We start from the raw sequence: 230,686 nt of genomic DNA on the forward strand, positions 1-230,686 counted from the left end.
CATCCATGAGAAACCAACGCAACACTAAAAATCATTCGATAAAAGACATCATGAATCCATTTACATTAGATGAAGCCGTTTCCTTGATTTACCACCTTGCTGTTTTAAAAAAACATGTACTTCAGCCTGGCCAGAAATACAGCATCACGCAAATCGGTCATATCTGTGGCGTTCTAACGCTCAACGACCAGATTGAGATTGCCATTAAGTTTCACGATGGGATGCGGCAATTTACCAAAGAGGAGTTTTATTCGCAGGTAACGCTTCTGGATAACCAGGACAAATGACATATTGACTGTCATAAACCATAGTGTATTATCAGCATCACTATTAACTATGGAAGTTACTATTTATTATGACAGACGATATCAAAAGAATCCTTGTTCTGAATGAAGCAACTGAACAAAAGATTTTGCAGCATATGCAGGAATTTCGTGGTGTAGGCAATACACTTGAAAGTGCGCTAGGTGCGCTAATACTTGGCCAGTTTTTTGGCTGGCGTGTTTTAAAGATACTCCACAACCCAGCCACTTACCGCAAATATGAAAAAGTGCTGGGCGTGGAATTCAAAGACATTTGTCCGGAAATTACTGAGTTCGGCAAGAAAAAGAGCGTTGGCTATGCCATCACTGAAAAGCTCGGCAGTTTCTGGGCAGTCGTCATGGGCAAACGCAAAGTAGCAGATAAAGGAAAAATTGGCGATCACGAAGAAGTAAAACGTCACGTTGCTGAACATGTTGCCAGTATCGATAAGGGAGAGAAAAAATGACTCACTCCGAACACATGCTGGTAACTGTCAAGAAATTTGCCGAACTCACGGGACTATCTGAAGAAGCCATCCGGCAATATATGAAGAAAGGACAATGGAGAAAGAAAATTCACTGGGACAAAGCGCCAAACGGTCGAATCTTCATCATCATAAAGGCAGCTTACGCGTGGATACAAGGCACAGAGGCATAACGATTCGCGGCAATAGCGCCCAGATCGCCTTCACTTACCAGGGCGTGCGCTGCCGCGAGTTAATACCCATACCACCAACAAAAACCGCACAAAAGGAACTGGCGCTTAAACTGCAATCTATCAAGTACGAAATCAAGACCGGTACTTTCGATTACAACCGGCATTTTCCGTACAGCAAGAAAGCCAAGGAATTCCTCAAAAAGCGCCCTGATCGTTACACGATCAAGGAAGCTCTTATTAACTGGTTGCGCCACAATCAAGCCAACCTGCAAAAAAGCACACTCCAAGACTATAACAGCGCCATCTATCATCATCTGATCCCGATATTTGGCGATCTCGCCATTGCTGAATTAACGGCTAGCAAAGTCAAAGAATGGCTTTCTGAACTTCCCTGCTCAAACAAACGTAAAGGCAATATCTTAACGCCGCTACGCCAGACCTTTGAAGAACTGTATCACGATGAAATCATCGACAAAAACCCGCTCACCCGGGTCAAAAACTTGCCCAACAAAGCCCGCGAGCCTGAACCGTTCACGCAAGAAGAAATAACAAGAATTCTCAACGAACTCACTGGTCAGGCAAAGAACCTGATTCAGTTCGCATTTTATTCAGGTCTCAGAACTTCAGAATTAATTGCTCTACGTTGGCAAGATGTCGACTTTGATAACAATCGGGTATTTGTAAGACAGGCTTATGTCAGAGGGCAACTGAAAAGCACCAAAACCAAATCCGGAAAACGAGAAGTCACCCTGCAACCACAAGCCAAAGAAGCGTTGTTCAATCAAAAAACTTTCACTAAACAACAAAATGAAACCGTTTTTCACGATCCACACACCAATCAACCATGGAGAAACGATCAACCTATTCGCAAAAGAATCTGGATTCCAGCACTGAAGCAAGCAAACATCAAATACCGCAATCCCTACCAGACCCGCCACACTTTCGCCTCGACATTACTTTCAAGAGGTGAAAAACCTCTCTGGGTAGCCCAACAAATGGGACACAAAGATTGGAGCATGATTATTAAGGTTTATGGGCGGTGGATTCCACAATCGAAATAATTACCAAAAATGGATATCAATCCTATAAAAACCGATGTTGATTACCACGCTGCACTAAAAGAAGTGGAAGAACTCATGATGGCCGAACCCAACACACCGGAAGGTAAAAAACTGGATATCCTGGTTACACTGATAGAAACCTATGAGCACAAACATTTTCTACTCGATCTATCCAATCCTACCTAAGCCATTAAATCTAAAGTGGAGAAAAGATTTGGCGATCAAAAATCTTGAACTAATGCACTGAAAAAGCAATCACGCCCATGAAATCTTAAATCACAAACGAGCATCAATGCCCTGAACAATTCAGAAGTTACGTTATAAACTTGATATCGCTGCGGAGTCAGTAATAAAAAATCCATCCAAATTTTCTACTGCAACTTCTACGCAATCCCGATTTTTGACCTTCATGCCTCACCAGCCCAGGTAAATCGAGTAACTAGCTTAATACAGTTTTGGTTTGATTCTTATGCATCCACAACACTAGAATGTGGTGGCAGGTGCCAATGCTGATTTTAGGGAATTACCAAGAACTTTATGCCCATTTCTTTCAGTTTTGCTAGAAACTGCTGGTCATTGCCTTCCAGGTCTTTCTCAGTCCACTGTTGGTAGGCAAGTAACCAGTTCTTTGCTATTTCCCTCTTGCTTTTACTATTCTTTAATTTTTCGGATCGATCTTTGAGAGCACTTTTAACTTCCTCTAAATTGTTGATATTAGCATATTCCAATAGAACAACATTTGTTAAGCAATCATCCAGCGAAATTATTTCAGATAGCTTTTCTTCTGTAATGTCGAGCGTTATTTTATATCTTAGTGCGTAATAAATGGCATGAGCGATAGCGTCTGGGTACAGCTTTTGAAGCCCTAGCTTTATTAACGATGAACTAAATTTGGCAATCACTTCAAGTTGATTACGACATGGATACTTTTCGAAAACAAATTTATCAAGCAGTGGCGCCAAGTACGGATATGCGAGAGCGAGATTGACTGCCGCTTGTGTGTACATACGCTTTGCCCTTTCGTTCAATTTGTTTCCATCATTTTTACCTGACAGAGTTTTAATTGCGTAGTTTAATGGCGTCGATTTTCCTAGCGTATGTGCGCAATCTAAAGCAAGATCAAGATATGAGCCTATCGTCGAAAACTTTATTTCTCCTGAATTTGGAAATGTAAAGGTGTTTAATCGATGAATCCAGTTCTCAGTGCTTGCTCGGGGCAGTTCTAGGATCTGTGTCTTCTTGTCATTTATTGACATTTCAAATTCGCGTAGAGACATACCAAGGTCTTTGAGAAAACGCTCGGCCTCTTTGTGGCTTTTGGCATAATAGGTGTAATCGTCAATGTGCCTTGACACCTCGCTATAACCCTTACTTTGAAGATTGCAATCAATTTTTGTAAGCACAATTTCCGAGATAACATTTGATGAATGCGGTCCGATCAGGAGACCATTTGTCTGTCTATCTCGGATGCTCTGAGTTACCTTATCGAGGAAATTGCCTGATAGGGCTGTTATTTTACTTTTCTTTTTTGCTTCTTCTTTCCCATGTAAAGCCCAAGGAATGGAGTGAGTGTATATGCTTGGGAAGCAACTAGCTATGTCGGCTTTGACTAAATATTTTGCACTTGCCATCCACTCTAACTCTTTCTCCTCTATTTCGAATTTTTCACAGCCTTTGTAATTCATTTCGAATACACGCTCATTTCCAATGTGGCGTACATATATCCGGGTAAATTGAGGTTGTGGTTTATTACAGTGTTCAAATATCTCACCCCAGTGTTGCGAAATGCCTAAAACCTGGATTGCGTATGCAGCAGGATGAGGAATACCCAAATGCCTTGGCACATTTATATCTCGCAATGCCTCGTATCTAATGTAATCGCTGGAATATTTTTCTATCGTTTCTTTAAGCTTTTTTTCATTTTTGTCATTGATGTCATCGGCCAGCAATTCTTTTGCCGCCGCGGCGAGGCCAACGGAGGTGAAACAAGGTGGAACTTTTTCGGAAAATAGACCAAAGTCGAGAAGCCCTTTTATGAGGTCTTCCGCGCTCAACTTTTCTTCTGTAGAAAAAGCACATTCGATGGGTGTGTTTAATAGTCTTTTGAGATCCATAGTAATTTTTCTTTTTGGCTTCCTTGCATCATAAGATAGCAGTTTTTAAAGAATTTTTCTGTAAGAAAAATCACACCAGTAATTAAGCTCAATTCGTCCTTCTCAAAGAATATATCGGGCTGTCCTCCGGAGCCATGCGTCGCTCTCACCGCAAGATGAGCGGCGCATGGATTTGGAGGATAGCCTCAAATGACTGTCCTCTGGTGAATGCAGAGCTTGGTTTTAACGAGAAAGCATTTGACGTAGCAATGTGTCGCAGTAGCTTGCGACACAAACCAGTTCTCGAACTCTTCTTGCCGCCTTAACTAAATGAGTTTAAAATGATTTATTGGTTTTTAAGAATTTGATTGAAATACACAAAAATGACACAACAACGTCACAGGAAAATGACAAATGATTGATATCTTTGAAAGAGGCCAAGGTTCGATTCCCGCCATCCGTAAGAAAACCGCATAGCGTAATCTCTCTCATCGACTTCATTCTGGTTTCGTAGTTAAGGGTGCATCAGCCGGAATTAGCTGGCTATATCGATCCCTCATGCTGGTTAGTGTGTATGCAGCGACCACATCATCTAATGAATTAAAGAAAGCATTCTTTCCAAATAATTCTAGTATCTTGTGTTGCTTATCTTCATTAAAATCGTTTCTCATTTGAGAAACGACCAAATGAATTTCTTTCTTCTTCAGCAAGCTAGCAAGCGACCTCAAAGTTTCTGTCGCAGTATAATCCACATCAGAAATTGCGGAAGCATCGATACAAAACCAGCGTAACGGTGGATTCTGGTCCTGTATGAGCGCTTCTATTTCTCTGGATAGCTGCGATGCGTTAGCGTAATAAATATTGTGCGTGAAACGGTAAATCATTAATCCTGGAACAGCTTGCATTTTACTGGCCACCGGGTGAGCTATCCAACGGCTGTCTTCAGTATACTCCAATACTATATTTTTGGGCCGGTAGCCATGCCTGGTATGCTCAATGAGCGAAAGTACCATTGCCAGCATGACGCCTTGTTCGATTCCGACAAATATAACCATTAGCGTCGTAATGAGTGCTATCCAGAATTCTGATGGCTCTTCTTCAAGGATATCCAGCATTTTACGGAATTTGATCAAATCCATACCGGTCAAGAAAACAATCACTGCCAAGACACATTCAGGCATATAAGCCAATGGCTCAGTTAGAAAAAGCAAAACCAGAATAACGACACCCGCCGCCACTAGGTGTGTTAGCTGAGTGCGCCCCCCTGCGCTATCCACGATCTGAGTTTTCGTGGGGCTACCGGCCACGACAAATGTCCCGGATAGACCTGCACCAATGTTTGCCAGCGCCAAGCCATTCAGATCGGCGTTCTGATCAAGCGGTTGATTATGGCGTGCAGCATAAACCCGCGAAGTCGCGGCGCTTTGAGCAAGAATAACGAGAAACATAGAGAAAGCGATGGGTAAGAGCTTATGAACAAGACTCCAATCCCAATTAACTTGCGGCAACGAGAAATGAGGCAAGCCGCTTGGAATAGAACCGACAAGATGCATGGAAGCGCCAAAATCGAAAACCCAGCTCGCAGCTATCGCGCCTATGACGGCAATCAAGGCGCCGGGAATATGTTCCGAGATTCTTTTTGTGACCAGAATAAATAAGAGTACCACAAGCGCAACGCTCAGCGCACTGTAATTAATCTGACTAATTTGTTGTACATCAATCCAGATTTGTTGCAGCGTTCCATGGCCTCCACCCTTGAGACCCAGCATACTTGAGATCTGCCCTAATGCTACTTGTATGCCTACGCCAGTTAGAAAACCAATAAGTACCGAGCGTGACAAAAAGTCGGCCAAAAAAGCCAGACCGATAATTCGCGCCAAGATAAGAAGGGCCGCTGCCATAAGCGCAAGAATTCCAGCCAGCGCCAGGTATTCATCGGTTCCGATGCTTGCAATGCCAATAAGACCAGCAGCAAGAATAGCTGCCGTTGCCGAGTCAGCACCAACCACCAAGAGACGAGATCCCCCTACTAACGCAAATAATAGCACCGGTAGAAGCATCGTGTAGAGGCCGGTAATGACCGGAGTACCGGCGATCTTTGAATACCCTATATTTACTGGTATCGCTAAAGCAGCAAGTGTGAGTCCGGCAATAACTTCCGTTGGAATTTGAGGAATCTTGATTGGCAACAGGCCCTGGCCAATTTTTAAAAAAGGCAATTTTGGAAAAATTTTTTTCACGAGTGTTATCAAACTACAGCAGATCGATCAATAAAATACTCCGCTCTATGGGTAGCAGAAATTTTCTTATTTTAATATAACGGTTGAGATTGTTGAATCAGCAGCATCAATAAGTATATCATTTTTAATACAATTATATGATTACTAATGTTAACCATATGGATAGACCGATCGGTATACTTTTTCTAATAAATACGCTAGAATGACGAACAACCAATCGCATATTCTTACAAACGGATGAAAGGTTGATTACCGCCATCCGTGCTTATTATGGAGATCTCCAGCTATGATTAATTTAGCTACCAATATTGTTGTGAACGGACTCGACTCGAACCGGATGCGAGCTGTTCTTGATTCAATCAAAGCGGATAGTCAAGGTGACATCGCTAATCCGAGATTCCAAACAACAGTAGCATGGGATAGCGGTTATCACAGCACGGCACGTGTCACCGATGGTCAATCAGTCATTTCCGATGAGCCCAAGCGGTATGGCGGCGAAGAAGTCGGTGTTACGCCGGAAGATTTACTGTTGGCTGCCATCGGTTCCTGCTTAGTCAATACTTACATTGCTGCATTATCGGCTGCCCATATCAATGTGGAATTCCTGCGAATAAATGTTTCAGGTCGTGTCAATTTTCGGACTGCTTTTGGTTTAGAAGCTGGCGCACCAGGCTACGAAGCAATCAAGATCGCAGTCGATATACAAACCGACGCCCCAACAAAGAAAGTGACTGAGCTCATGGAAAAAGCGTTTCCAGCAGCACCTATTCCTGACACGATTATGCGGCCAGTGCCGATCAATGTTGATATCGTTCATCATTCTGAGAAAGAGTAAGTACATTCATCTTGAATGCATCATTCAGATATCAGACTTAATGAAAGACGTTCGTAGCACGAATTATATATTCATGCGATTCACATTTTTGTGCGTCATCTTTTACATAAACAAACAATAATTGACTATGAAACATAACGACATACATGATGTGATAGTGGTCGGTGCTGGTCCGGCTGGATTGTCGGCTGCATATGAACTAACCAGAATTGGTCTAAATCCACTGGTACTGGAGCGCACACCAGCAGTCGGAGATGTTTGGCGTAATCATTATGATGGCGTATGTTTGAATTCTGGTCGTTATTTTTCCGCATTATCGGGTAGCAAGTTTCCTCTATCCGCTGGTTCTTGGCCTTCGCGTGAAGAGGTAGTACGACTTTTGGAGACATTTCCCTCGCGTGGAGGATTTACGGTTCAGACCAGCATTGATATTGCGCAAGTCAATTATGATCGTGAGCGAAATCTCTGGATTGTTACCAGTAGCGACGGTAAACATTTTGAATCGCGCTGTGTTGTTATGGCAGTGGGCAGTTGCCGCATTCCAATAATTCCTAAATGGGATGGCCTGGAATCTTTTACGGGCGAGATTATTCACTCCTCAAAATTTAAGAGTGCCAAAGACTTTACCGGCAAGCATGTATTGGTAGTAGGCACTGGAAACTCCGCTGCCGAAATTGCCAGTAGGTTAACTAAGTACGCTAGTTCAGTCATCGTATCAGGTAGAACGCCACCCCATATTCTGCCTAAAAGTATTTTCGGAATCCCGCTAATCGCAATTGGCGTGTGGACAAGGCATTGGCCCGCTGCTGCGGTAGATCGCATATTGAATTTTCTACAACGAACGATGGTTGGAGATTTGAGTGCATACGGCCTTCCTTATCCAAACATGCCGCTCTCCCAGCAATTCGATATCAACAATGTCGTACCGATTCTTTACCGTCCTTTTGTTGACGATGTTCGTGCAGGCCGAATCAAAATAGTGGGACCGATCCAGGAAATTACCGGACAAGCTGTGCATGTTCTAAGCACTATGACAGCTTCTCCGAATGGCGAACAAACACTGACTACACTGGAACCTGATGTCATCATCGCAGGAACAGGATTTCGCACCGGTATTTCTAAATTGGTTCAAATTCCCGGTATCGCTGACGAGAAAGATCGATCGCTTATCTCGGGCGACCAAGAATATAAAGATGCACCTCGTCTTTATTTTATCGGACAAATCAATCCATTAAGCGGCCTGCTGCGGGAGATACGCCTTGAAGCCGAGAGAATCGCAAAAAAAATTCAGCAACAACTAAAAGAAAGACGATAATGAAACTTTTCTATCATATTCTTCTACCACCCTGAGAAAGAGAAACGCACTCGAGCTTAGTCATGTTATATCCTGGAATGCAGCAGCACTTGAAAAATAATTCACGAAAAGAGGTCAGTAAAAGAAAATTACTGAACACTGCTTGTCGATTGTTTTGCAAAGAAGGAATCCATGCCACCGGAATCGCCAGAATTATTGAAGAGTCAGGAGTGGCCCGTCGCACCCTTTATCTGCACTTCGGCTCAAAGGAAAATCTGCTCAAAGCCGTCTTCGAGGCTGAAGCAAACATCTGGTTTTGTTGGTTTGACCGAGATCTTCCTGCCATGCAATGTTCCCCCATCGAACGTATTCTGGCTTTATTCGATTTGATGCAAAACTGGTTTTCCAGCAAGGATTTTTATGGCTGCGTATTCATTAATGCGGTTGCCGAGCATGACAAAGGCAATAGCTGGATACAAGAAATTGCCAATCAACATAGGGAAAAAATTAACGCTAAGCTGGAAGCAATGGTCATGGAAAGCGGCGCGAAGGATCCCGAATTAGTAACAGAAAAATTGAGTCTTTTGATTGACGGTACTATCGTAACCGCCATGGTAACTGGCAAAGGTGAAGTCGCCCACATTGGACGATTGGCTGCCGAAGACATTCTGCGAAGCACTACCAGTACTTCACATCAAGAAACGTAGAATAAGATATCAATTCACTTTAAAAAAGCAAGGCATCTCTTGAATGGGCCGCTCTGACAAAAATGCTACAAACGCTTAACATTCACGCGGCAAACTCGTCGTTCGTTCTAAAAGGAAAATCTCAATGCAATGGCTAATCGTCTTATTATTCATTTCAGCCGCTTTAGGGTTCTGGTTTTTTTACCGGCAACAAAAATCATTGTCTTTGCATCAGGCAGCGCCGGATTTCAGCCTAGCTGATCAAGCTGGGAAAACACGCACACTTGAAGATTTCCGAGGTAAATGGTTAGCCTTGTATTTTTATCCCAAAGACGATACACCGGGATGCACTAAACAAGCATGCGGTTTTCGTGACGAACTGCAAGAATTAGTCGATTTGGGCGCACAAGTAGTCGGTATCAGCGTTGACAGTTCGGATAGTCACGCACACTTCGCCGAGAAATTCCAATTGCAATTTCCACTCTTGGTCGATGCAACTGGCGAAGTCGCCAGGACTTATCATTCGCTGATTCATTTGGGAATCATAAAATTTGCCCGCCGTAATACCTTTCTCATTGACCCGCAGGGCAAGATCGCGCGAATTTATCACTCTGTAAACGCAGCGCATAATGCAGGCGAGGTAAAAAATGATTTAAAAATGCTACAAAACAAAGTCACTCCGTAATAAGAAATCTTTAGTTATTGTATATATTGATTTATATTATAAACCCTATAGTTCTACAAGGTTCAACCATGCCAATAAACGACTCGGCTGTTGCGAATGAAAACGCAGCAAATGCAACTTTAGATATACGCAAAGATATCGTGCTCGATGCACAGTTTGATCAACCTTATGTCATCATGAATGCCCTGGCAGGAATTATTGCCAGCTATGCACTACTGGCAGGCAGCGTATCCGGTGTAATTGGCGCCATGTTAGTTGCTATGCTGCTAGGTCCCATCGCCGGCCTATCTTTATCATTGGTCGATGGGGATTATGCATTGTTTAAGAAGTCTTCGTTATCGTTGGCTGGTGGTGTGGGCATTGTTGCATTATGTTCTTTGATCATTGGTCTAATACATTACGACATGCCCATAAGCGGTGAAATGCTGGCACGAACTAATCCTAATTATTTAGACTTAATGATCGCACTCGCTGGCGGTGCAGTCGGAGCATATGCGGTAGTTTCTCCACGCATTCCAAACGCAATTGTTGGTGTTGCAATTGCAACCGCTTTGGTTCCGCCACTATGCACCGGAACGATTTTCATCGCCCGCGGTGATTGGGAACATGTATTTGGGGCCTACCTGCTAACAGGTACGAACATTATCGCCATTCAATTCGCCTCATCGATAGTGCTATGGTTGTGTGGTTTTCACAAAGTCGTTGATCGCTTCTATAGCAACCACAAAGTCATTTGGTTGAATGGCATTACGATTATACTGTTGGCTCTATTGTTTGTAACACTCGGCACGAACACTAAGCTACTGGTTGACAAAGTTAGCTTTGAAACAAAGGTTCGCAATGTGCTAGCAAGAGAAATGAGTTCTTATCCTGGTGCATACGTAAGTGAAACGAGAATTGCCGTGGAAAATGGAAAGACCGTTATTCGTGCCGTGATACGAAGCCCTAATAGTTTTTCCCCTGAAAATGTGGCCACGATTGAGTCTAAATTACCCGACTCACCGGATCGTCTACCGATCGAACTGCGTTTGCGTCACATTGCAGTAGAGGTTATAACAAAAAACGGCTTGGTTTTTGATACTGAAATGTCACAGATGGCTAAAGCTGATGACAAAAGCAAGCATCTCTTTTTCACATTCCGATAAAGTATATATACAATATTAATCACTGAATAATTCACCACACAGCATTTTTCCGCAAATAAGCCAAGAATAATTCCTTCAAACCGGAAATACTCAGCTTTGACTGATTATTCCTGGTTCACGTGGAGTGAATTGGCTGAAAAATACCAATAAAAACAGCAATCTGAAAATGTATCAAAGGGCTTTTGCAAAGGCCTCACCTTCAGCGATCAATAGGGCGATTGATTGGGTTGCGTCGAAATCAACACCCCATTTTCTGCAGAGAGGGTGTATGCGGTACCGTTTTGCCCCACCCAGTTTGCCAGATCGAAAGTACCTTGGGCATTGAGGCGATAGACATTGATATTTCTATAGGTGAGCGGCGTATTCTCTTGGCAGGTTTCGGGTATCTCGGTGGTTGCCAGAAAATAGACATTACTGACTCCCGCAACAGTGGCTTGACCTTCGGCATCGATGAGCAAGGCTGTTTGTTCATCGATCGTGATACTTCGCGGTAAGGATAGCCATCCAAAATCATAAATACGGCATAGAAACGCCAGATCACGTCCCATTCGATCTCGGGTTATGAGATGCGCATCGCCGATGATACCTTCCAAAAAGGGTATTTTGAGATCGAACTGATTATCCAGCGTGATGTATTTGTTGAACGGATTTTCCAGTGCTTGAGTAGAAGTTATCGACTTGTTGAGCAGGGCAGAATAGATAAATTGCGTTAATACATCGAGGCCTGCGCTGGTGCCGCCAATCGGAATACCCTCTGCGATGCGATCTTTGAGCGCGCTGTGCAGCAGCGTGTTGATCCAGAAATTGATATAGTTCGATTGGTCGCCGCCGGCAATCCAGATGGCCTCCGCCGCGTTGATCGCCCCGATTACGAATTCATCGTTTGCAGCGTTGATCGATGGAATGATCAATGTAGCAACCGAATTGCCATTGGGGCATAGTTGCTGAATATAAGCGTTATAGGCATCGGTCCCTGTTGCACGGATGACCAGAAAATCGCCATTCCCACTCAAAGCGCACATCCATTTGAAAGCTTCGTCAACGTCAGTACCGCCGCCCATCATCACCGTTCCGCGAGTGGTTTGAATATTAGAGGCATCTACTGCATTTCCTATTCGAAAATAATCATAGGGCGGTTTTTTCTTTGCAGCGATGGCGGTTTCAGATAAAAACAGCATTATGAGCATTAAGAAAAGGCAAGATTTTTTCATCATTTTTTTCTTCCAGTGTGAATGATTATGGGTGGGTGATGGGTTAGTGGGGTATTGTAAGGATGCTGCATGCTTTTGTCATAGAAAAGGTGACCTGGTCAACTAAGGGGTAGATATACCTGAGGGATAGTCATTCGGTTTTGGTAATCTTGGTCGCCTCATTTTGCTCTGCTGTTAAAGGCATCCCGAACTTTTTCTAAAGCAGCGATTCTCTGCTGCGGATTTGCTTCCTCAACAGCCGCAATGAGTTCAAGAAGCCAGGGGCGTACTTGAGCGAGCTTCGGTTCATAGTGAATATAATGCTTGATTCCTTCGAAGCTCCAGCTAGCTTCTTGGTCGCCCGCTAAGTTTCTTGCAAACTCAAGCAATGCAGCGAGCACGGCGGAAACGTTTGCTGATTTGTTCAATGCCAGGAGCGTAGCAATGTGTAAGGTTCTCATAGCAAGCTCAGTGCCAGGCTCCAGCTTGTGATTCTCGATCAATGCCGAAATACGGGTTTCTGCTTCGACGAACCGGCTGGTCGTAAAATGGTTTTCAGCAAAATTAGCTTGGACAGATAAATTATCCGGATGCTTTTCAAGCCACTGTTGACTCAACATAAAGGCTTCCGGAAATAAAAACAGTTTCTCTTGATATATTGTTAATGCTGTGGAATATGCTGCATCATCATCGGGATAGAATATCAAAACATTGCGATAGGCTTCAGCAGCGCCTTGCCAATCTTTAAGGTAAAGCAAAGCTTGCGCTAAATTATTTTGAGTCTGGGCCCAGTCTTGCGGGAGATCTTCCTTGGTACGTATGGTCAAGGCTTCCCGATACGCTTGAACAGCTTCAGCCAATAAGACTATCCTTTTTTCTCCAGCAGTACGAATGCCTTGTTCCTGCAACACCGCACCCAGATTGTTCTGAGTCGTGGCCCAGTGTTGCGGGAGATCTTCCTGGGTATAAACGGCCAAGGCTTCCCGATACGCTTTAACAGCGTCAGCCAATAAGACTATCCCTTTTTCTCCAGCGGTACGAATGCCTTGTTCCTGCAACACATTACCCAAATTATTTTGAGTCATGGCCCAGTCTTGCGGGAGATTTTCTTGGGTATAAACGGTCAAGGCTTCCCGATACGCTTTAACAGCGTCAGCCAATAAGACTATCCCTTTTTCTCCAGTGGTACGAGTACCTTGGTTCCACAACACATTACCCAGATTGTTCTGAGTCGCGGCCCAGTCTTGCGGGAGATCTTCCTGGGTAAGTATGGTCAAGGCTTCCCGATACGCTTGAGCAGCGTCAGCCAATAAGACTATCCCTTTTTCTCCAGTGGTACGAATGCCTTGTTCCTGCAACACCAAACCCAGATTATTCTGAGTCGTGGCCCATTGTTGCGGGAGATCTTCCTTGGTACGTATGGTCAAGGCTTGCCGATACGCTTTAACAGCGTCAGCCAATAAGACTATCCCTTTTTCTCCTGCGGTACGAATGCCTTGTTCCTGCAACACCAAACCAAGATTGTTCTGAGTCATGGCCCAGTGTTGTGGGAGATCTTCCTGGGTATAAACGGTCAAGGCTTCCCGATACGCTTTAACAGCGTCAGCCAATAAACCTATCCCTTTTTCTCCAGCAGTACGAATGCCTTGTTCCTGCAACACCACACCCAGATTGTTCTGAGTCATGGCCCAGTCTTGCGGGAGATTTTCCTTGGTACGTATGGTCAAGGCTTCCCGATACGCTTTAACAGCTTCAGCCAATAAGACTATCCCTTTTTCTCCAGTGGTACGAGTACCTTGATCCCACAACACATTACCCAGATTGTTCTGAGTCGCGGCCCAGTGTTGTGGGAGATCTTCCTGGGTATAAACGGTCAAGGCTTCCCGATACGCTTTAACAGCATCAGCCAATAAGACTATCCCTTTATCTCCAGGCATACGAGTACCTTGGCCCTTCAACACACTACCAAGATTGTTCTGAGTCATAGCCCAGTCTTGCGGGAAGTTTTCCTGGGTGTAAACGGTCAAGGCTTCCCGATAAGCGGAGATGGCATCGCCTAAATACTGATGAATCGCTTTGCCGTGAGTTCTGATGCCAATTTCATCACTGGATACTCCAATTTCGACATGGATATCGGCCCATAGGCGGGGTTTTTCCGGCTTCGAGACGAGTTGCAACGCTTTTTGATAATTTTTGAGCGCTTGCAAAAATTCATAGTTGTTGTATTGAGCATCTGCGGCCAAGCGAAAATCCCTAATGGCTTCTTCCTGCAATTGTTTCGCTTGTTGTTTTATTTCCTTCATCGCTTGAACTTTATGCTCGGCAGATTTAAGAAATAGACGGCTGGCTTCACTAAAATTCTTCTTCGCATAGGCGGCCAGTCCTAGTAAATAAGGATCGTTCTGTTGCTCTACCTCACCGATCCATTTATCGATTTCCGCCTTGGCTTGATGCGCGCTAAACCCGTATTTAGCCGCCCAATCCTTGATATAACGGCTGAAATCGATATCCTCCGGTTTTCCGTCTGGGCGGGTTTGTTCCTTGGATTTCTCCGCAGTATCGCGAATGAATTTTTCAATACGATCTGCTGACCAGAATTTCTTGGAGCCAATCGGAAGCAAGTGTATGTCAACAAGATTCTTGTCCAGATCATCGGGCACTCTGACTTCCCCATCCAATGGGTATTGAATGCGCCATTCCTCCATATTCAAAGCCAACGTAATTCTGGAACCCGGTTTGAAGATGTCTTTAAGAAAAAGACGGTATCGTCCCCCTTCCTTGGTACGCGCCGTATCGCCGGATTCGACCAGTGTCACATCCTGACCAACTGCTGGATTGCGCTCATCTTGTTCCCCGATCAAAAGAACGCGTCCTTGGAGAAAACGGTCTTTCGCTAAAGATAGCGTAGGAAGGATTAGACAAATCAGCGCAGTTAGAAGCAACAATTGTTTTTTCATGGTTTCTTTATCCGCATGGTAAATCCGAGTGATGTATTGCCCAGAGTTACATCCGCTTCATAATTCTGATACCCAGGCTTTTGCGCAAGAAGCGCAACGCTATCCTGCTTCGAAGCCTTTACATCAAATCGAAACTGGCCATATCGATCGGTGGTGTTCGTAAGGTTAAATTGCGGGAGCGATACTTGCACGCCGGGAAGTGGATCGTTGGCTTCGTTACGAATTGCGCCAGCCAAAGATTGAAGCGTGGATACTTCTACCTGAGGTTTGATTGTAGACATAATTTTCCCCGGCAGCTCAGTAATCAAACTCAAAATGGTGAGAACGCCAACCATGATTCCCACCCAGATCTGCCATTTTTCCAGCAAGCCCTGGGTTGGCTGGATGGCCCGCTCTCCGATGTGGATCGTCACATTCTCTCCTTGAATGACATTTCCATGTACGGCCCAGTTAGGTTGATCGAAGAGAGCTTTAACATGCTGCAATACGGTTTCTGAATTGGTAGCCTGAATTTGCTCCAGTTTGCTGACAACCTCGGCTTTACGAGTTGCATTTTCATTAAGCTTGACACCATTAACCGCAGTCACAATATTTGCGATCTCGTCTGAATCGATGGCGTGTAATGCAGCAAGCGAAGATGGAAGTGGCGTATTATCGAGCAAGCACGGCACGATAACTTTTTTGAGTGCCAGCGCTGTCGTCCACTCGAATTCGACAAAATGCGAAATGGCGGCATTTTTAGACCACGCCAGGAGAAAAACATCCTGATCGGCTATTGCTTCGCCTAAAATTTTAGGCCATTTCTGCCCACCATAGATTTTCTCTTGATCGCGCCAGATAGAAATTTCAGTATGGATGTTGAGCTGTGCGGTCAGCTCTTGAATAAGAGAAAGATCTTCACGCGAGTAGCTCAAAAAGATTGACGGCATCGTATTGCCTTGGGATACTGATAAATGCAGTTTTTATCGAAAACAATATCCAATAACCATCAAGGTTGCTTCAGATTAACCACGATATCTGCGCCCAGCTTCCCTGTGACAAACGCCGAATCACTGAATTTTGGAAAACCGATAGGCTTTTCTGGATTATTCGATAAACCAAACGGTTCATCTGGCAGCATATTCCAACGTAGCTTTAGCTTCCGATTAGCATCCTTATCATGATAAACCGCCACCGCATAAGTCCCTGGTTGATCAAGATTCATACAGATCTTATGTTGTTCCTCAGTGGCCGGAATACGCACAGTACGCTTACGGCCTTTTTTTTCTAAAAAATTATCTGGATCATCATATAAACCAACATTTAGAATCCCACCAGAGCCTACTCCGTTGACCGTGACCCGAATCTGAGGCGAATTCGCGCTACATGGATCTGGCGCCTCGTGCGGTTTGATTTTTAGCTTTTCACCAAAGCTGATTGATGGGAGCAACAAACCAATCAATCCAATCGATAGAATTAATGTAACCGTTTTAAATCGGTTAAAAGAATTTTGCTTCATTACAGTCATCACTCCGTGAATTCATAGAACGCGCCAAAAGTATTTCATAAAGAAGCAGGTTATTCAAATCTAAAAAAGCTTGAAGATGATTGCCACATATCAGCCTTACGGTTTAAAGCGAACTTGTATTTCACGAATATAAGTCAAGGTTTCAGCAGCCTGCTTTAATGTATCCGCCTGTTTTTTCGCATCCAAGATACTCGGCAAAATTTCGATCGGTAAATCCAATTCCACATCGATCCCACCGGAAAGATAATGCAATGTTACGTTCTCGATTGCCGTGGATGGAAGATCAGTCCATTGTTGCTTAAGCGCCTGGATAACGTGCTCCCGTAAAGGCAATTGGCCGCAATAATCCATTATTTCATCATTTTCCGGGTCAATGTGGATGGTAACATCCGTAATGCCATCTGCTTGGCTCAACAAGCTCTGCCGCACCACATCACCAATCCGGTGTCCCTCCGAAACACTTAGGCGTGGATCGACTTGAATATGCACATCGACCAAAATATTGCCTGCACTTTTCCGGGTTCGTAACATATGAACCGATCGCACACCATCCACGGCAACAATTTGTTGCCGAAGCAGCGCAACTTTTTCTGGCTCCAAGGCGGAATCGATTAACTCCTGGATGCTCGAGCGCAACAAATCAATGCCAATTTTAGCAATCATGGCAGCCACAATCACCGCTGCAATTGCGTCGAGATAAGCATGCCCAAGCGCTACCCCTATGATGCCGACTAATACCACCATTGATGAAAAAGCATCTGAACGACTATGCCAGGCATTAGCCATCAACATATCCGAACGCAAGCGCCGCGCCGCCGATACGGTGTAACGATAAATCCATTCTTTAGTCAGCACCGATATCAACGCAATCGACAGCGCCAGCACACTAAATTCCACTACGGTTTCATTATCATTTAATCTTTGTATCGAGTGATAGCCAATGCCAAATGCAACAACCACGAGCACCAAGCCAAGGCTAGCCGTGGCAAGCGTTTCTATGCGGCCATGGCCATACGGATGCTCGCTATCCGCTTCTTTATGCGAATGCTTGGCTGCATACAACACCATAAAATCCGTTAATAAATCAGACAACGAATGCACGCCATCAGCCACTAAAGCCTGTGAATTAGCTATCCACCCGATCACGATTTTGGCTGTCCCCAATGAGAAATCCAATGCCGATCCGATTAATGTTACTCTCCGGATTTCTCGATAGCGCTGTTGCAGCATATTCATTTTTCGGTACGCGACGGAAAACGCCGGTGCTCAACTTTATGACCATGTTGTGTCATCTGGCACGCACGACGGAAGGAAATCAGCGATCTTTGCACATGCCCGAGCATGGTATTCAATGAATATCCAGTAACACAGCCTGACTCACTCATACCTGAAGGCAATTCGGAAAGCAACTCCAATCCCTGCATCACATGTTCCATCGTATAAATCCTAAAAGCACCGGCTTTTACTGCGGCCACCACATCAGGATGCAAAACCAAATGCTGGCGATTAGCCTGTGGAATCAACACACCCTGCTCACCGGTCAAACCAGTTTTTACGCACAATCGAAAATATCCTTCGATTTTGTCATTGATTGCACCGATTGGCAGTACTTCACCATATTGATTCATTGCACCCGTTACCGCAATACCTTGCTTCAACGGTGTATTCGCCAACGAAGAAAGCAACGCATAAAACTCCGCACAAGTGGCCGAATCTCCTTCGATACCAGCATACTCCTGCTCAAAAACGACCGATGCGCTGAGTGCCAGCGGTGCAATATGGGCAAACAACGCAGACAAATAACTTTGCAGGATTAGAACCCCTTTGTCATGAATAGGACCCGACATATCGACTTCACGCACAATATTTAACAAGCCATCTTCGCCAGGAAAAGTACGCGCAGTAATGCAGGCCGTGGTACCAAACCGACACTCGCCCCATTCGATTTGCGTTAACGCATTCAGTCGACCGACTTGTGCACCCGATAAGGCAATCAAAATCTCGCCATCTAAAATCGATTGCTGTATCTGCAATTCTGGACCGTTATGGCGCAAATTCCGCATGTGCAATGCCGCATCTATATCGGATGCTTCAACCAAAGACCCATAACGTTCACTGCATTGTCCTGCACTTTCTATTATCAATGCTTTGGTATCCGCAAAAACAGCACTCAAATATTTTTGATGTTCCACTGTGCGATGGGATTCTTCCAACAGACGTGCTACGGCAGTGGCAGAAAAATGTGGCAGTTGAGCTTCATGACATATCTTGGCTACCAGAACCGACACCGCCTGATAAGTGGATTGAGTTGCTGGAAAGCTTTTTTGGAAGTCCACTTTCACGCGAAAATGCTGCATGAATTCTGCTTCATCTGCTTGCAATCCGTAATACTCATCCCGTGACCCAATCAAAACGATCTTAACGTCCGCTTCGAATAATTGCGATTCCGGAAATACTGGTGCATATTGAAAAGACCGCGAGGCATATTCTTCCAAGGATATTTTTTGACTGCGTAAAAAATACCGCAGCTTAATCCACAATGCATCATTCTCAAGTAAGTCACTGGCATGCAGCATGATGAACCCACCATTGGCTTTCAGCAAACTACCCGCGGTAACGTGCGGAAAACTAAACTGCGGCTTTCCCTCCGCGAATGAACAATCTACATGCCCCAATAGCGACGCAACAGTCGAATTTTGTTCGATGATTACCGGAGCACCGGAGAGTTCGGCATTATCCACGATCAAATTGATTCGATGAGCAGACAATATGCTACTCAATGTTGTCCACCAATCGCTCTGTTGACTCTGTTTGTGTTGAAGAGTAGTCAAACACGCCACAACCTCAGCTTGCATTTGCTCAAAAAATGTACTCAGCCGGAGCTGCTCGTTTTGCGCTAACTGTAGCTCCGATTGAATTTCCGAAAAAGCTTCATCCATCAATATTTTGATTGCATCAAACTGAGCGGCTGAAGCAGCATCGCTAAAGTGCGCAAGAATGTTCGATGGTAAGGATCTTGTCATGCGCCAAAATGCACTCTGGAGCATACGTCCTTGTCCCGCTGGCAGATATAAGACTATTGATTTATTCTCAGCACACCCGCTATGCAATACGCATAAATCAGGCGGTACTGGTTGATTGTTAGCCACTTCAGTCAGTAATTGCTGCAACAAAGAGCGCCGCCCCGAACCAGGCTCACCCAGCACAAACAAATGATAGCCCGGTTGCTTCATAAGCAAACCATATCGCGCAGCCGTTTCGGCACGCTCCTGACCGATCCAACCTGCTGGTTGTTGTAACAACTCGGCGGTATCCGAGAAACCAAGAGATTCCGATTGAACCGCCACACGTAAATCAGAAAATTGAAGTAATGAAACCGTCATCATTCAACCATCGCAAAAGATAGCAAAGTGTTTAAAAGAAAACTTGTTATTGTACCTGCTCAAGGACTTACAGTCTTAAAATGATCTATTTTTTGGAATTCTTCTAGAAATTAAAAACCACGCTTAATCAATTACTTTCAACTTAGTAATCGAAATATTCCGATGAAAGTACTGATAGATAGCAGCATAGCATTTAGACAATCTTCTCAGTTTGAGTGCGTTAGCTAAGAAATGACCGTGCAAAAATCTCGAGATATGCTTAATCAACAGAAGTCTGGATTTTCATATTTTAATAAATTAATCTATCCTATCAATAATTACCTATAGGTTCCCATGAATTCCGAGTTAGATACAACATTACTTTCATTCGACGAGTGTGAGACACTGAAAGTACGGCAGCAATTGCTGGGGAAAATTGCTGCCGTGGGTGAATGGACTCACAGGTTCCTAGATGATGAAATAACTTGGTCTGGTTATCTCCACGATTTTTATGAATTGAATCATCCATTAACACCATCGAACCTACTCAACGATACACAGCTTTATCAAGGTGACGAAGCAATCAAAATGCGGTCGTTATTAGAGCGCGTTACCATCAACAAAGCAATGTTTTCCGATGAATTCAAAATCAACATGCCAGATGGGAGAATCAAATGGCACCGCACTACGATTCATCCCATTACTGATCAGCAAGGTAAATTGCTGGGGTTTTACGGCCTATTGCAGAACACTACTGATAGGAAGCAGGAGGAAGCAAACAACGAAAAACGATATGCGCTGTTTCAACATATTTTCGATCGATTGCCATCAGAATTAGTTGTCCTCAACAACGCAGGTCAATATTTGTATGCCAACCAGTCCGCAATCCAAAGCACGCTAAACTGTGGCACTCTGTTTGATCATCAACACTCTGAGTCGAGCGACCAATTAAACAAGCTAGGTAACTGGACTGTCGAATCGAAACGGAATGACGCAATCGAAGATTGTTTGCAAAATAAGAAAGCAGTCACCTTCGAGGAGAAAATTAACGATATCGATGGCTTGAGCAAAACAATGCTTCGTAATCTATATCCTTTGCTGGATCAAAAAGGCGAGGTAGAGTTTTTGATTGGCCACGGCGTCGATATCAGCGCAAGAAAACAAAGCGAGCTCGAACTACAGCGTATGGCGATTATCGCGGAAAAAACTAACGGCATTGTCATGGTGACCGATCCTGATCGGAAAATTACTTGGGTCAATCACAGTTTTGAGCAAATTCTAGGTTACCAAGCTGGGGAAATAATCGGCATCGATCCAGCTGATTTCCTGCAAGGACCAGAAACTTCGCAACGAACGATTCACGATATTGCCGAATCCCTGAAAGCCTCTGGTTCGTTCTCAGGAGAAATTCTGAACTACACCAAAGATGGCAAGCAAATCTGGCTTTATCTCAATATTACAGCCGTTTACGATGATCAAGGCAAATTGCTTAATTATATTGCCGTTGAGAATGACATTACCGTAATCAAACTGGCAGAGTAGCATCATCAAAAAGCCATGGAACGAGAGCGTGAATTAAACCAATTCAAAACACAACTCATCAATCTTGCTTCACATCAATTTCGCACGCCACTTGCCACCATTCGTTCCTGTATTGATTTATTGGATTTAAAACTAAAATCGACACATCTGAATGATGCGTTCCAAGGATTTTTTGCGAAACACAAAGCTATCATCGATGAAGAAACCACGCGCATGACTGAATTGATGGAAAATATCTTAGATATCGGCAGAATCGATGAAGGTAAAGTTGAATTATTCAAAAAAAACCTTCCCTTCAAAAAATTTATGGATGATTTTGTTCAATCTAATCAAGAACCGGGTGGAGAATATCGCAAATTAAGTTATCACTTTGATACTTCTGACAAGATCATCAGTATCGACGAAATCCTTTTGCGCAACGTTTTACGCAATATCGTCTCAAATGCCTATAAATACTCGCAAGGCAAGCCCGCTCCAGAACTCAAAGTAAACTTTAAAAAAAATGCCTATTGGATTACTGTCAAGGATTATGGCATTGGCGTTCCCGACAAAGATCAACCCTATTTGTTCGAATCGTTCTTTAGAGCTTCCAACGCGAGGATTTTTCCCGGAAGCGGTCTTGGTTTAATGATTTCCAAGAAATTGATCGCATTGCATGGCGGTAATATCCATTTTTCCAGTAAAGTAGGCGCGGGATGTTGCGTGACTATTCATCTACCTGCCTAGATCGTTCTTATGCGTGATAATCCCTTAATACTCTTGATAGAAGACGAGAAAGCATTGCGCGAAAATATATACGAAATCATTACACATTATGGATTCCAAGTAATTTCTTCGGCTAGCGGTGAAGAAGGTATCAGAATTGTTGAAAAATCTAAACCGGATATCATTATCTGCGACATCATGTTACCTGGAATAGATGGTCATGAGGTCTTGACCTCAGTGCGCGAGCAGTTACCCGCATTCACCGGTGCTTTCATTTTTCTCACTGCGAAGTCGACTCGTGCAGATACCCGAGCTGGCATGGATATGGGTGCCGATGACTACCTGACAAAACCTTTTACCAAAGAAGAGCTTATAAACAGTATCAAAGCCCGCATTGAAAAATCAGCAAAAATCCAAGCTCATACCCCATACTCGTTCGAGGATACGCTCACATTTACCGAGCTAGAAAAAATTGCTTTGCTTACTCCAGCAGAACGCAAAGTCATACGAGAAATCTCCAAAGGACTCACCACACCACAAATTGCTCAAAAACTTTTCTTGAGCCAAAAAACCATTGAAAACCATCGCACCAATATTTCCCGGAAATTAAATTTGAGCGGTCCGAATAGTTTAATCAACTTCGCGTTACGTCTGAAACCTTCATTAATAGATAATCACTAATACTCATCGCCAGTTTTCTACCGCTTTGACGTAACAATCAAGCAGCTGCTAAACATAGCCCTAGAATCTTGAATATCGCATACAAAATGAATGGATCCATTCATTGCAAAAAACATCGAACACGCTATGCTGTTGTTGGTATAAAAGTATTGCCAGGAACTAGGACAATCTTTGTTGTCTAAATACTTGGCCAATCTTGATACTGAGTTTCTATTAACAACCTAATAGGAGGAGAAAATGGCAACGACATATGGCACGAGTAGTGCGAGTAAGAGTGCTGATTATGACATGTCGCTGTGGTATGACTCAAAGTACTACAAATTAGGCATGCTGACGATGTTATTGGTAGCGATATTTTGGATATGGTATCAAAGGACATTTGCATATTCGCATGGAATGGATTCGATGGAACCTGAGTTTGACAAGGTATGGATGGGTCTGTGGCGAGTACACATGACACTGATGCCGCTGTTTGGGTTGGTGACATGGGGTTGGATTCTGAAGACTCGTGATACGAAAGAGCAATTAGACAATTTGGACACCAAGCTGGAGATCAAACGTTATTTTTACTGGATGATGTGGTTGGGTGTTTATTTGTTTGGTGTTTACTGGGGCGGAAGTTTCTTTACGGAACAAGACGCATCTTGGCACCAAGTGATTATTCGTGACACGAGCTTTACGCCAAGTCACGTAGTGGTATTTTACGGTTCGTTCCCGATGTACATTGTATGTGGTGTAGCGTCATACTTGTATGCGATGACCCGTCTGCCGCTGTATAGCCGTGGCACATCCTTCCCGTTGGTGATGGCAATTGCTGGTCCATTGATGATTCTGCCGAACGTAGGGTTGAACGAATGGGGACATGCATTCTGGTTCATGGAAGAATTGTTTAGCGCGCCATTACACTGGGGCTTTGTGATTCTGGGTTGGGCTGGTTTATTTTCGGGTGGAATTGCAGCACAAATCATTACCCGTTATTCAAACCTGACCGATGTAACCTGGAACAATGCTAGCAGAGAAATTCTGAATAACCGCATCGTTCCTTAATTTTTAGTTGATATACACATTCCATGGTTTATCGAAATAAACCATGGAATGGTCAAGCAAAATGCTTAATCAAATAGGAGGGATGGAACATATGATTACACTAGAAAAAATAACAGGACATGTTTTTATAGCGATTATCCTGTTTACATTGTATTCCGGATTGGCTACCGCGCATGGGAAGGTAGATCTAGATGCTGATGTTTGCGTACGCAACATATCCGGCAGTATGGTGCACTTAAGCACGTATCAACCACAATATGATCCCCAAGCCGAATATTGCACAGAAATTCCTAAAGAAGGTGAAACTTTATGGGTCTTAGATTTAATTGATCAGGCGCTGCGTAACATGCCAGTTGCAGTTAAAATTATGAGGGGTAGCGGTGCAAGTTTAAGCGATACCGTAACATCACTCTATTCTACCGATCACAGTGACGGAGTGATTAAAGGCGCATTCAATTTAGACGAAGGACAATATACACTTTTTGTGACTGGAGAAGGTACTCCTCCTTTACATTACGAATATCCATTAAGAATTCAGATGACCAATTACAAGGATCTATTTTTTTCATATGCGCCTTATATAATTATATTTCTATTGCTTGCTTTAATGACGGATAAAATCTTGAAACGCCGTAAATTAAGAAGCTAGGCTTAGAACTCTAACAACGATATCTTCTGAAGGTGTTAAGTTTTTGAGGGTAAACATACTGTAACTGCAAGGATTGCTTTCTGTCATCATATTTTTGATACAAAAGAGCTTAAAATCAGGTTTTTGAGTATCATCAACTTACCGTGAAAGAAATGGCTAGCACCCGGAATCATTACAATCGGCAGCGATTGGGGTGCTGCCCAAGCCATAATTGATTCAGGCACGACCACATCATCCTGATCGCCCTGAATAATCAAGGTATAGCGATTCTTTTCAGGCGGTATAGGAGCTTCCAAATGTACAACAGATGGCGCAACCAAAATGAGAAATTCTGGGTTCAGGGTCTGAGCAGCATGCAATTGAATAGCACCGCCAAAAGAAAAACCGGATAGCAACAAAGGCAAATCCAGTAAATCGCTATATTGTTCGCGAATATAATTCGTAATCGTTAGCACATCGACCAATTCCCCGATACCATGATCAAAAACTCCCTCGCTTTGACCAACACCACGAAAATTGAATTTTACCGTAACAAAACCTAGTTCTAACAAGGTATTGAATAATGTATGCGCCACCTTGTTATTCATCGTTCCACCATACAGTGGATGCGGATGCGCCACAATAGCAACTCCTTTGGGAGGAGCGCTAGGTCTAGCTAACACCGTTTCCAGCTTTCCGGCAGCACCTGCAACAAAAAACTTTTCAAGTCGATACGATTTCATTGGCACAGCATCTTAACCGCTATTAAACATAAGTTGTTGATCAAATCTTCAAGCGCTCGACAACATTGCCTTTCACCAAATGCTCATCAATGATTTCATCAATATCATCCTTGTCGATATAGGTATACCAAGTTTCATCCGGGTAAACCACAATCACCGGTCCTTCATTACAGCGATCCAGGCAACCAGCGTTGTTAATGCGAATCTTATTTTTTCCATCAAGTCTTAATGATTTAATGCGTTGTTTAGCGTAATCACGCAATACTTGCGCTCCCAAATCATTACAGCATTTGGCTCCACCTTCACGCTGATTGACGCAAAAAAAGACATGGTATTGATAGTAACTCATAATCGTGTCATTCAAATAGTCATCGAAAAGATAGTTGATTTTACAAAATTTGCAGCCTTTACTGTAAATTTCATGGCTCAACAATAAAAATAAAATTTCTTATGTCACAACACACCAGGAAAAGAACGAAAACGAAGCAAATAAATGAAGTCATGCACCACCAGCGATGCAATCATTTAGTAAGCATGATGTTTACCAGAGAACGGAGTTTTTTGACGCAGATTAAACGGTTGAAATGTAGCGGCAAAGATTTTTTAGAAGTCTGATCAAAACTTTTCTGTTATTGATAACATGAATAACAGATATGGCGATATCACATATTCCAGGGAATAGTGCGATTCTCAATAAGCGTCCTTAATGAATCGACACTGGGTGCATAATATCGCCTGAGCCGTAAATAATCCTGTTCGGGAATTTGATCGTAGCCTTCTCGTGCTTGATTAGTTTTTTTGTACAAATCCACTAGCGATTGTTTCAATTGTGGACGCTGCCGCAAAAGCCGCTCAGATTTTGCATTGAGCCAAACAGCTATTTTATGCAACCATTTGAGCCGACTTTCATAGGTCACGTTGATTTTCTTAAAATCGTAATTGGCAAAATAGTCCGATGGAATCTCTAAGAACTGACAGAGTTCTTGCATAAAGCTAAGAATATCGCGATTCATGTCTTCAAAAAACATGATTTTTATTTGCTTGGTTGGAAAACACTGATAATAATATTTCAGATACTCAGCATACCGGCCATAGCTGATCACTTTCAGGTACCACTCATCCATGCCTAATTCAGCGGGCGACTTCTGCTTTGAATCGTATGCAATACATTGATCGATATATTCTGAAAAAGACATATCTTTACAAATATTGAGCTTACCAATATGGAAATTAAAAGATGAGTACATCCTGTCCACTGGATCCCTTAGGATGAATAGCAATTTTGTTTTGGGTATCAATGCATGGATACGCGGTGCAACCTCAGCACCACTGCCGAGATAACCCGGTGAAGCCTCCATCACAATAGTTTTTCGTTCGCAATGGCTGGCAAAATACTTGGAATAATTCAGCATATCGGTATTGCGGTCTCCGAAATACCCATTACGAAAAAAATCCGTTTCTTTCACAGCAGAACCACAAACTAAAGGATGTGTGCTTAAATAAGTAAATACAGAAGTCGTTCCAGCTTTTTCTGTTCCTGCGATAATGAAATTAGCTAATGTCACAGCGATATTCCTTTCTAAGTAACTATGTTGCGTGATCAGAATATTGAAATCGAATTTCTAATAGAAACCGTACCCGCCCAATCAATTAAATTTATTCAGCGTGGTTGTTGTATATTATGAATAAGAGATTGTTGTTGCAATATTTTCTTCCCTTTCAGACGACGCCATAATACGCGCATCATGAAAACTGGATTACCCAAAACATATCGTGCAAACATCCTTTTCGGTTCCATCATTAATCGAAAAACCCATTCCAACCCAAGTTTACGAATAAAATAAGGCGCCCGAGGCATGATTCCAGAATAAAAATCGAATAATGCACCTACCCCCATTATAATAGGCGTTTGCAGTTTTTCCGCATGATGTGTTATCCATAATTCCTGATTCGGTACGCCCATCGCCACCAGGAGAATTTGTGCCCCACTGTCATTAATAGACTGAATAATGCTTTCTGCATCGTTTGGATGGAAGTAACCATCATGCGTCCAAACGATATTCAAATGCGGGAATTGTTTCTTCATATTATCAGCACACTGTTGGGCTATGCCAGGACGCGCACCCAATAGTGCAAGATTAATCTGTTCACGGGCAGCTTCGCGGCAAATAATAGGAAACAAATCAGTTCCATTAACGTTGTCTTTGAGCCAAAAACCAGCCAGTTTTGCGGCTTGCCGCATGCCACTGCCATCGGCATATAATAAAGCTCGATCCTGCAACGCTCGCAAATAGTTTGCATCGTTCGCGGCAACATTAATGCAATGAGCATTCAGAAAAAAAACTTTGCAACGGTTGTTCCGTTTGGCATCGGCAACGATATTTGCACCTGCTTCATCAAGTGTTATATCTTTGATGCTTAGTCCAAAAAGATGTATATACGTCATAGAGGTTGTCGCTTCTCGATTATCGCATCATAAACCCCAGCAACCGCTTTAGCCATGCTATGGTCTGAAAAATTAGCAACCTGGAGTTGGTATGCTTTCTCACGCATGCTAGTCCACTGGTATTTGCCATCCATTAGCTCAGCAATTACTTTGGCCAGTTGTCGCGCATCTCCGGCAGGCACCACCAAACCAGTATGACCATGTTCCAATACTTCTGGAATGCCTTCCACATTGGATGCCACGACCGGCACACCCGTTGCCATCGCTTCCAGAATAACCATCGGCATACCTTCTCCGAATAAGCTTGGAAGCGTCATAACATCCATTTTGAGAAATTCTGGTTCGATTTTTTGTACAAACCCAACCCAGTCAATCATATCCGCCACACCTAACCGAATAGCCAATGCTTTAATGTTTTTTTCATACTCTGGCGTTTCGAATGGGCCTACCGCGCGGAGTCGAACAGCCTTCCCCATTTGCTTTAAATCAGCCAAGGCTTGGATCAACACTTCCAATCCTTTTCGCGGACGAAATAATGCCACGCTGCCGATAATCCATTCCGAACTCGGTGGCAAGCGCTCAGGCAGTGGCCCCGGAGTCACTACGCCATTCGCTGCCATGGTAATTTTTGTACGCGACCAACCCTGTTTTTGCAGATAACCTTCTAAGCTCTTAGACACGGGAATTAATTGCGAAACACCAATTAGGCTTAACCGTTCCATCGTAGCATTGACATAATTGCGCAACAGGTTCTCGGTATCTCTTGTCGTTGGACTGTGAACATGGTGAACTAATGGCAATCCGGTCATCCATGCAGCAGAACGGCCTAGCAATACGGCTCTAGGCGTATGCGAATGAATAATCGCATACCGATCCCGTCGTGCAATAGCCACAATTTCTTTTACACAGGCCAAATCAAACTTAGATTTCATCGGCACTTCATAGAGTGGCACCGTAGAGACCCTATTAGCTGCAAATTTAAATGGTTTTAGACAAACGAAACCAACTTCGTAACCATATTCAGGCAAACTCAGCGCTAATACATCTTGAACTCTTTCAGCACCGGAGAAAAATTCACCATTAATGATATGCAACACTTTGGCTTTACTGGTTCTCATCTGAAGTTAACCATGAAGTGGAAGTCTTATTTTAGAGTCAAAAAATTCCGTCAATATTTTGGATGTTTCCATACGAAAGGCGCAAAAAATCGAGCTTGCTGTCGCAATCCGCGGCGCAACAATGCCATATCATTACGATTAAGTGGCTTGACGAGCACCAAACCAGCGCAATACAACAAAAGCACAATCCCAAGCCCCCACCACGCATTATATTCTTGACCAACCATCCATCCAGCGATCGTCGATAAAGCAGCCAGAACAATTCCGCGCAAAGCACCATACCAATCCAATTCGATACGCTCAGCTTGGCGGTTGAGCCACACTAAAATAGTGCTATTCAAGATCCAGAGGCTTAGCATAATCCCTATCACAACCCCAATCAAATCCCAGTTTGATCCAATAATGACCGATATCGGCACTAGAATAGCTAATAAACTAAAGTATCTCAGCTGGTGCGTATAGGAAAAAATCTGCATGGATGAATTGATCAGTTGACTTTGACCAGCCGCGCCCAGTCCGATTAGCATAATTAGCATAATCGTTCCCGCATCCATAAAGCGGCCACTGCTAATAAACGCAATTAGCGTATCACCCGCAATAGCAATCGATGCAACACAGATAGCCACAATTAATAGATTGATTTTCCATAATAAAGCCACAGTTTGGCTAACAATACTGATTTCACCAGCGGTATACCTTGAAATCAAGATGGGCCGAATGATGTTATAAAGCAAGTTGGCAGGTAAATAACGGCCGATGATGGTCTGTAGTTGCTGTAAGAAAGCAAACATACCGGCTGCCTCCAATCCTAGTACCCTAGCTACTAAAATTCTTAATGTTCCGGGTCCGGCAGTAGCCCATAATAAGCTCGTCCCCATCATATGCCAAATGAAAGTCGCAATTTCTCGCACGCTGACGTAATAATCACCAGTACCTGGTAAGTTTCTTAACTTTTTGACTAAAAACAATTCCGCTAATAGAAAGCAACTGGTCGAAATGATCAGATCAATGTATAACAGCTTTTCCAACGTTAAAGTTCCAACTAACGTCAGTATCGCCACACCGATGATACGTCCGATCGGCATCAATGCTTGTGTCGTTTGCGACCAACGTTGTTCCAAGAGACACTCGAGCATCTCGACAGTAAACCGAAAACCTATGACAGTAATAATAAGACCTGCAGCGATGATTGTGCTATTTTGCTGCACGACACTGAAACCAAGCCAAACAGTAATTTCTGGCCAAAAAGAAACAATAATCACAGAAAAAACAATCAAAATTGCAAAACGAATCAAAGCCATCCAACTAACAAACTTAAATAAAAGCCCAGGAGCTCCACGTTCCGCCAGTTCCGGCAAAAATCTCCGCACGCCTTCTATCATGCCGAGAGAACTCAAAGGCATCAGCATCTCTACCATGCCCCATAACACCATGTATGCGCCGTAATCGCTAGGCGATAAAATGCGTACTAGCCAAAGTGTTAATGCAAAAAACGCAATAGCTTGCGTCACCCTCCCTAATAGAAAATGCTGGAGAGCTTTGCGAAAACGTTTCCCTGAATAAAGCATTAGGTGGGACAAATGGCTTTTCCTAATATTTTTTCATATTCCGATTCGACCAGGTCAGCGATAACATCGTAAGTCCTGTTCTTCCTAACCCAATCGGGGCCTTTTGCTGCCATATTCTTTGCTCGTTCTGGATCCTCTAGAAAATAAAATGCTGCATCAGCAAAAGCTTTTTCATCCCACTCGACACAATGGCCTACGCCGCTATCCTCCATAACTTGGCATTGCTCCGGCAGCTCATTGGCGACAATGCATTTACCCATTGCCATGTATTCGATCAATTTAGTAGGTGATGCGGGAAGAAAAACTGGAGAAGGATAGATAGGAGAAAAACAAATATCGGCTTGCTTAACCAATTTCCAAGCTTCATCCATCGGTAGAAATCCAGTGATCGTGACATCCGATATCAATCCCAGTCGAATTGCTTCTTCCTCTACAGCCTGTGAGTCACTTGGCATTTGTCCATCACCGACATACAACAAACGCGCCCCAGGGTAGCGTGATTTTACCCTATGCAATACACGAACCAAGATTTCCGATTTACGCATCTTCATAATCAATCCAAGATGAAGGAGCAATGGAGCTCGCGTATTCGGTGCGATAGCATCATAAGCTTGCCCCACCTGATCGATACGGATACCCATAGGCACCGGAGTCATCTTGGACAAACGAATACCTTGCTTTGCAACATCTTCTTTCATACGCTGGCTTTGAACAAAGATATGGTCCGCGCTTGGCAAAATGATTTTATAGAGTAAATTACGAATCAAATGACCTTTTAGCCAAACCAGATGACGATAGGGTACCAGTCGATTCTTTGCTTGATACAATTTTGATTCGGCAAAAGGATAGGACATCCAATACACAAAACGTGCACCGGTTAGTCGTGCCGCAAGCCAAGCAATTAAGCTAGCAAAAAACTTATCACGTACTTGAATAACATCGTAACGCCCTAGGATTGCTAAAGGTAGAATCATCAAGTCACCCAGCATACCGAGAAAATTGTTGATGATCCTATGAATCAGTTTCTTGCCTCTACTATGTGGCGTAAGATACACGGTATTTCCCAACCATTGAGTGGGAGAAGCTTGGTTCGTCGCATCTGAACCCCGCTGCATCAACCATTCAATCTGATGTCCGCGAGCAGGCATTTGTTTAGCAAATAAATCGACCACATCGGCACGAAAGGGCGGAAAGCGATCTTCTACAATATACAACAGCTTCATAATTTGTCCTTCGTAGATTGGTAATCGAAATGAGAAATGCACATCACTTCATTCCAAGCTGAAAGTATCCATAGCGATTACGGATGAAATCAGGTGCTCCAATTCAATTTTTAGATTTGCCATTGTCGCATCTGCTCTTGATTCTATTATCGTCAATATATTGTGGAGTATTAAAATTATCATAAAAAGATCTTTTGAAATTAATTGTAATCGGGCAAAAGAGGGGCTATTTCCATCTAAAACTTCAGTACAAATTATTTCCAGCAAGCACTCGATTTTTTAAGGAAATTCGCAAAGATAAACAAAGACCCGTTAGATGACGATCGCATTTACAAACTACCCAACACTTACCCGACATTATTTTTTAGTTTCTTCGAGCAATAGACCATCTAACCATTCTTTCCAGGCAAGAAATTTTTTATTCAGCTTATCGCTTTTTTGAATTATAGAAATTCGACTGGCTTCCTGAAAACAGTGAACTTTATCATTAGTTGCAAGTAAGGCAGTACCTTGCAAACTCGCTTCTTTCTGCTGCAAACAATAAATAGGTAGCGGCACACATTGACCAATGCCGTACTGCAAGCAAGGTAGTGCTGATAACCCTCCTGATAAATAAATTACCGCTAGCGGTAATTGACTATGAAAGTCCTCAATGATACGTGCAATCCGAAAACAAATAGCCTCAAGTAACAACACAACAATTTGTTGTTGCGTCAATAACGAAATCGATTGCGAAAAATACAAACCATAGTCTTGACGAAAATATGGTGCACCTAGTCCGCTTGGCTCCGCAAGACAAAAAATATCATTATCTGCCATCTCTTCGATTACACAATCTTCAATCGAATAAGGCGCCAATACGGCGGCAATTGAATTCAGTGTACCCTCGATCGCGAAACAGGGCAGTTTACCAACTGGCTGATAAACCAGCGTATGTAGATAGCCATTCGATACCGATGATTCTTGCGGAAAGGTTCGGATCACAAAGCCGCCAGTACCAAGATTGACTAAAGCTCGGGTCGATGCATCAGCTAAGTTCGCGTCGACGCTGGCCAGATAAGCTGCGGATTGATCTGCCACACTTGCCATAAGCGTCAAGCCAAATGACTCAAGCATGACATTAAGCCCGGTAGAAGATCGAATGTCTGGTAGAATTTCTAAAGGAATTTCAAATAATTCACACAGACTCCGCGACCATTGCTGTTGATGAATATCCATCAACAAAGTACGTGCAGCCATAGAAGCATCAACCCAATAATGTTGCCCGCGAGTCCAACGCCAAATAAGAAAAGTATCAAGCGTACCAACCAACCATTGCTTTTGTATCAGCTTATCACGCCATGACGGATTTTCTCTTAATAAAATATTAAGCTTAGGAGCAAAATAGTACGGCGTTAACCGTAGTCCAGCCAAACGTTGAATCAACTCGGTCGATGCATACAGGCGATTACAACATTCACGGCCACGAGTATCTTGCCATGAAATCAAAGGAATGACAGGATCGCCACTACTTTTTTCCCAGATCAGAAAAGAAGAACGTTGACTACATAAACCTAATGGTGGCTTTTGATGAGTATGGTTAAGACACTGCTTTAGAACTTGTTCGGCAGTCGCTAAATAAGCCAATCCATCGCTCTCATAATACCCATTATGATGGCTAATAGCAGGCGCGTCCTGCCGGATAACATGACACAAATTTCCATCAGTATCCATCAAGGTGGCTTTAATAGAAGTCGTACCTAAATCAAGCGCAATTGCTGAAATATCAGGGTTACGCATCATTACTACAACGATTAACTTCTTGTGTCACTCTGACAACATCCCAATTCAAAGTTTCGGCTACATGTTGTGCAATGTGCCGCAGTTGTTCTTTGCGGAGTTTGGCAAGAATCAACAAAGGCATGCGACGGCGTAACAAATCATCCAAATGGATTACCATTTCGGATTCAGCACAATGGAGCAAATCCGCATAAATAAAAGGAAGCGATCGAATAATGCGTTGTGCAAGTTGTGGCTGCATCTCAATACGATGCAAAATTTCACTCGCTTGCGTGCCATGTCGCCGTAAAAGCCAGCGTATGCTTTCATCATCAATTCCCAGCGTTGAAGCATGGACTTGCATCTGCTCCCACCAAACTGGAAAGGCATTGCTCGGCGCCCACGGAAACAACTTCCGCGTTGCACAGGGCCGAAACTTTCCAAGTTGGGTACAAACTTTATCAACAATAGTAGTGGAATCTTGCCTAGCAGAGGTAATCTTGCCCCCGATAGAATAATGAATATCATCAGTTTGGGATTTTAATTCCCAATCGCGACTAGCAGAAGAGGGAGAACCCTGTAAATCCGATTGACCTTCTCGTTTAAAAACACGAACACCTACGAAATGACCGACAATGTCCTGCTCATTCCAAGGAACCTGCAAATAATTATTTACTGCATCAAGTAGATAACGGATATCGCTCGGTTCAACCTTTACATTGGCAACATCACCCTGGAACTCAGTGTCAGTGGTGCCCAGTAAAGTCATACCATACCACGGAATCAGGAAAAACACCCGCCCATCCGACCGTGCCGTCAAAAGCAATGCTTTATCGCCCGGAATAGCCGGCATGATTAAATGGATGCCTTTTGCGAGTAAGCACAATTGTTGACTGTATTGATCATTAACGAGCCATTGCCCAGTAGTAAAAACAATTTGCTTAAAATAAATTGTTTGTTGTTTCGTGGTCACTTGATCTTCAATCAATGCAGCATTGAGATTCTCTCTCCTTGCAAGGAATTGAATAAATTGACAGTAATTGACACAGCACGCACCGGCATCGAGAGCGCCAGCGATAAGCTCTAAAACTAGACGAGCATCATCAGTTTGCGCATCGGAATAAATGAAACTTCCTTTAAGCTCGTTCTCATGAAGATAAGGAAAATACGCCATCAATGACTCTGCATCCAAGTACCGGTGGTGTGTCTTTGAACGCGTTTTTCCAGCCAACCAGTCGTACAACATCAAACCGATTTTCAACTTAAATCGATTCAAGTAATGATGGCGCTGGTATGCATATAACGGTATGCCAAATTGCAATGGCCAGACACGATGAGGCGCGATTTGTAACAACAACTCACGTTCTTTGAGTGATTTGCTGACGAGCTTGAAATCATAGTTTTCTAAATAGCGCAAACCACCATGAATCAGTTTACTGGATGCCGATGAAGTAGCGCTGGCCCAGTCATTTTGTTCAATAATTGCGACTTTGAGTCCGCGCAGCGCTGCATCATAAGCAGTCCACGCACCATAGATCCCGCCACCACATACCAACAAATCGAAAGATTGACCAGAAAGTGCGGCGAAATCTCTTTTCATTGGTCGCGAATGACAAGTGCTTTCTGCGGAAAATCACTGATGAGAATATCTACCCCCAATTGCAATGCCTTATTAATTTGTATCTCACTATTACAGGTATAAACACCGATACATTTGTGATGATTGCGTAACAAATCAACAATTTCCTGTTCAATGATATCAATTGGCAAACAAAATCCATGCAAAAAAGGATGATCCGCGTTAATTGTATGCACATCGGTAATCGATTGATCATCATCAACATTATAAATCAGTGGAAAATCAGGCCGATAATCGTGTGCATCAACAAGACTTGCTAAATTAAATGACGACACGATAATCCGATGATCTGGATTTTTTCCAATCATATCCAGTGTCTGATACATTTTTAGTTGATGGCGAGAGCGAGATTCCCAATCACGATTCTTAATTTCAACCAATAATCGACAGCGTGTTCGGTAAGCGGTCAAGAAATCTTCCAATGCCATTGGATTTTGGTTTTCATCAGGAAGTGCGCGTGACATCAGTTCCTTCAGTTGGAGATAATCAAAATCATCGATATGTTTATCGTTAAGTCCAATTTTATCGAGATAACGATCATGCCATAGCACCGCGATTTCGTCTCGGGTTAACTGAACATCCGTTTCAATCCCATCAATCGAATAGGTCAGCGCTTTATCAAAAGCGCCTCGAGTATTTTCCAATGCTTCGGAATTTGCGCCACGGTGTGCATAAACCAAAACCTTATTCATTATAACCTTTCATAGCTGTTAAATCTTTCAACACTACTGCAACCATAAGACTGATCGAACCAAGTCACTACTTAGATTTCGACTTTAACAACTCAACAATAGCGGGATCTTTGGCGATCTCAGCAGCAGTTTTACCTTTCTTACTTTTGAGGCTGGTATTTGCTCCTTTCTGCAGCAGAACTTTTACTGCATCCGCATGGTCGTGCAATCCTGCCCACATTAAAGCCGTTACACCGTCATCATTTTGCAGATCAATTTTTGCGCCACTTTCAAGTAATACTTCAATGACGCTAGTGTGTCCGTTTTGTGCCGCCAGTATCAACGGCGTAAATCCATTGGATGCTTTGTGATCGACTTTTGCGCCATGCTTAATGAGCATTCTAACCATCTCGGTATTGCCGATCAATGCCGCAATCGTCAATGCGGTTGCATTATTCTTATCCGGCTGATCAACTTTCGCACCTTTTGTCAACAAAGTGCGAACGATTTCAACATGATTATTTTGTGCGGCAATGTACAGAGGTGTAGTGTCATTAATAGCAAGTAAATCAAACGCTGCATTTTTGGCCAATAGTATATCGACAATATCTTTATGCCCATTTCTCGCCGCCATATACAACGCAGTAGTATTATCTACAGCACGATGATCAACTTGAGCGCCTTTGGCTAGAAGCTTTTCAACAATAGCGCTTCGCCCTTCCAGCGCAGCAATAGTGAGTGCCGTAATCTGATCTTTGGTTTGCAAGTGAATATCGGCTCCTTTAGCAATTAGAGCATCCGCTATACTTTCGTGGTCTTTTTGAATGGCCAACATCAATGCAGTGATGCCTTCGGTAGTTTGTGCGTTGATTTCCGCACCTTTGGCTAATAAAGCTTTAACAATCTCCATATACCCATTCTTAGCTGCGAGCATCAATGCCGTAGTATCTCCGGCATTCTTCAAATTCACATCAGCATTCTTTTCCAGCAACATCGTCACAATGTCGCTACGGCCATATTGCGCAGCAATCATCAATGCACTAAATTTTTTCTCGTTTTGAAAATTGATATTGGCACCCTCATCTATTAATTCTTTGACGATTTTTGTATCACCCGAAAAAACCGCCTTGAGTAATTCCTCATCATTGCCTTCTGCCGAAACATTGACCGCGAACAAAAAAGTAAATACCGCAATGGCAAGAGCAGGCATGAAATGAGTCAGTTTCTTTGTAAAATTCATTGATTACACCTATGTGAAATATTTTTATTATTTGTTATGGAAATCGAATTTGTTCGTGTTACAGTGTGTTCAAAGAGGTATTTTACCTGAGAACAATAAACATCACTCGGTTGAAATGATTGATTTTTAACGTCACTCGCTCTGAATTTTCTCCATATCTTATTAATGTAATTAGGTTTACATAGCATGACAAACGACTGGATTGTTCCCAATTGGCCGGCACCAGACCATGTCAAAGCATTATTCACCACGCGCCAAGGCGGTTTCAGCAGCGGCAATAATCAGCAATATGCGTCGCTCAATTTAGCAACGCACGTAAACGACAACTTACCGCATGTTGAACAAAACCGTGCTCAGTTACGGCGCTTTTTACCGAGCGAACCAAAGTGGTTAGAACAAGTGCATGGCATATCTTCGATTTGGGTCGATGAAAAAACTACGTCAATAATACCAGCGGATGCTGCGATGACAAAACAACGCGGTATTGTCTGTGCGGTCATGGTGGCAGATTGCTTGCCAATTCTGTTGTGTAACCGAACTGGCACTGTAGTAGCGGTAATTCATGCTGGTTGGCGGGGGCTCGCTGGAGGAATTATTGAAAAAACGGTAACCGAAATGGCAGTAAATCCTGATGATTTAATAGCGTGGCTTGGTCCCGCGATTGGACCGGATCACTTTGAAGTGGGTACTGAAGTTTATGACGCATTTGTTCAGCAAGACAAACAGGCTGTACAAGCTTTTGTACTAACCGATGATGTTAGAAAGAAATGGTTGGCTGATATTTTTTTGTTAGCACGACAACGCTTATTACGTGCTGGTATCATGCAGGTTGACGGTGGAGGGGTTTGCACATATTGTGACTCTGCACGATTTTTTTCTTATCGCCGTGATAGTGAAACAGGACGCATGGCAGCGTTAATTTGGTTGAAGTAGCTAGATCTTAAAGTATTTTTCTACTTCAATCCTCAACATATGGACTGGCAACAGGTATAATCGCGCCTTTTATCCAAAGTTCTATCAATGTCGACACTAGCCTGGATTATCACTGTCAGCTTATTAGGCGGCGTGTTGAGTTTGTTGTTCGCAGCCATACTAGCGTTTAACGCACGAATATCCTGGCTATCTATTTTAGTATCCTATGCCATCGGTGCTTTACTAGGTGCCGCATTCCTTAACACACTGCCCGAAGCATTTGAGCATGCGGAAAATCCGATGCAAGTAACAATGATGGTGTTGATCGGCATTCTGGTTTTTTTTATCTTGGAAAAATTAGTATTGTGGCGTCATTGCCATCTTGAAGATTGCGAGGTGCACGATTTACCGCGCGAGCACTCATCTGCGGCACATCATAATGATCACGATCACGGACGTAGTGGCATGATGGTGATTGTTGGAGATACCTTTCATAATTTTGTCGATGGCATTCTGATTGCAGCAGCTTTTATGGTCGATGTACAACTTGGAATCGTAACTTCAATCGCCATAATCGCGCATGAGATTCCGCAAGAAGCCGGAGATTTCATTATTTTGCTGAATTCAGGCTACACTCGTCGTCAGGCTTTTCTATTAAACTTATTTTCAACATTCGCCACAGTTGTGGGAGGAACGCTCGCCTATTTTATGCTACACCATATGAATCACTTGGTGCAGCCACTACTGGCTTTTGCTTCCGCCAGTATGATTTATGTTGCGATGTCCGATTTGATCCCGGGATTGCATCGGCGACCAGAAATTCGCGCAACCATACAGCAAGTCATCTTGATTTTATTAGGAATTGCCTCGATTTGGTTAATGGGAAACTTTTTTCCTCACGATTGAACGCATAAGATTTTATTTTGATAGGTATTTACAAATTTATGAAAGCTATGTTGTTAAGAAAACTAATAGTATTTTGGATGATATTTGCCTTCATGTCGTCACATGTCTATGCAGAAGAAGCCAATAACATACTGGAACAAGTTGAAGGAAGCGCACGCACCTGGCTAACGTTGATCGATAACGAAAAGTATGCGGACGGTTGGCAGCAAGCATCACCTTTATTGCAGAAAAAAACTCCGCAACAAGAGTGGATCAAAACAGTGATTGAGCTGCGCAAATCACGCGGAACTCTTACTGCGCGCTATATTGCCACGGCAAATTCTGCAAAATCGCTTTCCGATTTTCCAGACGGAGACTATGTTGTATTGCAGTTTTATAGTACTTTTTCAGAGAAGGGGCTTGCTCTTGAAATCATTACATTAGCCAAGTCAAATAACACAAGCGATAGCGAAGACTGGAAAATCGTAGAATATTCGATGCGTTAATCAGGTCTGGAATTAGTTCCCTCGATACTTGATGCATGCATCGTTATTTAAGAGTACCCCACTGCGTTGCTCTTCTTCATCGTTGCATAGATAGCCCATGCCTCCCTTAAATCCTTCTGAAATACGGTAATACAATTTTCTTACTGGTACATCATAGCGTTCAATAACTTTATACTCAATGTTGCCCGGTTGCTCCAATAGTTTCTCAACATCGATTCCTGCGGCACCTTGTCGAGTTTTTTCCAGATGACTACGTTTCATCCCGACCTGTATGATCGGTCGATCCGAAGGTTGTTGAGAAGGAAGCCAGAAATCATACATAGCTGCATTGTCACCAAAAATATTACGTGATCGAATGTCCAAAGGCTTATCTTGTCCATGAGTATAAAAATATAGCGCACTCGCCACAGACCATTTGCTCATTCCAATGATGATCGGCTCTTGGCCACTTTCACTTCTAACCTGCTCAGCAATTTGATTGACCTCTTGCGCGCTTTCTCGCCAGAAGTAATGCTCAGTGAAAAGCTGATAGGGAATACCCGGAATACCCAGCACAATATAATGCAATAATAGCGCATACGAAAATAAGCAAATCACAATGGTGACTCGCCATGCAGATCGCATACGCTGGAAAAAGGTATTACGATGGTCTATTTGAATAATCATCCACGCGATACTCGGCAACAGTGCCAACCAGATAGGGCCTGTCCAATGAAAACGCGGCGTATCAAACGTACTTAATGCCAAGCAAATTAACAGAGGAACACCCGTAAAAATCTGCACAAACAAACGTTGCCGTGCTTCATGTTGCGCGTCTTGTAGCTTGGCTTTTGCAAAAAATGCCCATACCGCAGCGACACAACCGACTGGCGTCAATATAATTAAAGCATGAAGAATAAAGTGGTGCACAGAAAAAGCATAACTATCTGTTAGAACTCGATTCGATTGAAATGCAAAGGATGCCCAAGCATTGGTATAGTTCCAGTAAATAACTGGAGAAAACAATAACAGTGCTAGTAAGGCTGAAAGATAAGGGTACGGGCGCATCATCCAACGACGCGCAATAGGATCGACAATCACAAACACCAGCGCGGCTATCCCCAATAATCCCAAAGTATATTTGGATAATAAGCCAATGCCAAAAGCGATTCCCATACCCAACCAAGCACTGCGTTGATTGGATAGCAGCGCACGTTCCATGTAGTAGAGTGTAGCCATCCATGCAGCCACAAGTGGCGCATCCGGCATCATCAATAAACCCGAAACAAACCCAATTGGCAAGACCACCATCAGCAACACGCTCAACATGGCTGTTGACTTGTTATAGAGATTGGATGCAAATGCATACAAATAGCCAATCGCAATAAAACCACATAATAGGGAGCCGACCCGAACGCCGAATTCATTATGGCCAAATATGGTTGTTCCAATCCAAATCAACCAAGAAACCATCGGCGGATGATCGTAATAACCAAAATCCACGTGCTGCGAATATTGCCAGTAATAGGCCTCATCAGGTATCAATTCTGCCAATCCGGCATAGACCAGACGTAACGAGATCGCGAACAAAAAAATCCCGATTGCTGCGGTCCGCCAACAAATTTCTAATGGCGTAACTTTGCTTTTATTTGGAAAAACATAGAATGCAGAGCCCAGGTAATTAACGACTGCGGTCGCCACAATAGCTGGAAAAATAGCCAATAAAGGTGGCAGTTCCCAGACATACACCAACAATGCCAATACGCCACCGCGTAATAGTAGTGCCAGTGCAGCAACCATTAAAAAGCGACCAAAATGATTCCAGCGTAAATAGCCTGCGTGATGTTCACGGAACGACCATTTTGAATTAAAAATATAGTTGCTGGTAGCAGCCACAAAGAAGCTGACAAAATGAGACAAAGCAAGCCCTGCGTTCTGCGTCATCATCCACTGAAAAACCAACGCATCGATGATGACACCGATCAGACCCACAACCGCAAAACGACCTGCTGTATTTAATGTGGCCGTACCACCTGCTAGCGTAATCAACCGCTGCAAATAAGCTTGCTGATGAAATAAGGATAATTTGGAGGTACCATGCGTACGATCCCGAAAACAAATCGGTATCTCTATAGTACGTATTTTCCCATGGTTAGCCATGAGTAATTCGAGCAGAATTTTATAACCTTGCGCTTCATCCGAAATGCTATTTGCAAGCTCTCGGCGGAATACAAAAAAACCCGAAGTAGCGTCATTCACATCGCAAATCGGACGCGCTATCCATCCCCCAACCCGTGATAACAACTTTCGATGTAGTGGCCAGTTTTCTATACTACCGCCTGGAATATAACGACTACCTACAGCAATGTCATATTGACCTTCGAGTATGGGTGAAACAACTGCCGGAACACTTTCAGGCGGGTGACTCAAGTCGGCATCCATGACAACAATCACTTCACTCTGAGCAACTGCTACACCTGCAAGTATGGAAGCAGTCAAATCAGGCTTGGCTTTTCTCTCTATCAAGCGAACAGCCGAATTGATGCTCCAGGCCTTGACTTTATCCTGTGTGCCATCAGTAGAGCCATCATCAACAACGATAACTTCAAAATGACCCACAGGAAAACTAAGCGCAAATAGTCGCTTTAGCAGTGAATCGATGTTCTCAGATTCATTGAGTGTGGGTATTACAATTGAGAATTGCGTCATTTGGCCTCATGGAAGGAAAATTCTGACGCAAAGTAGTCTGCGGCAAGATCATTTTTGTCGTTTCTGATATTCATTGACCGCTTTATTATGATCGATTAAGTTAGTGGAAAAATGTGACTCACCATTGCCTTTTGCAACAAAATACAATGCTTCGGTTTGAGCTGGATTTAGTGCAGCACGGATAGAAGCAAGACTGGGCAACGCAATTGGGGTAGGAGGTAACCCCGAGCGAGTATAGGTATTATAAGTATGATCTGCAAGCAAATCCTTTTTGCGCAAATTACCGTCAAATTCTTTACCCATACCATAAATAACTGTTGGATCTGTTTGCAAACGCATCCCCTTTCGAAGTCGATTGACGAAAACCCCAGCGATTTCGGCTCGGTCACTTTCCAATCCTGTTTCTTTTTCAATGATTGAAGCAAGAATCAAAGCCTCATAAGGTGTAGTAAGCGGCAGTGATTCGCAGCGCGCCAACCAATATGTCTGCAGATGGCTTTGCATCGCCTGATAAGCACGACGAAAAATATTAAGGTCACTGTCACCACGAACAAAGAAATAAGTATCCGGGAAAAAAAGCCCTTCCGCTAATGTTTCAGCGGCACCAATATGCTGCAGTATTTGCAATTCACTGAGCGCAATCGAATCATGCTTGACATCAGGGTGATTATTGAGTGTCTTACGTAATTGCGCAAATGTCCAGCCCTCAATAAACGTTATTTCTCTTTGTTTACTGTCACCTTTTGTCAAATAATGCAGCAATGCGACCTGAGTCAGGTTTTCTGAAATTTCATAATCACCTGCTTTAATTGCAGATTCTTGATCCAAGTAACGTGCAAGCAAAACGAAAGACCACTTGGTCGGAATTATACCTGCCTCAACCAATTGTTCGGCGACTTGATTAAGGTTACTGCCCGATTGAATCGATAATTCAAAGGGTTTCTTTGGTAGGGTAATGGATGAATGAACGTGCAAATAAAGCCAACTTACCGCCAACATTATTACCAATACAATAGCAAACAGAATGCTTGTTAGCGTGCGCATCCATATCATGTGTTAAATTTTTCGAAACACAAGTGTTCCGTTTGTACCTCCAAATCCGAAGGAATTGGATAATGTAACCTTAATAGGCATTTCTCTAGCCACATTCGGAACATAGTCCAAATCGCATTGGGGATCTTGGTTGACGAGATTAATCGTAGGCGGTGCAATTTGGTGATGGATTGCAAGCACAGAAAATATGGCCTCTACTCCACCCGCGGCACCCAATAAGTGTCCTGTCATCGATTTTGTTGAGCTAATCGCGAGTTTGTTTGAATGATTACCAAAACAACGCTTAACCGCAACCGTTTCAGCAAAATCACCAAGCGGTGTAGAGGTACCATGCGCATTAACATAATCGACTTCATCAACGTTAATTGCTGCATTTTTCAACGCACCCGACATGCATCGAGCCGCACCCTCTCCATCATCACTGGGAGCTGTCATATGAAATGCATCCGAACTCATGCCAAAACCTGCCAGTTCCGCATAAATTTTTGCGCCGCGTTTCTGAGCATGATGCATTTCTTCTATTACTAAAACACCGGCGCCTTCTCCAAGTACAAAACCATCTCTGGCAATATCCCAAGGACGACTCGCAGATGCAGGATTATCATTACTTGTCGACAGCGCTTTAGCAGCAGAAAAACCACCAATGGCAAGCGGTGTCACGCAGGATTCCGCACCTCCGCATATCATGACGTCTGCATCACCGTACTCAATCATCCGTGCCGAGTGACCAATACTATGCGTAGCAGTAGTGCATGCGGTAACGATCGCTATATTGGGTCCTTTATATCCGTACATAATGGATAAATTACCGGCGATCATGTTAATGATAGTGCTGGGAATAAAGAAGGGAGATATTTTACGAGGTCCACCCGCATGATAAACAGCATCAGTATTCTCTATCATTGGCAATCCACCAATACCTGATCCGATATTGACGCCAATTCTTTCCGCATCAAGATGCGTCAAATCCTCCAGATTCGCATCACGGATAGCTTGAATCCCGGCTGCCATACCAAAGTGAATAAAAGTATCCATACGCCTTGCTTCTTTGACCGACAGATATTTTTGTATATCAAAATCCTTCACTTCACCAGCAATTTGTGAAGTGAAATTAGAAGCATCAAACCGGCTAATCCTAGTAATTCCAGATTTACCTGAAATGATATTTTCCCAAGCGCTTTCTACTGTATTTCCGACAGGCGAGACAATACCTAATCCAGTGACTACCACTCTACGTTTGGACAAAATAACTCCACTCTGATGAAAACTATAAAAGAACAGGGCTTTTAATGGGTGTGAGCAGACACGTAATCAATCGCTTCTTGAACAGTGTTGATTTTTTCTGCTTGCTCATCAGGAATTTCGCAGTCAAACTCTTCTTCTAATGCCATGACCAATTCAACCGTATCCAGTGAATCAGCGCCTAAGTCGTTAACGAACGACGATTCATTCTTAACTTCCGCTTCATTTACACCCAATTGTTCAGCAACAATTTTTTTTATACGCTGTTCAATATTTTCCATCTAAATACATTCCTTTTCAGGTAAGAAAAACTTTCTAATTCTAACAAATTTTTGAATCCAACAAAACTGTAACATCCCTTACTTTTTTGTCTTTCCCCGGATCTGAATCATTCAAAGAGCCTTAGTTCATTAATAGATCATATTTTATTTTCTGAGTGCTCGCAGCAGCGATTAATCCATGTACATTCCACCATTCACATGCAACGTAGTACCGGTAATATAGCTTGCTGCCGATGAAGCAAGAAAAGCAGCTGCTGCAGCGACTTCTTCAGGGCGACCTAACCTGCCAATGGGAACATGTTGAATCAAGCTTTGCTGATGCTCATTAGGTAATGATCGTGTCATGTCCGTGTCGATAAAGCCAGGTGACACACAGTTCACAGTAATATTTCGACTACCGACTTCGCGTGCTAATGACTTGGTGAACCCAATCATCCCCGCCTTCGCAGCTGCGTAATTAGCTTGTCCCACGTTACCCATGGAACCAACCACAGAAGAAATATTAATAATTCGCCCGTAACGCGCTTTCATCATAGCACGCAACACACTCCGGCTTAGGCGAAACACGGATTTAAGGTCGGTTTCAAGAATCTCATCCCATTCTTCATCTTTCATTCGCACCAACAAATTATCACGCGTAATTCCGGCGTTGTTAACCAGAATCTCTATCTCACCAAATTTCTCACGAATGTTTTGAAATGTTTGATCAATTTGTTCTGAGTTATTTACATTGAGAACAATGCCGCTTCCCTTAATACCCGATTTCTCAAGATATTGTGTAACAGTATTAGCACCACTTTCAGTTGTTGCAGTACCCACCACAACAGCTCCATTCTGTCCTAGCTTGAGCGCAATAGCTTGACCTATCCCACGACTTGCACCTGTAACCAGTGCTATCTTATTTTCCAAAATAGCACTCCATATTCAGCGTGCGAAATTCTTTATAAATACCTTTCATAATTTTTATTGTAAAAGATTAATGGCTTGTTCGATTGATTGTCGATCGAATAAAGACAAATGCTGTAATTTAGGCTCTATACGTTTATTCAGCCCCATTAAAACTCTTCCCGGACCACATTCAACAATATGCGTTACCTCTTGATTTGCAAAAGCACGTATCGTATCAATCCACCGCACAGGACTAACAAGCTGTTGAATAAGAATATCTTTGATTGATGCCGCATCAATGCGTGATGTCACATCCGCATTATGCAAGATTGGTAGCTTGGGTATATTTAAAGTTTTTTGTGCTAATTGCTGTTGCATATTATTAGCCGCCGGCTGCATCAGCGAACAATGCGAAGGAATACTAACAGGCAGCATGATCGCACGCTTTGCGCCATGAGACTGCAATATTGCAATTGCCTTTTGGACAGCATGCCGATGTCCCGCAATAACAATTTGCCCGATAGAATTGAGGTTAGCGACCTCTACCACCTCGTCTTTGGCTTGACCGGTTATGTCAGCACATACTGTACTAATAATATTTTCTTCCAACCCCAAGATCGCCGCCATTGCTCCCACACCTTCGGGAACAGCTTGCTGCATGGATTGTGCGCGGAAGCGCACCAATTCAAGAGCATCTCTAAAACTCAGCACCTCCGATACAACTAACGCAGTATATTCACCCAAACTGTGCCCCGCAAGAATTGCGGGAGCATTACCACCTAAGCTTTGCCAAGCACGATACACGGCAACACCCGCTGTAAGCATCAAAGGCTGTGTATTCACTGTTTGATTGAGATCATCAGCCGGTCCTGTGCAAACCAGTGACCACAAATCTTGATGGAGTACCTCAGATGCTTCCGCAAAAGTTTGCTGAACTTCCGATAAATCAGAATAGCCGCTCATCATGCCGACTGATTGAGAGCCTTGACCAGGGAAAACGAATGCGAGCTTCATCGTCATAATTACCAGCGTAGTAAAACAGCGCCCCAGGTAAAGCCGCCACCAACACCTTCCAGTAGTACCAATTGATCCGATTGAATACGACCATCGCGCACAGCAATATCGAGCGCAAGCGGAATCGATGCCGCCGAAGTATTACCATGCTTATCTACCGCGACCACAACTTTATCCATCGGTATACCTAGTTTTTTTGCTGTCGATTGTATGATACGGATATTCGCTTGGTGTGGTATTAACCAATCAATATCCGTGGGTTGTAGGTTATTTTTTGCCACAGCTTCCTGAACGACTTCTTCGAGCACCTTGACAGCAAATTTAAAAACGACGCTACCTTCCATACTGATATAAGGATTGCCTTGAACCTTTCCACCGCTAATGCTGCCTGGAACCGATAACACATCGCAGTAATCCCCGCTAGCATGCAAGTGTGTAGATAATATACCAGGGTTGTCACTTTGTGAAAGCACTACCGCGCCAGCGCCATCTCCAAACAAAACACACGTGTTTCGATCGTTCCAATCAATCAACTTAGAATAGATTTCGGCGCCTACCACGAGCGCATTGCGGCATTTACCCGAACTGACGAACATATCGGCCGTAGCCAAAGCATACACAAAGCCGCTACAAACTGCTTGAACATCAAAAGCCGGGCAATTATCGATGCTCAATTTATTTTGCAATATACACGCAGTGCTCGGAAAAACCATATCTGGCGTTGTGGTAGCAACAATGATTAAGTCGATATCTTTGTTCGTCACTCCAGCAGCTTGCATAGCATTTTGACTGGCATACAATGCCAAGTCACTGGCAACCTGATTTTCCCCAGCAATATGGCGCTGCGTAATACCAGTACGGGAACGTATCCATTCATCACTGGTATCAACCATTCTTTCCAATTCTTGATTGGTAAGAATTTTGTCGGGTAAATAACTACCAGTACCAGTAATTTTTGAATACATTAATGAATTTTCGGTAAAATTTTTGAGTGAACAGAAAGCTCTGCGACATGTTCGCTAATACGACGCAGCATGCCGCCTCGGACCTCTTCGACAGCCCGCTTAATCGCAAACCCAAAGGCATATTCATCTGCAGATCCATGACTCTTGATAACAATGCCGCGTAACCCTAAAAAACTCGCACCATTATAATGACGGTGATCGACGCGACGTTTAAACGAGTTAATCACAGGCAGAGCGATAACTCCGGCCAATTTTGTCAGCAAGTTTCGACGAAATTCCTCTCGCAAATAAGTCGCCAGCATTTGTGCTAAGCCTTCTGAAGTTTTTAGTGTAACGTTTCCGACAAACCCATCACATACCACAACATCCGTTGTTCCTTTGTAAATATCATCGCCCTCTACATTACCATAAAAATTTAGCTTGCTGTTTCGCAACAATTCTGCGGCTTGCTTAACGGTATCGTTACCTTTGATATCTTCTTCACCGATATTTAATAATCCGATACTAGGAGACGCTTTGTTTTCCAAAGAAGAAACCAAGGATGCACCCATAATTCCAAATTGAAACAAATGCTCTGCGGTACAGTCAACATTCGCTCCAAGATCGAGCACATAGGTATGCCCTGTAATCGTAGGTAATATGACTGCAAGGGCTGGGCGATCAACGCCCGGGATTGTTTTCAATACAAATCGCGATGTAGCAAGTAATGCACCGGTATTCCCTGCGCTGATACACGCCTGAGCTTCACCTGTTTTAACCAAATTGATAGCCACCCGCATCGATGAGTCTTTTTTCCATCGCAAAGCCAATGCTGGTGCTTCATCCATACTGACCACTTGACTTGCTGGATGTAAGCGAATGCGTGTATTGGCCGTCATTTTTGCGGCCCGTAACTCCGCTTCTATGGCATCATCAATTCCAACCAATACAATATTAACCTCAGGATCTTGTTGAAGGTATTTGAGGGCAGCAGGAACCGTTACATGGGGGCCATGATCTCCCCCCATACAATCAATTGCCACAGTAACATCCAATTTTGATTCTCGATTCGCTTATAACTAAGAACTAAAAAAACATCAGCAACATATCAGCACAACAAATATTTAGTCGTCTTTAGTTTGAATGACTTTTTTACCACGATAATAGCCATTAGGGCTGATATGATGACGTAGATGTGCCTCTCCTGTATTAGGTTCAATCGCTAATGGGGGGTTCGTTAAAAAATCGTGTGAACGATGCATCCCACGTTTTGAAGGGGATTTCTTATTTTGCTGAACTGCCATTAAAACAACTCCTTAATTTGTTTTTTTAAGTACTGATAACGCCGAAAATGAATTAGCAGATTGTGATCTATTATCAATAGAAGTCTTATTTAAACCAGATTGATAAGGGCTACATTGATTATCCCCATGACTCGGAGAAATCGGCAAACTTAAAATAAGCTCCTCTTCTATTAAATCGACAACATCCAATTCAGGGATCGCCAAAATTGCGTCAATATTATTATCTTCATTAATTCGATCAAGTTCAGCGCTGTTTCTAGCAAGATATAGATAGTTTTCTATCGCCACATCACGCGCCAAGCTATTCAAGCAACGCTGACAAACCAAATACACATCGCCCTCTATCGAGAGTTTTAAACTGGGTCTACCATTCAAGTCAACATGACCTTCAATTTGATAATCTAATGCACCTTCATCGCTGTACAACACATCGCGTAAACGCGCCAATTCACGCATCGCAATCTTATCACGATGTACGCTCGCATTATTTACAAATTCAATGGGATCTATCACAAATCTTACAGACATAAGGCGCGCATGTTATATTTTTTATATCTGACTGTCAAAAAATGTCATAAAAAACTATAAACAAACGCTAACTTGCAATTATACCTATGCAAAAAATAATTTTAGCTTCGAGTTCTATTTACCGAAAAGAATTGCTGCAACGCCTACAAATCCCATTTGAAACATTAAGCCCGCATGTTGATGAGACACCGTTACCTTCTGAACCACCACAAGATACCGCCATTCGCTTGGCCGAACTAAAAGCACGCAAGGCCGCTAAGATTTTTCCACAGGCACTGATTATTGGCTCCGATCAAGCAGCTTTACTCGGCGACACTTATCTGAATAAACCGATGAATCATGACAATGCGGCCAGACAACTACGCAGCATGAGTGGCAAAGAAGTCATTTTTTTCACTGCGATATGTCTATTAAATAGCGCCACAAACTGTTTACAATCGAAGCTAGTACCTTATCAAATAACTTTCCGTCAATTAACTGATCAGCAAATTGAAAACTATTTACTTAAAGAGCAACCATATCACTGTGCAGGAAGCGCCAAATCGGAAGGCTTAGGAATCGCATTAATAGAGCGAATGAGCGGCGATGACCCGAATGCGCTCATTGGACTCCCTTTGATTACTCTAGTTAGCATGCTGGCCCAAGAAGGCGTCACGCCTTTTTAATTGCTTCCGGACTTAATTCTCTTACCTCTTGCGACAAAATGCCTCACTGAGAAGGCTTCCTGGAAAATTACATTGCGGAATTGCAACTTTGATGATTCTATGAAATCATAGGAGAATAAAAATGATATAGGCGCATCTTACAGCTTCGCATGAATAAATTCCTCTCCACCCCAATAATTACTATGCTCGTAGTATGCATACTAGTAAATGGGCTCAGTTTGTCTTTTAGGGGAGAGGTATTTGCACACGAACTGGATCATGCGCGCCAAGCCATTCCAGCGGATCCGATCGCACACTTAGCTTTTCATCGCGATAGTCTTGCTAAAGATGGCATTGATCCCGATGCTGCAACGCATTTATGCTTGCATTCTGCAGGGCAATATCAACCTTTTTTCTTTCATTCGCTACCACAAGTTTTTGAACAAGTGACCACAGAAGCTGTGATCATTCATATCTCAACACTCATCCCGGAAATCATCCCCGATTTACCGCTCCGTCCTCCTTCAAATCTAACCACTAATTAAGCTGTAATAGTGGTGATATTTGCGGGTTCTGCTAGCAAATATCACAAAAACGAGTCGATACGTTCTCTTCTGTTTTCGTAACGACATGTTTTAATTAGAGCATTCAGTAATTATGGAGGACTCCATGGAATGGCGCGATATCGATTTATTCCCAGCGCTTGGTAATGGGTTAGCATTAAATAAAATTAGAATTATGCTGGCGAGTACAATTCTAATACTAGATTTCCTTGTTCCAGTAAATGTTAACGCCGATGTTTTAACGCTTTTGCCGGACCCTATAACCGATGCAAGGAACCACGCTAAGCATTTCAGCAGCAATGAAAAGGAAGGTGATTTAACGCTACGTGATGCAATCAATTTAGCTTTGCTGCAGAATCCAGAGTTAGCAGCTTTTGCCAAAGAAATGCGTGCACTGGAAGGAGCAACACTACAGGCAGGCTTACTTAAAAATCCCGAATTGGTCGCCAACGTAGAAAATGCCGGAAATATACAACCGCTCAAAGGTGGCATTAACTCTATCGAGGGCGTCTCGCAGGAAGTTGTACAACAACTCACGACGATTCGCCTATATCAATTAATCGAATTGGGCGGCAAGCGCGCTGCTCGCACTCATGCGGCTTTGGTAGGGGAAGAACTTGCTGGAAATGATTACGAAGCCAAACGAATCGAAATTATCGCCCGGGTAGCAAGCGTATTTATTGAAGTATTGGCTGCGCAAGAACGTTTGAGGCTTGCTGAAGAAACCCAACGCATTGCACAAAATGTAGTAACCACCGTGTCCGAACGAGTACACGGCGGGAAAGTTGCGCCGATTGAGGAAACTCGAGTAAAAATAGGCCTATCCACTACCCGCATTGAACAAGAGCAGGCACAAAGAGATCTACTCGGCGCACGCAAACGTCTAGCGCTGTTATGGAATAGCGTGACACCTCATTTCAATAAAGCTTTAGGTGATCTTGAAGTATTAGCTGCACCACCCGAATTACATGCGCTCGAAGAACGTGTCTTAGCAAATCCTCTGACGCTTCGTGCAATAAAGAACGTTGAGCACCGCAAAGCATTATTAAAAGTAGAACAAACCCGTGCAATTCCTAACCTGACTGTCAGTGCAGGCGCTGTGCACCATGCGCAGCTAGGCGGTACCACGGCCACTGCAAGCATAGCAATTCCACTTCCTCTTTTTGACCGCAACCAAGGCAGCATCAAAGAAGCGCATCAGCGCATCGATAAGGCCATAGACGAACAAGCCGCAACCGAATTACGGCTAAAAACCGAGCTAGCACAGGCTTATGAAATGATACTTGCAGCCTGGAATGAAATCACCATCTTGCGAGACGAAATATTGCCTGGTGCAAAAAATGCTTTTCATGTGATGCAAAGAGGTTATGAATTAGGAAAATTCGGTTTATTGGAATTACTCGATTCGCAACGTGTGTTATTCCAGAACCAAGTGCTCTATGTACGCGCATTAGCCAACTATCAACGTTTAGTAAATGACATTGAACGCCTGATTGCCGCACCAATCGATAGCGTCAAAGCCCGTCAAAAAGATATACCCTCCTTCCCGAAAAAATAAATACACGTCCGAGAAATGCAATGATAAATCAAGCCCAACTCAAACCTATCGTAGCGGTGATTGCAGTAGGAATTATGCTAGCAGTATTAATTCTCACTTTGGATAAACCTTCTGGTATCTCGACACATTCAGATGATGGCGCAAGTATCGAAATCGCGACCGACAATCAACCAGACACCGGACCCAGAGGAGGAAGATTGTTCAAAAAGGACGATTTTGCAGTGGAAGTGACTATCTTTGAAAAAGGCGTACCTCCGCAGTTTAGGCTATACCTATACGAGAAAGACAAATTGATTCCCCCTGCATCCGCGACAGTTGCAATTACGTTAACCCGCTTAGGAGCACCTGCGCAATTATTCAAGTTTAAGCCGGAAGCGGAATATTTATTGAGCGACCAAGTCGTCGAAGAACCGCACTCTTTTGATATAGCAATCGCAGTTGAACGCAGCGGGAAAATAATGCATTGGAGTTACAGTCAATTGGAAGGTCGGATAGAAATGCCTGATGAAATGCTGGCTAGCATGGGCATTGAGTTACTCACTGCGGGACCTGCAGTGATTAAACCAAAACTCAAATTACCTGGCGAAATCATTTTTAATGAACACAATATCGTTAGAGTCGTCCCTCGGGTTCCTGGATTGGTAACGGACGTGCAAGGTCATCATGGCCAACATGTCAAACAAGGCGATGTGTTAGCTACCATTGAAAGCCCAGCTTTGTCGGACTTACGCAGCCAATATTTTGTTGCGAAGAAGCGACTGGGATTAGCAAAGACAACTTACGAACGCGAAAAAAAACTCTGGGAAGAAAAAATCTCTGCCAAGCAGGATTTTTTAAATGCAGAAGAATTGTGGCAAGAAGCACAGATCAATATGGAAGTCGCCACAAGCAAATTGCGCGCATTGGGGGTAAAACCCGAAACGCATTACCAAGCTACTGATTTCTCTAATTTTATCGTTCGATCACCGATTTCTGGCATTATTATCGCCAAGGCCATAGCCCGCGGTGAAGCGGTGAAGGAAGACAGGGAGATTTACACCATTGCAGACGTAGATACCATCTGGACGGCTGTGACTGTTTATCCTAAAGACTTAGGTGCAATCCACGTGAATCAAAAAGCCAAAGTGAAAGCGACGGCTTCGAATATTGAAAGCGAAGGCACCGTCACGTATATCTCTACGCTAATCGGCGGACAAACACGCACAGCCACTGCCCGGGTTGAACTGGACAATACAGACAACAAATGGCGTCCCGGTATGTTTGTTAATGTTGAGTTGGTGTCTGAAGAAATCAAAGTTCCGGTTGCGGTATCAGCCAGTGCCATACAAACATTTCGTGATTGGTCGGTGGTTTTTGGGCGCTACGATAAGTTTTTCGAAGTACGCCCATTAGAAATGGGACTCAGTGATGGCGAAATGGTAGAAGTTTTGCAAGGAATAACTGCAGGAGACCGCTACGCCGCTGGAAATAGCTTTGCACTGAAAGCCGAAGCAGGTAAAGCAGGGGCAAGCCATGATCATTAGATGCAATATTCCTCTCGAGTAACTCATCATGTTAGAAGCAATTTTACACCTATCGATTTACCGACGCGGATTAGTGTTACTTGCAATCGCGATGATGGCTGCAATAGGCATTTATAGCTATCAACACCTTCCAATTGATGCAGTTCCTGATATCACCAATGTACAAGTGCAAATTAACACAAATGCACCGGGCTACTCACCAATTGAAGCAGAACAACGTATCACTTTCCCGATTGAAACCATTATGGCAGGTCTGCCAAAGCTGGATTACACCCGCTCGATTTCTCGTTATGGATTATCGCAAGTAACCGTGATCTTTAAGGATGGTACCGATATCTATTTTGCTCGACAACAAGTCAGCCAACGAATTCAAGAAGCAAAGGGCCGCTTGCCGATCGGAATTGAACCGATCATGGGGCCAATTTCCACTGGCTTGGGCGAGATCTTCATGTGGACCGTTGATACTGAAAAAGGCGCCAAAAAACCGGACGGTAGTGAATATACACCGACGGATTTGCGCGAAATTCAAGATTGGATAATTCGTCCTCAGCTCCGAATGGTGAAAGGCATTACCGAAATCAACACTGTCGGCGGATATGTCAAGCAATATCATGTGGTGCCTTATCCCGAGAAAATGATCTCGCTCGGTTTGACACTGGCAGACCTCATATTGGCTTTGGAACGAAATAATCTGAATGTAGGTGCCGGTTATATTGAAAAAAGCGGTGAGCAACAACTGGTTCGTATTCCGGGACAAGTCACGCATATCGAAGAAGTGAGCAACATTATTATTGGTTCACCGCAAGGCATGCCGATTCGTGTCAAGGATGTAGCTGATGTGTTGATTGGCAAAGAGCTACGCAATGGCGCCGCGACGCAAAATGGCAAAGAAGTCGTCATGGGCACCGTGCATATGCTGATCGGAGAAAACAGTCGGATCGTTTCACAAGCTGCTGCAAAGAAATTAATCGAAATCAATCAAAGTTTACCGGAAGGCGTTGTAGCTACACCCGTGTACGATCGTACCACGCTAGTCGATAAAGCGATCCATACCGTAGCCACCAATCTGATTGAAGGAGCGGCGCTGGTTATTGTCGTACTGCTGTTGTTTTTGGGTAATTTGCGCGCCGCCCTCATCGCTGCTTTTGTCATTCCTTTATCGATGCTATTTACCTTCACTGGCATGGTAACCAACCATGTCAGCGCTAATTTGATGAGCTTAGGCGCGATTGATTTCGGCATTATTGTGGATGGTGCAATCGTCATTGTCGAAAACAGCATTCGTCGGTTGGCGCACGAGCAGATGCGATTAAAACGGGAATTAACATTATCCGAACGTCTCGATTTGGTATTTGATGCTTCTAAAGAAGCACGACGGGTCCTAATTTATGGCGAGCTCATTATCATCATTGTGTATTTACCAATTTTTGCCTTAACCGGGGTAGAAGGAAAAATGTTTCACCCGATGGCATTGACAGTAGTCACTGCATTGGTAAGCGCGATGATTCTTTCGATTACTTTCGTACCGGCTGCAATTGCATTCTTTCTATCTGGCAAAGTGCAAGAAAAAGAAAACCGTATCATGCAGTGGGCGAAAAAAGCTTATTTACCATTACTGACAGCAACCCTAAACAACCGCGAGCTGACTGTGACCATTGCGATTGTGATTGTCGTACTATCCGGTCTGTTGCTAACACGCATTGGCAGTGAGTTTGTACCCAGTTTGAATGAAGGAGATATTGCTTTGCACGCACTCCGTATTCCAGGTACCAGTCTAACCACAGCCATTGACATGCAAAACGAACTCGAAAAAACCATCAAAAATTTTTCCGAAGTCGAACGCGTATTTTCCAAAATTGGCACTGCTGAAATCGCTACCGATCCCGTGTCACCCAGCGTGGCAGATACTTTCATCATTTTAAAACCTCAATCGGAATGGACTGGTTCCTACCGAACCAAAGCTGAATTAATCGCAGCAATGGAAAAAACAGTAAACCAGGTTCCTGGTAACAATTACGAATTTACCCAACCGATACAAATGCGGTTTAACGAATTACTGTCAGGTGTGCGCGCTGATGTTGCCGTCAAGGTATTTGGCGATGATCTCGATAAGTTATTGGATATCGGTGAGAAAATCGAACAACTACTAGTAACTGTGCCCGGTGCTGCAGATGTGCGAACAGAGCAGGTAACTGGTTTGCCTGTGCTATCCATCCAGATGGATCGTACCAAAATGGCGCGCTATGGTTTAAATGGCCGAGATGTACAAGATGTGGTAGCGATGTCTGTAGGCGGAAGAAGCACTGGATTGATTTTTGAAGGCGACCGACGTTTTGATCTGCAAATACGTTTACCTGAACACTTACGTGTTGATATTGAAGCACTAAAACGTTTACCCATCAGCGTTCCATTGCAAAGCATGGCGTTGCCAGCTAATGCACCGCAGGGAGCAGGAATGCAAGGAGGCCAAGCAACCCAGGCTGCCACGCCTGTTTTTGTCAGCTTAGGTGAAGTAGCCAGCTTTGAAATGACACAAGGTCCAAACCAAGTCAGCCGGGAAAATGGTAAGCGTCGTATTGTAGTAACGGCTAATGTGCGCGGTCGTGATTTAGGTTCTTTTGTGAACGAAGCAGAACAATTGATTAATAAAAAAATTCGCATTCCCCCAGGCTACTGGACAACCTGGGGAGGGCAATTTGAGCAAATGATTTTTGCTGCACAACGCTTGCAGATTGTCATTCCATTGGCATTAGCCTTAATTTTTATCTTGCTATACACCATGTTTGGAAATTTCCGAGACGGACTTTTGATGTTTACCGGTGTACCGTTTGCATTAACCGGAGGGATATTGGCACTATGGTTGCGCGACATTCCGCTCTCTATTTCCGCTGGCGTTGGATTTATTGCGCTTTCAGGAGTGGCGGTACTAAATGGACTGGTGATGTTGGCATTTATTCGCGATCTGATTCAAAAAGGCATCCCTTTAGACGAAGCCATTCAAACAGGTGCACTGACACGGTTACGTCCTGTTTTGATGACCGCATTGGTGGCATCGATTGGATTTTTACCGATGGCATTAGCTACTGGAACCGGCGCAGAAGTGCAGCGCCCGCTTGCAACGGTGGTTATTGGAGGGATTCTATCTTCGACTGCGTTAACACTGTTAGTATTGCCCGTTTTGTATCGAATCACCCACGGCAGAGATAAAAAATTGCGCGATGATCCTTTGAGTTTATAAAAGCAAAACTTAAAAAATAAAGTACCCGCCGCAAGCAGCGATGAGGTATGCTGATTTTCATGGAGTCCGAAGTTTCATAAAATGAGGAATGAAATGGAGGAGGAAGATGGAATTACCGCGTACACAGTATAGTCAGGAGTTTCGTAAGGAATCAGTTAAGTTTTTCAAAGCAAGTGGATTGACGTTGGTTGAAGCGGCAAAGCGACTGTCGCTGTCCAAGGGTACGCTAAAGAACTGGGTTTATGCTGAAAAACGGGGAGAACTGACTGCAGTAGGCAAACGCCAGAAGGCGCTGACTGAAGTTGAGTTAGAGTTATCCAGAGAAACCTTACATGGACGCCCACAATTTGCAAGGGATTCAATTGTTGATGATGAATTGGTTTAGATTGCAGCCATACATTCGGATTATAGTTGGAGAAGGTTCTCCTATCCCTGATGGAATTCGCTAAATAGCCCCTGATCATTGCAGCGCACTCGAAGTGCCAGGTCTCGTTAAGGTTAAGCTATTTACGGTCTTACCAGATTCGCCATCATGTCATGATTGCCCTAGCAATCTGTGAAAAATTGTCCCTATTTAAAATACCAGTCTGTTTTATCGATTGTTAATCAAATTAATTCCAATACCAGTTACACTGGTACGCAGTTGGCCTTAAAGGAAGTGCCTTTGGTCAGGAGTGCCCAAATAATACGCGCATTTTTGTTGGCCAAAGCGACTGCCACTACATTTTTATTGCGCCTGGTCAATATTTTTCCAAGCCAGTTGTCAGATATTTCCTTGTTATCGGCATACCGGATTACGGCGCGTGCACCATGAATTAACAAGGTACGCAAATAACTATCACCCCGTTTGCTGATACCGAGCAAGACTTGCTTACCTCCGCTTGAGTGTTGTCTGGGAACCAGACCTAGCCAAGCCGCTAATTGCCTGCCGTTCTTGAATTCTCGTGCGTTACCTCAGGTGGCTACGATGGCGCTTGCGGTAATGGGGCCAAGACCAGGGATTTTTGCCAGCTTCCGGCTGGCTTCGTTATCTTGGTGCCAGCGCTGAATTTGTATTTCCAGTTCATTGACTTGCCTATCTAGTTCTTTCAGGTGATCAGTCAAGCGTGCTAGTAATTGTCGCATGGTCTGTGTCAGCCCGTTTTCACCATCTTCTAGTATGTCCGGTATTTTCTGAGTGATCGTGCAAATTCTATGAGATAAAACAATGCCAAATTCAGCAAGTAAACCACGTATTTGATTTCCCTGCGCCGTCCGGGCTTTCACAAAACCTTGCCTTGCTCTATGTACCGACAGAATCGATTGTCGCTCAACGGTCTTTTTGGTGACAAAACGCATCGTCGGCCGGCCTACTGCTTCGCAGATGGCTTGCGCATCTGCTACATCATTTTTATTCGTTTTGACATATGGCTTGACAAATTGTGGTGCCATAAGCTTCACCGTGTGACCGTAGAATTCCAATTTCCTAGCCCAATGGTGTGCGCTGCCGCAAGCTTCCATGCCGATCAAACAGGGTTCAAGGTTAGCAAAGAATTTCGCCATCTCACTTCGGCGCAACTGCTTGCGTAACACAGCTCTGCCTTGCGCATCCACACCGTGAATTTGAAATACTTCTTTTGCCAAATCAATGCCTATCGTTGTAATCTTCATGTCGGACGCTCCTCTCTTGTTTAGTGGGCTTTATTGCACCATTACTTTGGCACTTTGATGCCGTTTAGGGTAGTGGGCGTCCATTCCATTATTGCAAAACCACTCATTTCTGTTGCAGGTCCTTAAGAATCTGCAGCAGAAGTAGGTAGTTTTGCAAAGGTCTCAAATCCTATGGGACTTTTGGTATCTTTATGTAGATGGAACCAGAGTCATCCAAACACTTTCTTAGGCAATCACGCTATTTTGTCCAACTTGTGCTGACAGGATACAAGTGGGGAAGGTTGATGAGCAGGCGCTCGGTGCCGCCTGGTCCAGAGCCGCCGGTAACCAGATCTAAGTCATCATCGCCATCAAGATCACCGAAAGCGGCAGCTGTGGTGGGATTGCTTTCGTTGGGATCGAAGTGCTTGTTGGTGCGCTCTTTGAACTTTCCGTTACCTTTGTTGCGAAAATAACGATCTGGGCCTCCGAGGAAGCCGTGGCCAGCAAGAAACCCACCAGCGTTGGGCAGGTATACGTCGAGGTAGCCGTCCTCGTCGAGATCGACCAGTACTAAGCCGGTGATGGTCTCGGAACTACCCGGGATGTGGTCGAAATCCTTGACGGTGAATACGCCGTTGCCATCGTTGCTATAGTAAGCAGCGGCCTCGTTGCGACTATTGCCGACCAGTAGATCGAGATCGCCATCGCCGTCGACGTCGCCCAGTGCGCCGCCTCGAGAGGTGTCGGTAGTGATCGGCAATCGGGCCGCAGTCTCGTCGACAAAGTGGCCCAGTCCATCGGCATTGATGAGCACGAAGTCCTGACCACGATTGAGTACGATCAGGTCGAGGTCGCCATCGCCATCAATGTCGCCACCGATGATCGCGCCCGTTTGGTCGGTGCGGTCCGGTAATCGTGCCATGGTATCGTCGGTAAAGTGGCCCGAACCATCGTTGATCCACAACCGATTTTGATCACCGCCGGTCGGTGACGGATTGAATGGATTCTCATTAGCCAGCAGGATGTCGAGATCGCCATCACCGTCAACGTCAAGCAGGCGAGCTTCAGCAGTAATGTCGAAACGGTTGAGCGACGGATTGATTGTCGGCGGCGGGATTTGCGTTGTGGCGCGAATGAACGTACCGGAGCCGTTATTCAGGAGTAATTCTTCACCTAACACGCCACCGACGATTGCGTCGAGGTCGCCATCGCCATCAATGTCTCCAAAGTCGGCGATTGTGCTGTTCTGATTGTTCGGTACCGGTAGCCTGACTGCGCTCTCGTCAACGAAGTTGCCCGTACCGTCATTTATGAGCAACCGATTGGGCCGGCCATCGATGCGATCGGTGCCTTCTACTAGGAACACGTCCAGATCGCCGTCACCATCGACGTCGACAAGATTCACGTCGGTGGTTGACGTGCCAACGATACTGGAGTCCGGACCGAGCTGTGCTGAGCGGTCCTCGTAGTGAAAAGACTCGCTTGCGGCGTAAGCCAAGGTCGCAGCTGTTGTAAGAAGGGTCACGATTAGTCCGAAACGGTACATTGCTTACTCCTGTGAGAGTGGGCTGCAAGAAGAGTTCTATAGTACTTGGTACACGGTCGGATATAGGGAAAAGAACCCATTTTTCCTTTTTCTATAGGGCTTGAATGTACTGGAAGCTATCAAAATTGTCAAAAACTATTGTAAGAGCCCGTCACTGTCTAAAAAGGTACCGAATAGCGCGTTAAGGTTTATCAAGAAATTCTGTAATTCGCAGGGGTCTGAATTTTCCTTTCTCAAATAAGAAAAAATTAACCCCTAGTTTTAAGGCTAGGGGTTAAGAAAATTAAGCTGAAAATATTGTAATGATCGTTACAATATCAGCACTTCTTATTTATCGTCAGCTTTATCTAATGACGGCTCAGAATCTCTAGGAGCATAAGCTGAAGGTGGTGGTTTGTCCATTGGATAGCCATCCAAGCTTTTCTTTCCTTCGCAAGCTGCCAGAAATAATGTTGTCAGCGCGACTATCAATAATAACAATAATTTATTCATGTAAAATTCTATCTCCCGTTTTTCAAGTTAGATTACAAGCCATAGCATAATTGAAGTTGTTCTTTTTTACAATTCCAGCTAGATTGATCTCCCTGGAACCCTGATCGTTCTAATCTTAATAGAAACCGCGATTAATCACACGATTACTTATTAGGTTAATACATATTCCATCTTTTAACCAATTTAGGTAACCAATTGTTCGATTTAGTTATCTAATGCTACTAGTGTTCAAACATATATGGAAATCTTCCATCTAGGAAATAGCTAAAACTTCTTATGAAGCAGGATATCGTCATTATTGGCGCAGGAGTCATCGGACTGGCAACGGCTGAGAAGCTTTTGTCGCAAGGGGCTAGAGTCACTCTGATAGAACGCAATGAAATCGGCCTAGAATCATCTTGGGCAGGCGGAGGAATTTTATCACCGCTTTGCCCTTGGGATTATTCAGATGATGTCAATAGACTTTCTCGATACAGCGCTCAATTATTCCCACAATGGGCGTCAAAATTATATAAAACATCTGGGATCGATCCCGAGTATTTAGTCTCGGGTATAAGAATTTTATCCTTTGTTGACAAAAAAACCATTGAGGGCTGGCTCCTACAGTACCCTACCAAAATCCAATATCTTACAGCCTCACATACGGATATTCACTTAAATAAGAAACACATACCCAGCAATCACCGCGACCAAGAAAATAATTCATCAATCCTAATGCCAGATATTGCGCAAGTACGCAATCCCCGATTACTAAAATCATTACATATGAGCGTTTTACGATTAGGTGGAAAAATTATCAAAAACTGCGCAGTCAATCAAATCAACATACGGAATCATAATGTTTCTTCATTAACAACTGCACAAGGTCAGATTTTCGCAGACTATTATGTCGTCAGCGCAGGTGCGTGGAGTAAAGCCCTTCTGGGATCTTATGCTTTAGGGATAGATATAAAACCCATCAAGGGCCAAATGCTCTTATTTAAATTTAATGAACCCCCCATTACTAACATTTTGATAAAAAATGATGTTTATATGATCCCACGACAAGATGGGCACCTACTTGTAGGAAGCACAATCGAAGATGTTGGCTTTAATAAAGAAATTACCATTACGGCGCGTAATAGCCTAATGAAAAAGGCGTGTGAAATACTGCCGTTACTGGATAAAATGCCGATCATTAAACAATGGGCCGGATTACGTCCTGCTACAAAAAAGAACTCGCCTTATATCGGTAGACATTCTGCGCTATCAAATTTATTCATGAATGCCGGACATTTCCGTTATGGAATACTTATGGCGCCTGCTAGCGCGGAAATTTTAGCCAATGAAATTACCAATCACGCTCAAAAAATTGATATCAACCCTTATCAACCAGGATCAATTTCCCAAACAGAATTACAATAGAGGCACCTGATTCGGCGCTACACTGACATGAGACTATTGACGTAACAGTTATACTCATCAGGTTAATCTCTAAGCTCTATCTATTGCGGAACTTCAGTTAATGAGATACCCAACGCTCCGGCAACACCTGCACCATAGGCTGAATCAGCTTTGAGGCAATTACGAATATGGCGGATCTGAATTTCGCGCGGCACGCCATTTAAAGAACGCGCGGTGTTCTCAAAAAGAACTTGCTGTTGTTCCTTTCCCATCAGCCGAAACAAAGCACCTGGTTGTGAGTAGTAATCAGTGTCTTCACGATGATTCCAATGACCCGCCGCTTGACTCAAATCCAGTAAAGGCTCAGCAAACTCTGGTTGATCTTTCCATTCACCCTCGCTGTTAGGTTCATAACTCAGTGTACTGCCATAATTGCCATCCACACGCATAGCACCATCTCGATGATAGCTATGCACTGGGCAACGTGCCGCATTCACTGGAATTAAATGATGATTTACACCTAAGCGGTAGCGCTGTGCATCACCGTACGAAAACAATCGTCCTTGTAGCATCTTATCTGGAGAAAAACCAATACCCGGTACAACACTGGCTGGATTAAAAGCAGATTGCTCTACTTCAGCAAAGAAGTTCTCGGGATTACGATTCAGTTCCATCACGCCAACCTCTTTTAATGGATAGTCCTTGTGCGGCCACACTTTAGTGAGATCAAATGGATTATAGGATACCTTTGCAGCGTCTGCTTCCGGCATAATTTGCACGTACATCGTCCATTTAGGAAAATCACCTCTTTCCAAGCTCTCATACAGATCACGTTGATGGCTTTCACGGTCTTTGCCGATAATGGCTTCAGCTTCTGCATCAGTGAGATTACGGATACCCTGTTGCGATTTCAAATGAAATTTAACCCAGTAGCGCACATTATTTGCATTGATGAAGCTGAACGTATGACTGCCGAAACCGTTCATATGGCGATATGAAGCTGGGATACCGCGATCACTCATGACGATAGTGATCTGATGTAGTGCTTCCGGCAGTAATGTCCAAAAATCCCAGTTGTTTTTTGCGCTGCGCATATTGGTACGTGGATCACGTTTCACTGCATGATTGAGATCAGGAAATTTCAGCGGATCACGCAGGAAAAATACCGGTGTATTATTGCCAACTAAATCCCAATTACCTTCCTCGGTATAAAACTTCATTGCAAAACCACGAATATCCCTTTCCGCATCGGCTGCACCTCGCTCACCAGCCACAGTAGTAAAACGCGCAAACATTTCCGTCTTTTTACCAACAGTAGAAAAAATCTTAGCACGCGTATACTGGGTAATATCCTGTGTCACCGTAAATACCCCATAAGCACCAGAGCCTTTTGCATGCATACGTCGCTCAGGAATTACTTCGCGATCAAAATGTGCAAGCTTCTCCAGGTACCATACATCTTGTAGCAATTGCGGTCCACGTGGTCCGGCGGTCATGATATTCTGATTGTCAATGACTGGGCATCCGAAGTTGGTGGTTAATTTTTTGCTAGCACTCATATTGATCTCTTTTTTGTTAGTTAAATGAATTTTCCTAAAACTCTTTCATTGACTGAAAAATAATTTGGACTGTATGTAGTAAATCAGGAGTTATTTGCTTGATAAATTCTGGTCCGCACGTGACCCGATTGCTAGGGTTGTCACTGGAAAATGACGCACCAGATTTTCTGTTCTGGCCTATTTGCACTATTTAGATACAGCTTCCAACAAGAATTCTCATCACTTTAACTGACATCCGAATTATTTAATTTCATTTTTAAGCGACTGATATCTTTAATTTGTATATGCTTATTATCCACGATGATAATTTCTTCATCCTGGAATTTTGAAAAAGCACGACTAACTGTTTCAAGTTTCAATCCCAGATAACTGCCTATTTCTTCGCGCGTCATACGCAAATTAAAATTATATTCAGAGTATCCTCGTATATAAAAACGGCGCGATAAATTGAGCAAAAAGGAAGCCAAGCGTTCCTCAGCTTTCATGCTGCCCAATAACAACATTACTCCATGGTCCCTAACAATTTCACGACTCATGATTTTATGAAAATGACGCATTAACGAAGGTATGGCTCGACTGATTTCCTCTAACTTCGCGAAAGGAATCTCGCAAACCTCACTGTCTTCAAGCGCTATTGCATCGCAGGTATGCACATCGCTACTAATTGCATCCAAGCCGAGCAATTCCCCAGTCATATGAAAACCCGTAACTTGATGACGCCCGTCTTGCTCTAGAATACAGGTCTTTAAAAAACCACTCCGAACAGCATACAAAGATTGGAATTTTGCTCCCGCATGATGCAAATAACCACCACGAGTGATTTTCCGCTTCTGACTGACGATATCTAGATTTTTCACTTCATCTTCATTTAAGCCCACTGGTAGGCATAATTCACGCAAACTGCATGCGGCACAACTTGACTTGAACTGCACAATATCAAGTTGACAGTAAGCCGAAGGCTCTATCAATGCAGGCTTAAACAAAATATAATTGCCTTAACAAAACAAAAAATAAATACCTAACAACCCATCATAACAGCAAACAGCCACTTGTGGCACATAGCAAAAACCAGTTAAGTCACAAGCTATTTAGAGTACTGTGCCAGCCAAGCATTTTTGATGCATCCGATACTAGATATCGTACAAAATCTCAGTACTGAAGCTTAATCTGCAAACCGCTTGATCTTACCCTAGCAAACGTTAACTGCTATATCGTTCCGTTTCAACCGACTACTTTATTTGTTGACTTGGCTATTCGCTAAAATATACTCTGCTAAACGATTTGCGGATTCACCTTGAATATTCTTAAAAGCAGGCATACGTATACTACCCGTTTGAAATTTCTTAACGATCGCATCTTTATTGGCATTACTTCCACTCAAAACCATTGCAACGTTTGCGCTCACAGGTTTGTGGCACTCGGTGCAGGCGGTGCTAAAAATTTGTTCCCCAGAGGCATCGACAGGTGGCGTATAGTCTCTACTAGTTCCACATCCTGACAAGATTAATAAAGCAACAACACAATACACTTTTTTCATATCACATCTCTCCAATTAATTAGCAAATTTCTATAATTCTCTTCTATTATTTTTTTGTAAATAGATGCAGACCGTTGATAGATTTCCAATGATTTTTTAATTCCATTCATCAATCCAGCCTAATCCAGCTTAATATTTGTACTCAAAAAGCTAGAATGATGAACATTACCTAGTCGTATAACGTTTTGTCAAACCATTCTTTCCGGAATCTTGTAAAGATTTAACATTGATAAAACTCGACCTACAAAAACAAAAACCTTTGCTGCGACAAGGCTTCTTGTTAACATATTCTTAACACTAGCCATGTTATAGTTACCCCGCCTTACTACCGACGTAAGGTTTACGACATAAGGTTTACGACATAAGATTTACGATTAAAGTGGTTTAAATTGATCGTCATAACTAATATAGAGAAAAAGAAATACTCAATTAACAGCTTATCAAGTCTAAATGATAGGCTGTTTTGGTGCTGAGCGTAATAATTAATAATATGTGTTGATTGCTATATTACAAAATAATAATTGTCACAAAGGGAAATAGAATGATTAAAAAAATAAAAGTTTTAATTTTCGTAGCATTGCTAAGTATCTCTTCAGTAAAGCAAGCATTTGCTGATGCCACAGCCGAAGACTTTCAAGTGTGGGGTGCTGTTTTCTCACAAGGCAATTTTGGTTTCATCAATTCAAACAATCCGGATTTGAAAAAATTCAGATGGTGGATGGAAGGACAAGGACGCTTTGGTAATGATGCTACGCAATTCACGCAATCCTTGATACGCCCTGGTGTAGGCTATGCGATAACCGATAAATTGGTGGCGTGGGTTGGTTATGCGTGGGCGCCGACGGCAGAACCGCTTTCAGTCGCGCACCCATTTAATGAACACCGGATCTGGCAACAAGTGACCTGGGCCGATAATTTCCCAATCGGAAGACTGTCACTACGTAGTCGCTTTGAGCAACGATTCTTTGATCATAATGCGCCCATGCGTGGCGACAATGATGTGGCCCATCGATTTCGTCAATTGGTTAAACTGGCCGTTCCAATAACACCAATAGATCCGAATCTGAGTTTTATCGTTCAAAGTGAGTTATTCATCGCAATGAATACCGTTAGTAATCCAGGATTTATTTCTCGCGGTTACGATCAGAATAGGGCATTTGTTGGATTGGCTTATAAGATTAATCAGTATGCTACTATCGAGGCGGGCTATATGAATCAATTCATTAATAGACCGCATAGCGCTCGTCCAGATCAAATGATGCACAATTTTGTAACGCATCTTTTCCTGAATTTCTAGTCATTCCTATATTGATAGGACAAATAATAACAATCACATTAAACAGGAATATTACTAAACTTACTCTTCCGGTTAGTATTCATCTGCACTATTGCGATAGAAAGGATACTAACCGGTAAAATTTTAGCATTCGCTCGTTTCTAATCCCGATTACTTCCTGGAATACTTCTCCCGTATCGCAGTTAAACACATTCTCAACTGCGTGGAATACGCTATGCCATCATTTATGTCGTTTTACAAACTCATTTTGATCAACTTACATGCGTGACTTTAAGACAGGTCAACGGTGGATCTGTGATGTGGATTTGTCATTAGGCTTAGGTACGATTCAAACAGTTTACCCCAGAGTCATCAACATTATTTTTAACGCAACCGGTGAAGTTCGCTCGTATGCGAAAGATTCTGCGCCATTGACACGGGTTATTTTCCGGGTGAATGACATGATCAGCAGTCAAGATGGCGTTACTTTGAAAGTCTTACACGTTGTTGAACAGAATGGTTTGGTACTTTATTCTGGAATAACAGCAGCTGATCAAAAAATAGAACTGCCCGAAGCAGATTTAGCGCATCAGGTACACTTGAATCGCCCGATGGATCGGTTGATGTTGGGACAACTTGGCCAAAACAAATGGTTTCAAGTTCGCTATCAAACACTGCTAATGCGCCACCGGTTTGCACAAATGCCGTTGTACGGTTTAATAGGTACTCGAACCAGTTTGATACCGCATCAACTCTATATCGCACATGAAGTTGCACAACGCTATGCTCCTAGAGTTTTACTGGCCGATGAAGTAGGACTGGGAAAAACCATTGAAGCCGGCTTGATCCTTCACCAGCAACTCTTAACAGAGCGCGTTAAACGCGTGTTAGTGATCGTTCCAGAAACATTGATTCATCAGTGGCTGGTTGAGATGCTACGACGTTTTAATCTGCGATTCAGCATTTTTGATGAACCACGATACCAATCCATGCAGCAAAGCGCACCGGAGGATAATCCCTTTCATGCAGAACAATTAGTACTATGTAGCTTGGACTTTCTTCGTAATAATGACTCATCGTTTCAATCCGCATTAGCCGGAAACTGGGATCTACTCATTGTTGATGAGGCACATCACTTGCAATGGAGTGAGCACTCGGTTAGCCAAGAATACCGCATGATTGAAGCACTATCGGCCCGCACTAGTGGAGTTTTATTACTGACAGCCACGCCTGAACAGCTAGGCAAAGTGGCTCATTTTGCACGTCTACGACTCCTCGATCCCGATCGCTTTACTACACTCTCTGATTTTATAATTGAAGAGCAGCGTTATGAGCCCATCGCTGAAGCGATTGAGAATTTATTAAACGACAAAGCGTTGACGCCGAGCAATGAGCGAATCATCGCTAAAACTCTAGGCTCTGCCGAATCGACAAAGTTGTTAACGCAATTAATACGCAAAAAAGTCACTGATGGTCAAATTCGTCAAATAAAAAAATCACTTGCTGATCAATTGCTTGATCGGCACGGCACTGGTCGGATCCTATTTCGTAATAATCGCGCCACCATTAAAGGATTCCCTGGAAGAAAATTATTCCCAGCGCCACTGCCGCTACCTGAGCAATATCACCAATGCTTACAAGATCCTACTGAGCCCTATGCATCGAAACCCCATTTGCTTTTGAATCCTGAATTGTTATACCAATCCAGATCTGAGCCTGGCAATATCGATTGGACGGCAATTGACCCACGTATTTCATGGTTGCAAGATTTACTGAAGAAACTAAAAACAGAAAAAATACTGATTATTACTGCCAGCGCGCAAACAGCACTTGATATAGCCAAGGCACTTAAAATACTAACAGGCAGACATGCTCCTATCTTTCACGAGAGCTTGAGTTTGATTGAACGTGATCGTGCGGCTGCACTCTTTGCCAATAACGATGATGGCAGCCAAGTTTTAATTTGCTCAGAAATCGGTAGTGAAGGTCGCAATTTCCAATTTGCTCGTCATTTGGTACTGTTCGATTTGCCGCTGAATCCTGATTTACTGGAGCAACGTATCGGTCGACTTGATCGCATTGGTCAATCTAGCACCATCCATATACATGTTCCCTATTTAGAAAACAGCGGATTGGCTGTAATGTTTCACTGGTACCATGAAGGACTCAATGCATTTGAGAAAACCTGCCCCATAGGACAAACTGTTTTTAAGCAAATCGAAGCTGAGCTAACTGCAATCTTGCATCAAGCACCAACGAATCTCGATAAGCTGCCGAATCTACTTAGTGTGACGCGTTCTATTAGTGAAACCGTTAATAACCAACTGCGACGCGGACGCGATAAATTATTGGAATATCATTCGTTTCGTTCCGAAGCTGCAAACGAGTTATTACAGCTTGCATTCTCTCAAGAAAATGACTCATCACTCTCACATTATATGGAAGAAGTTTTTGACTGTTGCGGTGTTCATATCGAAGAACATCGCTCGGGCAGCTTCCATATTGAACCCAGCGAGCATATGACCATTCCTTTTCCTGGCCTGGATGATGAAGGCGCTATCATCACTTACTCGAGATCCGTAGCTTTAGCAAACGAAGATATGCATTTTCTAACCTGGGAACACCCTATGGTTTTGCATGCGCTGGATAGAATCACGGGAAGCGAGTCAGGTAACGCAGTGGTTACTTCTATCCAGCATAAAAATTTATCACCTGGAACCTTATTATTGGAATGCCTTTTTATTGTACAACCACACTACACTGGATTTCAGCAAATCAATCATTATCTGCCACCCACCTTGGTTCGAACTTTGGTTGATGAGGGAAATAATAACTATCAAGCGCAATTCAGTCACGAGTCGATCAATCCAATGCTTGTACCCGTTGCTATCAATATTGCTAAGCAGGTGATTCAGTTAAAGGAAAACAGCATCCTTAATCTATTTACACTTAGCGAAGAGCGCGCCAACAAGCAAATACCCAAGATTATTTCACAATCCCATGAGAGAATAAAACAACTCGTTCTGCCTGAAATTAAAAGACTCAGTGCTCTAAAGCAGATCAATCCCAGTGTTCGCGATGAAGAAATCGATTTTTTTGATCAATTGCTAAAACAAGCGACAATCGCCATTAATTCGGCGCAACTTCGCTTAGATGCAATTCGGGTCATCGTAGCAATTTAAGAATTTGTTTGATCCCTTGTATTCTCTTTCTGGTAGCATCCAAACCTGTCTAGTTTGAAGTATCGTACTCCACTCATTGAAATTATGACAAACTTCCTTATTATAAATTAGCAACTTAACAAATCATCACACTCCTTCTACTCTCTGACCGCACCGCCTGAGCATCTAGAATAATTAAGTATTATTTTTATTTCTTTGTAAACTTATTGATTCAGGTAGCGTTATTACGATATCTCTTTTAAGACTCATTTGCTTTATGTCTGAATACTCAAGTTCTAGTTCTTGTACCACAAAAAAAGATCTTAGATTTATTGATTTCAAGCACTTAAATGGCCCCAATCGCTGGACCTATTACCCAGCTCTAGAAGCAACGGTCGATATAGGGGAGTTAGAAGATTTTCCATCCGACAAGATATCCGGATTTTATGAACGATTGTCCGCATGGCTACCTTCACTCATTGAACATCGTTGCAGCTACGGAGAACAAGGTGGTTTTCTGCGTCGCGTCAAAGAAGGCACATGGCCCTGTCATATTCTTGAACATGTAACGCTGGAGTTACAAAATCTCGCGGGCATGAAAGGAGGTTTTGGTCGAGCGCGCGAAACATCTGCACGGGGTGTTTATCATGTTGTTGTTAGCGCCTGGCATGCCGAAATTACCAAAACAGCAATGCATTTTGCTCGTGAGTTAATTTTAACCGCAATGAATTTCGAGCAGCTTTCGTCACCTTCTTACGATATAGCCGGTGCCGTCAGAAAAATTCGCGACATGGTGGATTCACTTTGGCTAGGTCCATCGACAGCTTGCATCGTAGAAGCTGCTATGGCCCGTAATATCCCTATTATTCGGCTATTAAGCAAAGGTAATCTAGTGCAGTTGGGCTATGGTAATAAGTGTCACCATATTTGGACAGCCGAGACTGATCGCACTCCTGCAATCGCCGAAAGTATTTCACGCGACAAAGATTTAACTAAAACGCTATTGCAGTCATGTGGCGTACCAGTTCCTGAAGGAAAGATTGTTTCTAGCGCTCAAGAGGCTTGGGAGGCGGCTGAAGATATTGGCTTACCCGTGGTGATAAAGCCTTGTGATGGCAATCATGGTCGGGGTGTGTTTATTGAATTATCAAAACGCGAAGAAATTGAATCCGCTTATCAAATTGCACTCAGCGAAGGCAGTGAAGTCTTGGTTGAAAAATATATTGCTGGAACCGAGCATCGATTGTTGATTGTTGGTGGAAACTTGGTTGCCGCAACACGTGGAGATTCGGTTTCAGTTATCGGGGACGGTCATTCCACTATTTCTGAGCTAATTGAATCACAAATTAATTCTGATCCACGCCGAGGAAATACAGAAGATCATCCACTCAACTTAATACGCTTGGACAGCGCCGCCAAAATGGAGATCGCGCATCAAGGCTATGATACTGACTCGGTTATTCCTCCCGGCATGGAGGTTCTAATTCAACGTAATGGCAACCATGCTTTCGATGTCACTGACGAAGTTCATCCTAGCACCGCATCGATTGCATCATTGGCAGCACGTATCATCGGCTTAGATATTGCCGGAATAGATCTGGTGGTAAAAGATATTGCCTGTTCATTACATGAACAAGGTGGTGCTATTGTTGAAGTCAATGCTGGCCCAAGCTTATTAATGCACATTAAACCAGCAGTTGGAACACCAAGGCCGGTCGGTCAAGCAATCGTCGAAAATTTATTTCCCGTCAATGATAATGGCCGCATTCCCATCGTCGGAGTCACTGGCAGCTTTGGAAAAACAGCGGTTTCTTATCTCATCGCCAAACTGTTAATTCTTTCTGGTAAGCGCACCGGATTAGCGTCTAGTAATGGACTTTATCTCGATTATCGACAAATCGACAAAAATGACAGTGCGAATTGGACTGCTGCCAATCGTACTTTAATGAATCCGATCGCTGAAGCTGCGGTATTTGAAAATGGCTTTGATACCATATTGAGTGAAGGACTTGCTTATGATAGCTGCCAGGTTGGCGTTATTACCAACATTGATGTAAGTTGCCATACCGGTCGTAACGATATTGAAACAACCAAGCAGGTTTTTACTGTATTGCGTACACAAATAGATGCTGTGACGCCCACTGCGGCGGCGCTTGATGACGTAGAAAAAAATATAATATTGCCAACAGGTGCTGCGATTCTCAATGCCAAAGATGAAATGGTAATTGAAATAGCTGAATTATGTCACGGTGAAGTCATATTTTTTAGCAGCGACCCTAAGTCACCTGTAATTGCGCAACACTGTACAAATGGCACCGGACCTACACACAATAAGCGCGCTGTAATCCTACGTAAGAATACTGTCATTCTAATCACCGGAACACATGAATTGCCGCTAATCAAAGTATCGGAAATATCCTCTCAATCATCTTCTCAACCGAATACTCAGGAAATTGAAAATATACTAGCTGCCATTGCAGCTACTTGGGCACTGGGGTTAGAGATCAATCTTATACGAAGAGGCATTGAAACATTTGGCTTAAACCAACAAAAATTCAAACCTGAAAATCAAGACCCTTTAATTAATCCGCATCCCCAAGGAATTTATTTATGAAATTATTAAAAATCCGAGCATTACGTGGCCCTAATTTGTGGAGTCAACACACTTCAATTGAAGCAACTATATTTTGTAGTGATTCTGAAAACAAAATCAATTTGCAGGGTGGCTTTGAAACGCGCCTACGTGAACGCTTTCCAGAAATGCCTTTACTGCAAACAGCCGGTCATTATGATTCAATTACACTAACACATGTACTTGAATTGACTACCCTTACACTACAAACACAAATTGGCTGTCCAATTACATTTAGTCGTACTGCGAATACGCCTGAACCGAATACGTATCGGGTGATAGTTGAATATACAGAAGAAAAAGTTGGCAGACTCGCGTTTGAGATTGCACAACAACTGTGTACTGCCGCAATTGAAGATACGCCGTTTAATTTAACTGATGCACTCTCTCAGTTACACGATCTCTACGAGGATATTCGCCTCGGACCAAGCACTGGATCAATCGTAAATGCTGCCATTGCACGCAATATTCCTGTACGTCGATTGACCAACGGCAGTTTGGTACAATTCGGTTGGGGAAGCAAGCAACGCCGCATTCAAGCATCTGAAAGCGACCAAACAAACGCAGTTGCCGAATCGATTGTACAAGATAAGGAATTAACCAAAAAACTACTACATGCTGCGGGCATACCTGTGCCGCTTGGAAGAGAAGTCGATAATGCCGATGACGCATGGTCAGCAGCATGTGAAATTGGTACGCCAGTGGTTGTAAAACCACAGGACAGTAATCAAGGCAAAGGTGTTACAGTTAACCTTACTACCCAAGAACAAGTGGAATCTGCTTTTACAATTGCTGCAGAATTCAGCAGCAGTGTTTTAGTTGAGCGTTATCTTCCAGGAAATGATTATCGTATGTTGGTGGTCGATAACAAAATGGTTGCAGCCGCGAAACGCAATCCTCCGCAAGTTATTGGTGATGGCATACATACCATCCAGCAATTAGTAGAAAAGATTAATCTTGACCCGTTGCGTAGTAATGGGCATGCAACCTCATTAACGAAAATTCGTTTGGATGAAATTTCCGTGTCTCACCTAGCTACCCAGGGATTAACCATTGAGTCCATCCCTGCGAAAGGAATACGCATCGTCCTGCGTAATAATGCTAATTTATCAACCGGTGGCACCGCAACAGACGTTACAGACGATGTTCATCCAGAACTAGCAGCACGCGTAATAGCTGCTGCAAAAGTAGTGGGATTGGATATCTGTGGCGTCGATGTGGTTTGCGATGACATTATGTATCCGTTAGAACAGCAAGGGGGTGGTATTATTGAATTAAACGCCGCCCCAGGCCTGCGTATGCACTTGCAACCGTCATACGGAAAAGGACGCCATGTTGGCGAAGCTATCATCGATTATATGTTTGATAAGAATGATGACGCGCGTATTCCAATTGTCGCCATTACTGGAACTAACGGTAAAACAACTACCGCACGATTAATTGGCAATCTTTTTGAGAAAAACAATCAACGCCCTGGTGTTGCTTGCACCGACGGTGTTTTTGTTAACGGGCAATGTATTGATACCGGAGATTGCAGCGGCCCTAAAAGTGCTCGTAATATACTGTTTCATCCAGATGTAGATGCAGCTGTGCTGGAAACAGCCCGCGGTGGTATGTTACGTGAAGGCTTGGGATTTGATCGCTGCAATGTAGCGATTGTGACCAATATCGGCATGGGCGACCATCTTGGCATGGCCTATGTCAATACAGCAAAAGAATTGGCTGCCGTTAAAAGAGTTATCGTACAGAATGTTGCTTCGAACGGTTACGCAGTATTAAATGCCGCCGATCCACTGGTAGCCGATATGGCTGAATATTGTCCGGGATCTGTCATTTTCTTCGCTCGCGATAATCTTCATCATCCAGTATTGGCAACGCATCACGCTCAACATAAACGAGTTATTTATTTGCAAGGTCAGCACATTGTCGCTTCTGGTGAAGATGGCGAGCATAGAATTGCATTAAAGAATATCCCGCTTACACAAAATGGCAGCATTTATTTTCAAATTGAAAATGCAATGGCCGCGATCGGGGCCGCTTGGGCATTAGGGTTTAATTGGGAAGTCATACACGAAGGCTTAAGTAGCTTTATCAGCGACTCACAAACAGCGCCCGGTCGTTTCAATCTCTTTAATTACCGCAATGCCACATTGATCGCGGATTATGGCCATAACCCTGATGCTATACAGGCTCTTGTTACCGCTATCGATAATATTCCATCGAAAAAACGCTCTGTAGTGATTAGTGCTGCGGGCGATAGGCGTGATGAAGATATTCGCCATCAAACCCGTATTATTGGTGATGCTTTCGATAAGGTAGTACTGTATCAAGACCAATGTCAACGTGGACGTGCCGATGGAGAAGTGATATCTCTATTACGCGAGGGATTGGGCAATGCTCGGCGTACGCAAAAAGTAAGCGAAATCGTCGGTGAAGCCATCGCAATCGATACAGCACTTTCTAACCTAGAAGATGGTGAGCTCTGCCTCATCTTGGTTGATCAGGTCGAGCAATCTTTAGGACAAATTAATCACCGTATTGCTCTCGGCTAGAAGTTATAGGCTTCATATGAAAACCGGAGAGGTCATCAAATCAACCCCTCCGGTTATTTTGGGAGAAATATTGCGATGTTACTCGCAATATTTGTAACGGCATTTCTATCGCTACATTCAGAAATTTTAGAATACGTAATACTCTTTATTTTAGCTTTATCGTACTTCACTCAAACATTTTTTAATCCAACGATTGGTCAGTTTCTCTTGCACCGTGTTTTGACGTAAACGCGTCGCCAATCCAGAGAAATCAACTTGATCGAGCGGTTGATCCTGATTAAAGCAAGAAAACACATAGGTAATTTTTCCAGTTATAGGGTCTTTATGCGGTTGCAAACACTGCGCACAAATTTCTTTCATCATGCACTGCATGGGTGAATTAATTGAACCGATCGCAAAGTGATCTGATTTAAGATATTGTTTCAACTGATCATGACGCGCAACACCCACTGCAGCCATCATCCGATCTGAACCAATTGCAATAATATGATCCGCCGCACTGAGCGCAACCGGTTGATCGCCTAGTTCGCCACTGCCATATGCCACCATCGCTTGCACAATATTTCCAACAAAGCTTTTATCTTGAGAGCGAGTCGGTGAAAAACCTGGCGCTTCATCACAGCACCACACGACAATATCTGCAGCAGTTTCGATTTCTGCCACCTTGTAACGATCAACCAATTTTTTGTAGCCCGCAAAATAAAGCACCTTCGAACCAGCCGCTCGTGCAGCGGCACCAATCGAGAACAATACAGCATTACCTAGCCCACCACCAACCAATACTATAGTTTTTCCAGACGGAATCTCAGTTGGCGTTCCTGTAGGTCCCATTAATACGACCGGCTCACCCGGCTTTAAACGCATGCAAAGGTCTGAAGACCCCCCCATTTCTAATACAATTAGAGAAACTAAGCCATGTTCGACGTCCACCGATGCGCCTGTTAATGCAAGGCCTTCCATTGCCAGATGGGTGTCTTCAGTACTGGATGCAAAAGCGGAATAATTCTGTAAGCGGTAAAATTGCCCAGGGAGAAAGTGCTCTGCCGCCATCGGTGCGTGAATGACGACTTCGACAATATTGGGCGCCAACCTTTCAACTTTATGAACCGTTGGACGCAACTGCTGGCTCAATCCTGCAAAGAATTGCTGCGCGGATTGTTGAGATGCAGGTTGAATACGTTCCAATACACGGCTTACCGTAGGATAGCCTTGCTTTGCACTGGACATTGCTTTAACCACATTCCCTGAATAAGATGGATGCAGGTCCCCAAAAAAACTAATAAAGCGTTCACCCTTGTCGTCTTTGTAACGACTCATCAATACCATGGGCGTATCTGGCTTGGGGTTCGCAGGTTGTGGATGAACAATATTCCCTTGTTCATCGCAGGCCGAAAAATAACGACCATTGAGCTTATACAGTTCACTTTCCTCTCTCGCTAGTACAGTATTGGGTTGTGTTCCGGCTGCAACCAACAACGCTCGCGCAGGTAATTCAACATTACCAGAATCGTGCCATTGTCCGCTTTCATCGCGTCTTTGAATAGAAAAGTTAACGGAATTCATATGCCCCCATTGATCTACATTGACTCGCTCGGGGGTTAATCCTTCAGCAAACCAGATACCTTCTTCTAACGCTTTTTCTACCTCCTCGTGATTCAAGGTATAGGAAGGGCTATCAATCAGACGTTTCCGATAAGCGATGGTCGCTCCTCCCCAAGATTGCAACATAGGGATAATACGCGGCGCACGCCCATGTTGCTGCGCAGCCTGACGTTCAGCGCGAATAGCTCGACCGTGAGCGATAAACTCATCTGCAATTAATTGTTCTTCTACATCCCATGTTTGTCGAACGGCATCCTCGCTTTGAAGGGCAGTCAATATTTCATAGCGCCTCAAAAATTTCTCAACCTGCACGGGGTAATAAGCTAACGCTTCTGTAGCCGTATCAATCGCCGTCAAACCACCTCCTATTACAATCACAGGCAAGCGCAATTGCATATTAGCAATAGAATCACTTTGTGCCGCGCCTGTTAATTGCAGCCCCATCAAAAAATCAGATGCCGCACGGACGCCTCGCGCCAATCCATTCGGTAAGTCGAGAATAGTTGGACGCCCCGCTCCGCTTGCCAGTGCAACATGATCAAATCCCATCGCAAATGCATCATGAGTGCTTAGCGTTCCACCGAAACGTATTCCACCAAATAAAGCGAATTCTTCACGACGCTCAAGCAGCAAACGAATCACTTTTAAGAAATTCTTGTTCCAACGAACAGTAATACCATACTCCGCCACGCCACCAAAACCACCCGGGGTACGCTGATCGAGATCTTCTTCCAGGATACTGATGTGTTGAATAGCTTTAAACGGAACATGCTTGCCTTTCTGATTGACGCCGGATATAAACTCCGGTAACGGTTCGATTTTAAGCCCATCAATCCCAACCACGGTATGGCCATCGTTCATCAGATGGTGTGACAACGTGTATCCAGCCGGCCCCATTCCCACCACTAAGACCTTGCGACCTGAAGCTGCTTTCGGAACTGGGCGACGTAGATTTAACGGATTCCATCGTGTGAGCAAACTGTAAATCTCGAACCCCCATGGTAGTTCCAATACATCTTTTAACGTTCGCGTTTCTGCTTGCGGGATATCAACCGGATCCTGCTTTTGATAGATACAGGATTTCATACAATCATTACAAATACGATGTCCCGTCCCGGCGCACATTGGATTATCAACAACGATCATCGCCAAACTACCGATTGCAACACCCTGCGCTTTCAGTTTATGAAATTCAGAAATTCGCTCTTCCAATGGGCACCCAGTTAACAGAGCACCCAGTTCGCTTTTTTTAAATTCTCGCGGTTCATCGGGTAATTTGGTTTTTTGTATAAACCCTTTTGAACAAGAATCTTTACCTTGTTCATGACACCAAATGCAATAATTGGCCTCATCTAACGCGCCTATCAAGTCGGTACCTTTATCGCTTAAGGCAAACCCATTACGCTCACGATGATGACTCAGTCCGTGCACAGGATAACCTGCTGTTTCATCTGTCTCTAGTGACAATAACTTCTGGTAATTCAACTTTGCTGGGGATGAAAACAAAATACCTTGGCGAGTATGTCGCTGCCCTTCAGGAGTTCTCAAAGCCCATGCGGCATAATGCAGCGCTTTGTCCAAACGCGACTCATTGTTAGCCTCTGCTTCCATCCACTCGGCAACTTTACTGGCAAAGATTAATTCCGAGAATACTCCACCAAATTCCTGTGTAAGTTCTTTTTCCAAGGCCAGACCATCAATCGCTGCCAATTCATTATCACTGATTTTTGATTTGGCACGTCGTTGCACAAATTGCCTTTTGCAGAAATACAGTGGCGCCAGTGCATGATGCTGGGTGGCTAGTTGCTGTACTTCACTTGTAATACCAAATAGACGTGCAATAAAGTCTTCTAGCCACGGAGCAACATCGATCAATAGCGCTGATTCATCTTTTGGTAGTAGATTCTCCGGATATGCTCGCGCAGACTCCATTCTTTGCAACAATGCATCATCACTGCTGCTTAAAAAATCGATAAAAAGCCGATCCAGCTTAATGAGTCCATCACGTCGATAAAGATCAGCAATGGCAAAGCCAAAATTTAGATTCAATGAGTCCGTCGTATTTCCTTTTTGAGTATCCATTGTTATATTTAAGTTTGTTATATACAGTGACCAGTCTATTTATTTTTATTAAGCTTAAGAAGCCGCTCGGTAACTACTTTGACAATGCGTGGATCATTGATAATCCGATAGCCATTGGATAAACTCATCTGGCAACATCGGTTTGGCAACAAAATAACCTTGAATTTCATCACACGCAAGCTCAGCAACCAACTCGTAATCCGCTTGCGTCTCAACACCTTCGACCACAACATTCAAACCAAAAGCTTTACCTAATTTTATGCTGGATTCCAGAATAACGCGCGTGGCAAAATCTTCAGATGCGTTATGAACAAAGATTCGATCGATTTTAAGTTCCGTAAAAGGCATATATTTAAGCGTCTCCATCGATGCGTAACCAGTACCAAAATCGTCAATGGATAAACCAAAGCCTTTCAGCCTGAAGCGTGTCAAAATATCGAGCGTTTGCGCAAATCCTTTTCCTAAATTTCCTTCGGTAATTTCTAAAATGACTCGGTCAGTTGGCACATTGGAATTCCAAACAATTTCTTGATAGATCTCAGGCAGATTAAACCGATCCAGGTTTTCCATCGAGATATTAACCGAGATTTTCAGATCGATCCCTTGCTGTAGCCATACCTCCAATTGTCGAACCGATTTTCTTAAAATATTGCGAGTAAAATCGTTGATAAGATCATTGTCTTGCTCAATAACAGAAATAAAATTATCAGGAGAAATATAACCATATTTTGCATGACGCCAACGCGCCAAACATTCAACACTTGTCACTTTACGGGTCAGTGCAGAAACTTTAGGCTGAAAAAACACACTTATTTGGTTGTTCCGCAAAGCTTGTTTAATTTCTTCTACATCAAAGATTCTAATTTGGGTCGAATAATCCGATGCTTTATAGATGGGCAGTGGTAACTTCTCAAGCACAGCCGCTAATGAATCCAACGTGACCGGTTTCGCCAATGTACCCATAATATTTAATCCATGTGCAATTGCCAAACGCTCAGCTGCCTTAAGTAAATCAGTCTCGACCCCAGAAAATAATACGATTTTTCCACTATATTTCTGATTTGCAATATTCCGCAAGAACTCAATGCCATCCATACCTGGCATTTCAATATCACATATTAACAAATCAATCGGTTCTGTTTGATTTGACAAAACCCACAAGCCAGCTTTGCCATCTTCAGCCAGAAATACTTCATCGATAGCAAGCTCCCTGAGCATCTGACTAACAAATTCAAGCATAAACTTGTCATCGTCAAGGATTAGTACACGTATATTTTTCTTATTATCCATGCGGAAAAATAGTGCAATCCCGCTTAATCATCGCAACGAATGTAAATACTTTCATCATTTCAAAACTATGCCTATCACTACACGCAAAAGAACTAGTTTTGCAAAAAATTCTATCTATTACCAATAATGTTTCACAATGCTAATTCGTATTACCGGCAAAGTTACAATGGCCATCTCCTCCATCGCAAACTATTAGAGCGAGCATTTTTATTGCATCCAAAACATCCATAGCAGAATTTGATATTCATTTAATTCTCACAGATGTAGGATTTCTACTGCGATGCACCCTGCGAAATAGTGGCAACTTTTGGTCAACAGATTTTTGATAAAACTCTGAGAAATCGCTCAGCCCCTTTATGGCATCCTCAATTTTACGATCTGGGCGCGGTTCAAAAGCATCGAACCCGACGCGTTGCATATAAAGTAATTGATCGCGCAGTACGTCGCCTATTGCACGCAACTCCCCAGTATATCCAAGCCGTGCACGTAAATTATAAGCAATGGAGTAACTGCGTCCATCAGAGAACTTCGGAAAATCTACTGCAATCACAGAAAATTTATCGACATCGTCTTTCAACAACTCTGGACGTTCATCACTGGCCAACCAAACACCCAGTTCAGAGCGTTTTAGCAAAGTTTCTCGTTGCTGTAACCAAACTTGCAACGGAACAATGATTTTTCCATCAGGTACGAATACGCTTTCAGGTGATTGCTGTTCGCCAAGTCGGAATACAATCCAGTTATCCTCGACAATGATTTTATTTTTTATTATTTTCATTATTAGAATCTTGGAGAATAATAAGGAACGTTATACTGCGCTGGCACTACCGCATGTTTGTTATCAACAGCTTCCTCTTCAATCAGTTCAGTCGCATAGACATAATCTTTAAAGGGTGCAAGGCCGATTCGGCGCACCGTATCAATAAATCGCTCAGCCTCGATTCGATCACGCAAATAAACTTGCAACAATCGATCAATCACTTCCGGTACTTGGTTAAATGAAAAAGAGGGACCAATAATCTTACCCAACGAGCTCTCATTACCTTCTGCTCCGCCAATGGATACTTGATACCATTCTTCATGGTCTTTCTTTTCCACCCCCGTAATGCCGATATTCCCAATATGATGCTGCCCGCAAGCATTCATGCAACCCGAAATATTCAAACTGATATCGCCAATGTCGTGCTGAAAATCAATATTTTCAAAACGCTCCGCGATTGCTTTAGCCAATGGAATAGAGCGTGCATTAGCCAACGTACAAAACTCCGCTCCGGGGCAACTGATAATATCCGTCAACAATCCATAATTCGGCTCCGTCAGTTCGTATGCCGTTGCTTCTTGCCACAAACCAATCAAATCTTTTTTGCGAACATCGGCCAGAATCACATTTTGCTTGTGCGTGATACGCAATTCCCCAAAGCTATACCGATCCGCTAGCTCCGCCATTACTTCCATTTGCTCCGCAGTCGCATCTCCAGGAACATTTCCGACTTTCTTCATTGATAACACAACAATGGCATAACCCGGTTGTCGATGCGGCAACACATTTCGCAACATCCAGTTTGAGAAAGAACGGCTGTCGGCTTTAAATTCACTCAACCTGGAATCATCGTTAGAAAGCGTTTCATAAGCCGGACCGACAAAGAAAGAGCGTACTCTCTCAATTTCTTCAGTCGTTAAGGTGCCGGGGCCATCTTTAAGATATTTCCAATCTTCCTCTACTTGGCGTTTAAATTCATCAATACCGAGTGCTTTGACTAATATCTTGATACGCGCTTTATATTTGTTGTCACGTCGCCCATACTGGTTATACACGCGCAAAATAGATTCGACATAAGTAAGAATATGTTGCCACGGTATAAAATTATTAATCTCGACACCGATAATGGGTGTACGGCCCAATCCTCCACCGACCAACACGCGGAATCCAATTTCACCTTGTGTATTTTTAACAATCGATAATCCGATATCATGCGCATAAATCGCAGCGCGATCCTCTTTCGCACCACTGATAGCAATTTTGAATTTGCGCGGCAAATAGGCAAACTCAGGATGAAACGTGCTCCACTGACGTAAGACTTCGGCGTAAGGTCGCACATCCACCACCTCATCTTGCGCAACTCCTGCAAACTCATCCAAAGTAATGTTACGTACGCAATTACCAGACGTTTGAATCGCATGCATTTCAACCGATGCAAGGTCCGCTAGAATGCTAGGTACATCCTGCAATTTGAGCCAATTAAATTGGATATTCTGACGCGTAGTAAAATGTCCATAACCTCGATCATATCGGCGAGCAATGTGCGCGAACATGCGCATTTGCTCCGAAGAAATCAAACCGTACGGAACTGCAATGCGCAACATATAGCCATGTATTTGCATGTACAAACCATTTTGCAGCCTCAAAGGCATAAATTCTTCTTCTTTCAGTTCTCCCGAAAGACGACGTTTCACTTGATCGCTAAATTGCGCAACTCGCTCTCGTACGATTTGATAGTCATATTGATCGTAACGGTACATTTTTTACTCCTTTTTCCTTTGGCTGCTATGAACCTGAGGTATAGCGTTTAGATACCGGTAGCAGTAATGCCGCATCCAATGGGAACTTGGCACCATAATTCAAAATATGATCGACATCAGCATCCTCGTCATGCCGTAAAGCCATGCCAATATAGGCATACTCACCTTTTTCTCCTACCACAATTCCGATTCGTCCACCGCAACCATTAAACCATGTCACTTGCTTTGGTTTGTTTTCAATATTCGTGCTCATCCATCATCCTTGTTTCATTATGGAAAAGAATCTCATTCCTACCTGCTTCGATATTCAATTATTTTATTGCCTGACACTCGCCCGCAGATGTTAAGAGACTCCTCCATCACAACGCAACCAAGCGCAACAGTCGGGTATTTTACCAAAAAACAACCCTGATATTCGACTTGTTCAATCAACTGTCAACCATACTCGAGATAAAAACAAGAAACATTCCGCGCTACACCAACTATCGGCCATGATGGGATGATCGGCATCATAACAACAGAATTGTATAATTCAAAATAATATTGTGTTAGATTTATATAACTATTACTTATGAAGATCACGGAGAAAATGTGAAGCTACAGCAATTACGGTACTTATGTGAGACCATCAATCAAAACATGAATCTATCTAAAGCCGCAATAAAGCTCCACACATCCCAGCCCGCTATCAGCAAGCAAATTCAACTGCTCGAACAAGAGCTCGGCGTCGATATCTTCCTACGTAACGGTAAGCGCTTTATTCAAATCACCCCGGCTGGGCAGTTGATTGTAAAAACCGCCAAAGAAATGCTACATGAAGCAGAAAATTTAAAAAGAATCGCTCAAGAGTACAATAATGAAACCGGTGGAACACTCACGATTGCAACGACTCATACGCAAGCACGCTATACTTTACCGGTAGTAATTAAGCGCTTTATCACACGCCACCCAAAAATTAAATTGACTCTACGGCAAGGTAATCCAACGCAAGTTTCTACCATGGTTATTTCTGGAGAAGCCGACATTGTAATTGCAACTGAAGCAATCGAGCATTTTCACGAGCTTGTGATGCTCCCTTGCTACGACTGGAATCGCTGCATTGTAGTGCCTCCTAAGCATGCGCTCTTGAAAAGCAAAAAAGTCACTCTAGAAGCCCTGAATCAGCATCCTATCATTACCTATGATTCAGCTTTTACCGGGCGCTCAAAAATTAACCAGGCTTTTGAAACAAAAGGCATGGAACCGAATATAGTGCTCACTGCAATTGACTCGGATATCATTAAAACCTACGTGGAACTGGGATTAGGCGTTGGTATACTCGCCAATATGGCATTTGACAAAAAGCGTGATAACAACCTGAGATCGATTGATGCCAGCCATTTATTTGAATCCAGCACAACACGTATTGGCATCAATCGTAACAGCTATATCCGAAGCTACATCTTTGACTTTATAGAAATGTTTTCGCCACACTTAACAAAAGCGACCGTAATGGCTAAATTACAAAACAGAAATCCGGTTCCCTGAAATTACGCTACAACAATCTTTGAGTAAAACAAGCGATCGCGGTTTCATTATGCACCGATATTGGATGTAGCATGGTGTTCGAGTATTCAAGATTTCTGCTTCAAGATACTGGAGCAATGTCTATCATTGTTTAGCCGTGAACTTGCTTTTATGTCGATAAGGCATAGCACCCGGAAACATCGCGATGCCTTGAAGTCCGAGAAACATTGAACGATACTCGAGTTAAGGAAATTACCCGCAAATCAGCAGACGATATTTGAATTTTCCGACAAGCCGATTTACGATATGTTGAAAACCCAGTGGTAGTTTTTATACGCTAATCGATCCAGAAAATAGCGCTGGCTTATTGTTTGATGGAACCACTGCGCCCTAGAGTAGATTTACTGTTGCTAAAAGTTATTCTAACGGACTGTTTAAAGTTGAACAAACCACATCAGCAAATATCTACCATAAAAGTTTCCTGCATTAGTGGAAGAATAAAAATTGCTAAACCGACTTAAAAATATCCGATCTATTGTTTTATTCTTAGCTGCCATCCTTGTGAGTTCCACATCTTATGCAGTACGCCTACCTTCAATCGAAAATCTGCAGTTGCAAATCAAAGATTCACCACAAGTTATTAACGTTATAGAACCTCATTTGAGTCAGAAAGACGACATAACCGAGATAGCGTATTTTGGTTATCCTATAGCGAAAATATTCGATTGGTTATTTGGATCAACATGGCAGGATCAAGGAGCTTATATTGAATTCATAGCTCTGGATGGCTATTTTTCGCGGGTTAAAGTTTCCCGATTTAACCAATATCGCGCTTTTCTTGCATTCGGTATTAAGGATAAATCGGAATTTATTATTGACAATTCTGAACAAGGTGAAAAAAATGTTCAGTTGGGACCTTATTATCTCATCTGGGACAATATCGATGAACCAGAACTTGTAGCTGAAGGAGCCACAAATTGGCCTTATCAGATTACTGAAATTGTAATTTCAAAACAAGACAAACAAGCATTGCTACCACCAGATCTTGCCGAAATGTATAGTGAGCATGCTGAACTAACGCAAAAGTACTGTCTCACTTGTCACCAAGTCAATGGGTATGGTGGTAGCAAGTGGCCTATTAATCTGGCATCGCAAATCAAAAAGATGTCAAAAGAAGCATTTAAATCTTGGGTCTTAAATCCCCGCGCTCAAAATCCTGCTACCTCGATGCCTCCATTACTTGAAACTCTGACAGAAATGAAGCGTCAAGAAATTGCCGATAAGATTTATGAATATCTCCTGGTCTTACCAGAAACTATTGCTCCATCATCAGGAGAATAACAATTGCTTGTAACTAATCTATTAGATTATTTTAAGATATTCTAATACCCTTTCTACCTATAGGATTAGTGTTTTCCTGTACTACCAAACCCCCCTTCTCCTCGATAGCTTTGATCAAAGCTATCAACCCGAGCGAACTCAACCTGAACGACAGGAACAATCACCAATTGTGCAATTCGTTCCAGTGGATTGAGCTGAAAGCTATCCTGCCCCCGATTCCAACATGAAACTAGAATTTGTCCCTGGTAATCGGAATCAATCAATCCAACCAAATTACCCAGTACGATACCGTGCTTATGACCAAGCCCGGATCTCGGCAAAATTAATGCTGCCAAATGTGCATCAGCCAAATGAATGGCGATGCCCGTGGGAATAAGGCAAGTGTCTCCCGGGTCCAGCTGAATGGTTTCCGCAATGCAAGCACGTAGATCTAAACCTGCAGAACCTGGCGTCGCGTAAGTTGGCAAGCACTCATTTAAGCGATCATCAAGAATTTTGATAGCGATTTTTTTCATACAAGAATTCGAGTAGCATTTATTATGGTTTGAAAAATGTACTAATGTGTTGAATTAAGTGTCTGGCTTGTTCAAGCTTTGGCGCTCTCGGGAGAATATGTTCACCTTGATCATCCAGGAGGATCAATTCATTATCATCGGAACCGATTGCATTCTGCGCCCAATTTGCAACCATCAAAGGTAGCCTTTTTTTAATCCGCTTTGCTTGTGCGTTTTCCAGTAGATTTTCGGTTTCCGCAGCAAAACCCACGCAAAATGGAGGATCCGATGCAGTTGCTATGGTCATAAGAATGTCTGGATTGGGCGTTAGCTCTAAAGTTAAATTGTGATTGGTTTTTTTAATTTTTTGCGCACTCATCGTTGCCACACGATAATCAGCAACTGCTGCCACACCGATGAATACATCGGTGGAAGGAATTTCATACTGTACAGCAGTCAACATTTCGTTGGCACTAATCACAGCGACAAATTTATCAACCGCCGGTGGCGTTAAATCCGTTGGTCCTGACACCAATGTTACATTCGCGCCGGCTTCTACTGCAGCTTGCGCAATAGCATAGCCCATTTTCCCAGAGCTCTTATTTGTAAGGCCACGCACAGGATCGATTGCTTCGAATGTAGGGCCGGCGGTGATCACGATTTTTTTATTGATCAATAAGTGCTTATTTTGCCAGAAAGTAATTATTGCTTCTGCTAATTCGGTCGGCTCCACCATGCGCCCCATGCCAACTTCACCGCAAGCCTGGATACCATTAGCCGGACCTACTATTCGAATGCCGTCACTACGCAACATCGCAAGATTACGCTGCGTGGCGGGATTTTCCCACATTTGACGATTCATCGCCGGGGCAATCATCAATGGGCAATTACGAGCGAGGCACAAGGTCGAAAGCAAATCATCGGCAATGCCATGCGCAAGCTTTGCTATGAAATCAGCACTGGCAGGAGCAACCATAATGACATCGACCTCCCGCGACAAATTGATATGCGTCATGGAACCAGATGCATTGCTTTCCCATAACTCGGTATGAACAGGATTACCTGTCAACGATTGGAAAGTAAGTGGGGTAATAAATTGACACGCGGATCGTGTCATTACTGTCTGTACAGTAACAGCGCTTTGTGACAGCGTATGCGCTAATTCCGCAACCTTATAAGCCGCAATACCGCCGGTAATACCGAGCAGTACGCGTTTTTCTTCATTGCGCAATGAATGATGGGAAGATGATTCGTGCATGCTCTTAGAAATAAAAGGTGCTTCCCTTCTAGGAAAATAATTTTTTGCAGTTATGGTCAGTTACCAATAGGGGTGATTCAATCTCTCGTTCATCGTGCCGCTAATACCCAAGCATCGGGAGAATTATTGCAAATTTTACTTCTGAATCTGTGTTTTGGGTATTGATTTCTTTCATCATCATAATAACATTATGACCATCAATCATTGGCCTGCATCCGAACGCCCACGGGAAAAATTATTACAAAAAGGTGCCACGGCACTTTCTGATGCCGAACTACTGGCTATTTTCTTACGCACCGGCATCGCAGGCAAAAGTGCCGTAGATCTTGCACGAGATTTGCTGAAACACCTAGGCAGCCTCAGTAATATTTTTTCGTCGAGTCAAAGTGAATTCTGTCAACTACCAGGTTTAGGTAGTGCAAAGTATGCACAGCTCCAAGCGGTATTGGAAATGTCTCGACGTGCATTAGCGGAGGAACTAAAATGCAGCAACGTACTCAATTCCCCGCAATCGGTGCGAGATTTTTTACGACTTAGCATTGCCCGAAAGCCACATGAAGTTTTTATGGGCATTTTTTTGGATACCTGCAATCAGATTATCGCCAGCGAAGAACTCTCCAGCGGCACTTTAACGGAAACCAGCGTCTATCCTCGAGAAGTCATTAAACGTACATTACACTACAATGCGGCGAGCGTCATTTTCGCGCACAATCATCCTTCAGGCAAGGCAGAGCCAAGTCAAGCGGATCTACTGTTGACACAAAGGTTAAAAGCAGCGCTCGCAATGATCGATGTCAAGCTACTCGATCATTTCATCATCACCACTAACAAAGAAATCCTATCCTTTTCAGAACTCAATCTTATTTAGAATCGCCAATCCAAATCGCGTTTTATCCGTTGCATCGTGTTTGAACAACCTTTGTTAGATCAATGTATTGCATTTTTTCGTGTGAACCCAGCAAGTTTGTCATACCATTGTGGCTATTTACTTCTTCCACAGCATATCGCATGACGACCTCATCCCATAAACAATGGGTATTAGTTATAGGACCCGTGTTAGCAATCCTGCTTGCTGTCGCCATGCACTTATCTGGCTGGCAGCAGCAAGCCTGCTGGACTGGCGCGATTGCCATGCTGTGTGTTATTTGGTGGATTTTCGAACCCATTCCGATACCAGCTACTGCGTTGATTCCATTGACAGTACTACCTCTGGTAGGTGTTTTGCCGCAAGAAAAAATTGCTTTAGCTTTTGGCCATGATTTAATACTATTAATGCTTGGTGGATTCTTGATTTCCGTAGCTATGGAGCGTGCAGGCGCACATCATCGTATTGCGCTCGGTATGATTCACCTCATAGGTGGCAATAGCAGTCGGCGCATCGTATTTGGTTTCATCATTACCAGCGCCATGTTGAGCATGTGGATTTCTAACACGGCCACAACATTGATGATGCTACCGATAGCATTTGCGGTGATCCACCAAAGCCCCGACAAAAAACTAGCCATTCCGTTATTACTATCCATTGCTTATGGTAGTAGCATCGGCGGTCTGGGAACCCCAGTGGGAACGCCTCCAAATCTAATTTTTATGCAACAATATGAAAAATTTACCGGTCATTCCGTGAGTTTTGTACAGTGGATGAGTTGGGGATTGCCGGTAGTTTTGGTATTCATTCCGATTACCGCATTATGGCTGACGCGCCATTTAGATTATGGCGAGAAATTAGCGATGCCGCCAACAGGTAGCTGGCGGCCAGAAGAACGTCGGGTATTGATCGTTTTTGGCTTGACAGCCGTGGCTTGGATGACACGATTGGAACCTTTTGGTGGTTGGAGTCATTGGTTGGATTTAAAAAGCGCCAATGATGCTGCAGTCGCATTAACCGCTGCAATCATTCTATTTCTCGTCCCCAATGGCAGGGGATCCAATTTACTCGATTGGCAATCGGCGGAAAAGATACCTTGGGGTATTTTGATTTTATTTGCGGGCGGCATTGCCATAGCACAAGCATTTGTTGAATCGGGCTTGTCGAAAGCCATCGGCGATCAATTAACGGTGCTTGCAAATTTACATCCACTGGTAATCATTGCTACTATTGCGTTGATGGTTACTTTTCTCACTGAAACTACCAGTAACGCCGCAACGACATTGCTATTAATGCCGATTCTTGCACCAGCGGCAATTGCGGCAGGACTGGAGCCAAGTCTATTAATGGTGCCAGCCGCGATGAGCGCCAGTTGCGCTTTTATGCTACCAGTTGCCACGGCACCTAATGCGATTATTTTTAGCAGCGGCCGCCTTTCGGTTACCGATATGATTCGAGAGGGGCTCATACTAAACTTTATCGGTGTCGCCGTCATTACGTTAGTATGTTATTTTATAATCCATTAACTGGCGACCTAAGACCTCTGCGAAGCTATCCACTTTTGTTGTAAGTTCTTAAGAATCTAGCTGGTTATTGAAATTCAGATAGATTCTGTGCATTTTCTGCAAAAAACCAAGATCGGAGCGTTATTGTTCTATTTCTTGGTGCATTTGCAGGAAAGCGACTAAAAATCACACGGTCATATAAAGGCAAAACCAGAATTACATCGAAATAAAGATTCCCCCCTTCTGTAAATAATTAACTAACCATTGTTATCGTTATTTCTTTGGAAGCCTAAGCCTTTTGCGTTTAATTCCGCCAAGGCTTGCTCAGTTTTTTGCAGATGACCAAGCCCCATACCCTGCAATACATGATCAGCTTTTGTATATTGAATATTACTATAGGTAGTGATTTCCACTCGGTTTCCCCAAGGATCAAGAAAATCAAGAAAAGAACCCTCTAAGAGTTTGACACCCATACTTTCAAGCGTCTTTCTCGCTAGGTCTTTATTGTCCACGGCTATTCCAAAATGACGCTTTTGATCAGGTTGTCTATTATCATTTTTTACAAAATTGATAAATTGATCCCCGAAATAAATAAAGGCCTGCATCTCGTTTTTTTTATGAACTTCAAAATTCAAGAAGTCGCCATAAAATTTTAATGCCTCTTCAATATTTCCAACTTCTAATGCCACGTGATTTATGCCTACTGCATATGCTTTCATAAATTCTCCTCTATCATTAAACACCTATACTTGCCAGTCAGTTTATCTTGAATAATGCATACGGTATCGATCGTAGAGCTTCCTATCTCGCTATTTGAGCCAGAAACAACAATTTCAATTGTCCAGCCATGACCAGATCGAAGCTATTACAGTCAACCAGATTTTCTGGTTACCAAAAAACCAATGTATCATGACTCCCTTCTTGATTAAATCCATATTGGTATTGCTAGTAAGCGTTTTGCAAGCATATATGAGCCCCTCCAAAGAACAACACACGCCGATGATGCAGCAGTATCTGCGTCTTAAAAACCAACACCCTGACATGCTAATGTTTTATCGCATGGGGGATTTCTATGAGTTATTTTTCGATGACGCTGAAAAAGCAGCGAAATTACTCGGCATCACTTTGACACATCGAGGCTCTTCTGCCGGAGAACCGATCAAAATGGCGGGTGTACCCTATCATGCGGCGGAACAATACCTTGCCAAATTGGTGAAACTGGGAGAATCTGTCGTATTGTGCGAGCAAGTCGGTGATCCGGCAACGTCTAAAGGCCCTGTCGCCCGTGAAGTTACCCGTATCTATACGCCCGGGACGCTGACCGATGCTGCGTTGTTGGAAGATAAACGCGATTGCGTTCTGTTGGCCATGCTAGCGCGTGAAGAAACCGTAGGATTGGCTTGGCTCAATCTAGTAACCGGTCAGCTCCGGGTTATGGAAACCGACAAGCAGAATCTATCCAGTGAACTAGAGCGCATTCGGCCTGCTGAAATCCTGATTCCGGAATCACTCGTTATATCGGAAACGCAACGTCCGTACTCGGTACTTAAACGAATCCCTGATTGGCAGTTCGATCACGATAGCGCAATCCAAACGTTAACTCGGCAATTGGCAACACAGAGTCTGTCCGGTTTCGGTTGCGATGATTTATTCATTGCCATGGCTGCAGCAGGTGCTTTGTTGGAATATATTCATCTGACCCAAGGCACAACGGCGGCATGTCCTGTTACTTCATTACATGCCGAATTCGATACAGCTTATGTACGAATGGATGTGTCGACACGGCGTAATTTAGAAATTTCTGAAACCCTACGTGGTGAGCGATCACCAACGCTGTTATCGCTATTAGATACCTGTTCCTCCAACATGGGTAGCCGCTTGATGCACTTTTGGCTCCACCATCCCTTGCGCGATATGCGAGTGATTCAGAATCGTCTGGACTGTGTCACTGCTCTATTGGGTGACTCTGCATTCCATTGCTATGAGCCAGCGCGTATGCTGCTGCGAAAGTTTGTGGATATCGAACGGATTGCCGCGCGCATTGCACTTCAATCAGCCCGCCCCAGAGATTTATCCGGATTACGCGATAGCCTTAAATTGATACCCGAACTAAATGAAATGCTTGCGCCTTGTCAGAATGAAGCTTTGCAACCATTGATCCAAGCCTTGCAGATCGATGTCACTTGGATAAATTGCCTAAATGAGTGTTTACTCGAAGAACCGGCCACGCTGTTACGTGAAGGCAATGTGATTGCCGATGGTTACGACACAGAATTGGATGAGCTGCGTGCTTTACAAAATAATTGCGGTGAATTTTTATTGCAATTAGAAATTCGAGAGAAAGAACGCACCGGTATTCCAAGTTTAAAAGTCGAATATAACCGAGTACATGGTTTTTATATCGAAGTCACACATGCGCATAGCGAAAAAATACCGATCGACTATCGGCGCAGGCAGACATTGAAAAACGCCGAGCGTTACATTACCCCGGAGCTCAAAGCATTTGAAGACAAAGCGCTGTCTGCGAGAGACCGTGCTTTGGCACGCGAAAAACAGTTATACCAGGAATTATTGTATCGGCTCCAGCCCTTCGTGCCAATACTGCAGAAACTGGCTGCCAGTATCGCTGAAATTGATGTGCTGTGCGCCTTCTCGGAACGCGCGAAAACATTAAATTATATTCAACCACAATTATCGGAAGAGCATATTTTCCATATCGATGCGGGACGACATCCAGTTGTGGAAAACCAAGTTGAGCATTTCGTCGCGAACGACATCGATCTTTCTGGTGAGTCCGATCAAAAACCACAGATGCTACTGATAACCGGCCCCAACACGGGAGGGAAGTCAACTTACATGCGTCAAGCTGCCTTGATTGCATTACTAGCGCACTGCGGTAGTTATGTGCCCGCCAAACAAGCGCAGTTAGGGATCTTGGATCAAATATTTACGCGCATTGGCGCGTCGGATGATTTGGCTAGCGGTCGTTCGACCTTCATGGTGGAAATGACGGAAACCGCTAATATTTTGCATCATGCCACCCGGCGCAGCTTGGTACTAATGGACGAAGTGGGGCGCGGCACATCGACCTTTGATGGATTAGCGCTTGCGTTCGCCATTGCGCGACATTTGGCAACACACAACCGCAGCTTGACGTTATTTGCCACGCACTATTTTGAGTTAACCAAGCTGGTCGAAGAGTTTCCGCAAATCAGCAATGTGCACCTGAACGCCGCCGAATACAAAAATCACATCGTTTTTCTGCATAAGATCACCGAAGGCCCAGCGAATCAAAGCTACGGTTTACAAGTTGCCGCACTCGCCGGCGTTCCTGGCAATGTCATTAAAATGGCGCGCAATCATCTGGTTCAGCTAGAGCAAGACAACCTGAAGAAAAATATCCAACCAGATCTCTTTTCAACTCAATCCGAAACGGTTGAATCCACATCGCAATACACGCGCGTCATTGCGTTGTTGGAAACATTATCACCGGATGAATTGACGCCGAAACAAGCCCTGGAAAAAATTTATGCGCTGAAGAAGTCGCTTGAGGATGGTAAAGGTTAGATGATTTATCGACCGATTGAATCATTCGCATGCTATCTTAGTTTTCACTATTAAAAACGAAATGCTTTTTCTAGTTACCTTCTGTAATGAAATTTTGCTCTAACCTTTAATATGATATCTTTTTACGAGTTATAAAAATCAGTGTTTGCTAACATAGTAGAACTCAAACAATATAGTATTTACAATTTTCCATACCCTGAATAGTGCTTAATCTCATAAAATCAGCGAATCCATCCGCAGCATGGAACACGAACAATACATAAAAAAATCGCTACCTCCTCATGCCATGCGTATATTACTACTGGCATCGTTCTATTTCACCGGAGGATACGCGGGATTATGCGTGCCTTATGTAAGTTCAAGTATCACTTTATTTTGGCCACCTTCCGGAATTGCTTTGGCAGCATTGTTGCTATGGGGAGTGTCGTGCTGGCCAGGTGTATTTGCGGGAGCGCTTGTCACAAACCTGCTTATCGGCGACGATCTTACCCCGCCTGTTGCGATGGCAATCGCTCTCGGTAACACCACAGGCCCCATACTGGGGGCGATATTACTCAAAGAAGTAATGGGATTTAAAAACAATTTCTTGCGCGGACGTGATGTAACAATCTTTTTGTTAATCGGACCGGGTTGTATGTTGCTGACTGCCAGTATCGGTGTTTCTGCATTGTATACCGGCGGAATTCTGTCGTTTGATTTGCTATCCCGGGCTTGGATCGGCTGGTGGCTTGGCGATACAGTGGGCGTTCTGGTATTCACACCGCTGCTGCTGTTCTTGCTGAACGACTGGCGGACTCGGATATTGCAACGGTCGCAAAGTAAGCGAGAATTTATATCGGTATTGGTTAGCTGCATCTGCTTAACTTGGTTAATATTTGACGGCATTCCGATTATTAATCAACTTATGCTGCCGCTTACTTTTCTGGTATTTCCTCCCTTGATATGGGCGGGTTTGCGCTTGAGTGCTTTAGAAACTTTCGTAGTAGTTCTGGCAATTGCTTCGATTGCCATCATCGGAACGGCAGAAGGAGTTGGTCCCTTTTCCAGAGAAGATTTCCAACTGAGTCAATTAATTCTGTGCACTTTTATCGCCACGATTACATTCATCGCCTTTATGATGATCGGTATCCAAGCAAACCAGCGCAAGGTTAAACGACAATTGCACACAAGCGAATCACGTCTTCGGTTGGCTTTAGAAGCGGCTAATCAGGGTCTTTATGACCTTAATGTGCGAACCGGAAAGGCAATCGTCAGTCCAGAGTACGCCAGAATGCTCGGGTACAATCCGCAATCATTTATAGAAACCAGCGACAACTGGTTTAATCGTATATATCCCGGAGACCGAAGGACTGTTTGTCAGATCTATAGCAAATACATCAGCGGCTTACGTAAAGACTATCAAGTCGAATTCAGACAACTCACGCAGCAAGGTAAGTGGAAGTGGATTCTATCGTTAGGCAAAGTAATTGAATGGGATTCTCATGGCCGTCCAGCTCGCATGCTGGGGACACATACCGATATCAGCGACCGAAAAACGAAAGAACTAGCTCTCCAGCAAAGCGAAGAAGAATTAAGGGTATCTGAACGTCATCAGCGGGAGTTACGGGTGCTGGCGGAACGGGAGCAAAGTCGTATGGACGCACTGCTTTCCGCCATGAGCATCGGCATTTTGTTTGAGGACAATCAACAGCGAGTGGAATATGTCAATCCGGCATTCTTACGAATGTGGGGTATCAGTGAGCACGAGAATTTATTGAACAAGCCGACCAGCACCATCCTCGAGTGTTCTAGAGAACGATTAACGTTCGATCACGCCTCTAAACATATGCTGAACGTACCGGATACACAGGAAATCAGCAAGCCCATCGAGTTGGAACTGAGTAACGGACAAACGCTTACACAGTTGTCTTATCCTGTCGCCGATATCGAAGGCCAAGTTATTGGACGGCTATGGCTGTACGAGAATATTACGCTAGAGCGGCAAACCGCACAGCAGCTACTATATCTGGCAGAGCGCGATCCGTTAACTGGTTTGTACAATCGTCATCGATTCCAAGAAGAATTGAATAATCTGATTGCCTCTTCATTTCGCAATCAGCAGAAGTTTGCACTGCTGTATTTTGATCTCGATGATTTCAAATATATTAATGATACTTTCGGACACCGGGCTGGTGATACCGTTCTGATTCGAGCAGTGGGAGTAATCTCCAGCATAATACGTCATATTGAAGTGTTCGCTCGTTTGGGAGGTGACGAATTCGCCATTCTGAGCCACCTGCAATCAGATGACGACTTGGACTCTCTTCCCTCGCGAATAGTAACGTCGGTCTCATCGATTCCATTGCATTTCCGTGAAACCAACATTCGCTTAACAACCAGTGTAGGCGTCGCCGTTTTTCCCGAACACGGTGAAACAGCTGAAGACTTGATTGCTCATGCGGATACTGCAATGTATCAAGCTAAGAATCAGGGTAAAAATACTTGGGCTATCTATGATCCTCAGCGCGATTCCTCGGAAGCCATGATAAATCAAATGACTTGGTACAGTCGGATTACCCAAGCGCTGGAACAAAATCTTTTTATAATTCATTTCCAAGGAGTTTACGAAACTACTCAAAACACTCTAACCCACTTGGAGATACTTATCAGAATGCGCGATGTGAATGAACCGGAGCATTTGATTATGCCAGGTCAGTTTATTCCTATAGCAGAAAAGAATGGACAGATTGTTAATATTGATCGCTGGGTAATCAAGCGCAGCATCGAGCTGCTGAGTGAAAACCCAGTAATGCCAGCTGTTGCAATCAATATTTCCGGCAAGACTTTCGACGATCCTTCGATTCCGCAGTATATCCGCAGCTTGTTAAGCGAACGGCACGTGGATCCAGCGCGTCTTATCATTGAACTGACTGAAACGGCGGCGGTGTCGGACATACAAGATGCACAGCGCTTTATCGAAGCGATTCATCGAACCGGCTGTTCTGTTTGCTTGGATGATTTTGGTAGCGGCTTCTCAACATTCGGCTATCTGAAGTATTTAGGAGTCGAAATCCTTAAAATCGACGGATTATTTATCCGCGATCTTCCCAACAACTACGACAATCAGATTTTTGTCAAAGCTATGGTGGAAGTCGCACGAGGGCTTGGCAAGTTAACCGTGGCGGAATTTGTCGAAGATGCCGCTACGCTGAGCATGGTGAAAAACCTGGGAATCGATCTGGCACAAGGTTATTATCTGGGCAGACCGGGAGCAGAAATTCCCATTAAACCTGAAAATAAGAACTTTACTCACGACTAATGGTAGCGTTCAACGTAAAGTAAACGAATACATCAACGGAAATTATTCTCGGCGACTGCTCAGAAAAAGCTTTATTCCCAAAGATCACTTATTAAGGAGCGGTATACTGGCGAATAATCTGAATAATATCTGCGCAAGAATTGCCTCCCTTTCTATCGACAACTGAATTTTTCTTGCAGCATCCTATCCTTGTCGTTCGTTCCGCGCTGCTTGTATACCTGACACAACAGTCGGGTACAACAGTTTGACGTATAGCTCTCTTTTTAACCGTGCGTTAATTAACCGCCGGGATTCTCGCATAAACGACATCATGCCTGGTGAAATCTGTTTTTCGGCTTCTTCACGATTAATCCGTGGCGGACGGGGATAGCCAAAATGATCAGCGACCCAATCGAAATAAGCGCCCATTTTGAGTTGTGAGTCATCGCACGCATGATACAGTCTACCTGGTTTCCCATGCCGTACGACGGCGTAAATGATTCGCGCCAAATCGTCGGCATGGATGTGGTTAGTATAGCTATCTTCGTTTTCCAATAATACCGGTAAGTTTTGTTGTAGGCGCAAAAGCGGCAGCCGGTCTGCGGCATAAATACCCGGCACACGCAGAATCGATACGTTGACGTGATTACGTTTTCCCCACGCACGGATTTGTTTTTCGGCATCTACTCGCCGAATGGCACGTCCGTTGACGGGATTCACCGAATAGGTTTCGTCTATCAAAGCACCCTGGCAATCACCATAAACACCACTGGTACTGATATAAATAAGCTGCTGTGGTAGAATCGTTGCAGATTTTCTGGGTCGCCGTGACAATGCAGACAGTAAGTGAGCGGTGCGCTTATCTCTCAATCCTTCACTCTGCGGTGGGGCTAAATGAATGACGAGTTGCGCGACTCCGGAAATTCTCTCAAGTGTTTGTGGTAAATCGAGATCGCCGTAAATCGGAATCATGCCATGAGATCGGAGAGTACTGATATGATTGGAATTTCGGTGTAATCCCAAAATGCGGTAATGTTTTTTGAATAATGGCGCAGCCCGCAATGCAATATCGCCACTACCGACAATTAATAGTGTTTTTTTCATTACTTATTTTAATGTTGTTACGCGGTTTATTAACCTTCATGTAATGTCGCATCAAATCATCATTCAGCCTAGTGGCCATGTGCTTACGGTCGAATCCAAAGAAACTATTTTAGAGGCCGCTTTGCGCGCAGGACTATCGCTGCCATATGGCTGCCGAAATGGTTCTTGCGGTCTTTGTAAAGGTAAAATCATACAGGGAACTGTCGATTATGGTCAGTATAATGCAGAAACTTTAACCGAAGCCGAAAAGCATGAAGGACTTGCTCTATTATGCTGCGCATCGCCACTCACAGACTTGGTGATATATTTAGATGAAATTAGCGCAACGAAAGGCATCGAAATAAAAACACTACCGTGCCGCGTCGAAAAACTGGAGTTGGTTGCACCCAACGTGATGATTGTCTCGTTGAAATTACCAGCGAATCAACGCCTGCAATTCCTGTCTGGACAATACATCGATATTCTATTGAAAGAAGGTCAACGCAGGAGTTTTTCGTTAGCCAATGCTCCTCATGATGATGAGGTATTGCAATTGCATGTACGTAATTATCCGGGAGGCGCATTCACCGAACACGTTTTTACCCACATGAAAGTCAAAGACATGCTGCGCTTCACAGGCCCGCTAGGATCTTTCTTTCTTCGCGACACGCCGGCAGTAAACACACCGATTATTTTCTTGGCCAGCGGTACGGGATTTGCACCGATCAAAAGCATCCTGGAGCATATTTTTTACGGTGCCAACAATCCGTCCTATCATCGGCCAATGACCCTCTACTGGGGAGTTCGCGTCAAAGATGATCTCTATTTGACGGATTTGATCAACGAATGGCAACGGCAGCATCCAAACTTTAATTTTATTCCCGTTTTATCAGAGCCTCTATCGAAAGATCATTGGCAAGGACGAACGGGGTTTGTCCATCAGGCGGTGATGCAAGACCACGCTGATTTACAAGCATACCAAGTCTACGCTTGTGGCTCTCCGGTCGTGATCAAGGCTGCTTATCACGACTTCACCAGTCAAAGGCATTTACCTAACAATGCCTTTTTCTCCGATATATTCACGCCTTCAACCGCCGCACCAAATCCAAATTAATTGATTTTTTTAAGTGTAAACTCCAATCCTTTGTTGTAGTGAGTGATGGCCGATTCATGTTTACCCAATTTTTCATATAATTGTGCTAACGCGAGATGCGCCTTATGGCTCGGCTCGACCGACAAGCTTGCTTCGAGATAGTTTTCAGCTTTACCCCAAATTTCACAGTAAGCACATAATTTACCGAGCGTAAGTAATAAAGTCGCGTTGTTAGGATGCGCTCTCAGCCACCCTTCAGCCAATTCAATTTGCCGGCTGACATGCGAACCTAAGCATTCCGCATAAAGTTCGATGAGTTCAGCATCCCAGGTTATGGGCAGGTTATGCTCGATAATTTGATGCGCGGAATTGCAGTTATTCAATGCCATATACGCACGTGCCGCAGCAACGGCTAATTTGCTATCCGTTTTTTCCATGGGCGAAACATGCTGCTGCCAATATTGATCTAATGATCGAACATCGGTGAATGTGCTTTTTATTTTTTCAATTTGCGCATCGCGGCGTAATTGTTTGACCAAATTTTGGTTAGCAGAAGAACGTTTAGCCAAAGTATCCGTAAGTTCTAAAACCGCATCCCAATTTTTCGCTTGTTGTTGCGCTTTAATTTCCAACAATAATACGGAAGATGATTGCAATCCTCCATCCGCATATAAAGAATGCAATACATCCAATGCTTCGTTGTATTGCCCTGCATTAATCAAAAAATCGGCCTTCGCAATAATGCCTAAAGATTTATCTTCAGGCGCTTTGGCAATGGCGGAATCAATATATTTATCACGATCTGAAACCTTATCCAATTCATGTGCCGAACGTGCGGCAATAGCTCCACTTAGTGCCGTTACCAATGACGAATCGGAAAGCTTCAAGGCAATTGCAGCATTCTTCTTGGCTTTGGTGTAGTCACCTTCAAAATAAGCCTTTAAGCTGGACAAAAGCATTTCATCGGTTTTTTTAATACGATGCCTTTCACCAAACTCGAACACCCCCAAAACGAATCGAATAAAAACATAGAAAACGAAAGACAATACGATGATTGAAATAACCAGTTCCTCCAACTGTAACTTTAAATTCACATCATAAGAATCGAGCACCAAGGTAGCATGACCTAAGGTGTTCTTTGCTACATATACGATCGCTACTGCGGCAGTAAATAACGCTAATAGCCAAAGAGTTGCTTTCATTTGTTCTCCTCGTTTCGAAAATGGAAATAACAGGATCTAAAACTAACAGGGTATGCGTTTTGAGTGAGGACGGACGAGAATGAAGCCGTGGAATAAATTGTATTGAATATTATTAGCAATGTTTTCAGCATAACTACACTTTCAATTTTGTATCATGGTTATTTCACAATTCTCTTGCCAAAGTACCCTTGCAAGCTATCAAGTAACCCTTCATCCCCAGCCATCGTTGTTTTAATAATTTTTTCGAGTCCTAATCCTTGAGCGGTTCGAACTATACGCTCATAATTTGTAAAGATTGGAGTCGATTCCAGTAATTGTTGGCCAAGCTTACCTAACATGTCAAATAAATTATGTAATCCTTCGCTACTGGTGATGATTACAGCATGTATTTCACCCCGCGACCAGATAGCTAATAAAGAAGCAATATCGCCCTCAGGCTTTTTACGTCGATAACATTCTGCGTATTCCAGAGAAGCATTGCGCTGTATGAGTGTATCGCCTAATAACGGTCGTCCGCCTACCCCCCGAAAAATTACCACTCGCTTGCCAGTCAGGTCTTGCAGCGGTTCCAGTCGAAGTAATGCTTCGCTATCGAATTGCTCCGCTGGAATGAGCACTTCATTAACCCCATAACGCTTTAAGGCGTCGGCGCTGCCTTTACCAACAGCTGCTATTTTGAGATGGGGCGGAAAAGCGCTATGTTGTGAAATGAATTGCATGGCTTTGTGTACTGCATTGGGGCTAACAAAAACCGCCCAATCAAATTGCTCCAAGCGCTTCACAAGCTGAACCAGACTTTCAGGGTGTTCAACATCAGTAATTGTTAGCACCGGAAAAAGGACCGGATTGCCCCCTCTTGCGCGAATACCATCGGCAAGATAAGCGCATTGGTGCTGCGGACGCGTCACCAATACATTCACTCCAGCTAGCAGATTGGTTGCAGACAAAATCATTTCCAACCTTCTGCGGGAGCGAGTGTCGCTAGAATTTCATCCGCTCCTTGGTGAATTAGTTTTTCTGCCAGCACTTGTCCCAAGTGTAAGCACTGTGTTGGCTGTCCAGAAATGGTATCACTGACGATACGTAATCCATCCGGTTGCGCAACAAAGCCCCGTAATTGTAGTACGCCATCCAAAATTTCACCAAATGCACCTAAGGGAACTTGACAACTACCACCTAACACGCGGCTCATCGCGCGCTCGGCCTCGACGCAATATGCCGTAGCTTGATGATGCAGCGGTTGTAACCACTCGACCAGATCTGGCCGATCAGCACGGCACTCGATGCCTAATGCACCTTGCCCCACTGCCGGTAGACTCTGTTCCGAAGATAATAACGCCGCGATGCGATTTGATAAACCAAGCCTCTTCAATCCAGCCGCAGCAAGAATAATCGCTGCATATTGACCTTCATCAAGCTTGCGTAACCGAGTTTGCACATTACCACGTAATGGTTGTATCTTAAGACGAGGGAATCGTGCGCGTAACTGACTTTCTCGCCGTAAACTGGAAGTACCGACAATGCTGCCTGGCGGTAATGCATCTAAACTATTATACTGATTGGAAACAAATGCATCGTGAGGATCTTCTCTCTCAGTAATCACGGCAAGCTGGAAGCCTTCCGGCACGTTCATCGGCATATCTTTCATGGAATGCACGGCGATATCAGCGCTACCATCTTCCAGAGCTTGCTCTAACTCTTTAATGAATAAACCTTTGCCGCCTATTTTAGAGAGTGATTGATCGAGTATTTGGTCGCCTCGGGTTGTCATACCGAGTATGCTGATGTCAGTTTGCGGGTATAATTCCAGCAGTCGCTGCCGAATATGTTCAGCTTGCCACATAGCCAATAAGCTTTCACGTGAAGCGATGACAATTTTTTTAGGTAATGTATGAGAATTGGGCATTAAGATTATAAAAATGAAAGAAATACAAAAATTTTTTACTGAAGGCCATTTTAACATGGCAGATAATAATCATGGCTGTTTTACGTACGTTGCGTATCTTGCAGTGCGTGCAATCGCATGATGGATATCACCAGAATGAATGACTCGGATCCATCCATTGAAGAAGCTTTGGAGGAACAAAATGACAAAGACTTGCCGTTACGTGAGGATATCCGTTTTTTAGGCAGGATGCTTGGGGATACGTTACGCGAACAAGAAGGAGATGCCGCTTTCGAATTAGTAGAAAACATCCGCCAAACAGCAATTCGTTTTCGCCGCGATCAAGACCCACAAGCACGTCAAGAACTGAAAGCAATATTGAGCCAGTTAAGCGACAAAGTATCTTTGCCAGTCGTTCGTGCCTTTAGTTATTTTTCGCTGCTATCCAACATTGCCGAAGACGTACATCATAATCGCCGCCGCCGTATGCATTTACGCCAGGCATCAGCACCTCAACCCGGCGGTGTTACGCTGGCACTCGAACGAGTGCTGGATAGCGGAAAGGACTTATCTCTTTTGGCCGATTTTTTCAACAAAGCAATGGTATCACCTGTTTTGACAGCGCACCCCACGGAAGTGCAGCGCCGCAGTATTTTGGATTGCCAGCTAGCTATTGAACGCTTGCTCAGGGAGCGCACACAAATGGAAATGACGCCCAATGAAGAGCGTCATAATGAAGAAGGTCTGCGCGCAACCATTCAACTGTTGTGGCAAACCCGCATGTTACGCACTACGCGGTTGTCGGTATATGATGAAATCGAGAATGGACTCGCTTATTACAGCTATACCTTTTTAACAGAAATCCCCTATATTTACGCAAAAATAGAGGATCTTCTGGAATCTCGTTTGCAAGACAAAGCGCCACCGGTAGCTTCTTTTCTGCGCATTGGTAGTTGGATAGGCGGCGACCGTGACGGCAATCCATTTGTAACACACGAAGTGATGCTACGTGCGATGGAACGCCAATCCTCCGTAGCGATGGAATTCTATTTGGAAGAAGTCCGTAAACTCAGTCAATCCATGAGTATCACAGAGCGCATTGTTACTGTGAGCGATGCTGTAAAAGCACTCGTGGCTATTTCACCGGATATTCCCAATCGTTCCGACGAACCTTATCGTCGTATCTTCGTTAAAATTGGCGCACGCTTAGCAGCCACCAGTCGACGCTTAAGTAATCAATCGACGTCATCCGATACTGCCGATTCTGAGCCGCCGTATGCCAATAGCACGGAATTCTTGCAAGATCTCGACGTGATCATCGATTCACTTCAACAACATAAATCCCACTGGATAGCGCGCAGATCATTACGCAACTTCCGGCGTGCCGTGGATGTTTTTGGCTTTCATCTGGCACCATTGGATATGCGGCAACACAGCAAGGTGCATGAGCAAGTGGTAGCAGACCTGTTTCGTTTAAGCACACCAACTGGCCAGGGCTATTTATCGTTGAATGAGACAATGCGTACCGAATGGTTGTTAGCGCAGATTAGTGAACCAAGAACGCCTTTTACTTCGTATCAACAGTGTTCAGAAACCACTCAGTCGGAATTACACATACTGCAATGCGCGGCAGATATCCAACAACGCTTTGGTCGTGTAGCCATGCCTAACTACATCATTTCCATGACAACAGGCATCGTGAATGTATTGGAAGTAGCCTATATGCTCCAAGAAGTGGGGCTATTGCAGGCAGGACCAAATGCAGTATTGCATATCAATATTATTCCTTTATTTGAAACCATTGCTGATTTACGAAGTTGTAGCGATATCATGCATCAGCTATTCTCTTTACCTTATTATCGTGAGTTACTTGTATCGCGAGGAAACGTGCAAGAGGTAATGTTGGGTTATTCGGATAGCAATAAAGATGGAGGATTCATTTCATCCAACTGGGAAATCTACAAAGCTGAGATCAATCTGACTAAAATTTTTGCCAAACATAACATCAAATTGCGCTTGTTTCATGGGCGTGGCGGCACGGTTGGTCGCGGCGGAGGTCCCAGTTATCAAAGCATCTTGGCGCAGCCACCGGGCAGTGTAAATGGTCAAATCCGCTTGACTGAACAAGGAGAAGTGATCAGCAGTAAATATGCGGAACGCGAAATAGGCCGGCGCAACCTAGAAACGCTCGCAGCAGCAACGATAGAATCAACTCTTTTCGGTCACGACGCAATCGGTGAAAACGCCGAGCGATATTATCAAGCGATGGAATCTTTGGCATCGACTTCATTTGCAGCATATCGCAACCTAATTTATGAAACCCCAGAATTTAAAGATTTTTTTCTCGAATCGACTGCGATTCGAGAAATGTCAGGATTGCATATTGGCAGTCGTCCCCCATCCAGAACAAATTCAGATGCCATCGAAGATTTACGTGCAATACCTTGGGTTTTCAGTTGGAGTTTGAACCGTATAATGCTCCCTGGCTGGTATGGCTTCGGGCTTGCAGTAGAAACTTTTATAGCTAACGAAAAGCAACCCGGACAGGGCTTAGCATTACTACAAGAAATGTATCGAAATTGGCCTTTTATGCAAACCTTGTTGTCAAATATGGATATGGTGTTGGCTAAAACCGATATGGGTATCGCTTCACGCTACGTAGAATTGGTGAACGACGCCACCGTACGCGAACAAATCTTTACGCGCATCAAGGAAGAATGGAAGAGAAGTATTAAATGGCTTTTCGCTGTTACAGGTAATACAGAACTACTGCAAGACAATCCGACACTGGCGCGCAGTATTCGCAATCGAACGCCTTATATTGATCCGCTGAATCATTTGCAGGTGGAATTACTACACCGCTATCGATCCGGTGAAGATAGTGCAGAGGTAAAACGCGCCATTCATTTGACCATTAATGGTGTATCGGCCGGACTGAGAAATAGCGGTTAATCCATACAAAAATCAATGCTTACAATTTATAGCATTGGAAAATTACAGGCTTTAAAAATGTATAAGATATTATGTTTAGTTATTCTTTTATTGAGTACACTAGCACAAAACACATGGGCATCGCTCAACATTCAGCACTGGGAAACAGCCAATGGTGTCAGAGTGTACTTTGTTGAAAATCATGATTTGCCAATTCTTGATGTCAGCGTTGAATTTGCGGCTGGCAGCAGTATGGATACGCGCGATCAATCGGGATTAGCCAATCTAGTACATCATTTACTTAACTTGGGTGCAAAAAATCTATCTGAAGATCAAATCGCAACAGCACTCGCCGATATCGGCGCACAATTGAATAGTAATTTTGACCGCGATAGAGCGGGCGTAGCTCTAAGGACTTTAAGCAGTGACCGTGAACGTGTTCAGGCATTAGATATCTTAGCAAATGTCATTCAGTTTCCGCAGTTCCCAGAAGCCATCTTGACGCGCGAGAAAGCAAGGATTGTAGCCAGTATCAAAGAGTCAAGTATAAAACCTGACTATATTGCGGATCGGGAACTGAACAAAATGCTCTATGGTGCTCATCCTTATGGGTTCAATGATGTGGGAGAGATTGAAACGCTCAACACATTACACCGCGATGATTTATTAGCTTTTTATCGCTCGCACTATGTCGCAAAAAATACCGTTATCGCTATGATTGGCGATGTAACGCGCTCACAAGCCAAAGAGATTGCTGAATCATTAACAAAGCATTTACCGATTGGGGAAAAACAAGCCGATATCCCGAAAATTCAGATACCTGCGGCGGAAATAAAGAAAATTCCTCATCCGGCAACACAAAGTCACATTCATTTTGCCTATCCAGGATTACGTCGCGGAGACCCTGATTATTTTCCGTTATTAGTGGGAAACCATATTCTAGGCGGCGGTGGATTTGTATCACGCTTGATGGAAGAAATCCGTCAGAAACGCGGGCTAGCTTATAGCGTTTATAGCTTTTTCTCACCCTTCAAACAACAAGGTCCTTTTTTAATTGGGCTACAAACCAAAAAAGAACAATCAGAAGAAGCTTTTTCATTGACACAAAAAGTGTTAATCGATTTTGTTGCTTCTGGTCCGACTCAAGTAGAATTGGATGCCGCCAAACAAAATCTGATTGGAGGGTTTCCGCTCCGTATCGACAGTAACAGCAAAATATTGGGATTTCTTGCCATGATCGGTTTTTATCAGTTACCACTCACTTATTTGTCCGACTATCTGGTTGCAGTTGAAGCGGTAACCGTTGAACAAGTACATGAAGCCTTCAAACGCCGAATTCGACCGAATGGTATGGTGATTGTCATCGTAGGTGCTGCTGAATAATTGAGCCCAGATATTGATGGCGACGACTGCACGAAAAATCCGTATTATCGGAGGCTACTGGCGCAGCCGATTGATTCAATTTCCTAATCGCACCGATCTCCGGCCTACCGCAAACCGTATACGAGAAACCTTATTTAACTGGCTAGGGCAAGATTTAACAGGGCTGAATTGTTTGGATCTGTTTGCAGGAAGCGGCGCACTGGGTTTTGAAGCTGCTTCACGTGGTGCGCAATCAGTGGTTATGGTTGACAATGATTCAATCGCATCACGTGCATTACATGAAAACAAAGAGAAACTGCAAGCTGCACAAGTTTCCGTGTTCAAAATGGACGCAATTGCCTTTCTTCAAATGAATACGCAAAAATTCAACCTCATTTTTCTTGATCCACCTTATCGCCTTAGCTTGCTGTCAGAAATATTAAAAAAGCTACCACTGCACCTTGAGGTCAACGGGAAGATCTATATCGAAAGCAGTGACGATTGGACCCCAGGTGATCCGTGGGCTGTACGTAGAAATGGAAAGGCAGGTAAAGTTTTTTATCAGCTTTTGGAAAAAACTCAATGAACAAAGTAATTTATCCTGGTACCTTTGATCCGGTTACACGCGGTCATGAAGACTTGGTTCGTCGCGCAACACGCCTATTTGATCAGGTCGTAGTCGCTGTTGCCGTGAGCAGCAGTAAAAAACCTTTCTTTACGCTGGAAGAAAGAATCACGATGGCAGAAGAAGTTTTGCACGACTGCACCAATGTCAAAGTCATTTCATTCTCAGGCTTATTAATGAATTTCTTGCAACAACAAGATGCGCGAATTATTTTGCGCGGTCTGCGAGCTGCTTCAGATTTTGAATATGAATTTCAAATGGCCGGAATGAATCGAAGTATGTATCCTGATGTCGAAACATTGTTCATGATGCCATCCGAGCAATACATGTTTGTTTCTGCCACTATCGTACGTGAAATTGCTTCATTCGGTGGCGATGCGGATGCGTTTGTTCACCCTTTCGTAGCACAAAAATTACGAGAAAAAATATACAATAACTGAGAACATTTTTATGGCATTAATTATCACCGACGAATGTATTAATTGCGATGTGTGCGAACCGGAGTGCCCCAATGACGCAATCTCGCAAGGTGAAGAAATATACGAAATCGATCCCAATTTATGCACCGAATGCGTAGGACACTACCATGAGCCACAGTGCGTAGAAGTCTGTCCTGTTGACTGTATCATCGTCAATCCAGATAGAATAGAAAGCAAAGAACAATTGCAAGATAAATATCAGCACCTAATAGATATTAAGAAAAATAACCCTGACCAATAAATAGTGGCGTGAAAGTTTATTTTGCTTGGTCTTAGGGGATTCGGATTGCTTCATAAATTCGTTGAATACAATATCCTGAAATAAGATTACAGACTTTCTCGCTATCAGAGAAAGCAATGATCGCTACTGTAATCAGCGCAAATAGTAGTCATCAAAAATTCTTCTTTTCTTCCTTAAGCACCTGCGGTAATGCGGCTTTTAAGTAATAAAACATCGACCAAAGTGTTAAAACGGCAGCAACATAGATCAACCATGTACCAATTTGCTGCGCATCAAAATTATCGCCAATAGTGTCGTGATAGAGCAATAATGGGATAGCGACCATTTGAGATGACGTTTTGATTTTTCCTAAAAAAGAGACCGCCACACTTTTTGATCTACCGATTTGAGCCATCCACTCACGCAGTGCTGATACGGCAATTTCTCGACCAATAATAATCAGTGCAATCGGTGCGTCTAACCGCCCTAAATATACCAGGACAATTAACGCAGCTGAGACCATTAACTTATCCGCCACTGGATCGAGAAAAGCACCAAAAGCAGATATCTGATTCATAACACGCGCTAGATAACCATCCAACCAATCGGTAATTGCAGCACCCGCAAAAATTAAAGCGGCAATCAAGTTCTGATTAGCCGGCAATAACCAAGTATGCGGAAAATAAAAAATTCCGACAAATAATGGGATAGCCAGTATTCGTAAAAAAGTAAGAAAATTAGGTAGGTTGTAAAGCATTCTCAAAAAAGATTGGTAAGAGATTGTAAATAGACAATTGAGAAAAATGTTTGGTTGCCAAATTTAATGGAGTTCGCGATATATTTTTTCTGCCAGCTTCCGGCTGATTCCTTCCGTTTTCTGCAATTCTTCAATACTAGCCGTCAATACACCTTTTAATCCACCAAAGCGACTCAGCAAATGCTGTCGCCGTTTAGAACCAACACCGTCGATACCTTCCAGACTGGAACTGGTTCTGGCTTTGGCGCGCTTATTACGATGCCCTTGAATGGCGAAGCGATGCGCTTCATCCCGTATTTGCTGAATCAAATGTAATGCGGGGTGTTCGCTAGGCAATTGCATGGGATCATCGGCAGAATAAGGAAAAATCAGTTGCTCCAGACCTGGTTTTCTTGCCTCTCCTTTAGCCACACCGAGCAATAACCCTTCGTTGATACCTAGCTCCTGTAAAGCATCCTGCGCCGCACTCACTTGTCCTTTGCCACCATCAATCAGTATCAGATCTGGCAATTGGCTCTCCCCGCTGACAATTTTTTGATAGCGTCGAAACAATGCTTCGCGCATGGCAGCGTAATCATCACCAGGTGTTATACCGGTGATGTTATAGCGGCGATATTCTTGACTGCGCATAGCAAAACTATCATACACTACACAAGAAGCTACGGTAGCTTCTCCCATTGTATGACTGATATCGAAACATTCGATACGACTCAAATTAGGCATTTGCAATACGTCTTGCAATGCTAACAAACGTTTCTCTTGGCTCGCTTGCCGAGCGCACATCTGCTTTAATGCCAGGCGCGCATTTTCTGTTGCCATTTCCAGCCATACGCGTTTTTCACCGATAGGATTAAATTGCAACGTGATTTTATGGCCACATTGTTGCGTCAATAATTCTTCGAGTACTTCACGTTGAATTTTTTCGCTGATAATAATCAATGGCGGCACACTACGGTTTAAATAATGTTGTGCTAGAAAAGCTTCCATGATAGCAGAAGCGTCACAATCATCCGCATTATGTGGAAAAAAGCTTTTATCTCCCAAATGACGACCACCCCGAATCATAGCCAAGTTAACGCATACTTTGTGTGTTTCTTCTTTCAAGGTAGCTAGCGCAATGACATCGGCATCCATCGCCTTACCACTATCAATAAACTGCCTTTCCCGAATCTTACGTAACGCCTGGATTTGATCACGCAAGACAGCTGCTTTTTCAAATTCCATACACGCTGCAGCCTGTTGCATTTTGCTATCAATAGCACCTATCACTTCCGTTTGTTTGCCTTGTAAGAATAATTCAGCATTTTTCACATCGGCTTGGTACTCCTGTGTAGAAATCTGATCGATACAGGGTGCGCTACAGCGTTTGATTTGAAACAATAAACAAGGGCGTGTGCGATTTCTAAACACACTGTCTTCACAGGTACGCAAACGAAAAACTTTTTGTAACAATTGAATACTTTCACGAACGATTCCAGCATTAGGAAAAGGACCGAAGTAGCGTTGTGCTTTGTCTAAAACACCGCGATAAAATCCCAATCGCGGAAAATCATGTTTACTGAGAATGACATAAGGATAAGATTTATCATCTCGGAACAAGATGTTATAGCGAGGCTTAAGACTCTTGATCAGATTGTTTTCAAGCAATAGCGCCTCAGCTTCAGAACGTGTTGCAGTCGTATCAATACTGGCAATCTGTGAAACCATCATCCGAATTCTCGGACTCAAATTGGTTTTCTGAAAATAAGAAGAAACGCGCTTTTTTAGGCTTACCGCTTTACCGACATAAATCACCTCACCTTTTGCATTCATCATGCGATAAACACCCGGTTGCAGCGGTAGATTTACGCAAAAACGCTTGGGGTCAAACTCGCTGTCACATGAATCAATAGAGATTTGGTCAGTCTTTGCCATCAAGTAAATTACCCGCTACCGCCCAGTTCTCATCTGGCAATTCGTCAAAACAAATATAAGTATAGGATTTAGGTTTTTTAGCAATTCGCTCAAGGGTATCAGTAAATTCAGCAGCAATTTGTTTTTTCTGTTCGCGCGTGAGCGTCCCAGCGACACGAATATTGACATACGGCATAGCAATTCTCTCCTCAAATATTAGATGCTTATAATTCACTCGTAATTTTAGCAAAAACCTGTTCAAACATCTCAGTAGTTAATCGCTTAGTTTGTGTGTTGTAGCGACTGCAATGATAGCTATCATAAAGCTTGATAGTTTTTTTCATTGATAGTGTGTGAATGTTGCCATGACCGAACGAATAGGGTTTTGATGGAAGCCGCAATCCCATGAGCACCGCTTTATGCGCCACCAATCCTAGCGCAACAATGGCCTTACCATTACGATTGAGGAATTCATTGAGCTCAAACTGCAAATATTGATTGCATTGCCGAATCTCTTGAGGCAATGGCTTGTTTTCTGGTGGCAAGCATTTGACTGCATTGGTGATACGACATCGAAGTAATCGTAATCCATCATCAGCAGCCAGGGATTCTGGTTTTGTAGCAAGCCCATATTTGTATAATGTCCGGTACAACAAAATACCGGCATAATCCCCAGTAAAGGGACGCCCAGTGCGATTGGCACCATGCATACCTGGTGCGAGACCAACAATGAGAATTTCAGGATGTTCATCGCCAAAAGCAACGACAGGTCGTGCATGATAATCGGGATGCTTACTCTTGAGTGATTGCAGGAAACCACTCAAACGGGAACATTGATCGCATTGCATAGCCTCAGAATGTTACTTTGTTGTATTCTAAACGTCAAAGCAACGAGTAAGATAGGTAATGTTGTTATTTATTATGGTCAGTTGTTTTAAATATGTTATATCATACAAACCGATACGTAAAATTATCTTATACATTCTTAATTACGATGAAACAGGAGAACATGATGACTCAAGTAAAAAAAATAGCCATTACTTCTTTGATGGGCGCGGTTTTATTCGCAGGTAGTGCATTTGCTATTGAAAGGGAATATGTTGATTATGGGAAATATATTGATTTCGCTAATCATCGCTTTATCGGATTCGAAGCAATCGGGCCTGCACCCCGGACAGACTTGATTCTGGATCAAGAAAAAGTTGCCCAAACAAAAAGCTCCGAAGAAAATCTTCGATTACCTTCTGGAATTAACCCTGTTAATCCTTCAGTAACACCCAGCAATGCTACTGACCCAGTCGTAAGAAAAAGTTATTGATTAATTATAGTTAGAATTTATCCAGGCTAATGGACTATCTCCATTGGCCTGTTTTGCTTTTAAATTCCACAAAAAACTCGAACATAATCAGTGCACATCGGCCACAAGCTCTTCAATCATGGCTTGCTTGTAATCGACCTGTCCAAATGAAATATCGCGTAACTGCCCCTTGCGATCAAACGTAATACTGGAAGGCGTTCCCTGTAGTCCAAATTTCTCAAAGGTTTCCGCTTTTTTTGTTTTCTGTTCTAAATAATGTTTGACTTGTTGAAGCACCGCATGTTTTTTCCCTTCATCAAAATTATCGAATCCATTTAGAAAGTTTTGCGCGTACTGAAGCACACGTTCATCAGTTACTGGTTCGATATCAGCCACAACACGATCCATTCCTACAGGAAAAGGGATTCTCCAAGAAAGTTTGCGATCCTTGGTTAACTTATCATAGCGATTGAGCGCTTTATAAGTTTCCCCGATTACTTCACCGTTTACAATCAACTTCTGCAAATTCTCAAAAGTATTTTTATCATAATCTTCAAATGCGGTGGCTAAGCCAATCACGACAAGACCATGCTCATGGTATTTTTCATATAATTCAACTGCTTTCGGCAATGAATACATAAAACAACCGGGACAATTTACCTGGAACACTTCAATCATCACCACCGAACCAATCAATTCATTCAGAGAAATGGGCCCACTTTGAGCCCAAGCATCCACCGTAATATCAGACAGTAATAGCGTCATAGCAGTCAAAGAAAAATAATCTGTTGATAGCCTATCACATATCTCGTGTTAATTCTGTGATTCTGCGTGTTTAGAAAATTAATGAACACAGAATTCTAAATTTATCAACTTTGACTCTGTTTGTGAGAAAGCCCACATTCTATTTGGAAGAAAATACTTAGCATAGTCTCTGCAAAAGCATGGGGGCTTATCTATCATGCACTGCAAATTTTTCCGGTAATAGGATTTTAAGGAGACCTGCCTAATTTGGATCTGTCTTTAATATTAACCCAAACTATATCAGAAAATTTTCTCTCCTCAATCAAAGGAACATAAAATGAATATTCGAGATCATATTACAATCGGAGCTTTACTCTCCATCGTAGCACTACACACACAAGCTGGTTCTTTAACGGTAACCGAAGAATTCAGTGCCGCCGACAATAGCAAGAATCGCTCTTCAACGCTTTCCCATTGGACACGGGAGCGTATCGCTAAAGCTCCTGCGGTCATGATGATCGATAACAAGAAACCTTCCGCATCCAAGAAAAATCCCGCAGCAGCACTCACAAATGAAGTTCCGATGTCAACAAAAGGAGGATCACCCGTCCCTGATTCAAATGCAATTCATCGTCAAGCTTTTGCGGAAGATTGGAAGAAACTCGAAACAGAGTTTGGTGATTTATACCTTGAAAATGAGCAACTGAATGCTGGTAACGAGGATTCTTTAGCCAACATACTAGCGGGAACATCAAGCGTTTATATAAATTATGACGTCAATACTATCGACGCGTTCTGGAAAGTAAATCCTCATAAATGGATAGGGAAATTCACCTTCACTACCTCTGCAGGAGATGCATCATGCTCCGCCACAGCCATCAGCAACAATCACATTGTAACTGCAGCACATTGCGTGTATGACACACCTTCTCGTAATGCTTTTTATACCAATAAAGCTTTTACACCGGCATATCGCAATGGCAGCGCACCATACGGCACATTTCCAACAACTGGTTGTAGAGTATTGACTGCTTGGGTGAATCTGAGTGGTAATTACAGCATTGACACATGGACTCGCCATGATGTTGCAGTTTGTAACGTTGGTACCAACTCAATTGGCCAAACATTGAATGCCGCTGTGGGTTGGGCAGGGCGCAGCTGGGATTGGCCTTCTCAACAGCTTCATTTTAATGCGGGATATCCAGCACGTGATGTAAACGATAATTTTCTTTCAAGTCCAGCTCAGTACCTTAGGGCCTGTACCGCCGAATCCTTTCAGCAAACCACTGACACACTGGGTAGCGGTTGCTTCTACGGTCGTGGAATCAGCGGTGGCCCTTGGTTGAGAAATTATGCTCCTTTCCAAGTTCAGGGAAATGTCAATAGCGTGAACTCGGGATTGTTCATTGGTCAACACAATCTTTACGGAGCAAGATTTACAAGTAATAACATCAAGGTTCTTTGTGATGCAGAAGGTTGCTAGTCTAATTGTATTAGATTAAAGCAGTATTTTTAATAGCGACGGGGGACACATCAACATTCCCCGTTGTTACTTTGAACCAACCATTCATAAACATTAATCATTAATATTTAGACAAATAAATATGAAATACCATACCCCAAAAAATCAAAAAAAATCTTTGTTGCCCTTAATTATTATTGCCTTGTTAATACTGATATGGATAAGCAACGAAAACACTCCGAGCGCAACACAACAACAAGATAGCACATACTCGCACCATAAAAATACTCAAAACTGGATACCCCATATTGACTCTAATCAGCAGTTTCAACATGCCAATTCCAGTAATTTTATAGCGCGAGTATAGCTCTGACGAATCGCTTAATTTATACTTGCACTTACATCTGAATGCGCAATTTATTTACACGCCAGATATCACAGGCCAACTCTCCAATATCGAACCAATCAGCCGGTTTCAGGCTCGAAGTTTATCGCATGACTCAATCAGATTCATCTTTAGATCTATTAAAAAATCGCATAACCCTACCACCATAAAATATAGAGATCGACTCATCAAGAAACCACACAATATTTAATCAGTCTATTTTTTCTGTTATCTGTGTTTCGGGATAACCTTCCTGCCAAGTTACTACACAGAAACAGATACCAGAAAAAATAAACTAACTATAGGAACATTCATGAAAACTCAATGTAACATTACAACAGGAGCATTACTATTACTCGTAGCACTAAATACCCAGGCCAATTCTTTAACAGTAACTGAAGAATTTAGTGCCACCGACAATAGTAAAAATCACTCTTCAACACTCTCCTATTGGACTAGAGAACGTATCGCCAAAGCACCCGCAATCATGATGATTGATAACAAGAAATCTTCCGCACCCAAGAAAAATTCCACCACAGCATTCACAAATGAAGTGCCGATGTCAACAAAAGGAGGATCACCGGCTCCCGATTCCAACGCAATTCACCGCCAGGCTTTTGCAGAAGACTGGAAGGAACTAGAAACAGAGTTTGGCGCGCTATACATTGAAAATACACAGCAATTCGATACAAACAACAAAACTGCTTCAGTAAATGCATTGACAGGAACATCAGACGACTATATAAATTATGATGTTAACACCATCAATGCTCTCTGGAAAATACTACCTCACAAATGGATCGGTAAATTTACTTTTACCACACCGGAAGGTGATTCTTCATGCTCAGCCACAGCAATCAGCAACAATCATATTGTAACTGCAGCGCATTGCGTGTATGACACATCTTCTCGGAATGCCTTTTATACCAATAAAGCTTTTACACCGGCATATCGCAATGGCAATGCGCCATACGGTACTTTCCCTATAACGAGCTGCAGAGTATTAGATGCTTGGAAGAATCTGAGTGGCGACTATAGCATCAGCACCTGGACACGCCACGATGTGGCCATATGCAACGTTGGCACCAATTCAATTGGCCAAACTTTGAATGCCGCTGTAGGTTGGGCAGGACGTAGTTGGGATTTACCTTCTCAGCAAATTCACTTTAACGCAGGATATCCGGCAAATGATGTAAACGATAATTTTCTTCCTAGCCCAGCTCAGTATCTTAGAGCTTGTATTGCAGAATCTTTCCAATACGCTACCAATACACTAGGCAGCGGTTGCTTTTATGGCCGCGGTATTAGCGGTGGGCCTTGGCTGAAGAATTATGCTCCCGCTAAAAATCAAAGTACTGTTAACAGCGTGAACTCGGGACTGTTCATCGGTGAATATAATCTTTATGGCGCAAGATTCACAAGTAAAAATATTAAAATCCTGTGTGACGCGGAAGATTGTTAATCCAATTGCAATCAGATTAAATATAAAGTTATTTAATATCAATCACTATGAAATACCATAGACGGAAAATTCAAAAAAAATCTTTATTATCCTTAACTGCAATTTTGTTGATAACAACATGGTTAAGCAGTAAAAGTATACCGGGCACCGCAGAACAACAAAGCCACGCACCCGGACACATGGATACTCAAAATTGGATAAGTTACGTTGATCCCAAAAAGCAATTTCGGTTAAGTTACCCCGGTGATTTTATAGCTCGCGAACGTAACTCTCGTGAATTACTAAAATTTACACCCGTACCTGAACACGCTGTTTATTTTATGAATCCTCATACGGCATCAGGACAGCTTTCCGGTATAGAACCAGCCGATTTAGAACTCAAAGTCTATCGTATGATTCACTCACACCTATCTTTAAAAGATTGGCTTAGAAATTCGAGTTTATCGCCTGAAATGGATGGCGACGTCATTAAAAACTTCCAAACAAAGCATATTAATGGACTAGAGGTTTGCGGTGCTACTATGGTTTTTCCAGGCTGTTCAATCTATATCTTACATACTCGCTTTATTTTTCAGCTGACACCGGGATCACGAGCAGGTCAAATAATGATAGAAAGTTTCGAATTCCTTTAATCGATTAAGATTAATTGTAAAAAAATTACTTGTCGCAATAATTTCACTTCATATGATTATCAATCAATACTTCGAGACCTTTGCAAAACCTTATTTCTTGAAATTTAATATCAATAAAAACAGTAACCTGAAGATGCACCAAAGGGCTTTTGCAAAGGTCTCACTTCGATTTTTTTGCAAGTCCAACACTACTATGTTATAAAACTTGAATCAGCTCATACGTTTGAAAGATGCTCCAAAGGATTCTAACGTTTCAAAATGCGTTATTGGTTAATGAAATCGGAACCGGCTGAATTTAGTATCGATGATTTGGCTGCCTTAGTTCCGCAAACAATAGCGTGGGAAGGTATACGTAACTACCAAGCACGCAATTTTATGCATCGCCAAATGAGTGTTGGTGATAATGCTTTTTTCTATCACTCTTGCTGCAAACAACCGGGTATTGTTGGCACCATAATTGTAAGTCGGCTAGCTTATCCGGACGCTACGCAGTTTAATCCCAGCAGCAAATACTTCGATCCAAAATCTAACCGGGACAATCCACGATGGTTTAATGTCGATATTACACTAAAGCAGAAAACTCGACTTGTACCAATTAAAGAACTGAGGCAATATCCTGAATTACAAAATATGCGCGTCTTGCAAACCGGCAATCGCTTATCCATTACCCCTGTCGACCCACGAGAATGGCAATTCATCGTGTCAATCCTATAGTAACGGAGACAGATAAATCGCCTTCCTTTCAAATACAGCGCAATTCATTTTAGCCATGGAATGGTGGAACATTTATCTGCTTTATCTACTTATAGCCGGTGCTTTTGTCGGTTTCTTCGCCGGACTTCTTGGTATCGGCGGCGGCCTGATCATTGTGCCTGTACTCATCACGCTTTTCACCGCACAAAACTTCCCTGCAAACAGTATTTCTCATGTGGCATTAGGTACCACTATGGCGACCATCCTATTTACTTCGATCAGCAGCTTGTACGCGCACTATCGCCACAATGCTGTGCAATGGAACATTGTCATATCCATGACACCAGGTATTTTTCTAGGCACACTGATGGGTACAGTTTTGGTAAGCTCACTAACAGGCAATACCCTAAACACCATTTTTGTTATTTTCATTTTTTCCGTTGCCACACAAATGCTATTGCAGTTTCGCCCTAGAGCAATGTTTCAGCTTCCGGGAAAAATCGGCTTATTTTTCGCCGGCGGATTGATTGGTGGAATATCCAGTTTAGTTGCCATCGGTGGTGGTTTGCTTTCAGTGTCATTCCTAACCATGTGCCAAGTTAAGATACAACATGCTATTGGCACTGCCGCAGCAATTGGTTTTCCAATAGCTCTTGCGGGTACAATTGGCTATGCCGCTAATGAAATTCTTCATCCAGGCTTAGAGTTACCCAAATATAGCTTAGGCTATATCTATTTACCCGCATTAGCTTGTCTCGTATTAACCAGTTCATTGACTGCCCCCATAGGAGCCAAGATGACTTACTCCATGAAAACATCAATACTTAAAACAATCTTTATCGCATTGTTGTACTGTATAGGAATTAAAATGCTAATAGACCTAGTATGATCAATCGTTAGTTTGTACTTCCACTAGGCTTTTTTATGTTTTCAAACATAACTGAAACCATAATATTTGTTTGAATAGCATACAACGATAGTCAAGCAATGCTTCCCAATTCATATTAAAATCGCGCCTTCTAACCTGCCTCAGAAATATTTAGTTATGCATCCAATGCTTATGATCGCTGTTAAAGCAGCTCGCCGCGCTGGCAAAATTATCAATCAAGCCTCTCAAAGTATCGATCTGCTTACAGTAACCAAGAAATCTCACAGCGATTATGTTAGCGAAGTTGATCGGGCAGCAGAAGATGCAATTCTCGATGTACTAAAAGCAGCTTATCCAGATCATGCAATTTTGGCGGAAGAAAGCGGTCAGCAAGGCAATCGGAATAAATCTGATTACTTGTGGATTATAGATCCCCTTGACGGCACGACTAATTTTTTACATGGCTTTCCAAAATATTCAGTATCAATTGGTTTAGCCTATCGCGGCGTACTAACGCATGCAGTCGTTTATGACCCGGTGATGAATGAATTATTTACTGCTAGCAAGGGTGCCGGTGCTTATATGAATGATCGCCGTATTCGCGTTAGCAAACGCATTCGATTAGAAGATTGCTTGATTGGCACAGGCTTCCCATTTCGCGACTTAACTCATGCGAATGCGTATTTCGGCATGTTTAAAGAAATCGTTCCACGTACTGCTGGTATTCGAAGACCTGGATCTGCTTCACTAGATTTGTGCTATGTCGCATGTGGACGCTATGATGGTTTTTGGGAAATTGGCTTAGCCCCCTGGGATATGGCTGCAGGCTGCTTGCTGATTACCGAAGCGGGCGGATTAGTCGGTGATTTGGAGGGTAACAATAAACACTTACAGAGTGGCCAAATTGTAGCAGCAAACCCAAAAATATTTTCGCAATTAATCCAAACTATTGCACCACACTTAACTCCAGAATTGATTGACGCGCAGCGTAACGCAGTAGATTTCTAAAAACTTACATCAAAAAAGCCATATAAGCACTCTCCTGCTTTGTAGCGAGAGGAGTGCTATATCCCAAAACTCTATTCTTTAAGCTGCTGCGGAATTATTCTTCTTTTTACGCATCAAGAAGAACGCTACCACGGCAATAACTAGCACAATAGGAGCAATAATGGCTGACTTCGGTGTAGGACGCCCTTCTCCGACAGAAAACGGAAAACGTGATATATAGTCTTGTGCCCCACCCGTTACAGTGACCAACCCCACAAACTTACCCTTCTCTGGAAAGGTGTGATCCACTGAAATCGATGCAGATGGATAGACTTTCGGTGGCAAATGAAACACCGTGATCTCATCCAAGTTTTCTTCCGATCCAGTATCTCGTATGATGCGAACCTCAGTAGTGAGCGGCCGTAATTCTTCTTGTATATAATCCAATGCAATTACGGTCTTGCCTACTTCCGGTATGTCTTCACAGAATTCTTCTTCCTGCGACAGTGGTTGGTATCCAGTAAAATGCATCCGGTATGGCCCTACCGTCAAAACACACATGTCCTCCGCAAGTGCCAAGCCACCATGCGCTTGTACTTGCCCTGTCATTGCTATTCCCGCTGTAAGTAATACTGCTAATAATGCTTGCTTTATTGTTGCGATTCTTCCTGACATTATTAATCTTCCTGTTGTTAATGTATTAGTTGCTTTGTTAATCTCAGTTCTCTTACTCTTACCTAATGCTGATGATTCTCTAATTTTTTTTTGATCCCCGGTTGGCCAACCAGCTTCTAAACCGTTTCGATTTGAAAAGTTTATACCCTAGCAGCGTCGTAAGCAATAACGCCACAATCGGTCCAATCGATGCCCTAAATACATTGGCATAATTGACCATTTCTACCCGTAAGTGGTATTCATAATTGAGCGGCGGAACCCCTTCGGCTGTGATTAGCACCAGATATTTCCCTTGATCGAAACTGCTTTGTGTACTAATGACGCCATCTTCGTATAATGCAGGTTGAATATGCTTTACCGTTTCACCTTCATTAACGCTGCTGCCTTTGACTATTTTGATCCCTATCGGCATATCCCGTAGCGATGGATCAACCAAATCTATTACCAATATGCTGTTGCCTATCTTTGGTATGTCGGTGCAGTAGTGTCCTTCTTCATCAATCTGCGGTTGATAGGTGCTTAAGTGAATCATATTCTCGCCAATTCGACGCATACAACTGTCTTCTTCTATCGCTACTTTACCATGTGCTTGTACTGTACTTGTATAAAATACCATGGCAAAAATAAATACAGAAATCCCTGTCCATATTTTCTGCCTAGTCACAACAGATCCTCCTGTGCTTAAGTACTTTATTTTTCTTATTTGCATCTAGTACTTTCGTTTATATTTTCTTTCTTCTATTTTTCTCTTACATCGATAAAAACGCCGGTACCCTATCTGTCTTTCGACAGCGGTGTACCGGCGCTTTGTGTTTAAACCTAAACCAATCTATCTTCGATTATAGTTTGGTAAACACTGGAATAACGGCTCCCGCAATACTGTTAATATAACGTGTACCACTGTCATCCCAAGTCATCAGCAATCCACCAAAACGGCTTTCAGGATCACCCAATAACGCCATCAAACGTTGTACTTCCCATAACGCATCTTTGGCTTCCATCTTAACTTCACGTGTTTCACCAGGTTGAATCGCTCTGTCATCATCCATCGATAAACCAGTCGCAACCAATTCTCTCGGATAGTCCGGATCTAAATGTGTTTGACCCAGTTTGTTAACAAAACGAACACCCGCTGTAGTGAACTCCCCAATACTAACCGGTGAGTCACCATTGTTGGTAATTTCCATCGTAACGCGCAACGCACGTCCAGGTACGTCATAGTTCGCATGCGTAACTTTAATCGCTACCGGATTCGGTGCAATCGGTAATGGCTCTACTTTAGATTCACCCGCTTGAATCGGTACCGTGTACGGATGAACCGTTTCTGTATAACGATATCCACCCCATACAATCGCACAGGTCAGAATCGCCATCGCAAGACCAAATTTCCTGTCCGTCGGTGATGTCAGCAATTCGTCTCCATACGCCAACAATACCCGACTACGTGGCAAGAACATCGGTTTCGCTACAAAGTAGCCAATCCAGAAGCAGCCAAGACCCAACCATACCAAGTGCCAGAATACACCATTGCTGAAATTGAAAGTTTCCAGATCAATGTTTTTACCCGTTAATGTGGTAATCGGATTGGTAAAGTCATCCCAGCTACCTGAAATGTTCATCCAAGATGCAGGACCTGCAATCGGACCCGCGTCTTTCACGTTTACCATCGCATGCATATGATGGCGTCCAGGTATCCGTGCTTTCAGTTTCACTTCAAATTCATAGTCGCGTCCAATTTCTAACGGACCTGATATGAAGGTCGGGTGACCATTTAACTTGGTGCTCAAGCGTACAAACACCGGACTCGGACTGCCCACGTTAAAAAACGCACGTCCAGGCTTACCTACCGCACGTGGCCAATCTTCTGCCAAGTGAAATTTACCAGTCATCGTAGCAATGTCGTTCACTTTCGTGACTTTCGGTTGCCATTTCATGTCATACCACTGAATACTACGCATCCGAAGAAACGGCTCTTGCGAACGTTCACCATGTGCCGATGCCGTTTTTACATCAGCGCCCAACGTCAGCGCTAATGATGCCGCACCTATCGCAGCTCCGTAAAGACCTAACACGCCTAGTTTAAAAATGCTTTTCATATTCATTATTTGATCCCCTGTGCAAAGCCTTTTTCACCAAAAGCAGTTACGTCATTCTTCATAGAAATACGTCCTCTTTCACCTTTAACATAGTAGAAAGCGGTGCAGTAAACTTTACCAAAATACCACCATACGCAGAACATCAACATCGATACGAATGCCGAGAAGAACGCAGCAATAACCGTCGTGTGACCACCAAACGTACGCAATGAACCTTGCTCAATTAAACGCACATATTCCGGTGTACCAGTACGTACATACAAGAAACCCGTGTAGTCAGCAACTGATAACAGTACGCCTTCTACTACCACTGGTAAGTGGGTCGGGCCAAATATCGGCCAGTTGCCTGGGTAGAAAAACAATCCCCAGAATCCACCACCTAATAACGCGGTTATCAACCAGTTACCTGTCAACAACATGATCGTATCCAACATCAATGCGCCAGGAATCATGGTCGATGGCAGTACAAAGTTGAGTGGATAGTGTGACCACCAGTAAAATCCCCAGTAACGGGTTAACCATTCACCTACCAACAGGCACACGATACACAGTGTCGCGCCAAAAGGCAGACGGTAGTTTACCCACAAATAGTACATCAATGCCGCACAATACATAACGCCCACAATCGGGGTTACTACCGGCCACCATTGACGATCTTTCCAATCAAGCCAAAAATCCCAGTCACCTGCCAACAGCATAAAGTGCATGTGGAATGTTCCTACCAACAGAATACACAGAATCGGAAAATACACCGCATCAATGTATCTCGACATCCTTACCGCTTCCGGTGGCATCTTGGCCGCCGCTATAATTTCGTCTGTTCTACTCACTAGACCCTCCCTATATTCATTTTATTTAAATTCATAGACCCAATTTCCTCGCGCCTATTTATTCTTTTCTTACGCTAGCCTCGTAGATTATTTCCCCTAGCCTACGAGACTAACGTACCCACTTCACCGAAAGTCCCTTCGTCGCCTAACGAAAAACTCCGATGTGCTCCTTATTTAAGGAACGATGCGGTTATTCAGAATTTCTCTGCTAGCATTGTTCCAGGTTACATCGGTCAGGTTTGAATAACGGGTAATGATTTGTGCTGCAATTCCACCCGAAAATAAACCAGCCCAACCCAGAATCACAAAGCCCCAGTGTAATGGCGCGCTAAACAATTCTTCCATGAACCAGAATGCATGTCCCCATTCGTTCAACCCTACGTTCGGCAGAATCATCAATGGACCAGCAATTGCCATCACCAACGGGAAGGATGTGCCACGGCTATACAGCGGCAGACGGGTCATCGCATACAAGTATGACGCTACACCACATACAATGTACATCGGGAACGAACCGTAAAATACCACTACGTGACTTGGCGTAAAGCTCGTGTCACGAATAATCACTTGGTGCCAAGATGCGTCTTGTTCCGTAAAGAAACTTCCGCCCCAGTAAACACCAAACAAATAAACACCCAACCACATCATCCAGTAAAAATAACGTTTGATCTCCAGCTTGGTGTCCAAATTGTCTAATTGCTCTTTCGTATCACGAGTCTTCAGAATCCAACCCCATGTCACTAACCCAAACAGCGGCATCAGTGTCATGTGTACTCGCCACAGACCCATCCATACCTTGTCAAACTCAGGTTCCATCGAATCCATTCCATGCGAATATGCAAATGTCCTTTGATACCATATCCAAAATATCGCTACCAATAACATCGTCAGCATGCCTAATTTGTAGTACTTTGAGTCATACCACAGCGACATGTCATAATCAGCACTCTTACTCGCACTACTCGTGCCATACGTCGTTGCCATATCCTACCTCCTTACCGCTCTTCGTTAATTAAATATACTGCTCTCTCTTTTTTTATTACTTACTACCTAATTCTTCACGAATTATTCTATCTTCTACTGCTCTTATACTTAAATTTTTAGCAACTAAATCAGAGTATATTTCCCCCCAACCCAGCTACACCCTCCAGGCTAGTCGACATACCCCCAACTCGTCAAGAACTATTTGTCATAAAATATGTCCTATAAACTTAACTTAATTACCCACCCCCCCCTAATTCCCCTTTATTTACAATAAATAAAAATCATATAAATCTTCACAATAAAATTACAATTACAAATTTATTGGTAATAATTGACAAAATCTTAGCGAGAAGAGCGTTTATGCAAAAACCCAACTGTTCGAGCAGTTATTAATAAACTGTTTTATAAAGAATTAATTCGGCTCAGTAAAGATTTATTACAAAGAAGTATATCAATAAACAACCCCGTGACAACATGACAAAGGAAGTTATAAATCGATACCTAGGAAATTAATAGAAAACCCAGATTAAAAATTGAAATGTATTCCTATGAAATATCAGGATATCCAATAAAGCAAAAATGAATAAAACAACATAGTTTGCTCTTCGATATGAGAATTTGAGTTATCCTTAAGATTCTATTTTTTCTTCAAAAGAAAGATAAAGGTGCAGTCAGTTTCTGAAATTGATAACAATTCGTTGCCGGTATTATCAGAAAATACTTGAAAATCGATTATCGAGGCAGGGTCAGTCGTTATGACTTTCAGCAATTGCCCACTCGACATAGTAGATAATGACTGTTTAGTTCGCAAGATAGGCAAAGGGCATAATAATCCACTTACGTTGAGTTCTTTATCAAAATCCATATGAATGTTATCGGATTAAAATTACCCGAACTCGACTTATCTCCCTGATTAACTCGCATTAACCAAAAATAAAATAGTAAAACTTTAATTTACCCATACATCTTCTTTGACAACCGAGCACTCCATTCCATTTCGCGATAGGCTCTGGCAACCCGCACGAGCTTGACTTTCTTGCAAACCAATTAGTCTAGCACGATACAGTTTTTGATTGCTAATCGCGATTTCAGAAATATCCACCGAACCTGATATCCATTTTTTAGCTACTTTTGCTTGCGCGCGCGCTTTTTTCTGTTGCGCAAAGGATCCAACTTGTACCCCCCACTGTCCATTTTTACGATTAGTTAACGATAATGCTTTGGTTTGAGTTGATTTCTGTTTAGTAATAGGCTTACTTGCACGAAATGGTCCAGTTTTTTTGTTGCTGTTAGACAAAGAAGCTGAAGACAATTTTTGATTACGCTTTCCTGCAACAGTGGCTGGACGCACCATTGAATCATTAATAGCAAATTGCACAGGTTTACCACCATTAAAGCCATATTCCAGCAACTGCGATACCTGTTGATCGCGCAATACAGCCGTTCTTCCCCCCATCACTACCACAATTATTCGACGATTATCACGCTTTGCCGAAGTTGCGATATTAAAGCCAGACGCGCGTATAAAGCCTGTTTTTAAGCCATCGACACCGTAAACATTCTTGACCATACGATTGTGACTAGTGTAAGTTACCCCCCTAAAGTTGAAAGATGGTGTAGAAAAGTAGTAATAATACTGCGGAAAATCCTTCATTAAGCGCACTGATAAATTAGCCATGTCACGCGCTGTGGTTACTTGTTGATTATTAGGCAATCCCGAAGCGTTACGAAAAGTCGTTGAACGCAGGCCCATTCGGCGCGCTTTGTCTGTCATCATTTGACCAAAGCTGATTTCGTCCCCCGCTAGCGCTTCAGCGACTACTGTCGCAACATTATTCGCAGAGCGAACGATCAATGCGATAATAGCCTCGCGGACACTGATTGAATCACCTGGGCGTAAGTTAATATTAGTAGGTGGCATTGAGGCTGCATAATTTGATACATGCAGCGGCGTATCCAGGTTTAACTTACGCTGTTCAAGTGCTTCAAATAAAATATACAGCGTCATCATTTTAGTTAACGAAGCCGGATAACGACTAGCGTCAGCATGTAATTCGTGCAGCACTTGATTGGTATCCGCGTCAATTACGATAGATGCATGAAGAGGGCTAGCTTGTAACGATTTCACTGATATCATGAAAAACATCGTGAGCAAAAACATGCTGAGAAATGCTACATGATGCAAAATTTTTTGCATACCGGCTTGTACCAAATTGACCATAATCACTATTCTCTATTTTGGATGAATATTACCTTGCAAGCCATTCTCATACAAATGCATTTTTTCAAAATAAAAAGCAACCATGAGAAAACACTTCAAATCTTCAGTTTATTTTGCCCAAATTCTTCTGCAAGCCCTTTTAGAGATCTCTACATGACTGTATTCTTAGAGATTTTTATTGCCTATAAAATTAAATTTTTAAAAAATTATCGTAGAAGCTCCCTAATCTGTGTGCGCTCAATCAATCGAGCCAACCAAATCATGAATCAACTCGTTACTAAATATGATACCCTTTTCCTGAAATAAAAATTTCACGAAGTTATCTTCTGATCGTCAATTCTTCATATGTAGAACAATGATTATGATTTTCTTGCTCTCAATTAAAAGTAATAAAAGTAATTCTTAAGTCAATAATACTAATACGTTCCTTTATAAGAGCTCTTCATAAACCGCCATCGTTTTTTGGATAACTATTTTTTCATCAAATTCCAATAATGCCTTTGTTTTTGCAGCTCCTCCTAATTTCGCTGCCAAGTCTAGATCATCATCAATGCGGGCTATAGCTGTTGCTAAAGCGCTAGCATTCTTGATTGGTATCAACAAACCGTCAACTTCATGAGTTACAACTTCTCGACAACCAGGCGCATCAGTAGTAACCAAAACGAGACCACATGCAGCTGCTTCAATTAATGATTTAGGCACACCTTCTCGATAGGCGGACGGTAGAATAAATGCATGGATTGTTGCAAACAGTCCTGGCATGTCGTCAGTATGACCCAGCCATTCTATTAAGCCTTCATTTACCCAAGCTTGCACAGATGATTCGGAAACAGCATTAGGATTACCAGGATCAGGCGAACCTGCCAGTAAGAAATGAACACTGCGTCCTTGTTTTTTTAATATTCTAGCTGCTTCCACATACTCTCCGATACCCTTATCCCATAATAAGCGGGCGGCTAATAGAATGCGAAGCGGTTCATTCTGAATGCGTACAGCGCATTGCGAAAATCTCGAGCAATCTACTCCCGAGCTTCGAATGAGTCGAATATACAAAGGATCAATCATTTTTGCCTGTTCAAACACAATCAGATCATCAATGTTTTGCAGAATCAACCGCACATTCTTTCCACGCATGGCAAAACGGATGATATTTTGCACAATAGGTCGAAGCATTCGGGCACGTAAATCATGACCAATAAACACATACCCTAATCCGGTGACAGCGCTCACACAAGCGCGATTACCCGCAAATCTTGCCGCAATGGCACTATAAACCGCACATTTAATAGTAAACCCATGTATCAAATCAACCTGCTCAACAACCAATAGATTTTGCAACCAACTAATAAACTTCAATTCACGCAGGGGATTAAGACTTCGACGCTCCATCGGAGCAGCGATCCAACGCAAACCCAAGGCTTCTAATTTTGCCGCGTAAGGACCAGGCGGAGAAAGCATGATCACTTCATGACCTGCATCACGAGCAGCCAGCGCAAGAGATCGGCGAAAATTGTAAAGATACCATTCAGTGTTCGCAAAAAATACGATTCTCAAAATTTCTCCTCATTAGAATAAAATCTTATCTATAATCATAGATGTTCACGTCGCTTAATAAAATTATTAAGAACGCATTATTTTCATTGTCAATTAAAATTCACAGAAATTTGGCATTTATAGAAAAAATGCTTTACTGAAGCCTAGTGTCAATTGATAACCTATACGATCAATGATCATGGCACATATAAATATTAAAGGTCGGTGAGCTTATTAGTTAATTACTTTGTTATCTGTCATCTTTCCTTTAATGATTGGCGTTACTGCTCGGTAGCCTTATAAAATAAAAGCTACTGTTATAGAATTTGATTCTATTGTAGGCTACTCAAGTTTTTTCTGGTTAACAAGACTTTCTTGCCGACTAGAAAGATCATTTCATAAAAATGGGGAATTATATGACTCAAACGGTACTCAAGACACTCTTTTCTTGCATAGCGATTGCTACATTTCTTTCAGCTTGCTCGGTAACACAAAAAAACACACAATCAGTCAGAACAGCGACTGAACAGTTATTAATAACTGAGTCTGTATTACGCAGCTTACCAAAAGACCGGAATATGCCTTTTCCAATACCCCGCGAATCAAAAGTCAAGTTGGACGTAACCGGTGTTAGTGCAGACAAAGATATTGTTAAAGGGATTGTGGCAGGTTGGCTAGGCATGCATGGCTATATTCCTACAGATGAAGGCGCAAGCCATCGTATTAATATTATAGTCAATTCTTTAGGAACCGAGTTTGCAACTACGTTCTTTGGGATTCCCCCAATCTCAGCCTCCTTTATACCTATCTCATTACCTGAGTTGGCAATCTACAAATCAGACAGTCAATTAGGCTACTCCAAATTCTACTTTGATATTTTTGAAACAGCCTCTGGAAAATTTTTGGCATCTTCTTCACCATTCATTGCCGAATCTTTTTCCAACAAATACACTTTCCTCTTTTTATTTACATATAACAAAACAGACATAGTTTCGCCACCTTCGATTAAATCAGTTTCACGATTAGCACAGTAAACTCTTTCATAGCACCTTCAGCAGTTATTGGCTTCATCGCACAATAATAAATTGCCATCACCAGATTAAATTGTGATGGCAATGTAAATGCTTTCATCAAAATTACGTAAATATCCGTTCAATGAGGTCGATACAAAATTACCAAGGTACAATTTTCCCATCAAATCCATAAAACTTACCGGAATCCTGTAGCGTTAGATTACGAATAACATCACGCATGCCTGTAACACTTTGCTCAACAGAAATAAGTGCATTGGCTCCTCCCATATCGGTTTTTACCCAACCTGGATGCAATAAAACTGCTTTAATTTGCTGCACACCCAAATCAATGGATAAGCTTTTCATGACAACATTGACAGCAGCCTTGCTAGCACGATAGATATAGCTGCCGCCTCCGCGATTATCAGCAATACTTCCCATCTTGCTGGTAATAGTGACAATTGTCTTGAGCTCACTGCGCGCAATTTGCTGAATGAAAGCTTCCGCCATTTTAAGAGGAGCCATGCTGTTGACTTGAAAGACATACTGCCAAGCCGCATAATCCGTTGCACCAAATGCATCACCGTGTTCCGACGAGTAAACACCAGCATTATTAATCAGCAAATCAATGGCTTCGGTTGATAAAGTCTCTGATAATTGCTCAATTTGCGCAAGATCGATCATATTGAGTGCATATACCTTCAAGTACTGCGGAAACTGACCATTCAAGTAGTGCAGTTTTGTTGCAGTAGTTGGATTGCGACAACACGCGATAACGTGCCAGCCATCTTGAGCATATTGTCGAACAAACTCCAATCCAATTCCACGATTAGCTCCGGTTACTAAAACTGTCGGCATATTACCTTCCCCTCAGAAATATTTTTATAACGGTCAAATTGCTGATAGAAATTCACTTAAGGGCTTCCATAATTGAATTAAGAAAACACCTTTGTCTTGAAGCATCCTACTACATCAGTAGAATGCTTTGCTTATGTTGTGTTAATCTAAAAAATTAGTTTATTCACGTCTAATGTTACTTGTTGACTAATTAATTTTCCTATACACAAAGCGTACCATACCCACTAGCATTCCCAAATCATGATTGAAATCATTGCTGCTTTATCTCGTTGGTCACAACTAACAGCCAATCTCATTATATTCGGCTGCTCTGTGTTTTTTGCCATCACCATGCAACACAGATCACTGTCTTACACTAGCTGGACTGTTCGTATCGAAAGAAAGTTTCCTTGGATGGCCGGGATTATATTATTAGGATTAATCGGAATCTTGGCCGCCACAACCAGCGAAGCAACCGGGGTGGCCAAAAATCTCTGGAATCCATATATGTGGTTTGACATTGTGCAACAAACTCAGATCGGACATATCTGGATAATCCGCATGCTATCAGCAGTTTTTCTTCTTGCCATTACACTTTATTTCGTTCGCCTAGAACGTGAACGCTGGCATTATGTTTTGATTGCAGCCGCGGCTTCTCTTCCGATTATTGCCGGAACATTCATGAGTCACTCGAGTGCCGATGAAATGTCATTTGCATCCATTGCACCCTATGCATTGCACATTTTATTAGCAGGTGTTTGGTTTGGCGCATTACCCGCAATTTTGTTGCTACTTCTCAGCGATAACGTGCAGTCCGATGCAATTACAACCACAGACAGATCAGTCTATTTGCGTAAATTTTCCCAACTAGCTATGCCCGTGATGCTGTTATTGCTAATTACTGGAGTAATCGTGACGGACCGACTGATTGATGGCTTATATCACACATTGGTGGCCAGCAATTACGGTTGGTTGCTTAATTTAAAATTAAGTGTTTTGGCGATTATTTTATTGATTGCTTATCAAATTCGAAATACATGGTTACCTATCGTGACGAAGACTGGAAGGGATGCGGATAGGCAACATGGTTTCCTTGCATTAAAAAAATGGGTTCGCGTCGAATTTATTCTAGCCTTATTTTTGATACTAATTGCCATTATTTTAGCAAATACCCTTCCCGCAAAACATAGCTTGGTGCAAAACTGGCCTTATCCATTCCGACTTTCATTTAATGCGACAGACGATCCTATTGCGCAAGAAGTTATTCGACTCGGTATAGCATTGTTTCTAGTTGCAATAAGTACAATCTGGTTGGGTGTCAGAAGCGGCTGGAGCAAGCTGAAGCTCGTCTTAATCCCTGGTATACTCGCTCTCAGCGCTTCAGCGATTGCACTGCCGCTCATGACACTTAAGTCTTATCCAGAAACCTATCTGAAACCTTCAGTACCGTTTGATACTGTTTCAATATCAAATGGCATGAAATTGTTTGCAAAAAATTGCGTAAACTGTCATGGTCCTCAAGGTAAGGGAACCGGCAACATTATCGACCCAGAAATCAAAGATCCCACCGATTTACTGACTGAACCGCATACTGCAAGTTATACCGTTGGCAATACGTATCACTATTTAACACATGGCATTTCCGGAACGGCAATGCCTGGTTTTGATGCAACTCTATCGGAAGAGGATCGATGGGATTTGATCAATTTCCTTCATGCCCTATCACGAGGCTTCGATGCGCGATTGTTGGGTAGCATGATTATTCCGGAAACGCCCACCATTGGATCACCGATATTTAATTATGCAGCCAGCAACGGTTCTAGCGGTAATTTGAAAGATTTTCGGTTGCAAAAAAACGTGTTGCTCGTATTGTTCTCCTGGCCACAATCGAAGCAGCGCATGTATCAGCTTGCTACGGCTTACGATGAAATACGCAACCTAGATACCGAAATTCTGGCTGTCCCGAATCGGGCATTATCAGAAGAAGAATTACAACAAATTCTAACCATTGCACCTTTCCCGATAGTGACGGAAGGTTGGTCTGAAATCAAAGATAGCTATTGGCTATATCGCCGCGTCAGAACCGTACCTGATTTATCGGGAAAAGGTATGTTTCCTGGACATATAGAATATATGACAGATCGCTTTGGTTACTTGCGCGCACGTTGGGTTGCTCAGTTTGAAGGCTTTGGTTGGCAAAGCATCGATGCGTTGACATTACAACTCACTCAACTCAACAAAGAGGGAGAAATCATGCCGCCACCGGGTGAGCATGCGCATTGATATGTATATCAATCAAAGAATTACAAACCAAAATATACTCTTAAATAGAATCTTGACCCACCTATTGGGTGGATCAAGTTCCCTTATTTTAACGTTAGCGTAGGACAATCAAAATAATCAGGATGTGAAGTAATAATAGTTGCCACTCGATTTTCCTGATTTGCTGTGTTCTCAGTGCCTGTGACCTCACCAATTGCTTTAATCGTTAACTGATTCGGTCTCGCACCATTTGCAATCAAGTGCTTTATGACTGCATCAGCTCTTCTTTCAGATAATTCTTGATTATAAGTCGAATTACCAACAGTATCTGTCGATGCAGTTACTGTTGCACTCACATCAGGATGTGCTTGTAGCCATCGCCCTACTCTTCGAATAGATTCATCCTTGGCCTCAAAAGGAATAGCACTGCCCGTTTTAAAAAATACCGCGGTACCATGCATTGCTTCCTTTTTATGGTGATTTTGGCCATGAACTGATGTTAACCAACGACACATCTCTTTCTCGGATTCCAGACGATGCTGTGCAGCCGACTTAGCAGCATCTAGCGCTATTTGTTTCTCATCAATATTCCAGTAATGACCTTTTTCAAGATGAGAAAGAATCCTGTTAGCGGTTCCTAAGTCTTTCTCAGACAGTTCTTGATGCAACATAGCCTGACCATAGTGACCCGATCTAGCTGCATCAATTCCAGTTTTTAAGTCTTCTGTATTTATTTTAGGTGTAGCACAAGCTATCAGAAAAAAAGCTATCACTACGAGCAGAAAAATATTTTGTTTTCTCATAATGTTTCCTAATGATTGGGGTTAGTTACAATTGGTTTACTTACCATCATCCAATGGACCATAAACTGTCCAATAAGCCGGATAATGTAATCCAAAATAGCGACTATCCTCGCTAAAACGCTCCCATACATAAGCAGGCGCAATAAATTCACTTGTTGGAATAGGCGAAGTCAACAATTGAATACTGCCAACCACCATCCGGCTCACCCCGTGCACCATGCCACGAACGGTACCAACAGTGATACCCACAAAAATATTTTGATGATTCGTAATATTAATTACATTCTTCGGAATCTCGATAATGCCAAAAGCAATATTAGCCAAACCTTGATTTAGCTTATCAGGAAAATCTGACTGACCACTATTCGCTTGCGCTGCTGATGCCATCATCAGTGTGCCAATTAGCACACAGGTGATCAGAATTTTATTTCTATCCATGAAAACTCCTCGTTAATGAAAGCATATTTAGAACATTACACACAGAGTATAGATGTATAACTTCACTTCAATTTTTAATGAATACTAAAAAAATAGCACTTCAAATTAGAGACCTCGCATTACTAGTGGATAGTTTAGTATTTGATTTTAGGTAGCACACACGCAGAAAAGCCCTAAAAACATAGCGATGCAGCGATCTCAATTACATGTTGAACTCAACACGGCTATAACAATGCACTGCAAAAGGATATATGTCAATTCATGATTGAAAGCCTTTGCTTGGTAAAGGATTTTTACAGATTTCGCCACATAACCCGAAGGAATCGGTACACAAGAAACTTGAAGAAATGCCAAATAATCCGGCAAGCGAGATAGTATGAAAACCGGATGAAGTGCGAGGAAAGAAACTATCCTATCGATCGGCGAATTTTCATACACTCTTAATGTAGCAGATGATCACTTGAAAAATTATTCAGTGACCCTCAACACCGTGCTGTGAGAATATTTGTTCTATCGTTATAGACAAAAACTCACACCGCAATTTTGCACTGTGAGTTTTTGTTATAGATATTGATATACGAAAAAGAATTACTTGATAATCGGATTTAATTCACCTTTAGCATAGCGGTTAGCCATACTTTCCAGTGAAATAGGTTTGATTTTTCCAGCTTGACCAGCACATCCGAATGCTTCAAAGCGCGCTTTACAAATATCTTTAGCTGCGGCTGTTGCCTCTTTTAGGAACTTACGCGGATCGAAATTGCTTTTATCTTTTTCCAAACTGCGACGAATCGAACCTGTCATGGCTAAACGAATGTCGGTATCAATATTCACTTTACGCACACCATATTTAATACCCTCTTGAATTTCCTCAACCGGTACGCCATAGGTTTCTTTCATATCTCCACCAAATTGTCGAATAATTTCCAGCCATTCTTGCGGCACCGAACTTGAACCATGCATAACTAGGTGTGTGTTAGGGATACGTTGATGAATTTCTTTAATACGTTTGATAGCTAATATATCTCCTGTAGGTTTACGGGTAAATTTATAAGCACCATGTGAAGTACCAATTGCAATCGCCAGAGCATCAACACCCGTTTTTCTAACAAAGTCTGCGGCTTCTTCAGGATCGGTCAATAATTGATCGTGTGATAATACGCCTTCTGCACCATGTCCGTCTTCAGCTTCGCCCATACCGGATTCCAAAGAACCTAAACAACCCAGTTCTCCTTCTACGGAAACCCCCACTGAATGGGCGATATTAACTACATCAGCAGTTACTTTAACGTTGTAATCATAGCTTGAAGGTGTTTTGGCATCCTCTTTCAGCGAACCATCCATCATCACACTGGAAAATCCGCTACGAATCGCATTGACACATACTGAAGGAGAAGCACCGTGATCCTGATGCATTACAATCGGAATATGTGGATAAGCCTCAACAGCAGCTGCGATCAAATGACGCAAAAATGCCTCACCCGCGTATTTTCTGGCTCCTGCAGAGCCTTGCATAATCACAGGGCTATTACATTCATCTGCAGCTTGCATAATCGCTTGAATTTGCTCTAAATTATTCACATTAAAAGCAGGCAAGCCATAATTATTTTCCGCCGCATGATCCAGTAATTGTCTTAATGATACGAGTGCCATTTAAACCTCCTTGAAAAAGTTATTACAAAAATAGTTCAATAAAATTATGTTCAGTATCGGCAATTATTATTGCCTAGTAAAATTGAATACCTGTTCTTTAAAACTCAACAGATTATTGAGAAACGATTGTATCGTTGCTGCAATGTAGATAGTAAGTGCTCGAATATCTATTAATTTATAAGCATCAATTGCCTCGAATGCATTTTCCAACAATCTATTATGTGTCGGCCATTAATCCAAGTCTTTTTTTATATTCACCGACTTTTATGATTTTCATGGTATTCGTACCCCCCGCTTTTCCTACCGGTTCGCCAATTGTCATGACCATGATATCACCATTCCGTACTACGCCTCGATTAAGCAATTCTTCTTCTGCAAGATTCAAAATAACTTCTGGATCTTGTAAGCCCTCCCCAAATTCCACGGGGTAAACTCCTCGAAATAACGTAACCCTTTGGCGCGTTTCTTCATTTGGACTCAATGCAAAAATAGGAACTTTCGAGCTCCTACGCGACATTAACAAAGCCGTTACTCCACTTTGCGTTAATGCTGCAATAGCGCGAATTTGCAATCCACTGGCCGTAAACATCGTAGCACGGGCAATAGCTTCTTCAATGGTTGCACGATTAGCATCCATTACATTCATGCGGCGATCATTTGCCACCAAATATTCTTTTTCGGCTTCGAGGCAAACTCTTGCCATTGCTTCAACAGTCTCGACAGGATACTCACCCGCAGCAGATTCCGCTGAAAGCATTACGGCGTCGGTTCCATCCAATACTGCATTGGCAACATCTGAGACCTCCGCTCGAGTTGGAATAGGATTAGAAATCATCGATTCCATCATTTGAGTCGCTGTAACAACGATTTTGTTATTGGTACGAGCGGAACGAATCATTCTTTTTTGTAATGCAGGAACAGCCGCATCGCCCACCTCTACTGCCAGATCTCCGCGCGCAACCATGATGGCATCTGAAGCATCCAGAATATCATCTAAAGCCAGAATAGCTTCTGAGCGCTCAATTTTCGCCATAATCAAGCTTCGCCCGCCTGCTTCCGCCATCAATTCACGAGCTTTGCGTACGTCTTCTCCTGAGCGGACAAATGAAACGGCCAAATAATCAGCACCAAACTCTGCAGCTGTCTTAATATCCTCCAAGTCTTTATTAGTCAGTGCTGGAGCACCTAATCCACCGCCTTTGCGATTGATTCCTTTATTATTCGAGAGAATTCCTCCCTGCTCGACGTTACAAAAAACTTCATGATCTTTAACTGATAACACGCTCAAAACGATGCGTCCATCATCGAGCATGAGAATCGCACCGGCTTCCAAGTCATTTGGAAGTTCTTTGTAATCCAGCCCTACCCTTTCTTGATTACCTAATTGACACTTCGCATCAAGAATAAAGGGATCACCTACCTCGAGCCGGATTTTGCCATTTTCAAATTTCCCAACACGAATCTTCGGCCCTTGCAAATCAGCCAAAACACCCACAGTACGGCCTTCTGCACGTGCTAAAGCACGAGTCAATTTAACCAATTCAATGTGCTGTTCATGTGTACCATGCGAAAAATTGATACGAATAACATCAACACCCGCACGGATCATACGCTCCAATATTTTTGGATTACTGGATGCGGGACCCAGTGTTGCTACAATTTTTGTTCGACGAATCATTATATTTATTGACTAGCACGTAGCTCCAAAATTTCCACTGCGGGTAGCTTCTTGCCCTCCAAGAATTCCAGAAATGCACCACCTGCCGTAGAAATATACGATACTTTGTCGTAGATATCATATTTCTGAATAGCAGCAATCGTATCGCCACCACCTGCGAGTGTAAACGCTTTCGTTTGTGCAATGGCACGGGCAATTTTTTCTGTTCCAGCGCCAAATTGATCAAACTCGAATACGCCGACCGGACCGTTCCAAACCACGGTTCCCGCACGCATAATAATATCAACTAATTCCTGCGCACTTTTCGGACCAATATCAAAAATCATATCATCGTCAGCTACATCGCCCGCATTTTTCAGTACAGCAGGCTCATTAGCATCAAATTTCTTTCCCACCACAACATCGACCGCAATAGGAATCGATGCGTTACGTTTTGCCATCTTATCCATCAGAGCTTTAGCCGTTGGAACCAGATCGCTTTCACACAATGATTTTCCTACATTTTTTCCAGTGGCTTTCAAGAAAGTATTGGCAATACCGCCCCCCACCACAAGTTGATCGACTTTTTCTGAAAGCGACTCAAGTACTGTAAGCTTAGTCGAAACTTTAGAGCCACCTACTATTGCAACCATTGGACGAGCCGGATTCAGTAGCGCCTTAGTTAAAGCTTCCAATTCTTCTGTCAGTAAAATTCCGGCGCAAGCGATAGGCGCATATTTTGCAATGCCATGCGTAGAAGCTTCAGCGCGATGCGCTGTTCCGAATGCATCCATAACAAACACATCGCACAATTTTGCGTATTTTTGGGCCGTTTCATCTACGTTTTTCTTTTCGCCTTTATTGATGCGGCAGTTTTCCAAAACCACGAGTTCCCCATCGGCTACTTCAAATCCACCTTCTACCCAATCACGTATTAAACGCACTGGTTTATTTAGCCGCTGGGAGATATTATCCGCCACAGGCTTGAGTGAATTTTCTGCACTCCATTGTCCTTCTTCAGGACGCCCTAGATGTGAAGTTACCATCACCTTAGCGCCTTGTTTAAGGCAATGATTAATTGTTGCCATGGATGCGGTAATACGTGCGTCCGATGTTACTTTTCCATCTTTGACAGGTACATTCAGATCAGCGCGAATAAATACCCGTTTACCTTTAAGATCAAGATCAATCAATTTAATAACAGACACGGCAAACTCCTGAATTGTCTTTGATAAAGTAAAAGGATAGCAAGCGCTACCCTTATGTCTTAACGAATTAAGCTAGAATTAGCGTAATCCTTACAGCTTTGATTACGCTCTTCTTATTAATAGATATAGTTACTTGGCAACAGTACGAACCATTTCCAGGACCTTAGTTGAATATCCCCATTCATTGTCGTACCAAGCAACAACCTTAACGAAGCTTTTATCAAGCGCCATACCTGCTTCCGCGTCAAATATAGAAGTGCAGCTGTCACCTCGAAAATCGGTTGACACTACTTTTTGATCGGTATATCCCAATACGCCTTTCATTTTTCCTTCTGAAGCTGCTTTCATCTCTTTGCAAATCTCTTCATAAGAAGCATCTTTCTCCAATTCAACAGTCAAATCCACAACAGACACATCCGATGTTGGGACGCGAAAAGCCATACCTGTCAACTTTTTGTTCAGTTCAGGAATGACAACACCGACAGCTTTTGCCGCACCAGTTGAGGATGGGATAATGTTTTCCAGAATACCCCGGCCACCTCGCCAATCTTTATTGGATGGACCATCAACCGTTTTTTGCGTTGCTGTAGCGGCGTGAACCGTGGTCATAAGTCCTCTTTTAATACCCCATTTATCGTTCAATACTTTAGCCACGGGAGCCAAACAATTGGTTGTACAAGATGCATTAGAAATAATCGTTTCGCCTTTGTATGACTTATCGTTAACACCATAAACAAACATCGGCGTATCATCTTTTGAGGGCGCTGACATAATGACTTTTTTAGCACCTGCTACCAAATGCTTTTCACAAGTTTCTTTAGTCAAGAATAATCCGGTCGATTCCACCACAACTTCGGCGCCGACATCTTTCCATTTCAGGTCCGCTGGATCTTTGATGGCCGTCAGTCTAATTTTTTTACCATTCACCACCAATGTATTGCCATCGGTAGAAACATCACCATGGAAGCGACCGTGCACTGAATCATGCTTTAACATATAAGCCAAATAGTCTGGCTCGAGTAAATCATTAATCGCGACGATTTCAATGTCTGGAAAATTTTGTATCGCAGAACGAAAAACCATACGTCCAATTCGCCCGAATCCATTGATACCAACCTTAATTGCCATAAAACACTCCTTAAATAAAAAATCTACTGTAGCTGTGGACATAAGCCAACAGCCACCCAATTGTTAATTAAATTAGTTCAAATCAGAGTATGCTTTTTACGGTTTTCAGCACATTCTCAACCGTAAAACCAAAATGTTTAAAAAGCACATCTGCAGGTGCAGATTCGCCAAAAGTATCAATACCTACCACTGCGCCATCCAATCCGACATATTTACGCCAGAAATCAGTCACACCTGCTTCCACAGCAACGCGTTTAACACCTTTCGGTAGAACATTTTCCTTGTAAGACGATTCCTGACGATCAAATACATTGGTGCAAGGCATCGACACAACACGCGCATAAATACCTTCCTCACCGAGTGATTTTTGTGCATTCATTGCCAAACCAACCTCTGATCCCGTTGCGATGAGTATCACTTGAGGTTTACCGTTTGCCGCTTCTGACAGCGTGTATCCACCCTTATTGATCAGTTTGATCGTATTTGCATCACGTTTCTGAAAAGACAAATTCTGACGACTAAATATAAGTGTCGAAGGACCATCCTTACGTTCAATTGCATGCGCCCAGGCAACGGTCGACTCTACCGTATCGCAAGGCCGCCACACATCCATATTGGGAATATATCGCAAGGTCGCAGTTTGCTCTACCGGTTGATGAGTCGGTCCATCCTCGCCTAAACCAATGGAGTCATGTGTAAACACAAACAAATTGCGAATTTTCATTAATGCAGCCATACGCAACGCATTGCGCGCATACTCAGAAAACATCAGGAAGGTTGCGCCATAAGGAATCAAACCCCCATGCAATGACAACCCATTCATGATGGCACTCATACCAAATTCTCGCACACCGTAATAAACATAATTTCCGCCAGTTTTATCACTCACTCCTTTAGAACCCGACCACAAAGTCAAGTTAGAACCAGCCAAATCTGCGGATCCTCCAATCAATTCAGGCAATACTGGCGCCAAACCTTCAATGGCATTTTGTGAAGCTTTGCGGCTTGCAATCGTTTCTGCCTTTCCATTGACTTGGTTAACAAAATCATCGACATGCTTACGCCAATTAGCAGGCAATTCTCCAGCCATGCGGCGATTGAACTCAGCAGCTTCAGTTGAATATTTTTTGGCATATTCAGAAAACTTCAAATTCCATTCAGATTCAAGCTTCTGGCCTTTTTCTTTGGCATTCCATGCACTATAAACATCTTGAGGAATTTCAAAAGGAGCATGATGCCAACCAATATGCGGACGTGTAGCAGCAATTTCGGCATCGCCTAGTGCCGCACCATGAACAGAATGAGTATTCGCCATATTAGGCGAGCCCAATCCTATCACTGTTTTGCAGCATATCATTGAAGGCTTATCTGTCACCTTCTTAGCTGCTTCGATTGCCGTTTCAATTGCTTCGGGATCGTGACCATTCACATCGGGAACAACATGCCAACCATATGATTCAAATCGTTTCGGCGTATCGTCGGTAAACCAGCCTTCTACATGTCCATCAATCGAAATACCATTATCATCATAAAAACAAATAAGCTTTCCAAGTCCTAATGTGCCTGCCAATGAGCAAGCTTCGTGGGATACGCCCTCCATTAAACATCCATCACCCAGAAAAACGTATGTATGATGATTGACGATATCAAAGCCTGGACGGTTAAATTCAGCTGCCAATACCTTCTCTGCCAACGCCATTCCGACAGCATTGGTGATGCCTTGGCCTAACGGACCGGTAGTGGTTTCCACGCCAGGCGTGTAGCCATACTCAGGATGACCTGGAGTTTTAGAATGAAATTGTCTAAACTTCTTAATCTCATCCATGGGTAAATCATAACCAGTCAAATGTAGTAAGGCATAAATCAACATAGATCCATGCCCATTTGAAAGCACAAACCGATCACGATCAACCCACTTTGGATTGCCAGGATTATGACGCAGGTGGTGCATCCACAACACTTCGGCAATTTCAGCCATTCCCATTGGCATACCAGGATGCCCAGAATTGGCTTTTTGCACCGCATCCATTGCCAATGCACGAATCGCACTGGTTAAATCCCTAAAAACCGGTGCGTCAAAATCCTTAAATGTACCCATTGATGCTAACTCCTATATAATTTTATTTATTCTCAGTAAACAGAAATGATGCTTTTTGCAAAAAGGCCCTCTGTGCAAAAATATGACAAAGCTGCTATTATCTCTTATTTTTCAAATAAAACCAATCCTGTAGCAGGAAAATTCTATCGAGCTCCAGTGATTAATTTCCACGTAATTTAATTCCCAGCATTTTGATTTTGCGATAAAGATGGGTACGCTCCAAACCAGCACGATCAGCAACTCGCGTCATGTTGCCATTTTCCTGACCGATTAATCTTTCAAAGTAGCTTTTCTCAAATAAATCACGCGCCTCCCGTAACGAGAGATCAAGGGGAATTTCAGGTAACACAGAAATCGAAGAAGATTCTGGAAAAACCATTGCTTGCTGCACCGCATCCGCAGTAATCTCCTCTCCCGTGCATGTTAATGCCAACGAGTGCACAACGCCGGTTAACTGCGTAAGATTCCCTGGCCAATCATAATTACGCAAACAATTTAGAGCCGCCGTGCTGAATTGAAGCACTGAAGAAACTTCCCCTGACTCTACAAAGCGCAGCAAAATTTGATTAGCAAGATCAGGAATATCTTCTCGGTGCCCCCTTAAAGCCGGAACTGTAATAGTCAAACTACTTAAAATTTCAAACAATTTGGGATGATAGGTTCCTTGCGCTGTCAATTCCGCCAACGATTGAGAAGTAGCGCAAATCAATCGAACATTATACTTTTCTAACTTACTGAGTAATAGTAATAAGCCTTTTTGTGCAAGCTTGTTAAGCTCTCCTATCTCCTTAAGAAATAAAACACCGTCACGAGCGGATTCCAGCAAATCTAACGGAGAGTCGGCTAACGAAGTAAGAGTCTCTGGTTCTATCCAAGGCGTGTTAGGACGGTGCATAAAACGCGCGCATATTTCCACTCCGACTCCTGGTTCCCCCATCAATAACAACGGAGCTTTTAAGCTAACAACTTGTTCCATTCTTTTTCTAAGATCGGCAATCAAGGGACCTTTTCCTAAGCTTGCCAAAGAAAATACTGCATGAGGTTTATTTTGCCCCCCTCGTAATGCTTTGCTAACGGTATTCAGAAGCTTTTGTAAAGGAATCGGCTTTTCCAAATAACCAAATGCTCCAATGCGCGTTGCCTCAACCGCCGTATCAATGGTTCCATGCCCTGACATCATAATGACCGGCATCGTTAACATACCATTGCTCGCCCAATCTTTAAGCAAAGTAATTCCATCGGTATCAGGCATCCAGATATCCAACAGTACCAAATCGGGGCGTGTTTTATTACGCCAAACCCTAGCTTGCTCAGCGTTTTCCGCTAACGCAACACGGTAACCTTCATCGCGCAAAATTTCCGACAATAATTCGCGAATTCCGATTTCATCATCAACTACCAGTATTGTATTGTTTGTTATCATTTAGAATCATCCAAAAACCGTATCTCGTTGATATTTAACTATTGTGCTTATTGAATAATAAGGTAATAAGCTAGTTCAAATTTTGATCTAATTATTAGATGCTGTTATTGAGCACTCCCATTATTAAATTTAAACCCTTAATTCTTAAGAGATATTTCAAGGATCTTGGAAAATTCTCTTGAATTTACCAAAAATACATTAACTTCCTTTACACTGCTTCCATCCCCTCCGTATACAACTTGGTGCGAAATACGCTACATTTTAAGTATGCCACTTAATTCACTGCTATTTCCAATGCAAAATATTTCCAACCGTGCTTTCCTTAGTCCTATACAACCACCACCCACACCTAAGCTAGCTTAACATCTAATACGCCATCGAAAAACAATCTGCGCATTTCACTACAGCGTTAAAACAACCTCAAAAGCCTATTTATATGACTTTACGCGACACTTGCGAATGGAAAAACAATAGAAATTCTTGCTCCTTGCACTTTACTATTTTCAACACGAATAATTCCCCCGTGCTCTTCTACAATCTTCTTTACAATAGGCAGACCTAAACCGGTACCTTTCGCTTTGGTCGTTACATAAGGCTCAAAAACACGTGCTCTAATTTCATCTGGAAAGCCACATCCGTTATCAATTATGGCAAGTTGCACGCCTTCATGAGTCTTTTCGGTCACTACTTCAATCATAGGATCCGGTGTGCTGACCAAAGCATCTTGTGCATTCTGCAGCAAATTATGTAACACTTGCCGTAATTGTGCAGGATCTCCATGAATAATTGGCAAATCCGAAGCAAGAACAAGCTTTATGACAGCTTTATGTCCGCTATCATAAAGCGACAATACTTCGCGCACCAGCCCATTCAATTCTAGCTGGCGAAGCGCCAACTCGGGCACACGTGCATATTGATTAAACTCATTGACCATTTTTTTCAATGCTTCAACCTGATTAACAATCGTTTCAGTAGAGCGTCTCAGGATTCTCGCATCCGCATCATTCAGCTTGTCAATTAACTTATGTTGTACCCGTTCAGCCGATAGCTGAATCGGTGTTAGCGGATTCTTTATTTCATGCGCAAGCCTTCTCGCAACCTCGCCCCAAGCAACCGCACGCTGGACTTGTAGTAATTGCGTTATATCATCAAAAACCACCACGCCTCCACTCGACAGGTTTGGCAAACGCGTACCACGTATTAAAAGCACTAGATTCCGGCCATCCGCAATATGTGTAATCTGTTTTTGCCAGGCACCCGTACCAGTAAATGAGTTAAATCCTTGCTGGATCTCAGCAATAACTGTGGCCAGCAATGGCTCTCTCTCCACACAACCCTCAATAATTGTCCCATCCAAGCTAATCATCGGAACTTGTAAAATTTGTTCTGCGCTGCGATTCGCTTTTAGCAAAGTCAATTGTTCATCAAACACCAACACGCCCGATGATAAGTTAACCAAAATACTCTCTAGATGAGCACGCGCACTTTCAACTTGCTGCTGATGATGCTGTGCCGCTGCTTGTGCTTCTTCAAGCTGTTGCGTCATCAAATTAAAAGATTCTGTTAATACACCAAGCTCATCCGTACTTTCCACTCGGTGGCGACGACTATAATCCCCTTGAGATATAGCTCGCGTACCTTCAGCTAACAACCCCAATGGCGCACTTAGTTTCTCACTCAACAACGACGCACTTGCCAGCGCAGAAAATAACGACAACAATAACGCCAATGTTAATGTTACGCTATACAGCCGCGTTAATCCTTGTCTCGATAAAGAAAGCTCTTGATAATCCTGGAGTCCTGCCTGAACTTGTTCTGCATCGTTTGCCAATTGCACCGGAACCTGCTGTAAAATTTGCAATATACGAATGTCTTCTGTAAGACTCAATACATTAACTGGAGTCACTACGCGCAAATACAGTCCTTTGTTTTCAATGGATTCCACCACCCTATAAGTCTTTTGTATACGAATATGCCGCATGATTGCCGCATTAGGCATTTCAGAGAAAAGCGCCCGATTATTCTCGCTAGAAAACGCAATCACCTTACCGTCTTGATTAAATAAAGTTGCCTCTTCAATTTGCGATTGCAGTAATAATTCGTTCAAAATCAATAATGGAGAGCTATCCGACTCCGATAACAGCAATGCCGTCGCTTGTGCCTTCTTTTGCAGCTCTGTCAGCAGATTTTCAAGCATGGTATGCCCCAAATTTATACCACCTTCTAATGCTCTATCTACTTTTACATCGAACCAAGACTCAATACTTTTTTCAAGAAACTGTACTGACACCGCATATACCAGCACGCCCGGCAATATCGCCATCAATGAAAAAATCGACATCAACCGTAACGCCAATCGTGAACCAAAAACCCCTGATTGCAATCGACGTCGAAATCGCCCCAGCAAGAACACAACGATGGCCATAAATACAACCACCAGAGCGATATTTATTTCCAATAGCAATCGGTATCTATGTTCAAAAAACTCAGTATTCGCACCGGCTGTGGCCAGCAAAAATAACATCACTGCCCCTAATCCTGCACCAATAATAATAACAAACTTCATTATTGTTCCTTGACAATCATAGGTTTCCCGATCACAGGCAGTTTCATGCGCCATTCCAGTCGATCTGACGTCAATTCCCACTGACTAGAAGCCAGCGCCTCCACCTGGAACGGCTTAGGCATTCGGGTCAAATCAAACCAAATACGTAGCGATGCCATATATTCAACATCTTCTCTCAAATTATCTTTGATAGTTAAGGGATAACCTCTTAAGCGTCCTAACGCTCTCAAGGCTTCTTTGAGTGTATTAAAATTTTGTGAAGAAGAAAGATAATTCAACTGATATTGCCGTGTCAGTGCATAGTACCGCAATGCAACACGTAACTTAGCGCGCGCAACTTCATCGCTCACCAAAAACCAGCGTGAATCCTCCAAAGTAAGCTTGGTTGCAAAGTATAAGATGATGCCCTTCTCAAGCGCGCGTTCCAATGTTGCATTCAATGCAATTTCCGAATCAACATTGATTTCATAACCTTGATTCACAGCAACCATTTCTACGGATTTGATATGTATACTTCCCGCATGCGACACATTCATTGACAAAATACTGATTAACAACGCAATGATTGCCTTCCAAAGTAACCATTGTACTTGGCGAAAATTCTGTTTATTTTTTTTGCAGCAGGGTATAAAAAAATCCATCGTGACCATTATCTGGCAATAATTGTCCATTATTTAGACTGAATGGTGATAAGGGTAAAGATAGCACCATGGCATCTTCATGTCGGTTGAGAAATTTTTCAATTTGCGCAGCATTTTCCTCATTAAATACCGAGCAAGTCACATAAAGTAATTTTCCACCTCGGTTTAATAAAACCCACAAAGCATTCAATATCGATTGCTGCGTCGCGATCAATGCATTTAAATCGCTTTCGCGGCGCAACCACTTAATATCTGGATGTCGACGTACCACCCCCGAGGCTGAGCAAGGCACATCAGCCAAAATACGATCAAATCCCTGTCCATCCCACCAAGAGCAAGGTTTAGAAGCATCACCGCAAATTATCTTCTCAGCGGTCATTTTCATTCGCCCTAGATTCTGCTCGATGCGTTGCATGCGATTGACATCATTATCCAATATAGTCAGCGATATATTTGCTAATTCTAGCAGGTGCGTACTTTTACCTCCTGGTGCCGCGCAAGCGTCTAATACTCGCATCCCATTCTTGACATCCAAAAATATGCCAGCAAGCTGCGCACCGGCATCCTGCACCGTAACCCATCCTGTTTCGAATCCCGGTAGTTTCTCAACATTCACCGGCTGCACCAATTGAACCACACCAATCCCCATCGATTCGAATGGCATCGCCTGGTTTATCAACAACTGACAATAATCCTGTACGCTAATTTTGCTGGTATTGATACGCAACGTCATAGGCGGGTGTTGATTGCCTTGTTGCAGCATCGAATCGTAGTACTGTGGATATTGCTCACGCAATTTATTGATCCACCATTGCGGATAAGAATAACACCCAACTTCAACGCAGTCAGTTTTTTGCAGCAAATGTTCTTGCTGCCTAACAAAAGTACGCAATACTGCGTTGATTAACCCTTGCAAAGCTTTGTGACGCGCTATTGATTTCGATGCCGTAACTGCTTGGTTGATAACAGTATAAGGTGAAGATTTACTGTATTGCAGTTGATATAGCCCAACTAATAATAAGTAGTGCAACTGCGGCTCAGTCAAAGGTTTTTTCAACAAAAACCCGAGTATTGTTTCCAATTGCCCGTAAAAGCGCAATACACCATAGCTGATATCTTGAATAGCGCCTCTCTGCTGTTTTGATAATGCGGGATAAGCGCACCAAGTCTCTTGCAACACTACCGTCAAACTACTACCTGAGAGTACTCGCGCTACTACTGCTACAACCGCAAGTTGCGTTTTAAACATCTTGCACGACTACCTTGCAGTCAAACAAAAATATCTCCCAACCGTAACGGATTGCCGAATAAATAATCTGTCGCACTCAATTTTGTACCTCCCGGCTTTTGTACTCTAATAATTTGCAAGCTTCCTTTACCACAAGCCACTACAAAACCTTCAGCATTGATTGCAATTACTTCTCCTGGCTTTCCCTGACTCTCAGAAGCAATCTCAGCTTGCCAGATTTTTAAAATACCCCCATGCAACGAGGTATAAGCTCCTGGCACAGGATTGAAAGCACGCACAATTCGATCAATCTGCCTCGCCGACTGTTGCCAATTAATGGCTGCATCGGATTTAACAATTTTTGTAGCATAGTTGGCCAATGCCCCATCCTGTTCGACTGAAGATAATTCTCTTTGTTGCAACAACATGATTGTTTCAACAATACATTGCGCTCCGAGCTGAGCCAACTTGTCATGCAGTGTTTGCGCAGTGTCATTCATGGCAATAGACAAACTGCGTTGTAACAAAATATCACCAGTATCAAGCCCTGCATCCATTTGCATAATGGTAATTCCCGTTTCTGCATCACCTGCCAGAATTGCACGTTGAATCGGAGCAGCACCACGCCAGCGAGGCAACAATGATGCGTGGATATTCAGGCAACCCAATTGTGGAGCAGTCAAAACAGCTTGAGGCAAAATTAAACCATATGCTGCCACTACCATCATATCCGCATTCAACGCCTGCAATTGAGCTTGAATCTCTGGCGTCTTTAATGATTCCGGCTGTAACAAAGGAAGGCCATGCTGTTGCGCAAGTTGTTTGACCGGACTGATAGTTAGTTTCATACCTCTACCAGCAGGCCGATCCGGCTGCGTCAGTACCATGACAATTTGGTGATTTTGTAGCAGCAATTTATCTAACGCAATGGCAGCAAAAGTAGGGGTTCCCGCAAAAATGATTTTCATCTCAAATGAGTCAGACTCAGTAAATCTCTACAGAAGAATAGCCAAAATGAAAGAATTCAAAGTACAAGAAAAAAGGTGCTTCACACGAATCACTGTGACAAGGTAAGGTAAAGCAACGCAACGCGTCAATTCTCTACCATTTTATAAACAGCCTTGAATTTACATGGCATGCCGATGCCTTTTTTTTAATTTCGCTATCACGCGCGCTTGTTTAAGTCGCGACCAATACTCAACAAACACCTTTCCTTGCAAATGATCCATTTCGTGTTGAATACACACCGCCAGCAATCCGCTAGCATCTAAGGTGAAAAATTTACCATCGGCATCAAGTGCTTTGACAGTTATTGATTCAGCTCGTGATACCTTTCCATAGACATCAGGCACCGATAAACAGCCTTCTTCATAATCCGACAAACCATTACTGGCGGTAATTTCAGGATTAATAAAAACTAATAACTGATCGTGTGCTTCGGAAACATCAATCACAATAATTCGCTGATGCACATCCACCTGTGTTGCTGCCAACCCTATTCCCGGTGCGGCATACATTGTTTCTGCCATGTCTCTGATAAGCGTTCGTGTATTGTTGTTTATTTGCAGCACAGGCGCTGCAACGGTATGTAATCGATCATCCGGGTATTGCAAGATTTTTAAAATAGGCATAGAAATAACAATTCTTCCTAAAACAAATATCCAAGTATCTAATTATTAAAGTATCATTATGTGCGTTATTTTTATATAAACTCACGGCAGGGAAAACGTCCATGCAAAAGCTTATTATAACTGCGTTCATCGGTATGCATTTTATTTTTGCCTCATCGATTAAAGCTGAGAGCATTATACTGCGAAGCGATGCACCGGAGCACCATACCGTTGTTCCGGGCGATACGTTATGGGGCATTGCAGCACGCTTCCTTAAAGATCCTTGGCGCTGGCCTGAAGTTTGGAACATCAATCGCGACCAGATAAAAAACCCGCATAAAATTTATCCTGGTGAAACAATTGTACTGGAAAGATTACCAGATGGACCAAGACTTAGACTCTCACATTCCGAAGGAGATCTACGAACCATTAAGTTATCCCCACGTATTCGAGTAGAAAATGACAACAACCTGCCCATTCCTGGTATTTCACGTACAGTTATCGAGCCTTTTTTGAGTCAACCTTTAGTCATTGAAAAAGATGGCTTAGACAATGCACCTTATATCTTGGGCTCAAGCGATGGGCGCGTTATCTTGAGTACTGGCAACACAGCGTATGTTACTGGTTTGCCTTCAAATCAAGGGCGTACTTGGCAAATTTTCCGCCCTGGTAAGCCTTTACTGGATCCTGACAAAACGAATCTGATTCTTGGCTATGAGGCAGTTTATCTAGGTAATGTCACTGTGGAAACTTTTGCGGAAACCAGTACCGTTACAATTACCCGTGCCAAAGAAGAAATCCTCAAGGGTGATCGATTAGTCGCTGCGCCAGATATCATCTTCGATAATTATATGCCGCATGCACCTAACTTCCCGGTAAATGGGCGAATCATTTCAGTTTATGGTGGTGTCACCGAGATTGGAAAAGACGCCATTGTTACTCTCAATAAAGGCGCAGAGGATGGCTTAGAAATGGGGCATGTACTGGCCGTCTATCGCAGAAGCCAAGCCAGATCGCTGAAGGGAGACATGATACAGTTACCGGATGAAAAAACCGGATTAGTGTTCGTTTTTCGTGTTTTTGAAAAAATCTCTTATGCTTTGGTAGTACAAAGCACTCACTCGATTAAGGTACTAGATGCGGTTAAAACACCCTAGCATCATGATGCAACGACATGGCATCCGTATCATCCGAGATAGAATTATGGTTAAACCTCAATCTAATTGATGGCTTAGGTGACGAATCGATTCGTCGATTATTAGTCGCCTTAAGCAGCCCTGAGGCCATATTTTCAGCATCACAAGGCATACTCGAGAGCATCGTAAAACCTTCCATCGCCAAGCTTATTCAACAAGGCCCAGATCGTAGCAAAGTTATTAGCACGCTTAAATGGTTGAAAGACCCTAACAATGCCATTATCACCTTAGCAGACACGGACTATCCTGCATCTCTATTAAATATTCCTGATCCACCACCACTATTGTATTTGAAAGGACATCGAAAGCTCCTGCAGTATCCAGCTTTAGCAGTAGTGGGTAGTCGCAATGCCACTCCACAAGGTTTATTAAATGCCGAAAATTTTTCACAAGCCGCCAGTAATGCCGGTCTTTGCATTATCAGCGGCTTGGCACTAGGAATCGATACTGCCGCGCATCAAGGTGGATTACGCGGTACTGCCAGTAGTATTGCAGTAGTTGGCACTGGCCTCGACATTGTTTATCCAGCAAAAAACCATGCCCTCGCGCACCAACTTGCAAAAGAAGGCGCTCTGATCTCCGAATTCCCATTGGGTATGCCCGCAATCGGTAGGAATTTTCCGCGCCGCAACAGAATTATCAGCGGTATCAGTCAGGGCTGTCTAGTCGTTGAAGCCGCATTGCGGAGCGGCTCATTGATCACAGCACGCCAAGCCTTAGAGCAAGGACGTGAAGTGATGGCCGTTCCAGGATCTATTCATTCGCCATTATCCAAAGGCTGCCATGCTTTGATTAAACAGGGCGCAAAATTAGTCGAAAATACACAAGATATCTTAGATGAATTGGATTATGCTCCGTTGAAAAAAAACCATCGGGATTCCTCAAAAAAACAACCAATAATTCCCATAGACTCTTCTCAGAACAGCTTACTACTCACCTATCTGGGCTACGATATAGTCAATATTGACACACTCTGCTCACGCAGTGGCTTGACGGCAGAAGTTGTATCAGCCATGCTATTGACACTTGAGCTTGAAGGTCAAGTCAGCAGTTTACCCGGAGGACGCTATCAAAGAATACTAATTAATTAGACGTTCTTCCTTGAAAATTTAATCATTCACTTGTTCGTTATATTTGCAATTTATTCAATATAGCCATGTTCGATATTCTTGTTTATTTGTTTGAAAACTATTTTGATTCTGGAAGCTATCCGGACTCTGCAACATTAACCCATAAACTTACGATGGCTGGATTTCCTAATGAAGACATCACTGAAACTTTAAACTGGCTCTCGGAACTTACCAAACAAACCACCGATCATTATCCAGCTGATTTAGCGGAAAGCACTTCTTTTCGTTGCTATAGCGATAAGGAAATGGAAAAAATTGATACTGAGGGTCGCGGATTTATATACTTTCTAGAGCGGAACGCCATCATTAATCCTTTGCAGCGTGAATTACTCATCGATCGATTGTTAGTGATGGATGACAGCTCACACACTGTAGAAAAAATCAAGCTGATCGTTTTGACTGAATTATGGATTCAGAATCAATTTACCGATCATGCCGTGCTGGAAAAACTATTAGTTGTCAGTGATTCTCAATATCGTCATTAAATTAATGCATTTAGTTCATCAGAATGACATCGAATCGTAACACCATAGATTTTTACTTACAGTTTATTGAAATCTATTACTTTTTTATTTCTGCTCTTATCCAATTATTACGAACTGATACCATAATGCGTAATAACGATAACGTGTCATTCCCAAAAGAAAACCATGAGTAAGTTTTTGATCATCGCTGAAAAACCTTCTGTCGCAGCAGATATCGCAAAAGCCTTAGGTAATTTCACCAAGCATACTGATTACTTTGAAAATGATGAGTATGTCTTATCCTCCGCAGTAGGGCATTTACTCGAATTGGTTGTGCCTGAAGAATATGAGGTAAAACGAGGTAAATGGAGCTTTGCCAATTTGCCGGTTATTCCACCACATTTTGACTTGGCACCGATCGAGAAAACTTCCGCTCGGCTCAAGCTGCTCACCAAGCTGATCAAGCGGAAAGATGTTGATATGCTAATTAATGCTTGTGATGCTGGGCGTGAAGGTGAATTGATATTTCATTATATTTTGCGCCATACCGGCGCCAATAAACCAGTCAAACGCTTATGGCTGCAATCCATGACACCGCAGGCAATTCGAACCGGTTTTACCAGTCTACTCGACAACTCAGCAGTACAGTCTTTAGCTGAAGCTGCTGTCAGTCGCTCTGAATCGGACTGGCTAGTGGGTATTAACGGCACCCGTGCCATGACGGCATTTAACTCCCAGGAAGGTGGCTTTCATAAAACCACCGTAGGGCGTGTGCAAACCCCCACATTGGCGATTCTGGTCGAACGCGAAGAAAAAATTAAAAAATTTCGCTCACAAGATTATTGGGAAATCCATGCTACCTTTGTGACAGAGAATGGTAAATATCTTGGTAAGTGGTTTGATGAAAAATTCAGCAAAGATAAAAACAATCAGGAATTAAAGCCGGAGCGCTTATGGGAGCTCAGTCAGGCGGAAGCTATCCGTGACAAGTGCCAAGGACAGCCAGGTATTGCGAGCGAAGAAAGCAAGCCCAGTAAAGAAATTTGCCCATTACTTTACGATCTGACCAGTTTGCAGCGTGACGCAAACAGTCGCTTTGGTTTTTCTGCCAAAACGACGCTGGGTCTAGCGCAAGCCTTATATGAAAAACATAAAGTACTCACCTACCCGAGAACAGACTCACGCGCTTTACCGGAAGATTACCTCGCCACCGTTAAAGATACCTTACAAAACCTTGAAAATACCGAATACGGAAAATTTTCGCAACAGATTTTAACTGCTAATTGGGTGACACCCAACAAACGAATTTTCAATAATGCCAAAATTTCTGATCACTTTGCCATTATTCCAACCCCGCTAAGCTCAGCAAAGCTTAATGAGGCTGAAATGAAATTGTATGATTTGGTTACCAAGCGTTTTTTAGCCATTTTCTTTCCTGCCGCAGAATTTTTACTTACCACGCGCATCACACGGGTTTCGGATGAGCCTTTTAAAACAGAGGGAAAAGTAATGGTAAAGGCTGGTTGGCGCGCAGTATATGGCAAACCCACCTCGACTGATGATAGCCATGACGACGCCTCGCTGGTTGCAATTACGCCGGAAAAACCTGTGTCCACCGAAACAGTTGAAATTATCGCAAATCAAACACGTCCCCCCACACGTTTTAATGAAGCGACGCTCCTATCCGCAATGGAAGGTGCCGGAAAACTTGTAGAGGACGAAGAATTACGCGCAGCCATGAGTGCCAAAGGTTTAGGCACTCCAGCAACTCGTGCAGCGATCATTGAGGGATTGGTGCTGGAAAATTATCTTCAGCGTGTTGGACGAGAGCTTCACCCAACGGCTAAAGCAACTTCGTTAATCACCTTATTACGCGGTCTAAAAATCCCTGAGCTTATTTCACCGGAGCTTACCGGCAATTGGGAATATCAGTTGCGTCAAATTGAACAAGGGCAATTAAAACGGTCATCCTTCATGGATAAAATTGCCGATATGACTAGGCGCATCGTAGAGCAAGCAAAAACTCAACGTGGCGAAACGATCGAAGGGGATTTTTCGATTCTGCAATCTCCTTGTCCTAAATGCGGTGGCATTGTTCATGAAACTTACAAAAAATTCCAATGCCAGAAGTGTGATTTTGCACTGTGGAAAATCCTTGCAGGACGGCAATTCGAAGTTGATGAAATGGAGGCACTGATTACTCAGCGCCAGATAGGCCCTCTACAAGGCTTTCGCAGCAAAATGGGGCAATCGTTCAATGCCATCATCCAGCTAACGGATACTTTTGAAATGAAATTCGATTTTGGTAATAACGATGCCGATACTGACCCGGTTGATTTCAGTGGACAAGAATTACTTGGAAAGTGCCCTAAATGCAGTCATTCCGTCTATGAACACAGCCACCACTATGTTTGCGAAAAATCACTCGGTGCTGCACGTACTTGCAGTTTCAAAATAGCAAAAATTATTCTCGAACGCCCTATCGAACGCGAACAGATCATCAAGTTATTAGAAAAAGGCAAAACCGATTTGCTACCTAAATTCATCTCAAAAAAAGGGCGTCCGTTTTCAGCTTACTTAGTTGCAAACTCCGATGGGAAAATTACTTTTGAATTTGAACAAAAAACCGCTAAAAAGACCACTGAGAAAAAGCTTGCTGTCAATACACCAACAAAACGCAGTTCAACAACCAAAACAAAAGTAACATCTCTCGATTAATTTCATCATCAATCCGTTTCTATCTTTCAAAAATCTCATGTTTGTATCTGCTGCACTCACATCCTGGAATGATAGAAACGAATAATTAATCATGGGGCTGTAGTAGATCAGCTTAAATTTGAGTCCAATTTTTCAATATTTTTAGTTGATGTTTAGGTGTTCCATAGTTGAATCTAAATTCACATTCTTTAAGAAAAGATGGAAATGACTCTTTGGGAATTCCATTGTATTTTCTTAAAACACGTTTGGCCTGATTCCAAAAATTCTCAATCCCATTAATGTGATTCTTGCCTTGCGCAAATAACGTGGAATGATTAATCCGTTCATGGTAGAAGTGGCTCACATCAAGCGCATTGTAACTGCGATAACAATCTGTATAAACTACGCTGTCAGGTGCTATTTTTCTGGTTATCAGCGGCATAAGTGTTTCTGATTTAGTGTCGCCTACAACTTTTGTGTATACCTTACCACCACGCTTCAATATGCCGAACACAGCCACCTTACCAGCAGCTCCACGGCCACGTTTACCTTTACGAACGCCACCGAAATAGCTCTCATCCAACTCCACTATACCATCAAAGATTTCGTGAGATTCCCGCTCCAGATGATAAGCAATAACTTCACGTATTTTACGATAAAACAACGCGGCGCTATTGGGTTGTATTCCGAGTATATTGGCTGCTGATCTTGCTGTAACTTCCAGTACAAAAAATTCCAGTAACCTTAACTGTATTTTCCTTAATAATCTACAATGACTTATCTTCATTTGATTAGCTTAACATCTAAGCTAATCTACTACAGCCCCTAAATATTTATACATGTTAAATAACAAAGCATTACGACCTTGTTAAGACATGCCGTTGACACCGATTGAATTTTGACCATAAAATCCTAGCTGTACCGATTGAGAACTGATCAGGTAATTCACGTGTCTTGCCTAAATTTTAGGCGGGAGAATTTAAGAGGTGATTATCATGGTTATGTATGCGGCTCTGTTACAAAAATAATGCATTTCAGAGTAAATTCTTGATCTGTTGAGTTATGTGCTGTAAGTATTGAATTGTCTTTCAATAAGATGGATCTCTCCTTTTCTGAACATACGCATAACTTCAAATCTTTCGATTGTGGCATGAACCGATTCCATATTTGCAGTACCATCTGATACAGCCCAAAATGATACTGCTCTGATATTGCCGCCACTTAAAATCACTCATCGCTTCTGTTTGTCTGAAAAAACAATGCTGAGTTACAATACAGATTTTTTGCGACAGAACCCAAATTTGTGACACTTAGAATGCTAGGTAATATTAAAATAGAAAGCGCTATTTTTTTAGAATGAGGTTTATAAATGGAAGATGCAGAAATTGCTTTAATGTTTTCTTTATTAGTGATACCCGTTGCAATCTGGTTGCAGTTATGGGTAAAAGAACGCAGAGAAAAGAGAAGGAATACGGTCGGTGAAGAGGAGTTTCCGAGTACTGGAACGGCGCTTTTTTCTATTTTATTGGAGGGGACCGCGATTATTGGGGGGCTTATTATGATTATTATGGGACTAAGCGGTGTGGTTAAGTACGTAATAAAATTCTACACTTAACAATGATTAAGGGGCTGTAGTAGATTAGCTTAGATGTTAAGCTAATCAAATGAAGATAAGTCATTGTAGATTATTAAGGAAAGTACAGTTAAGGTTACTGGAATTTTGTGCTGGAAGTTACAGCAAGATCAGCAGCCAATATACTCGGAATACAACCCAATAGCGCCGCGTTGTTTTATCGTAAAATACGTGAAGTTATTGCTTATCATCTGGAGCGGGAATCTCACGAAATCTTTGATGGTATAGTGGAGTTGGATGAGAGCTATTTCGGTGGCGTTCGTAAAGGTAAACGTGGCCGTGGAGCTGCTGGTAAGGTGGCTGTGTTCGGCATATTGAAGCGTGGTGGTAAGGTATACACAAAAGTTGTAGGCGACACTAAATCAGAAACACTTATGCCGCTGATAACCAGAAAAATAGCACCTGACAGCGTAGTTTATACAGATTGTTATCGCAGTTACAATGCGCTTGATGTGAGCCACTTCTACCATGAACGGATTAATCATTCCACGTTATTTGCGCAAGGCAAGAATCACATTAATGGGATTGAGAATTTTTGGAATCAGGCCAAACGTGTTTTAAGAAAATACAATGGAATTCCCAAAGAGTCATTTCCATCTTTTCTTAAAGAATGTGAATTTAGATTCAACTATGGAACACCTAAACATCAACTAAAAATATTGAAAAATTGGACTCAAATTTAAGCTGATCTACTACAGCCCCTAAATTTTTATTTATCTGATTTTGACATTCTACGATTTCAGGTATACCATTTTCAAGAATAGAATGATCGGTCTACTTTTTAAAAAAGCGGAAAGCTCGTCATGGGGGTCTGGTAACAGTTGACTCGAATACCAAAATATCGTCAATGGAATTGATCTTGAGCAAATACAGGTCATACACGACCAGATTAAGATGGAGGGAATGATATTGCCAATCCTTGCGTGGTGGAAAGCGGCGCGCGGGATCTCGAAATAGCAACGGAAAAGCTGAGCCTATTAATTGATAGCGCCATCGTAACAGTAATGATTACCGGTAATGGTGGAATTGCGTATATAGGACGACCGGCCGCTAAAGATATTTGCGAAGCGCACAATAAATCTATGCCCGATGATAAGAATAAAACCGGAATGAACCATCGATTTAAGCCACTTAAAATATTTATCAGGAGGGGAAAATGACTACAATCTGGCAGAATTTATCGATCCACACCAAACGCCTTGTAATTATCACAGGAATATTGATGAGCATCGTTGTGATCGGCATGCAATTTCACGTAAGCTCTCAGGGAGACAGATCGGAAACATATCCCAAAGGCTTTCGTGGTGGCACCTGCACGATCGAATCTGAAACACTATTGATCGGTTATTCTGCATATTTTATTCCTCATGGCTATCAGGTGCCAGATGATGCTTTGAGCGCAATGTCCGTTCCCATTCTATGTAGCAAGGTACCCAGTCCGGGCCTACTCAGTATTACCATCGATCTGCTATATCCCGTGTCTATGCGAGAACAACCTATAGCGCTCAATTTGTTTAAGGAAATCGATGGTACGCCAACGCAATCACTACTGTCGATCCCCGCCCAGAATTATCAATCCGGCATTATTTATCAGGACATCCGCATCGATGAACCGGGAGAATATGTCATTCGCCTCTCGGGGGTAGACGAACACCAGGCTGATTTCACGTTGGAAATCCCGATTATGGTCGGCACGAAATGGTACGAGCCTTTTGTTCAGTTCTGGCCTTTGCTCTTACTGAGCACGGTAGCTGTCTTTTTATCTAATTTCAAACGAATAATTGATTTTTAAAGTAGTCACAATTTAAATTTCTTGATTAGGAACAATTGGATTAACCTGAACTCGGCCCACTGGGAACAAAGCGGCAATTTGACGATATTTAGAATATTTGCTATTGATAGCATGATGATCATATCCTTGTTCTTGAGGTCAGTGTCTTGACAATTGTTTGCATCGAATGTGTCTCTTAGTGACTCTGCTGCAAAAATAGTGCATTTCAGAGTAAGTTATTGATCTATTGAGTTATGCGCCTGTACGCATTGAATTGTCTTTCAATAAGATGGATTTCTCCTAGATACCCTTATCATGTTTCCATGCCTGCAATACCACCTGATACAGCCCAAAATGATGCTGTCCCAGTAATGCCTACATTTGAAATCACTCATTGCTTCTGTCCATCTAAAAACAATGCTAGGCTACAATACAGATTTTTTTGCAACAGAGCCGATTTACAAATGCCAGAGCAAGATCGCTTTCAAAACGAATAGCGATAACCAGCCCCGAATATACTAACCCACTTATTATCGTACTCAATTTGATTTTTTCCTGCGCCTGTTGGACCATCTAAGTGCAGAAAAGTGTATTGTGCAAAAAAATGATGATTTTTATGGAATTGATATTCAAGGCCTACTCGCCCTTGATAAGCGAATCCATCTTTTTGCGCTGAACCAAAACAATCACAATGAGGATTAAAATTCGCATGTGAAACTGTAGATCTTCCCCATCCAACCCCACCACCAAGAAACGCAGAAAAATCTTTAAAAAAATTCACTTTCCGATACGCATTAAATGTTGCAACTTGATAATTTCCATCACCATTACTATCCGAATGGATTCTTCCTAGGGTAATATTCGCAATGTCATAAAATCCATGCTGATATTCTACTTCAAAGCGTGCGTTTTTTGTCTGACGTCCCACAAAGCCTCCAACCTGAAAGCGATCTGAAAAATCTACCTTCCCTCTGAGGTTTACTGTTTCATTAAGCTTTACGTCCGCTGACCAGTTGTCAAGAAAATGAGTACCTCCCTGAATGCCTAAATAATAATCCTTCATCAAGTTACGTTCGGAAAATGCTGAATTTGATGCAAAAAATATACAAACACAAGCAACTAACTTATATAGGTTATTTATTGAATTCATCATATAGGTTTTAAATTTATGCTACTTACTGCTTTGCTTGTAGCGCGGCATTAAGCAACAAAGTGGGTTTGAAAAAGAATGTTCAAATCCGCCAGAGATGAATTTCCATCCACTCCTACCACCGTAGGCTGACCGATTGCTTGAGCAAAATAAATTTGTTCTACTGCTTCAACAAAGTTGATGTCACTCGTATTCACAAAATTATCAGACAATGCCTTAACGGAGGATTGTACTATTTGGTTATCTTTATTTGCAACAAGATAAGATATTGAATCGAAGTTAAAATGTGTATTTGTTGTAGTATTGAATACTGCACCCAAATTGTGATAACCATTGCTTAAAAGATTTAGCTCTGATGCTTCGGATTCACTAACAAGCTGAGTGATTCCTTGGTTATTCAAATAGAGATAATAATCTTGCCCAATGCCTGCACCAGCTGGTGCAGCACTAAAACCTTTCGCAGAATCTACTGGGTAATAGCAGTTATAAGGCATATCCCTACCATTTTCAGCAAAAAACCAATCACCGGTAAAAGGATTGTAATTGGCATGTAACTGTCGCCCTCCCAAGCTCTCACTTAGCGAATCAAAGCGCACACCTTCAAAAATATTATCGGAGCCATGCGCCATTTGGGCTGCTTCTTTGATATCTGTTGTGTAGTAACGATCACCGTTTGCGAGGAGTACGCTGTATACTGGATCACTAACCACGTTACTAATAGGCTGCCATGCCAATACCACTGGATCAACAAATGTTCCATTAGCAGTGGCGTCGTGATCGCCAATACCGCCATCAGTCAAAGTAACTACTATTCGATCAATCAAACCATCATTATTTACATCTAGCAATGTAGCGCCATCATCGAAGGTATCTAGTCGTTGATCATCATTGAATTTTACCCACTCCCGAGTAGTTTCATTCCATTTTAAATAGCTGTTTGCACGAACACCACCGTTTGGCAATTCAATGACTACACGCGTCTGAAATCCATCTGTAGTAGGTGAAACATCTTGCAATACTTTTTCATTTTCATTTGTAATGGAAAAACTAAGCATCGGTGAAGCAATGACAAAATCATCAGGTAATGGTGCTGGTGGTTCGCTGATGTAGATATCTTTTAACTGAGCCGTGGTATTAAGATTTACAGAAGAACTAATGTTACTAGAATCGATATCGCCAATCAGCAGTGCACCAAAAGCTTTCGGAGAAGCAGATCTTCCCGCTTGAAAATCAGTTACTGAAGACATTGGAAACTGAGCGACATTATTTTGTTTCCAATCTGCGATTCCATCCTGATTATAATCGCCGTTATTAGCGGCCAGTTCAGTTGATGGATTAATTCCATCCAAATCAGTTTGAATGGTAAATGTAATGGGTATAATGGCCTTAACATTTCCTTCATGATCAAGAATTTTTGAAACTAGACTGTAAGTCCCATCATCCAATTGAGGAGCTTGTATATTAATAACCCCTGTTTCTGCATCATTAGAATTTACAAGCATCGAATCTACCGAATCTATTAGATTCCCATTTAAATCATAAAAAAAGACACGATCACTACCGGCATTCAGTTTTAGATTCTTTGTATCTATTTGAATCACCGGATTAATGTTGCTTGTAAAGTTATCATAATTATTTCGACCATCGTCGGTTTCTAAACTTAACGATGCGTCTAGAACAACAGGCTCAGGTATTATATTTCCATTATCTGAATCTATATCATTATCCGTAATAGTGCCCGTGCCAATCACCCCCCCAACAGTCAATATCAGACTCTCAGCGCTTTCCACTATACTGTCATCAATAGTCGGAACGGTGATGCTGAAGCTGGTTACATTGGCTGGAACAACAACGATGCCAGTCGTCGGATCATTATTCTTCCAGGTAACACTACTACTGAAAATGAAGCTCCCGTAATCGCTGATCGAAGCGGTGCCGCTGATGGCCAGAGTGTGTTCCGTTGCAGACGGACTGGCAGCGTTAAGGTTTACCGTATACCGCAGATTTGCCCCCTCAACGACGGTACTATCCACCGGATTAGCACCAGTATTGGCAGCATCTTCTGCTATTACACTGGTAACGCTCTGGCCATCATTGTCTATGATTGTAATGGTTCCTGTATTTTTTACGATAGCCGCATAAGTGCTATCTGACAATACTACTTTAAGGTTTTCAGTTCCTTCTGAGATAGAATCATCGCTGATAGGAATATTAATTGTCTTCGATGTTTCTCCTGGATTAAATGTTATTACTCCTGAACTCGACGTGTAATCCGCATTGGCGGCACTGGCCGTTCCATCCGCTGTTTGATATGCGACCGTTATTGTGTCAGTACTTGTTTTATTTAATGAAGCTGTTAGCGAAACTGTTCCACTTCCTTCATTGATCGAGAGATCATTTATGCTTATTTGCGGTTGATTCGCAAGATAAGTGTTAAGGGTGCTCAACAGGCCCGATGTTGTAGCGTTTCCAGATACTTGCCCCCCTGTCATGGTCAGCGTTGCACCATTAAATGTTAAGCCGATATATGTATGCGGATCTCCATTGACTCCACTCCAAGGATCGATGGAATAAGTAGAGTTTGTTGTTGCTAACGTTTGACCGGCTCCTGTAGCATAAAACACCATCGTTGTAACGGAACCACTTGGGGCACGCCAATTAATCACGCCATCAATACTATGTCTCACACCATTGGCGTCAGTTATATGGATGGTTCCGGCATAATCATTGCCTTGCGAGCCGCCAAATTGCCCAGTGCTAGAACTTTGTGAAAATTGAAAGTTTGACCAGCCCAGGTTGACTAGGTAGGAACAGTTACTTGCCGAGTTAGAATTAACAGCATCACCAACAAAGCCATTTGCAAACGATACGGATACGGTTGTTGCCATAGATATAAAGCTCCATAAAAAACTGATAAATATTTATCGCTCGGCGCAACTGCTTACAATTAAACAACCGGATATCTATCGGTTATGTTATGAGAATCTTTATTGATTTCAGAAAAATATATTTAAAGAAAATGTTGCACGGTAAGAAACCGATTTACCTGTGGGGATGATATAACTGGGATATAGGGATAAGCTTTTCAGAAATTGATGCTATCTACTGAACTCACAAAGAGAGACCTTTGCAAAACCTCATCTCTTAAAATTTAATATCGATAAAAACAGTGACATGAAAATATACCAAAAGACTTTTGCAAAGGCCTCAAAGACAATCTCCTCAGTCAATTCGATAGAAATCTGGACAGCAACTTCAGTAACGAAACAGTAGAAGATATGATAATTTGAATCTGCAGAACTTAAAACCAGAGCTTCTTATGGAGCAGTCAACGATCGGTAGCGTGGGATGACTCGCTCATCGCTTTAGCTCAAGCATTACGTCCCACAAAACGTTTGATACACACGCTCCGATGAAGCTGGTGGAGTGCGATAATCGTTAAATTCCGTCAAATCATCATAGGGTTTTGCAATTGCAGCCAGTAATTGGTGAACCAAAGTGTAATCGCCATGCTCTGATGCCGCTGACAATGCTGCTTCGACGCGATGATTGCGCGGGATGATTGCAGGATTATTGGTCTTCATCAATTCCAATGGAGTCGATTGAGGGCAGGCTTGGCGTGTTAACCGTTCCTGCCAGCGCGTATGCCAGGACTTGAATTCTACATCGCCAAACTGTGCATTGTTAGGAAGCACTTCTTCAGAAAGTGCGCGAAAGGTATTTGTGTAATCTGCGTAATGATTTTGCATCCACGTGAGTAGGGCGGTAATGAGTTCAGTATCGATGCTTTCTTCGGTCAACAATCCTAGTTTTTTGCGCATACCAATCATCCAGTAGGATTGATATATTTTGGGAAAAGCGCCGATTGCTTCTTCAGCTAAGGTAAGTGCTCTTTCAGGCAACGGATCGAGTAATGGCAACAAAGTTTCAGCCAAGCGCGCCAAATTCCATTGCGCTATCTGTGGTTGATGACTATAGCGGTAGCGACCATATTGATCAATCGAACTGAACACGGTATTGGGATCATACACATCCATGAATGCACAGGGCCCATAATCTATAGTTTCTCCACTAATACTCATGTTATCTGTATTCATTACACCGTGGACAAAACCGACTAATAGCCACTTTACAATTAGCTCGGCCTGGCTGTCGATGATTCGATTCAGCAGCAATAAATAAGGGTTTTCGGTATCGAGTAAATCGGGGAAATGGCGTTGTATCGTGTAATCTGCCAAGATCTTAATAGCGTCCGTATCGCGTTGGCTAGCAGCGTATTCAAATGTCCCAACTCGGATATGGCTTGTCGCTACACGGGTAAGAATGGCGCCGGGTAGTAAGACTTCACGCATAACCTGCTCGCCGGTTGTAACGACGGCAAGACTGCGTGTGGAAGGTATGCCCAACGCATGCATCGCTTCACTAATGATATATTCACGTAACATAGGTGCTAATGCGGCGCGACCGTCTCCACGACGCGAAAAAGGTGTTTGACCTGAGCCTTTGAGTTGGATATCAAATCGATCACCCGCTGGGGTAACATGCTCACCCAATAATATCGCTCTACCGTCACCCAGCATCGTAAAATGTCCAAACTGATGACCCGCATAAGCTTGAGCAATCGGTTGTGCACCATCCGGCAAAACATTTCCAGCGAATAAAAACGCAGATTCCGGCATCAACAAAGCTTCAACATCCAATCCCAATGATTTTGCCAAGTTAATATTTAGTATGACAACTTGTGGTGATTGCACGGGAATAGGGGAAAGTCGCGCAAAAAAATAGTCCGGCAAGCGTGCATAGCTATTGTCAAAATGCCACTTAACCGCATTATTTTTCAGAATACCTGATGCCTTTTCGTTTAGTTTCATATTTTTATAGTAAAAAACGACACATTGCATTATCTATGTTTTAATTGGTAACAAAAACTCACACCAAAGTATTAATTACTTTACCAGCAAAATATTGGGTATGCGGAATTACAGTTAAATAGATTTTCCAGCAGACATTTGTTGTAATTTTTTTAGATAGGGATAGTAATGCACTTCTAGCGAATGACGGGGTCGTGTTATAAATTGGCTTACCCAATATTTACCCTCTCGCTCAGCTTGCTCGCGCCAGTTTGATGGCAGCTGAGTTTTACCTGTCAAATATTGCGTAATGAGATACGATTGTGCTTCTGTGAGTGTCCAAATACAGCCTTGGGGCTGTATCAAACCGACGAAAAATAGGCTTGGATGCTTGGGATGAAAAATGCGCAAATAAAGCGGAATATATCTGGCTTCTCCCCAATCAATGAAGTTCCTATCAAAAAATGGAAAACCGATTGTATAACCTGTCGCAGCAATAATGACGTCATATTCAGATGATGTGCCATCTGTGAAGCAAACCCTACATCCCTTGATACTCTCAATACCAGCCCTAGGGTGTATTTTTCCGTGACGGATTTTATCCAGAATTTCTGAATTAATTGTAGGGTGTGCTTGCGTGGGAAGGAAATCTGGCTCGGGTAAGCCATAGTCACGATAGCGTCCAATCTGGATGTGTAGAGAAATTTTTTGCAGCCAATTTTGAATGCGTTGAGGAAGCCACTGCAATGACGCCGCAAACGTATCAGTAGGTTTCCCCATGATCAGTTTTGGAATGATATATTGAGGTGAACGCAAACTCAGATCGACAGAAGCAGCATTCCGACTTGCTTCAGTTGCACAATCACATCCGGAGTTTCCTGCTCCGACCACAAGTACTCGTTTATCGTTTAAACCTTCATTGGTTTTAAATTCGTGCGCATGCAAATATTTTCCTAAAAAATCCGCTTTCCAACCTGGATGACGCGGAATTGCATGGTGCCCGTTGGCAACGATAAGATAATCGAACTCTGTTTGCGTACCATCGCACAGACTCAAGCGCCACCGCTCGTTGGCCGTTTTTTCCACATGTAATACGGCTATGTTGAAGTGGATATATTTTTCCAATTGAAAATGACGCGCATAAGCTTGGAAGTACGCAAGAATCTGTTTATGACTAGGGTAATCCGGATAGCTTTCTGGCATTGCAAAATCATTGAACTGCGACTTAGTCTTGCTCGAAATGACGTGTGTTGTTTTACTGATGCTGCTATGGCTTGAGTTTGCTGTATACACCCAGTTACCACCGATTTGATCATTCCTTTCGTAACAAACGATATCTTTCAATCCTGCGGCAGCCAGTTGTTTGATTGCAGATAGACCGGAACAACCGGCACCGATAATAGCAATGCGCATTCTCTAGTTTCGGTTCGAATTTATATTATATTGTTAAATGCCATATTGTCAGTGAAATCGAGAATTATGAATCTTTCCAGGTTATAGGCCCTGAATGATGCTGTTGATTTGCTGCAGCATTGTTCGATGATCACGATAGTCTATAGTTATCATGTGCAAGTTATTATTATGCTGTAACCGCAATGAAGGATACGAATTCACACCCAAATCACGGGCAGACTGAATTTCTTTATGTAACTCACTGTCAATCTCAACGCTAGTTAAATCTCTAGCAAATTGAGTCTCATCCAAACCGATTTCACGTGCGCATTCCTGCAAAGTTTCGGGCAACGATGGATTCTTAGCTTTTTGATAATACGCAGTTTGAATAGCGCGAATCATTTCCACTTCAGAGGTATGCCGTTGCTTCTTAGCTGCAAGTACTGCGCGGCAAGCTAGATACGTGGATCGGTAAGGCGTATTGTACGCCCAAAAATCCCAATTAAAAGATATCCCCGGAATAGTCTGTTCGATTCTTTTCCAAGCCTGTTGCACCATCTCCCGTGTATGCAATGGCATCGGCTCTGTAGTATCGGATGCCAAACCACCGACTATGTTAATGATTGGTATATTTGCAGGTAACGTTTCCTGCAATTTTGTCCAGCTTTGTGTAAATGCGTAACACCAACTGCACATGGGATCATGAATATAGATAAGACGAGCCATATAGAAGATTGAGATTGGAATAAACGAGTTATGTATATAAGTTTACCAAATCGGCTGCTTTGCTTTCCAAGAGCCCATGCAGGCAGCGGAAACGCTGTCATTATAACATTCATGGTTATAAATGATCTTCAGAGGACAGTGATTCCGCTTTTGCTTTAGAAATTTAAATATAATTGAGACCTTTCCAAAAGCCCTTTGATGCATCTTCAGGCTACTGTTTTTATTGATATAAATTTCAGGAAATGGAGTTTTGCAAAGGTCTCAATTAATTATTCTCCTCAACTTAATAAGTCTCTATCTCAAGAACTAAAGCTCAGCAATCGTATTTGACCGATACCACTATTGGTGGTAAATTTGCCCACGATATTTTTTATTCGTGGGAATTTTTCCAGCATTACAGAGCATTTATTCTAAGAAATAAGACCATAATTCTAACAATCCTTCTTGTTTTGTTTTAATAAATCAGAGATATCCTTAATCTCGTAATTTTGCTGGTAAGTAGTAACCGTGTCTGTAATACAGCAGAACGTAGCATTCCGACGATAGATTATTTCTTAACTTATTGAGTTCTAGAAATTGTGTTTGCTTCTTGAAGCCATCTCTTCTCCAGCCAAATTCATTTCCACTGAATCTCTCATGAATTTGACTCATTGGTTTTTGATCAATTGGGTTTTTTGATAAATCGTGTCTAGTACATCATTTTGGAGGACTTTATGAAAAAAAAGCTACTTATGTTTCTGGCGGGATTAGCTGTTGGAATTATAATTTGTTTAACAACGGTACAAGCCAAATCAATTGGCCCAGTACCAATGGTAAAAACAGATCTCTCGAAAGGCACTATTTTTGCGAAACCAGGGGGTAGCGGCACTACTTGCTCACTAGCTACTCCTTGCGATATCTGGAATGCAATTTCCAAAGCAAAAGCTGGAAGCGTCGTGTTTCTGAGAGGCGGCACATACTCGGTTACCAAGCATGTAAGGTTTGAAGCTAGTGGTACGGCTACTGCTCCAATTATTTTTGAAAGCTATCCTGGCGAGCGCGCCGTGCTTGATGGTGACCAACTTGCCAAAGGCACAGATATTCACATAAGAATACTCGGGAAATATATTCATTTGCGAGGTATTGAGATTAGAAATATGCCTCGACAGGGAATTGTCATATTCGGCAGTAATAATGTACTTGATGGGGTACATAGTCACCACAATGTTTTATCTGGGATTCAGATACTTAGCGAAGACGATGGCGCGGTACGCGGGCGATATGGCTCGAACAATACTATCCGAAATTGCACATCAAGTCATAATTCTGCAATTGGTTTAACAGGTACTATATTTGCAAATGGGGGAAACTCCGATGGGATCGCGCTATCCAGCGGAACCGACAATCGTGTCGAAAACTGTTTGGTACATAATAACTCTGATGATGGTATTGATACTTGGAAAACGATATATGGTTACGTCGGATATAGTATTTCACACTCAAACGGTAGCACAAATGGCGATGGAAATGGAATCAAAGGAGGTGGCGCCTATCCAAGCGCCAACACGATCATTGAACACAATCTATCATATTCAAACGATACCCGGGGTATTACCAGCAACACTGGCGTAAATGTAACAATCAGAAATAATACAACTTGGAATAATCAAATGGCCGGATATTCATTCGATTCCGATACCGTCACTTCTGAGAATATTTCAAAGGATACTGTCATTAGGTGGGGAAAAGGCATCGAAAACGATAATTCATGGCAACGTGCAGGTACTGTTTCCTTTATTAGTACAGATAGCGCTTCTACAAATTTTTTAGTTCCTAAAATTGATGGGGGATTTGAAGATATTGGAGCCCATTCAAATACTGACGGACTTGGCAATACACTTTTACCCGACCTTGTCGTTACACAAGTTTCTTATGCTAACGGTATTTTTACAAGTACCGTAAAAAACCAGGGAAGCGGATCAACTCCGTCTGGAGTCCCTGTCAGCGTGGCCTATACAGTCGATGGTCAATGGCGAACCTGGGGAGGGGTATGGGGACCGTTAGCAGCAGGAGCCTCTGTTACTATTGGCACGAAGGGAGGCGCATATAATATTCCTGTCGGCACACATACGATTGTGGCACATGTCGATGACGGAAGGAAAATCAACGAATTGGATGACAACAATAATAAGCTTTCTCGCTCCATCTCAGCTCCTTGATACGATATAGCCGCAACTTGTAATTAATTCTAGTAAACAATCAATCCCGTGGTAGAACCACGGGGTATTAGAAAAATACAAGTTACGGCAATTTTTCTTTTAGCTTGCCTTGATTCTTCAGATATCGCTCAACAGCACGCCAGTCTGTTCTTCCTTCTATAACTGCAACATGGCAGCCGATATCCAAAAGTACCATCTAGCAGATTCTCTTCAAATCAGACTATTTTCATCACATCAGCAGACAAAATACTGGAGCACCCCATCTCCGTATTTCGATGACAAGCCATCGTCACAGCATGTTAATCAACATTGAAAAGTTACCACCCTATGGATGAGAGAATCCGACATTTAGTCGGAGAACCCTGGAGTGATAACAATGGAACAAAAGCCTGCATCAGGATTGACATTTCATTAGCAAAGAAAGCATCAGTACGATTGCAAATAGTCTGAATCTTTCACGTCAAGCGATCCGCAAAGCATTAAAAGGAGTGAAGGGGAACCGATATACCAACGTAAAATTCAACCGACATCGAAATTAGGAGCTTTTAAATCACAGCTCGCTGAGTGGCTTGAGAAGGATGCGAAATTATCCAGGCGCCAGCGTAGGACTGCACAACGATTGTTTGAATGTTTGCAGGTTGAAGGTTATCAAGGTTCATATGGTCCGGTGCAGCGGTTTGTACTGGACTGGAAACAGCAAGCGCCACATCGGCCATCGACGACCCAAGCGTTCGTTCCTCTGGCGTTTCCAGCGGGTGAAACCTGTCAGTTTGACTGGAGCCATGAATATGTCATATTGAATGGTGTGCTGCAAACGATCAAGGTTGCACATTTTCGACTGGCTTACAGTCGGCGCATGTTTTTAGCGACCTATCCTCGTGAAGCGCAAGAGATGGTATTTGACGCGCATATTAAAGCATTTGAACACTTTGGTGGCGTACCTAAGCGATGGTGTACGATAATCCGAAGACAATCGTAGATGCGATATTTGCTGGTAAAGCGCGTCAATTCAACCGACGCTTTCTAGCCTTAGCAAGTCATTATTTGTTTGAGCCTGTGGCATGCACGCCAGAATCTGGTTGGGAGAAAGGTCAGGTTGAGAATCAGGTCGGCAATGTCAGGGAATGGCTATTTGCACCTACGCCTCGGTTCGAGAGTTTTACTGAACTCAATACTTGGCTGGCTTTGCGTTGTGAGGAGTTAGCGGGATGTAGACACCCGGAACAAACCGGACGAACTATTGCGGATTGTTTATCGAAGAAAAGCCGTTACTCATTCCTGTCAGAGCCGTATTTAATGGTTATGTAGAAAAGACCCTACGGGTTTCCAGCACATGTTTGATTAAGGTTGACCATAACCGTTACAGCGTACCTGCTGAATGGGCAAATCGTATTGTTTCATTGCGAATAACGGCAGACCTGTTGCGGATAGTCGCTGAAAATCGGATTGTTGCCGAACATGCTCGCTGTTATGGGCGTGATCAGTTGATATGCGATCCCTGGCATTACTTGCCGGTATTTTCGATGCAGCCGGGTGCACTACGTCATGGTGCGCCATTCCGGCACTGGGATCTGCCAACCCCCATTCGAATAGTGCGGGATCGCATCTTAAAACAGGATAAAGGTGACAGAGCGTTTGTCGAACTGTTGCTGATGGCTAGAGCATTAGGTGATGTTGGTCTTGAGACGCTGGAAGTTGCATGCGATCTGACCTTGCAAACAGGCATTATTGCGGCGGCCATTGTCATGAATGAAATGCGTCGCTTAAACGAAGTGTCTCGGCCCAAGATTCTACGAAGTATCACGCAGGCACCGATCTTACAAATAGAACCTAAAGCCGATTGCAGCCGCTACGACAGCCTGCGGAGGATGCGTTATGATCATTGATCGTCATGCACAACTCAAGGCGCTTCATTTGCACGGCATGGCTGCCGCCTGGCAGGAATGGCAGGTTGAAGGAAATGCACGACAAAAGCCGGTTATGCCGGAAATCTGGCTGGACCGATTGATTGCTGCTGAACAGGTAGATCGTAAGACACGTAGTCTGAACTACCAATTACATACCGCCAAGTTCCCACATCATCGCGATTTGATTCATTTTGACTGGACGGAAAATCCCTTGGCCAAAGGGCGCATTGAGCAATTGGCTAGCGGTGAATTCATGACTCAGGCAAACAATCTTATTTTTGTTGGTGGCACAGGGACTGGAAAAACCCATCTAGCCATTGCTTTGGCGGTTTCAGCGATCCATCGGGGAAAACGCGTGCGTTTCTATAATGCCGTTGATCTGGTTAATCAATTAGAAAAAGAGAAGCAATTGGGTAAATCGGGTTCAATGGCTAAGCGACTCATACAGATCGATGCGGTTATCCTCGATGAACTAGGCTACCTGCCATTTCCAGAATCCGGTGGTGCTTTGCTGTTCCATCTCATCAGTCAACTGTATGAGAAAACCTCTCTGATTATTACCACTAACCTCAATTTCGCTGAGTGGATCCAAGTCTTCGGTGATGAAAAAATGACCACAGCTCTACTCGATCGCATTACCCACCACTGCGATATCCTCGAAACCGGCAATGATTCTTACCGATTTAAACATCGCAAAAAAAACTCTCGAAATTTAAATCGTGTGATTTCTTAACTGGAAACTTTTGGATGTTGATACCTGGTAATTTTTGAATGTTGATTGACAGTCACAGCACATTTATGCGAATAATCTAAAAAAACGGATGACTATTTCTCGCTATGCCGCTCTAGTTATTTCCTCGCGCCCAGATGATGGTTTTAGCAATTTCTAAACATTATTCGATTCACTAGACCGCATCTGTGACGTATTCGAGCCACATGAAACCCTCTTTTTGATAAGAATCTGATATTTTTCTTATCTCTTGATTATGCCACCTAACTTTGCACCCATGGCAATTGCGCGGCCTTCCATCCAGAAATATTTCCGCGATGACCGCTGTCGTCTTTATTTCCTTCAAAGCCCTCTAAAATATTATAGCACTCGTTAAAACCAGCCTCACTTGCCATGCTCGCCGCTTGATTAGAGCGCACCCCGCTTCGACAAATAAAAAAAGTCGGTTTTGTTTGATCCAATTGCCGAGTTAGTTCGTCCAGAAAGTGTGGATTCAGTTGCATGCCGGGGTACATGCGTAATTCAATTTCAATTGCGCCCGGAATTCGCCCAACCCAATCCCATTCTGCTTGTGAACGCACATCGACCAATTGCGCTGATTGGTTTTTTTGTAATATTTGAATTGCTTCAGTAGGGAGTAGCGCCCCAGTGTAAGGTAATCCTAATTCTTGCGCACGTTGTTGTGCTTTTTTTAGTAATGCAGCAGTCATTTCCATAAAATGATTTTACAAGTAAAATTCGAAGAATAATTATACCAGCACTATGATTTCTGTTGCTATAGCAGAGGAAAGTTTCAATCGATGTTTCACGTGAAACATCGGCTTATTTTCATTGACAATTATGATGGGTTCTCAGAAAAATATAAGGAATTTTCCAGCGAACTCTCAACTTAAGGTAATATTAGGCTAGAAGCTTTTTCAAGTTCATCATTATGCGTTCTCAATTACTCTATGAAATTATCGTTGTCGGTGGGGGGCATGCAGGCACAGAAGCTGCCTTGGCCGCAGCGCGCATGGGTTGCAAGACGCTGCTTTTAACACATAATATCGAAACTATCGGGCAAATGTCGTGCAATCCTTCCATTGGCGGCATTGGCAAAAGCCATTTGGTCAAAGAAATTGATGCGCTGGGCGGTGTCATGGGTATCGCAACCGATGCGTCCGGTATCCAATTTCGCACTCTGAATGCGAGTAAAGGCCCGGCAGTTCGTGCAACCCGTGCGCAAGCGGATCGAGTGCTATATAAACAAGCGATTCGAAAACGTATAGAGAATCAACCGAATTTATCGATCATGCAGCAAGCGGTCGACGACTTAATTCTCGAACAGGATCGTGTCGTCGGCGTAATAACACAATTAAACATACGTATACATGCACGGGCTGTGATTCTCACAGTAGGTACTTTTCTGTCTGGATTAGCCCACATTGGGCAAACGAATTTCAAAGCTGGACGCGCTGGAGACCCACCTTCTTTAGCTTTGGCGCAACGTTTGAGAGAAATGAAGTTTCCGGCAGGGCGTTTAAAAACAGGCACGCCACCGAGAATCGACGGGCGCAGCATGGATTTTACTCAATTACAAGAGCAACCAGGAGATTTTCCTACACCCATATTTTCATTTATGGGTAACAGTATTGCGCATCCTACACAGATTTCATGTTGGATTACCAACACCAACGACGCAACGCACGAAATTATTCGCAACGGATTGGTTGATTCACCGCTCTATACAGGGAAAATTGAAGGAATTGGTCCAAGGTATTGCCCATCGATTGAAGATAAAGTTGTGCGTTTTTCTGAACGGCAGTCGCATCAAATTTTTCTGGAACCGGAAGGTCTTAATACGCACGAAATCTACCCCAATGGAATTTCTACAAGCTTGTCTTTTGATGTTCAGGTAGCATTGGTACATTCTATTAAAGGGCTTGAGAATGCGCATATCACCCGCCCAGGTTACGCGATTGAGTATGATTACTTCGATCCACGCAATTTAAAGCGTTCACTCGAAACGAAAACGATCGAAAACCTTTTTTTTGCTGGGCAAATAAACGGTACAACGGGATATGAAGAAGCTGCGGCGCAGGGACTATTAGCTGGAATCAATGCAGCGCAAAAGATTCATGAGCAAGCGGCATGGATTCCACGACGCCATGAAGCATATATAGGCGTTTTGATCGATGACTTGGTTACTTCTGGAGTTACCGAACCTTATCGTATGTTTACAAGTCGTGCAGAATATCGTTTGCAACTGCGCGAGGACAATGCCGATCTTCGGTTGACCGAAATAGGCAGAGCACTTGGTTTGGTGGATGATACCCGTTGGCGTTTCTTTACCGAGAAACAACAAGCAATCGAACACGAACAAAAAAGACTACATTCTACTCGTCTGCTTCCAGCGACATTACCGGAAGCAGACGCCCTGCGTGTGCTAGGAAAAACAATCGAGCGCGAATACACCTTGGTTGAACTCTTACGACGCCCGAACGTAACCTATGCCTCACTAATGACATTACCGGGAGCTGGTAATGTAGTCAACAATCCACAAGTGGCTGAACAAGTCGAAATACAAGCTAAATATCATGGCTATATCCTACGCCAGCATGAAGAAGTCTTACGTCAAGCGCAACTTGAAAATACGCTTTTACCAATTGATATTGATTATACGGTCGTTAAGGGGTTATCGACAGAAGTGCAGCAAAAACTCAATCAACATAAGCCCGAAACCATTGGGCAAGCGACAAGAATTTCCGGAGTTACGCCAGCAGCTATATCGTTATTACTAGTACACTTAAAGCGAGGATTTTCAACCCAGCATAAACAATATCGTGCATGATTACACAAGATGAAATTGTTGATAGCCTAATCGCATTGAGAAGCAATTCAATAACAATATCTTGCGATAATCTTGCAGAATCGATATTGCGTTATGTATTGTTAATCGAAAAATGGAATCGTACCTATAATTTAACCGCAGCGAAGACTCCACATGAAATTTTTCAGCAACACATCATGGATAGTTTGTCGGTGTTACCGCATATCCCGGGTCCATATGTAATTGATGTTGGAAGTGGCGCGGGATTTCCCGGCATGCTACTAGCATTAGCGCGACCGGATTGGCAAATAAGCTTGATTGAGGCCAATCAAAAAAAAGCAACTTTTTTACGACAAGTTAAAATCGAATTAATGCTCGCAAACTTAGAGATCATTGCAGCGCGTGTTGAGCATTTTCATCCGAAGCAAGAAACTAATAGCATCATTTCGCGCGCATTTGCCAATCTGTGGGACTTTATTTCGATTAGCCAGCACCTATCAGGTGCGAATGGCTTACACTGCAAGTGGTTAGCGATGAAAGCGCATTGTACGGAAGAAGAGCTAAGCCGGGTGCAAAAACCTTATATCATCGAACACAATATTTTGCTACAAGTTCCAGGTTTAGACGCAACCCGGCGTCTAATAATCGTCAGAAAATTGTCAGAAAAATACGACTCGCAATTGAACCAAAATCTGATCCATTAATAGCTTATAAAGTAACTGTAGAGGAACCTACCATGACGAAAATTCTTGCCATTGCGAACCAAAAGGGTGGGGTGGGAAAAACCACTACGACCGTTAATTTGTCTGCTAGCCTTGCTTCGTCCGGGCGGCGCGTATTATTGATCGATTTGGACCCACAAGGTAACGCCACCATGGGAAGCGGAATTAATAAGCAAGGTATTGAGTTGACGGTATATCATGTTTTATTAGGTGAAGCATCTATTCTGCAGGCACGCGTGACCAGCCCTCAAGGAAAATATGATTTGATTCCAGCCAACCGTGATTTAGCTGGCGCAGAAATTGAGATAGTCGAATTGCCGGATCGTGAAATGCGTTTAAAATCAGCGCTCGAGCCGATCGAAGCCGAATACGACTACATTTTGATCGACTGTCCACCGGCTTTGAATATGTTGACATTGAATGCATTGTGTACAGCGCAAGCGGTAATGATCCCGATGCAATGCGAATACTATGCCTTAGAAGGCCTAAGCGATCTGGTTAATACCATCAAGCGTGTGCGAAGTAATTTCAACTCTGCGCTCCGCATAGAAGGGTTGTTGCGTACCATGTTCGATCCACGCAATATTCTCGCACAACAAGTTTCCGAACAGTTGCAGAAACATTTTGGAAATAAAGTGTATCGTACGGTAATTCCACGTAATGTACGGTTAGCGGAAGCGCCAGGATTTGGCACGCCAGTTTTGTATCACGATGGTCAATCTAAAGGCGCGCAAGCATATTTAGATCTTGCAAAAGAGATTTTAAGCAATGGACACTAATGATTACGAAGCTGAGGAATTTATAAAATGTCTAAACTAAAAGGATTGGGGCGGGGACTGGATGCTTTATTAGCAGGCCATGGTATCGGTGGCGCAGTTGAAGAATCGCTGCAAAATCTCGACATTTCGCAGTTGCAACCGGGTAAATACCAGCCTCGTACGAATATGGATCAAATTGCTCTGTCAGAACTGGCTGAATCCATCAAAGCACAAGGAGTTATGCAACCCATTCTGGTGCGCCCTATTACCGTAGACCAATATGAAATTATTGCCGGCGAACGCCGCTGGCGAGCAGCCCAGCTTGCTGGCTTGAATCAAGTACCGGCACTCATTCGAAAAGTAGCCGATGAGTCTGCTTTAGCGATGTCACTCATTGAAAACATTCAACGGGAAAATCTGAATCCGCTGGAAGAGGCCATGGGTATCCAACGTTTGATTAACGAATTTGGTATGACACATGAATCCGCAGGGGAAGCGCTTGGTAATTCGCGCAGCACGATCTCTAATTTACTACGCTTGCTCAACCTATCCGCACCCGTACAGGATATGATGATGGCTGGGAAAATTGAGATGGGGCATGGCCGTGCATTGCTGTCATTATCGCCTGCTGAACAGATCAAGGTTGTCAATGCCATCGTGCAGAAACAATTATCGGTGCGCGAAACGGAGAAAATCGTTAATCGAATCAATCGACCGCTAACCAAAATCGTAAAAAAAATTGATCGAGATTTACTGAGGCTAGAAGAAGAAATCTCTCAGCGATTGGGTACACAAGTCACCATCAAAGCCAAAAAGAATGGTCATGGAAATATTATTATTCAATACAGCAACTTAGATCAATTAGATGATATTCTCAACAAGCTTTAATAATTGTATTAACCGTTAGTTCAAGTAAACAAGGATCGCATATGGATGCAAGATTGCTCGATATATTGGTGTGCCCGTTATGCAAAGGACCACTGATTTATAAAAAAGAAAATAAGGAACTGATTTGTAAGCCTGATCGCTTAGCATTTGCTATCAAAGACGGCATTCCAGTGATGTTGGCTGATGAAGCACGTCGTATACCAGATGAAATTGATATTAAATAATACATGTCGGTAAAAACAATCATGAATTGTAATGTATTAATGTCGCCCCGCTTATCAGCCATAATCGGTGCACTGATTGCGGATGCTGCCACATTGGGCTTGCATTGGCTTTATGATCCTGAACGCATTGCAGGTATCGAGAAAAATAAAGGATTAGTATTTTTAACTCCAGATTCGCTTGATTACGATGGTGTAAGCGGATATTTCGCACACAGCGGGAAAATGCCAGGCGATTCGTCTGGGTATGGAGAAACAAGTTTACTCATGTTACGTCACTTAGCGCAACATGGTCGGTTTGATCGGGTTTCTTATCAAACCGAGTATCGCAATTTCTTTGGCCCCGGCGGTTCATATCAAGGTTATGTGGATTCACCAATGCGGCAAACTTTGCAAACACTGCTGCCATTAAAAGCGGAAGAATTTCCTGAGCAGTCGGGTGCAGATGATGACCAATTTGCCGCCTTGTCCAGCTTACCTGCTATCGTCGCAACTCATAATGGAACGCCAGATGCGTTAACTTTGCAGATCGAACGAATCGTACGGATAACTAATCACAACGATGATGCCGTTTCTGCTGCAAAATACGCTGGCTGCGTGCTGTGGTACGTATTGCAAGGACAAACTATTCATCAAGCCTTATCCGATGCATTATCACAAGCTGGGGAAAAATTATTACCACGCATCGAACAAGCGCTACAGACTCCAATATTGAGTAGCGCCGATGCAGCAAAATGTTTTGGGTCAAGCTGCCATGTCCAAGAAGGACTGCCACTGATTGCGTATATTTTGCGGCATACCTCCGATTATCGTTCGGCCGTACAAGAAAACATTCGTGTTGGTGGAGATAGTTGTGGTCGGAGTATTATGCTGGGTGCAATCATGGCGGCCTATACCGCACAACAACAAGATGATAACGCTGCAATTCCATTGGAATGGTTAGCGCGATTCCGGAAATTGTCTATTGCGGCAGACGCTTGTGCAAAACTGGTCGTTAGTGGATAAATTCCTGCGGAATCGATATAATTTGCTGGACTATTCGCCTTTTAGAATAAGAATAAGCCGTATACATATTATCAAATCTTCTCATCACGATTACCCGCCTTGTTTGTTATCAATATATGGAATAATTTTTTCTGGCATATTGTTGCGTATCAATGTTGTGACCGATCGGAGTGTGCAGTGTGTAGCGGCATCATCGCTTGTTCTTGATGCGAGCTTGTATATTTTTTGTTGACTATCTAATTCTGGAGAAACAATGAGTCATACGCTATATGAAACAAACGTTCAGCGTGTTCAACGCTGTGAATTGGCCGTGCCAGGTTCTAATCCTGGAATGTTTGAAAAAGCGCTGAATAGCGGTGTTGATTTTGTTTTTCTGGATTTAGAAGATGCCGTTGCGCCTGATGATAAAGTACAGGCTCGCAAAAACGTCATCCAGGCACTCAATGATTTGGACTGGAAAGGTCATGGTGTCAGCGTTTCAGTGCGAATTAACGGGTTGGATACGCATTATATGACACGCGATGTGGTCGATCTGATGGAACAGGCAGGTAGTAAAATCGATACGTTGTTGATTCCCAAAGCAGGTGTTTATGCAGATATTTACATGGTTGAAGCCATGGTAACGCAGCTTGAAAAACAACAAGGCCTCACCAACCGCGTCGGTTTGGAAGCGCTCATTGAAACTGCGTTAGGTATGGCCAATGTCGAAGATATCGCACGTAATGGCGCATCTGGACGATTAGAAGCACTGCATTTTGGCGTTGCGGACTATGCTGCCAGCAATCGTGCTAGAACGACTAACATCGGAGGATTGAACCCCGATTATCCAGGCGATCAATGGCACTTTGCCATTAGCCGCATGATCGTGGCTTGCCGTGCTTACGGCTTGCGGCCGATCGACGGTCCCTTTGGCGACATCAAAGACCCTGAAGGCTATGTATTAGCGGCCAAGCGTGCTGCCGCACTGGGTTGTGAAGGTAAGTGGGCAATCCACCCAACCCAAATAGAACTTGCCAGTCAAGTCTTTACACCGCCAGAGCGCGAAATTGAAAAAGCCAAACGCATTATAGCTGCGCTCAAAGATGCGGCTTCACAAGGCAAAGGCGCTGCTGCATTAGATGGTCGCTTAATCGATGCGGCTTCCGAACGTATGGCCAATAATGTGATGAAAATTGCCGAGGCCATTGCAGCCAAGCATTAAAGTATCAAGATTGCTGTAAGCAATCCTGATGCTTGGTAATTAAAAATGAAAAGAGGAAATTGAATTGAATATTCATGAGTATCAAGCTAAAGAAATTTTAGCGGAATACGGTGTCAAGATGGCTGAAGGCGGCTTAGCCTACAGCGTTGAGGAAGCCGTGCAACGGGCGCGTGAAATCGATGGCGATGTGTGGGTGGTTAAAGCGCAAATCCATTCGGGAGCAAGAGGAAAAGCAGGGGGTATTAAAGTTTGCAAATCACACGCGGAGGTCGAAAAAGCTGCTGAAGAATTGCTTGGAAGAAAACTGGTTACGCATCAAACCGGGCCATCTGGGAAAGTCTGTTCGCGATTGTATATCGAGGCTGGCACACAAATCGCCAAGGAAATATACCTATCTTTCATGATTGATCGTGTCAGTGAGCGCGTCATCATGATCGGCTCGGCGCAGGGTGGCATGGAAATTGAAAAACTGGCGGAAACCAATCCACAAGCCATTATCAAAATTTATATCGAACCGGCTGTAGGATTGCAGGATTTTCAAGCACGTAAAATGGCTTTTGCGCTAGGGATAGATTCTTCTCAATTAAATCATGCTGTTAAAACGATTAAGGGATGTTATCGCGCACTGCGCAATCTTGATGCCAATACCTTAGAGATCAATCCACTTGTGTTAACGCACAAACACGAAATTATCGCACTTGATGCCAAAATGGTTTTTGATGAAAATGCACTATTCCGGCAACATAAAATTGCTGAATTACGTGATAACAGTCAAGTCGACAGCCGCGAAGTTGCTGCCGCCGAAGCAGGGCTAAGTTATGTCGGTTTGGAAGGCGATATCGGTTGCATGATCAATGGTGCTGGTTTAGCAATGGCTACAATGGATATGATTAAGTTGGCGGGTGGTGAGCCTGCTAATTTTCTCGATGTAGGCGGTGGTGCTTCAGCAGAACGTACCGAAAAAGCGTTTCGCTTGGTATTGGCAGATAGCAATGTTAAAGCCATGCTCGTGAATATTTTTGCGGGTATTAATCGGTGTGACTGGATTGCGGAAGGTGTCGTACAAGCGGTTAAAAATATCGACATGAAATTACCTTTAGTCGTACGGCTGTCCGGCACCAATGTTGAGGAAGGGCAACGTATTATTGCAGAAAGCGGTTTACCGATCATTACGGCCGATACCTTGGCAGATGCCGCCGAGAAAGTTGTGCATGCTCGTAACGAAGCCATTACAAAAAGCCTAGGAGTATTATAAAGTGGCCATACTAATTGACGAAAAAACCAGAATCATTGTTCAAGGCTTTACTGGCAGAATCGGAACCTTTCATGCACAGGAAATGATCGATTACGGTTCCAACGTGGTTGGTGGCGTAACTCCAGGAAAAGGAGGACAAACACATTTGGGTTTGCCGGTATTTAACACGGTGGAAGAAGCGGTGCAACACGTTGGTGCTGAAGCCAGTATCGTATTTGTACCGTCTGCATTTGCCGCCGATTCAATCATGGAAGCAGCTGACGCTGGCATCAAATACTGCGTTTCGATCACGGATGGTATTCCCACGCAAGATATGATGCGTGTAAAAAGTTATTTACGACGCTTTCCAGAAAAAATGCGCATGCTGCTGACTGGACCTAATTGTGCTGGAACTATTAGCCCAGGCCGTGCCATGCTCGGTATTATGCCTGGACATATCTATATACGTGGTAATGTAGGAGTGGTAGGCCGTTCCGGCACATTGGGCTACGAAGCCGCCGATCAAATGCGCTTACTGGGTATTGGCATTTCAACTTCTGTTGGTATAGGTGGCGATCCGATTCCCGGCAGTTCACATCGAGATATCCTGGAACGACTGGAGCAGGATCCAGAAACAAAAATTGCATTGATGATTGGCGAAATCGGCGGTCCGCAGGAAGTAGAAGCCGGACGTTTTGCCAAAGAAAATATGACAAAGCCATTGGTTGCCTATATTGCAGGCTTAACAGCACCGGAGGGTCGCCGCATGGGACATGCTGGAGCAATCATTTCATCTGCTGGTGAGAGTGCGGCGGAAAAAGTAGCCATACTAAAAGAATTAGGCGTAACGATCTGCCCTACACCCTCTTTAATGGGACAGACAGTTGCTCAAGTGCTAGCAAAAATATAATTTACTACTCTTTAACAAAGATGAAAGTCTCTCAGGTTATTGAGAGGAATCGAGTTTTTATTACTTCATTTTTCGATTTACCGTAAGTTTATGGAAAATAATTTAAAGCAAGTTACTGCGAAAAAAATCTCAATCATGGCGCGTTTCCTCTTTCTCACGCGCTGGTTGCAACTTCCTTTGTATTTGGGATTAGTGCTTGCGCAATGTGTATACGTCTATCATTTTTGGGTTGAGTTAGCAGATTTAATCGGTGCCGTAATGGGCAATCAAGAATCGCTGAAACATATCACAGAAGCGATTGCAATCGATAATAATGGCAAGAGCATGAAACTGGGTGAAACAACAATTATGCTGGTTGTGCTGGGTTTAATTGATGTCGTCATGATTTCTAATTTGCTTATCATGGTGATTATTGGTGGATATGAAACATTTGTGTCGCGTATGAATTTAGAAGATCATCCGATCAACCGGAATGGCTATCTCATGTCAATGCATCTGTTTTGAAGGTTAAACTGGCAACAGCAATTATTGGTATTTCATCAATTCACTTATTAAAAACATTCATTAATGCCAGTGCATATGATGAGAAAACTTTAATCGCGCAAACATGCATTCACATCGCCTTTTTACTTTCCGCACTAGCGATTGCCTATTGCGATCGACTGCTATCCTATGATAAGGAAAACCACAGTTGATCGAAAAAACTTGAAGTCAATCCCAGCACAACCCTTATAGCTCATGGTAATGCTGTCTCCAACGTAGCCAGGAACGCAAAATTCCATCAGATTTAAGGCCGGGTAAGTTTTTTTGCAGAAACTTGCTCTTGTTGTGCTGTATCCCATACTGATTTAGCCGCGTCTGCATTTAAGACAGCGATACCTATTCCCGTGATTAAATCGGGCCAGCCAGAATACCAGTATAAGGTAACGAAGCCTGCCAAAATGATAGCGATATTGGCCAGTGCATCATTTCGTGCAGAAAGAAAAGCGGCGCGAGTCAAACTGTCATTATGATTACGAAATCTCGCCAACAGGAAAGCACATCCTAAATTAACAACTAATGCACCCAAACCGGTTACAGAAAGTATCCACGGATCAGGGGCTATGGGTAGATTAAATTTCTGCCATGCCATCCACAACATAAATACTGCAGGAATTAGCAATATAAGGGCAAGAAACATCCCAACGAATGAGCGCATCTTTAAAGACCATCCGAATGCGACGAAAATCAGCAAATTGACGGCGGTATCTTCCAGAAAATCGATGCTATCAGCAAATAAGGAAACAGATCCGATATTTTGGGCTACTTGAAACTCAACGAAAAAATAAGCTAAGTTAGCTAAAGCTACAATCAGCACCGCACGACGAATCTGTTGCTTCAAGGGATTCAAATTATTCATTAATTAACAACCGATCCAGCACATATACGCCACCGTCAGACGGGTTCTGAGGCAGGAAATATAAAATATACGGACATCTCTTCCAACGGCAAACCCAAGAATCACACACGTGTAGATGCTAGCTATTATTATCAACTAGAACATGCATAAATTTAACAATACTTTCCTTGTCAAAGCACATGCAAGATGCAAATTAAAAATAATTTTGACTGATATCGTCGTCAATCTGAATGATACTTAGCTGAAGTTCATCAATAAACGCATGCAGTTTTTGTTGATGGAACTCATCTAGCCGTACTTGCAGTAGTTTTTTTTGCAAATTGCTAAGTCTATTCAACACATTATTATTACGTGGCAAACCCTCCAAGCACTCACTAAGCTCGTATAGTGCATGACAAAATGAGCGTGGAAAATTTCTCTGCAGTAGTAGGAATTTTAAAACGTCGGCCCTGCGAATTCGCAGATGCATTTGACGCCGATACATCTGATAGGCTGTTAACGACTTAAGCACGCTCATCCATTGCAGATTCTGAAATGGCGTCAGCTCTTCCGGCATATCTGGCAATAATGTAGCGGAACTGACATCGATGATACGCGTTGTCATATCCGCACGTTCAAGGTTACGCCCCATTTTCAAAAAGTTATAGCATTCATCATGAGTCATGGTTCCAGATAGCATACCGTTAATTGTCTGAACACCTAGAATAACTGAGCGCAGATAATCATAGCGGCGTTGTTGCGTAACGACGCTTCGTGCATTCAACTTGGAATTCAGATGCAGCAGATTAACCTGTTCCCAAACCTCCCGGGGAATAATGTCGCGAATCGTCCGGGTATTCTCACGCGCCATATTCAATGCATTGAGAATCGAATCATGATTGCGAACATCTGAAACCATAAATCGGACCACGTTGCGCTCATCCGCTTCTTCATAGAGGCTATAAAAATGATCTCGACTACTGGTAATATCAACAATAGGTTCCCATCCTAATCGCAAACGCTTGGGCAGATCGAGCAACAAATGCGTATAGACATTGATCAACCGTGCAGTGTTTTCCGCACGCTCCAGATAACGCGCCATCCAATAAAGCCGATTGGCAACACTCGATAACATCGTCATATCGCCTCCATATCAACGACCCAGGTATCCTTACTGCCTCCACCCTGAGAAGAATTGACTATCGTGGAACCCTTACGCAATGCGACGCGCGTCAAACCGCCATTCGTTACATTAATCGTTTCACCGCTGAGAATGAATGGACGCAAATCCAGATGACGCGGTTCAACATGCAAATCGATCAACGTTGGTGCGGTCGATAACGTTAGCATCGGTTGCGCAACATAGTTTCTAGGGTCACGCCGAATCAAGCGGACAAATTTTTCACACTCATCTTTGCTGGCTTGTGGACCAATCAACATTCCGTAACCACCCGATTCATTAGCTGGCTTTACGACCATTTCGTGAATGTTTTCGATTACATACTGACGTTCCAGTTTGTTGATACATTTATAGGTCGGGACATTGGGTAGGATTGCATCCTGGTCGAGGTAATACTTAATGATTTCTGGCACAAAAGCGTAGACCACCTTATCATCCGCCACGCCCGCACCAGGAGCATTGGCCAATGCCACTTTACCGGACTTCCAAGCACGCATCAGACCAGGAACACCAAGCACAGAATCTGGATTAAACACTTCAGGATCGAGGAATAAATCATCAATGCGCCGGTAAATAACATCTACGCGGGTCAATCCTTCAATCGTACGCATGTATACGATATCGTCCTCGACAGTCAAATCACTTCCTTGAACCAGCTCCACACCCATTTGCTGTGCTAGGTAAGCGTGTTCAAAATATGCCGAATTGTAAATCCCAGGTGTTAACACAACAATTTCAGGTTGATCGCCGGGGCGCGGCGATAACGCCGTCAGTGTGTCGTACAATTGCGATGGATAATCGTCTACCGGCAAAATGTTGTAGTTTTCGAACAACTCTGAAAACAACCGCTTCATTACCAGCCGATTCTCAAGCATGTAAGAAACCCCAGAAGGTATGCGCAGGTTGTCTTCAAGCACATAGAATGTACCATCTTTATCGCGTATTAAATCGGAACCGCAAATATGCGCCCAGATCCCGAGCGGTGCTTTGACTCCAATACACTCAGGACGGAAATTTTTGGAATCCTCGAGCAACTCAGCCGGAAAAATACCATCTTTGACGATTTTCTGCTGATGATATAGATCATCGATAAACAGGTTTAACGCTTGAACACGCTGCTTGAGACCAGCTTCAACTTGTTGCCATTCGCGCCTATCAATAATGCGCGGAATAATATCGAAAGGCCAAACACGATCAATGGAACCTTCTTCTTCGGTGTATACGGTAAATGTAACACCCATCACATGGATAGCGGATTCCGCAGCTACTTTATGTTCTTCGATTTCAGAATCTTTCAATGACCGTAAATAATCGCACAACGCCTGAGCAGCCGGACGTGGTCGTCCTGTAGCACGCAACAATTCGTCATATAGATTCTTGACTTTATAACTTCCCCAGCGAATAGCCATAATACCTACCGTTTCACGCTCATGCGTGATTACAAAATCTTGTATAAATCCTTATAATAGGCCGATTCTAACACGCTCCACAACATATTAAACATTAACACCCTATTTCTTGGAATTATTTACCAATGACATACTGTCTTGCGATCAGCGTTAACAAAGGATTAATCTTCGCTTCTGATTCAAGAACTAATGCTGGCGTTGATTACGTAACCACGTACAGCAAAATGCATTCTTTCGTCTGGCCAGGCGAGCGTATATGCATATTGCTCACTGCTGGAAATTTAGCGACTTCCCAGGCTGTTATGAATCAAATAAAGGTCGAACTCGATAATAAAGATATTGCCATGAATCTACGCAAAAGCAATTATCTGCATGAAGTGGCACGCTACGTCGGCCAATTGCTTCAAGCAGAACAACGGGAACACGCTGACGCCATGAAGAAAAGTGGGAATGGTAATGCTGAAGCCAGCATTATCCTCGGTGGACAAATTGAGGGGATGCCACCGGAAATTTACCTGATTTATCCGCAAGGTAATTATATTAGCGCATCGCTGGAAACGCCTTACCTGCAGATCGGTGAGAATAAATACGGAAAACCAATCCTAGATCGCATTATCACGCCTACCACATCGCTTGAAGATGCTGCACGATGTGCGTTGGTATCACTCGAATCAACAGTTCGCAGCAATATTTCTGTCGGACCACCGTTGGAACTAGCAATCTATACAGTCAATAGCCTATCAGAGCCGACTCGTTTGAAACTCACACTCAATTCACCCATGTACAAATCACTGCAAAAACGATGGAATGAAGGTTTGCAGCGTGTCTTTAATCGGCTTCCCCGGTTTGACTGGGAGCAAAAACCAACGATGACTGACGACTAGCTTCGGTTACAATTTGATGAATATACTGTAACTTATTCAGCACTGCTTCGCAGATCACGAACGGATACGCATCGTCTAGTCCCATGCTGCGATTCAGCGCATTCAATGCAACCGACAATCGACGCCAATCATCAAGCAGAACATCGAAAACAGTGGGCGTAAAATAACCCTCGCTCATTTGCATACCAGCACTTGGAGCCGCCGAGATATCGCTGCCATGAATACTAAAACCGAAATCGTGCGCGGTCTCAACCGTATCAACCATATGCAGATAGTGCGCCCATGTTTCAGCCCAATCTTCCCAAGAGTGCGCACTGGCATATGGACTGATCCAGACGTCCTGCCATGCCGGTGGCGGCCCGTGTTCGTAGTAACCGCTTAATGCTGACTGGTAATCGATTCGCTCATCGCCGAACAACTCTCGGAAACTATCTATTTTATCCGTGCCATGAATTAAATGTTCCCAGTAATAGTGACCGGACTCATGACGAAAATGCCCAAGCAAAGTGCGATAACGCTCATTCATTTTTTCGCGCATTTCGATGCGCGCTCCGTGCTCAGCCTCACGCATATTAATTGTGATCTTACCTGAATAATGCCCGGTTACGACAATGTGCTGGCTTTCTCCTACGTTGTTATCGAATTCTCCATGTTGCACTCCATCTTGCAAAAACTCAAAACACAATCCTTTGCGTGGATCTTGCTCACGACCAACCACAGAAAGATTCAAACTAAATAATGTGTAAAGCAGCCGGCGCTTGGCTTGTTCGGCGCGATACCAAAGCATAATATTCTGCGGTTCACTCAGATTCGGAATAACGTTATTCAGACGACAGGAAATACAGAGATTATTACTGTCGCTATCGGATACCATCCAGTTACATACCTGATAACCACTGTAATTGCTGCACTGACGATAAGACTTACGATTCAGCAAAGCCAACCAATTATTTTTGTCTAATGGTTCTAAAGCACTTAATTGCTGTGCATCAGGTAAATATCCAATCACACGACCGCATGCCAGACATTGACTATTTTCAAAATACAAACTGCTGCCACAATCGCATCGAAACGTTTTCAATACACTGCCCCTGCTAGATCAAACAAATTAAATATCGCCTAAAAGATCTAAATAATGCCAATCAAAGTTAAGTTAATCCACTTTGGTCATTCACGAGATTCCCTAATCTCGCAGTCCTACTATGAGATAAAACTCATAAGTAAAGTATTTAATCAGGTTTAACAGCAAATCGACCGCTTCCAAGAAAAAATACGACAAGCCCTGTCAGTAAGAAAAAGACCTGGAGTTCCAGTGCATGCCCGCCATGATCGGTTAATGAATATAATTGATCGCGGTGTGCAAGCATTATTGCAAATATCATGTTGCCAACAACAAATAAGCCACCGAGCCGAGAAAATACTCCAAGAATGATCATAAGCGGTGCAATGACCTCCCCAACGTAAACCCCGTAGGCCAAAACTTGGGGTAGATTCATATCAGCAAGTCGTTTACCGATAAAATCAAGCGAGGACGGATTGAATAGCTTATGTACGCCATGAAATAACATCAAGAACCCTACGGTAAGACGTAAAGTTAGTTTTCCGAACGTATCGCTCTGGAACGGAAGATTCATTGTAGTTCTCTCCTTACAAGGTAATTTTTGCCAATATTGATCTGCCGAATTCAACAATACAATTAGTATTCGCCGACAGTAGGCATTTCCTGCCCCCAATAGCTTTTTATCGATATCCATTGCTAAAAACGGACGAGAATAATAATCGCATTCGATATCATCGTCGAATTTTTAAGACTACTTGAAAGATTAAAAATTGCACGCAAGTAGTTTTTCGAAAAAAATAATCGCAGATATAATCTCCATAGCTTTATATCCATTTCTTTTTTCTAAAAAAAGTGAACATGACAATACCAAGGAAAATGAAAATTACCCAAATGGCTGGATAACCCCAGCGCCATTTCAGTTCTGGCATGTGCTCGAAATTCATGCCATATACGCCGGCCACAAAAGTCAACGGTATAAAAATTGAAGTAAAAATAGTCAAAATCTTGATGGTTTCGTTCATTTTGTTACTGATATTGGATAAGTAGATATCATGCATGTCAGAAACTCTATCGCGAAAAGAATCTAGTGAATCCATAACACGTAGTACATGATCGTACACATCGCCAAAGTAGCGAAAGGTCTTTTCGTGAATCAAATCGGAACCCGAGCGTTGCACTGCGGCCAATAATTCCCGCACAGGCGCAATGTTACGGCGCATAAAAATCAGGTTTCGCTTAATTTGCTGAATGGTCTGTAAGAAATTTGTATCCGAGTTAAAAAAAATATTGTTTTCCAGCGGCCCTAGCATTTCATCCAGATATTCTTCGATAGCAAAATATTTATCGACGATGGTATCAATAATGACATAAGCTAAGTAATCGCTACCGTACTGCCGGATGCGGCTATTCCGGTTTTTTAAATGCCCGTATACCGGTGTAAATGTATCGTCTGTCTTTTCTTTGAAAGTAATCACGAAATTAGCTAATAAAAGCACGCTAATCTGTTCATATTGCAAGCCAAATTCCTGATTAGAGCCTATTTCAATATCTTTGATAACAAGATACAAGAAATTATCGTATTCTTCTATCTTGGGGCGTTGATGTGTGCTTAAAATATCTTCGAGTACAAGCGGGTGAATACTAAGAAACTGTCCGATGCTTTCGATTGTATCTATGTCGCTTAGACCATCTACGTTGAGCCAAGTGATCAACTGCTCATTTTTAAATTGCTCTAATTCCGTAATCGAATAAATTTCACGTTGTATCAGGGTATCTTTGGAATATTGCGTGACAGATATTTTACAACTTAACTCATGCTCCTTGCCGACATGAACCAGGGCACCAGGTGGCAATCCGGCTTTTTCTGCGGCGCTTTTGAAAATTCTTTTACGAGCCGGTCGATCGGTTGGGGGTACGCCAAGAGGAATATCATTCATAATAAATAAGTTAAGTTAACAAACAGCGATTATTTAAATTCAGAATTTCAGCCAATTGTACGAATGGCATTGCGTATGATGAGCAATTAGGTTTGTTTCTAACAAAGAACAAAGTACACACTTCTCCGACAGTTTCCAATCGGCAAGGTATCCACTATAGCATCAAACGGTTACGTCATTCGGAATGAGTCTTGGATTCATTCGGTCATAAGCTACGGAACGGTTGTCAATTCATTCATCCAAAACACTGAATCAAGTGCTATAGATTACTCGAACTGAACTAATTAATTGAATCCTTTTTAGATAAGTGTCAGGAGAAACTCTACAATCAATTGATATAAATCAATAAATAAGGCTTTAATTTGATTAAAAATTCAATCTCCACTAATGAATATTGGGGGTAATAATGAGTATGCTGGAACCAGAAGATGTTAGTACATTTAAAAAATTAGGCTTCAATTTGGCTCTAATAGGTGCAGTAGCAGCGGCCTTGATTATTGTATCGATGTATTTTTCATAAACAATCGATATAAAAATTCAAATTTATTTGAATTCAATAGTTCGATGAACTACCTCGCCCCAAATGGGCGAGGGCATTGAGGTCGTGTGTCTGCGAAGAAATTGATTTAGATAGACCCTTCGTTACGGATATCTTCATGGCTTGTGTGTTAAGTTTTATCAGAATTCCTTGCAAAGGATTACCAGGAAATCCTCGTTCAGTTACAATCCCGATGTAATGAAGTAAGCACTATTGGGAATAGAATTCGTAGAAATTAAAATTATTTTGGAATTAGCAAATAATCATTTATAGAGCTTTCCATAGCTGAAAATTAATCAAATACTGCGATGGAGCAAATGAGTATATCGATTTGCCTTACGCCACTCTCAAAAAATTATCCAATATAGTATCCCCTAAGATGCTGATTTTGTAACTTTCGTCACATTGCTACGAAAATGCTCGCATAGTTTCTGTCAATGTCAAAAATGACTCGCGGATTCGATTTATAATAAGCGTAATGCCAATCTAGTATTGGTATTTTATCTCTCTAAGATTGCAACGCCGCATGGAAAAAATACGCTTATCGAAATTGATGTCTGAACGAGGATTGTGCTCGCGCCGCGAGGCTGATCGCTTCATTGAATTGGGTTGGGTATTTGTCGATGGCGAGAAAATTTCTGAGTTGGGCACAAAAATCCATCCTTCTCAAAAAATCACCTTGAATAAAGCCGCGCAATCGGAGCAAACGCAGTGGGTGACGGTTTTGCTCAACAAACCGATTGGATATGTTTCCGGGCAACCCGAACCGGGATATGAACCGGCGATTGTACTGATCAAGCCGGAAAACCAATTTGCCAATCATACAGCTACCAAACGCTTCCAGCGGTCACATTTAAAAAATCTGGCGCCAGCGGGGCGGTTGGATATCGATTCGCAAGGCTTGCTGGTGCTGACACAGGATGGACGCATTGCCAAGCAATTGATCGGTGAGAATTCTAATATCGAAAAAGAATATCTGGTGCGGGTTGAAGGTGTTTTACCGCGGGAAAAACTGGCGTTGCTGAATCATGGTTTGAGCTTGGATGGTCAGGCATTGAAGCCCGCGCAAGTAAGCTGGCAAAATCAAGATCAGTTACGGTTTATCCTACATGAGGGCAAAAAGCGTCAAATACGCCGCATGTGTGAACTCGTCAATCTGAAAGTCATAGGGTTAAAACGCGTACGCATCGGCCAGGTCACACTGGGCAATTTACCGGAAGGACAATGGCGTTATTTGGAAGAGCGTGAGGGGTTCTGAAAAAGAACGATCTATTTGTTATTAGAAGCTAATTTCAATTGATCTTTCCATACCCAGAACGTTTCAAAGCAAGATTGTCATTGATTTGATCGAGAATCGACTGTTGAACCTCTTCATCGTGTGCAAAATCAAGTAGACCGCTATCAATGACGAGCAGCTTATGAAGATGAGCTTTCTCATTGAGAATTTTCTCTAGTTGAATATTTATCTGCTGTAAATATTCAATAGTGATCGCATTCTCGACATCTCTTCCCCGTTCTCGAATCCGCTGTAATTCAATTTTCGGATCGCATTTGAGGTGAATAAGTAAATCGGGGGTGCCTAATTCTTTTTCGACTTCTCGGTAAACAGAAAGAAAAACCTCTCGTTTGTTTTGCGGCAATGTAACGTAAGCATAGGCAAGATCAAGATATAGGGAAAAGTCGCTCGCGATTAGGTTTTTACTGTTCTGAGCTGATTTGATTTGATGATAGTGCTGCAAAAGAAATGTAATTTCGGTTTCAAAAGCAGTGCCTACAGGATCGGCATAAAAAGCACGCCAGAATGGATTGGTTTGGAAACTTTCCAGAATTGGGTTGATATTCGATCTTCCTAATAAATTAGCAAGTGTAGTTTTACCCGAAGCAATGCCACCACATATCTCAATGCGATGAGTATCATAATTCATTTTCACTTGATGTAATCTGGCTGTTTAAATCTAAATTTTCAGTTGTTAGTCCCTTACTTTCTTTCTTTGATGATCCAACAAGAGATTTAATTTGAGCTTCCAAAAAATTTAATCTTTTATTCAATTCTGTTTGATCTTTACTAAAACTTGTAATTTCATCACGTGCAGTCGCAATATTCTGGTTGGCATTCGAGATTAAATCCCAGGTCATATAAATTAAAGCCAGAAATCCCACTAATCCCAAGCCACCAACAACTTTACCAATAGTTTTGGTTGTTTCTATAAATTTATTTGCATTTGCGATTTCACCAGGGATTGAGCTACTAGCTGGACGTCCACTCGATGCTTTTTTGAAATATTCATAAGCAGGGAGACTCTGCTTATTAGTCGGAAAAGAACGATACTCAGCACCACTTCTCGCAGAAGAGTTCCATTTGATATGAGGGGACAGCTTTGTAAATTCAACCCAGATTAAGCCATCTCCACCATGTAGAATATAGTCTTCAGAAGTCAGATTATGAAGTGGGATTAATAGCTGGCCGGCAAAACCGGGATCCACTAGTGGTCCAGTACCTAGTAATAATCCCCGGTGTACATGTGTAATCTTCAAGTTAAATCGGATGGCTATATAATCCGGTAGAAAAAATTTAGTTTTAGTAAAAATAAAAACTATAACATTCTTTCTCAGTGTAAATGGTTCACCTTTTGCAAGAGTTTCCTTTTCTACTTTGCCAGTCTCTTCATTTACATAATAAACATCACCTAAGAAATCAATTTCATAAGAAGCTGACTTCAGTTTATTTTTATCAAACGGAAAGATCATGCTCGTAATACGAGCATAGTCTTCAATATCACCTGAATTTAACAAAGCTGGAGGTATTTCCACTGGAAAAGGATCTGTAGATGAAAACTTTAAAAAGCGTTTCTTGGCCTCTTTCTCATCATTTTCATCTACAAAGTCAAATTGAGAATAATCTTCGCTCATGCCAATTTCATGCAATCTTGTATTGATATCAAATGATCAGGCCCAAGCCCAGCATACGCGATATGACATCCGATTTCTTCTTCAAAATATCGCAATAAAGATAAGGCTTCTGGGGTGTAATTCCGAAAAGCTGTATTTCTTATATCGAGGTAGTCGAGGTGATTCAAGACAATGCGAGTCGGTCTATTGTATAGGATCGCTTGGCGTACGATTTCCGGATCGAATCGCGCGACCCGTCTCATATTTTTTGTAACCGATGTATATTCAATAATTGGCAACTCAGAGCCGGAATCAGAAGTCAGTTCTTCCCAGGAAAATTCGTTAGGAAGCGGCCCTGAGTTACCGGCTACCCGGATCGGAAATGTTCTGATCACCAATATAATGTCATCAACATCTAACGGACTTAGCCCGGCTTCCGCAACGAATCCTGCAGCGGTGGTATCCCGGCTGGTTGCAAATGGATAATCCCGGGTATGCAACACCGACAGACCGAATCCTTGCGTACCCTCAACGATAATTCGTTCGTTTTTATTCAATCGTTCCCGTAGAAAAGGCGTGACCGGTCTTACAAACGGCTTGAGGCTTTCATCATCTCGTGCCAGCTTAACATTCCCAAGCCTGTTGATTCGTGCAGAAACCGCTGCGCCCGTGCCGCTTTGCGTGGAACCGATCGCTGTTCCAAGATTGGAATTCCTTTCTTCGGTCAGATTATCGTTGGTAATTACAACTGCATTGGGATCAATCGTAAGGCGGGAAGGTGCGAGGTTTGCAAGCTGCATTTCTTCAAACAAAATCGCAGGTGAGAGATAACTCCCTGCCGGTAAAACACATTGAACATCTGGCAAAATGGCTGCCGTGGGTAATTGTTTGAAAATTATCGGGCCATTGTCAGAAATTACGGTATGTCCGGAATTTGGTCCCCCGACCCTGATTGCAACGGATGCACCCATTTCTTTGGCAAAGAAATGTGCTACCTTGCCCTTTCCTTCAGAGCCAAATTGACCGCCCACGATAACTGTTACTGGCATGTTAGTCTCGAAATGTGATGCATAATTAAATGATCTACTTTTGAATAAAGAGATTGAATTTTTCCTTCATTAGAAAATATCTCATGAGCTAATGGGCGCAGTGTTGAAACTTGTTGCTCAACAGGATGCGCTTCGGCTTCTTCAAACGATAATTTATTAGTTTCGCGAGTTTCGAATCGTGCTTTGCGTAATTTTGCAGAAGCTTCCAAATGGACGTGATAAAAAGCTGGCCCGAATGTTTCGATCCAAAAAGCATGATCATCAGAGAATCTCAATCCGTCAATGACAATATTGCCTTGTTGAGGCAAGTTTTCCAAAAGCTTACGGCCCAATTCGCGTTGCCCAATTTGTTTATATATCTGATCTCCAAATTCCTGTAAAGCCGTTCGAGTTGGTTCTTTACCCTGTTCGCGCATTATTTGTGCTAATACCATGCTGTAGCGGATATAGTAAAAACCATGGGTTTCAAAATATCTGGCAAGTGTCGTTTTGCCAGCTGCTATGCGGCCACTGATCCCGATAACTCTCCTATTGCACCAAGTACTTGTATTAGCATTTAAGTCTGGAATGATGAGCGCTTCATCACCCTCCACACCCAGCGCCTCAAATTTTCCGCTCCAGAAAAAGGCACCGACTACTGAAGATGTAATTGCGTCAAGCTCATCGTGCGTCAGCTGTTCCTTGAGGAAATCACCGTGTATTCCGAATTCTTTAAGACCTTCGCAAAGCATATCCAAACTGGCGCGCTTTCGCGGGATTCCCATAATATCTTGCGCCGCTCCTGGATAGCTCTCGATTACAGGTACGCCTTTGCTGCGTAATAGTGAGGCCAATCGTATGCCTCTCGCAGTGAGTTTTTGCATGCTGGGAATAAGTGCAGGATAAACGTTGATTCCTCTTTTTTTTAATACCCGCTCACAATAACGCATGATTCCGTACTGATGCCTGCCTGGATCGTCATCATGAACCGAAATTCTGCCTTGCGGTAGGGATAAAGGTGAATCAATCGACACAATATCTGGTTGTGCTGCTAAAGTAGCTAAGATTAAATCTTCATCGCTTGCTATAAGACGGGTTGTTGCCTCTGTTGCATCCAATAAACACCAGCCTGATGGTTTATTTTCAGAACCTGTAAGGTCAATGCCTACTACTTTTAGCGAGTTTGATTTCGTGGCAAAAAGGCTTTCATACTTGATTTTCGGTCCAGAATCGCCTTTATAGGGCGAAAAACTGATTTCTTTAAATAGACTGTGGGTTGATCTTTTATTGGTTGATAAGGATTCCTTGCGGTTAAAAAATTTTGGAAACTTTTTGCTAATCTGATGCGGTAAATTTTGTTGTTTTGCTATTAACTCAATAACTTTGTCGAAAATAAATTTCATGCCCAAAATATCGCAATAGTTATATTGAGTTAAAAGTTTGAGAGCTTCTAAATCACCCCTGCGATATTGATGCCAGAGTATCGGTGCGCTTTCACCTTTAATTTCAATTAAATGAGATGGTCTTTTAAAACCGACCTTGTCTTCTATGATTTTCTGACCACCAGAAAGTGCTACTCTTTTAGCAAGGAATCTCAGGTCTATATGAACCGGCGGGATCGGTAGATCAGCAAGGCCTACTCGAAGAAAAGGCAGATCAAACATCGAGCCATTAAAAGTCACGATAGCGCAAGCATCTGATAAGACAGATCTAAGTGGTTGCTCGTCTCCTTCTTGAATGAAACTATTATATTTTCCTTGATAGAACCATCCAACCAGGGTAATAGCATCGTAATAACGACTTAATCCGGTAGTTTCGATATCGAGGAAAAGTGTTTTTTCCGGGAAGGATAATGGAATTCTGTAGTGTTCTCGAGGATCTAAAAGATTTGAGAAGTAAGCAGCATCCTTAACTTCAAAAGCAGTTCTTGCATTTTTAAAAAGATGATCTTGATCGAAAAAGAGGTTATCTTGCGGAGATAGGTATCTTTCAAGATCATCCCATGAAAAAATTCCTTCTTTCCAATATTTAGCTTCACGATTTGCACTAACACCGCGTAATAAGCGTTGAAAAGTCATATGAAGCATATCAATACTACAAATCCTTTAAATATATCTCGGTTATGATAGAAACCTTTCAAAAGTAGTTTTAAGTATACAGGAACACAAAATCGGTTAGTACCATTAGCGTTAGTGATTAGTATTTTGTAAAGTAGAGAGATTGCCCATGCATCAGCGTTTGCACGTTGTTCTCAAAATTCCAGCCTATCAGCTTTTGTATTATTACGAAGGTAATGTCGATACCGTAGCCGCGAAAACAACCGATGGACGAATCATTCATTTTCCGGCGAATATTTTGCGTTCCGTGGTACAAAGTCATGGTGTGTACGGTACATTTGAATTAGTTTTTGACGAACATCATAAGTTTGTGTCAATTGACCGCGTAAGCGACTGAAGGTGATTCCGTGTGTGACGACTTTCTTTGCGCTTTGACGTGCGCTACACTCTGATCTATCGTATTTTTCCTTTATCCTTTTAAACGACGGTTAAATTCATGGCTCAATATGTAATGTCGATGCTCCGCGTGAGCAAAGTAGTTCCGCCCAAACGTCAGATCATCAAAGATATTTCTTTAAGCTTCTTTCCAGGAGCCAAAATTGGTTTGTTGGGATTGAATGGTTCGGGAAAATCCACAGTGCTTAAAATCATGGCGGGAGCTGATACTGAAATCGAAGGCGAAGTGCAACGCCTACCGAATATCCGTATCGGTTATTTACCGCAAGAGCCGCAATTGAATCCCGACCATACCGTCCGACAGGAAGTCGAGGAAGGCTTGGGTGAAGTGATGCAGGCACAGAAAAAACTGGATGAGGTGTATGCTGCGTACGCTGAAGAGGGCGCCGATTTCGATGCACTGGCAGAAGAACAGGCGCGTCTGGAAGCGATTATTGCCACTGCGGGCAGCGATAGCTCGCATCAAATGGATATTGCTGCAGATGCATTACGCTTGCCGCCGTGGGATGCGATCATTAAAAATTTGTCAGGGGGAGAAAAACGCCGCGTTGCGCTGTGCAAGCTGTTGCTGGAAAAACCGGATATGCTGTTGCTGGATGAACCGACCAACCATTTAGATGCCGAATCCGTCGAATGGTTGGAACAATTCTTAGTGCGTTTTCCAGGCACCGTCGTTGCTGTCACGCATGATCGTTATTTTCTCGATAATGCCGCCGAATGGATTTTAGAACTCGATCGTGGCCATGGCATTCCCTGGAAAGGTAATTATTCCAGTTGGCTGGAACAAAAAGAGGCCCACTTGGAGCAGGAAAACAAGCAGATTGATGCGCATATGAAGGCGATGAAGCAGGAACTGGAATGGGTGAGACAAAACCCGAAAGGACGTCAGGCAAAATCAAAAGCGCGCTTGGCTCGCTTCGACGAATTGAATTCCCAGGAATACCAGAAACGCAATGAAACCCAAGAAATATTTATTCCGGTTGGGGAGCGCCTCGGTAATGAAGTCATTGAGTTTGACGGTGTTTCCAAATCGTATGGCGACCGCTTATTGATCGACCACTTGAGCTTCAAGGTACCGCCCGGCGCAATTGTTGGGATCATCGGCCCGAACGGCGCGGGTAAATCGACTCTGTTCAAGCTGATTACCGGCAAGGAACAACCCGATTCCGGAGAAGTGAAAATCGGTCCGACGGTGAAAATTGCGCACGTCGACCAAGCACGTGATACGCTGGAAAATGACAAAACCGTGTTCGATGCCATATCCGGCGGTAACGATAACTTAATTGTCGGCAAATACACTACGCCCGCCCGCGCTTACTTGGGACGATTTAATTTCAAAGGCGGCGATCAGCAAAAAATCATCGGGCAACTTTCTGGCGGGGAACGCGGCCGACTCCATTTGGCGCAAACCTTAATTGCAGGCGGTAATGTATTACTGCTTGACGAGCCTTCCAACGATTTGGATGTGGAAACGCTACGTGCATTGGAAGACGCATTATTGGAATTTGCCGGCTGCGTGTTGGTCATCTCGCACGATCGTTGGTTCCTCGATCGTATCGCTACGCACATTCTGGCTGCCGAAGGCGATTCGCAGTGGACTTTCTTCAACGGTAACTATCAAGAATACGAAGCTGACAAGAAAAAACGCCTGGGTGAAGAAGGTGCCAAACCGAAGCGCATACGGTACAAGCCGATTAGCAGGTGAACACGAGTCACCGTCCGAGTTCTTCTTTCAATAGGAAAATTAGCAGAATAGCGGAGTTGTATTCCGGGTATTCTGCTATCGATTTTGCTGTAACTTCCAGGAAAAATATTCCGGCAGCTTTGATGGTATTTTCTTAACGTTAGAAAAATTAACGCATACGGCCTTCGATAAAAGTCGTTTCCCGGTCAAAGTCATTCCAAATAAAAGCCGGCTTCACAAAAGGAGTCGTTGGAATTAAAAAGGTCGCAATATCAAAAGCACCGCTTAATGAACGCCCTACCGCATTCGCCAGACCTGTCAACAAACCGATCGTCATTGCGTGAATAACACCATCTCTGTGTGCGACAATGTTCATTGTTTTAGGTATCTCAGCCACGCCAGTCACTGCATTGGCAAGACCATTCCCTAATTTATCCACAACTTTATCGGCATATTGTTCCGCAAAGACTGTTCCCGAGGAAGTAATAAATACCATCAAAGCGATAAAAAATAGATGAGTTATTTTTTTCATGTATGCATACCTTATTAAAATAATTGAATTAACAACCTATTTCTTAGACTGCTGCTGTTTTAACAAATTCATGATCTGCTCAACCTCTCGCTCGATTTGTTTTTCTGGGTATTCCAGACCTGCCAAAGCTGTTCTGATTCGATAAGACATCTCTAAAGAAAGTAATTCCATCGTTTTTTCGTTGTCATCTTGGAATGCTGCCAAATATTCAGACTGAAATCTTTTGATTGCATTTGTGATCTCTGGCGTATCAATTTTCAATCCCGCCAGAATCGATTTCAGTTCATATTTTAGGCTATCAGACGTTTCTGTTAACAGTATGGATTTATCTGCAGATTCATAAAGAACATGTTTGTTTAATAAAGCTGAGAGAACGATTAATGCGATACCAGAACCAACGGTGACGATAACAAACCGCCACAGTTGATGGCTTTTTCCGAATATTTTTATCGTATTGATGCGTTGCATTCCCAATAGGGCATAAACGGCAACTCCGGAAAGAAATAAGATGGCGCCAAGCGATATTAAAATGGTTGTGATCAATTGCACAATTTACTCCTCTACTCCCGATGTCATAAGTACCTCATGACTGTAATTTTTATCAATTATATATGTAGTGAAAACAGATACTATCTTTAGCTTAATGCTAGCAAATACACCAAATAAACATTCTAGCTTATTTCAATTTGAAGTTTGCTTCGCTAATTGTTTCATACTTGATTAATTTTTAGCAAGATAACAGCGTTGGTGGAACAACAACACTGATTATGGTTTTAAATTAATGGAGACCGCGCAGAAAAATAGCTCTGGTTGAGAGAGTACAGTTTGTTAGCAATCTCACCTGCGGCGTTAAGTTCGAGTGGAAATTTTACAAAATGCTACCTTGTGGTGGAAACAAGCATATACAGAATATTCTAATTCGGGTGAATACCGTGTCTATTTTGACAACGTACAGCAAATAACCCAATTACTCTTAAACTGACTCTTTCTATTTACTAGAAAGATTTTTCAAACTCTATCAACGGGACCTGGACGGGTAATCATCATGTTCAAAGCACCGATCACCAGGCTATCCCATATATCCATCGAATCATCGAATTCACAAAATATCTGATCGGCTGAGTTTCGCCTAGCTTGATAAAACAGTTTTAATTTCATCAAATTAAGGGGGAAAAAACTACTTTCTCCAGGCTTCATGATGTAAAAGTATCAGTAATATATTTCTTCTACAAATGAGTGTTTTTTTTTGATGTCTCTCAATCAAGCAATTTAGATCAAGCTTTATTTTAGAGGAATATTTGATGGCTACTAGCGTACTGCAAGACTTCACTTCTACCACAAGCCTGAACGATAATTTCACACAAAGTAACCCAGCTACTGGAACATTTACTCGATCAAATACTGCGGGACTCAATGGTGCTGCGGGTGTTTCGATCAGTTTAGGATCAGATCAGATATGGACCACCAAGCAAGGTTATACGATTTCTAATAGTGGTGAATATGTAGCCTCGGCATTCTTCCAAAGCACAGGTGGTGGTGGTTATGGCGCAATAGGTTTTTCAATACAGAATCAAGATTCCAATACCGGAAGCTTCGGCGCGCCAGGTGGTTCGCATTTCGGTGCTTTTTTCCACGGCGGTGGCGGTGGTTTTTTAAATAATGGCCCTATCGGGATCACAGGAGCCCCAGCTACCACCGATACACCAATTCGTTGGAATAACGGCGGTATAGCATCTAACGGAAGCTGGTACAAATTCTTCTTTACAGTCAAAGCCATCGGAAACGATAAATATGATCTAGATCTCAAAATCTATAATGCAACGTCAGCCGGAGTTGTAGGATCACTCCTTACCGAACATAGCATGACCGATAATATGGCCGACCCAAACCGGGTGGGGCCGGCCGTAACCAATACATCCGTAGGTGCAGCCAATACCTTGCACGTGTTTTTCTCAGCCCAAGGCTCACGCATGACCGCCCTCGATAACTTTCAAATTGATCTGGCAGGAGACACTTTGTTTTTACAGCCAGGGCCGCCATTGGTTGATTTGAATGGATCGCAGAGTGGCGTTAATAACACAGCAGTATTTACTGAAGTGGCCGGCCCTGACAATGGCAGTGCTGCCGTATCCTTCTCGACAGGCGCCTCCAATCTGGGCGATCTGGATTCGCCGAACTTAGACAATCTTCAAGTCAGCTTACCTACTTCCGAAATAACAGCCGGCGACGAGCTGCGTCTTGGCGTCACCCAAATCGATATCACGAGCACCACTGCAACGGGTGAAGTAACCTACAACAATACCGTATTTAGCTATGCGCTTACAGATACTGCTGGAACGCGCACAGTCCTCTTTACCAGTTTAAACAGCGCCGGTGGCACAGCTACCCCCGCACCGATTGCCAGTTATGAATCTTTACTGGACGCGCTCAAGTTCAACAATACCTCGGATTCACCAGCAGCCAACACAACTCGTACTTTCAGTGTGACGGCAAGCGATGCTACAAGTACCTCGGCCCCAGCAACATTTACAGTTACTGCAGTGAATGTCGATCCACGATTGACATACAGTGCAACCACCTTCACCGAAAATGGTGCGGATGACGGTTCAATTAGCAATAACATCACTATAACGCTTGTAGAAGACACATTCACCGGTACCAATGGCAATCCTTTGGGAACGGTCAGTAATGTCCCGACGGGCTTGTTAGCTTCGTTACTCCGAACCAGCGACACTACAGCAACACTAAGTCTCACTGGCAACGCTGCTGCGCATACCGATCTTGACAATATCACCAATCTAACGGTGACATTTTCCGATACGGATTTTACCAACAATGCTGCATCCGCAATCCAGGATTCAACTGCATCAAACCTGATAATCGATTACTTGGATGCATCCAACATCAACACCCCGGTGATCAGTGGAAGATCGTCGGTATCGGGCGATGAGGATACACCGATCAATATTAATGGATTTACAGTCAGCGATGCCGATAATCCGGCTAGATTGACTGTCAAAATAGTTGCCAATCATGGTTCCTTGACGCTGAACACAACAACGGGTATTACCGGTACGATGTCTGGCAGTATGCTGCAATTTAGCGGTAGTATTGCCAATCTGAACACAGCCCTTAACAGCCTGACCTACCAAGGTGATCCAGAATATTCCGGAACGGATGATTTGACGATACAAGTCAGTGACGATAACGGTGTGTCTTGGCATGATTATTCTGTCGATGAGACCGGAAAGTTCTATAACCCGAGCAATGGTCATTATTACGAATTCGTTAGCGCCCCCGGAATGACCTGGACAGATGCCAAAGCTGCCGCAGAAAACCGTACGCTGTATGGTCTGAATGGTTACTTAGCGACCGTTACTTCGCAACAGGAAAATGATTTTATCACCCCTAAACTGGGTGGTACGGGATGGATGGGTGCCAGTGATGCGACCACGGAAGGCGATTGGCGCTGGGTAACCGGACCCGAGGCAAATACGCAGTTCTGGTCAGGAACAGCTAATGGAAGTCCAATAAACGGGCGATATAGTCACTGGGATACATCTGAACCCAATAATCTGGGCGAAGAAGATTATGCTCACTTCCAAGCAAGCGGTTTTTGGAACGACTTTCCGCATAGTATATCTTCCATACAAGGCTATGTCGTCGAATATGGCGGTACTGGATTCGGTACGCTGCAAACCGCACCGCTGATCGTCACGGTCAATGCAGTGAACGACATACCTGTTCTGAACGATTTGAATGGCGATACCGCCACGACAACGACCAATCAGGCAGTATTGATCGATACAGGTACAGCAGTCACTATTACCGACGGGGATGCAACCAATTTCAACGGCGGCACTCTGATCATCACTACCACATCCGGTACCGCTGACGGTAAATTCTCGCTGATTGGCACCAATGTCGCTTCCGGCGGTGATAATGCTATTGCAGCAGGTGAAACCATTACCGTCGGCGGAACAGCTATCGGTACCGTACATGCATCGAACAATGGTCAAAATGGCAACACACTCACCATCACATTCAATAGCAATGCGACAACAACCAATGTTTCCGAATTGATTAATAGCATTGGTTTTGAGAGTGCTACTACTGGCTTACGTAATTTTAATCTTGCGTTATCGGAGAACGGTGGCCAAGCAGCGAATGTTGCATTCTCAGTAAATGTCCAGACCGTACCTTCGGGTAACAATGGATCGGGAACAACCTCATCCACCGTTGATGGTGTCGCAGTTAACACCACCGTTACAAACAGTGGCGGTACAACCGTAACCACAATGACAGTGCCAATCATCACCACATCGCGCATTGAAGATAGCAACACACAGCATGCTACTAGCGCAGATATTCCATTAATCGTTGATGAAACTGGTAAGCCGTTAATTCTGGCAAGCCTCCCTACCGGAGTGGGTCTCACCTCACAAGCGACTACCAATCATGGGGACATGACTTTACGCGAGCGTTTGATCACAGCATCACATCCAAAAGTTAGCATTGATCAAGTTTTCGACGGTATTCTACAAGATGGTATCGACAAATATGTCGGAACGGTAACAGATGAAAATCAGGTAACCGTGCGTACCATCACTTTCACTTCTAGGGCTGGCCAGGCAATCAATGATCCCATCATCGTTACCGGCGCATTTGGAACCGGCGAAGACGATCCGATTACCCCGTTGCGCCAGGAAGCGCTAGTTATCGATACTCGTAATTTGCCTGAAGGTACCGTGATCCAACTCGATAGTGTTGAATTCGCTATTATTGTAGGCAGTGGTCGTTTTGTCGGGGGAAATGGAAGAAATTTCGTAGTGGCTGATGGCGCAGACCAATTCATCGTACTGGGTGCGGAAGATGATGTATTGCACGGCGGGGACGGCAATGACACCATCGGCTCAAGGAGCGGAAACGATCAATTATTTGGTGATAATGGCAATGATCATCTGGTCGGTGGTGAAGGTGATGACACTCTATATGGCGGCGATGGCAACGATTTGCTCCAAGGTGAAACCAGTAATGCCGGAAACATCACTTTCTCTCTGGATAACCAGGGCAATCTGTTGTCAACATTGCATCCACTGGATTCGGCACTTGCAGATCCAGTATCGACAAACTGGTATTTTGGTAATGATCACATCACCAATGATGATCGTGTCGCTTTTGTATATCAAGACACACAACAGCTTAAAACCATAGCCACTTTGTATCAAGCAGTCACGCATCAGTTACCGACAACCGACGAAATGAATTATTGGAGTTCACAAAATCTATCTGCTATGCAAGCAAGCCAAATTGCTTACGAGTATTATCTTTCTATTTCAGGCGACATGTCTCATCTGAGCATTGAAGCACAATTATCTCGATTGATCGATTATGTTTGGGGTACAGGTAGCACGAATAACGATCTTGTAAATACAGGAATAGAATTTCTGAATGGGGGTGGTAGTTGGAGCGAAATACTCTTGTATTTGGCAAATCATGAAAACCTGACTACTCAATTAAGCGACTCCAACGGGAACCTACAATTAACACAGGATCTTTCGATCAGTGAAATCGGCATGTCTTCGGATGGCGGTAATGATACGCTGTATGGCGGATCTGGGGATGATATCCTGGCGGGTGGGTATGGGCATAATTTTATCGATGGCGGTAATGGAACAGATATCGTTCCTATGGTGGAAACGCTTAGCGCGCATCATATCTCGTTAACTGGAAACGGCTCCATCAAAATCGAACGGAATGATGGTCAGGCCACCAATGATTTGCAAGGTGTAGAAAAAATTGCTTTTTCCGATCAGACACTCAATATGGATTTTGCAAACCTGGATGCACAAACGTTGAAGCAAGTAGCCGGTATTACGCGTCTTATGGACAAAGAAGCAGATCTTTGGACACAGCTTAATCAATTTGCATCATCAAACTTGACGGTCAGCGAGTACTCGCAGTTACTCACGCAAACCAGCAGCTACCAAGAAAATTGGGGGGCGTTATCCAATCAGCAGTTTGTTGTTAAACTTAGTGAGGCTGCCCTAGGCCAATCTCTGACAGGGGATAGTTTGAATTACTGGACAAACCAACTTGACCAAAACCTGTCTCAAAGAAGCGATTTGTTTATAACTGCGACAAACAGCAATGAATATCAAAACATACTGTTTGCTGGTGATGGTCTAATCCTGCTGTAACTTGCTAGTTATAAATGGAAAAGGCCCCTTAGGATTTTCTGTCTGGAGATTCAGGAACGGATGAGAGCTATTTTTAAGATCTTCTCATCCAACTACTCTTTGTTTCTGATAAACCATCAGGGGAGCTTTGGCGTTGCATGACGAACGTAGAATTTAACTGGACAATTTACTCTAACCTAAGCTTATTTTCTCTTGGCAAAAGCCAAGTACTTTTTGTGTAAAGCATGCACTTGTTTCTTCAAAGAATCGATATCATGGTCATTAACAATAACATCGTCAGCTAGCAACAAGCGTCGCTGCCTTGTTACTTGTGTTGCCATAATTGCTTTCACTTTTTCTTCTGACAATCGACTTCTCGTCATGGTACGTGACAACTGAAGAGATTCATTGCAATCTACTACTAAGATACGCTCAATACTATTGTCATAATCATGCGTTTCAAATAATAGCGGCACAACAATAATAATATAAGCCTCAGTGATTTGCTCAATTTGAATTGTTACCTCTCTAAGAATAAGAGGATGCAGAATTTTCTCCAACCGAGCTCGCGCATTATTATCGGAAAAAATCAAGTCAAGCATTTTAACCCTATCAACCGCACCGACAGAATTAATGAAACTGCTTCCAAAAGCCTCACGAATCGTATTAACAGCTAATCCATTGACCTCAGTAAATTTCTTCGCAATAACATCTGTATCAACAATCATAACCCCTAAGTCAGCGAACAATCTGCTGACAGTAGATTTACCACACCCAATACCACCCGTTAGGCCAATAACAAAAGCCATAACTTAAAATAAACCAAGATATAGTTGATTGATATCATTACCTACAAATAAAGCAATCATAGCTCCACCCGCTAGATAAGGACCAAACGGAATAGGCGTGTTCTTATTGAGTTTAGCACGCATGATTAGGCCAATACCTACAGCGGCACCCACTAATGACGAGAAAACCATAACGACAGCCAACATCTCCCACCCTAGCCACGCACCAATTGCTGCAAGCAACTTAAAATCACCATATCCCATCCCCTCTTTACCTGTTGCCAACTTGAAGCACCAATAAATTGACCACAATGAGAGATAACCAGTAATTGCGCCAATAATTGCACTATGGATATCAGTAAAACCATCGTTTAAGTTAATCAAAACACCTAACCATAATAGCGGCAAAGTGATATCGTCCGGCAATAATTGTGTATCCAGATCTATCATCGCCAGGACAATTAGCGCCCAAACAAAAATCAAAGCAGCTAGTGTAAATAAGCTAAAACCAAAATACCAAGCAACGAAACCACTCATCAATGCTGTCAAAGTTTCAACAAAAAGATAACGCAAAGAAATATGTTTTTTGCAGTGAGCACAGCGCCCACGTAACACAAGATAACTAATAATGGGAATATTCTCCAGAGCTGTTATCTTATGCCCACAATGAACACAAGCAGAGCGGGGAATCATTAGGTTAAATTTTGTAAATGCTGGGGCTGCTTCTCCACGTAATTCCGCGCATTGTTGCAGCCAGTCTCTCTTTATCATTTCCGGCAGTCGGTAGATAACGACATTGAGAAAACTTCCAACCATTAATCCAATGATAGAAACCAACGAAATCCATAAAAAAGGCTCATTCTGTAACTGAGCAACAAATGTCGTCATAAATAATTTGAAATAGCGAAATTATAGAATGGGTTCGTGTTGACTCAACTGACCACCATGCCCATTTTAAAAATGGGCAAATACATTGCAACAACCATACCGCCAATCAGTGTTCCTAACACCACCATGATAACTGGTTCCATCAAACTGGAAAGTGCGGCCACCGCATCATCGACCTCTGCTTCATAAAAATCAGCCACTTTACCGAGCATTGAGTCAAGAGAACCGGATTCTTCCCCGATGGCAACCATTTGTATAACCATGCTAGAAAATACTTCGCTGTTTGTCATAGAAGACATCAAACTATTGCCAGTACTCACCTCTAATTGAATTTTTTTTGTAGCTTCATAATAAACATAATTGCCTGCCGCACCGGCTACAGAATCCAATGACTCCACTAGAGGCACTCCTGCTGCGAACATAGTTGAAAGTGTTCGAGACCAACGTGCAATTGTCGCTTTACGAATGATTTCGCCAAAAACAGGAATTTTTAGTAACGAGCGATCCATAAAACGCTGCATTGGTATTGAGCGTTTCCAGGTATAAAAAAACGCATATCCCCCCCCACCTAAAACACCGATAATTGCCCACCAATAGGCTACAAAAAAATCCGAGGCAGCCATCACCATGAGCGTCGGTGCAGGCAGATCAGCACCAAACCCTTCGAATAAATCTTTGAATGCGGGAATTACAAAGATCATAATGACCGCAGTAATAACAAACGCAACTACAATAATTGAAATAGGATAAAAAAGCGCCGACTTAATTTTTCCCTTAATTGCTTGGATTTTTTCCTTATATGTAGCCAAGCGATCTAGCAAGCCATCTAAAATACCCGCCGCTTCCCCTGCTTCTACCAAGTTACAAAATAATGAATCAAAATAGAGCGGGTATTTCCGGAATGCATTCGCTAGATTACTACCGGTTTCCACTTCTGCTTTTATATCTAGAAGCAACTTGGCAACCGCGTGGTTGCTATGTCCTTTCCCAACGATATCAAAAGCCTGTAATAGTGGCACCCCTGATTTCATCATCGTTGCCAGCTGGCGCGTGAATAAAGTAATATCTTTATCAGTTATCGTTCCACCAGAGGGTGCTTTTTTAATTTTAGTAACTTTAATACCCTGGCGGCGCAATGCAGAAGTAATAATAACGGTTCCGGCGGCACGCATTTCGCCTTTAACTTCTTTGCCGAATCGATCCTTACCTTCCCACAAATAGTTATACTGCTTGATTTTCTTTTCTGCCTTTTCTGCTCGCGCGGAGATAGTTGCTGCCATGATTAATCGGCTCCAGATCAATTCAAAAAGTAATTACTTCAAAGTGTTGTAACTTGAAGCTCTATTTTTATTGCTGATGAAAATAAAACTTCGAGTTGTTTTGAATAGCATGAAGAGCTTAACGGCATAGCTCGACAAATTCTTAGGCAGAAGATTTTAAGAACAATGAATCGAAAACAGCGTGCGAAAAAATTCTCAGATTTTAATCACTATATTCGTATCCGATAATCAGTCACGATCACGATGCGCTGTAACTTGAATTTCAATTTTCATACGTGAATCGGACAAACCAGCCGCCAACATCATAGCCGATGGCCTGACATCACCCAAATACTTACGCATGATTGGCCAGCATTTGGGAAAATCTTCAGCATTTGGAAACACGTATGTAACACGCACTACATCTTTCATACTCGATCCAGCTTGCTTCAATGCCATATCGATATTTTTAAAACATTGTTCTGCCTGTTCGAGCAAATCGTCAGAAATGGTCATTTTATTGTAGTCAAAACCGGTAGTACCCGATACCAGAATCCAATTTCCCTCGACCACCGCGCGTGAATAGCCGATTTCCTGTTCAAAGGTGGAACCTGAACTAATAAGTTGACGTGTCATCGTATGTTTTCCTTTTTTGAGGTAAAAAATTTTCTGTAAAATATCACTATAATTACACAACAAGCTAGCTACACAATACGTTTTTACTAGATCGTAGTTTCTCTGATTCAACAGCACAGCACAATGCCCATCACATTTTATTGGCATGACTATGAAACGTTTGGCGCCAACCCTCGATGCGATCGGCCGGCACAATTTGCCGGAATTCGCACAGATGAAGCACTGAACGAAATTGGCGAGCCACTCGTCATTTACTGTAAGCCAGCCCGCGATTTCCTGCCGCATCCAGAAGCCTGTTTGCTCACGGGTATTACGCCGCAACTCGCTAATGAAAAAGGGTTGCCAGAACCAGAATTTATAGCACAAATTCATACCGAACTTTCGCAGCCGAACACTTGCGGTGTCGGCTACAACTCGCTGCGCTTTGACGATGAAATCACGCGCTTTACGCTATATCGCAATTTCTATGACCCCTATGCACGCGAATGGCAGCAAGGTAATTCTCGTTGGGATATTATTGATCTGGTGCGTATGACATATGCGCTACGCCCAGCCGGTATCGTCTGGCCACGGCATGAAGACGGTCAGCCCAGCTTTCGTCTGGAGGACCTGGTTGCTGCCAACGGTATTCTACATGAATCCGCACATGATGCTTTATCCGATGTGCGTGCGACCATTTCCTTGGCACGCTTACTGCGCATGAAGCAACCGCGCCTGTACGATTGGCTGTTACAGTTGCGTGATAAGCGAAAAGCCGCAGCTCAACTTGATTTAACTACCCATAATCCGGTGTTGCACACAACGCGTATGTATCCGACCCAAACAGGCTGCACTTCACTGGTCATGCCGTTGATCCTGGAACCCGGCAACAACAACAGCGTACTTGTGTATGATTTACGCCATAACCCGGATATATTCCTATCACTGGATGTAAATAGCTTGAACAAATTGTTGTTTACCCGCAACGACGAATTGCCAGAAGGAATGCAACGGCTGCCGGTTAAATCGATAAAAATCAACAAATGCCCCGCACTCGCACCACGTAATACGCTTGATCATAAGACTACAGAGCGTATCGCACTTGATCTGGATAAGTGCCACGATCACTGGCAAACCTTATGCGCAGTCCCTGATTTTTTCCAGCGCGTAGCCACTGCATATACCAATCACGAATTTGAACCTTCCAGTGATGTCGATTTAGCCCTATATGAAGGCTTTTTGAACAATGCAGATGCTGCCTTATTAGCGCAGATACGGCAAGCTTCGCCGCAAGAACTGGCGAAATACAAATTTAATTTTCATGATGAACGACTCCCCAAGTTACTATTTCGCTACCGCGCTCGAAACTGGCCGGAAACATTGACGCCTGAAGAAATGGAGCATTGGAGAAATATGCGTCTACAACGCCTGACACAGAATAATTGTAGTGGGGGTGTTACTTTTGATGAGTATTCAGCCCAAATCGCATTATTGCGGGAAGTACATAAAACGAATGGGAATATCAAACAAATATTAGATAAACTTGAGATGTGGGGTAAAGAGGTAAAGATTTACTGAATTTTAGATAAAGACCAGTCGCAAGCTTTCAAGCTAAGAACCTTCGGCAAGCCTTGGCTGCGTCAATTATTCTTTTGTATTCGTATTTATATTTATGCTAAATTTAATAGTGTTTTTAAGGCATATTTAAAGTCAAACTATAATGGGTAATTATATGAAGAAAAATAATTTGTGTCGTATTCCTGTTAATCTGTTAATGATAGTAATGATGGGAATTGGCTGTCTAGTTGCTTCTGTTCAGGCTGCAACAGAAAATAATTTTATGGTCAAAAATACACAAGATATTGTTGAATTATGCTCTGTTTCTCAGGAAGATAAGCTTTATACACAAGCCATTCATTTTTGCCACGGTTATCTGGTGGGTATATATCACTATCAGAATGAGCTTTACAAAAGTCCAGGACTCAGTCCCATAGTCTGCATTCCTAAGCTATATCATCCAGCATCTGTCAATTCAGAAGCAGAGCGGATTGAGCTATCTCGCAATCATATAATTACTGGGTATATCCAATGGGTGAAAGAGCATCCAGATTATTTAAAAGAATCAATTGTTAATTCGTTAATGAAATACTTAGTCAACAATTATTCCTGTAAAGATGATTAATGACTTGTAAATAATCTTAAGCTTTTTATAAAGGTGATCATTATGAAAAAAATTGTTTGTTTGTTAATTGCAGTAGGCATAGCAATCAGTTTCTCTGGATGTGCTGGTATGTCGAATACTAATCAAAGGCTAATGACCGGTTCTGCAGGAGGTGCGGCAGGAGGCGCTTTAATCGGTGCAATTGCTGGAAATGCTGGAATGGGCGCAGCCATTGGTGCAGGTGCCGGTTTATTAGGTGGTTTTTTAGCCGATCAGCATAAGAAATCTGAAGAACGTGCTTACCAAAAAGGTTATCGAGCAGGTCAACAAAATAAATAATAAAAACTGATGCCCGGGCTATAACACTGTTGCCTCAAATCGTGCGCTTATAGTACCGGTTGCATCTAAAAGTTCGAGGTGGCTGCCAATAATACGGTAGCGTTCTACGTGCTTTAATGCTGAGAGAAATCGTTCTTCCAGATCCATGCCTTCGAGACAAGCCATCTTAGTTGATGCCATTCGGCTGAAACGTAGTTTGTCATTATTAATCTCAAAGCTGCCATTGATACGATTGCAACCAGTGTTTCCAGAGACACGTAGTGTATCAGTAGCAAATACCAATTGTGCTTCGCGTCGTTGTTTTGCGGATATCGCTACGGGATTGTCATTTAAACGTACAAGTTTCCAATAAGTACCACGAAGAGGACTGTCGGCTAACGTGTTGCCACAGGTTTCACGAGGCCAAGTGGTGATAAAGCGATCAACAATCAGAATGGCTTGCACTGGATAGCTTTCACCCATCGAAGGTCGCTGCTTGATCGTGCCGTCCAAATTTACCAATAAAGCTTGCCCAGGTTGTAAGCTGGCTCTTTGATATGCTGCTTCAAGCGCCTCATAGTCACCTTCCATAGCAACAGGTAGCCGTTGACCATCAGCACAAAGGGTAATCGTGGCAGCATTTGCCATGTAATCAAACATACCCGTTAATATCAGTTGCGGCTCAATGAGTTTGGATTCAGACGATCGCAGCAATCGGTCGTTGTGGTTGGATTCAATAAGTTTTCCGAGAAGATCGAGCTTGCGCAGCGCTGTACCATCCTCTACCGGCATCAGAAAAATTGGTGTTTCACGTCCGCTGCGCAGCACAATGCGTCCAGATTCATCGTATACCCAGCGACCGATGTCGTCGAAACGATTTGGTTCTGGCTGACCAATGTGGGTTATACGTAACTGATAGCGCCCTTCCGGTAGCAAATTCACATGCCATAAAATAGGATTACCGGCGCCAGGTAACTCCCCTTCGTATGAAGCAGGCAGAGCGCCGATATCGTTAGTCTTCGATTCTGGCGGAGAGCTACTACGAACGGATACCAGCAGTAACTGTAATGATGTGTTGCGATCATTAAGTACCGGGTATGCTTTGTCTGTCGTGAATAGTAATCGATCCTGATGTCTGATCGTCGCACGCACGATATAGCGATGATCTGATTGCAAAGTAGTATCGTCGTAGTTGATTTCAAACCGGATCGGCAACCGACCGACAGGAATCAATTGACTGCGACCAAGTACTGTGGCCGGTGCATCTGCTCTCGACACATCCTGCAATTCGGCTTCAAATACGGCACCTGCAGGCAACGCAATCCGTTCCCGATAGATCGCTGTACCTGATAAGGTGCCAGCCCATGCCATATTGCAAATGAATTCTCCTAGCAAGATTAATATCCAGATGACGAGTCTTTTTCGATTGATCACAATTATAGGGTTGTCCATTTTTTTATTCTTTTTCACAAACTGTCGATATTCATTTCACAAATAGCTGCTTTCATTAAAAATGGAAGCAAAAACTACCGAAAGATTTATAGTTTTTTGATTGCGAAGGAAGTTAATATAAGCATAGTTCCATTCATAATTAAATTAATGGCGAGAAAAGTTCCAAGTGCAATGCCAGCCAATATGTCAATTTGAGCAAAAATGATAATGCCAAGCAAACCGGAAATGATCCCGCTAAAAAATAACCAGCCCCAGCCGCGAGAAGGACGAAGGTGGTATGCATAAAAAATTTGCATGACGCCATAAAATAATAATAACGCTGCAACAACTAACGTCAGACTGACAATACCTTCCGATGGTCTGAGAATAAGTACAGTACCCAGCAATATCAATAAAACACCTGACGCGATCATCCATCCTTTTCCTTTCTGGCCAGCTTGGAAAGCCTGAATGACATTAGCAATACCGGAAACAACGAATATCCAGGCAGTTAATATTTCTACAGTTAAAGTCGCAAAAAATGGTTGATATAAGGAAAAAATTCCTCCGATCAGACAAATGATCCCAATGATCAAGAACCAGTACCATTTTTTGCGTAATTCATCGATATCTTCTGGTTTCAAATTTGTTGTGGTATCCATGCTATTAGCTCCATAAGGATGACTAGAGATAAATCTAAGGGAAATATGTTGCTTAAATTTCTCGGTGTTATGGATAAGAAAATAGGCTAAGCAACTTTATAAATAAACCGTGTCTTGTTTGAATTATATATAGCAAGACCGAGTTATAGTCAAATGCAGCGTATGAAGGGCTAGTTGTCTCGGCTCGAATTTAAAGCCTTCATAGAAAATAAAAAATGCCAATGGCCGACATCAAAGAAATTTTAGCAAAGAAAAATCGAATACATGGTTATAGAACTGATTTTATGGATAGCACGTACACAGAAAAGCTCTGACTCTAAAAGCACGACTATTTGTGAGAAAGATTGCAGGCAAAATTACCGGAAGACATTAAAAATGTTGGATACGATCATTGTGCGGTTGATTTTTAACCGGTCATAGAAATGCTATCGATCAACATTAATATTCCATTCAATGCTGTTGTCACAGCCTGATATCTAATGGCCTCTCGGCCACCTAGGTAATGATAGATTTCCTGCTGAACGTAGCCCGTTTTTGTTGTCCACGCAAAACATACCATACCCACAGGCTTATCGATCGTTCCGCCATCCGGTCCAGCTATACCAGTGATCGATACGCCAATCTGTGCATGGCTTCGGTTGAGCGCTCCCAACACCATTTCTTGTGCCGTTTGTGACGACACGGCGCCATATTGTGCTAATGTTGCCGATTGAACACCGAGTATTTCTTGTTTGGAAAGGTTACTGTAAGTAATAAACCCTCTTTCATACCATGAGGAACTTCCGGGAACCGATGTAACCGCTTGGCCTAACCAACCGCCGGTGCACGATTCGGCTGTAACGAGCATCAATTCATGTTGAATCAAGCATGCTCCGACTCGCCGCGCTAAAACGTAAAGAGCTTCATAGTTATCGGATGTTACTTGCATGAATGTTTATTTGACTTGATGGTTTACTATGAAGCACAACTTCTACGCTAACCGAAACAACGACCAAGCTGCTAGTCATATTTTACTTCGATGTATAACCGCTATTTCTTTGCCCATTGCCCGTTGATCTGAATCCAGGTTCCCGCTGGCACTGTATTAAAAATCTCTTGAGCGTAAACTTTACCCACTTGATCGACACTAATGCCTTGCGCAGCGGCTTTCTGTTGGTAAATTGCGCGGCGTTGCGCATTAATAGAATCCGCTTGTGCTTGTGCACTGGAATCTCGTGCGATTACATAACCCGTAGCGCTTTCTCCAATTGTACCGGATGCACGCAACTCCTCTAGCGAAGCAGCCCATGCATAGGGACTGACTAACGTAAAAATCAGCAAAGAAATTGTGATAACTTTTTGTATCGAAGTAGTGGCATCGGTACTACTCATAATCTTGCTCATTCCATCCTCCGTCGATCGATCTTCAAGTACCTAGAAAATACCAGGATTTGCAGCGATATCTTTTTTCGCGTCTTCTTCAAGTTTTACACGAATATCCGCATCCAATTTAATATTCAAATTGATTGTGATAGGCTCGTGGGGCGGTTCAACCTTAACTGTGGGTGTACATGCCATACTTGTCAAAAGTACGAACAGTGCCCAAGCGGTGTACTGAAATTGAATCATTCGACCTTCGCCATACATGGCCTACTCCTGGGTTACCGATTAAGTTTTAGAAATCGGTTCTTAGCAATCATGGTGCCAATTTTCGATTTGATTAGACTCAAAAACTATTTCAATGAAAATTCCACTCTTCCACCTTTATTTTCAGCCATACCAGCTTTAGAGGCTGAAACAATATAAATACGCCCATCCGGAATATTACCCTTTTCAATCAACCAATCGTGTGCTGCCATAGCACGCTGTTCAGCAAGTATGGCAAGATCGTTGTCAGTAATTTGAATATTCTCCAGCATCAATTGTTCCATTTCAGCATCTGGTAAGCTTTTATCCAAGCCAATCATATTCTTTGGTTTTTTAAAGGTTTCCTTTTTATAAGCTGCCGTTAAATATTGACTATATTCTTTGGGAGTCAATTGCATGTTGACCAGTTCTCCGCCGCCGCCTTCGCCTTTTTCTATTTGGCTTGTAAGCTTTTGTGTCTTAACTTTGTCTTGTAATAAAGCCATTTTCAGTCCGTCATGATCCCCTACTGCATCTGCGTAACCAGAAATTTCCAAATTAAGCGATGGTTTATCGAGCAAAATCTCAGCAAGTGATTGCAAACGTTTGGCGGTTTCTTCGTCAATTTCAGAAAGGCCTGGCGGAAATGTGATGGTGGAAAGCTCCTCGCCTCCTTCAAATACTGATGTGATCAGCGTAAACGGTGCGGTGACGGCTTTGGATATCAGATTGGTAAACGCTTCAAAAACAAGGCCGCCCAAATTAAACTCTGGATCGTCAAGAGAGCCTTTGAGCGGCAAACGCAAATTAATTTCACCATCACGATTTTTTAGTAATGAGATGGCCAAATCCAGTGGAAGTGACACGGCATTTTCACTCTCCATTTTTTCGCCCAAAGTAAACTGATCAAGAAAGATTTTGTTATCTGCGGTCAATTCTCTTTTTTCAACATGATATTGCACATCCGCCGAAAGCTTTCCTTTCTCAATAGCATAGCCTATATATTTCCCAGAGTAAGGACTGAAGGGAGGTAGGTCAATGTCTTTAACTCTAGCGGTTAAATCAAGAAAAAACTCTTGGCTAAAGGGTTCTATTTTTCCTTTGATTTCTAGCGGGGCTGTTTTATCGAGTGCACCTTTGACATCAATAACCCCGAATTTACCCGGATGCAATGGTCCAATTTGCCCACTTAGACCTGTTAAATTCGCACGGTAATTTGGCTTGATAAAACGATCATAGAAATTGATATTGCCACGTTGCAATAATACCTTGCCAATGTAGGCAAGTGTTTCTTTTTTTTGACTGGCCTGATTAGTCTCAACAGGTTTGACATCAGAGGAAACATCTCCGCCAGCCGACTTGTCGCTTTGTACAATATCCATCAGATTAAGCTTGCCGTTGGGCAATAAAATTGCCCGTGCATAAAAATCACTAAACGTGATGGTATTAATATCGATACGCAATGGATTGCTGACGATTTTTAAGCTACTGGCATCTAATTTTTTCCAGTGCAACAGATCTTGTGCATTTTTTTCGTCAAAAATGTACAAATTATCGAGTTTTGCGTCACCAGCTACATCGAAATTCAATTCTGCGTCTTGCTGCACCTTTACATTTCCATGAAAAGAAAAATCCCCGCTTGCGATCAGTGCATTGATCTTCCCTTCAGCCCATCCTTGAAGTGCCGCCAAATCAACCGAATCGAGCTGTATCGTTAAATCGGTATTCAATGGTGCCCATGCCAAAGTACCATCCATGTTAACGTTACCCCGTTCATTGACACGCGCTTTTATCGATAAATCCATTGGCTTGACACCAGTTAAATCAATATTGCGAACGGTTATGTCAAGTGGCTCTATTACCATTGGCTGTGTTTTTTTCAAACTCAAGTCTTCATATCGTAAAGCAGATTTTGCAAGCTTGACATCTCCAACTTGAACCGTCCAAGGTGCATCATTGGAAGATTTTTTCTCACTTTTTTGTTTTTTATCTGCCGTGGCGATCGATTGCGTCTTTATGTCATCCTTTCGAATCTCTTTTTCTGATTCCTTTGGAGTATTATTCTCAGCAACTCGGGACTGAGTAGGTTGATTGGGATCAGGTTTTCGTCCAGGTAATGGCACACGCATATGCGCAACAGTAGATTTATGAGTATTCTTTGTTTTATTGTCAGATTGATTACTCACTGAAGTATTTTTTTGCTTCGATGCATTCGCGGCAGGCTTAGGTTGAACCGGTCGTTCTTTTGTCGTTGCACCATCTGTCGATGCAAATAATTGCAATAAGTCGATATTACCCGCTGTATCGCGGCGCAGTGTCGTGCGCAATTGATCCAATGTAATGTCATCCAGTGCAATTTTATGCTTGTTCATATCGATTCCGACTTTATCAATCGTTAAATCGGCTAATGACAAAGCAGGGGTTTTTTCATCGTTTGGAATTAATGCGATGTCTTCTATTTTTACCGCCAGTTGAGAAGGTTTCTGTGCCATCACATAAACATTCATTAAATTGACTGACATCTGTTTAATCTTGGCTTGGTACGGTTCTTCAACGACGCTATTTTTTACTGAAATGCGTCGCATATGCGCATCACCGGACAAAGCAATTTCGGGAACTTGATCAGCAATCTGAGTAAAGGTAACTAATAAGTCAATGTCAAGTAACCCGGAATTAAAGCTTATGCCTTTTGGTAAGGATGCATATTGATCAACCTTGTTTAAATCAAGCCCATCCAGCTTCAAAGCTAACGTTGCTTCCTGCTTCTCGGTAAAGGGCCGCAACTTTCCTTCCAGAGAAAAAGGAGAGTCATTGATTTTTGCACTAAAATGTGGCTCAATCCAATTTGTCAGCTTGCTTTCGAAGTTAGCGATAATGGGTATTCCAAGATTGATTTCACTGATTTTATGATTGGCTGACTTGGGTTGATCATCAAATTCGAAATAACCATTTTCAATTTTGATATCGCCAATCGAAAATTTTGCGGGAGGGCCTTTTTCCTCTTCATCAGACGGCTGACTAAATTTTTCAATTAAGTCAGCAATGTTCAATCGATCATTAGTATCTCGACTTAGCCAAATTTTGGGCTCTGACAAAACAACACTGGTAATCACCGGTGCACGATGCTTGATCGATTCGATACTGGCGTCGACATACAACTTACCCAATGAGAACAATTTCTTATCTTGCGTGGCTTCGCCTGATTTTTCTCCGATACTAAAATCATGCACAATTAACTCAAGGCGGTTCAATTTAAATTCAATGAGTGCCACTTTAACCGGGCGTTGCAGTAACTCGGACAGGTGTATTTCCAATTGCGATTTTGCATAGCCGGGCAACCACCAATAGCTCAACGCGGCCAGAATCAATATGAGTGCAAAAATAACACCTAAGACGATTTTCCAACGCTTATTACGTGTTCGCGGCGCTTGTTTATCTGTCGGTGAAATTCCTTCTTCAGGGTGCTGTATCCGTTCGGTAGAGATCATAATAATTACTGACAGTTCGTTAAGTAAATAGAGCAACGTACCTCATTGAAGCAGTCAATAATGTCCTCCTTCTTGTTTTAGGCTGATCAATTCCACATCAAAAATTAGCGTGGCATCAGGGGGAATGATATTTCCAGCACCTCTTGATCCATAAGCCATGGATGGCGGAATAATCAATGTGCGCTGACCACCGACTTTCATGCCCAATACACCTTTATCCCAGCCTTTAATAACCCGCCCTGCGCCTAACATGAAAGAAAATGGCTCTTTACGATCATGTGAACTATCGAATTTTTTGCCTTTTTTATCAACGGCGTTTTCATCATATAGCCAACCAGTGTAATGAACGTTGACTGTCTTACCTACTTCTGCTTCTTCGCCATGACCGACTTTAACATCCGTTTTTTGTAGTTCGTCTACACCCGCAAACGCCCACTGTGATGCTAAAGTCAGAACAAAAAGTATGGAGATCAAATTGAGTAAATGCTTAAAATTGAATGTTCTCATGGTTGCCTTTTAATTTTTACAATAGAAATTAATGATCGTTAGCTGCTAACTACATGGGGGTATTATAACTGTTATGGATAATTCGTCATTATGTGTGAACATGTTATCCGACGAAGAATAGGAAAAATCAGCTAATAGGCATTCTCGGATCTTGGCATCGCTGCAATCTTCTCGCTGTTTTTATACTTAAGTTTAAGAACCTCAGAAGATAAAATTGATTCAATTTTATTTTGCGATTCCTCCTGGTCTTGTTGCACAGAAAGCATGAAGAAAAGATTATTTTTTTCTTTACAAAATAATCACTTAAACTTCACATTTAGTTTATAGCTAGCGTGCTACACTTCGCTCGCCTATATTTCATTCTCATTTAAGACTGATTCCAGACAAAGGAGATACTAAATGAGTGTTTGAGCAAACGATCCGTTGTATTAAATAGTGTTCGAAAATTTCTCTATTCATAGGGTATGCCTTATTTCCTATACTTTATTCGCCTTGCATCCCACCTCACTCATCAGGTTATTCAGCATTCTCCTAACAAATTATTAATAATTTTTTATTCATAAAGGAAATTAATCGTGATTGTATACAAGAGGAGTAATTTGCTTGTTGCTACCCTACTTCTTGGGTTTATATTATTGCTTCCAGATGTTCACGCAATGCCGAGTTTTTCACGCCAAACTGGGCTTGCCTGTAGCAATTGTCACGTTCAATCATTTGGACCGGGTTTGACGCCAACTGGAAGAAACTTCAAATTGAACGGTTACACTGCCACTGGTAACACCGACAGTAAGCTGAAATACATACCACCGATCAGTGCGATGATACGTGGATCATTTACCAATACGATAAAAGATCAACCCGATGGCGCGGCAGATAGGTTTGGCCGCAACAACAATGCAACTATTGATGAAGCTTCGGTTTTTTATGCGGGACGAATTGCCCCCAAAATGGGAGCCTTTATTCAAGGAACATATGGAGGTGTAGAAGATAAATGGGAGCTGGATAATACCGATATTCGTATAGTCGACAATAACGATATCGGTGGCAATAATTTCGTATACGGTGTCTCAGCAAATAATTCGCCATCTGTGTCCGATCTTTGGAACACAACACCAGTATGGGGTTTTCCATATTCATCATCTGATTTAGCACCCACACCATCCGCAGGGCCACTGATTGATACTTTTGGTGGGCAAGTCATTGGCGCTACGGGTTATGTTATGTGGAAAAACTTGCTGTATATTGAAGCGGGCGGCTATACCATGCTTCCAAAGAATGCACAAAAAGCTGTAGGTACTTTCGATAGTGAGCAAAATAGAATTAGCGGCGGCTCACCCTACTGGAGAGTGGCGTTACAACATGATTGGAATGGACATTATGGCATGGTTGGTGCTTATGGATTGCAGGCCAATGTGAATCCACAAAGACTGCAAGGCACGGGCACTGACAGTTATTATGATTACGGTTTTGATACGACTTACCAATATCTACGAAACCTCGCGCACATATTTGAGTTCAACGCAACCTATATTAGGGAGCAACGCGATATGAACGCCAGCGTTGCATTAGGATTCGCGGAAAAAAGATATAGCAGCCTCGATACAGCCCGGATCAGAGTCGGATATACCTATCTACAAACGTATGGCTTGAGTCTATTTTATTCACAAATGAGCGGAACTAAAGATAACATCATATTCAGTTCTGAAGAACCTATTAGTGGTAGTCGTACAGGAAAACCCAATTCTCAAGCATTTACCGCAGAAATAAGCTATACCCCTTTTGGAAAATCTGCATCTACCTTGTCTACGCTCGCTAATTTACGTATCGCCGCGCAATACACGCACTATTTTCAATTTAATGGCGGAATAAATAATTATGATGGATTTGGTCGTCAGGCAATTGGTAATGACACACTCTATATCAATGGCTGGTTAGCATTCTAGTAAACTTTCTGGATGAAAAGATCTTTGCGCAGTAAAGAGAAACCTTATTTTGTAGATCAATTTCCCGCTCCTTGAGGCAAAGGCTAATTGGAAACTAACAGATCGAAGACGAATAATAGCTCCTTGTTGCTTGCGAGTATTTTTGATCTTATTGATGATGCAGTTCCAATTACAAACTTAGCTTTACTGTGATCGTAGAAAATGAGCGCTTCAATTACTACCAGTCAACCTCTGAATCAATTCCTTAACCCGTATCACGCGCTTATTCACATCCGCAATCTGCACTTGTATTTTTAACCGATCTTGCCCCGCGAGAGAGTATTCTCGGCCACTTTGAATCAATTGGATAATTTTTATCGGATCGATCGGTGGATTAGCAATAAACTGAATCTGGATGCTGTCTGTACTGGCATCAATACGGATTATGCCGAGTGGTTTCGCGATGATACGTAAACGGTGGCAGTCGAGCAGAGCGCGCGTTGGAATAGGTAACAAGCCAAAGCGGTCGACGAGTTCACGTTGCATATCATCCAGTTGCTCATCATTGTCACAATTGGCCATACGCTTATACAAAACCAGGCGTTCATGAATGTCGTGACAATAATCTTCTGGCAGCAATGCCGGTACATGCAAATTAATTTCGGTAGCAACACCTAACGGATGTTGCATATCCGGTTCCTTACCTTGCTTTAATGATTGAATGGCCGTATCAAGCATGGCGCTGTATAAACTGAAACCAACCTCCTGCATCTCACCGCTTTGCGACTCACTCAATACCGCGCCAGCACCGCGAATTTCCAGATCGTGCATGGCCAAATAAAAACCGGCCCCTAGCTCTTCCATCATCTGAATTGCTTCCAAACGCTTTTTTGCTTGTGATCCAAGTGCTTCTTCCTCAGGTGTCAGCAAATAAGCATACGCCTGATGATGCGATCGACCAACGCGACCGCGCAATTGGTGCAGTTGCGCCAAACCGAATTTGTGCGCATTGTTGATAATGATGGTGTTAGCGCTGGGAATGTCAATGCCGGTTTCGATAATCGTGGTGCATAGCAAAATGTTGAAGCGCTGCTGATAAAAATCACGCATAACATGCTCTAGTTCGCGTTCCGGCATTTGTCCATGAGCAATGTGGATGCGCGCTTCCGGTAGCAAGCTCGCCAGTTTTTCATACATCAGTTGAATGGTATTGACCTCATTATGCAAAAAATAAATCTGCCCTCCACGCTTCAGTTCGCGCAAACAGGCCTCGCGAATAATACCAAGTGAAAAGCGGCTGACAAAGGTACGAATTGCCAAGCGGCGCTGCGGTGCCGTGGCGATAATAGAAAAATCACGCAATCCTTCCAGCGACATTGCTAGTGTGCGCGGAATCGGTGTCGCGGTCAGGGTCAATATATCAACTTCTGCACGCAGTTTTTTCAGCTGCTCTTTCTGTCGCACACCGAAGCGGTGTTCTTCATCTATGATGACTAGCCCGAGATTTTTAAAGTGCACGTCTTTCTGGATCAGTTTATGCGTACCAATGATAATATCGATTTCACCCTTGGCTAGACCAGCGATGGCTTGGGTTTGTTCTTTCGCAGAACGAAAACGGGATAACTCGGCAATTTTAACTGGCCATTGATCGGCGATCAGGCCAAACCGATCGGAAAAATTTTGGAAATGCTGTTCGGCAAGTAACGTCGTTGGAACCAAAACAGCCACTTGCTTCCCATCAGCCACGGCGACAAAAGCTGCGCGCAGCGCCACTTCTGTTTTGCCAAAACCCACATCGCCACAGATCAATCGATCCATCGGCTTACCTGAAGTTAAATCTGCTATGACTGAGTGAATGGCTGCAGCTTGGTCAGCGGTTTCTTCAAAACCAAATCCTTCAGCAAACGCATCGTAATCATGTTGCCGGATCGTAAACGCGTAACCTTCACGCGATGCGCGTTGCGCATACAAATCCAACAACTCTGCAGCAGTATCACGCACTTGTTGCATAGCTTTGCGTTTGGCCTTATCCCATTGACTATTGCCAAGTTTGTGCAGTGGCGCCGACTCGGGCGCAGCACCACTATATCGCCCAATTAAATGCAATTGCGAAACTGGAACGTAAAGTTTGTCACCCCCATCATATTCCAATGACAAAAATTCGCTTAATTCTCCAGGTTTGCCTTCGCCGACATCCATGCTCACCAAGCCGAGATAACGGCCGATACCATGTTGTTCATGCACCACTGGATCTCCCGGTTTGATTTCGGACAAGTCACGTAAAATGTTGTCGGTTGAGGTGACCTTGCGCGACTCCCGTTCACGGCGACCATGTATATGCGTAGCATACAGTTCGCTCTCAGTGATAAAGGCCAAACGTTGCTGTGGCAAAACAAATCCGCTGTGCAACGACGAAACACTCAGCATAAAAGGTTGTGAGCCGTCGATAAACTCCTGATAATTCTGGCAGTTATCTGGATGCAGGCCATATTGACTTAAATACTCGGCGATTAATTCTCTCCGACCAATACTCTCGGCCAATAACAAAATGCGCCCACCGTTGTGTGTAAACTGCGCAACAAATGCTGCCAATTTTTCCAGTGGGTTTTCTACGTGCCGATTAACTTGAACAGAAGGTAGCGCTTCGCTGGCAAAGCTTTTTATTTGCTTGGCATCTGCTTCTCGTGGAAGTACTTCGATACGCGCATACGGTTTTATTTGTGCAAAAAAACCATCACTAGACAAGAACAATTCGAGCGGAGGCAATAAAGGACGCTCAATATCGGCGCGCAACAACTGATAGCGGGATTGTGTATCGCGCCAAAATTCATCCATCACTGAACGCACATCTTGGTGCACACAAAGTAGAGTTTCTTTGGCAAGATAATCAAATAGCGTCGCAGTTTGCTCAAAAAATAAGGGAAGATAATATTCGATACCTGCAGGGGTTAGGCCTTTACTAATATCTTTATAAATTTGTTTCTTAGAAGGATCACCTTCAAACTGTTCACGAAACTTGCCGCGAAAAAAAGTGCGGCCCGCCTCATCTAATGGAAATTCCCGCGCAGGCAGTAGACGAATTTCCTTAACCGGATAAATACTGCGCTGTGTATCGACATCAAATGTACGAATAGTATCGATTTCATTATCCAGCAAATCAATACGATAGGGCAGTGCACTACCCATCGGAAACAAATCAATTAAGCCGCCTCGTACACTGTATTCGCCCGGTGAAAATACTTGTGTCACATGCGTATAACCGGCAAATGTCAGTTGGCTACGCAACTTGGACAGATCCAGTTTTTCTCCTTGCTTTAAGAAAAACGTGTGTGCCGCCAGGAATTCACGCGGCAACATGCGATACAACGCTGTCGTTATCGGTGTGATCAGCACGTCGCAAGCGTTATTCATGACTTGATACAAGGTTGCCAAACGTTCTGACACTAGATCATGGTGCGGCGAAAAAACATCGTAAGGTAGAGTTTCCCAGTCTGGAAGCAGATGTATTTTGAGTTGTGGCGCAAAGTAGGGAATTTCTTCCAATAGCCGCTGCGCATCCAACGCATTCGCCGTGATGATAGTAATTGGTTTAGCTTTCTGCGCGATTTGGGCAAAAAATAACGCATCTGCAGAACCGGAAAAATTGGTATAACGCGTTACGGTGCCAATCGTGGGCAATTGCAATGATTGCATGGTAATGATGACGTGCTTGTGCAAAAAATACTACGCAAGAAACAATTTAGCGAGTTAAATTTACTATTATAGGACAGTTCGATGGATTTACTGCGTACTACGTCATATTGAAGCTTGGATCCTTTTCAATTGACTCATAGGTAAGATGTTATCGATAAGATAAGGATTCTTTGTCAGATTCCTTATCAAGCAAGACCATTTTATCGAAATCAACCCAACATGAACGGGTTTGACTGAAGACTAAAGTGGTGCGATTCTCAATGAGCGTTCTTAATGCGTGTAACGCTGCTTCTGTGTTGAGTTCATCGGTATCAAAAACCTCATCCAAGATAATAATAGCCGGATTTTTAAGTAGCGCGTGTGCAATCGCGATTTGTAAGCGCTCCACTTTTCCAATTTCAATACCTTTATCGCCCACTTTGGTTTGCAAGCCATCGGGCATCTCTTTAACGAAAGCATTACATCCAGAAGTTTGCATGGCAAGTGTTATTTGGGCTTCGTTTGCGCATTGCATCGCACCATAGGCAATACTACCGGCGATTGTTTCATCAAGAAGCAGGCTATTTCGAGATACCAAGGCAATGTTTGTATAGAGATTGTCAATTTTGATGTCGTTCAGCAAATAACCATCCAGTAATATCCTTCCCGATGAAGGCTGCTCTAGTCGTAACAGTAAATCAATCAATCTATTTTTTACAGGCTCGGAATAATCTGTAAAAACAACTTTCTCACTTGGTTGGATAGCGAGATTCAAGGTAAAGTTATGCTGTTTTGTGTGATTAAGAGTAATGTGCTCAAATTGTAATTTTCCTCGAACGGGCTGTACTAACAAAGTTCCCGTATCCTTTTCAGATACTCGATCGAGAAAAGAAAAAACGAACTCCAGATGCCTTCTATCATGTATTAAGTCCACAAAAACACGGGTCATCCGGTGCATGCTTACGCTTAGCATTGAAATGGCAACAGTCACAGCGAATACTTGGCCAGAGTACATTTGATTATGTAATATTTGCAGCGCAAACAAATAAATACTCAGGGCGACAATCCCTACCAGAATGATTTCGATTGCTAACCGAATAACTGCTTGCATCAACACTTTCTGCCGATTACCCAAAAAAACAGATGCTACTGCTTTTTCAAAACGTTGATTTTCTCGCACCTGTCCTTGGCCTAGCTTTATTTCTTTATAGTTTTGAATGGGACCAACGATAAGCTGTGCCAAGTTTTTAAACGATTTCTGGTTCTCCTGACTGAGTTTGTTAAGCTGATCACTGGCGATTTGATACAGTAAAACGACTGCTGGTAACAGTACCGACACCAGAAGCAATGAATCTCGATGCAAGTAGTACAGGCAGGCAAATAATCCGAGAATGGTCAAAGATTCTTTAATCGACAACCCCAACTTTTCAATCGTAACCAAATTAATTTGGTAAATGTGATGAAATAAACGATCAATCTTCTTATGATCAATAAAACGATGATATTGACTCGCCGGCAATGTTAAGAATTTGGTAAAAACTTCGCCATAAAAAGCAGTGCCTAATCGGCTAGTCAGTATATGCATGAGATGACTACTCGCATAGCAAATTATCCATCGAACCAGACACAGTACAAGCATTGCAAATAACCCCTTCTGCACCAGCACCCAGTCTTCCAAAATCAATGCATTGTCAAATAAGAATTTAATTACAATGGGTAACAATGCTATTGCAATAGCGTTTATAAGAAAAATCAATAACAGCCATGCAAATAATGCCCGCTGAGCTGTGAGCCTTTTTGCTAAACGCTGATAAGCTGGTGGTAAATTTATCATGCAACAATTCTACATTAACATGATGTAAAACCCAGTTTTGCAATTATCCTGGTTGCGAGTGCAAATATAGTACAATCCTTCATCGCTGTATGCTGAATGATTTATTCAATATATATAAAAACTGACCGATCGATGAGTAAACATCAGAATTTCTATTTATGTCCATCACGAACAATTTAGACACCACAAAAAATACCCAAGAATCCATTCTTCCAAAACGCAAAGGAATTGTACTTGCCGGAGGTACCGGAACACGACTTTATCCCATTACACAGACAGTATCAAAGCAATTGCTCCCGGTGTTTGACAAACCGATGATTTACTATCCTTTGAGTACGTTGATGTTGGCGGGCATTCAGGATATTCTGATTATTTCAACACCACACGATGTTGGTCATTATCAAAGACTTTTAAACGATGGCAATCAATGGGGACTGAATATTTCTTATGCCGAGCAACCATCGCCAGATGGTCTTGCGCAAGCATTGATCATTGGCGAAACGTTTATTGGTAATGATTGCTCCGCGCTGGTATTGGGCGATAATATTTTTCACGGGCACGATTTTCATCACTTATTAACACGTGCCATGACACGTACCACAGGTGCCAGTGTTTTTGCCTACCATGTACATGATCCTGAACGTTATGGCGTAGTTGAGTTTGATACACAAGGTCATGTCATTAATCTGGAAGAAAAGCCCCAAAAACCCAAATCACATTATGCCGTAACCGGTTTATATTTTTATGATCAATATGCATCGGAATATACCAAGAGCCTTAAACCATCGGTGCGTAAAGAACTCGAAATCACTGACTTGAATAGAGTTTATCTTGAAAAATCGGCCTTGCATGTAGAAATCATGGGGCGAGGCTATGCTTGGCTGGATACCGGCACACCGGAGTCTTTACTGGATGCAAGTCAATTTGTTGCTACAATTGAAAACCGACAGGGACTGAAGATTGCCTGCCCCGAGGAAATAGCGTTTAAGCAAAACTGGATAAGCGCCGAGCAATTGGAACGATTAGCGCAGCCGTTGGCCAAAAACAGCTACGGGCAATATTTACTAGAGGTTTCAAAACGTGAATTCTAGCCCGATAGGCATGACATAAAATGAAAGCAACGCCACTGACCATTCCTGAAGTAATATTATTTGAACCCCGTGTTTTCGGTGATGCACGAGGATTCTTTTTTGAGAGTTTCAATCAACGACAGTTTGAATCGGCAGTTGGTCAGTCTGTTTGCTTTTTGCAAAATAATCACTCACGCTCTGTACAAAACGTATTGCGTGGCCTGCACTATCAGATCAAGCAACCACAAGGAAAATTGGTACGCGTAGTGGTTGGAGAAGTATTTGATGTAGCGGTGGATATCCGCCGATCATCAGCGACTTTCGGACAATGGGTGGGTGCAAACCTTAGCGCCGAAAATAAGAAACAACTCTGGGTTCCTCCCGGGTTTGCACATGGATTTGTTGTGCTATCAGAATATGCCGAATTTTTGTATAACACGACTGATTATTGGGCTCCCGAGTATGAACGTTGTATCGTGTGGAATGATCCGATGCTGAATATTCAATGGCCGGTGATGAATGCCGCACCGGTGCTTTCCGATAAAGATACTCGTGGCGCTACCTTGGACATAGCCGAAGTTTATGATTAACTCACTGAATGGCTAAACAAAAAACAGTTTATTCCTGTATCGAATGCGGCGGGCAAACGCTTAAATGGCAAGGGCAGTGTATGCACTGCCAAGCATGGAATACCTTAGTTGAAACGATCGCGGAAAAATCTGTATCGCGATTTACTCCTCCCACCGCAACCAGTCAAGTACAAAATTTAGGGGCGGTAGAAGCACAAGAAGAACCGCGTTTTCCGACTGAAATTAATGAACTTGATCGCGTGCTTGGCGGTGGCTTGGTGCAGGGTGGCATTGTATTATTGGGCGGCGATCCAGGAATTGGTAAATCTACACTGCTATTACAAGCTCTGTCGAATATGTCGACACACCATTCGGTACTGTATGTAAGTGGCGAAGAATCTGCACAACAAGTTGCGTTGCGTGCTCGTCGCCTAGCCTTGAATGTGCAGACCGTATCCCTGTACGCCGAAATTCAATTGGAAAAAATACAAGCCGCACTGGTAAAACACAAACCTACAGTTGCTGTTATCGATTCGATTCAAACCATTTACTCCGAAGCATTACAATCGGCACCCGGTTCAGTCGCGCAAGTACGCGAGTGTGCGGCACAATTGACACGATTGGCCAAAGCAAGCGGTACTTGCATTATTCTGATTGGACACGTCACAAAAGAAGGTGCATTGGCTGGACCACGCGTACTCGAGCATATGGTTGACACCGTGTTGTATTTTGAAGGTGACATGCATTCCAGTTATCGCATGATTCGTGCGTTCAAGAACCGTTTTGGCGCTGTCAATGAACTTGGTGTGTTTGCCATGGGTGAAAAAGGCTTACGAGAGGTCAAAAATCCTTCGGCATTGTTCCTTTCGCACCATGATGCACAAGTCACAGGATCTTGTATCATGGTGACGCAAGAAGGCACTAGACCGCTGCTAGTTGAAATTCAAGCGTTGGTCGATGAAACGCACTCTCCGAATCCGCGACGCTTATGCGTGGGGCTTGAGCAAAACCGCTTGGCAATGTTGCTTGCGGTATTGCATCGTCACGCCGGAATTCCTTGTTACGACCAAGATGTCTTCGTCAATGCGGTTGGAGGTGTGAAAATCAATGAACCAGGCGCTGATCTGGCTATCGTGTTGGCAATAGTCTCTTCCTTGAAAAATAAGCCGATCGCTGAAAGAACCGTTGTAATGGGCGAAATTGGCCTGGCAGGTGAAATTCGTCCGGTACAACGGGGTCAAGAAAGATTAAAGGAGGCCGCAAAGCTCGGCTTCAAGCAAGCAATCGTACCAATGGCTAACAACCCTAAACAACCGATTGCAGGAATTACGGTGATTCCAATAGCACGCATTAGGGACGCCGTAGCACAGATGCATTGACGCTCACAAGTTCCATCGGAAACCATCAATGAATCGACAACTCTGGTTAATCGCCGTAATATCGTTCATAGTAATTAGTGTTGCATTGGCACTACCGCCCTTGTCACAACCTCTGGATTACCATGAATTTGCCGATCAGCGTAGTTTCATGGGTATTCCCAATTTCAATGACGTAGTTTCCAATTTGGCCTTTTTGTTCAGCGGCGGTGCTGGGGTAATGTTGCTACTGCGTATTAATCAACGCCCTTCACAAAAAACATTCCAACAACTCCAGGAGTGTATTCCTTATGGATTATTGTTTTTGGGCGTGATCGCAACTACATTCGGCTCCAGTTATTATCATTGGATGCCGAGTAATGATCGCTTAATGTGGGATCGACTACCAATCGCTATTTGTATCGTTGCCTTATTGTCGGCAACACTCGTGGATCGCGTCAATATCAGAATCGGTTTATGGTTATTGCCATCGCTTGTTGTTTTGGCCATAGTAAGCGTATTATATTGGCATTGGACCGAACTACAAGGCGCTGGTAATCTAAACCTATACATCGTTACACAATTTTACTCGATTCTACTGATGCTATGGATTAGCTTCCGATTCCCATCGCGTTATACGCATGGCAGTTTTATCTATTCCATCATTATTTTGTATGGACTGGCAAAAGTAGCTGAAACACTCGACAGAGAGATTTTCACCTTGACCCATTACTGGATCAGCGGACATACCCTCAAGCACTTAATCGCAGCCTATGCAGCATATCGAATCGTGTACGTGCTAAACAAAAGAAGTATTGAAACAAGAAAACTTCGTTGACGTTACAGATAACAATTGTTGACACCGGTTGAAATTTGACCATAAAAGCCTAGCTGTACGGATTGAAAACTGATCCGGTAATTCACGTATCTTGCCTAAATTTTAGACGGGAGAAATTAAGAGGTGATTACCATGGTTATGTATGCAAAGATACGGCGAATGTATTACCGTGAACATTTGTCGATTAATGAGATTCATCGGTGCACGAGTCTGTCACGGAACACGATAAAGAAGTGGTTGAAAGCGCCAAACGGCAGTGCGTTGAGATATGAAAGGGCGAAGAAGGATCGGCGCACGCCGTTGATGTTGTTCAAAGTGATATTGAACGAAGGTTATACAGGTGGTTATAGCATTGTTTGCGATTTTATTCGCAGGTGGCGCAATCAAGGCGGACAGAGTAAAGCGACGTATGTGCCGCTGCGATTTATGCTGGGTGAAGCTTTTCAGTTTGACTGGAGCGAAGAATGGCTGGTGATTGGCGGTCTTCACCGCAAGGTGTTGGCGGCACATACCAAGCTATGCGCCAGTCGTGCTTTCATGTTGTCGGGCTATCCGTCACAAAGCCACGAGATGTTGTTTGAAGCTCATACTCGTGCATTCACAACTTTTGGCGGTGTGCCGAAGCGCGGCATTTACGACAACATGAAGACGGCCGTGGACAAGGTGTTCAAAGGCAACGGGCGAGTAGTCAATACGCGTTTCTTTGCAATGACGGCGCATTATTTATTCGATCCTGATTTTTGATGTTGCTTCCGGTTGGGAGAAAGGCGTTGTTGAGAAGAATGTTCAGGATATGCGCCGTCGCGTCTGGAATGAAGCCAAACGGCAGCAGTTCAGTTCATTCGATGATCTGAACGAATGGCTTGAGATGCGTTGCCGCGCGTTGTGGTCAGAAATTCAGCATCCGGATTATTCGGGTATTACTCTTGCCGAAGCGCTGGAGCAAGAACAATTGTACATGATGCCAATGCCAGCACCGTTCGATGGCTATGTCGAAGTATTGGCGCGCCTGAAACACACCGACGTGCCAGCGTCAGTGGAAACAACGCTGAAACTGAAGGAAGAACCGCAAGCCGATACCGCTCGCTATGACTGCTTGAACAAGCAGGAGGTACCGCATGTCTGATATATCCGTACAATTCAAGGCGCTGAAATTATATGGCATGGCTAGTTGCTATACCGAGTTGAGGCAACAATGCACGCCAGATCGGATGGTTGATCTTGAGTCGACAAACCAGATTTTGTCTGAACTGCTCCAAGCCGAGTCAACCGAGCGCAATATCCGTTCCATCCGCTATCAGACCCAAGCTGCCAGATTCCCGATACAGCGCCATTTACAAGGATTCGACTTCAGTCAGTCCAAGGTAGATCAACAACTCATTCAGCAACTGGCTACAATGGAATTTACGGCTGCTGCACAGAACCTGGTGTTGGTCGGCGGCACCGGTACCGGCAAAACACACCTGGCCATTGCTATCGGCACTTCATGCATCCAGCATCACAATAAAAAAATACGCTTCGGAAGCCGCCATCGATCTGGCCAATAGCCTGGAACAGGAAAAATCCGCCGGAAAACAAGGCAGGCTTGCCCTGCGACTGTTACGATCGATCTGGTTATCCTCGATGAGCTGGGCTATCTGCCATTCTCACAAGCTGGAGGTGCTTTATTGTTTCACTTACTCTCCAGACTGTATGAACGCACCAGTATAATCATCACCACCAACCTAGCATTCGCAGAATGGAGTAACGTTTTTATCGATGCCAAAATGACCACCGCGCTTCTGGATCGACTTACGCACCATTGCCACATCATTGAAACGGGCAACGAGTCTTTCCGATACAAACAAAGTGCTGCCAGTGCAAAGATCAGAATACATCAGCGAGAAAAAGAAAAATACTCATCAGAAGAAAATCTGGCTAATTTACAATCAAACTAAAACATTAACAGGAGGCAAAAACCAGCTCAGTTCGGTCTACTTATCCACAGATGCGTAGTATCCTGCGCTCTGTTTCCCCCTGGTCAATTTTCAATCGTTAGGGGCGGTCAGTTTTAAATCGGTATCAACACTAGATATATGCTTGACCGTTTGGACCGTACAAAGATATGTTTCCCGAAGCGCACTGTAAAGCTACAAATGTGCGCTGATTGTGCTGAAGATACTTTGAAATGATTAAACCATTAGTATGATTAAGATTTTTAGTTGTATCAACAAGTGCAAGAAGCTGATTCCATAAACTCAGTATTTCAGAATTATTTGAGGAATGTGTTTCCAGCCAATAATTAATAGCTTTTTTTTCTAATGCCACACCATTATTTTTGAAATATTGATTACGCTTAAAGTCCAATTGAGACAGTTGCTCTAATAAAGAAGTTTTTTTTGAAACAAAGTCATCAAGCTTATTAAAATGGCTTTGTGTCAATGCATTTTCTTCTTGCTTTAGAATTTCTATCAGTTCTTCAAACAATTTTTTCTCAATCTTCAAACATGAAGCAAGCTCTGCCAATGACATATCAGATGCCATTAAGCTTCACCATTTTTCGACTGTATTAATTCTCGAACAGTCTCCAAAAGCTTATCAGCCACAACCTCAGGGTTTATCTGAAAATTTCCTTCGCTAATTGCTTGTTTAATTTCTTGAATTCGAGCGGAGTTTACTACTGATCCTGAAGTTAAATTACTATCAATATTTTGTAATTTAGTCGCATTAGGACTTAAATGTACATTATTTACTTGCGGCAAATCTGCGCTTGTTGAATTCACATCTGTACGCTTTTTACCTTCAGCTAACGACACAGTCGTGACTGATTGCAATGATTTATCTATTTTCATCATTTTTCCTTAGATTGGATTTAATTGAATGCTTTATCGACAATCTTACAATTAACTTTAACAATTGAAAGTCTTGGCACAATCAGAATCAATTTTAGCATCAGAAGTTTCATTTTATTCTGGCCACAGATAACTTATGTTGATGTTGCGGTTAGCAACGACGATAATACGTTATTATTCTCCAGCTAATACTCTATATTTCTGGCATTTTTACTAGCCTGTCAAGGGACGGAAACATTGGGAATTGTTACAAACACGAGTAACTTCACGTTTCATTCGCCAACAGCGGTAAAGTTAAGTATTTGTATATTTATAGGAATTGGAAATGAACCACTATTTATATAAATTTAAGCTATTACTGGTACCTTCGTTGCTATTGTCAATAAGTGTTGTGCATGCTGAAAGTCAAAAAGCTGGAAACATTCCACTGTATGATGGCACCCAATTGGTGATTCCTCGAGTAGACACACTAGAAAAAGCTGGATTCTATCAATCAGCGACATTTGTTTATGACAGCAAAATTAATGCTTGGCACTTACAATCTTACGATCAAGCACGCGAAGATGTTGCAATAGAATACGTAATACCCTCGGTTATAACTAATAGCACCCCAGCACAAATGCTTTTGCAAGTTAAGGGTGCAATTCTTAGTTGTGGCAGTGTTGGTAGGATTGATCAAAGGATAGTTAATAATAAGTTTGGTGCGTATTTACGCAACTAAAATTCCTCTGGATAGCATTTGTACTGCAGCAATTCAACCTTTCTTAAAGGTTATTCCATTAGATGTGTATGGTCTTGATGCTGGAATTTACGAATATAGTGTAAATGCTGGCAATAACGGAGCATTCGAGTTATTAAAAGATAATAGACTTGCAGAGCGTGAAGGCATGGGAGAGTGTAATCAAATAACTACTACTGTCAGTTCTGAATAGGATGTTTTATCTAAACTAGCAGATCACTTCTGCTAGTTTAGAAATATTCGATAACACTATAACAATCCTATAATAGGTTACTTAGTCGTCCCTGAAGAAAGTACAACTATTTGATAATGAGAAGAAATACAGAGATGTGTGTGATCCGATCGACCAGAAATGCTAGAATTGCAGCTAAATTCTGGTCGAAATGGTGATTACAGATGCTCACACTCAGTAGAACTTTGCACCAACCCAGTTTGTTTGAGACTGACCTGTTATTGCAGCTTGATCGTTCTGATCCATTGCTACAGCTTGCATTG

Annotated in this window: 196 protein-coding genes and 5 pseudogenes (2 of these 201 cut by a window edge); 92 read left to right on the forward strand and 109 right to left on the reverse strand. The window is 42.9% G+C overall.

Features of this window, described 5'->3' with window-relative positions:
* The 6 genes from W03_RS11540 to W03_RS11565 form a co-directional block, all read left to right on the forward strand.
* A protein-coding gene (locus tag W03_RS11540; protein ID WP_244073479.1) for a replication endonuclease crosses the window boundary here: on the forward strand, positions 1–28 show its 3' portion. It extends 1,661 nt beyond the left edge of the window; the window shows 28 of its 1,689 coding nt (coding positions 1,662–1,689); the start codon falls outside the window, past its left edge; its stop codon occupies positions 26–28.
* A 22-nt stretch (positions 29–50) separates the two neighbouring features.
* Positions 51–287, forward strand: a complete 237-nt coding sequence (locus W03_RS11545) for a hypothetical protein (protein WP_244073480.1) — start codon at positions 51–53, stop codon at positions 285–287.
* 68 nt (positions 288–355) lie between these two features.
* On the forward strand, positions 356–769 hold the full coding sequence (locus W03_RS11550; RefSeq protein ID WP_244073481.1) for a hypothetical protein: 414 nt from the start codon (positions 356–358) through the stop codon (positions 767–769).
* Complete coding sequence (locus tag W03_RS11555; RefSeq protein ID WP_244073482.1) at positions 766–960, forward strand: MerR family transcriptional regulator; 195 nt, start codon at positions 766–768, stop codon at positions 958–960. The genes W03_RS11550 and W03_RS11555 overlap by 4 nt, the downstream gene beginning before the upstream one ends.
* Entirely contained in the window at positions 936–2,021 is a 1,086-nt protein-coding gene (locus W03_RS11560; RefSeq protein ID WP_244073483.1) for a tyrosine-type recombinase/integrase, read from the forward strand. The genes W03_RS11555 and W03_RS11560 overlap by 25 nt, the downstream gene beginning before the upstream one ends.
* A 9-nt stretch (positions 2,022–2,030) precedes the next feature.
* Positions 2,031–2,207, forward strand: a complete 177-nt coding sequence (locus W03_RS11565) for a hypothetical protein (RefSeq protein ID WP_244073484.1) — start codon at positions 2,031–2,033, stop codon at positions 2,205–2,207.
* Between the two features lie 329 nt (positions 2,208–2,536).
* Here W03_RS11565 and W03_RS11570 read toward each other — a convergent pair whose 3' ends face one another.
* Together W03_RS11570 and W03_RS11575 are read right to left on the reverse strand one after the other, a co-directional pair.
* Positions 2,537–4,135 (reverse strand): RNA-directed DNA polymerase, encoded by a 1,599-nt coding sequence (locus tag W03_RS11570; RefSeq protein ID WP_244073485.1) that lies wholly within the window; start codon positions 4,133–4,135, stop codon positions 2,537–2,539.
* Positions 4,136–4,611: 476 nt separating this feature from the next.
* Positions 4,612–6,354 (reverse strand): SulP family inorganic anion transporter, encoded by a 1,743-nt coding sequence (locus W03_RS11575; RefSeq protein WP_244073486.1) that lies wholly within the window; start codon positions 6,352–6,354, stop codon positions 4,612–4,614.
* Positions 6,355–6,640: 286 nt separating this feature from the next.
* On the opposite strand from W03_RS11575, the gene W03_RS11580 reads away from it, so the two are divergent.
* The 5 genes from W03_RS11580 (at position 6,641) to W03_RS11600 (ending at position 10,999) form a co-directional block, all read left to right on the forward strand.
* Positions 6,641–7,189, forward strand: coding sequence for an OsmC family protein (locus tag W03_RS11580; protein WP_244073487.1), 549 nt, complete (start codon positions 6,641–6,643; stop codon positions 7,187–7,189).
* A 127-nt stretch (positions 7,190–7,316) separates the two neighbouring features.
* Complete coding sequence (locus tag W03_RS11585; RefSeq protein ID WP_244073488.1) at positions 7,317–8,504, forward strand: NAD(P)/FAD-dependent oxidoreductase; 1,188 nt, start codon at positions 7,317–7,319, stop codon at positions 8,502–8,504.
* Positions 8,505–8,593: 89 nt separating this feature from the next.
* Positions 8,594–9,190, forward strand: coding sequence for a TetR/AcrR family transcriptional regulator (locus W03_RS11590; RefSeq protein WP_244073489.1), 597 nt, complete (start codon positions 8,594–8,596; stop codon positions 9,188–9,190).
* 124 nt (positions 9,191–9,314) lie between these two features.
* Positions 9,315–9,854: a peroxiredoxin gene (locus tag W03_RS11595; RefSeq protein ID WP_244073490.1), complete on the forward strand. Its 540-nt coding sequence runs from the start codon at positions 9,315–9,317 to the stop codon at positions 9,852–9,854.
* 68 nt (positions 9,855–9,922) lie between these two features.
* Positions 9,923–10,999 carry a DUF389 domain-containing protein gene (locus tag W03_RS11600; protein ID WP_244073491.1) on the forward strand — a complete coding sequence of 359 codons (1,077 nt, stop codon included), beginning with the start codon at positions 9,923–9,925 and terminating at the stop codon, positions 10,997–10,999.
* Between the two features lie 206 nt (positions 11,000–11,205).
* On the opposite strand, the gene W03_RS11605 is transcribed toward W03_RS11600, so the two are convergent.
* From W03_RS11605 to W03_RS11630, 6 genes are all read right to left on the reverse strand, one after another.
* Positions 11,206–12,213 carry a cyanophycinase gene (locus W03_RS11605; protein ID WP_244073492.1) on the reverse strand — a complete coding sequence of 336 codons (1,008 nt, stop codon included), beginning with the start codon at positions 12,211–12,213 and terminating at the stop codon, positions 11,206–11,208.
* A 155-nt stretch (positions 12,214–12,368) separates the two neighbouring features.
* Positions 12,369–15,146 (reverse strand): tetratricopeptide repeat protein, encoded by a 2,778-nt coding sequence (locus W03_RS11610; RefSeq protein ID WP_244073493.1) that lies wholly within the window; start codon positions 15,144–15,146, stop codon positions 12,369–12,371.
* On the reverse strand, positions 15,143–16,075 hold the full coding sequence (locus W03_RS11615; protein ID WP_244073494.1) for a toll/interleukin-1 receptor domain-containing protein: 933 nt from the start codon (positions 16,073–16,075) through the stop codon (positions 15,143–15,145). The genes W03_RS11610 and W03_RS11615 overlap by 4 nt, the downstream gene beginning before the upstream one ends.
* Positions 16,076–16,134: 59 nt before the next feature.
* Complete coding sequence (locus W03_RS11620; RefSeq protein WP_244073495.1) at positions 16,135–16,644, reverse strand: DUF2141 domain-containing protein; 510 nt, start codon at positions 16,642–16,644, stop codon at positions 16,135–16,137.
* Between the two features lie 105 nt (positions 16,645–16,749).
* Positions 16,750–17,889 (reverse strand): cation diffusion facilitator family transporter, encoded by a 1,140-nt coding sequence (locus W03_RS11625; protein WP_244073496.1) that lies wholly within the window; start codon positions 17,887–17,889, stop codon positions 16,750–16,752.
* The gene (locus W03_RS11630; protein ID WP_244073497.1) at positions 17,886–20,039 is read right to left on the reverse strand and encodes a Lon protease family protein; all 2,154 of its coding nucleotides are present in this window, start codon (positions 20,037–20,039) and stop codon (positions 17,886–17,888) included. The genes W03_RS11625 and W03_RS11630 overlap by 4 nt, the downstream gene beginning before the upstream one ends.
* A gap of 330 nt (positions 20,040–20,369) precedes the next feature.
* On the opposite strand from W03_RS11630, the gene W03_RS11635 reads away from it, so the two are divergent.
* The 5 genes from W03_RS11635 (at position 20,370) to W03_RS11655 (ending at position 24,639) form a co-directional block, all read left to right on the forward strand.
* Entirely contained in the window at positions 20,370–21,557 is a 1,188-nt protein-coding gene (locus tag W03_RS11635) for a PAS domain-containing protein (protein ID WP_244073498.1), read from the forward strand.
* Positions 21,558–21,572: 15 nt separating this feature from the next.
* Positions 21,573–22,283, forward strand: a complete 711-nt coding sequence (locus W03_RS11640) for a sensor histidine kinase KdpD (protein ID WP_244073499.1) — start codon at positions 21,573–21,575, stop codon at positions 22,281–22,283.
* Between the two features lie 9 nt (positions 22,284–22,292).
* Positions 22,293–22,943: a response regulator transcription factor gene (locus tag W03_RS11645; protein WP_244073500.1), complete on the forward strand. Its 651-nt coding sequence runs from the start codon at positions 22,293–22,295 to the stop codon at positions 22,941–22,943.
* A 237-nt stretch (positions 22,944–23,180) separates the two neighbouring features.
* Positions 23,181–23,990 carry a methane monooxygenase/ammonia monooxygenase subunit C gene (locus tag W03_RS11650; protein WP_244071008.1) on the forward strand — a complete coding sequence of 270 codons (810 nt, stop codon included), beginning with the start codon at positions 23,181–23,183 and terminating at the stop codon, positions 23,988–23,990.
* Between the two features lie 91 nt (positions 23,991–24,081).
* Positions 24,082–24,639, forward strand: coding sequence for a hypothetical protein (locus W03_RS11655; protein WP_244073501.1), 558 nt, complete (start codon positions 24,082–24,084; stop codon positions 24,637–24,639).
* Positions 24,640–24,725: 86 nt separating this feature from the next.
* Here W03_RS11655 and W03_RS11660 read toward each other — a convergent pair whose 3' ends face one another.
* The 11 genes from W03_RS11660 to W03_RS11710 form a co-directional block, all read right to left on the reverse strand.
* Positions 24,726–25,361, reverse strand: a complete 636-nt coding sequence (locus W03_RS11660) for an alpha/beta hydrolase (RefSeq protein ID WP_244073502.1) — start codon at positions 25,359–25,361, stop codon at positions 24,726–24,728.
* A gap of 40 nt (positions 25,362–25,401) precedes the next feature.
* On the reverse strand, positions 25,402–25,710 hold the full coding sequence (locus W03_RS11665) for a ferredoxin (protein WP_244073503.1): 309 nt from the start codon (positions 25,708–25,710) through the stop codon (positions 25,402–25,404).
* Between the two features lie 313 nt (positions 25,711–26,023).
* Positions 26,024–26,926, reverse strand: coding sequence for a sulfotransferase (locus W03_RS11670; protein WP_244073504.1), 903 nt, complete (start codon positions 26,924–26,926; stop codon positions 26,024–26,026).
* 95 nt (positions 26,927–27,021) lie between these two features.
* Positions 27,022–27,807 (reverse strand): WecB/TagA/CpsF family glycosyltransferase, encoded by a 786-nt coding sequence (locus W03_RS11675; RefSeq protein ID WP_244073505.1) that lies wholly within the window; start codon positions 27,805–27,807, stop codon positions 27,022–27,024.
* A complete protein-coding gene (locus tag W03_RS11680; protein WP_244073506.1) occupies positions 27,804–28,925 on the reverse strand; it encodes a glycosyltransferase in 1,122 nt (373 codons plus the stop codon). The genes W03_RS11675 and W03_RS11680 overlap by 4 nt, the downstream gene beginning before the upstream one ends.
* A gap of 50 nt (positions 28,926–28,975) precedes the next feature.
* Positions 28,976–30,505 (reverse strand): lipopolysaccharide biosynthesis protein, encoded by a 1,530-nt coding sequence (locus tag W03_RS11685; protein WP_244073507.1) that lies wholly within the window; start codon positions 30,503–30,505, stop codon positions 28,976–28,978.
* Positions 30,493–31,716 (reverse strand): glycosyltransferase, encoded by a 1,224-nt coding sequence (locus W03_RS11690; protein WP_244073508.1) that lies wholly within the window; start codon positions 31,714–31,716, stop codon positions 30,493–30,495. The genes W03_RS11685 and W03_RS11690 overlap by 13 nt, the downstream gene beginning before the upstream one ends.
* Positions 31,717–32,073: 357 nt before the next feature.
* Positions 32,074–33,498: an FGGY family carbohydrate kinase gene (locus tag W03_RS11695; RefSeq protein ID WP_244073509.1), complete on the reverse strand. Its 1,425-nt coding sequence runs from the start codon at positions 33,496–33,498 to the stop codon at positions 32,074–32,076.
* Positions 33,488–35,074: a glycerol-3-phosphate dehydrogenase/oxidase gene (locus W03_RS11700; protein WP_244073510.1), complete on the reverse strand. Its 1,587-nt coding sequence runs from the start codon at positions 35,072–35,074 to the stop codon at positions 33,488–33,490. Before W03_RS11700 ends, W03_RS11695 begins: the two co-directional genes overlap by 11 nt.
* Complete coding sequence (locus W03_RS11705) at positions 35,071–35,805, reverse strand: glycerophosphodiester phosphodiesterase (protein ID WP_244073511.1); 735 nt, start codon at positions 35,803–35,805, stop codon at positions 35,071–35,073. The genes W03_RS11700 and W03_RS11705 overlap by 4 nt, the downstream gene beginning before the upstream one ends.
* A gap of 67 nt (positions 35,806–35,872) precedes the next feature.
* Positions 35,873–37,024, reverse strand: a complete 1,152-nt coding sequence (locus W03_RS11710) for an ankyrin repeat domain-containing protein (protein WP_244073512.1) — start codon at positions 37,022–37,024, stop codon at positions 35,873–35,875.
* A 186-nt stretch (positions 37,025–37,210) separates the two neighbouring features.
* Between W03_RS11710 and pgeF the strand changes: the two genes are divergently transcribed.
* The 3 genes from pgeF to W03_RS11725 all read left to right on the forward strand — a co-directional run bounded on the left by pgeF (position 37,211) and on the right by W03_RS11725 (position 39,327).
* Positions 37,211–37,957 carry a peptidoglycan editing factor PgeF gene (pgeF, locus tag W03_RS11715; protein ID WP_244073513.1) on the forward strand — a complete coding sequence of 249 codons (747 nt, stop codon included), beginning with the start codon at positions 37,211–37,213 and terminating at the stop codon, positions 37,955–37,957.
* Between the two features lie 87 nt (positions 37,958–38,044).
* Positions 38,045–38,842, forward strand: coding sequence for a ZIP family metal transporter (locus tag W03_RS11720; protein ID WP_244073514.1), 798 nt, complete (start codon positions 38,045–38,047; stop codon positions 38,840–38,842).
* A 92-nt stretch (positions 38,843–38,934) separates the two neighbouring features.
* Positions 38,935–39,327 carry a DUF4019 domain-containing protein gene (locus W03_RS11725; protein ID WP_244073515.1) on the forward strand — a complete coding sequence of 131 codons (393 nt, stop codon included), beginning with the start codon at positions 38,935–38,937 and terminating at the stop codon, positions 39,325–39,327.
* A 12-nt stretch (positions 39,328–39,339) separates the two neighbouring features.
* Here the strand turns inward: W03_RS11725 and W03_RS11730 are convergent, their stop codons facing one another.
* The 10 genes from W03_RS11730 to W03_RS11775 form a co-directional block, all read right to left on the reverse strand.
* On the reverse strand, positions 39,340–42,015 hold the full coding sequence (locus tag W03_RS11730) for a glycosyltransferase family 39 protein (protein ID WP_244073516.1): 2,676 nt from the start codon (positions 42,013–42,015) through the stop codon (positions 39,340–39,342).
* Between the two features lie 48 nt (positions 42,016–42,063).
* The gene (mltG, locus tag W03_RS11735) at positions 42,064–43,059 is read right to left on the reverse strand and encodes an endolytic transglycosylase MltG (protein ID WP_244073517.1); all 996 of its coding nucleotides are present in this window, start codon (positions 43,057–43,059) and stop codon (positions 42,064–42,066) included.
* 12 nt (positions 43,060–43,071) lie between these two features.
* Complete coding sequence (gene fabF, locus W03_RS11740; protein ID WP_244073518.1) at positions 43,072–44,313, reverse strand: beta-ketoacyl-ACP synthase II; 1,242 nt, start codon at positions 44,311–44,313, stop codon at positions 43,072–43,074.
* Positions 44,314–44,354: 41 nt separating this feature from the next.
* The gene (gene acpP, locus W03_RS11745; protein WP_244073519.1) at positions 44,355–44,591 is read right to left on the reverse strand and encodes an acyl carrier protein; all 237 of its coding nucleotides are present in this window, start codon (positions 44,589–44,591) and stop codon (positions 44,355–44,357) included.
* A gap of 171 nt (positions 44,592–44,762) precedes the next feature.
* Positions 44,763–45,503, reverse strand: coding sequence for a 3-oxoacyl-ACP reductase FabG (gene fabG, locus W03_RS11750; protein ID WP_244073745.1), 741 nt, complete (start codon positions 45,501–45,503; stop codon positions 44,763–44,765).
* Positions 45,504–45,554: 51 nt separating this feature from the next.
* Positions 45,555–46,493, reverse strand: a complete 939-nt coding sequence (gene fabD / locus W03_RS11755; protein ID WP_244073746.1) for an ACP S-malonyltransferase — start codon at positions 46,491–46,493, stop codon at positions 45,555–45,557.
* A gap of 8 nt (positions 46,494–46,501) precedes the next feature.
* Positions 46,502–47,458 carry a beta-ketoacyl-ACP synthase III gene (locus W03_RS11760; RefSeq protein ID WP_244073520.1) on the reverse strand — a complete coding sequence of 319 codons (957 nt, stop codon included), beginning with the start codon at positions 47,456–47,458 and terminating at the stop codon, positions 46,502–46,504.
* The gene (plsX, locus tag W03_RS11765; RefSeq protein WP_244073521.1) at positions 47,458–48,492 is read right to left on the reverse strand and encodes a phosphate acyltransferase PlsX; all 1,035 of its coding nucleotides are present in this window, start codon (positions 48,490–48,492) and stop codon (positions 47,458–47,460) included. Before plsX ends, W03_RS11760 begins: the two co-directional genes overlap by 1 nt.
* 69 nt (positions 48,493–48,561) lie before the next feature.
* On the reverse strand, positions 48,562–48,741 hold the full coding sequence (rpmF, locus tag W03_RS11770) for a 50S ribosomal protein L32 (RefSeq protein ID WP_244073522.1): 180 nt from the start codon (positions 48,739–48,741) through the stop codon (positions 48,562–48,564).
* Between the two features lie 12 nt (positions 48,742–48,753).
* Positions 48,754–49,269, reverse strand: a complete 516-nt coding sequence (locus W03_RS11775; RefSeq protein WP_244073523.1) for a DUF177 domain-containing protein — start codon at positions 49,267–49,269, stop codon at positions 48,754–48,756.
* 86 nt (positions 49,270–49,355) lie between these two features.
* On the opposite strand from W03_RS11775, the gene W03_RS11780 reads away from it, so the two are divergent.
* From W03_RS11780 to W03_RS11805, 6 genes are all read left to right on the forward strand, one after another.
* Entirely contained in the window at positions 49,356–49,934 is a 579-nt protein-coding gene (locus tag W03_RS11780; protein WP_244073524.1) for a nucleoside triphosphate pyrophosphatase, read from the forward strand.
* A gap of 182 nt (positions 49,935–50,116) precedes the next feature.
* On the forward strand, positions 50,117–50,458 hold the full coding sequence (locus W03_RS11785; protein ID WP_244073525.1) for a hypothetical protein: 342 nt from the start codon (positions 50,117–50,119) through the stop codon (positions 50,456–50,458).
* Between the two features lie 124 nt (positions 50,459–50,582).
* On the forward strand, positions 50,583–52,034 hold the full coding sequence (locus W03_RS11790; protein ID WP_244073526.1) for a TolC family protein: 1,452 nt from the start codon (positions 50,583–50,585) through the stop codon (positions 52,032–52,034).
* 20 nt (positions 52,035–52,054) lie between these two features.
* Complete coding sequence (locus W03_RS11795; RefSeq protein ID WP_244073527.1) at positions 52,055–53,557, forward strand: efflux RND transporter periplasmic adaptor subunit; 1,503 nt, start codon at positions 52,055–52,057, stop codon at positions 53,555–53,557.
* A 28-nt stretch (positions 53,558–53,585) separates the two neighbouring features.
* Complete coding sequence (locus W03_RS11800; protein WP_244073528.1) at positions 53,586–56,795, forward strand: efflux RND transporter permease subunit; 3,210 nt, start codon at positions 53,586–53,588, stop codon at positions 56,793–56,795.
* A gap of 106 nt (positions 56,796–56,901) precedes the next feature.
* Complete coding sequence (locus W03_RS11805; RefSeq protein ID WP_244073529.1) at positions 56,902–57,180, forward strand: transposase; 279 nt, start codon at positions 56,902–56,904, stop codon at positions 57,178–57,180.
* Between the two features lie 242 nt (positions 57,181–57,422).
* Here W03_RS11805 and W03_RS11810 read toward each other — a convergent pair.
* From W03_RS11810 to W03_RS11820, 3 genes and pseudogenes are all read right to left on the reverse strand, one after another.
* Positions 57,423–58,445, reverse strand: a pseudogene (locus tag W03_RS11810) (IS110 family transposase).
* 238 nt (positions 58,446–58,683) lie between these two features.
* Positions 58,684–59,973: an FG-GAP-like repeat-containing protein gene (locus W03_RS11815; protein WP_244073530.1), complete on the reverse strand. Its 1,290-nt coding sequence runs from the start codon at positions 59,971–59,973 to the stop codon at positions 58,684–58,686.
* 327 nt (positions 59,974–60,300) lie between these two features.
* Entirely contained in the window at positions 60,301–60,465 is a 165-nt protein-coding gene (locus W03_RS11820; protein WP_244073531.1) for a hypothetical protein, read from the reverse strand.
* A 276-nt stretch (positions 60,466–60,741) separates the two neighbouring features.
* Here W03_RS11820 and thiO point away from each other — a divergent pair, with 276 nt between their 5' ends.
* Positions 60,742–61,869: a glycine oxidase ThiO gene (thiO, locus tag W03_RS11825; RefSeq protein ID WP_244073532.1), complete on the forward strand. Its 1,128-nt coding sequence runs from the start codon at positions 60,742–60,744 to the stop codon at positions 61,867–61,869.
* Positions 61,870–61,949: 80 nt separating this feature from the next.
* On the opposite strand, the gene W03_RS11830 is transcribed toward thiO, so the two are convergent.
* The 3 genes from W03_RS11830 to W03_RS11840 form a co-directional block, all read right to left on the reverse strand.
* Positions 61,950–63,407, reverse strand: coding sequence for a catalase (locus W03_RS11830; protein ID WP_244073533.1), 1,458 nt, complete (start codon positions 63,405–63,407; stop codon positions 61,950–61,952).
* A gap of 224 nt (positions 63,408–63,631) precedes the next feature.
* A complete protein-coding gene (gene fnr / locus W03_RS11835; RefSeq protein WP_375792735.1) occupies positions 63,632–64,372 on the reverse strand; it encodes a fumarate/nitrate reduction transcriptional regulator Fnr in 741 nt (246 codons plus the stop codon).
* Positions 64,373–64,641: 269 nt separating this feature from the next.
* Positions 64,642–64,944, reverse strand: coding sequence for a c-type cytochrome (locus W03_RS11840; RefSeq protein ID WP_244073535.1), 303 nt, complete (start codon positions 64,942–64,944; stop codon positions 64,642–64,644).
* Between the two features lie 541 nt (positions 64,945–65,485).
* Here W03_RS11840 and W03_RS11845 point away from each other — a divergent pair.
* From W03_RS11845 to cphA (W03_RS11860), 4 genes are all read left to right on the forward strand, one after another.
* Positions 65,486–66,241 (forward strand): DUF2490 domain-containing protein, encoded by a 756-nt coding sequence (locus W03_RS11845; RefSeq protein ID WP_244073536.1) that lies wholly within the window; start codon positions 65,486–65,488, stop codon positions 66,239–66,241.
* Positions 66,242–66,501: 260 nt separating this feature from the next.
* A complete protein-coding gene (gene rapA, locus W03_RS11850; protein ID WP_244073537.1) occupies positions 66,502–69,402 on the forward strand; it encodes an RNA polymerase-associated protein RapA in 2,901 nt (966 codons plus the stop codon).
* Between the two features lie 256 nt (positions 69,403–69,658).
* Positions 69,659–71,995 (forward strand): cyanophycin synthetase, encoded by a 2,337-nt coding sequence (cphA, locus tag W03_RS11855; RefSeq protein ID WP_244073538.1) that lies wholly within the window; start codon positions 69,659–69,661, stop codon positions 71,993–71,995.
* Positions 71,992–74,565, forward strand: a complete 2,574-nt coding sequence (gene cphA / locus W03_RS11860; protein WP_244073539.1) for a cyanophycin synthetase — start codon at positions 71,992–71,994, stop codon at positions 74,563–74,565. The genes cphA (W03_RS11855) and cphA (W03_RS11860) overlap by 4 nt, the downstream gene beginning before the upstream one ends.
* A gap of 156 nt (positions 74,566–74,721) precedes the next feature.
* Here cphA (W03_RS11860) and W03_RS11865 read toward each other — a convergent pair whose 3' ends face one another.
* From W03_RS11865 to W03_RS11885, 5 genes are all read right to left on the reverse strand, one after another.
* Positions 74,722–78,249 carry an FAD-dependent oxidoreductase gene (locus W03_RS11865; protein WP_244073540.1) on the reverse strand — a complete coding sequence of 1,176 codons (3,528 nt, stop codon included), beginning with the start codon at positions 78,247–78,249 and terminating at the stop codon, positions 74,722–74,724.
* Positions 78,250–78,342: 93 nt separating this feature from the next.
* A complete protein-coding gene (locus tag W03_RS11870; protein WP_244073541.1) occupies positions 78,343–79,539 on the reverse strand; it encodes an EAL domain-containing protein in 1,197 nt (398 codons plus the stop codon).
* A 244-nt stretch (positions 79,540–79,783) separates the two neighbouring features.
* Positions 79,784–80,317: a DUF934 domain-containing protein gene (locus W03_RS11875; protein ID WP_244073542.1), complete on the reverse strand. Its 534-nt coding sequence runs from the start codon at positions 80,315–80,317 to the stop codon at positions 79,784–79,786.
* A 2-nt stretch (positions 80,318–80,319) separates the two neighbouring features.
* A complete protein-coding gene (locus W03_RS11880) occupies positions 80,320–82,059 on the reverse strand; it encodes a nitrite/sulfite reductase (RefSeq protein ID WP_244073543.1) in 1,740 nt (579 codons plus the stop codon).
* Positions 82,060–82,084: 25 nt separating this feature from the next.
* Positions 82,085–82,312 carry a hypothetical protein gene (locus W03_RS11885; protein WP_244073544.1) on the reverse strand — a complete coding sequence of 76 codons (228 nt, stop codon included), beginning with the start codon at positions 82,310–82,312 and terminating at the stop codon, positions 82,085–82,087.
* A 338-nt stretch (positions 82,313–82,650) separates the two neighbouring features.
* On the opposite strand from W03_RS11885, the gene cysB reads away from it, so the two are divergent.
* Positions 82,651–83,586: an HTH-type transcriptional regulator CysB gene (gene cysB, locus W03_RS11890; protein ID WP_244073545.1), complete on the forward strand. Its 936-nt coding sequence runs from the start codon at positions 82,651–82,653 to the stop codon at positions 83,584–83,586.
* Positions 83,587–84,126: 540 nt separating this feature from the next.
* Positions 84,127–84,906 (forward strand): c-type cytochrome, encoded by a 780-nt coding sequence (locus W03_RS11895; RefSeq protein WP_244073546.1) that lies wholly within the window; start codon positions 84,127–84,129, stop codon positions 84,904–84,906.
* A gap of 65 nt (positions 84,907–84,971) precedes the next feature.
* Here W03_RS11895 and dut read toward each other — a convergent pair whose 3' ends face one another.
* Both dut and coaBC read right to left on the reverse strand, forming a co-directional pair.
* The gene (gene dut, locus W03_RS11900; protein ID WP_244073547.1) at positions 84,972–85,421 is read right to left on the reverse strand and encodes a dUTP diphosphatase; all 450 of its coding nucleotides are present in this window, start codon (positions 85,419–85,421) and stop codon (positions 84,972–84,974) included.
* Positions 85,422–85,443: 22 nt separating this feature from the next.
* Entirely contained in the window at positions 85,444–86,658 is a 1,215-nt protein-coding gene (gene coaBC, locus W03_RS11905; protein ID WP_244073548.1) for a bifunctional phosphopantothenoylcysteine decarboxylase/phosphopantothenate--cysteine ligase CoaBC, read from the reverse strand.
* 190 nt (positions 86,659–86,848) lie between these two features.
* Between coaBC and radC the strand changes: the two genes are divergently transcribed.
* Both radC and W03_RS11915 read left to right on the forward strand, forming a co-directional pair.
* Positions 86,849–87,526, forward strand: coding sequence for a DNA repair protein RadC (radC, locus tag W03_RS11910; protein ID WP_244073549.1), 678 nt, complete (start codon positions 86,849–86,851; stop codon positions 87,524–87,526).
* Positions 87,527–87,666: 140 nt separating this feature from the next.
* Positions 87,667–89,049: a DASS family sodium-coupled anion symporter gene (locus W03_RS11915; RefSeq protein WP_244073550.1), complete on the forward strand. Its 1,383-nt coding sequence runs from the start codon at positions 87,667–87,669 to the stop codon at positions 89,047–89,049.
* Between the two features lie 236 nt (positions 89,050–89,285).
* On the opposite strand, the gene W03_RS11920 is transcribed toward W03_RS11915, so the two are convergent.
* Positions 89,286–89,747 carry a VOC family protein gene (locus tag W03_RS11920; protein ID WP_244073551.1) on the reverse strand — a complete coding sequence of 154 codons (462 nt, stop codon included), beginning with the start codon at positions 89,745–89,747 and terminating at the stop codon, positions 89,286–89,288.
* 250 nt (positions 89,748–89,997) lie between these two features.
* On the opposite strand from W03_RS11920, the gene mutS reads away from it, so the two are divergent.
* Positions 89,998–92,595 carry a DNA mismatch repair protein MutS gene (mutS, locus tag W03_RS11925; protein ID WP_244073552.1) on the forward strand — a complete coding sequence of 866 codons (2,598 nt, stop codon included), beginning with the start codon at positions 89,998–90,000 and terminating at the stop codon, positions 92,593–92,595.
* Positions 92,596–92,836: 241 nt separating this feature from the next.
* Entirely contained in the window at positions 92,837–95,893 is a 3,057-nt protein-coding gene (locus W03_RS11930) for an EAL domain-containing protein (RefSeq protein ID WP_244073553.1), read from the forward strand.
* A gap of 183 nt (positions 95,894–96,076) precedes the next feature.
* Here the strand turns inward: W03_RS11930 and W03_RS11935 are convergent, their stop codons facing one another.
* Positions 96,077–96,976 (reverse strand): SDR family oxidoreductase, encoded by a 900-nt coding sequence (locus W03_RS11935; RefSeq protein ID WP_244073554.1) that lies wholly within the window; start codon positions 96,974–96,976, stop codon positions 96,077–96,079.
* A 43-nt stretch (positions 96,977–97,019) separates the two neighbouring features.
* Between W03_RS11935 and W03_RS11940 the strand changes: the two genes are divergently transcribed.
* The gene (locus W03_RS11940) at positions 97,020–98,069 is read left to right on the forward strand and encodes a CDP-6-deoxy-delta-3,4-glucoseen reductase (RefSeq protein ID WP_244073555.1); all 1,050 of its coding nucleotides are present in this window, start codon (positions 97,020–97,022) and stop codon (positions 98,067–98,069) included.
* Here W03_RS11940 and W03_RS11945 read toward each other — a convergent pair.
* From W03_RS11945 to hemC, 3 genes are all read right to left on the reverse strand, one after another.
* Positions 98,066–99,250, reverse strand: a complete 1,185-nt coding sequence (locus tag W03_RS11945) for a heme biosynthesis HemY N-terminal domain-containing protein (RefSeq protein WP_244073556.1) — start codon at positions 99,248–99,250, stop codon at positions 98,066–98,068. The two genes, W03_RS11940 and W03_RS11945, sit on opposite strands and share 4 nt — an antisense overlap.
* A gap of 158 nt (positions 99,251–99,408) precedes the next feature.
* Positions 99,409–100,203, reverse strand: coding sequence for a uroporphyrinogen-III synthase (locus tag W03_RS11950; protein WP_244073557.1), 795 nt, complete (start codon positions 100,201–100,203; stop codon positions 99,409–99,411).
* Entirely contained in the window at positions 100,200–101,156 is a 957-nt protein-coding gene (hemC, locus tag W03_RS11955) for a hydroxymethylbilane synthase (protein ID WP_244073558.1), read from the reverse strand. Before hemC ends, W03_RS11950 begins: the two co-directional genes overlap by 4 nt.
* Before the next feature lie 135 nt (positions 101,157–101,291).
* On the opposite strand from hemC, the gene ppc reads away from it, so the two are divergent.
* Genes ppc through W03_RS11980 form a run of 5 tightly spaced genes read left to right on the forward strand, consistent with a single transcriptional unit; the run spans position 101,292 to position 106,773 of the window.
* Complete coding sequence (gene ppc, locus W03_RS11960) at positions 101,292–104,087, forward strand: phosphoenolpyruvate carboxylase (RefSeq protein ID WP_244073559.1); 2,796 nt, start codon at positions 101,292–101,294, stop codon at positions 104,085–104,087.
* 57 nt (positions 104,088–104,144) lie between these two features.
* On the forward strand, positions 104,145–105,449 hold the full coding sequence (locus tag W03_RS11965) for a pitrilysin family protein (RefSeq protein ID WP_244073560.1): 1,305 nt from the start codon (positions 104,145–104,147) through the stop codon (positions 105,447–105,449).
* A gap of 16 nt (positions 105,450–105,465) precedes the next feature.
* Complete coding sequence (gene rsmD / locus W03_RS11970; protein WP_244073561.1) at positions 105,466–106,014, forward strand: 16S rRNA (guanine(966)-N(2))-methyltransferase RsmD; 549 nt, start codon at positions 105,466–105,468, stop codon at positions 106,012–106,014.
* Positions 106,011–106,493, forward strand: coding sequence for a pantetheine-phosphate adenylyltransferase (gene coaD / locus W03_RS11975; RefSeq protein WP_244073562.1), 483 nt, complete (start codon positions 106,011–106,013; stop codon positions 106,491–106,493). The genes rsmD and coaD overlap by 4 nt, the downstream gene beginning before the upstream one ends.
* Before the next feature lie 10 nt (positions 106,494–106,503).
* Positions 106,504–106,773 carry a YfhL family 4Fe-4S dicluster ferredoxin gene (locus W03_RS11980; RefSeq protein ID WP_244073563.1) on the forward strand — a complete coding sequence of 90 codons (270 nt, stop codon included), beginning with the start codon at positions 106,504–106,506 and terminating at the stop codon, positions 106,771–106,773.
* A gap of 151 nt (positions 106,774–106,924) precedes the next feature.
* On the opposite strand, the gene pgsA is transcribed toward W03_RS11980, so the two are convergent.
* The 4 genes from pgsA to W03_RS12000 all read right to left on the reverse strand — a co-directional run bounded on the left by pgsA (position 106,925) and on the right by W03_RS12000 (position 110,250).
* On the reverse strand, positions 106,925–107,509 hold the full coding sequence (gene pgsA / locus W03_RS11985) for a CDP-diacylglycerol--glycerol-3-phosphate 3-phosphatidyltransferase (protein ID WP_244073564.1): 585 nt from the start codon (positions 107,507–107,509) through the stop codon (positions 106,925–106,927).
* A gap of 63 nt (positions 107,510–107,572) precedes the next feature.
* A complete protein-coding gene (uvrC, locus tag W03_RS11990) occupies positions 107,573–109,423 on the reverse strand; it encodes an excinuclease ABC subunit UvrC (protein WP_244073565.1) in 1,851 nt (616 codons plus the stop codon).
* Positions 109,410–109,598 carry a 4-oxalocrotonate tautomerase family protein gene (locus W03_RS11995; RefSeq protein WP_244073566.1) on the reverse strand — a complete coding sequence of 63 codons (189 nt, stop codon included), beginning with the start codon at positions 109,596–109,598 and terminating at the stop codon, positions 109,410–109,412. The genes uvrC and W03_RS11995 overlap by 14 nt, the downstream gene beginning before the upstream one ends.
* 28 nt (positions 109,599–109,626) lie before the next feature.
* Positions 109,627–110,250: a uracil-DNA glycosylase gene (locus tag W03_RS12000; protein ID WP_244073567.1), complete on the reverse strand. Its 624-nt coding sequence runs from the start codon at positions 110,248–110,250 to the stop codon at positions 109,627–109,629.
* A 161-nt stretch (positions 110,251–110,411) separates the two neighbouring features.
* Between W03_RS12000 and W03_RS12005 the strand changes: the two genes are divergently transcribed.
* Positions 110,412–110,720, forward strand: coding sequence for a hypothetical protein (locus tag W03_RS12005; RefSeq protein ID WP_244073568.1), 309 nt, complete (start codon positions 110,412–110,414; stop codon positions 110,718–110,720).
* Between the two features lie 87 nt (positions 110,721–110,807).
* Here the strand turns inward: W03_RS12005 and W03_RS12010 are convergent, their stop codons facing one another.
* Positions 110,808–111,464: a TlpA family protein disulfide reductase gene (locus tag W03_RS12010; RefSeq protein WP_244073569.1), complete on the reverse strand. Its 657-nt coding sequence runs from the start codon at positions 111,462–111,464 to the stop codon at positions 110,808–110,810.
* A 316-nt stretch (positions 111,465–111,780) separates the two neighbouring features.
* Between W03_RS12010 and W03_RS12015 the strand changes: the two genes are divergently transcribed.
* The 6 genes from W03_RS12015 (at position 111,781) to W03_RS12040 (ending at position 117,953) form a co-directional block, all read left to right on the forward strand.
* A complete protein-coding gene (locus tag W03_RS12015; RefSeq protein WP_244073570.1) occupies positions 111,781–112,926 on the forward strand; it encodes a trypsin-like serine protease in 1,146 nt (381 codons plus the stop codon).
* 677 nt (positions 112,927–113,603) lie between these two features.
* Entirely contained in the window at positions 113,604–114,752 is a 1,149-nt protein-coding gene (locus W03_RS12020) for a serine protease (protein ID WP_244073571.1), read from the forward strand.
* 47 nt (positions 114,753–114,799) lie between these two features.
* Entirely contained in the window at positions 114,800–115,384 is a 585-nt protein-coding gene (locus W03_RS12025) for a hypothetical protein (RefSeq protein WP_244073572.1), read from the forward strand.
* Positions 115,385–115,642: 258 nt separating this feature from the next.
* On the forward strand, positions 115,643–116,098 hold the full coding sequence (locus W03_RS12030; protein WP_244073573.1) for an EVE domain-containing protein: 456 nt from the start codon (positions 115,643–115,645) through the stop codon (positions 116,096–116,098).
* A gap of 55 nt (positions 116,099–116,153) precedes the next feature.
* The gene (locus W03_RS12035; RefSeq protein ID WP_244073574.1) at positions 116,154–116,966 is read left to right on the forward strand and encodes a sulfite exporter TauE/SafE family protein; all 813 of its coding nucleotides are present in this window, start codon (positions 116,154–116,156) and stop codon (positions 116,964–116,966) included.
* A gap of 156 nt (positions 116,967–117,122) precedes the next feature.
* Complete coding sequence (locus W03_RS12040; protein ID WP_244073575.1) at positions 117,123–117,953, forward strand: inositol monophosphatase family protein; 831 nt, start codon at positions 117,123–117,125, stop codon at positions 117,951–117,953.
* A gap of 78 nt (positions 117,954–118,031) precedes the next feature.
* Here the strand turns inward: W03_RS12040 and W03_RS12045 are convergent, their stop codons facing one another.
* From W03_RS12045 to W03_RS12080, 8 genes are all read right to left on the reverse strand, one after another.
* Positions 118,032–118,607, reverse strand: a complete 576-nt coding sequence (locus W03_RS12045) for a hypothetical protein (RefSeq protein ID WP_244071406.1) — start codon at positions 118,605–118,607, stop codon at positions 118,032–118,034.
* 79 nt (positions 118,608–118,686) lie between these two features.
* Positions 118,687–119,271 carry a hypothetical protein gene (locus W03_RS12050; protein WP_244071405.1) on the reverse strand — a complete coding sequence of 195 codons (585 nt, stop codon included), beginning with the start codon at positions 119,269–119,271 and terminating at the stop codon, positions 118,687–118,689.
* A 175-nt stretch (positions 119,272–119,446) separates the two neighbouring features.
* Positions 119,447–120,709: a methane monooxygenase/ammonia monooxygenase subunit B gene (locus W03_RS12055; RefSeq protein WP_244071012.1), complete on the reverse strand. Its 1,263-nt coding sequence runs from the start codon at positions 120,707–120,709 to the stop codon at positions 119,447–119,449.
* Entirely contained in the window at positions 120,709–121,533 is an 825-nt protein-coding gene (locus tag W03_RS12060; RefSeq protein WP_244071010.1) for a methane monooxygenase/ammonia monooxygenase subunit A, read from the reverse strand. Before W03_RS12060 ends, W03_RS12055 begins: the two co-directional genes overlap by 1 nt.
* 174 nt (positions 121,534–121,707) lie before the next feature.
* A complete protein-coding gene (locus W03_RS12065) occupies positions 121,708–122,517 on the reverse strand; it encodes a methane monooxygenase/ammonia monooxygenase subunit C (RefSeq protein WP_244071008.1) in 810 nt (269 codons plus the stop codon).
* A gap of 637 nt (positions 122,518–123,154) precedes the next feature.
* On the reverse strand, positions 123,155–123,382 hold the full coding sequence (locus W03_RS12070) for a sulfurtransferase TusA family protein (RefSeq protein ID WP_244073576.1): 228 nt from the start codon (positions 123,380–123,382) through the stop codon (positions 123,155–123,157).
* 84 nt (positions 123,383–123,466) lie between these two features.
* Positions 123,467–124,738, reverse strand: a complete 1,272-nt coding sequence (locus W03_RS12075) for a D-alanyl-D-alanine carboxypeptidase (RefSeq protein WP_244073577.1) — start codon at positions 124,736–124,738, stop codon at positions 123,467–123,469.
* 429 nt (positions 124,739–125,167) lie between these two features.
* Complete coding sequence (locus W03_RS12080) at positions 125,168–126,292, reverse strand: glycosyltransferase family 4 protein (RefSeq protein ID WP_244073578.1); 1,125 nt, start codon at positions 126,290–126,292, stop codon at positions 125,168–125,170.
* A gap of 395 nt (positions 126,293–126,687) precedes the next feature.
* Between W03_RS12080 and W03_RS12085 the strand changes: the two genes are divergently transcribed.
* Positions 126,688–127,305, forward strand: coding sequence for a hypothetical protein (locus W03_RS12085; protein ID WP_244073579.1), 618 nt, complete (start codon positions 126,688–126,690; stop codon positions 127,303–127,305).
* A 138-nt stretch (positions 127,306–127,443) separates the two neighbouring features.
* Here the strand turns inward: W03_RS12085 and W03_RS12090 are convergent, their stop codons facing one another.
* A complete protein-coding gene (locus W03_RS12090; protein WP_244073580.1) occupies positions 127,444–128,142 on the reverse strand; it encodes an SDR family oxidoreductase in 699 nt (232 codons plus the stop codon).
* 240 nt (positions 128,143–128,382) lie between these two features.
* On the opposite strand from W03_RS12090, the gene W03_RS12095 reads away from it, so the two are divergent.
* The gene (locus W03_RS12095) at positions 128,383–130,404 is read left to right on the forward strand and encodes a CopD family protein (protein WP_244073581.1); all 2,022 of its coding nucleotides are present in this window, start codon (positions 128,383–128,385) and stop codon (positions 130,402–130,404) included.
* 83 nt (positions 130,405–130,487) lie between these two features.
* Here W03_RS12095 and W03_RS12100 read toward each other — a convergent pair whose 3' ends face one another.
* From W03_RS12100 to def, 13 genes are all read right to left on the reverse strand, one after another.
* A complete protein-coding gene (locus W03_RS12100; RefSeq protein WP_244073582.1) occupies positions 130,488–131,186 on the reverse strand; it encodes an OmpA family protein in 699 nt (232 codons plus the stop codon).
* A gap of 36 nt (positions 131,187–131,222) precedes the next feature.
* Entirely contained in the window at positions 131,223–131,624 is a 402-nt protein-coding gene (locus W03_RS12105) for an exosortase system-associated protein, TIGR04073 family (RefSeq protein ID WP_244073583.1), read from the reverse strand.
* A 588-nt stretch (positions 131,625–132,212) separates the two neighbouring features.
* Positions 132,213–133,277 carry a class II fructose-bisphosphate aldolase gene (gene fba / locus W03_RS12110; RefSeq protein ID WP_244073584.1) on the reverse strand — a complete coding sequence of 355 codons (1,065 nt, stop codon included), beginning with the start codon at positions 133,275–133,277 and terminating at the stop codon, positions 132,213–132,215.
* 217 nt (positions 133,278–133,494) lie between these two features.
* Positions 133,495–134,955, reverse strand: coding sequence for a pyruvate kinase (pyk, locus tag W03_RS12115; RefSeq protein WP_244073585.1), 1,461 nt, complete (start codon positions 134,953–134,955; stop codon positions 133,495–133,497).
* Positions 134,956–134,960: 5 nt separating this feature from the next.
* Positions 134,961–136,142: a phosphoglycerate kinase gene (locus tag W03_RS12120; protein ID WP_244073586.1), complete on the reverse strand. Its 1,182-nt coding sequence runs from the start codon at positions 136,140–136,142 to the stop codon at positions 134,961–134,963.
* Between the two features lie 129 nt (positions 136,143–136,271).
* On the reverse strand, positions 136,272–137,270 hold the full coding sequence (gene gap / locus W03_RS12125) for a type I glyceraldehyde-3-phosphate dehydrogenase (RefSeq protein WP_244073587.1): 999 nt from the start codon (positions 137,268–137,270) through the stop codon (positions 136,272–136,274).
* Between the two features lie 82 nt (positions 137,271–137,352).
* Complete coding sequence (tkt, locus tag W03_RS12130) at positions 137,353–139,368, reverse strand: transketolase (RefSeq protein WP_244073588.1); 2,016 nt, start codon at positions 139,366–139,368, stop codon at positions 137,353–137,355.
* Positions 139,369–139,528: 160 nt separating this feature from the next.
* A complete protein-coding gene (locus W03_RS12135) occupies positions 139,529–140,791 on the reverse strand; it encodes a sigma-54 dependent transcriptional regulator (RefSeq protein WP_244073589.1) in 1,263 nt (420 codons plus the stop codon).
* A 442-nt stretch (positions 140,792–141,233) separates the two neighbouring features.
* Entirely contained in the window at positions 141,234–143,357 is a 2,124-nt protein-coding gene (locus W03_RS12140) for an ATP-binding protein (protein WP_244073590.1), read from the reverse strand.
* Positions 143,357–143,914, reverse strand: coding sequence for a DUF4390 domain-containing protein (locus tag W03_RS12145; RefSeq protein ID WP_244073591.1), 558 nt, complete (start codon positions 143,912–143,914; stop codon positions 143,357–143,359). The genes W03_RS12140 and W03_RS12145 overlap by 1 nt, the downstream gene beginning before the upstream one ends.
* A gap of 49 nt (positions 143,915–143,963) precedes the next feature.
* Entirely contained in the window at positions 143,964–145,247 is a 1,284-nt protein-coding gene (rsmB, locus tag W03_RS12150; protein ID WP_244073592.1) for a 16S rRNA (cytosine(967)-C(5))-methyltransferase RsmB, read from the reverse strand.
* Positions 145,248–145,267: 20 nt separating this feature from the next.
* Complete coding sequence (gene fmt / locus W03_RS12155) at positions 145,268–146,194, reverse strand: methionyl-tRNA formyltransferase (protein ID WP_244073593.1); 927 nt, start codon at positions 146,192–146,194, stop codon at positions 145,268–145,270.
* A gap of 159 nt (positions 146,195–146,353) precedes the next feature.
* Complete coding sequence (def, locus tag W03_RS12160) at positions 146,354–146,857, reverse strand: peptide deformylase (protein ID WP_244073594.1); 504 nt, start codon at positions 146,855–146,857, stop codon at positions 146,354–146,356.
* Between the two features lie 101 nt (positions 146,858–146,958).
* Between def and W03_RS12165 the strand changes: the two genes are divergently transcribed.
* From W03_RS12165 to W03_RS12180, 4 genes are all read left to right on the forward strand, one after another.
* Positions 146,959–147,993: a LysM peptidoglycan-binding domain-containing protein gene (locus W03_RS12165; protein WP_244073595.1), complete on the forward strand. Its 1,035-nt coding sequence runs from the start codon at positions 146,959–146,961 to the stop codon at positions 147,991–147,993.
* Positions 147,994–148,010: 17 nt separating this feature from the next.
* Positions 148,011–149,123 (forward strand): DNA-processing protein DprA, encoded by a 1,113-nt coding sequence (dprA, locus tag W03_RS12170; RefSeq protein WP_244073596.1) that lies wholly within the window; start codon positions 148,011–148,013, stop codon positions 149,121–149,123.
* Between the two features lie 65 nt (positions 149,124–149,188).
* Positions 149,189–149,647 carry a DUF494 domain-containing protein gene (locus W03_RS12175; RefSeq protein ID WP_244073597.1) on the forward strand — a complete coding sequence of 153 codons (459 nt, stop codon included), beginning with the start codon at positions 149,189–149,191 and terminating at the stop codon, positions 149,645–149,647.
* Between the two features lie 165 nt (positions 149,648–149,812).
* Positions 149,813–152,344 (forward strand): DNA topoisomerase III, encoded by a 2,532-nt coding sequence (locus tag W03_RS12180; protein WP_244073598.1) that lies wholly within the window; start codon positions 149,813–149,815, stop codon positions 152,342–152,344.
* Positions 152,345–152,456: 112 nt separating this feature from the next.
* Here the strand turns inward: W03_RS12180 and W03_RS12185 are convergent, their stop codons facing one another.
* Positions 152,457–153,110 carry an IS1595 family transposase gene (locus W03_RS12185; protein ID WP_244071182.1) on the reverse strand — a complete coding sequence of 218 codons (654 nt, stop codon included), beginning with the start codon at positions 153,108–153,110 and terminating at the stop codon, positions 152,457–152,459.
* Between the two features lie 582 nt (positions 153,111–153,692).
* Between W03_RS12185 and W03_RS12190 the strand changes: the two genes are divergently transcribed.
* The 4 genes and pseudogenes from W03_RS12190 (at position 153,693) to W03_RS12205 (ending at position 155,748) form a co-directional block, all read left to right on the forward strand.
* A complete protein-coding gene (locus W03_RS12190) occupies positions 153,693–153,938 on the forward strand; it encodes a hypothetical protein (RefSeq protein WP_244073599.1) in 246 nt (81 codons plus the stop codon).
* A gap of 49 nt (positions 153,939–153,987) precedes the next feature.
* Positions 153,988–154,639: pseudogene (locus W03_RS12195) on the forward strand (IS1595 family transposase).
* Positions 154,640–154,879: 240 nt separating this feature from the next.
* The gene (locus W03_RS12200) at positions 154,880–155,116 is read left to right on the forward strand and encodes a hypothetical protein (RefSeq protein WP_244073600.1); all 237 of its coding nucleotides are present in this window, start codon (positions 154,880–154,882) and stop codon (positions 155,114–155,116) included.
* Positions 155,113–155,748: a hypothetical protein gene (locus W03_RS12205; RefSeq protein ID WP_244073601.1), complete on the forward strand. Its 636-nt coding sequence runs from the start codon at positions 155,113–155,115 to the stop codon at positions 155,746–155,748. The genes W03_RS12200 and W03_RS12205 overlap by 4 nt, the downstream gene beginning before the upstream one ends.
* 463 nt (positions 155,749–156,211) lie before the next feature.
* Here W03_RS12205 and W03_RS12210 read toward each other — a convergent pair whose 3' ends face one another.
* From W03_RS12210 to W03_RS12230, 5 genes are all read right to left on the reverse strand, one after another.
* Positions 156,212–156,880: an outer membrane protein gene (locus tag W03_RS12210; protein ID WP_244073602.1), complete on the reverse strand. Its 669-nt coding sequence runs from the start codon at positions 156,878–156,880 to the stop codon at positions 156,212–156,214.
* A 47-nt stretch (positions 156,881–156,927) separates the two neighbouring features.
* A complete protein-coding gene (locus tag W03_RS12215; RefSeq protein WP_244073603.1) occupies positions 156,928–159,765 on the reverse strand; it encodes a Calx-beta domain-containing protein in 2,838 nt (945 codons plus the stop codon).
* A gap of 489 nt (positions 159,766–160,254) precedes the next feature.
* Complete coding sequence (locus tag W03_RS12220; RefSeq protein ID WP_244073604.1) at positions 160,255–161,748, reverse strand: YdiU family protein; 1,494 nt, start codon at positions 161,746–161,748, stop codon at positions 160,255–160,257.
* 114 nt (positions 161,749–161,862) lie between these two features.
* Positions 161,863–163,140, reverse strand: coding sequence for an NAD(P)/FAD-dependent oxidoreductase (locus W03_RS12225; RefSeq protein ID WP_244073605.1), 1,278 nt, complete (start codon positions 163,138–163,140; stop codon positions 161,863–161,865).
* Between the two features lie 81 nt (positions 163,141–163,221).
* The gene (locus tag W03_RS12230; protein WP_244073606.1) at positions 163,222–163,845 is read right to left on the reverse strand and encodes a DsbA family protein; all 624 of its coding nucleotides are present in this window, start codon (positions 163,843–163,845) and stop codon (positions 163,222–163,224) included.
* Between the two features lie 713 nt (positions 163,846–164,558).
* Here W03_RS12230 and W03_RS12235 point away from each other — a divergent pair.
* The 5 genes from W03_RS12235 to istB (W03_RS12255) all read left to right on the forward strand — a co-directional run bounded on the left by W03_RS12235 (position 164,559) and on the right by istB (W03_RS12255) (position 168,683).
* Positions 164,559–166,043: a right-handed parallel beta-helix repeat-containing protein gene (locus W03_RS12235; protein ID WP_244073607.1), complete on the forward strand. Its 1,485-nt coding sequence runs from the start codon at positions 164,559–164,561 to the stop codon at positions 166,041–166,043.
* Positions 166,044–166,662: 619 nt separating this feature from the next.
* Positions 166,663–167,022, forward strand: coding sequence for a hypothetical protein (locus W03_RS12240; RefSeq protein WP_244073608.1), 360 nt, complete (start codon positions 166,663–166,665; stop codon positions 167,020–167,022).
* Complete coding sequence (locus tag W03_RS12245) at positions 166,992–167,351, forward strand: hypothetical protein (protein ID WP_244073609.1); 360 nt, start codon at positions 166,992–166,994, stop codon at positions 167,349–167,351. The genes W03_RS12240 and W03_RS12245 overlap by 31 nt, the downstream gene beginning before the upstream one ends.
* A complete protein-coding gene (locus W03_RS12250) occupies positions 167,291–167,929 on the forward strand; it encodes a hypothetical protein (protein ID WP_244073610.1) in 639 nt (212 codons plus the stop codon). The genes W03_RS12245 and W03_RS12250 overlap by 61 nt, the downstream gene beginning before the upstream one ends.
* Positions 167,919–168,683 carry an IS21-like element helper ATPase IstB gene (gene istB / locus W03_RS12255; protein ID WP_244073611.1) on the forward strand — a complete coding sequence of 255 codons (765 nt, stop codon included), beginning with the start codon at positions 167,919–167,921 and terminating at the stop codon, positions 168,681–168,683. The genes W03_RS12250 and istB (W03_RS12255) overlap by 11 nt, the downstream gene beginning before the upstream one ends.
* 260 nt (positions 168,684–168,943) lie before the next feature.
* Here the strand turns inward: istB (W03_RS12255) and W03_RS12260 are convergent, their stop codons facing one another.
* Positions 168,944–169,396, reverse strand: a complete 453-nt coding sequence (locus tag W03_RS12260; RefSeq protein ID WP_244073612.1) for a rhodanese-like domain-containing protein — start codon at positions 169,394–169,396, stop codon at positions 168,944–168,946.
* A 215-nt stretch (positions 169,397–169,611) separates the two neighbouring features.
* Here W03_RS12260 and mnmG point away from each other — a divergent pair, with 215 nt between their 5' ends.
* From mnmG to W03_RS12310, 10 genes and pseudogenes are all read left to right on the forward strand, one after another.
* The gene (gene mnmG / locus W03_RS12265; RefSeq protein WP_244073613.1) at positions 169,612–171,510 is read left to right on the forward strand and encodes a tRNA uridine-5-carboxymethylaminomethyl(34) synthesis enzyme MnmG; all 1,899 of its coding nucleotides are present in this window, start codon (positions 169,612–169,614) and stop codon (positions 171,508–171,510) included.
* Positions 171,507–172,193, forward strand: coding sequence for a 16S rRNA (guanine(527)-N(7))-methyltransferase RsmG (gene rsmG, locus W03_RS12270; RefSeq protein ID WP_244073614.1), 687 nt, complete (start codon positions 171,507–171,509; stop codon positions 172,191–172,193). The genes mnmG and rsmG overlap by 4 nt, the downstream gene beginning before the upstream one ends.
* 32 nt (positions 172,194–172,225) lie before the next feature.
* Positions 172,226–172,990 (forward strand): ParA family protein, encoded by a 765-nt coding sequence (locus W03_RS12275; protein WP_244073615.1) that lies wholly within the window; start codon positions 172,226–172,228, stop codon positions 172,988–172,990.
* Positions 172,991–173,017: 27 nt separating this feature from the next.
* Entirely contained in the window at positions 173,018–173,857 is an 840-nt protein-coding gene (locus W03_RS12280; protein ID WP_244073616.1) for a ParB/RepB/Spo0J family partition protein, read from the forward strand.
* A gap of 41 nt (positions 173,858–173,898) precedes the next feature.
* Positions 173,899–174,081, forward strand: a complete 183-nt coding sequence (locus tag W03_RS12285) for a Trm112 family protein (RefSeq protein WP_244073617.1) — start codon at positions 173,899–173,901, stop codon at positions 174,079–174,081.
* A 3-nt stretch (positions 174,082–174,084) separates the two neighbouring features.
* Positions 174,085–175,083 (forward strand): ADP-ribosylglycohydrolase family protein, encoded by a 999-nt coding sequence (locus tag W03_RS12290; RefSeq protein ID WP_244073618.1) that lies wholly within the window; start codon positions 174,085–174,087, stop codon positions 175,081–175,083.
* A gap of 253 nt (positions 175,084–175,336) precedes the next feature.
* Positions 175,337–176,284 (forward strand): CoA ester lyase, encoded by a 948-nt coding sequence (locus tag W03_RS12295; RefSeq protein ID WP_244073619.1) that lies wholly within the window; start codon positions 175,337–175,339, stop codon positions 176,282–176,284.
* A gap of 64 nt (positions 176,285–176,348) precedes the next feature.
* Positions 176,349–177,539 (forward strand): malate--CoA ligase subunit beta, encoded by a 1,191-nt coding sequence (locus tag W03_RS12300; RefSeq protein ID WP_244073620.1) that lies wholly within the window; start codon positions 176,349–176,351, stop codon positions 177,537–177,539.
* Between the two features lies 1 nt (position 177,540).
* Positions 177,541–178,428 carry a succinate--CoA ligase subunit alpha gene (gene sucD, locus W03_RS12305; RefSeq protein WP_244073621.1) on the forward strand — a complete coding sequence of 296 codons (888 nt, stop codon included), beginning with the start codon at positions 177,541–177,543 and terminating at the stop codon, positions 178,426–178,428.
* Positions 178,429–178,518: 90 nt separating this feature from the next.
* Positions 178,519–179,123, forward strand: a pseudogene (locus W03_RS12310) (YqhA family protein).
* Between the two features lie 92 nt (positions 179,124–179,215).
* Here the strand turns inward: W03_RS12310 and W03_RS12315 are convergent.
* From W03_RS12315 to W03_RS12325, 3 genes are all read right to left on the reverse strand, one after another.
* Entirely contained in the window at positions 179,216–179,827 is a 612-nt protein-coding gene (locus tag W03_RS12315; RefSeq protein ID WP_244073622.1) for a cation transporter, read from the reverse strand.
* A gap of 193 nt (positions 179,828–180,020) precedes the next feature.
* Positions 180,021–180,947: an alpha-E domain-containing protein gene (locus tag W03_RS12320; RefSeq protein ID WP_244073623.1), complete on the reverse strand. Its 927-nt coding sequence runs from the start codon at positions 180,945–180,947 to the stop codon at positions 180,021–180,023.
* The gene (locus tag W03_RS12325; protein WP_244073624.1) at positions 180,944–182,395 is read right to left on the reverse strand and encodes a circularly permuted type 2 ATP-grasp protein; all 1,452 of its coding nucleotides are present in this window, start codon (positions 182,393–182,395) and stop codon (positions 180,944–180,946) included. The genes W03_RS12320 and W03_RS12325 overlap by 4 nt, the downstream gene beginning before the upstream one ends.
* Before the next feature lie 125 nt (positions 182,396–182,520).
* Between W03_RS12325 and W03_RS12330 the strand changes: the two genes are divergently transcribed.
* Positions 182,521–183,279 carry a peptidase gene (locus W03_RS12330; protein WP_244073625.1) on the forward strand — a complete coding sequence of 253 codons (759 nt, stop codon included), beginning with the start codon at positions 182,521–182,523 and terminating at the stop codon, positions 183,277–183,279.
* Here W03_RS12330 and W03_RS12335 read toward each other — a convergent pair.
* The 3 genes from W03_RS12335 to corA form a co-directional block, all read right to left on the reverse strand.
* Positions 183,224–184,360, reverse strand: a complete 1,137-nt coding sequence (locus tag W03_RS12335; protein ID WP_244073626.1) for a putative zinc-binding metallopeptidase — start codon at positions 184,358–184,360, stop codon at positions 183,224–183,226. The genes W03_RS12330 and W03_RS12335 overlap by 56 nt on opposite strands.
* 148 nt (positions 184,361–184,508) lie before the next feature.
* On the reverse strand, positions 184,509–184,913 hold the full coding sequence (locus W03_RS12340) for a DoxX family protein (protein WP_244073627.1): 405 nt from the start codon (positions 184,911–184,913) through the stop codon (positions 184,509–184,511).
* A gap of 250 nt (positions 184,914–185,163) precedes the next feature.
* Positions 185,164–186,276, reverse strand: a complete 1,113-nt coding sequence (gene corA, locus W03_RS12345; RefSeq protein WP_244073628.1) for a magnesium/cobalt transporter CorA — start codon at positions 186,274–186,276, stop codon at positions 185,164–185,166.
* 1,064 nt (positions 186,277–187,340) lie between these two features.
* On the opposite strand from corA, the gene W03_RS12350 reads away from it, so the two are divergent.
* On the forward strand, positions 187,341–188,072 hold the full coding sequence (locus W03_RS12350; protein ID WP_244073629.1) for a pseudouridine synthase: 732 nt from the start codon (positions 187,341–187,343) through the stop codon (positions 188,070–188,072).
* Positions 188,073–188,106: 34 nt separating this feature from the next.
* Here W03_RS12350 and W03_RS12355 read toward each other — a convergent pair whose 3' ends face one another.
* From W03_RS12355 to W03_RS12370, 4 genes are read right to left on the reverse strand one after another with little or no spacing between them, the layout of a single operon-like run.
* On the reverse strand, positions 188,107–188,739 hold the full coding sequence (locus tag W03_RS12355; protein WP_244073630.1) for a deoxynucleoside kinase: 633 nt from the start codon (positions 188,737–188,739) through the stop codon (positions 188,107–188,109).
* The gene (locus tag W03_RS12360) at positions 188,729–189,724 is read right to left on the reverse strand and encodes a hypothetical protein (RefSeq protein ID WP_244073631.1); all 996 of its coding nucleotides are present in this window, start codon (positions 189,722–189,724) and stop codon (positions 188,729–188,731) included. Before W03_RS12360 ends, W03_RS12355 begins: the two co-directional genes overlap by 11 nt.
* Positions 189,721–190,752 carry an adenylosuccinate synthetase gene (locus W03_RS12365; protein WP_244073632.1) on the reverse strand — a complete coding sequence of 344 codons (1,032 nt, stop codon included), beginning with the start codon at positions 190,750–190,752 and terminating at the stop codon, positions 189,721–189,723. Before W03_RS12365 ends, W03_RS12360 begins: the two co-directional genes overlap by 4 nt.
* Positions 190,743–192,809, reverse strand: a complete 2,067-nt coding sequence (locus W03_RS12370; RefSeq protein ID WP_244073633.1) for a dephospho-CoA kinase — start codon at positions 192,807–192,809, stop codon at positions 190,743–190,745. The genes W03_RS12365 and W03_RS12370 overlap by 10 nt, the downstream gene beginning before the upstream one ends.
* Before the next feature lie 148 nt (positions 192,810–192,957).
* Here W03_RS12370 and W03_RS12375 point away from each other — a divergent pair, with 148 nt between their 5' ends.
* On the forward strand, positions 192,958–193,185 hold the full coding sequence (locus W03_RS12375; RefSeq protein WP_244073634.1) for a DUF2835 domain-containing protein: 228 nt from the start codon (positions 192,958–192,960) through the stop codon (positions 193,183–193,185).
* Positions 193,186–193,284: 99 nt separating this feature from the next.
* On the forward strand, positions 193,285–194,949 hold the full coding sequence (gene ettA, locus W03_RS12380) for an energy-dependent translational throttle protein EttA (RefSeq protein WP_244073635.1): 1,665 nt from the start codon (positions 193,285–193,287) through the stop codon (positions 194,947–194,949).
* Between the two features lie 148 nt (positions 194,950–195,097).
* Here the strand turns inward: ettA and W03_RS12385 are convergent, their stop codons facing one another.
* The 3 genes from W03_RS12385 to W03_RS12395 form a co-directional block, all read right to left on the reverse strand.
* Entirely contained in the window at positions 195,098–195,460 is a 363-nt protein-coding gene (locus W03_RS12385; protein WP_244073636.1) for an exosortase system-associated protein, TIGR04073 family, read from the reverse strand.
* A 36-nt stretch (positions 195,461–195,496) separates the two neighbouring features.
* Positions 195,497–196,009 carry a hypothetical protein gene (locus W03_RS12390; protein ID WP_244073637.1) on the reverse strand — a complete coding sequence of 171 codons (513 nt, stop codon included), beginning with the start codon at positions 196,007–196,009 and terminating at the stop codon, positions 195,497–195,499.
* A gap of 459 nt (positions 196,010–196,468) precedes the next feature.
* Positions 196,469–196,618: a hypothetical protein gene (locus W03_RS12395; protein WP_244073638.1), complete on the reverse strand. Its 150-nt coding sequence runs from the start codon at positions 196,616–196,618 to the stop codon at positions 196,469–196,471.
* 143 nt (positions 196,619–196,761) lie between these two features.
* Here W03_RS12395 and W03_RS13415 point away from each other — a divergent pair, with 143 nt between their 5' ends.
* A complete protein-coding gene (locus W03_RS13415) occupies positions 196,762–201,660 on the forward strand; it encodes a lectin-like protein (protein ID WP_279600080.1) in 4,899 nt (1,632 codons plus the stop codon).
* Between the two features lie 182 nt (positions 201,661–201,842).
* Here W03_RS13415 and coaE read toward each other — a convergent pair whose 3' ends face one another.
* The 4 genes from coaE to W03_RS12430 form a co-directional block, all read right to left on the reverse strand.
* Positions 201,843–202,448 (reverse strand): dephospho-CoA kinase, encoded by a 606-nt coding sequence (coaE, locus tag W03_RS12415; protein WP_244073639.1) that lies wholly within the window; start codon positions 202,446–202,448, stop codon positions 201,843–201,845.
* Positions 202,449–202,451: 3 nt separating this feature from the next.
* Positions 202,452–203,315 carry an A24 family peptidase gene (locus W03_RS12420; RefSeq protein WP_244073640.1) on the reverse strand — a complete coding sequence of 288 codons (864 nt, stop codon included), beginning with the start codon at positions 203,313–203,315 and terminating at the stop codon, positions 202,452–202,454.
* A gap of 44 nt (positions 203,316–203,359) precedes the next feature.
* Complete coding sequence (locus tag W03_RS12425) at positions 203,360–204,595, reverse strand: type II secretion system F family protein (protein WP_244073641.1); 1,236 nt, start codon at positions 204,593–204,595, stop codon at positions 203,360–203,362.
* 228 nt (positions 204,596–204,823) lie between these two features.
* Entirely contained in the window at positions 204,824–205,210 is a 387-nt protein-coding gene (locus W03_RS12430) for a RidA family protein (protein ID WP_244073642.1), read from the reverse strand.
* A 123-nt stretch (positions 205,211–205,333) separates the two neighbouring features.
* Between W03_RS12430 and sbcB the strand changes: the two genes are divergently transcribed.
* From sbcB to W03_RS12445, 3 genes are all read left to right on the forward strand, one after another.
* Positions 205,334–206,767: an exodeoxyribonuclease I gene (gene sbcB, locus W03_RS12435; protein WP_244073643.1), complete on the forward strand. Its 1,434-nt coding sequence runs from the start codon at positions 205,334–205,336 to the stop codon at positions 206,765–206,767.
* Between the two features lie 154 nt (positions 206,768–206,921).
* Positions 206,922–207,371 (forward strand): Rap1a/Tai family immunity protein, encoded by a 450-nt coding sequence (locus tag W03_RS12440; protein WP_244073644.1) that lies wholly within the window; start codon positions 206,922–206,924, stop codon positions 207,369–207,371.
* Between the two features lie 42 nt (positions 207,372–207,413).
* Positions 207,414–207,689, forward strand: coding sequence for a glycine zipper family protein (locus W03_RS12445; RefSeq protein ID WP_244073645.1), 276 nt, complete (start codon positions 207,414–207,416; stop codon positions 207,687–207,689).
* Positions 207,690–207,707: 18 nt separating this feature from the next.
* Here the strand turns inward: W03_RS12445 and W03_RS12450 are convergent, their stop codons facing one another.
* From W03_RS12450 to W03_RS12480, 7 genes are all read right to left on the reverse strand, one after another.
* Complete coding sequence (locus tag W03_RS12450; RefSeq protein ID WP_244073646.1) at positions 207,708–209,039, reverse strand: YbaY family lipoprotein; 1,332 nt, start codon at positions 209,037–209,039, stop codon at positions 207,708–207,710.
* Positions 209,040–209,206: 167 nt separating this feature from the next.
* On the reverse strand, positions 209,207–209,761 hold the full coding sequence (locus W03_RS12455) for an HdeD family acid-resistance protein (protein ID WP_244073647.1): 555 nt from the start codon (positions 209,759–209,761) through the stop codon (positions 209,207–209,209).
* Positions 209,762–210,167: 406 nt separating this feature from the next.
* A complete protein-coding gene (locus W03_RS12460) occupies positions 210,168–210,689 on the reverse strand; it encodes a CinA family protein (RefSeq protein ID WP_244073648.1) in 522 nt (173 codons plus the stop codon).
* A gap of 101 nt (positions 210,690–210,790) precedes the next feature.
* Positions 210,791–211,144, reverse strand: coding sequence for a YdbL family protein (locus W03_RS12465; RefSeq protein WP_244073649.1), 354 nt, complete (start codon positions 211,142–211,144; stop codon positions 210,791–210,793).
* 30 nt (positions 211,145–211,174) lie between these two features.
* A complete protein-coding gene (locus W03_RS12470) occupies positions 211,175–211,387 on the reverse strand; it encodes a YnbE family lipoprotein (RefSeq protein WP_244073650.1) in 213 nt (70 codons plus the stop codon).
* An 86-nt stretch (positions 211,388–211,473) separates the two neighbouring features.
* Complete coding sequence (locus tag W03_RS12475) at positions 211,474–214,854, reverse strand: DUF748 domain-containing protein (protein WP_244073651.1); 3,381 nt, start codon at positions 214,852–214,854, stop codon at positions 211,474–211,476.
* A 54-nt stretch (positions 214,855–214,908) separates the two neighbouring features.
* On the reverse strand, positions 214,909–215,361 hold the full coding sequence (locus W03_RS12480) for an FKBP-type peptidyl-prolyl cis-trans isomerase (RefSeq protein ID WP_244073652.1): 453 nt from the start codon (positions 215,359–215,361) through the stop codon (positions 214,909–214,911).
* Positions 215,362–215,936: 575 nt separating this feature from the next.
* Between W03_RS12480 and W03_RS12485 the strand changes: the two genes are divergently transcribed.
* Positions 215,937–217,304: a cytochrome C gene (locus tag W03_RS12485; RefSeq protein ID WP_244073653.1), complete on the forward strand. Its 1,368-nt coding sequence runs from the start codon at positions 215,937–215,939 to the stop codon at positions 217,302–217,304.
* Between the two features lie 210 nt (positions 217,305–217,514).
* Here the strand turns inward: W03_RS12485 and mfd are convergent, their stop codons facing one another.
* Positions 217,515–220,976, reverse strand: coding sequence for a transcription-repair coupling factor (gene mfd, locus W03_RS12490; RefSeq protein ID WP_244073654.1), 3,462 nt, complete (start codon positions 220,974–220,976; stop codon positions 217,515–217,517).
* A 148-nt stretch (positions 220,977–221,124) separates the two neighbouring features.
* Positions 221,125–222,789: an ABC transporter ATP-binding protein gene (locus tag W03_RS12495; protein WP_244073655.1), complete on the reverse strand. Its 1,665-nt coding sequence runs from the start codon at positions 222,787–222,789 to the stop codon at positions 221,125–221,127.
* Between the two features lie 158 nt (positions 222,790–222,947).
* Between W03_RS12495 and rfbA the strand changes: the two genes are divergently transcribed.
* The 6 genes and pseudogenes from rfbA (at position 222,948) to istB (W03_RS12525) (ending at position 228,558) form a co-directional block, all read left to right on the forward strand.
* A complete protein-coding gene (rfbA, locus tag W03_RS12500; RefSeq protein WP_244073656.1) occupies positions 222,948–223,880 on the forward strand; it encodes a glucose-1-phosphate thymidylyltransferase RfbA in 933 nt (310 codons plus the stop codon).
* A gap of 20 nt (positions 223,881–223,900) precedes the next feature.
* The gene (gene rfbC, locus W03_RS12505) at positions 223,901–224,449 is read left to right on the forward strand and encodes a dTDP-4-dehydrorhamnose 3,5-epimerase (protein WP_244073657.1); all 549 of its coding nucleotides are present in this window, start codon (positions 223,901–223,903) and stop codon (positions 224,447–224,449) included.
* Positions 224,450–224,457: 8 nt separating this feature from the next.
* Positions 224,458–225,807 carry a DNA repair protein RadA gene (gene radA, locus W03_RS12510; protein ID WP_244073658.1) on the forward strand — a complete coding sequence of 450 codons (1,350 nt, stop codon included), beginning with the start codon at positions 224,458–224,460 and terminating at the stop codon, positions 225,805–225,807.
* A 28-nt stretch (positions 225,808–225,835) separates the two neighbouring features.
* Positions 225,836–226,621 (forward strand): alkaline phytoceramidase, encoded by a 786-nt coding sequence (locus W03_RS12515; RefSeq protein WP_244073659.1) that lies wholly within the window; start codon positions 225,836–225,838, stop codon positions 226,619–226,621.
* Positions 226,622–226,753: 132 nt separating this feature from the next.
* Positions 226,754–227,642 (forward strand): annotated as a pseudogene (istA, locus tag W03_RS12520) (IS21 family transposase); the annotation flags it as partial.
* Between the two features lie 142 nt (positions 227,643–227,784).
* A pseudogene (istB, locus tag W03_RS12525) lies at positions 227,785–228,558 on the forward strand (IS21-like element helper ATPase IstB).
* A gap of 130 nt (positions 228,559–228,688) precedes the next feature.
* Here istB (W03_RS12525) and W03_RS12530 read toward each other — a convergent pair.
* Positions 228,689–229,144 carry a flagella synthesis protein FlgN gene (locus W03_RS12530; RefSeq protein WP_244073660.1) on the reverse strand — a complete coding sequence of 152 codons (456 nt, stop codon included), beginning with the start codon at positions 229,142–229,144 and terminating at the stop codon, positions 228,689–228,691.
* Complete coding sequence (gene flgM / locus W03_RS12535; protein ID WP_244073661.1) at positions 229,144–229,455, reverse strand: flagellar biosynthesis anti-sigma factor FlgM; 312 nt, start codon at positions 229,453–229,455, stop codon at positions 229,144–229,146. Before flgM ends, W03_RS12530 begins: the two co-directional genes overlap by 1 nt.
* 322 nt (positions 229,456–229,777) lie before the next feature.
* Between flgM and W03_RS12540 the strand changes: the two genes are divergently transcribed.
* From W03_RS12540 to W03_RS12550, 3 genes are all read left to right on the forward strand, one after another.
* On the forward strand, positions 229,778–230,173 hold the full coding sequence (locus W03_RS12540) for a hypothetical protein (RefSeq protein WP_244073662.1): 396 nt from the start codon (positions 229,778–229,780) through the stop codon (positions 230,171–230,173).
* A complete protein-coding gene (locus W03_RS12545; protein WP_244073663.1) occupies positions 230,151–230,384 on the forward strand; it encodes a hypothetical protein in 234 nt (77 codons plus the stop codon). Before W03_RS12540 ends, W03_RS12545 begins: the two co-directional genes overlap by 23 nt.
* 203 nt (positions 230,385–230,587) lie before the next feature.
* On the forward strand, positions 230,588–230,686 hold part of the coding region annotated (locus W03_RS12550; protein WP_244073664.1) for a transposase (this coding region is incomplete at its 3' end). Its footprint extends 232 nt past the window's final position; 99 of 331 annotated nt are visible.

Source organism: Nitrosomonas sp. PY1, assembly GCF_022836435.1.
Taxonomy (GTDB): Bacteria; Pseudomonadota; Gammaproteobacteria; order Burkholderiales; family Nitrosomonadaceae; genus Nitrosomonas.

Coding starts and splice junctions, on each gene's coding strand:
- W03_RS11545 (WP_244073480.1), top strand. CDS start 51: ATGAATCCATTTACATTAGATGAAGCCGTTTCCTTGATTTACCACCTT.
- W03_RS11550 (WP_244073481.1), top strand. CDS start 356: ATGACAGACGATATCAAAAGAATCCTTGTTCTGAATGAAGCAACTGAA.
- W03_RS11555 (WP_244073482.1), top strand. CDS start 766: ATGACTCACTCCGAACACATGCTGGTAACTGTCAAGAAATTTGCCGAA.
- W03_RS11565 (WP_244073484.1), top strand. CDS start 2,031: ATGGATATCAATCCTATAAAAACCGATGTTGATTACCACGCTGCACTA.
- W03_RS11570 (WP_244073485.1), bottom strand. CDS start 4,135: ATGGATCTCAAAAGACTATTAAACACACCCATCGAATGTGCTTTTTCT.
- W03_RS11580 (WP_244073487.1), top strand. CDS start 6,641: ATGATTAATTTAGCTACCAATATTGTTGTGAACGGACTCGACTCGAAC.
- W03_RS11585 (WP_244073488.1), top strand. CDS start 7,317: ATGAAACATAACGACATACATGATGTGATAGTGGTCGGTGCTGGTCCG.
- W03_RS11595 (WP_244073490.1), top strand. CDS start 9,315: ATGCAATGGCTAATCGTCTTATTATTCATTTCAGCCGCTTTAGGGTTC.
- W03_RS11600 (WP_244073491.1), top strand. CDS start 9,923: ATGCCAATAAACGACTCGGCTGTTGCGAATGAAAACGCAGCAAATGCA.
- W03_RS11605 (WP_244073492.1), bottom strand. CDS start 12,213: ATGATGAAAAAATCTTGCCTTTTCTTAATGCTCATAATGCTGTTTTTA.
- W03_RS11610 (WP_244073493.1), bottom strand. CDS start 15,146: ATGAAAAAACAATTGTTGCTTCTAACTGCGCTGATTTGTCTAATCCTT.
- W03_RS11615 (WP_244073494.1), bottom strand. CDS start 16,075: ATGCCGTCAATCTTTTTGAGCTACTCGCGTGAAGATCTTTCTCTTATT.
- W03_RS11620 (WP_244073495.1), bottom strand. CDS start 16,644: ATGAAGCAAAATTCTTTTAACCGATTTAAAACGGTTACATTAATTCTA.
- W03_RS11625 (WP_244073496.1), bottom strand. CDS start 17,889: ATGAATATGCTGCAACAGCGCTATCGAGAAATCCGGAGAGTAACATTA.
- W03_RS11630 (WP_244073497.1), bottom strand. CDS start 20,039: ATGATGACGGTTTCATTACTTCAATTTTCTGATTTACGTGTGGCGGTT.
- W03_RS11635 (WP_244073498.1), top strand. CDS start 20,370: ATGAATTCCGAGTTAGATACAACATTACTTTCATTCGACGAGTGTGAG.
- W03_RS11640 (WP_244073499.1), top strand. CDS start 21,573: ATGGAACGAGAGCGTGAATTAAACCAATTCAAAACACAACTCATCAAT.
- W03_RS11645 (WP_244073500.1), top strand. CDS start 22,293: ATGCGTGATAATCCCTTAATACTCTTGATAGAAGACGAGAAAGCATTG.
- W03_RS11650 (WP_244071008.1), top strand. CDS start 23,181: ATGGCAACGACATATGGCACGAGTAGTGCGAGTAAGAGTGCTGATTAT.
- W03_RS11655 (WP_244073501.1), top strand. CDS start 24,082: ATGATTACACTAGAAAAAATAACAGGACATGTTTTTATAGCGATTATC.
- W03_RS11660 (WP_244073502.1), bottom strand. CDS start 25,361: ATGAAATCGTATCGACTTGAAAAGTTTTTTGTTGCAGGTGCTGCCGGA.
- W03_RS11665 (WP_244073503.1), bottom strand. CDS start 25,710: ATGAGTTACTATCAATACCATGTCTTTTTTTGCGTCAATCAGCGTGAA.
- W03_RS11675 (WP_244073505.1), bottom strand. CDS start 27,807: ATGACGTATATACATCTTTTTGGACTAAGCATCAAAGATATAACACTT.
- W03_RS11680 (WP_244073506.1), bottom strand. CDS start 28,925: ATGAGAACCAGTAAAGCCAAAGTGTTGCATATCATTAATGGTGAATTT.
- W03_RS11690 (WP_244073508.1), bottom strand. CDS start 31,716: ATGAAGCTGTTGTATATTGTAGAAGATCGCTTTCCGCCCTTTCGTGCC.
- W03_RS11695 (WP_244073509.1), bottom strand. CDS start 33,498: ATGATGCGTAACCCTGATATTTCAGCAATTGCGCTTGATTTAGGTACG.
- W03_RS11700 (WP_244073510.1), bottom strand. CDS start 35,074: ATGAAAAGAGATTTCGCCGCACTTTCTGGTCAATCTTTCGATTTGTTG.
- W03_RS11705 (WP_244073511.1), bottom strand. CDS start 35,805: ATGAATAAGGTTTTGGTTTATGCACACCGTGGCGCAAATTCCGAAGCA.
- W03_RS11710 (WP_244073512.1), bottom strand. CDS start 37,024: ATGAATTTTACAAAGAAACTGACTCATTTCATGCCTGCTCTTGCCATT.
- pgeF (WP_244073513.1), top strand. CDS start 37,211: ATGACAAACGACTGGATTGTTCCCAATTGGCCGGCACCAGACCATGTC.
- W03_RS11720 (WP_244073514.1), top strand. CDS start 38,045: ATGTCGACACTAGCCTGGATTATCACTGTCAGCTTATTAGGCGGCGTG.
- W03_RS11725 (WP_244073515.1), top strand. CDS start 38,935: ATGTCGTCACATGTCTATGCAGAAGAAGCCAATAACATACTGGAACAA.
- W03_RS11730 (WP_244073516.1), bottom strand. CDS start 42,015: ATGACGCAATTCTCAATTGTAATACCCACACTCAATGAATCTGAGAAC.
- mltG (WP_244073517.1), bottom strand. CDS start 43,059: ATGCGCACGCTAACAAGCATTCTGTTTGCTATTGTATTGGTAATAATG.
- acpP (WP_244073519.1), bottom strand. CDS start 44,591: ATGGAAAATATTGAACAGCGTATAAAAAAAATTGTTGCTGAACAATTG.
- fabD (WP_244073746.1), bottom strand. CDS start 46,493: ATGAAGCTCGCATTCGTTTTCCCTGGTCAAGGCTCTCAATCAGTCGGC.
- W03_RS11760 (WP_244073520.1), bottom strand. CDS start 47,458: ATGTATTCAAAAATTACTGGTACTGGTAGTTATTTACCCGACAAAATT.
- rpmF (WP_244073522.1), bottom strand. CDS start 48,741: ATGGCAGTTCAGCAAAATAAGAAATCCCCTTCAAAACGTGGGATGCAT.
- W03_RS11775 (WP_244073523.1), bottom strand. CDS start 49,269: ATGTCTGTAAGATTTGTGATAGATCCCATTGAATTTGTAAATAATGCG.
- W03_RS11780 (WP_244073524.1), top strand. CDS start 49,356: ATGCAAAAAATAATTTTAGCTTCGAGTTCTATTTACCGAAAAGAATTG.
- W03_RS11785 (WP_244073525.1), top strand. CDS start 50,117: ATGCTCGTAGTATGCATACTAGTAAATGGGCTCAGTTTGTCTTTTAGG.
- W03_RS11790 (WP_244073526.1), top strand. CDS start 50,583: ATGGAATGGCGCGATATCGATTTATTCCCAGCGCTTGGTAATGGGTTA.
- W03_RS11795 (WP_244073527.1), top strand. CDS start 52,055: ATGATAAATCAAGCCCAACTCAAACCTATCGTAGCGGTGATTGCAGTA.
- W03_RS11800 (WP_244073528.1), top strand. CDS start 53,586: ATGTTAGAAGCAATTTTACACCTATCGATTTACCGACGCGGATTAGTG.
- W03_RS11805 (WP_244073529.1), top strand. CDS start 56,902: ATGGAATTACCGCGTACACAGTATAGTCAGGAGTTTCGTAAGGAATCA.
- W03_RS11815 (WP_244073530.1), bottom strand. CDS start 59,973: ATGTACCGTTTCGGACTAATCGTGACCCTTCTTACAACAGCTGCGACC.
- W03_RS11820 (WP_244073531.1), bottom strand. CDS start 60,465: ATGAATAAATTATTGTTATTATTGATAGTCGCGCTGACAACATTATTT.
- thiO (WP_244073532.1), top strand. CDS start 60,742: ATGAAGCAGGATATCGTCATTATTGGCGCAGGAGTCATCGGACTGGCA.
- W03_RS11830 (WP_244073533.1), bottom strand. CDS start 63,407: ATGAGTGCTAGCAAAAAATTAACCACCAACTTCGGATGCCCAGTCATT.
- W03_RS11840 (WP_244073535.1), bottom strand. CDS start 64,944: ATGAAAAAAGTGTATTGTGTTGTTGCTTTATTAATCTTGTCAGGATGT.
- W03_RS11845 (WP_244073536.1), top strand. CDS start 65,486: ATGATTAAAAAAATAAAAGTTTTAATTTTCGTAGCATTGCTAAGTATC.
- rapA (WP_244073537.1), top strand. CDS start 66,502: ATGCGTGACTTTAAGACAGGTCAACGGTGGATCTGTGATGTGGATTTG.
- cphA (WP_244073538.1), top strand. CDS start 69,659: ATGTCTGAATACTCAAGTTCTAGTTCTTGTACCACAAAAAAAGATCTT.
- cphA (WP_244073539.1), top strand. CDS start 71,992: ATGAAATTATTAAAAATCCGAGCATTACGTGGCCCTAATTTGTGGAGT.
- W03_RS11865 (WP_244073540.1), bottom strand. CDS start 78,249: ATGGATACTCAAAAAGGAAATACGACGGACTCATTGAATCTAAATTTT.
- W03_RS11870 (WP_244073541.1), bottom strand. CDS start 79,539: ATGGATAATAAGAAAAATATACGTGTACTAATCCTTGACGATGACAAG.
- W03_RS11875 (WP_244073542.1), bottom strand. CDS start 80,317: ATGAAAATAATAAAAAATAAAATCATTGTCGAGGATAACTGGATTGTA.
- W03_RS11880 (WP_244073543.1), bottom strand. CDS start 82,059: ATGTACCGTTACGATCAATATGACTATCAAATCGTACGAGAGCGAGTT.
- W03_RS11885 (WP_244073544.1), bottom strand. CDS start 82,312: ATGAGCACGAATATTGAAAACAAACCAAAGCAAGTGACATGGTTTAAT.
- dut (WP_244073547.1), bottom strand. CDS start 85,421: ATGAAAAAAATCGCTATCAAAATTCTTGATGATCGCTTAAATGAGTGC.
- coaBC (WP_244073548.1), bottom strand. CDS start 86,658: ATGCACGAATCATCTTCCCATCATTCATTGCGCAATGAAGAAAAACGC.
- radC (WP_244073549.1), top strand. CDS start 86,849: ATGACCATCAATCATTGGCCTGCATCCGAACGCCCACGGGAAAAATTA.
- W03_RS11915 (WP_244073550.1), top strand. CDS start 87,667: ATGACGACCTCATCCCATAAACAATGGGTATTAGTTATAGGACCCGTG.
- W03_RS11920 (WP_244073551.1), bottom strand. CDS start 89,747: ATGAAAGCATATGCAGTAGGCATAAATCACGTGGCATTAGAAGTTGGA.
- mutS (WP_244073552.1), top strand. CDS start 89,998: ATGAGCCCCTCCAAAGAACAACACACGCCGATGATGCAGCAGTATCTG.
- W03_RS11930 (WP_244073553.1), top strand. CDS start 92,837: ATGGAACACGAACAATACATAAAAAAATCGCTACCTCCTCATGCCATG.
- W03_RS11935 (WP_244073554.1), bottom strand. CDS start 96,976: ATGAAAAAAACACTATTAATTGTCGGTAGTGGCGATATTGCATTGCGG.
- W03_RS11940 (WP_244073555.1), top strand. CDS start 97,020: ATGTCGCATCAAATCATCATTCAGCCTAGTGGCCATGTGCTTACGGTC.
- W03_RS11945 (WP_244073556.1), bottom strand. CDS start 99,250: ATGAAAGCAACTCTTTGGCTATTAGCGTTATTTACTGCCGCAGTAGCG.
- W03_RS11950 (WP_244073557.1), bottom strand. CDS start 100,203: ATGATTTTGTCTGCAACCAATCTGCTAGCTGGAGTGAATGTATTGGTG.
- hemC (WP_244073558.1), bottom strand. CDS start 101,156: ATGCCCAATTCTCATACATTACCTAAAAAAATTGTCATCGCTTCACGT.
- ppc (WP_244073559.1), top strand. CDS start 101,292: ATGAATGACTCGGATCCATCCATTGAAGAAGCTTTGGAGGAACAAAAT.
- W03_RS11965 (WP_244073560.1), top strand. CDS start 104,145: ATGTATAAGATATTATGTTTAGTTATTCTTTTATTGAGTACACTAGCA.
- rsmD (WP_244073561.1), top strand. CDS start 105,466: ATGGCGACGACTGCACGAAAAATCCGTATTATCGGAGGCTACTGGCGC.
- coaD (WP_244073562.1), top strand. CDS start 106,011: ATGAACAAAGTAATTTATCCTGGTACCTTTGATCCGGTTACACGCGGT.
- W03_RS11980 (WP_244073563.1), top strand. CDS start 106,504: ATGGCATTAATTATCACCGACGAATGTATTAATTGCGATGTGTGCGAA.
- pgsA (WP_244073564.1), bottom strand. CDS start 107,509: ATGCTTTACAACCTACCTAATTTTCTTACTTTTTTACGAATACTGGCT.
- uvrC (WP_244073565.1), bottom strand. CDS start 109,423: ATGGCAAAGACTGACCAAATCTCTATTGATTCATGTGACAGCGAGTTT.
- W03_RS11995 (WP_244073566.1), bottom strand. CDS start 109,598: ATGCCGTATGTCAATATTCGTGTCGCTGGGACGCTCACGCGCGAACAG.
- W03_RS12000 (WP_244073567.1), bottom strand. CDS start 110,250: ATGCAATGCGATCAATGTTCCCGTTTGAGTGGTTTCCTGCAATCACTC.
- W03_RS12005 (WP_244073568.1), top strand. CDS start 110,412: ATGATGACTCAAGTAAAAAAAATAGCCATTACTTCTTTGATGGGCGCG.
- W03_RS12010 (WP_244073569.1), bottom strand. CDS start 111,464: ATGACGCTATTACTGTCTGATATTACGGTGGATGCTTGGGCTCAAAGT.
- W03_RS12015 (WP_244073570.1), top strand. CDS start 111,781: ATGAATATTCGAGATCATATTACAATCGGAGCTTTACTCTCCATCGTA.
- W03_RS12020 (WP_244073571.1), top strand. CDS start 113,604: ATGAAAACTCAATGTAACATTACAACAGGAGCATTACTATTACTCGTA.
- W03_RS12025 (WP_244073572.1), top strand. CDS start 114,800: ATGAAATACCATAGACGGAAAATTCAAAAAAAATCTTTATTATCCTTA.
- W03_RS12030 (WP_244073573.1), top strand. CDS start 115,643: ATGCGTTATTGGTTAATGAAATCGGAACCGGCTGAATTTAGTATCGAT.
- W03_RS12035 (WP_244073574.1), top strand. CDS start 116,154: ATGGAATGGTGGAACATTTATCTGCTTTATCTACTTATAGCCGGTGCT.
- W03_RS12040 (WP_244073575.1), top strand. CDS start 117,123: ATGCATCCAATGCTTATGATCGCTGTTAAAGCAGCTCGCCGCGCTGGC.
- W03_RS12045 (WP_244071406.1), bottom strand. CDS start 118,607: ATGTCAGGAAGAATCGCAACAATAAAGCAAGCATTATTAGCAGTATTA.
- W03_RS12055 (WP_244071012.1), bottom strand. CDS start 120,709: ATGAATATGAAAAGCATTTTTAAACTAGGCGTGTTAGGTCTTTACGGA.
- W03_RS12065 (WP_244071008.1), bottom strand. CDS start 122,517: ATGGCAACGACGTATGGCACGAGTAGTGCGAGTAAGAGTGCTGATTAT.
- W03_RS12070 (WP_244073576.1), bottom strand. CDS start 123,382: ATGGATTTTGATAAAGAACTCAACGTAAGTGGATTATTATGCCCTTTG.
- W03_RS12075 (WP_244073577.1), bottom strand. CDS start 124,738: ATGGTCAATTTGGTACAAGCCGGTATGCAAAAAATTTTGCATCATGTA.
- W03_RS12085 (WP_244073579.1), top strand. CDS start 126,688: ATGACTCAAACGGTACTCAAGACACTCTTTTCTTGCATAGCGATTGCT.
- W03_RS12090 (WP_244073580.1), bottom strand. CDS start 128,142: ATGCCGACAGTTTTAGTAACCGGAGCTAATCGTGGAATTGGATTGGAG.
- W03_RS12095 (WP_244073581.1), top strand. CDS start 128,383: ATGATTGAAATCATTGCTGCTTTATCTCGTTGGTCACAACTAACAGCC.
- W03_RS12100 (WP_244073582.1), bottom strand. CDS start 131,186: ATGAGAAAACAAAATATTTTTCTGCTCGTAGTGATAGCTTTTTTTCTG.
- W03_RS12105 (WP_244073583.1), bottom strand. CDS start 131,624: ATGGATAGAAATAAAATTCTGATCACCTGTGTGCTAATTGGCACACTG.
- fba (WP_244073584.1), bottom strand. CDS start 133,277: ATGGCACTCGTATCATTAAGACAATTACTGGATCATGCGGCGGAAAAT.
- pyk (WP_244073585.1), bottom strand. CDS start 134,955: ATGATTCGTCGAACAAAAATTGTAGCAACACTGGGTCCCGCATCCAGT.
- gap (WP_244073587.1), bottom strand. CDS start 137,270: ATGGCAATTAAGGTTGGTATCAATGGATTCGGGCGAATTGGACGTATG.
- tkt (WP_244073588.1), bottom strand. CDS start 139,368: ATGGGTACATTTAAGGATTTTGACGCACCGGTTTTTAGGGATTTAACC.
- W03_RS12135 (WP_244073589.1), bottom strand. CDS start 140,791: ATGATAACAAACAATACAATACTGGTAGTTGATGATGAAATCGGAATT.
- W03_RS12140 (WP_244073590.1), bottom strand. CDS start 143,357: ATGAAGTTTGTTATTATTATTGGTGCAGGATTAGGGGCAGTGATGTTA.
- rsmB (WP_244073592.1), bottom strand. CDS start 145,247: ATGTTTAAAACGCAACTTGCGGTTGTAGCAGTAGTAGCGCGAGTACTC.
- fmt (WP_244073593.1), bottom strand. CDS start 146,194: ATGAAAATCATTTTTGCGGGAACCCCTACTTTTGCTGCCATTGCGTTA.
- def (WP_244073594.1), bottom strand. CDS start 146,857: ATGCCTATTTTAAAAATCTTGCAATACCCGGATGATCGATTACATACC.
- W03_RS12165 (WP_244073595.1), top strand. CDS start 146,959: ATGCAAAAGCTTATTATAACTGCGTTCATCGGTATGCATTTTATTTTT.
- dprA (WP_244073596.1), top strand. CDS start 148,011: ATGGCATCCGTATCATCCGAGATAGAATTATGGTTAAACCTCAATCTA.
- W03_RS12175 (WP_244073597.1), top strand. CDS start 149,189: ATGTTCGATATTCTTGTTTATTTGTTTGAAAACTATTTTGATTCTGGA.
- W03_RS12180 (WP_244073598.1), top strand. CDS start 149,813: ATGAGTAAGTTTTTGATCATCGCTGAAAAACCTTCTGTCGCAGCAGAT.
- W03_RS12185 (WP_244071182.1), bottom strand. CDS start 153,110: ATGAAGATAAGTCATTGTAGATTATTAAGGAAAATACAGTTAAGGTTA.
- W03_RS12190 (WP_244073599.1), top strand. CDS start 153,693: ATGGAAGATGCAGAAATTGCTTTAATGTTTTCTTTATTAGTGATACCC.
- W03_RS12205 (WP_244073601.1), top strand. CDS start 155,113: ATGACTACAATCTGGCAGAATTTATCGATCCACACCAAACGCCTTGTA.
- W03_RS12210 (WP_244073602.1), bottom strand. CDS start 156,880: ATGATGAATTCAATAAATAACCTATATAAGTTAGTTGCTTGTGTTTGT.
- W03_RS12215 (WP_244073603.1), bottom strand. CDS start 159,765: ATGGCAACAACCGTATCCGTATCGTTTGCAAATGGCTTTGTTGGTGAT.
- W03_RS12220 (WP_244073604.1), bottom strand. CDS start 161,748: ATGAAACTAAACGAAAAGGCATCAGGTATTCTGAAAAATAATGCGGTT.
- W03_RS12225 (WP_244073605.1), bottom strand. CDS start 163,140: ATGCGCATTGCTATTATCGGTGCCGGTTGTTCCGGTCTATCTGCAATC.
- W03_RS12230 (WP_244073606.1), bottom strand. CDS start 163,845: ATGGCTCGTCTTATCTATATTCATGATCCCATGTGCAGTTGGTGTTAC.
- W03_RS12235 (WP_244073607.1), top strand. CDS start 164,559: ATGAAAAAAAAGCTACTTATGTTTCTGGCGGGATTAGCTGTTGGAATT.
- W03_RS12245 (WP_244073609.1), top strand. CDS start 166,992: ATGGTGTACGATAATCCGAAGACAATCGTAGATGCGATATTTGCTGGT.
- istB (WP_244073611.1), top strand. CDS start 167,919: ATGATCATTGATCGTCATGCACAACTCAAGGCGCTTCATTTGCACGGC.
- W03_RS12260 (WP_244073612.1), bottom strand. CDS start 169,396: ATGGAAATGACTGCTGCATTACTAAAAAAAGCACAACAACGTGCGCAA.
- mnmG (WP_244073613.1), top strand. CDS start 169,612: ATGCGTTCTCAATTACTCTATGAAATTATCGTTGTCGGTGGGGGGCAT.
- rsmG (WP_244073614.1), top strand. CDS start 171,507: ATGATTACACAAGATGAAATTGTTGATAGCCTAATCGCATTGAGAAGC.
- W03_RS12275 (WP_244073615.1), top strand. CDS start 172,226: ATGACGAAAATTCTTGCCATTGCGAACCAAAAGGGTGGGGTGGGAAAA.
- W03_RS12280 (WP_244073616.1), top strand. CDS start 173,018: ATGTCTAAACTAAAAGGATTGGGGCGGGGACTGGATGCTTTATTAGCA.
- W03_RS12285 (WP_244073617.1), top strand. CDS start 173,899: ATGGATGCAAGATTGCTCGATATATTGGTGTGCCCGTTATGCAAAGGA.
- W03_RS12290 (WP_244073618.1), top strand. CDS start 174,085: ATGTCGGTAAAAACAATCATGAATTGTAATGTATTAATGTCGCCCCGC.
- W03_RS12295 (WP_244073619.1), top strand. CDS start 175,337: ATGAGTCATACGCTATATGAAACAAACGTTCAGCGTGTTCAACGCTGT.
- W03_RS12315 (WP_244073622.1), bottom strand. CDS start 179,827: ATGAATAATTTGAATCCCTTGAAGCAACAGATTCGTCGTGCGGTGCTG.
- W03_RS12320 (WP_244073623.1), bottom strand. CDS start 180,947: ATGACGATGTTATCGAGTGTTGCCAATCGGCTTTATTGGATGGCGCGT.
- W03_RS12325 (WP_244073624.1), bottom strand. CDS start 182,395: ATGGCTATTCGCTGGGGAAGTTATAAAGTCAAGAATCTATATGACGAA.
- W03_RS12330 (WP_244073625.1), top strand. CDS start 182,521: ATGACATACTGTCTTGCGATCAGCGTTAACAAAGGATTAATCTTCGCT.
- W03_RS12340 (WP_244073627.1), bottom strand. CDS start 184,913: ATGAATCTTCCGTTCCAGAGCGATACGTTCGGAAAACTAACTTTACGT.
- corA (WP_244073628.1), bottom strand. CDS start 186,276: ATGAATGATATTCCTCTTGGCGTACCCCCAACCGATCGACCGGCTCGT.
- W03_RS12350 (WP_244073629.1), top strand. CDS start 187,341: ATGGAAAAAATACGCTTATCGAAATTGATGTCTGAACGAGGATTGTGC.
- W03_RS12355 (WP_244073630.1), bottom strand. CDS start 188,739: ATGAATTATGATACTCATCGCATTGAGATATGTGGTGGCATTGCTTCG.
- W03_RS12360 (WP_244073631.1), bottom strand. CDS start 189,724: ATGAGCGAAGATTATTCTCAATTTGACTTTGTAGATGAAAATGATGAG.
- W03_RS12365 (WP_244073632.1), bottom strand. CDS start 190,752: ATGCCAGTAACAGTTATCGTGGGCGGTCAATTTGGCTCTGAAGGAAAG.
- W03_RS12370 (WP_244073633.1), bottom strand. CDS start 192,809: ATGACTTTTCAACGCTTATTACGCGGTGTTAGTGCAAATCGTGAAGCT.
- W03_RS12375 (WP_244073634.1), top strand. CDS start 192,958: ATGCATCAGCGTTTGCACGTTGTTCTCAAAATTCCAGCCTATCAGCTT.
- ettA (WP_244073635.1), top strand. CDS start 193,285: ATGGCTCAATATGTAATGTCGATGCTCCGCGTGAGCAAAGTAGTTCCG.
- W03_RS12385 (WP_244073636.1), bottom strand. CDS start 195,460: ATGAAAAAAATAACTCATCTATTTTTTATCGCTTTGATGGTATTTATT.
- W03_RS12395 (WP_244073638.1), bottom strand. CDS start 196,618: ATGAAATTAAAACTGTTTTATCAAGCTAGGCGAAACTCAGCCGATCAG.
- W03_RS13415 (WP_279600080.1), top strand. CDS start 196,762: ATGGCTACTAGCGTACTGCAAGACTTCACTTCTACCACAAGCCTGAAC.
- coaE (WP_244073639.1), bottom strand. CDS start 202,448: ATGGCTTTTGTTATTGGCCTAACGGGTGGTATTGGGTGTGGTAAATCT.
- W03_RS12420 (WP_244073640.1), bottom strand. CDS start 203,315: ATGACGACATTTGTTGCTCAGTTACAGAATGAGCCTTTTTTATGGATT.
- W03_RS12425 (WP_244073641.1), bottom strand. CDS start 204,595: ATGGCAGCAACTATCTCCGCGCGAGCAGAAAAGGCAGAAAAGAAAATC.
- W03_RS12430 (WP_244073642.1), bottom strand. CDS start 205,210: ATGACACGTCAACTTATTAGTTCAGGTTCCACCTTTGAACAGGAAATC.
- sbcB (WP_244073643.1), top strand. CDS start 205,334: ATGCCCATCACATTTTATTGGCATGACTATGAAACGTTTGGCGCCAAC.
- W03_RS12440 (WP_244073644.1), top strand. CDS start 206,922: ATGAAGAAAAATAATTTGTGTCGTATTCCTGTTAATCTGTTAATGATA.
- W03_RS12445 (WP_244073645.1), top strand. CDS start 207,414: ATGAAAAAAATTGTTTGTTTGTTAATTGCAGTAGGCATAGCAATCAGT.
- W03_RS12450 (WP_244073646.1), bottom strand. CDS start 209,039: ATGGCATGGGCTGGCACCTTATCAGGTACAGCGATCTATCGGGAACGG.
- W03_RS12455 (WP_244073647.1), bottom strand. CDS start 209,761: ATGGATACCACAACAAATTTGAAACCAGAAGATATCGATGAATTACGC.
- W03_RS12460 (WP_244073648.1), bottom strand. CDS start 210,689: ATGCAAGTAACATCCGATAACTATGAAGCTCTTTACGTTTTAGCGCGG.
- W03_RS12465 (WP_244073649.1), bottom strand. CDS start 211,144: ATGAGCAAGATTATGAGTAGTACCGATGCCACTACTTCGATACAAAAA.
- W03_RS12470 (WP_244073650.1), bottom strand. CDS start 211,387: ATGTATGGCGAAGGTCGAATGATTCAATTTCAGTACACCGCTTGGGCA.
- W03_RS12475 (WP_244073651.1), bottom strand. CDS start 214,854: ATGATCTCTACCGAACGGATACAGCACCCTGAAGAAGGAATTTCACCG.
- W03_RS12480 (WP_244073652.1), bottom strand. CDS start 215,361: ATGAGAACATTCAATTTTAAGCATTTACTCAATTTGATCTCCATACTT.
- mfd (WP_244073654.1), bottom strand. CDS start 220,976: ATGCAATCATTGCAATTGCCCACGATTGGCACCGTAACGCGTTATACC.
- W03_RS12495 (WP_244073655.1), bottom strand. CDS start 222,789: ATGATAAATTTACCACCAGCTTATCAGCGTTTAGCAAAAAGGCTCACA.
- rfbA (WP_244073656.1), top strand. CDS start 222,948: ATGTCCATCACGAACAATTTAGACACCACAAAAAATACCCAAGAATCC.
- rfbC (WP_244073657.1), top strand. CDS start 223,901: ATGAAAGCAACGCCACTGACCATTCCTGAAGTAATATTATTTGAACCC.
- radA (WP_244073658.1), top strand. CDS start 224,458: ATGGCTAAACAAAAAACAGTTTATTCCTGTATCGAATGCGGCGGGCAA.
- W03_RS12515 (WP_244073659.1), top strand. CDS start 225,836: ATGAATCGACAACTCTGGTTAATCGCCGTAATATCGTTCATAGTAATT.
- W03_RS12530 (WP_244073660.1), bottom strand. CDS start 229,144: ATGGCATCTGATATGTCATTGGCAGAGCTTGCTTCATGTTTGAAGATT.
- flgM (WP_244073661.1), bottom strand. CDS start 229,455: ATGATGAAAATAGATAAATCATTGCAATCAGTCACGACTGTGTCGTTA.
- W03_RS12540 (WP_244073662.1), top strand. CDS start 229,778: ATGAACCACTATTTATATAAATTTAAGCTATTACTGGTACCTTCGTTG.